The sequence below is a fragment of the Caulobacter sp. GW821-FHT10A06 genome (assembly GCF_059415805.1).
The window spans coordinates 1-216,549 of the sequence record NZ_JBWKNY010000003.1 but is presented as its reverse complement, the minus strand read 5'-3'; the positions used below and the strand labels follow the sequence as shown (position 1 = coordinate 216,549).

General features: G+C 68.2%; 228 protein-coding genes, 4 pseudogenes and 1 riboswitch (1 of these 233 only partly in view). Of the genes and pseudogenes, 112 read left to right on the top strand and 120 right to left on the bottom strand.

Going from position 1 to position 216,549, the window contains the following annotated elements; translation table 11 throughout:
* Nucleotides 1–1,486: the 5' portion of a feruloyl-CoA synthase gene (locus tag AC07NF_RS08820; protein ID WP_494633771.1), read on the bottom strand. Its footprint begins 305 nt before the window's first position; 1,486 of the gene's 1,791 nt are visible here — the first part of the coding sequence; the start codon lies at nt 1,484–1,486; its stop codon lies beyond the left edge, outside the window.
* Nucleotides 1,487–1,600: 114 nt separating this feature from the next.
* On the opposite strand from AC07NF_RS08820, the gene AC07NF_RS08815 reads away from it, so the two are divergent.
* Both AC07NF_RS08815 and AC07NF_RS08810 read left to right on the top strand, forming a co-directional pair.
* Nucleotides 1,601–1,948: a YciI family protein gene (locus AC07NF_RS08815; RefSeq protein ID WP_492813921.1), complete on the top strand. Its 348-nt coding sequence runs from the start codon at nt 1,601–1,603 to the stop codon at nt 1,946–1,948.
* The gene (locus tag AC07NF_RS08810; protein ID WP_494633768.1) at nt 1,949–3,157 is read left to right on the top strand and encodes an RNA polymerase sigma factor; all 1,209 of its coding nucleotides are present in this window, start codon (nt 1,949–1,951) and stop codon (nt 3,155–3,157) included. It abuts the gene before it with no gap.
* Here the strand turns inward: AC07NF_RS08810 and AC07NF_RS08805 are convergent.
* A complete protein-coding gene (locus tag AC07NF_RS08805; RefSeq protein WP_494633766.1) occupies nt 3,154–4,488 on the bottom strand; it encodes a dihydroorotase in 1,335 nt (444 codons plus the stop codon). The genes AC07NF_RS08810 and AC07NF_RS08805 overlap by 4 nt on opposite strands.
* Before the next feature lie 110 nt (nt 4,489–4,598).
* Nucleotides 4,599–5,759, bottom strand: coding sequence for a glycosyltransferase family 9 protein (locus AC07NF_RS08800; protein ID WP_494633762.1), 1,161 nt, complete (start codon nt 5,757–5,759; stop codon nt 4,599–4,601).
* Nucleotides 5,760–5,886: 127 nt separating this feature from the next.
* On the opposite strand from AC07NF_RS08800, the gene ygfZ reads away from it, so the two are divergent.
* Nucleotides 5,887–6,687: a CAF17-like 4Fe-4S cluster assembly/insertion protein YgfZ gene (ygfZ, locus tag AC07NF_RS08795; protein ID WP_494633760.1), complete on the top strand. Its 801-nt coding sequence runs from the start codon at nt 5,887–5,889 to the stop codon at nt 6,685–6,687.
* Here the strand turns inward: ygfZ and AC07NF_RS08790 are convergent.
* The gene (locus tag AC07NF_RS08790; protein WP_291877584.1) at nt 6,684–7,109 is read right to left on the bottom strand and encodes a hypothetical protein; all 426 of its coding nucleotides are present in this window, start codon (nt 7,107–7,109) and stop codon (nt 6,684–6,686) included. The two genes, ygfZ and AC07NF_RS08790, sit on opposite strands and share 4 nt — an antisense overlap.
* 128 nt (nt 7,110–7,237) lie before the next feature.
* Here AC07NF_RS08790 and AC07NF_RS08785 point away from each other — a divergent pair, with 128 nt between their 5' ends.
* The gene (locus AC07NF_RS08785; protein ID WP_494633758.1) at nt 7,238–7,828 is read left to right on the top strand and encodes a DNA-3-methyladenine glycosylase I; all 591 of its coding nucleotides are present in this window, start codon (nt 7,238–7,240) and stop codon (nt 7,826–7,828) included.
* On the opposite strand, the gene AC07NF_RS08780 is transcribed toward AC07NF_RS08785, so the two are convergent.
* The 5 genes from AC07NF_RS08780 to AC07NF_RS08760 all read right to left on the bottom strand — a co-directional run bounded on the left by AC07NF_RS08780 (nt 7,825) and on the right by AC07NF_RS08760 (nt 13,355).
* Entirely contained in the window at nt 7,825–9,177 is a 1,353-nt protein-coding gene (locus AC07NF_RS08780) for an MFS transporter (protein WP_494633862.1), read from the bottom strand. The two genes, AC07NF_RS08785 and AC07NF_RS08780, sit on opposite strands and share 4 nt — an antisense overlap.
* Nucleotides 9,178–9,217: 40 nt before the next feature.
* Nucleotides 9,218–9,826, bottom strand: coding sequence for a DsbA family protein (locus tag AC07NF_RS08775; protein WP_494633756.1), 609 nt, complete (start codon nt 9,824–9,826; stop codon nt 9,218–9,220).
* Between the two features lie 68 nt (nt 9,827–9,894).
* Nucleotides 9,895–10,437, bottom strand: a complete 543-nt coding sequence (locus AC07NF_RS08770; protein WP_494633754.1) for a hypothetical protein — start codon at nt 10,435–10,437, stop codon at nt 9,895–9,897.
* A gap of 45 nt (nt 10,438–10,482) precedes the next feature.
* Complete coding sequence (locus AC07NF_RS08765; protein WP_494633752.1) at nt 10,483–11,373, bottom strand: glycoside hydrolase family 16 protein; 891 nt, start codon at nt 11,371–11,373, stop codon at nt 10,483–10,485.
* On the bottom strand, nt 11,370–13,355 hold the full coding sequence (locus tag AC07NF_RS08760) for an acyltransferase family protein (RefSeq protein WP_494633750.1): 1,986 nt from the start codon (nt 13,353–13,355) through the stop codon (nt 11,370–11,372). The genes AC07NF_RS08765 and AC07NF_RS08760 overlap by 4 nt, the downstream gene beginning before the upstream one ends.
* 119 nt (nt 13,356–13,474) lie before the next feature.
* Here AC07NF_RS08760 and rnhB point away from each other — a divergent pair, with 119 nt between their 5' ends.
* Together rnhB and AC07NF_RS08750 are read left to right on the top strand one after the other, a co-directional pair.
* Entirely contained in the window at nt 13,475–14,113 is a 639-nt protein-coding gene (gene rnhB, locus AC07NF_RS08755) for a ribonuclease HII (RefSeq protein WP_494633748.1), read from the top strand.
* A gap of 137 nt (nt 14,114–14,250) precedes the next feature.
* Entirely contained in the window at nt 14,251–15,327 is a 1,077-nt protein-coding gene (locus AC07NF_RS08750; RefSeq protein WP_492813901.1) for a site-specific DNA-methyltransferase, read from the top strand.
* A 118-nt stretch (nt 15,328–15,445) separates the two neighbouring features.
* On the opposite strand, the gene AC07NF_RS08745 is transcribed toward AC07NF_RS08750, so the two are convergent.
* From AC07NF_RS08745 to mutY, 3 genes are all read right to left on the bottom strand, one after another.
* A complete protein-coding gene (locus AC07NF_RS08745; RefSeq protein ID WP_494633746.1) occupies nt 15,446–16,420 on the bottom strand; it encodes an alpha/beta fold hydrolase in 975 nt (324 codons plus the stop codon).
* Between the two features lie 249 nt (nt 16,421–16,669).
* On the bottom strand, nt 16,670–17,047 hold the full coding sequence (gene gloA2 / locus AC07NF_RS08740) for an SMU1112c/YaeR family gloxylase I-like metalloprotein (RefSeq protein ID WP_494633744.1): 378 nt from the start codon (nt 17,045–17,047) through the stop codon (nt 16,670–16,672).
* A 2-nt stretch (nt 17,048–17,049) separates the two neighbouring features.
* Entirely contained in the window at nt 17,050–18,099 is a 1,050-nt protein-coding gene (mutY, locus tag AC07NF_RS08735) for an A/G-specific adenine glycosylase (RefSeq protein WP_494633742.1), read from the bottom strand.
* 47 nt (nt 18,100–18,146) lie between these two features.
* Between mutY and AC07NF_RS08730 the strand changes: the two genes are divergently transcribed.
* From AC07NF_RS08730 to smc, 4 genes are all read left to right on the top strand, one after another.
* Entirely contained in the window at nt 18,147–18,686 is a 540-nt protein-coding gene (locus AC07NF_RS08730; RefSeq protein WP_494633740.1) for a DUF721 domain-containing protein, read from the top strand.
* 114 nt (nt 18,687–18,800) lie between these two features.
* Complete coding sequence (locus tag AC07NF_RS08725) at nt 18,801–19,415, top strand: DsbA family protein (protein ID WP_494633739.1); 615 nt, start codon at nt 18,801–18,803, stop codon at nt 19,413–19,415.
* A complete protein-coding gene (locus AC07NF_RS08720; RefSeq protein WP_494633737.1) occupies nt 19,415–20,020 on the top strand; it encodes a thioredoxin domain-containing protein in 606 nt (201 codons plus the stop codon). Before AC07NF_RS08725 ends, AC07NF_RS08720 begins: the two co-directional genes overlap by 1 nt.
* A 20-nt stretch (nt 20,021–20,040) precedes the next feature.
* Nucleotides 20,041–23,481, top strand: coding sequence for a chromosome segregation protein SMC (smc, locus tag AC07NF_RS08715; RefSeq protein ID WP_494633735.1), 3,441 nt, complete (start codon nt 20,041–20,043; stop codon nt 23,479–23,481).
* Here smc and AC07NF_RS08710 read toward each other — a convergent pair whose 3' ends face one another.
* Both AC07NF_RS08710 and AC07NF_RS08705 read right to left on the bottom strand, forming a co-directional pair.
* Nucleotides 23,482–24,261, bottom strand: coding sequence for a TSUP family transporter (locus AC07NF_RS08710; RefSeq protein ID WP_494633733.1), 780 nt, complete (start codon nt 24,259–24,261; stop codon nt 23,482–23,484).
* A 46-nt stretch (nt 24,262–24,307) separates the two neighbouring features.
* On the bottom strand, nt 24,308–24,697 hold the full coding sequence (locus tag AC07NF_RS08705; protein ID WP_494633732.1) for a DUF6481 family protein: 390 nt from the start codon (nt 24,695–24,697) through the stop codon (nt 24,308–24,310).
* Nucleotides 24,698–25,045: 348 nt separating this feature from the next.
* Between AC07NF_RS08705 and AC07NF_RS08700 the strand changes: the two genes are divergently transcribed.
* The 8 genes and pseudogenes from AC07NF_RS08700 to AC07NF_RS08665 all read left to right on the top strand — a co-directional run bounded on the left by AC07NF_RS08700 (nt 25,046) and on the right by AC07NF_RS08665 (nt 30,969).
* Nucleotides 25,046–25,426 carry an AtpZ/AtpI family protein gene (locus AC07NF_RS08700; RefSeq protein ID WP_492813883.1) on the top strand — a complete coding sequence of 127 codons (381 nt, stop codon included), beginning with the start codon at nt 25,046–25,048 and terminating at the stop codon, nt 25,424–25,426.
* Nucleotides 25,427–25,431: 5 nt separating this feature from the next.
* The gene (locus tag AC07NF_RS08695) at nt 25,432–26,193 is read left to right on the top strand and encodes a F0F1 ATP synthase subunit A (RefSeq protein WP_492813881.1); all 762 of its coding nucleotides are present in this window, start codon (nt 25,432–25,434) and stop codon (nt 26,191–26,193) included.
* A gap of 47 nt (nt 26,194–26,240) precedes the next feature.
* On the top strand, nt 26,241–26,465 hold the full coding sequence (locus tag AC07NF_RS08690) for a F0F1 ATP synthase subunit C (RefSeq protein ID WP_004615714.1): 225 nt from the start codon (nt 26,241–26,243) through the stop codon (nt 26,463–26,465).
* 130 nt (nt 26,466–26,595) lie between these two features.
* A complete protein-coding gene (locus AC07NF_RS08685) occupies nt 26,596–27,129 on the top strand; it encodes a F0F1 ATP synthase subunit B family protein (protein WP_494633728.1) in 534 nt (177 codons plus the stop codon).
* Between the two features lie 10 nt (nt 27,130–27,139).
* Complete coding sequence (locus AC07NF_RS08680) at nt 27,140–27,649, top strand: F0F1 ATP synthase subunit B (protein WP_492813877.1); 510 nt, start codon at nt 27,140–27,142, stop codon at nt 27,647–27,649.
* A 146-nt stretch (nt 27,650–27,795) separates the two neighbouring features.
* A pseudogene (locus tag AC07NF_RS08675) lies at nt 27,796–28,701 on the top strand (IS1595 family transposase); the annotation flags it as partial.
* Between the two features lie 705 nt (nt 28,702–29,406).
* Nucleotides 29,407–29,805: a TonB family protein gene (locus tag AC07NF_RS08670; protein ID WP_494633726.1), complete on the top strand. Its 399-nt coding sequence runs from the start codon at nt 29,407–29,409 to the stop codon at nt 29,803–29,805.
* A gap of 93 nt (nt 29,806–29,898) precedes the next feature.
* Nucleotides 29,899–30,969 carry a 2OG-Fe(II) oxygenase family protein gene (locus AC07NF_RS08665; protein ID WP_494633723.1) on the top strand — a complete coding sequence of 357 codons (1,071 nt, stop codon included), beginning with the start codon at nt 29,899–29,901 and terminating at the stop codon, nt 30,967–30,969.
* Here AC07NF_RS08665 and AC07NF_RS08660 read toward each other — a convergent pair.
* From AC07NF_RS08660 to AC07NF_RS08615, 10 genes are all read right to left on the bottom strand, one after another.
* Nucleotides 30,957–31,733, bottom strand: a complete 777-nt coding sequence (locus AC07NF_RS08660; protein ID WP_492813874.1) for a transglutaminase-like domain-containing protein — start codon at nt 31,731–31,733, stop codon at nt 30,957–30,959. The two genes, AC07NF_RS08665 and AC07NF_RS08660, sit on opposite strands and share 13 nt — an antisense overlap.
* Before the next feature lie 79 nt (nt 31,734–31,812).
* Nucleotides 31,813–32,256, bottom strand: a complete 444-nt coding sequence (locus tag AC07NF_RS08655) for a hypothetical protein (RefSeq protein ID WP_494633721.1) — start codon at nt 32,254–32,256, stop codon at nt 31,813–31,815.
* Nucleotides 32,253–32,675: a hypothetical protein gene (locus tag AC07NF_RS08650; protein ID WP_492813870.1), complete on the bottom strand. Its 423-nt coding sequence runs from the start codon at nt 32,673–32,675 to the stop codon at nt 32,253–32,255. Before AC07NF_RS08650 ends, AC07NF_RS08655 begins: the two co-directional genes overlap by 4 nt.
* A gap of 134 nt (nt 32,676–32,809) precedes the next feature.
* Complete coding sequence (gene gcvPB / locus AC07NF_RS08645) at nt 32,810–34,384, bottom strand: aminomethyl-transferring glycine dehydrogenase subunit GcvPB (protein ID WP_494633718.1); 1,575 nt, start codon at nt 34,382–34,384, stop codon at nt 32,810–32,812.
* Nucleotides 34,381–35,727 carry an aminomethyl-transferring glycine dehydrogenase subunit GcvPA gene (gcvPA, locus tag AC07NF_RS08640; protein ID WP_494633716.1) on the bottom strand — a complete coding sequence of 449 codons (1,347 nt, stop codon included), beginning with the start codon at nt 35,725–35,727 and terminating at the stop codon, nt 34,381–34,383. Before gcvPA ends, gcvPB begins: the two co-directional genes overlap by 4 nt.
* A 23-nt stretch (nt 35,728–35,750) precedes the next feature.
* Nucleotides 35,751–36,239: a glycine cleavage system protein GcvH gene (gcvH, locus tag AC07NF_RS08635; protein ID WP_494633714.1), complete on the bottom strand. Its 489-nt coding sequence runs from the start codon at nt 36,237–36,239 to the stop codon at nt 35,751–35,753.
* The gene (gene gcvT / locus AC07NF_RS08630; RefSeq protein WP_494633712.1) at nt 36,133–37,245 is read right to left on the bottom strand and encodes a glycine cleavage system aminomethyltransferase GcvT; all 1,113 of its coding nucleotides are present in this window, start codon (nt 37,243–37,245) and stop codon (nt 36,133–36,135) included. The genes gcvH and gcvT overlap by 107 nt, the downstream gene beginning before the upstream one ends.
* A 165-nt stretch (nt 37,246–37,410) precedes the next feature.
* Nucleotides 37,411–37,501, bottom strand: a riboswitch (glycine riboswitch).
* A gap of 41 nt (nt 37,502–37,542) precedes the next feature.
* Nucleotides 37,543–40,035 carry a zinc-dependent metalloprotease gene (locus AC07NF_RS08625; RefSeq protein WP_494633710.1) on the bottom strand — a complete coding sequence of 831 codons (2,493 nt, stop codon included), beginning with the start codon at nt 40,033–40,035 and terminating at the stop codon, nt 37,543–37,545.
* Between the two features lie 81 nt (nt 40,036–40,116).
* On the bottom strand, nt 40,117–41,919 hold the full coding sequence (locus tag AC07NF_RS08620) for an arginine--tRNA ligase (protein ID WP_494633707.1): 1,803 nt from the start codon (nt 41,917–41,919) through the stop codon (nt 40,117–40,119).
* Nucleotides 41,916–42,611, bottom strand: coding sequence for a Tat pathway signal sequence domain protein (locus AC07NF_RS08615; RefSeq protein WP_492813859.1), 696 nt, complete (start codon nt 42,609–42,611; stop codon nt 41,916–41,918). Before AC07NF_RS08615 ends, AC07NF_RS08620 begins: the two co-directional genes overlap by 4 nt.
* Nucleotides 42,612–42,753: 142 nt before the next feature.
* On the opposite strand from AC07NF_RS08615, the gene ispH reads away from it, so the two are divergent.
* From ispH to rnhA, 3 genes are read left to right on the top strand one after another with little or no spacing between them, the layout of a single operon-like run.
* Nucleotides 42,754–43,713 carry a 4-hydroxy-3-methylbut-2-enyl diphosphate reductase gene (gene ispH / locus AC07NF_RS08610; protein WP_494633705.1) on the top strand — a complete coding sequence of 320 codons (960 nt, stop codon included), beginning with the start codon at nt 42,754–42,756 and terminating at the stop codon, nt 43,711–43,713.
* Nucleotides 43,714–43,755: 42 nt separating this feature from the next.
* Nucleotides 43,756–44,706 (top strand): homoserine kinase, encoded by a 951-nt coding sequence (thrB, locus tag AC07NF_RS08605; RefSeq protein WP_494633703.1) that lies wholly within the window; start codon nt 43,756–43,758, stop codon nt 44,704–44,706.
* Nucleotides 44,706–45,155: a ribonuclease HI gene (gene rnhA, locus AC07NF_RS08600; RefSeq protein ID WP_492813854.1), complete on the top strand. Its 450-nt coding sequence runs from the start codon at nt 44,706–44,708 to the stop codon at nt 45,153–45,155. Before thrB ends, rnhA begins: the two co-directional genes overlap by 1 nt.
* On the opposite strand, the gene AC07NF_RS08595 is transcribed toward rnhA, so the two are convergent.
* Nucleotides 45,152–45,571, bottom strand: a complete 420-nt coding sequence (locus AC07NF_RS08595; RefSeq protein ID WP_494633701.1) for a rhodanese-like domain-containing protein — start codon at nt 45,569–45,571, stop codon at nt 45,152–45,154. The two genes, rnhA and AC07NF_RS08595, sit on opposite strands and share 4 nt — an antisense overlap.
* 87 nt (nt 45,572–45,658) lie before the next feature.
* Between AC07NF_RS08595 and ftrA the strand changes: the two genes are divergently transcribed.
* Nucleotides 45,659–46,636 carry a transcriptional regulator FtrA gene (gene ftrA / locus AC07NF_RS08590; RefSeq protein WP_494633699.1) on the top strand — a complete coding sequence of 326 codons (978 nt, stop codon included), beginning with the start codon at nt 45,659–45,661 and terminating at the stop codon, nt 46,634–46,636.
* Here ftrA and AC07NF_RS08585 read toward each other — a convergent pair.
* Nucleotides 46,599–46,973: a winged helix-turn-helix transcriptional regulator gene (locus AC07NF_RS08585; protein ID WP_494633698.1), complete on the bottom strand. Its 375-nt coding sequence runs from the start codon at nt 46,971–46,973 to the stop codon at nt 46,599–46,601. The genes ftrA and AC07NF_RS08585 overlap by 38 nt on opposite strands.
* Nucleotides 46,974–47,048: 75 nt before the next feature.
* On the opposite strand from AC07NF_RS08585, the gene AC07NF_RS08580 reads away from it, so the two are divergent.
* Both AC07NF_RS08580 and AC07NF_RS08575 read left to right on the top strand, forming a co-directional pair.
* On the top strand, nt 47,049–47,903 hold the full coding sequence (locus AC07NF_RS08580; RefSeq protein ID WP_494633696.1) for an SDR family oxidoreductase: 855 nt from the start codon (nt 47,049–47,051) through the stop codon (nt 47,901–47,903).
* Between the two features lie 73 nt (nt 47,904–47,976).
* Complete coding sequence (locus tag AC07NF_RS08575; protein ID WP_494633695.1) at nt 47,977–48,456, top strand: recombinase family protein; 480 nt, start codon at nt 47,977–47,979, stop codon at nt 48,454–48,456.
* Here AC07NF_RS08575 and AC07NF_RS08570 read toward each other — a convergent pair.
* From AC07NF_RS08570 to AC07NF_RS08550, 5 genes are all read right to left on the bottom strand, one after another.
* Nucleotides 48,453–49,214 (bottom strand): ABC transporter permease, encoded by a 762-nt coding sequence (locus tag AC07NF_RS08570; protein WP_494633693.1) that lies wholly within the window; start codon nt 49,212–49,214, stop codon nt 48,453–48,455. The two genes, AC07NF_RS08575 and AC07NF_RS08570, sit on opposite strands and share 4 nt — an antisense overlap.
* Nucleotides 49,211–50,140 (bottom strand): ABC transporter ATP-binding protein, encoded by a 930-nt coding sequence (locus AC07NF_RS08565; protein ID WP_494633691.1) that lies wholly within the window; start codon nt 50,138–50,140, stop codon nt 49,211–49,213. Before AC07NF_RS08565 ends, AC07NF_RS08570 begins: the two co-directional genes overlap by 4 nt.
* 124 nt (nt 50,141–50,264) lie before the next feature.
* On the bottom strand, nt 50,265–50,726 hold the full coding sequence (locus AC07NF_RS08560; protein ID WP_494633689.1) for an NfeD family protein: 462 nt from the start codon (nt 50,724–50,726) through the stop codon (nt 50,265–50,267).
* A 4-nt stretch (nt 50,727–50,730) separates the two neighbouring features.
* Nucleotides 50,731–51,717, bottom strand: coding sequence for an SPFH domain-containing protein (locus AC07NF_RS08555; RefSeq protein ID WP_494633687.1), 987 nt, complete (start codon nt 51,715–51,717; stop codon nt 50,731–50,733).
* Between the two features lie 31 nt (nt 51,718–51,748).
* The gene (locus AC07NF_RS08550) at nt 51,749–52,168 is read right to left on the bottom strand and encodes a TIGR02301 family protein (protein WP_494633686.1); all 420 of its coding nucleotides are present in this window, start codon (nt 52,166–52,168) and stop codon (nt 51,749–51,751) included.
* Nucleotides 52,169–52,359: 191 nt separating this feature from the next.
* Between AC07NF_RS08550 and AC07NF_RS08545 the strand changes: the two genes are divergently transcribed.
* Entirely contained in the window at nt 52,360–52,569 is a 210-nt protein-coding gene (locus tag AC07NF_RS08545) for a hypothetical protein (RefSeq protein ID WP_492813839.1), read from the top strand.
* Here the strand turns inward: AC07NF_RS08545 and AC07NF_RS08540 are convergent.
* Nucleotides 52,566–53,108, bottom strand: a complete 543-nt coding sequence (locus AC07NF_RS08540; protein ID WP_494633683.1) for a hypothetical protein — start codon at nt 53,106–53,108, stop codon at nt 52,566–52,568. The genes AC07NF_RS08545 and AC07NF_RS08540 overlap by 4 nt on opposite strands.
* A 107-nt stretch (nt 53,109–53,215) precedes the next feature.
* On the opposite strand from AC07NF_RS08540, the gene AC07NF_RS08535 reads away from it, so the two are divergent.
* Nucleotides 53,216–53,977, top strand: coding sequence for a Crp/Fnr family transcriptional regulator (locus tag AC07NF_RS08535; protein ID WP_494633681.1), 762 nt, complete (start codon nt 53,216–53,218; stop codon nt 53,975–53,977).
* Here the strand turns inward: AC07NF_RS08535 and AC07NF_RS08530 are convergent.
* From AC07NF_RS08530 to map, 9 genes and pseudogenes are all read right to left on the bottom strand, one after another.
* Entirely contained in the window at nt 53,974–54,939 is a 966-nt protein-coding gene (locus AC07NF_RS08530) for an NAD(P)H-dependent flavin oxidoreductase (RefSeq protein WP_494633680.1), read from the bottom strand. The two genes, AC07NF_RS08535 and AC07NF_RS08530, sit on opposite strands and share 4 nt — an antisense overlap.
* Before the next feature lie 76 nt (nt 54,940–55,015).
* Nucleotides 55,016–55,798 (bottom strand): SDR family NAD(P)-dependent oxidoreductase, encoded by a 783-nt coding sequence (locus tag AC07NF_RS08525; RefSeq protein WP_454758430.1) that lies wholly within the window; start codon nt 55,796–55,798, stop codon nt 55,016–55,018.
* A 64-nt stretch (nt 55,799–55,862) separates the two neighbouring features.
* Nucleotides 55,863–56,624 (bottom strand): site-2 protease family protein, encoded by a 762-nt coding sequence (locus AC07NF_RS08520; protein ID WP_494633678.1) that lies wholly within the window; start codon nt 56,622–56,624, stop codon nt 55,863–55,865.
* A gap of 19 nt (nt 56,625–56,643) precedes the next feature.
* Nucleotides 56,644–57,081: an NUDIX hydrolase gene (locus AC07NF_RS08515; protein WP_494633676.1), complete on the bottom strand. Its 438-nt coding sequence runs from the start codon at nt 57,079–57,081 to the stop codon at nt 56,644–56,646.
* A complete protein-coding gene (locus AC07NF_RS08510) occupies nt 57,078–58,151 on the bottom strand; it encodes a patatin-like phospholipase family protein (protein ID WP_494633674.1) in 1,074 nt (357 codons plus the stop codon). Before AC07NF_RS08510 ends, AC07NF_RS08515 begins: the two co-directional genes overlap by 4 nt.
* A gap of 10 nt (nt 58,152–58,161) precedes the next feature.
* A complete protein-coding gene (locus AC07NF_RS08505) occupies nt 58,162–58,959 on the bottom strand; it encodes a 3-hydroxybutyrate dehydrogenase (RefSeq protein WP_454713816.1) in 798 nt (265 codons plus the stop codon).
* A 99-nt stretch (nt 58,960–59,058) separates the two neighbouring features.
* On the bottom strand, nt 59,059–59,826 hold the full coding sequence (gene yaaA, locus AC07NF_RS08500) for a peroxide stress protein YaaA (RefSeq protein WP_494633672.1): 768 nt from the start codon (nt 59,824–59,826) through the stop codon (nt 59,059–59,061).
* Between the two features lie 191 nt (nt 59,827–60,017).
* A pseudogene (locus AC07NF_RS08495) lies at nt 60,018–60,147 on the bottom strand (hypothetical protein); the annotation flags it as partial.
* Nucleotides 60,148–60,531: 384 nt separating this feature from the next.
* Nucleotides 60,532–61,278: a type I methionyl aminopeptidase gene (gene map / locus AC07NF_RS08490; RefSeq protein WP_494633670.1), complete on the bottom strand. Its 747-nt coding sequence runs from the start codon at nt 61,276–61,278 to the stop codon at nt 60,532–60,534.
* 74 nt (nt 61,279–61,352) lie between these two features.
* Between map and AC07NF_RS08485 the strand changes: the two genes are divergently transcribed.
* Nucleotides 61,353–61,676 carry a hypothetical protein gene (locus AC07NF_RS08485; protein WP_494633668.1) on the top strand — a complete coding sequence of 108 codons (324 nt, stop codon included), beginning with the start codon at nt 61,353–61,355 and terminating at the stop codon, nt 61,674–61,676.
* Here AC07NF_RS08485 and AC07NF_RS08480 read toward each other — a convergent pair.
* From AC07NF_RS08480 to AC07NF_RS08460, 5 genes are all read right to left on the bottom strand, one after another.
* Nucleotides 61,651–63,060 (bottom strand): FAD-binding oxidoreductase, encoded by a 1,410-nt coding sequence (locus AC07NF_RS08480; RefSeq protein WP_494633666.1) that lies wholly within the window; start codon nt 63,058–63,060, stop codon nt 61,651–61,653. The genes AC07NF_RS08485 and AC07NF_RS08480 overlap by 26 nt on opposite strands.
* A 27-nt stretch (nt 63,061–63,087) precedes the next feature.
* On the bottom strand, nt 63,088–63,411 hold the full coding sequence (locus AC07NF_RS08475; RefSeq protein ID WP_494633664.1) for a 1-deoxy-D-xylulose-5-phosphate synthase: 324 nt from the start codon (nt 63,409–63,411) through the stop codon (nt 63,088–63,090).
* 4 nt (nt 63,412–63,415) lie between these two features.
* A complete protein-coding gene (locus AC07NF_RS08470; RefSeq protein WP_494633663.1) occupies nt 63,416–64,393 on the bottom strand; it encodes an L-threonylcarbamoyladenylate synthase in 978 nt (325 codons plus the stop codon).
* Nucleotides 64,324–65,595: a YceI family protein gene (locus AC07NF_RS08465; protein WP_494633661.1), complete on the bottom strand. Its 1,272-nt coding sequence runs from the start codon at nt 65,593–65,595 to the stop codon at nt 64,324–64,326. The genes AC07NF_RS08470 and AC07NF_RS08465 overlap by 70 nt, the downstream gene beginning before the upstream one ends.
* 89 nt (nt 65,596–65,684) lie before the next feature.
* Entirely contained in the window at nt 65,685–66,317 is a 633-nt protein-coding gene (locus AC07NF_RS08460; protein WP_494633659.1) for a YceI family protein, read from the bottom strand.
* A 197-nt stretch (nt 66,318–66,514) separates the two neighbouring features.
* Here AC07NF_RS08460 and AC07NF_RS08455 point away from each other — a divergent pair, with 197 nt between their 5' ends.
* The gene (locus tag AC07NF_RS08455) at nt 66,515–68,272 is read left to right on the top strand and encodes an acyl-CoA dehydrogenase family protein (RefSeq protein WP_494633657.1); all 1,758 of its coding nucleotides are present in this window, start codon (nt 66,515–66,517) and stop codon (nt 68,270–68,272) included.
* Between the two features lie 117 nt (nt 68,273–68,389).
* Here AC07NF_RS08455 and AC07NF_RS08450 read toward each other — a convergent pair whose 3' ends face one another.
* The gene (locus AC07NF_RS08450) at nt 68,390–69,367 is read right to left on the bottom strand and encodes an alpha/beta fold hydrolase (RefSeq protein ID WP_494633655.1); all 978 of its coding nucleotides are present in this window, start codon (nt 69,365–69,367) and stop codon (nt 68,390–68,392) included.
* 127 nt (nt 69,368–69,494) lie between these two features.
* Between AC07NF_RS08450 and AC07NF_RS08445 the strand changes: the two genes are divergently transcribed.
* On the top strand, nt 69,495–69,953 hold the full coding sequence (locus tag AC07NF_RS08445; protein ID WP_494633653.1) for a MarR family winged helix-turn-helix transcriptional regulator: 459 nt from the start codon (nt 69,495–69,497) through the stop codon (nt 69,951–69,953).
* Nucleotides 69,954–69,985: 32 nt separating this feature from the next.
* On the opposite strand, the gene AC07NF_RS08440 is transcribed toward AC07NF_RS08445, so the two are convergent.
* Nucleotides 69,986–70,468: a peroxiredoxin gene (locus tag AC07NF_RS08440; RefSeq protein WP_492813809.1), complete on the bottom strand. Its 483-nt coding sequence runs from the start codon at nt 70,466–70,468 to the stop codon at nt 69,986–69,988.
* Nucleotides 70,469–70,597: 129 nt separating this feature from the next.
* Between AC07NF_RS08440 and AC07NF_RS08435 the strand changes: the two genes are divergently transcribed.
* A complete protein-coding gene (locus tag AC07NF_RS08435; protein ID WP_492813807.1) occupies nt 70,598–71,191 on the top strand; it encodes a YqgE/AlgH family protein in 594 nt (197 codons plus the stop codon).
* Here AC07NF_RS08435 and AC07NF_RS08430 read toward each other — a convergent pair.
* From AC07NF_RS08430 to coxB, 13 genes and pseudogenes are all read right to left on the bottom strand, one after another.
* Nucleotides 71,183–71,302: pseudogene (locus AC07NF_RS08430) on the bottom strand (hypothetical protein); the annotation flags it as partial. The gene AC07NF_RS08435 and the pseudogene AC07NF_RS08430 overlap by 9 nt on opposite strands.
* A 7-nt stretch (nt 71,303–71,309) precedes the next feature.
* Nucleotides 71,310–72,977 (bottom strand): putative bifunctional diguanylate cyclase/phosphodiesterase, encoded by a 1,668-nt coding sequence (locus AC07NF_RS08425; protein ID WP_494633651.1) that lies wholly within the window; start codon nt 72,975–72,977, stop codon nt 71,310–71,312.
* Between the two features lie 32 nt (nt 72,978–73,009).
* Nucleotides 73,010–73,588: a GNAT family N-acetyltransferase gene (locus AC07NF_RS08420; protein WP_494633649.1), complete on the bottom strand. Its 579-nt coding sequence runs from the start codon at nt 73,586–73,588 to the stop codon at nt 73,010–73,012.
* Nucleotides 73,589–73,605: 17 nt separating this feature from the next.
* On the bottom strand, nt 73,606–74,865 hold the full coding sequence (locus tag AC07NF_RS08415) for a M16 family metallopeptidase (RefSeq protein ID WP_494633646.1): 1,260 nt from the start codon (nt 74,863–74,865) through the stop codon (nt 73,606–73,608).
* Between the two features lie 46 nt (nt 74,866–74,911).
* Nucleotides 74,912–76,309: a threonine synthase gene (gene thrC / locus AC07NF_RS08410; RefSeq protein WP_494633642.1), complete on the bottom strand. Its 1,398-nt coding sequence runs from the start codon at nt 76,307–76,309 to the stop codon at nt 74,912–74,914.
* Complete coding sequence (locus AC07NF_RS08405) at nt 76,309–76,995, bottom strand: SURF1 family protein (RefSeq protein ID WP_494633639.1); 687 nt, start codon at nt 76,993–76,995, stop codon at nt 76,309–76,311. Before AC07NF_RS08405 ends, thrC begins: the two co-directional genes overlap by 1 nt.
* Nucleotides 76,988–77,350 (bottom strand): DUF983 domain-containing protein, encoded by a 363-nt coding sequence (locus tag AC07NF_RS08400; RefSeq protein WP_494633636.1) that lies wholly within the window; start codon nt 77,348–77,350, stop codon nt 76,988–76,990. Before AC07NF_RS08400 ends, AC07NF_RS08405 begins: the two co-directional genes overlap by 8 nt.
* Before the next feature lie 74 nt (nt 77,351–77,424).
* On the bottom strand, nt 77,425–78,297 hold the full coding sequence (locus tag AC07NF_RS08395; RefSeq protein ID WP_291877769.1) for a cytochrome c oxidase subunit 3: 873 nt from the start codon (nt 78,295–78,297) through the stop codon (nt 77,425–77,427).
* Between the two features lie 69 nt (nt 78,298–78,366).
* On the bottom strand, nt 78,367–79,023 hold the full coding sequence (locus AC07NF_RS08390) for a cytochrome c oxidase assembly protein (RefSeq protein WP_494633632.1): 657 nt from the start codon (nt 79,021–79,023) through the stop codon (nt 78,367–78,369).
* Nucleotides 79,004–79,153, bottom strand: a complete 150-nt coding sequence (locus tag AC07NF_RS08385; RefSeq protein WP_492813794.1) for a cytochrome c oxidase system small membrane protein — start codon at nt 79,151–79,153, stop codon at nt 79,004–79,006. The genes AC07NF_RS08390 and AC07NF_RS08385 overlap by 20 nt, the downstream gene beginning before the upstream one ends.
* The gene (cyoE, locus tag AC07NF_RS08380; protein ID WP_494633629.1) at nt 79,150–80,157 is read right to left on the bottom strand and encodes a heme o synthase; all 1,008 of its coding nucleotides are present in this window, start codon (nt 80,155–80,157) and stop codon (nt 79,150–79,152) included. Before cyoE ends, AC07NF_RS08385 begins: the two co-directional genes overlap by 4 nt.
* 102 nt (nt 80,158–80,259) lie before the next feature.
* Nucleotides 80,260–81,924, bottom strand: a complete 1,665-nt coding sequence (gene ctaD / locus AC07NF_RS08375; RefSeq protein WP_492813791.1) for a cytochrome c oxidase subunit I — start codon at nt 81,922–81,924, stop codon at nt 80,260–80,262.
* Between the two features lie 22 nt (nt 81,925–81,946).
* Complete coding sequence (gene coxB / locus AC07NF_RS08370) at nt 81,947–82,894, bottom strand: cytochrome c oxidase subunit II (protein ID WP_492813789.1); 948 nt, start codon at nt 82,892–82,894, stop codon at nt 81,947–81,949.
* A gap of 404 nt (nt 82,895–83,298) precedes the next feature.
* Between coxB and AC07NF_RS08365 the strand changes: the two genes are divergently transcribed.
* From AC07NF_RS08365 to tldD, 4 genes are read left to right on the top strand one after another with little or no spacing between them, the layout of a single operon-like run.
* Entirely contained in the window at nt 83,299–83,625 is a 327-nt protein-coding gene (locus AC07NF_RS08365) for a PadR family transcriptional regulator (RefSeq protein ID WP_492813788.1), read from the top strand.
* Nucleotides 83,622–84,185, top strand: a complete 564-nt coding sequence (locus AC07NF_RS08360; RefSeq protein WP_492813786.1) for a DUF1700 domain-containing protein — start codon at nt 83,622–83,624, stop codon at nt 84,183–84,185. The genes AC07NF_RS08365 and AC07NF_RS08360 overlap by 4 nt, the downstream gene beginning before the upstream one ends.
* A gap of 18 nt (nt 84,186–84,203) precedes the next feature.
* Complete coding sequence (locus AC07NF_RS08355) at nt 84,204–85,022, top strand: GIN domain-containing protein (protein ID WP_492813785.1); 819 nt, start codon at nt 84,204–84,206, stop codon at nt 85,020–85,022.
* 60 nt (nt 85,023–85,082) lie between these two features.
* Complete coding sequence (tldD, locus tag AC07NF_RS08350; protein ID WP_492813783.1) at nt 85,083–86,513, top strand: metalloprotease TldD; 1,431 nt, start codon at nt 85,083–85,085, stop codon at nt 86,511–86,513.
* A gap of 117 nt (nt 86,514–86,630) precedes the next feature.
* On the opposite strand, the gene AC07NF_RS08345 is transcribed toward tldD, so the two are convergent.
* Entirely contained in the window at nt 86,631–87,131 is a 501-nt protein-coding gene (locus tag AC07NF_RS08345; protein WP_494633623.1) for a GNAT family N-acetyltransferase, read from the bottom strand.
* 197 nt (nt 87,132–87,328) lie between these two features.
* Here AC07NF_RS08345 and AC07NF_RS08340 point away from each other — a divergent pair, with 197 nt between their 5' ends.
* Entirely contained in the window at nt 87,329–89,386 is a 2,058-nt protein-coding gene (locus tag AC07NF_RS08340; protein ID WP_494633621.1) for a TonB-dependent receptor plug domain-containing protein, read from the top strand.
* Between the two features lie 127 nt (nt 89,387–89,513).
* On the opposite strand, the gene AC07NF_RS08335 is transcribed toward AC07NF_RS08340, so the two are convergent.
* Nucleotides 89,514–91,418 carry a peptide MFS transporter gene (locus AC07NF_RS08335; RefSeq protein ID WP_494633619.1) on the bottom strand — a complete coding sequence of 635 codons (1,905 nt, stop codon included), beginning with the start codon at nt 91,416–91,418 and terminating at the stop codon, nt 89,514–89,516.
* Between the two features lie 212 nt (nt 91,419–91,630).
* Here AC07NF_RS08335 and AC07NF_RS08330 point away from each other — a divergent pair, with 212 nt between their 5' ends.
* Entirely contained in the window at nt 91,631–92,110 is a 480-nt protein-coding gene (locus tag AC07NF_RS08330; protein ID WP_494633617.1) for a DUF427 domain-containing protein, read from the top strand.
* A gap of 68 nt (nt 92,111–92,178) precedes the next feature.
* Nucleotides 92,179–92,325, top strand: coding sequence for a hypothetical protein (locus AC07NF_RS08325; protein ID WP_494633615.1), 147 nt, complete (start codon nt 92,179–92,181; stop codon nt 92,323–92,325).
* Here the strand turns inward: AC07NF_RS08325 and AC07NF_RS08320 are convergent.
* From AC07NF_RS08320 to AC07NF_RS08300, 5 genes are all read right to left on the bottom strand, one after another.
* Nucleotides 92,322–93,302: a cytochrome-c peroxidase gene (locus AC07NF_RS08320; RefSeq protein ID WP_494633613.1), complete on the bottom strand. Its 981-nt coding sequence runs from the start codon at nt 93,300–93,302 to the stop codon at nt 92,322–92,324. The two genes, AC07NF_RS08325 and AC07NF_RS08320, sit on opposite strands and share 4 nt — an antisense overlap.
* Before the next feature lies 1 nt (nt 93,303).
* A complete protein-coding gene (locus AC07NF_RS08315; RefSeq protein WP_494633611.1) occupies nt 93,304–93,834 on the bottom strand; it encodes a homogentisate 1,2-dioxygenase in 531 nt (176 codons plus the stop codon).
* An 11-nt stretch (nt 93,835–93,845) separates the two neighbouring features.
* Complete coding sequence (locus tag AC07NF_RS08310) at nt 93,846–95,885, bottom strand: TonB-dependent receptor plug domain-containing protein (protein ID WP_494633609.1); 2,040 nt, start codon at nt 95,883–95,885, stop codon at nt 93,846–93,848.
* A gap of 87 nt (nt 95,886–95,972) precedes the next feature.
* Complete coding sequence (locus AC07NF_RS08305) at nt 95,973–97,334, bottom strand: glutamate--cysteine ligase (protein ID WP_494633607.1); 1,362 nt, start codon at nt 97,332–97,334, stop codon at nt 95,973–95,975.
* Between the two features lie 135 nt (nt 97,335–97,469).
* Nucleotides 97,470–98,186: a 16S rRNA (uracil(1498)-N(3))-methyltransferase gene (locus AC07NF_RS08300; RefSeq protein ID WP_494633606.1), complete on the bottom strand. Its 717-nt coding sequence runs from the start codon at nt 98,184–98,186 to the stop codon at nt 97,470–97,472.
* Nucleotides 98,187–98,232: 46 nt separating this feature from the next.
* On the opposite strand from AC07NF_RS08300, the gene ppk2 reads away from it, so the two are divergent.
* Nucleotides 98,233–98,994 carry a polyphosphate kinase 2 gene (gene ppk2, locus AC07NF_RS08295; protein WP_494633604.1) on the top strand — a complete coding sequence of 254 codons (762 nt, stop codon included), beginning with the start codon at nt 98,233–98,235 and terminating at the stop codon, nt 98,992–98,994.
* On the opposite strand, the gene AC07NF_RS08290 is transcribed toward ppk2, so the two are convergent.
* Nucleotides 98,991–99,374 (bottom strand): iron chaperone, encoded by a 384-nt coding sequence (locus AC07NF_RS08290; protein WP_494633602.1) that lies wholly within the window; start codon nt 99,372–99,374, stop codon nt 98,991–98,993. The genes ppk2 and AC07NF_RS08290 overlap by 4 nt on opposite strands.
* 124 nt (nt 99,375–99,498) lie before the next feature.
* On the opposite strand from AC07NF_RS08290, the gene AC07NF_RS08285 reads away from it, so the two are divergent.
* The gene (locus AC07NF_RS08285; protein WP_494633600.1) at nt 99,499–101,289 is read left to right on the top strand and encodes a DUF4153 domain-containing protein; all 1,791 of its coding nucleotides are present in this window, start codon (nt 99,499–99,501) and stop codon (nt 101,287–101,289) included.
* Here the strand turns inward: AC07NF_RS08285 and AC07NF_RS08280 are convergent.
* From AC07NF_RS08280 to AC07NF_RS08270, 3 genes are read right to left on the bottom strand one after another with little or no spacing between them, the layout of a single operon-like run.
* Nucleotides 101,270–103,063 carry an ABC transporter ATP-binding protein gene (locus AC07NF_RS08280; RefSeq protein ID WP_494633599.1) on the bottom strand — a complete coding sequence of 598 codons (1,794 nt, stop codon included), beginning with the start codon at nt 103,061–103,063 and terminating at the stop codon, nt 101,270–101,272. The genes AC07NF_RS08285 and AC07NF_RS08280 overlap by 20 nt on opposite strands.
* A 32-nt stretch (nt 103,064–103,095) precedes the next feature.
* Nucleotides 103,096–103,377: a DUF454 family protein gene (locus tag AC07NF_RS08275; protein WP_494633597.1), complete on the bottom strand. Its 282-nt coding sequence runs from the start codon at nt 103,375–103,377 to the stop codon at nt 103,096–103,098.
* A 38-nt stretch (nt 103,378–103,415) separates the two neighbouring features.
* Entirely contained in the window at nt 103,416–103,661 is a 246-nt protein-coding gene (locus tag AC07NF_RS08270; RefSeq protein ID WP_494633596.1) for a hypothetical protein, read from the bottom strand.
* Between the two features lie 134 nt (nt 103,662–103,795).
* On the opposite strand from AC07NF_RS08270, the gene ubiA reads away from it, so the two are divergent.
* On the top strand, nt 103,796–104,731 hold the full coding sequence (gene ubiA, locus AC07NF_RS08265) for a 4-hydroxybenzoate octaprenyltransferase (RefSeq protein WP_494633594.1): 936 nt from the start codon (nt 103,796–103,798) through the stop codon (nt 104,729–104,731).
* A 30-nt stretch (nt 104,732–104,761) separates the two neighbouring features.
* On the opposite strand, the gene AC07NF_RS08260 is transcribed toward ubiA, so the two are convergent.
* Nucleotides 104,762–105,112 carry a lysozyme inhibitor LprI family protein gene (locus tag AC07NF_RS08260; protein WP_494633592.1) on the bottom strand — a complete coding sequence of 117 codons (351 nt, stop codon included), beginning with the start codon at nt 105,110–105,112 and terminating at the stop codon, nt 104,762–104,764.
* Nucleotides 105,113–105,178: 66 nt separating this feature from the next.
* Here AC07NF_RS08260 and AC07NF_RS08255 point away from each other — a divergent pair, with 66 nt between their 5' ends.
* From AC07NF_RS08255 to AC07NF_RS08230, 6 genes are all read left to right on the top strand, one after another.
* On the top strand, nt 105,179–106,135 hold the full coding sequence (locus tag AC07NF_RS08255) for a fatty acid desaturase family protein (RefSeq protein ID WP_494633590.1): 957 nt from the start codon (nt 105,179–105,181) through the stop codon (nt 106,133–106,135).
* Between the two features lie 24 nt (nt 106,136–106,159).
* The gene (locus AC07NF_RS08250; protein ID WP_494633588.1) at nt 106,160–106,819 is read left to right on the top strand and encodes a class I SAM-dependent methyltransferase; all 660 of its coding nucleotides are present in this window, start codon (nt 106,160–106,162) and stop codon (nt 106,817–106,819) included.
* Between the two features lie 44 nt (nt 106,820–106,863).
* Entirely contained in the window at nt 106,864–107,217 is a 354-nt protein-coding gene (locus AC07NF_RS08245; RefSeq protein ID WP_454758387.1) for a VOC family protein, read from the top strand.
* A 3-nt stretch (nt 107,218–107,220) separates the two neighbouring features.
* On the top strand, nt 107,221–107,745 hold the full coding sequence (locus AC07NF_RS08240) for a hypothetical protein (protein WP_494633585.1): 525 nt from the start codon (nt 107,221–107,223) through the stop codon (nt 107,743–107,745).
* 88 nt (nt 107,746–107,833) lie between these two features.
* Nucleotides 107,834–108,271, top strand: coding sequence for a YkgJ family cysteine cluster protein (locus AC07NF_RS08235; protein WP_494633584.1), 438 nt, complete (start codon nt 107,834–107,836; stop codon nt 108,269–108,271).
* Entirely contained in the window at nt 108,268–108,798 is a 531-nt protein-coding gene (locus AC07NF_RS08230) for a CxxCxxCC domain-containing protein (protein ID WP_494633583.1), read from the top strand. Before AC07NF_RS08235 ends, AC07NF_RS08230 begins: the two co-directional genes overlap by 4 nt.
* A gap of 7 nt (nt 108,799–108,805) precedes the next feature.
* On the opposite strand, the gene AC07NF_RS08225 is transcribed toward AC07NF_RS08230, so the two are convergent.
* A complete protein-coding gene (locus tag AC07NF_RS08225) occupies nt 108,806–109,666 on the bottom strand; it encodes an SDR family oxidoreductase (protein WP_494633581.1) in 861 nt (286 codons plus the stop codon).
* A 34-nt stretch (nt 109,667–109,700) separates the two neighbouring features.
* Between AC07NF_RS08225 and AC07NF_RS08220 the strand changes: the two genes are divergently transcribed.
* The 3 genes from AC07NF_RS08220 to AC07NF_RS08210 are packed head-to-tail and all read left to right on the top strand — an operon-like array spanning nt 109,701 to nt 111,548.
* Entirely contained in the window at nt 109,701–110,045 is a 345-nt protein-coding gene (locus AC07NF_RS08220) for an MmcQ/YjbR family DNA-binding protein (protein ID WP_492813741.1), read from the top strand.
* Nucleotides 110,042–110,686 (top strand): Pr6Pr family membrane protein, encoded by a 645-nt coding sequence (locus tag AC07NF_RS08215; protein WP_492813740.1) that lies wholly within the window; start codon nt 110,042–110,044, stop codon nt 110,684–110,686. The genes AC07NF_RS08220 and AC07NF_RS08215 overlap by 4 nt, the downstream gene beginning before the upstream one ends.
* Before the next feature lie 22 nt (nt 110,687–110,708).
* On the top strand, nt 110,709–111,548 hold the full coding sequence (locus tag AC07NF_RS08210; protein WP_494633578.1) for an aldo/keto reductase: 840 nt from the start codon (nt 110,709–110,711) through the stop codon (nt 111,546–111,548).
* Between the two features lie 43 nt (nt 111,549–111,591).
* Here AC07NF_RS08210 and AC07NF_RS08205 read toward each other — a convergent pair whose 3' ends face one another.
* Nucleotides 111,592–112,236, bottom strand: a complete 645-nt coding sequence (locus tag AC07NF_RS08205) for a DedA family protein (RefSeq protein ID WP_494633576.1) — start codon at nt 112,234–112,236, stop codon at nt 111,592–111,594.
* 220 nt (nt 112,237–112,456) lie between these two features.
* Here AC07NF_RS08205 and AC07NF_RS08200 point away from each other — a divergent pair, with 220 nt between their 5' ends.
* The 8 genes from AC07NF_RS08200 (at nt 112,457) to AC07NF_RS08165 (ending at nt 120,002) form a co-directional block, all read left to right on the top strand.
* Complete coding sequence (locus tag AC07NF_RS08200; RefSeq protein WP_494633574.1) at nt 112,457–113,419, top strand: DUF6624 domain-containing protein; 963 nt, start codon at nt 112,457–112,459, stop codon at nt 113,417–113,419.
* A gap of 106 nt (nt 113,420–113,525) precedes the next feature.
* Nucleotides 113,526–114,800 carry a glutamate-5-semialdehyde dehydrogenase gene (locus AC07NF_RS08195; protein WP_494633572.1) on the top strand — a complete coding sequence of 425 codons (1,275 nt, stop codon included), beginning with the start codon at nt 113,526–113,528 and terminating at the stop codon, nt 114,798–114,800.
* The gene (locus AC07NF_RS08190) at nt 114,766–115,428 is read left to right on the top strand and encodes a nicotinate-nucleotide adenylyltransferase (RefSeq protein ID WP_494633570.1); all 663 of its coding nucleotides are present in this window, start codon (nt 114,766–114,768) and stop codon (nt 115,426–115,428) included. The genes AC07NF_RS08195 and AC07NF_RS08190 overlap by 35 nt, the downstream gene beginning before the upstream one ends.
* A 133-nt stretch (nt 115,429–115,561) precedes the next feature.
* Entirely contained in the window at nt 115,562–115,993 is a 432-nt protein-coding gene (gene rsfS, locus AC07NF_RS08185) for a ribosome silencing factor (RefSeq protein WP_492815236.1), read from the top strand.
* Between the two features lie 56 nt (nt 115,994–116,049).
* Nucleotides 116,050–116,514: a 23S rRNA (pseudouridine(1915)-N(3))-methyltransferase RlmH gene (rlmH, locus tag AC07NF_RS08180; RefSeq protein ID WP_494633568.1), complete on the top strand. Its 465-nt coding sequence runs from the start codon at nt 116,050–116,052 to the stop codon at nt 116,512–116,514.
* A gap of 16 nt (nt 116,515–116,530) precedes the next feature.
* Nucleotides 116,531–117,586, top strand: coding sequence for a murein hydrolase activator EnvC family protein (locus tag AC07NF_RS08175; RefSeq protein WP_494633566.1), 1,056 nt, complete (start codon nt 116,531–116,533; stop codon nt 117,584–117,586).
* 114 nt (nt 117,587–117,700) lie between these two features.
* Entirely contained in the window at nt 117,701–119,089 is a 1,389-nt protein-coding gene (locus AC07NF_RS08170) for a S41 family peptidase (RefSeq protein ID WP_492813727.1), read from the top strand.
* A 109-nt stretch (nt 119,090–119,198) separates the two neighbouring features.
* Entirely contained in the window at nt 119,199–120,002 is an 804-nt protein-coding gene (locus tag AC07NF_RS08165) for a TolB family protein (protein WP_494633564.1), read from the top strand.
* On the opposite strand, the gene AC07NF_RS08160 is transcribed toward AC07NF_RS08165, so the two are convergent.
* The 3 genes from AC07NF_RS08160 to AC07NF_RS08150 are packed head-to-tail and all read right to left on the bottom strand — an operon-like array spanning nt 119,940 to nt 121,563.
* Entirely contained in the window at nt 119,940–120,437 is a 498-nt protein-coding gene (locus AC07NF_RS08160; protein ID WP_494633561.1) for a GNAT family N-acetyltransferase, read from the bottom strand. The genes AC07NF_RS08165 and AC07NF_RS08160 overlap by 63 nt on opposite strands.
* Nucleotides 120,434–120,994 carry a DUF1579 domain-containing protein gene (locus AC07NF_RS08155; RefSeq protein WP_494633558.1) on the bottom strand — a complete coding sequence of 187 codons (561 nt, stop codon included), beginning with the start codon at nt 120,992–120,994 and terminating at the stop codon, nt 120,434–120,436. Before AC07NF_RS08155 ends, AC07NF_RS08160 begins: the two co-directional genes overlap by 4 nt.
* Nucleotides 120,994–121,563 carry a DUF1579 domain-containing protein gene (locus AC07NF_RS08150; RefSeq protein ID WP_494633557.1) on the bottom strand — a complete coding sequence of 190 codons (570 nt, stop codon included), beginning with the start codon at nt 121,561–121,563 and terminating at the stop codon, nt 120,994–120,996. The genes AC07NF_RS08155 and AC07NF_RS08150 overlap by 1 nt, the downstream gene beginning before the upstream one ends.
* A 130-nt stretch (nt 121,564–121,693) precedes the next feature.
* Between AC07NF_RS08150 and pdxR the strand changes: the two genes are divergently transcribed.
* The 5 genes from pdxR (at nt 121,694) to AC07NF_RS08125 (ending at nt 127,125) form a co-directional block, all read left to right on the top strand.
* Complete coding sequence (gene pdxR, locus AC07NF_RS08145) at nt 121,694–123,064, top strand: MocR-like pyridoxine biosynthesis transcription factor PdxR (protein WP_494633555.1); 1,371 nt, start codon at nt 121,694–121,696, stop codon at nt 123,062–123,064.
* 99 nt (nt 123,065–123,163) lie between these two features.
* Entirely contained in the window at nt 123,164–124,342 is a 1,179-nt protein-coding gene (locus AC07NF_RS08140) for a divergent polysaccharide deacetylase family protein (RefSeq protein ID WP_494633553.1), read from the top strand.
* 39 nt (nt 124,343–124,381) lie between these two features.
* Nucleotides 124,382–124,870 carry an RNA pyrophosphohydrolase gene (locus AC07NF_RS08135; RefSeq protein ID WP_492813717.1) on the top strand — a complete coding sequence of 163 codons (489 nt, stop codon included), beginning with the start codon at nt 124,382–124,384 and terminating at the stop codon, nt 124,868–124,870.
* Between the two features lie 29 nt (nt 124,871–124,899).
* Nucleotides 124,900–126,321 carry an alpha/beta hydrolase gene (locus tag AC07NF_RS08130; protein ID WP_494633551.1) on the top strand — a complete coding sequence of 474 codons (1,422 nt, stop codon included), beginning with the start codon at nt 124,900–124,902 and terminating at the stop codon, nt 126,319–126,321.
* A 54-nt stretch (nt 126,322–126,375) separates the two neighbouring features.
* On the top strand, nt 126,376–127,125 hold the full coding sequence (locus AC07NF_RS08125) for an alpha/beta hydrolase (protein ID WP_494633549.1): 750 nt from the start codon (nt 126,376–126,378) through the stop codon (nt 127,123–127,125).
* Here AC07NF_RS08125 and sugE read toward each other — a convergent pair.
* The 10 genes from sugE to AC07NF_RS08075 form a co-directional block, all read right to left on the bottom strand.
* Nucleotides 127,122–127,445, bottom strand: a complete 324-nt coding sequence (sugE, locus tag AC07NF_RS08120; RefSeq protein WP_494633547.1) for a quaternary ammonium compound efflux SMR transporter SugE — start codon at nt 127,443–127,445, stop codon at nt 127,122–127,124. The genes AC07NF_RS08125 and sugE overlap by 4 nt on opposite strands.
* Before the next feature lie 131 nt (nt 127,446–127,576).
* A complete protein-coding gene (locus AC07NF_RS08115) occupies nt 127,577–128,305 on the bottom strand; it encodes a hypothetical protein (protein ID WP_494633546.1) in 729 nt (242 codons plus the stop codon).
* A 171-nt stretch (nt 128,306–128,476) separates the two neighbouring features.
* Nucleotides 128,477–128,737, bottom strand: coding sequence for an ATP synthase F1 subunit epsilon (locus AC07NF_RS08110; protein ID WP_004621865.1), 261 nt, complete (start codon nt 128,735–128,737; stop codon nt 128,477–128,479).
* Entirely contained in the window at nt 128,737–128,988 is a 252-nt protein-coding gene (locus tag AC07NF_RS08105; RefSeq protein WP_492813709.1) for a hypothetical protein, read from the bottom strand. Before AC07NF_RS08105 ends, AC07NF_RS08110 begins: the two co-directional genes overlap by 1 nt.
* The gene (gene atpD, locus AC07NF_RS08100) at nt 128,988–130,607 is read right to left on the bottom strand and encodes a F0F1 ATP synthase subunit beta (protein WP_492813707.1); all 1,620 of its coding nucleotides are present in this window, start codon (nt 130,605–130,607) and stop codon (nt 128,988–128,990) included. The genes AC07NF_RS08105 and atpD overlap by 1 nt, the downstream gene beginning before the upstream one ends.
* 46 nt (nt 130,608–130,653) lie before the next feature.
* The gene (locus AC07NF_RS08095) at nt 130,654–131,529 is read right to left on the bottom strand and encodes a F0F1 ATP synthase subunit gamma (RefSeq protein ID WP_494633543.1); all 876 of its coding nucleotides are present in this window, start codon (nt 131,527–131,529) and stop codon (nt 130,654–130,656) included.
* 34 nt (nt 131,530–131,563) lie between these two features.
* Nucleotides 131,564–133,096, bottom strand: a complete 1,533-nt coding sequence (atpA, locus tag AC07NF_RS08090) for a F0F1 ATP synthase subunit alpha (protein WP_494633541.1) — start codon at nt 133,094–133,096, stop codon at nt 131,564–131,566.
* A 53-nt stretch (nt 133,097–133,149) separates the two neighbouring features.
* A complete protein-coding gene (locus AC07NF_RS08085) occupies nt 133,150–133,704 on the bottom strand; it encodes a F0F1 ATP synthase subunit delta (protein WP_494633539.1) in 555 nt (184 codons plus the stop codon).
* 180 nt (nt 133,705–133,884) lie between these two features.
* Nucleotides 133,885–134,124: a hotdog family protein gene (locus AC07NF_RS08080; RefSeq protein WP_494633537.1), complete on the bottom strand. Its 240-nt coding sequence runs from the start codon at nt 134,122–134,124 to the stop codon at nt 133,885–133,887.
* Between the two features lie 151 nt (nt 134,125–134,275).
* On the bottom strand, nt 134,276–134,608 hold the full coding sequence (locus AC07NF_RS08075; protein ID WP_291874846.1) for a DUF8200 family protein: 333 nt from the start codon (nt 134,606–134,608) through the stop codon (nt 134,276–134,278).
* A gap of 294 nt (nt 134,609–134,902) precedes the next feature.
* On the opposite strand from AC07NF_RS08075, the gene AC07NF_RS08070 reads away from it, so the two are divergent.
* Nucleotides 134,903–135,793, top strand: coding sequence for a hypothetical protein (locus AC07NF_RS08070; RefSeq protein WP_494633534.1), 891 nt, complete (start codon nt 134,903–134,905; stop codon nt 135,791–135,793).
* Between the two features lie 7 nt (nt 135,794–135,800).
* On the opposite strand, the gene AC07NF_RS08065 is transcribed toward AC07NF_RS08070, so the two are convergent.
* Nucleotides 135,801–136,223: a hypothetical protein gene (locus tag AC07NF_RS08065; RefSeq protein WP_494633532.1), complete on the bottom strand. Its 423-nt coding sequence runs from the start codon at nt 136,221–136,223 to the stop codon at nt 135,801–135,803.
* A gap of 120 nt (nt 136,224–136,343) precedes the next feature.
* Between AC07NF_RS08065 and AC07NF_RS08060 the strand changes: the two genes are divergently transcribed.
* The 5 genes from AC07NF_RS08060 (at nt 136,344) to AC07NF_RS08040 (ending at nt 140,400) form a co-directional block, all read left to right on the top strand.
* Nucleotides 136,344–137,636 (top strand): acyl-CoA dehydrogenase family protein, encoded by a 1,293-nt coding sequence (locus tag AC07NF_RS08060; RefSeq protein WP_494633530.1) that lies wholly within the window; start codon nt 136,344–136,346, stop codon nt 137,634–137,636.
* Between the two features lie 157 nt (nt 137,637–137,793).
* A complete protein-coding gene (locus AC07NF_RS08055) occupies nt 137,794–138,429 on the top strand; it encodes a LemA family protein (protein WP_494633529.1) in 636 nt (211 codons plus the stop codon).
* A 34-nt stretch (nt 138,430–138,463) separates the two neighbouring features.
* Nucleotides 138,464–139,228 (top strand): TPM domain-containing protein, encoded by a 765-nt coding sequence (locus AC07NF_RS08050; RefSeq protein ID WP_494633527.1) that lies wholly within the window; start codon nt 138,464–138,466, stop codon nt 139,226–139,228.
* 1 nt (nt 139,229) lies between these two features.
* Nucleotides 139,230–139,931, top strand: coding sequence for a TPM domain-containing protein (locus AC07NF_RS08045; RefSeq protein WP_494633525.1), 702 nt, complete (start codon nt 139,230–139,232; stop codon nt 139,929–139,931).
* Between the two features lie 61 nt (nt 139,932–139,992).
* Nucleotides 139,993–140,400, top strand: coding sequence for a YybH family protein (locus AC07NF_RS08040; protein ID WP_492813687.1), 408 nt, complete (start codon nt 139,993–139,995; stop codon nt 140,398–140,400).
* Between the two features lie 53 nt (nt 140,401–140,453).
* On the opposite strand, the gene AC07NF_RS08035 is transcribed toward AC07NF_RS08040, so the two are convergent.
* Nucleotides 140,454–142,844, bottom strand: a complete 2,391-nt coding sequence (locus tag AC07NF_RS08035) for a TonB-dependent receptor (protein ID WP_494633522.1) — start codon at nt 142,842–142,844, stop codon at nt 140,454–140,456.
* A 276-nt stretch (nt 142,845–143,120) separates the two neighbouring features.
* Here AC07NF_RS08035 and AC07NF_RS08030 point away from each other — a divergent pair, with 276 nt between their 5' ends.
* Complete coding sequence (locus AC07NF_RS08030) at nt 143,121–144,308, top strand: acetyl-CoA C-acyltransferase (protein WP_492813684.1); 1,188 nt, start codon at nt 143,121–143,123, stop codon at nt 144,306–144,308.
* A gap of 286 nt (nt 144,309–144,594) precedes the next feature.
* The gene (locus AC07NF_RS08025; protein ID WP_492813682.1) at nt 144,595–144,732 is read left to right on the top strand and encodes a hypothetical protein; all 138 of its coding nucleotides are present in this window, start codon (nt 144,595–144,597) and stop codon (nt 144,730–144,732) included.
* 60 nt (nt 144,733–144,792) lie between these two features.
* On the opposite strand, the gene AC07NF_RS08020 is transcribed toward AC07NF_RS08025, so the two are convergent.
* Together AC07NF_RS08020 and polA are read right to left on the bottom strand one after the other, a co-directional pair.
* Complete coding sequence (locus AC07NF_RS08020; protein WP_494633519.1) at nt 144,793–146,718, bottom strand: methyl-accepting chemotaxis protein; 1,926 nt, start codon at nt 146,716–146,718, stop codon at nt 144,793–144,795.
* 263 nt (nt 146,719–146,981) lie between these two features.
* On the bottom strand, nt 146,982–149,879 hold the full coding sequence (gene polA / locus AC07NF_RS08015) for a DNA polymerase I (RefSeq protein WP_494633518.1): 2,898 nt from the start codon (nt 149,877–149,879) through the stop codon (nt 146,982–146,984).
* 126 nt (nt 149,880–150,005) lie between these two features.
* On the opposite strand from polA, the gene AC07NF_RS08010 reads away from it, so the two are divergent.
* The 4 genes from AC07NF_RS08010 to AC07NF_RS07995 all read left to right on the top strand — a co-directional run bounded on the left by AC07NF_RS08010 (nt 150,006) and on the right by AC07NF_RS07995 (nt 154,890).
* Entirely contained in the window at nt 150,006–151,340 is a 1,335-nt protein-coding gene (locus tag AC07NF_RS08010; RefSeq protein ID WP_494633516.1) for a TonB family protein, read from the top strand.
* A 98-nt stretch (nt 151,341–151,438) separates the two neighbouring features.
* Complete coding sequence (locus tag AC07NF_RS08005; protein ID WP_494633515.1) at nt 151,439–152,467, top strand: aspartate-semialdehyde dehydrogenase; 1,029 nt, start codon at nt 151,439–151,441, stop codon at nt 152,465–152,467.
* 94 nt (nt 152,468–152,561) lie between these two features.
* On the top strand, nt 152,562–153,473 hold the full coding sequence (gene rarD / locus AC07NF_RS08000) for an EamA family transporter RarD (protein ID WP_494633514.1): 912 nt from the start codon (nt 152,562–152,564) through the stop codon (nt 153,471–153,473).
* A gap of 22 nt (nt 153,474–153,495) precedes the next feature.
* Nucleotides 153,496–154,890 (top strand): MFS transporter, encoded by a 1,395-nt coding sequence (locus AC07NF_RS07995; RefSeq protein ID WP_494633513.1) that lies wholly within the window; start codon nt 153,496–153,498, stop codon nt 154,888–154,890.
* Here the strand turns inward: AC07NF_RS07995 and AC07NF_RS07990 are convergent.
* The 4 genes from AC07NF_RS07990 to ahcY form a co-directional block, all read right to left on the bottom strand.
* A complete protein-coding gene (locus AC07NF_RS07990) occupies nt 154,835–155,620 on the bottom strand; it encodes a transporter (RefSeq protein ID WP_494633512.1) in 786 nt (261 codons plus the stop codon). The genes AC07NF_RS07995 and AC07NF_RS07990 overlap by 56 nt on opposite strands.
* Nucleotides 155,617–156,744, bottom strand: a complete 1,128-nt coding sequence (locus AC07NF_RS07985; protein WP_494633511.1) for a serine hydrolase domain-containing protein — start codon at nt 156,742–156,744, stop codon at nt 155,617–155,619. The genes AC07NF_RS07990 and AC07NF_RS07985 overlap by 4 nt, the downstream gene beginning before the upstream one ends.
* 3 nt (nt 156,745–156,747) lie before the next feature.
* Entirely contained in the window at nt 156,748–157,599 is an 852-nt protein-coding gene (locus tag AC07NF_RS07980; RefSeq protein WP_494633510.1) for a bifunctional hydroxymethylpyrimidine kinase/phosphomethylpyrimidine kinase, read from the bottom strand.
* Between the two features lie 190 nt (nt 157,600–157,789).
* Nucleotides 157,790–159,181 (bottom strand): adenosylhomocysteinase, encoded by a 1,392-nt coding sequence (gene ahcY, locus AC07NF_RS07975; RefSeq protein WP_492813663.1) that lies wholly within the window; start codon nt 159,179–159,181, stop codon nt 157,790–157,792.
* A gap of 162 nt (nt 159,182–159,343) precedes the next feature.
* Between ahcY and AC07NF_RS07970 the strand changes: the two genes are divergently transcribed.
* Nucleotides 159,344–160,174, top strand: a complete 831-nt coding sequence (locus AC07NF_RS07970; RefSeq protein ID WP_494633508.1) for a hypothetical protein — start codon at nt 159,344–159,346, stop codon at nt 160,172–160,174.
* Here AC07NF_RS07970 and AC07NF_RS07965 read toward each other — a convergent pair.
* Nucleotides 160,171–161,181 (bottom strand): DUF1176 domain-containing protein, encoded by a 1,011-nt coding sequence (locus AC07NF_RS07965; RefSeq protein WP_494633506.1) that lies wholly within the window; start codon nt 161,179–161,181, stop codon nt 160,171–160,173. The genes AC07NF_RS07970 and AC07NF_RS07965 overlap by 4 nt on opposite strands.
* Entirely contained in the window at nt 161,181–163,493 is a 2,313-nt protein-coding gene (gene divL / locus AC07NF_RS07960) for a cell cycle protein kinase DivL (RefSeq protein WP_494633504.1), read from the bottom strand. Before divL ends, AC07NF_RS07965 begins: the two co-directional genes overlap by 1 nt.
* Nucleotides 163,494–163,622: 129 nt before the next feature.
* Here divL and AC07NF_RS07955 point away from each other — a divergent pair, with 129 nt between their 5' ends.
* Genes AC07NF_RS07955 through AC07NF_RS07945 form a run of 3 tightly spaced genes read left to right on the top strand, consistent with a single transcriptional unit; the run spans nt 163,623 to nt 164,925 of the window.
* The gene (locus AC07NF_RS07955; protein ID WP_494633501.1) at nt 163,623–164,024 is read left to right on the top strand and encodes a metallopeptidase family protein; all 402 of its coding nucleotides are present in this window, start codon (nt 163,623–163,625) and stop codon (nt 164,022–164,024) included.
* Nucleotides 164,021–164,428 carry an SWIM zinc finger family protein gene (locus AC07NF_RS07950; protein ID WP_494633499.1) on the top strand — a complete coding sequence of 136 codons (408 nt, stop codon included), beginning with the start codon at nt 164,021–164,023 and terminating at the stop codon, nt 164,426–164,428. The genes AC07NF_RS07955 and AC07NF_RS07950 overlap by 4 nt, the downstream gene beginning before the upstream one ends.
* Nucleotides 164,428–164,925 (top strand): GNAT family N-acetyltransferase, encoded by a 498-nt coding sequence (locus AC07NF_RS07945; RefSeq protein WP_494633497.1) that lies wholly within the window; start codon nt 164,428–164,430, stop codon nt 164,923–164,925. Before AC07NF_RS07950 ends, AC07NF_RS07945 begins: the two co-directional genes overlap by 1 nt.
* 1 nt (nt 164,926) lies before the next feature.
* Here AC07NF_RS07945 and AC07NF_RS07940 read toward each other — a convergent pair whose 3' ends face one another.
* The 3 genes from AC07NF_RS07940 to AC07NF_RS07930 all read right to left on the bottom strand — a co-directional run bounded on the left by AC07NF_RS07940 (nt 164,927) and on the right by AC07NF_RS07930 (nt 166,619).
* Nucleotides 164,927–165,205 (bottom strand): hypothetical protein, encoded by a 279-nt coding sequence (locus AC07NF_RS07940; protein WP_492813653.1) that lies wholly within the window; start codon nt 165,203–165,205, stop codon nt 164,927–164,929.
* Nucleotides 165,206–165,270: 65 nt separating this feature from the next.
* On the bottom strand, nt 165,271–165,753 hold the full coding sequence (locus AC07NF_RS07935; RefSeq protein ID WP_492813651.1) for a GFA family protein: 483 nt from the start codon (nt 165,751–165,753) through the stop codon (nt 165,271–165,273).
* 167 nt (nt 165,754–165,920) lie between these two features.
* Nucleotides 165,921–166,619 (bottom strand): NAD-dependent deacylase, encoded by a 699-nt coding sequence (locus AC07NF_RS07930; protein ID WP_494633495.1) that lies wholly within the window; start codon nt 166,617–166,619, stop codon nt 165,921–165,923.
* Nucleotides 166,620–166,766: 147 nt separating this feature from the next.
* Between AC07NF_RS07930 and AC07NF_RS07925 the strand changes: the two genes are divergently transcribed.
* From AC07NF_RS07925 to AC07NF_RS07915, 3 genes are read left to right on the top strand one after another with little or no spacing between them, the layout of a single operon-like run.
* The gene (locus AC07NF_RS07925; protein WP_492813648.1) at nt 166,767–167,894 is read left to right on the top strand and encodes a ferritin-like domain-containing protein; all 1,128 of its coding nucleotides are present in this window, start codon (nt 166,767–166,769) and stop codon (nt 167,892–167,894) included.
* 55 nt (nt 167,895–167,949) lie between these two features.
* Complete coding sequence (locus AC07NF_RS07920; RefSeq protein WP_494633492.1) at nt 167,950–168,480, top strand: lipocalin family protein; 531 nt, start codon at nt 167,950–167,952, stop codon at nt 168,478–168,480.
* Nucleotides 168,447–169,013: a lipocalin family protein gene (locus AC07NF_RS07915; protein WP_494633860.1), complete on the top strand. Its 567-nt coding sequence runs from the start codon at nt 168,447–168,449 to the stop codon at nt 169,011–169,013. Before AC07NF_RS07920 ends, AC07NF_RS07915 begins: the two co-directional genes overlap by 34 nt.
* Here the strand turns inward: AC07NF_RS07915 and AC07NF_RS07910 are convergent.
* Entirely contained in the window at nt 169,010–170,047 is a 1,038-nt protein-coding gene (locus AC07NF_RS07910; protein ID WP_494633490.1) for a hypothetical protein, read from the bottom strand. The genes AC07NF_RS07915 and AC07NF_RS07910 overlap by 4 nt on opposite strands.
* A 134-nt stretch (nt 170,048–170,181) precedes the next feature.
* Here AC07NF_RS07910 and mmcB point away from each other — a divergent pair, with 134 nt between their 5' ends.
* Nucleotides 170,182–170,637 carry a DNA repair putative endonuclease MmcB gene (mmcB, locus tag AC07NF_RS07905; protein ID WP_494633858.1) on the top strand — a complete coding sequence of 152 codons (456 nt, stop codon included), beginning with the start codon at nt 170,182–170,184 and terminating at the stop codon, nt 170,635–170,637.
* An 8-nt stretch (nt 170,638–170,645) separates the two neighbouring features.
* On the opposite strand, the gene AC07NF_RS07900 is transcribed toward mmcB, so the two are convergent.
* Both AC07NF_RS07900 and recQ read right to left on the bottom strand, forming a co-directional pair.
* Nucleotides 170,646–170,969 (bottom strand): hypothetical protein, encoded by a 324-nt coding sequence (locus tag AC07NF_RS07900; protein ID WP_494633488.1) that lies wholly within the window; start codon nt 170,967–170,969, stop codon nt 170,646–170,648.
* Nucleotides 170,970–171,016: 47 nt separating this feature from the next.
* Entirely contained in the window at nt 171,017–172,858 is a 1,842-nt protein-coding gene (gene recQ / locus AC07NF_RS07895; RefSeq protein WP_494633487.1) for a DNA helicase RecQ, read from the bottom strand.
* 260 nt (nt 172,859–173,118) lie between these two features.
* Between recQ and AC07NF_RS07890 the strand changes: the two genes are divergently transcribed.
* A complete protein-coding gene (locus AC07NF_RS07890; RefSeq protein WP_492813639.1) occupies nt 173,119–175,080 on the top strand; it encodes a transglycosylase domain-containing protein in 1,962 nt (653 codons plus the stop codon).
* A 52-nt stretch (nt 175,081–175,132) separates the two neighbouring features.
* On the opposite strand, the gene AC07NF_RS07885 is transcribed toward AC07NF_RS07890, so the two are convergent.
* The 3 genes from AC07NF_RS07885 to AC07NF_RS07875 form a co-directional block, all read right to left on the bottom strand.
* Entirely contained in the window at nt 175,133–175,852 is a 720-nt protein-coding gene (locus AC07NF_RS07885) for a M48 family metallopeptidase (RefSeq protein WP_494633486.1), read from the bottom strand.
* Nucleotides 175,853–175,907: 55 nt separating this feature from the next.
* Complete coding sequence (locus AC07NF_RS07880; RefSeq protein ID WP_492813636.1) at nt 175,908–177,170, bottom strand: polyhydroxyalkanoate depolymerase; 1,263 nt, start codon at nt 177,168–177,170, stop codon at nt 175,908–175,910.
* A 151-nt stretch (nt 177,171–177,321) separates the two neighbouring features.
* Complete coding sequence (locus AC07NF_RS07875; RefSeq protein ID WP_492813634.1) at nt 177,322–177,912, bottom strand: SCO family protein; 591 nt, start codon at nt 177,910–177,912, stop codon at nt 177,322–177,324.
* A gap of 74 nt (nt 177,913–177,986) precedes the next feature.
* Here AC07NF_RS07875 and AC07NF_RS07870 point away from each other — a divergent pair, with 74 nt between their 5' ends.
* Nucleotides 177,987–179,387: an ActS/PrrB/RegB family redox-sensitive histidine kinase gene (locus tag AC07NF_RS07870; protein WP_492813632.1), complete on the top strand. Its 1,401-nt coding sequence runs from the start codon at nt 177,987–177,989 to the stop codon at nt 179,385–179,387.
* Nucleotides 179,388–179,461: 74 nt separating this feature from the next.
* Nucleotides 179,462–180,019 (top strand): stationary phase response regulator transcription factor SpdR, encoded by a 558-nt coding sequence (gene spdR, locus AC07NF_RS07865; protein ID WP_291880393.1) that lies wholly within the window; start codon nt 179,462–179,464, stop codon nt 180,017–180,019.
* 174 nt (nt 180,020–180,193) lie between these two features.
* On the opposite strand, the gene AC07NF_RS07860 is transcribed toward spdR, so the two are convergent.
* From AC07NF_RS07860 to AC07NF_RS07850, 3 genes are read right to left on the bottom strand one after another with little or no spacing between them, the layout of a single operon-like run.
* Nucleotides 180,194–180,979, bottom strand: a complete 786-nt coding sequence (locus AC07NF_RS07860; protein WP_494633485.1) for an SDR family oxidoreductase — start codon at nt 180,977–180,979, stop codon at nt 180,194–180,196.
* 45 nt (nt 180,980–181,024) lie between these two features.
* A complete protein-coding gene (locus AC07NF_RS07855; protein WP_454718311.1) occupies nt 181,025–181,309 on the bottom strand; it encodes a 4a-hydroxytetrahydrobiopterin dehydratase in 285 nt (94 codons plus the stop codon).
* Nucleotides 181,310–181,336: 27 nt separating this feature from the next.
* Nucleotides 181,337–181,978: an HAD-IA family hydrolase gene (locus AC07NF_RS07850; RefSeq protein ID WP_494633484.1), complete on the bottom strand. Its 642-nt coding sequence runs from the start codon at nt 181,976–181,978 to the stop codon at nt 181,337–181,339.
* Between the two features lie 129 nt (nt 181,979–182,107).
* Between AC07NF_RS07850 and AC07NF_RS07845 the strand changes: the two genes are divergently transcribed.
* The 4 genes from AC07NF_RS07845 (at nt 182,108) to AC07NF_RS07830 (ending at nt 185,924) form a co-directional block, all read left to right on the top strand.
* Nucleotides 182,108–182,599: a hypothetical protein gene (locus tag AC07NF_RS07845; protein WP_494633483.1), complete on the top strand. Its 492-nt coding sequence runs from the start codon at nt 182,108–182,110 to the stop codon at nt 182,597–182,599.
* Nucleotides 182,600–182,880: 281 nt separating this feature from the next.
* Nucleotides 182,881–184,920, top strand: coding sequence for an AsmA family protein (locus tag AC07NF_RS07840; protein WP_494633482.1), 2,040 nt, complete (start codon nt 182,881–182,883; stop codon nt 184,918–184,920).
* Between the two features lie 74 nt (nt 184,921–184,994).
* Nucleotides 184,995–185,318, top strand: coding sequence for a DUF3060 domain-containing protein (locus AC07NF_RS07835; protein WP_492813623.1), 324 nt, complete (start codon nt 184,995–184,997; stop codon nt 185,316–185,318).
* 330 nt (nt 185,319–185,648) lie between these two features.
* Nucleotides 185,649–185,924, top strand: coding sequence for a YjhX family toxin (locus AC07NF_RS07830; protein ID WP_492813621.1), 276 nt, complete (start codon nt 185,649–185,651; stop codon nt 185,922–185,924).
* Between the two features lie 57 nt (nt 185,925–185,981).
* Here AC07NF_RS07830 and rsmD read toward each other — a convergent pair whose 3' ends face one another.
* Both rsmD and AC07NF_RS07820 read right to left on the bottom strand, forming a co-directional pair.
* On the bottom strand, nt 185,982–186,548 hold the full coding sequence (rsmD, locus tag AC07NF_RS07825) for a 16S rRNA (guanine(966)-N(2))-methyltransferase RsmD (RefSeq protein ID WP_494633481.1): 567 nt from the start codon (nt 186,546–186,548) through the stop codon (nt 185,982–185,984).
* Nucleotides 186,548–187,171, bottom strand: coding sequence for a TMEM175 family protein (locus AC07NF_RS07820; protein WP_494633480.1), 624 nt, complete (start codon nt 187,169–187,171; stop codon nt 186,548–186,550). The genes rsmD and AC07NF_RS07820 overlap by 1 nt, the downstream gene beginning before the upstream one ends.
* 134 nt (nt 187,172–187,305) lie before the next feature.
* Here AC07NF_RS07820 and AC07NF_RS07815 point away from each other — a divergent pair, with 134 nt between their 5' ends.
* Nucleotides 187,306–188,277, top strand: a complete 972-nt coding sequence (locus tag AC07NF_RS07815) for a CPBP family intramembrane glutamic endopeptidase (protein WP_494633479.1) — start codon at nt 187,306–187,308, stop codon at nt 188,275–188,277.
* On the opposite strand, the gene AC07NF_RS07810 is transcribed toward AC07NF_RS07815, so the two are convergent.
* Nucleotides 188,274–189,545 carry a pseudouridine synthase gene (locus tag AC07NF_RS07810; protein ID WP_494633478.1) on the bottom strand — a complete coding sequence of 424 codons (1,272 nt, stop codon included), beginning with the start codon at nt 189,543–189,545 and terminating at the stop codon, nt 188,274–188,276. The genes AC07NF_RS07815 and AC07NF_RS07810 overlap by 4 nt on opposite strands.
* A gap of 51 nt (nt 189,546–189,596) precedes the next feature.
* Here AC07NF_RS07810 and tadA point away from each other — a divergent pair, with 51 nt between their 5' ends.
* Entirely contained in the window at nt 189,597–190,082 is a 486-nt protein-coding gene (tadA, locus tag AC07NF_RS07805; protein ID WP_494633477.1) for a tRNA adenosine(34) deaminase TadA, read from the top strand.
* Here the strand turns inward: tadA and AC07NF_RS07800 are convergent.
* Nucleotides 190,075–190,494 (bottom strand): hypothetical protein, encoded by a 420-nt coding sequence (locus AC07NF_RS07800; protein ID WP_492813610.1) that lies wholly within the window; start codon nt 190,492–190,494, stop codon nt 190,075–190,077. The genes tadA and AC07NF_RS07800 overlap by 8 nt on opposite strands.
* A gap of 119 nt (nt 190,495–190,613) precedes the next feature.
* On the opposite strand from AC07NF_RS07800, the gene pseB reads away from it, so the two are divergent.
* Both pseB and pseC read left to right on the top strand, forming a co-directional pair.
* On the top strand, nt 190,614–191,654 hold the full coding sequence (gene pseB, locus AC07NF_RS07795; protein WP_492813608.1) for a UDP-N-acetylglucosamine 4,6-dehydratase (inverting): 1,041 nt from the start codon (nt 190,614–190,616) through the stop codon (nt 191,652–191,654).
* A complete protein-coding gene (pseC, locus tag AC07NF_RS07790; protein ID WP_494633476.1) occupies nt 191,651–192,808 on the top strand; it encodes a UDP-4-amino-4,6-dideoxy-N-acetyl-beta-L-altrosamine transaminase in 1,158 nt (385 codons plus the stop codon). Before pseB ends, pseC begins: the two co-directional genes overlap by 4 nt.
* On the opposite strand, the gene AC07NF_RS07785 is transcribed toward pseC, so the two are convergent.
* Nucleotides 192,805–193,116: an EthD family reductase gene (locus tag AC07NF_RS07785; protein ID WP_494633475.1), complete on the bottom strand. Its 312-nt coding sequence runs from the start codon at nt 193,114–193,116 to the stop codon at nt 192,805–192,807. The genes pseC and AC07NF_RS07785 overlap by 4 nt on opposite strands.
* Nucleotides 193,117–193,277: 161 nt before the next feature.
* Here AC07NF_RS07785 and AC07NF_RS07780 point away from each other — a divergent pair, with 161 nt between their 5' ends.
* On the top strand, nt 193,278–193,583 hold the full coding sequence (locus AC07NF_RS07780) for a GNAT family N-acetyltransferase (protein WP_492813603.1): 306 nt from the start codon (nt 193,278–193,280) through the stop codon (nt 193,581–193,583).
* 13 nt (nt 193,584–193,596) lie between these two features.
* On the opposite strand, the gene AC07NF_RS07775 is transcribed toward AC07NF_RS07780, so the two are convergent.
* The gene (locus AC07NF_RS07775; RefSeq protein ID WP_494633474.1) at nt 193,597–195,297 is read right to left on the bottom strand and encodes a hypothetical protein; all 1,701 of its coding nucleotides are present in this window, start codon (nt 195,295–195,297) and stop codon (nt 193,597–193,599) included.
* Between the two features lie 223 nt (nt 195,298–195,520).
* Between AC07NF_RS07775 and chvI the strand changes: the two genes are divergently transcribed.
* From chvI to AC07NF_RS07750, 5 genes are all read left to right on the top strand, one after another.
* Nucleotides 195,521–196,234, top strand: a complete 714-nt coding sequence (chvI, locus tag AC07NF_RS07770) for a two-component response regulator ChvI (protein WP_492813600.1) — start codon at nt 195,521–195,523, stop codon at nt 196,232–196,234.
* Nucleotides 196,209–197,828, top strand: coding sequence for a two-component sensor histidine kinase ChvG (chvG, locus tag AC07NF_RS07765; RefSeq protein WP_492813599.1), 1,620 nt, complete (start codon nt 196,209–196,211; stop codon nt 197,826–197,828). Before chvI ends, chvG begins: the two co-directional genes overlap by 26 nt.
* Nucleotides 197,825–198,286, top strand: coding sequence for an HPr kinase/phosphorylase (locus tag AC07NF_RS07760; RefSeq protein WP_494633473.1), 462 nt, complete (start codon nt 197,825–197,827; stop codon nt 198,284–198,286). Before chvG ends, AC07NF_RS07760 begins: the two co-directional genes overlap by 4 nt.
* Before the next feature lie 75 nt (nt 198,287–198,361).
* Nucleotides 198,362–198,769 carry a PTS sugar transporter subunit IIA gene (locus AC07NF_RS07755; protein ID WP_291880350.1) on the top strand — a complete coding sequence of 136 codons (408 nt, stop codon included), beginning with the start codon at nt 198,362–198,364 and terminating at the stop codon, nt 198,767–198,769.
* Nucleotides 198,770–198,774: 5 nt separating this feature from the next.
* Complete coding sequence (locus AC07NF_RS07750; RefSeq protein ID WP_492813595.1) at nt 198,775–199,044, top strand: HPr family phosphocarrier protein; 270 nt, start codon at nt 198,775–198,777, stop codon at nt 199,042–199,044.
* A 4-nt stretch (nt 199,045–199,048) separates the two neighbouring features.
* Here AC07NF_RS07750 and AC07NF_RS07745 read toward each other — a convergent pair whose 3' ends face one another.
* Nucleotides 199,049–200,155 (bottom strand): glycoside hydrolase family 43 protein, encoded by a 1,107-nt coding sequence (locus AC07NF_RS07745; protein WP_494633472.1) that lies wholly within the window; start codon nt 200,153–200,155, stop codon nt 199,049–199,051.
* 8 nt (nt 200,156–200,163) lie between these two features.
* Nucleotides 200,164–201,735 carry an alpha-N-arabinofuranosidase gene (locus tag AC07NF_RS07740; protein ID WP_494633471.1) on the bottom strand — a complete coding sequence of 524 codons (1,572 nt, stop codon included), beginning with the start codon at nt 201,733–201,735 and terminating at the stop codon, nt 200,164–200,166.
* 90 nt (nt 201,736–201,825) lie between these two features.
* Here AC07NF_RS07740 and AC07NF_RS07735 point away from each other — a divergent pair.
* Nucleotides 201,826–201,960: pseudogene (locus AC07NF_RS07735) on the top strand (NlpC/P60 family protein); the annotation flags it as partial.
* A gap of 60 nt (nt 201,961–202,020) precedes the next feature.
* Here the strand turns inward: AC07NF_RS07735 and bioB are convergent.
* Nucleotides 202,021–203,049 (bottom strand): biotin synthase BioB, encoded by a 1,029-nt coding sequence (bioB, locus tag AC07NF_RS07730; RefSeq protein ID WP_494633856.1) that lies wholly within the window; start codon nt 203,047–203,049, stop codon nt 202,021–202,023.
* A 101-nt stretch (nt 203,050–203,150) separates the two neighbouring features.
* Here bioB and AC07NF_RS07725 point away from each other — a divergent pair, with 101 nt between their 5' ends.
* The 8 genes from AC07NF_RS07725 (at nt 203,151) to AC07NF_RS07690 (ending at nt 211,388) form a co-directional block, all read left to right on the top strand.
* Nucleotides 203,151–204,632, top strand: coding sequence for a CYTH and CHAD domain-containing protein (locus tag AC07NF_RS07725; RefSeq protein WP_494633470.1), 1,482 nt, complete (start codon nt 203,151–203,153; stop codon nt 204,630–204,632).
* A gap of 99 nt (nt 204,633–204,731) precedes the next feature.
* On the top strand, nt 204,732–204,974 hold the full coding sequence (locus AC07NF_RS07720; protein ID WP_494633469.1) for a hypothetical protein: 243 nt from the start codon (nt 204,732–204,734) through the stop codon (nt 204,972–204,974).
* 79 nt (nt 204,975–205,053) lie between these two features.
* Nucleotides 205,054–205,962 carry a glucosamine inositolphosphorylceramide transferase family protein gene (locus AC07NF_RS07715; protein WP_494633468.1) on the top strand — a complete coding sequence of 303 codons (909 nt, stop codon included), beginning with the start codon at nt 205,054–205,056 and terminating at the stop codon, nt 205,960–205,962.
* 83 nt (nt 205,963–206,045) lie between these two features.
* Nucleotides 206,046–207,248 carry a CDP-glycerol glycerophosphotransferase family protein gene (locus tag AC07NF_RS07710; protein WP_494633467.1) on the top strand — a complete coding sequence of 401 codons (1,203 nt, stop codon included), beginning with the start codon at nt 206,046–206,048 and terminating at the stop codon, nt 207,246–207,248.
* Nucleotides 207,241–208,560, top strand: a complete 1,320-nt coding sequence (locus AC07NF_RS07705; RefSeq protein ID WP_494633466.1) for a lipopolysaccharide biosynthesis protein — start codon at nt 207,241–207,243, stop codon at nt 208,558–208,560. Before AC07NF_RS07710 ends, AC07NF_RS07705 begins: the two co-directional genes overlap by 8 nt.
* Entirely contained in the window at nt 208,560–209,648 is a 1,089-nt protein-coding gene (locus AC07NF_RS07700) for a glycosyltransferase family 4 protein (RefSeq protein ID WP_494633465.1), read from the top strand. Before AC07NF_RS07705 ends, AC07NF_RS07700 begins: the two co-directional genes overlap by 1 nt.
* A 1-nt stretch (nt 209,649) precedes the next feature.
* A complete protein-coding gene (locus AC07NF_RS07695) occupies nt 209,650–210,753 on the top strand; it encodes a glycosyltransferase (RefSeq protein ID WP_494633464.1) in 1,104 nt (367 codons plus the stop codon).
* A gap of 71 nt (nt 210,754–210,824) precedes the next feature.
* On the top strand, nt 210,825–211,388 hold the full coding sequence (locus AC07NF_RS07690) for a hypothetical protein (protein ID WP_494633463.1): 564 nt from the start codon (nt 210,825–210,827) through the stop codon (nt 211,386–211,388).
* Between the two features lie 79 nt (nt 211,389–211,467).
* Here AC07NF_RS07690 and pal read toward each other — a convergent pair whose 3' ends face one another.
* Nucleotides 211,468–212,004: a peptidoglycan-associated lipoprotein Pal gene (gene pal, locus AC07NF_RS07685; RefSeq protein ID WP_494633462.1), complete on the bottom strand. Its 537-nt coding sequence runs from the start codon at nt 212,002–212,004 to the stop codon at nt 211,468–211,470.
* A 244-nt stretch (nt 212,005–212,248) separates the two neighbouring features.
* Here pal and AC07NF_RS07680 point away from each other — a divergent pair, with 244 nt between their 5' ends.
* The 4 genes from AC07NF_RS07680 (at nt 212,249) to AC07NF_RS07665 (ending at nt 216,520) form a co-directional block, all read left to right on the top strand.
* Nucleotides 212,249–213,706, top strand: a complete 1,458-nt coding sequence (locus AC07NF_RS07680; protein ID WP_494633461.1) for an ATP-binding protein — start codon at nt 212,249–212,251, stop codon at nt 213,704–213,706.
* On the top strand, nt 213,703–214,404 hold the full coding sequence (locus tag AC07NF_RS07675) for a response regulator (protein ID WP_494633460.1): 702 nt from the start codon (nt 213,703–213,705) through the stop codon (nt 214,402–214,404). The genes AC07NF_RS07680 and AC07NF_RS07675 overlap by 4 nt, the downstream gene beginning before the upstream one ends.
* 29 nt (nt 214,405–214,433) lie before the next feature.
* Nucleotides 214,434–216,065 carry a Na+/H+ antiporter gene (locus AC07NF_RS07670; protein WP_494633459.1) on the top strand — a complete coding sequence of 544 codons (1,632 nt, stop codon included), beginning with the start codon at nt 214,434–214,436 and terminating at the stop codon, nt 216,063–216,065.
* A gap of 290 nt (nt 216,066–216,355) precedes the next feature.
* Complete coding sequence (locus tag AC07NF_RS07665; protein WP_494633458.1) at nt 216,356–216,520, top strand: hypothetical protein; 165 nt, start codon at nt 216,356–216,358, stop codon at nt 216,518–216,520.
* The last annotated feature ends 29 nt before the right edge of the window (nt 216,521–216,549 follow it).

Sequence of the window (216,549 nt, the reverse complement as noted above, 5' to 3'; positions counted from 1 at the left end):
AGACCACCGCGTCGGACACCACGCCGCCGATCGCCGACACCGCCGCCACTCGCAGCGCCCCGGCCGCCACGAACGTCCCGCTGGCCAGCTTGAAGTTCTCCACAAGCCGCCCGTCGAACACCAAGCCCGCCGCCGGATCCTCCGGATCGGCCAGCCGCGCCGCGTCGCCCAGGCGATAGAAGCCATCCTCGTCGAAGGCCTGCGCCGTGGCTTCCGGCTGATCCAGATACCCCGGCGAGACCTGCGGCCCCTTGACCCTGATCTCGAACTTGCCCCCGTCGCCGGCCGGGACCAGCTTCACCGCCGTGCCCGGAGTCGGCAGGCCGACCATGCCTGAGCGGGCGTTCAGCCAATGGATGTTGCAGGCCGTCGGCCCGGTCTCGGTCGCGCCATAGCCGGCCGCGAAGGTGATCCGCTCACCGACGGTGCGCACCGCCACGGCCTGAACGCGGTCCAGGATCGACTGGGCCATCGAGGCGCCGCCGTACTGGATCACCCGGACCTTCTCGAAGAACTTGGTCGCCAGGGCCTCGTCGCGCTCCAGCTCGCCGACGAACAGCCCCCAGCCAGCCGGGACCATGTTGTGATAGGTCGTCGCCACCTCGGAGAGGTTGCGGACAGTCTCGGCGAACTTGCCGGGCACGGGCTGGCCGGCGTCGACGTACAGCGTCCCGCCCCGGTGCAGCACCATGTGCAGGATGGCGTTGGCGCCCAGGCTGTGGCTCCAGGGCGCGGAATTGACCAGCACCGGCGGCTCGGGGTCGGCGTAGCAGCCTTGGATCTGGGCCGCGTTCAGCGCGATGTTGGCGTGGGTGCAGACCACCGCCTTGGGCCGCCCCGTCGAGCCGGAGGTCAGCAGCAGCTTGGCGACGTCGTCCGGACGGGCGACGGGTTCGACCGGTTCGCTCTTCAGTAAATCGTCGAAGACCACGTCGCCGGGTCGCGCATTGCGACTGACGACGACCGGCAGGCCGGCCAGGAACGGCGCGGCCAGGGCGTCGCCGAAGGCCTCGGCGTCGTCGGCATAGACGGCGGCGGGCTTCAGGCGCTCGACGGCGTGCTGCAGGCGGGTGAGGTCCGCGCCCTTCAGCCCGTACTGCGGCGAGACCGGCGCGGCCGGCGCGCCCAGGCTCATGGCGGCATAGGCGATCAGGGCGTGGTCGATCCCGTTGCGCGCCAGGATCAGCAGCGGTTGGCCGCGCGAGAGACCCAGACCCTGGAGACCACCGGTCAGGGCGGCCACCCGGTCCTTGGCCTGGGCGTAGGTCACCGTCCGCCAGTCATCACCGTCGCGTTCAGCCAGCCAGATCCTATCCGCCGCCTCGATCGCCCAGCGGGCCAGCGGCTGCGTCGTGGTCTGGACCGCGTCCGAATAGGGCATGGGATTGCGCAGGATCAGCGTCTCTCCCAGCCGCTCAACTTCCAGCGCGCGGGGCGCGTAACGAGCGTCGCGAAAGGGGGCGGTGTTAGAGGCTGATCCGTCCATGGCCTGTTATGCGCCCCCCTCGACATTTTTTCCAAGACCTGTCGAATCCCACCGAACCCGCGCGTCTCTCAGGTCGAAGCGTCGCGATCGCCGCGCGCTCATGGGAGACCAAAGATGCAATACGCCCTGCTGATCTACGAGAACGAAGAGCTCTATCGCGGCGACAACGGCCGCGCGCTGGACGAGATCATCACCGCCCACATGGCCCTGGCCAAGGCGCTGGAGGAAGAGGGCATCCTGCGGGGCGGCTCGGGCCTGAACACCGGCGACACGGCCACCACCCTGCGCAAGAGCGGGGGCCAATACGCGCTGCATGACGGTCCGTTCGCCGAGGCGCGCGAGCAGCTGGGCGGGTTCTATCTGGTCGAGGTTCCCGACCTGGACGCGGCCATGGCGGTCGCCAAACGCATCCCGCTGGCCGGCGATGGCTCGGTCGAGGTGCGCCCGACCACGGACTGCTAGTTGGTCACCCTCGACCAGACCGCGCGGGAGGCCGGGGGGCGGATTGTCGCCGCCCTGGCCGCGACCTTCCGCGACCTGGACCTGGCCGAGGAGGCCTATGCCGAGGCCTGCGCGCGGGCCGCCGCCGTCTGGCCGGCGGCTCCGCCCCTGGACCCGGCGGCCTGGCTTTACGCCACGGCGCGGCGATGCGCGCTGGATATGATCCGCAAGCGGAACGTCCGCACCCGCCTGGCGCCGGACGCGCCCGAGCCCGAGGCCACGGCGGAGGACATCCTGGCCTCCGACGCCCGCCTGATCCCGGACGAGCGGCTGCGGCTGATCTTCGTCTGCTGCCACCCGGCCGTCGCGCCCGAGGCCCGCGCGGCCCTGACCCTGCGGCTGGTCTGCGGCCTGACCGTGCAGGAGATCGCTCGCGCCTTCCTGGTCGCCGAACCCGCCATGTTCCAGCGCCTGACCCGCGCCAAGAAGAAGATCGCCCAGGCCGGGGTGTCGTTCGAGGTCCCGGGACCCGAAGCCTGGCCCGAGCGCCTGGCGGCGGTGCTCTCGACCCTGGAAGTCGCCTATGCCCGCGCCCACGAGGACGCCGCTGGAGCCGGGCAGCATGCCGGCTACGCCCGCGAGATGCTGACCCTGACCGCCGTCCTGGGCGAGCTCTTGCCCGACGAGCCCGAGTGCCTGGCCTTCGCCGCCACGGTGCGGTTCGCCGAGGCCCGGCGGCCGGCGCGACTGGACGCGGACGGGGCGATGGTCCCGCTGTCGGAGCAGGATCCGAGGCTATGGAGCCGGCCGCTGATCCACGAAGCCGACGCCCTGCTGCGCCGCGCCGCGCGGCTGAACCGGCCCGGACCGCGCCAGCTGCGGGCGGCCCTGCACGGGGTCTGGTGCGTGCGCCGTTCGCTGGCCGAGCCGCCGCCGTGGTCGGCCGTGCTGGCGCTGTATGATCTGGCCGACCGGGATGATCCGTTCGTGCGAATCAACCGCGCCGTGGTCCTGGCCGAGCTGGGCGGGCCGGCCGTGGCTCTGGCGGAGATCGAGGCGCTGGACGCGGCCCGGCTGGCGGACTTCCAGCCGTTCCATGCGGTGCGCGCTGATCTGCTGGCCCGGCTGGGCCGGCGCGACGAGGCGCTGGCCGCCTATGACCGGGCGATCGACCTGGCGCCGGGACCGGCGGAACGCCTGTGGCTACTCCGCCGACGGAGCGACCTCTAGCGGGCAAGGGTTTCCAGGAACCGCACCGGCTCGCCACGGCCCTCGGCGACGATCTCGTCGTCGCGCATGACCACGATACCGCGCACGATGGTCGCCACCGGCCAGGCCTTGGCCTCGAAGCCGTCGAACGGGGTCCAGCCGGCGCGGTTGGCCATCTGCTCGTGGGTGATGACCTTGCGAGCCTTCATGTCGACGATGGTGAAGTCGGCGTCGAAGCCTTCGGCCAGGCGGCCCTTGTCGGCCAGGCCGAACACGCGGTTGACGCCGTGGCTGGTCAGGTCGACGAAGCGCTCCAGGCTCAGCTTGCCGTCGACCACGTGGGTCAGCATGACCGGCACCAGGGTCTGGACGCCCGGCATGCCCGAGGGCGAGGCCGGATAGGGCCGGGCCTTCTCCTCGCGGGTGTGGGGGGCGTGATCCGAACCCAGCACGTCGGCGATGCCGGCCTCGATGCCGCGCCAGACGCCGGCCACGTGGTCGGCCGAGCGGATCGGCGGGTTCATCTGGGCAAAGCCCTTCAGGCGCTCATAGGCCTCGGGCGCGACCAGGGTCAGGTGCTGGGGCGTGACCTCGACGCTGGCGACGTCCTTGTTCTGGGCCAGGAAGTCGATCTCTTCCTTGGTCGTGACGTGCAGCACGTGGATGCGCTTGCCAAGGTTCTTGGCGATGCGGACCAGGCGGTGGGTCGACTGCAGGGCGGCCTGGGCGTCGCGCACCTCGGGGTGGCTGGTCCAGTCGCCGGGGCGGGCCAGGTGGCGGCGCTCGGCCAGGCGGTATTCGTCCTCGGAGTGGAAAGCGGCGCGACGGTTCACGTGGCGCAGCACATTCTCGACGCCTTCATCGTCCTGGACCAGCAGGCTGCCCGTCGAGGCGCCCATGAACACCTTGATGCCGCAGCAGCCCGGCAGGCGCTCCAGTTCACCCAGGAAGTTGGCGTTCTCATGCGTGCCGCCGACATAGAAGGCGTGGTCGGTGTGCATGCGGTTCTTGGCCCGCGACAGCTTGTCGGCCAAGGCGTCCGGGTCGGTGGTGGTCGGCTCGGTGTTGGGCATCTCGAAGACGGCGACCACGCCGCCCAGGGCCGCGCCGCGCGAGCCGCTCTCGAGATCTTCCTTCCACTCCAGGCCCGGCTCGCGGAAATGCACCTGGCTGTCGATCACGCCCGGCAGGACAGTCAGGCCGCCGGCGTCAAAAATCTCGCCGGCCGAGGCCTGGGACAGGTCGCCGATCGCGACGATCTTGCCGTTCCGCACGCCGATGTCGGTGATCCCGCGCCCCGCGTGGTTCACCACCTCGCCCCCACGCACGATCAGGTCGAAGGTCTGGGTCATGGGGACGGCTCCTGCGAATGGATTTCAGCGGGTCTAGGTCCGCCTCACGCCCCGATCAACAAAATATCCGCTCATCCCCGCGAAAGCCGGGATCCATGCGGACGGGCGGCCTAGTCGCGCACCGTCTTGTCTCGCTCGGCTGGATCATCGCCTTCGCGGGAATGGGCGGCGGCGGCTTCGAGTTCGAGGTACTCAGCCGCTTCTTCAGCGACCGGTTCCGAAGCGGCTTCAGCCTCAGCGACCTCTTCCGCGATCGCTTCCTCGACCACCGCTTCCTGCGGCGAGAGCTCGGCCTCGGGTTCGGTGCGGGCCAGCAAGGCCTTGGCGGCCTTGAGCACCGTCGCCACCGGCAGGTCGCTCATGTGGCGGATGGCCTGGGAGAGGTCCGGGTCGATGGCCATGAACTGGTCGAAGCTGCGCGGGCCGCGCACGGCTTCGGCGCGGTCGCCCCAGGGGCCGTAGCGGCGCTCGTCCGAGGGACCGAATAGGCCGATGGTCGGCGCGCCGGCGGCGGCGGCGATGTGCATCAGGCCCGAGTCATTGCCGATGAACAGCCGCGCGCGCTTCAGGCAGGCATAGGCGGTCAGCAAATCCACCTTGCCGGTCAGGTCGATGGTCCGGCCGCGGGCCGAGGCCATGCGCAGCTCCTCGACCATGCGGGTGTCTTCCGGACCGCCCAGGATCAGCAGCCGGCCGCCGGCCATCGGGCCGTCCTTGTCCAGCAACTGGGCCGCCGTCTGGGTGAAGCGTTCGATCGGCCAGACCTTGCCGATCCAGTTCGAGGCCGGACCCATGGCCAGGATCGGCCCGCCTTCGCCCAGCAGCTCGTCGGCCAGGGCCTGGACGTCGGGCGAGATGTAGAGGTGCGGCGCGGGCGGATCGCCCTCCAGCTTCAGCGTGCGGGCGGCGTCGACCACCTTGTGCACCACGTCGCCGGGCAGCTTCTTCCAGATCGCCCGTTTGTCGCGGCGCAGGAAGAGGGCCGTGGCGCTGCCGCGCAGGTCGACGACCAGGCTCCACTTCTTGTGGCGCACCTGGTTCCAGAGCTTGAACCAGTGGCTCTTGCCCTTCCCCTTGGCCTTTTCCATCACGATCACGCGGTCCAGGCCCGGCACATGGGCGAACAGCGGCGCGGCCAGAGGGCCGGCGACGATGGTGAAGCGAGCGTTGGGGATCTGGTCGGCCAGCATTTTGATCAGGCCGGACGACAGCACCGCATCACCGATGCGTGTGGCCGTGATGAAAAGAATCGGGAAGGCCCGCTGTGTCATCGGACCATCTATAGGCCGGTCGTTGAGTCGGCGCATCCCGCTATAGCGGTTAAGCTTTTACCTTCCTGCGACCGAACGTCGCGCGACCGCATTGGCGGTCCGGCGAGGGCAGGCCTATATCGCGGTCATGAGCTCGCTTCGCACCGCCCATCTGACGTCCCGCGCCGTCATCGCCGTGTCCGGTCCGGACTGGAAGAGCTTCCTGCAAGGCTTGCTGACCCAGGACGTCGAGACCATCCAGCCGGGCGAGCTGCGCTTCGCGGCCTTGCTGACCCCGCAAGGCAAGCTGCTCTACGACGTGTTCGTGGCGGCAAACCCGGAGGAGATGGGCGACGGAGCTCTGCTCGACGTGGCGGCCGAGCACCGCGACGCGATCCTGACGCGTCTTTCCATGTACCGCCTGCGGGCCAAGGTGACGCTGGAGCCCAGCGACTTCAAAGTCATCGCCGCGTTCGGCGAGCCTATGGACGGCGGTTACGCCGACCCGCGCCTGCCGGCCCTGGGCGCGCGCGCCTATGGCCACTGCGAGGCCGAGAGCACCGAGGCCGACTACGACGCCTGGCGCCTGTCCCTGGGCGTGCCCGGCCCGGCCGACTGGGGCAGCGAGGCGAACTATCCGATCGAGGCCGACTTCGACCTCTTGGCCGGCATCGACTTCAAGAAGGGCTGCTTCGTCGGCCAGGAGACCACCAGCCGCATGAAGCGGCGCGGGACGATCAAGAACCGCATGCTGCCGATCACCTTCGACGGCCCTGCTCCGGCCTTCGGGACCGAAGTGCTGGCCGGCGGCAGCCTGCGGGCGGGCGAGGTGCTGAGCGGCGCCGATGGCCGGGCGATGGCCATCCTGCGACTGGACCGGATCGAAGGCGCCGACCTGACAGTCGAAGGCCGGCCGGTCACGGTGGACCGGCCGGCCTGGCTCATCTAGCGGCAGCTGCCGTAGCGATCGGGCGAGGCGCCCGGACCACCCCGCCAACCGGGCGGGTTTTCCCAGTTGGTGCCGGGACCGCCGCGCGGACCGGGCGGGTTGTTGTCGTTGTCGAACCAGCACTTGGCGCGCGGATTCCACCAGCCGAAGCGCGGGTGATAATAGCCGTAGGCGCGGTTGTAGTAGTAGCCGTCGCGATAGCGGAACTCGACCCGCTGGCCCTTCCAGCGATAGTAGCGACGGTCGGGCGAGGCGCCGGGACCGCCGCGCCAGCCGGGCGGGTTCTCCCAGTTGGTGCCGGGGCCGCCGCGCGGGCCGGGCGGATTGTTGTCGCGGTCGTGGTGGCGCTGGGCCAGCACCGGCGTGGCGGTCATGGCCGTGGTCGCCAGGGCCAGCATGGCCAAGGTCTTGAGGCGCTTCATCAGCGTCTTTCCTCCGTTGGTTCGATCCCTCTGGCCTTCCAACGCGCGAGACGGACAATTCAGTCGCTCGTGAACCAATGTTCCCCAAAAGTTCTAGTCAGCCGGTGATCTTCTGCTAGCTTCGCCGCATGACCGAGCCCACACGCTGTACCTGGAAAGGCATGAACGGCGACCCGTTCTACGAGGCCTATCACGACCACGAATGGGGCGTGCCCGAGTGGGACAGCCGCGCCCTGTGGGAGAAGCTCGTCTTGGACGGTTTCCAGGCCGGGCTGTCGTGGATCACCATCCTGCGCAAGCGCGAGGCCTTCCGCGCCGCCTTCGCCAACTTCGATCCCGAGAAGGTCGCCCGCTTCGACGAAACCGACCGCGCCCGGCTGATGGCCGACGCCGGCATCATCCGCTCGAACGGCAAGATCGACGCGGCCATCTCGGGCGCGCGGATCTATCTGGACATGCGCGAGCGCGGCGAGGACTTCGGCCAGTTCCTGTGGGACATGGTCGGCGGCGCGCCGATCCAGAACCAGTGGCAGGCCGGCGAGGTGCCGACCCAGACCCCGTTGGCCGTCGAGATGTCCAAGGCCCTGAAGGCCAAGGGCTTCAAGTTCTGCGGCCCGGTGATCGTCTACGCCTTCATGGAAGCCACCGGCCTGGTCAATGACCATCTGACGACCTGCTTCCGCCATGAGGAATGCAAGGCGATGGCGAAGCGGGTCTAGGTCGCCTCGCCGCGGGCATAGACCGCCGACAGCCGCTTGTAAGGGCGGGAGTTGAAGGCCAGCACGGTCGCGATGACCCCGATCACGCCGGCCACGGTGAAGACCAGGGCGATGCCCCGGTCGGCGCCGCGTCCGAACCAATCGCCGATCGCTGTCGCCCCCGCGCCGTTGGTCATGAACGGAATGACGATGAACTGGGTCAGCGGTCCGATCAGGAAGGCCGTCAGCGGCGAGGCCGCCTGCTCGACCGACTGGGCGAAGCCGAACACTCGGCCCTGGCGCTCCAACGGCACCACCTTCTGCAAGGTGGTCTGCTCGGCCGCCTCGGCATAGGGGCCCAGCGCCATCCAGATGAAGCAGCCGATCGCCAGCAGGATGATCGACGACTTCAGGGTGAAGACGCAGCACACCGACCAGGTGATCAGGTTGACCAGCAGCAGGGTGCGCAGGGGACTGGGTCCCAGGCCCGTGCGGCTGATGGCGACGCCGCTGACGATGAAGGCCACCGACAGCACGCCAAACAGCAGGCCCCAGGTCTGCACCGAGACCAGCGACAGGCCATAGGCGTCCAGCAGCGCCATGAAGATGCCGCCCAGGAAGTTGTTGAAGGTCGCGAAGAAGATCAGGGCGAACAGGCCCGGCACGGCGGCGATGACCTTGATCGTGCCCGGCAGGTCGACCTTGCGCGGCTCGGTCGGCGCGTCCGGATGCGGACGGGGCTCATCCACCTTGATCGGCAACAGATGCAGCAGGGCCAAGACGGTGAATCCCGCCGCGAACAGCAACGTGGCGGTCATGCCGCCCCAGGCCACCAGGAAGCCGCTGATCACCGAGGTGGTCAAAAAGCCGATGCCCGTGACCATGCCCACCAGGCCATTGGCCTTGTCGCGCCGGTCCTCGGGCACCAGGATCGTCACCAGGGTCGGCAGGGCGATGCCGCGGACATTGCCGGCGATCACGCCCAGCATGGTCAGGCCGATCAGGCTCCACAACCACGGCCGGCCGACATCGGCGATCGCGCCCTTCGGGGCCGCCGCCAGCAAGGCCAGGGACAGGGCGTAGAAGCCCAGCGACACGACGCTGGACCCGGCCATCGCCGTCTTCTTGCGATGATGATCGACCAGGCTGCCGAACCAGATGCCCGATACGGCGGTCAGCACCAGATAGACGCCGGCGATCATGCCGGTGGCGAAGACCGAACGGGTCTCCAGATAGACGTAGAAGGTCAGGGCGAACCAGACCGTGAAGTTGGTGATGTTGGCCACGAGGTTGTTGGCCAGCAGATGATGAAATGGAGTCACGAAAGGCTCCTCGCGACACGGCGGCCCCGCCGAGGCGGACCGTGCCAGGGCTCAAGGCGGGGCGCAACGCCCCGCCGAACGCCGTTCGTTATTTGCCCGCATTCTCGATCGCCGCGTCGATCTCGGCCAGGGAGTGGTAGCCCGGCTCCATCTTGCGACCGTTGACCTCGAAGGTCGGGGTGGCGTTGACGTCGTGGGCCTTGGCGTTGTTCTGCACGCGCGTGTTCAGGGCCGCCATCTGGGCCTCGTCGCTGACGCACTTCTGGAACTGGTCCTCGCTCATGCCCACCGACTTGGCGATGTCCGACAGGGTTTCGCGCGGCGAGTAGAAGATGCCCGGCTGGGCGGCGAAGATCGCGTCGTTGACGGCGAAGTATTTGTCCTTGCCCGCGCAGCGCGCCAGCAGGAAGCCGCCCGCGGCCACGGTCACCTCTTCGCTGCCGCCGACCAGCATCTCGCGGAACACGTAGTGGACCTTGCCGGTGTCGACATACTTGGCCTTGAAGGCCGGATAGACGTCCTTCTGCCACTTGGCGCAGATCGGGCAGCCGACCGAGGCGTATTCGACGACCGTGATCTTGGCGTCCTTGTTGCCCATATCCATGTCGTCCGGCAGCGCCTGGTAGGCCTTCTGCTGGCCGCATGCCGCCAGGGCCAAAGCCATCAACGCGGCGACCGCGATCTTCACACTACGCATCAGCTGCTCCCAAAAGCCGGAAGCGACACCATACGGGCGGTTGTGGCCTCCGCAAGGCGCACGCCGCGCTAGCCGGCGACCTGGGCCTTGGTGACGTCGCAGTCGGCGTGGTCCCAGGGACCGTCGACCCGGCCCATGTCGACCGCCGCGAAGATCAGGCTGCCGCCGGCCGGCACGGTCGTGCGGACCGTGGCCGAGATTGTTCCCGGCGAGACGTCGCCGCTCAGCATCCGGCAGCGGATCGTCGGGTCCTTCAGCGGCAGGCCCGAGATGTTGTTGGCCCGCCCGGTGGCCAGCAACGAACCGGTCTTGCTCCGGATGAACGTCACCTTGCCCAGGGTCAGGTAGGTCTCGGGATGGGCGCGAACCAGCGCCGGCAGGGGCAAGGTCGCCGGACGCGCCGGGATGACGAGCTTGGGCGCGGGCGTGTCGTCCGGACGGGTCACGGCGGTCAGGGCGCCGCCAGCCAGGAACACCACGATGAACGCGACCAGGGCCCGCGCGGGCGTGCCAACCAGCGGCCAGCGCGGCTGGGGCTTGAACACCAGGAAGAACGTCCCGGCCGAAGCGATCAGCCACAGCAGCGGCACGGCGTAGGTCAGCAGCGTCATCAAGGGTCCCCCGGCCCCGCTTCTAGAGCGAGGCGACGCCGCGCACTAGGGCCGCTGGCTGACCCGCACCCAGTCGACCTCCATGGTCGCCGGCAGAACCGCCTCGTCGACGCCCTTGGCATTGGCGCCCTCGGGCCAGCGACCGCCGAAGGCCAGGTTCAGGATCAGGTGGAAAGGCTGGTCGAACGGCGCGGCACTGACGTCCTTGTCGTCACGCTTCCAGTCGGCGGCCTTGGCCTGGGCGTATTGTTGTCCGTCCACGAACCAAGTGATCGCCTCGGGCGTCCACTCCACCCCATAGACGTGGAAGCCGTCCGGCGAGGCCGGCATCGACGCGCCGGTGCTGACCTGCTTGTGCGTCCCGGCCGCGTCGCCCGCGAAGTGGATGGTGCCGAAGATCCGGTTCTCGCGCCCACCCTGACAGACCTCGGGCGCACAGGGTGCGCCCAGGTTCACCGTCTCCAGGATGTCGATCTCGCCGGACTTGGGCCAGCCGCCATAGGTCGACAGCTCGGGCATCATCCAGATCGCCGGCCACACGCCCTGGCCGCCCGGAACCCGCGCCCGCGCCTCGAACCGGCCGTAGCGCCAGCTGGCCAGGCCCTGGGTCAGGATCTTGCCCGAGGCGTAGTCGCCGGTCTTCATCGGCCCGGTCGGACCAGCCCACGGATTGGCCAGGCCCCGCGTCTTGCGCTTGATCGTGGTCAGCCGCAGCAGGCCGTCCTTGACCGACACCGTCTCGGGACTGAGCTCGTAGCACTGGCGCTCGTCATTGCCCCCGCCGCCGCAGTCGGCGGCGTAGTTCCATTTGCTCTGATCCAGCCGGTCGCCGTCGAACTCGTCGGACCAGACCAGTTTCCAGCCTTCCTCGGCGTGGGCGACGGGCGCGGCGGCGGACAACAGGGCGAGGGCGGCGACGATCGACTTGAGGCTCATGGCCTGGGATGCTCAAGCGCCTGCCACCCCACGTCAAGCCAGGCCGGGACCAGCCGCCGCGCGCCCGAGGCGCTGAGGTGGTCGTCGTCGAAATAGATCGGCTCGCCGTCCATCATCGCCTGGCAGCGGCCGTTGACGCACAGGGTCTGCGACGGGAAAACCGCCGCGACGCCGCGCCGATCCTGGATGGCCGCGCGGATGGCGTCCTCGGCTGGACCGGCGCGCGAGAGGGGCAATTCGGCGTCGACGCTGGCGCACCGCCCAGGCTTCAGGCCCAACTGGGCGGACTGCCCCAGGCATTCCGGCGCGCCCAGGGTCAGCTCCGGGACCGGACCGATGATCAGCACCCGCAGATCGGGACGGCGCTGGGCGATGGCCCGCAGCGTGCGGCCCAGCGGCGCGGCCAAGCCCGTGCGCTTGCCGCCGGCCTGCATGGTCACGCGCGGCGAGTTGACGTCGTAGAACGGCGGCGCGTCGCGATAGAGCGGCCAGCGAGCGGCCAGCACCACCAGCTTCAGCCGCTTGTCGGCGGTGATCCGGTCCAGGACCTGGTCGGCAGCCGCCCCGCATTCCAGCTTGAAGCGGTACATCGTCCGGACACTGACGCCGACCAGCGGCGGGCAGCCGCCTCGGGCCACCTCGCGGACGCTCCAGCCGCGCGCCATGGCCCAGTCCACGACGCCGGGAGTCACCGCATCCGCGTGGGAGTCGCCCCAGACCAGGACGTCGTCGCCCGCCACACCCGATGTCGCGCCGAACCGGCAGTCCTCGAGCTTGGCCTTGCGGGCGTTCTCGAAACAGGCCTGGCGGGCCGGATTGACGTCGGTGTCCTCCAGGTCGGCCAGGGCCTTGGCCTCGGGTAACAGGCGGCCGGGCAGGCCATGGGTGAAGAACAGCAGCGCGCCCACGGCGATCGGGGCCAGCAGCGGCAGCAGCATCAGGCCCAGGCGCCGCCAAGGCCGGTCGGTCGCCCCCCGTCGGAAAGGCTGCTCGACGAAGCGCCAGCTGAGGATCGCCAGGACCAGCGCCAGCCCGACCAGGCCCAGGCGTTGCGGCGCGGTCAGCGGCTGCTGGGCGACATCGGCGGCCAAGACCAGCAACGGCCAGTGCCACAGATAGAACGAGTACGAGATCTTCCCCAGCCCGACGACCGGCGCCCAGCGCAGCGGGGCCAGGCCCCGGAAAGCGCCCGAGCCGCTCCAGACCAGCAGCGCCGTCCCCAGGCAGACCGGAACCGCCGACAGCCCCGGAAAGGCGCTGGCCTCGTTCAGCCAGATGAGGCTGCCGGCGATCGCCAGCCCGCCGAGAATCCCCGCCAGCTTGGCCGTCGTCCGGTCCTCTGGAGGCTTGACCAGACCCAGGGCCAGCACCCCGCCAGCCAGGAACTCCCACGCCCGCATCGGCAGGCCGAAGAACGCCCAGTTGGTAGTCACCGTCGCCTGGGCCAGCACCAGCGAGCCGACCAGCAACACCAGCGCCAGGGTCGCCCGCATCCCTCGCAGCGGCTTCAGCGACAGCAGCGCGATCAGGGCCGGCCAGAGCAGGTAGAACTGCTCCTCCACACCCAGCGACCACAGGTGCAGCAGAGGGTTCTGCTGGGCGCCCGGCGCGAAATAGCCGGCGGTCTGGGTGAACAGGATGTTGGCGACGAACAGGCCCGAAGCCGCCGTCGCCGCGCCGGTCATGGCCAGGAGGCGCGGCATCTCGATCCAGACCGCCAGCGCCGCCGTGACCAGCACCACCAGCAGATAGGCCGGCACGATCCGCCGCGCTCGGCGCAGATAGAACCCGCCCCACGAGAAGCTCCCGGCTTCGCGGGCCTCGGCGATGATCCGGGTGATCAGGTAGCCCGAGATGACGAAAAACACGTCCACCCCGACGAAGCCGCCGGGCAACAGGGTGGGAAAGGCGTGATGGATGACGATGGCCCCCACCGCGACGGCCCGCAGCCCGTCGATGTCGCGTCGATAGTCCAGACCCATGCTCGCCCCCGAAACTACAGCCGTAATCACGTGAGCGAGACCAAGCCTCATCGTCAAGAGAAATAATTACATCCGTAAACTTCTTTTCCGCTCTCGCGAACCGGCCTAAACACCGATCCATGCGCACCGGACCCGACATGATGCTGGAACTGGCCTGCGGACAGGGCCCTGTCTGCGGGGTGGACGAGGCCGGGCGCGGTCCCTGGGCCGGGCCGGTCAGCGCCGGCGCGGTGATCCTGGATCCCGACCGCATCCCCAAGGGCCTGAACGACTCCAAGAAACTCACCGCCAAGGCCCGCGCGGCCCTGGAGGAAGAGATCAAGGCCGTCGCCATCTCGTGGTGCGTCGGCATGGCCTCGATCGACGAGATCGCGCAGCTCAACATCCTGCACGCCGCCGGCCTGGCCATGTGCCGCGCCATCGAGGGCCTGTCGGTGACCCCGGCCATCGCGCTGGTCGACGGCAACTACGCCTTCAAGCTACCCTGCCCGATCAAGACCGTGGTCAAGGGCGACAGCCTGTCATGCTCGATCGCCGCCGCCTCGATCCTGGCCAAGGAAGCCCGCGACCGGATCATGGTCGAGATGGACGCGGTCTATCCCGGCTACGGCTTCGCCGGCCACAAGGGCTACCACGCCCCGATCCACGTCGAAGGCTTGCGCAAGCTTGGCCCTTCGCCGATCCACCGGCTGGGCTGGGCGCCGGTGAAGGCCGCCCTGGCCGGCGAGCTTGCCGCGCCCGAAGACCTAGCCCTCTGATCACAAAGAGGTTTTGAGTCTGATCAGACTCAAAAGGTCGCTTTCGGGTAGAGTTAACGCCCCGCTAACCACGTCTGCACACGTCGCATTTACCAGCAAGACTCATGATTCCGTTCGCTTTCTAAAGGAACGGGACCATGAAGTTCGGGCCGGAAACCATCATTCTGGGCGACTGCATCGAGCAGATGAACGCCCTGCCGGAGAAGTCGGTCGACCTGATCTTCGCCGACCCGCCCTACAATCTTCAGCTGGGCGGCGACCTGCTGCGTCCCGACAATTCCAAGGTCGACGCGGTCGACGACCACTGGGACCAGTTCGAGAGCTTCGCCGCCTACGACCAGTTCACCCGCGCGTGGCTGAAGGCCGCCCGTCGAGTCCTGAAGGACGACGGCGCGATCTGGGTGATCGGCAGCTATCACAACATCTTCCGCGTCGGCGTGGCCGTGCAGGACCTGGGCTTCTGGATCCTCAACGACATCGTCTGGCGCAAGTCCAACCCGATGCCCAACTTCAAGGGCACCCGCTTCGCCAACGCTCACGAGACCCTGATCTGGGCCTCCAAGAGCCAGAACGCCAAGCGCTACACCTTCAACTATGACGCCCTGAAGATGGCCAATGACGAGGTGCAGATGCGCTCGGACTGGACCATCCCGCTGTGCACCGGCGAGGAGCGCATCAAGGGCGCCGACGGCCAGAAGGCGCACCCGACCCAGAAGCCGGAAGCGCTGCTGTACCGGGTCATCATGTCGACGACCAAGCCGGGCGACGTGATCCTGGATCCGTTCTTCGGCGTCGGCACCACGGGCGCGGCCGCCAAGCGCCTGGGCCGCAAGTTCATCGGCATCGAGCGCGAGGCCGAATATCTGGAACACGCCAAGGCCCGCATCGCCAAGGTCGTGCCGATCGCGCCGGAAGACCTCGAGGTCATGGGCAGCAAGCGCGCCGAGCCGCGCGTGCCTTTCGGCACCATCGTCGAGACCGGCCTGCTGTCGCCTGGTGACACGCTGTACTGCAGCAAGGGCAACCACGCCGCCAAGGTGCGTCCGGACGGCTCGATCACGGTCGGCGACCTGTCAGGCTCGATCCACAAGATCGGCGCCCTGGTCCAATCGGCCCCGGCCTGCAACGGCTGGACCTACTGGCACTTCAAGACCGACGCCGGCCTGGCCCCCATCGACGTGCTGCGGGCGCAGGTGCGCGCGGGCATGAACTAGGCCTCGTAGGCCTGGCGCTCGTAGCCCGGCCGCTGCCGAAAGGTTGGAGGTCGACGTTCGACCCTAGTGGGACGTTCGCACGGTTGACGTCCTGGCGGGTTTCGAATGTGAGGCGCGATCATTCGTGGCGTGAAGCCTGAACATCCCCGACGACTTCCCGGATGGCGTCGATTACCGCGCCCGGTTGATCCCCCTGGATGGTGTGGCCAGATCGCGGAACGACAATGACCTTGCCTCTTGTGGACCTGGCCGCCAGGCCCACGTGACCGGCCCGCCAAACCATCGTCAGCCGCGCGTTGAGATCCGCGTTCCTCGTATAGCTCCAGCCAGAGGCATTGGTCAGAACCGTCAGAGGCATGCTTCCGAACGCGCGAGCGGCGGCGGCCTCCTGTTCGTTGGAAATCGATGTCGGTTCGCCGATGATGCCGGTCAGCGCGGCCTCTTCGGCCAACATGCCCTCGTACTGTTTAGGTCCACTGCAGTAGTCCGCAATGTAGCTGGCCAGTTCAGGCTGATCCTTGGGCGTGGTGATGCAGGGGCACGAGCCCAGGCTGGTCTTCAGTCGTCCTGCTCGCGCAAGATCGGCGCATTTTCGCATGAGCTTCCCGCCTTCAACCTGCTTGGCGCGCTGCTCGGCGAGGATATCGGGATAACCTGACCAGGCAGCCAGGACGTTGTCGTGGCTCTGACTGGCGAATCCGGGATCCACGAGAACAAGCCCTGCGACCTCGGAGGGATAGAGGTCGGCATAGAGCGTCGCATAAAGACCCCCTGCTGAATGTCCGACCAGAACCAGCGGCGAGCGGATCTCCGCCCGACCAAGGGCCTGATGTAGATCATCCACGATATTGGTCGCCGTCGAAGGACGGTCGTTGGGACTGCTAAAGCCGTACCCGGCCCGGTCGTAGGAACAGACGCGCGCGAACTTGGCGATTTCGCCCTGCACCTTCCGCCAGGCGGTGCTGAAGCGACCACCGCCAGCGTCGAGAATGACCGTCGTCGGCCCTTCTCCAACGCAGCGTAGATTCAGCAGTCTTCCACCGGATACAGGGACGAGTTGGCCAGGCTGCGTATAGTCCAGAGGCCCGGTCACAGGCCCCGCAACACACATTTGCGCTGCGCCTAAGGCTAGAGCCGCGCCGATCCAGGCCAAGTGTTTACGGCGCAGAGGCCTTGCGATAAATTTTCCCAAGGCTGCATGGTCCCCAAGCTAGAGCTCGCCTGGACCGCATGAATTACATTTGTAGTTCTCGTCGTCAATGAGATGATGTCGAGCACCAACAGGTGGGGCCGCTTCCCACCCTTAGCGGAACTCCACGCAGTCCGCTCATCAGGCGGCCCACTAGACCTCGTAGAGCTCCAGCGGCAGCCCGTCGGGGTCGGCGAAGAAGGTGAACTTGCGGTCGGTATATTCGTCGATCCGCACCGGCTCGCACACGACGCCCAACGCGGTCAGCCGCGCGACCTCGGCCTCCAGATCCGGCGTGACGAAGGCCAGGTGGCGCAGGCCGCAGGCTTCCGGATAGCTGGGCCGGGGCGGCGGCGAGGGGAACGAGAAGAGCTCGATCTGGGCGTTGCCGGTGTCCAGGTCGCACTTCCACGAGTTCCGCGCCTCGCGGAAGACCTCGCGGATCACCGCAAAGCCCAGCACCTCGACATAGAAGCGCCGGGACCGGCCGTAGTCCGAGCAGATGACGGCGACGTGGTGAATGCTGGGCATGGTCAGATCAGTCGCTCCCCGACCAGCGCCGCCTTCAGGAACACGCTGGGCAGCGCGCTCAATCCTTCGCGCGGAGTCCAGACGAAGTCGCCGTCGTTCGCGCCCGTTGCCGTGAACACCCGCAAGGTCAGCGAGAAGTGGGTGAAGACGTGCTCGACCGCGCCCAGGTCGCGCCAGGCGGCGGCGACGGGCGTGGCGGCAATGGCCTCGGCGTCGGTGAACGGGCTCGCCCGCCAATCGCTGGTGGGCAGGCCCAGCATGCCGCCCAGCAGGCCTTTCGGCGGGCGGCGGACCAGGGCCATCTCGTCGCCGCGCGTCAGGACATAGGCGACGCCGTGGCGGCGCGGACGGTCGGCCTTCTTGGTCTTGCGGGGATAGGTCTCGGGCGCGCCGCCTTGGAACGCCGCGCACCAGGTCGAGATCGGGCAGCGGTCGCACAGCGGCGACTTCGGCTTGCAGACCGTGGCCCCCAGATCCATCAGCGCCTGCGCCCAGTCGCCGGGGCGGTCGTCGGTGACCAGCTCGCCGGCCAGGGCCTTGAGCTCGGGCTTGGCGTCCGGCAGCGGTGTCTCGACGGCGAACAGCCGCGACATCACCCGCTCGACATTGCCGTCGACGACATTGGCGGCGCGGTCGAAGGCGATCGCGGCCACGGCGGCGGCGGTATAGGCGCCCACGCCGGGCAGGGCGCGCAGGCCCTCTTCGGTGTCCGGGAAGACGCCACCATGCTGGCTGGCCACCGCGCGAGCACAGGCCAGAAGGTTGCGGGCGCGGGCGTAGTAGCCCAGCCCCGCCCAGGCGGCCATCAGGTCACCGTCCTCCACCGCCGCCAGGTCCGAGACGGTCGGCCAGCGCTGGGTGAAGCTCAGGAAATACGGCGTGGCGTGCGGCACGGTGGTCTGCTGCAGCATCACCTCCGACAGCCAGACGCGGTAGGGATCGCTGCGCACCCCCGCGCGCCGGTCGCCGGGCGAGGTGCGCCAGGCTAGGTCGCGGGCCTGGGCGTCGTACCAGGCCAAGAGGGCCGAGCGGATCTGATCGCGGTGTTTCATCTCCCCTCGCCTACCGCGAACGGCCCGCCGCGTGCTAGCCTTCCCGCATGCGCCGCCCCCTGCCCACCGCCGAAGAAGCGCTCGCGATCCTGCGGAGCAAGCGCACCAAGCCGCAGTTCCGCACCCCGCCGCCCGCCGGCAAGAACCTCGCGCCGCTGCTCAAGGCGCTGGAGACCCAGTTTGGCCAAGGCCCCGCCGTGCTGCAGGCCCGCTGGCGCGAGATCGTCGGCGACACTCTCGCGCGTCGGACGGAGCCGGTCCGCATCATCAAGGGTCGCAACGGCGAAGGCGGCGCGCTGGAGCTGCGCGTCGATGGCCCCGTGGCCTCGCTGATCCAGCACCAGGCCCCGCAGATCACCGCCCGCCTGGACATGCTGCTGGGCAAGGGCGTGGTCACGCGCCTGCGCATCGTCCAGGGTCCGGTCAAGGCCCCCGCCGCGCCCGCGACCCAGGTCCGCCGCCGCAAGCCGCCTCTGGACGCCGCCCAGGAAAAAGAGCTGACCGACAGCCTGGCCGACCAGCCGGACGGCGAGCTGAAACAGGCCCTCTTGAAGCTGGGTCGCGGCGTGCTGCAATCGCAGCGCTGAGCCGGTTGACAAGCGCTGCTCGCTCAAGCTCTTGAGCCAGTCACGGTTGCGCCTTTTTCGCTCGCTAGCGAGAATCGCGTTTAACTTCCCAATCGACCGCCGAAGGGCCTTTTCATGCGTTCGCTGATCACCCGCGTCACCCTCATCGCCGCTCTCGCGGCCAGTCTCGCCGCCTGCGGCCCCAAGGGGACCAAGGTCACGGCCGAGGACATGACCCTGGGCAATCCGAACGCCAAGGTCACGGTCGTCGAATACGCCTCGGTCGCCTGCCCGCACTGCGCCAAGTGGAACGAGGAAGTCTTCCCGGCCTTCAAGGCCAAGTACATCGACACCGGCAAGGTCAACTACGTGGCCCGCGAGGCCCTGACCGGCGAGCCGACCCTGGCCAACGCCGGCGCCATGCTGGCCCGCTGCGCCGGCAAGGATAAGTACTTCCAGGTGACCGACGCCCTGTACCACGCCCAGGCCAGCATCTTCCAAACCGGCGACATCCGCGGCGAACTGCTGACCATCGCCCGCGCCGCCGGCATGAGCGAAGCGCAGTTCAACAGCTGCCTCAGCGACGAGAACGCGGCCAAGTCGGCCGAGCGTCTCGACAAGCAGATGAAGGCCGACAAGATCCAAGGCACCCCGACCTTCATCGTCAACGGCAAGAAGGTCGGCGGCGAAGAGGGCGGCGAAGCCACCCTGGCCCAGCTGGACGCCGCCATCGCGGAAGCCTCCAAGTAATGGCTCTGGACCGGCGCGCCCTGCTCGTTTCCGGCCTGGCGGTGACCGCGAGCGCCTCGGCCGCGCGCGCCGCGCCGCTGCCGGCGCTTTCGGGCGACATGGTGCTGGGCTCGGCCAAGGCGCCGATCCAGCTGGTGGTCTACGCCTCGGCGAGTTGCCCGCACTGCGCCCACTGGTGGACGACGGTCCAGCCGCAGGTGCGCAAGAGCTTCATCGACACCGGCAAGGTGCGCCTGGTGTTCCGCGAATTCCTGACCCCGCCCAACGAGTTCGCGGCGGCAGGCTTCATGCTGTGCCGTCGGATTCCGGGGAAGTATTTCGAGGTGCTGACCACCGTCTTCCAGAAGCAGGAAGAGATCTATCGCAGCGAGCGGCTGTTCGAGGGCCTGCAAGCCATCGGCAAGCAGTACGGCCTGACCGACGACCAGTTCAAGGCGGCCCTGAGCGACGACGCGGCGCTGAAGGCGGTCAATGACCGCTTCGCCAAAGCGATCGACGACGGCATCGAGGGCACGCCGACCTTCTTCGTCAACGGCGCGCCCTACGACCACAGCGCCGACTTCGCGGTGCTCTCCAAGGCCTTCGCCTCGGCGGCGAAGCGCTGAGCCTCTAAGGGACCGCCTCCGTGCAGTTCCAGCGTCTCCGCCTCTCGGGCTTCAAGTCCTTCGTCGAGCCGACCGAGTTTCGGATCGAGCCCGGGCTGACGGGCATTGTCGGCCCGAACGGCTGCGGCAAGTCGAACTTGCTGGAAGCCCTGCGCTGGGTGATGGGCGCCAACTCGGCCAAGGCCATGCGGGCCGGCGGCATGGACGACGTCATCTTCGCCGGCAGCGGCGCCCGCCCGCCGCGCAACCACGCCGATGTGGCCCTGACCATCGACAACGCCGACCGCACAGCCCCGGCCCAGTTCAACGACGATCCGGTGCTGGAGGTCGTGCGCCGCATCGATCGCGGGGCCGGCTCGACCTACAAGATCAACGGACGTGAGGTGCGGGCCCGCGACGTCCAGCTGCTGTTCGCCGACGCCTCGACCGGCGCAAACTCGCCGGCCCTGGTGCGCCAGGGCCAGATCAGCGAGCTGATCGGCGCCAAGCCGCAGAACCGCCGCCGCATCCTGGAAGAGGCCGCCGGGGTCTCAGGCCTTCACACCCGCCGCCACGAGGCCGAGCTGCGGCTGCGGGCGGCCGAGAGCAACCTCTCGCGCCTGGAGGACGTGGCCCGCGAGCTTGAGACGGCCCTGAACCGCCTCAAGCGCGAGGCCCGCCAGGCCGAGAAGTACAAGCGCCTGTCGTCCGAGATCCGCGCCGTGCAGGGCGCGGTGCTCTACGCTCGCTGGACCGAGGCCCGTGACACCCTGGAGCGCACCCAGCGCGAGGCCACAGAAGCCGCCCGCACTGTCGAGGAAACCGCTCGCGCCAGCGCCGCAGCCCAGGTGGCCATCACCGAAGCCGAGGCCGCCATGCCGCCGCTGCGGGAAGAGGCGACCATCGCCCAGGCGATCCTGGGCCAGCTGGCCATCCAGAAGGATCGCGCCGAGCGCGAGGCCGAAGCTGCTTCGGCCGAGTTCGAGCGGCTCAAGAACGATCTGGCTCGCATCGACGACGACCGCGCCCGCGAGAGCCAGGCCAAGGACGACGCCGCCGCCGCCCTGGCCCGCATCGACGCCGAGCTGGCCGAGGTCCGCGCCCTGGTCGCCGCCGCGCCGGAGCGGGGTCCCGAGCTGGAAGCCGCCGCCAAGGCCGCCGAGACCGCACGGGCCGCCGCCGAGACCCAGGTCGAGCAGCTGGCCGCTCGCGTCGCCGCCGAGGAGGCGCAAGGCCGCGCCGCCGCCGCGCGCCTGTCCGAAGCCGAGGCTCGCGCCAACCGCACCAACCGCGCCCTCGACCAGGCCAAGGCCGAGCGCGCCGCCGTCGGTCCCGAGATCGACCCGGCCGCCGCCGACGCCCGCCAGCGCTTCGCCAATGCCGAGGCCGCGCTGGCCGCCGCCCGCGCGGCGCTGGAAGAGGCCGAGAACGAACGGGTGAAGGCCGCTGAGCAGGAGGCCCAGGCCCGCCAGCTGGCTCGCAATGTCGAGGACCAGTTGGGCCGCCTGCGCACCGAGGCTCGGGGCCTGGCCCAGCTCACGGCTCCGCGCAGCAAGAGCGGCCACGCCCCGGCCTTGGACAGCGTCGCGCCCGACAAGGGCTACGGCGCGGCCCTGGCGGCGGCGCTGGGCGATGACCTGGACGCGGCCCTGGACGCCAAAGCGCCCTCGTACTGGGGCGGCGCGGAAGCCGCTGCCCCGACCTGGCCGGAGGGCGCCCAGCCGCTGGCGCCGCTGGTCAAGGCGCCGCCCGCCCTGGCCGCCCGCCTCTCGCACGTGGCCGTCGTGGCCCGCGCCGACGGGGATCGCCTGCAGAAGGACCTCAAGCCCGGCGCGCGCCTGGTGTCCAAGGAAGGCGACCTATGGCGCTGGGACGGCTTCGTGGCCCGCGCCGACGCGCCCAAGCCCGCCGCCGTTCGCCTGGAGCAGCGCACCCGCCTGGCCGAGGTCGAGACCGAGATCGACGTCCTGGCCCCCCGCGCCGAAGCCACCGCCGCCGCCCTGAAAACCGCCGCCGACCGCATGCGCGCCGTCGAGGACCTGTTACGCGACAAGCGCCGCGGCCCGCCCGACGCCGAGCGCCTGCTGACCAGCGCCCGCGAGCAGGTCGCCAAGTTCGAACGCGAGCAGGCCATGCGCGCGGCCCGCGCCCAGTCGCTGGACGACACCATCGCCCGCTTCGAAGCCGAGAAGGTCGAGTCCGATGCGGCATTGGCCTCAGCCCGCGAAGCCCACGCCGCCGCCCAGACCTCGGGCGATCTTCAACCGCAACTCGCCGAAGCCCGCCAGACCTCGGCCCAGGCTCGTGAAGCGGCCAGCGCCGCCCGCACCGCCCTGGACGTCGAGACCCGCGAACGCGCCGGGCGCCAGCGCCGCCTGGAGAGCCTGGAGCGTGACCGCGCCGACTGGGCCAAGCGCGCCGAGACCGCCGGCAAGCGCACCGAGTCCCTGGAAGCCGACCGCGTGAAGGCCGCCGCCGCCCTGGAGGGCGCCCGCGAGGCCCCTGCGGCCTTGCAGGAAAAGCTGGTCGCCCTGCTGGACGAGTTCGGCGCCGCAGAGGCTCGCCGCGCCAAGGCCAGCGACGCCCTGGAGGCCGCCGAGACCCTGCGCCTCAACAACGACCGCACCGCCCGCGCCGCCGAGCAGGCCGCCGGCGAAGCCCGCGAGAAACGCGCCTCGCTGGTCGCCCACCTGGACGGCGCTCGCCAGCGCTTTGGCGAGGTCGCCTCGGCCATCCGCGAGCAGGCCCGCATGGAGCCCGAGGAGCTGGGCCGCCACGTCGCCGGCGAGGCGGTGGCCGTGCCGAAGGACGCCGCCGGGGTCGAGGCCCACCTGTTCGCGCTGGAACGCGAGCGCGACGCCATCGGCCCCGTGAACCTGCGCGCCGAGGAAGAGGCCCAGGAATATGCCGGCCGCCTGGAGATCATGCGCGTCGAGCGGGCCGACCTGTCGGGCGCGGTGACCAAGCTGCGGGCCGGCATCGAGGAGCTGAACGCTGAGGGGCGTGAACGCCTGCTGGCCGCCTTCGACGTGATCAACGCCAATTTCCAGACCCTCTTCCAGGCCCTGTTCGGCGGCGGCCAGGCCGAGCTGAAGCTGATCGAGAGCGATGACCCGCTGGAAGCTGGTCTGGAGATCTTCGCCTGCCCGCCCGGCAAGCGCATGGCCAGCATGAGCCTGATGAGCGGCGGCGAGCAGGCCCTGACCGCCAGCGCCCTGATCTTCGGCGTGTTCCTGGCCAATCCGGCCCCGATCTGCGTGCTGGACGAAGTCGACGCGCCGCTGGATGACGCCAATGTCGACCGCTACTGCAACATGCTGGACGAGATGCGCCGGCGCACCCAGACGCGCTTCATCGCCATCACCCACAATCCGGTGACCATGAGCCGGATGGACCGCCTGTTCGGCGTGACCATGGCCGAGCGCGGCGTCAGCCAGCTGGTCAGCGTGGATCTGAGCACGGCTGAAAAGCTGGTGGCGTAGCTAGAAGCCGATCGCCTGGCGGATGGGGTTGGCGGGATCGGCCAGCAGCTTGATGGCCATGGCGCACGAGATCACCACCAGCAGCGGCCGGATCAGCTTTGGTCCGAAGCGCATGGCCAGGCGCGAGCCGACCTGGGCGCCGATGAACGCCCCTGCGGCCATGGCCAAGCCCACCGGCCAGACGACCGCGCCCTTGATGATGAACAGGGTCAGACTGCCCAGGTTGCTGGCGGCGTTGGCCAGCTTGGTGTGGGCGGTGGCCTTGAGCACGCCGTAGCCCAGCAGGGTCACGATCGCGACCATGTAGAAGGCCCCCGCGCCGGGTCCGAAGATGCCGTCGTAGAAGCCGACCAGCGGCGTGACGAAACAGGCGAACGGGATCAGCGCCATGCGCGGCGCCACGTCCTCGGCCTTGAGGGCGCGCGAGAAGCCGAAATAGAGGGCGATTGCGATCAGCAGCAGCGGCACGATGGCCCGCAGCAGCTGCGGCGACAGCAGGCTGGCGCACAGGGCGCCGCAAAGGCCCGCGATCGCGGCCGCGCCGGCGACCGGCAGGGCGGTCTTCCACTCGATCAGGCCGCGCCGGGCGAAGGCCGTGGTCGAGGACAGGGCGCTGACGGCGCCCTGAAGCTTGTTGGTGCCCAGGGCCTGGACCGGCGACAGACCCGCCAGCAGCAGGGCCGGCAGGGTCACCAGGCCACCGCCGCCGGCGATGGCGTCGAGCGCCCCCGCCAAGGCGGCAACCACGAACAGGCTGGCGAGGACGTCGAGATGCGCCATCAGCATAACAGGTCAAGAAAAAGGGGCCCCGAAGGACCCCTGATCTTTAACCCAGCAGGTGGCCCCATTGCTGGGCCCGCGATTGCTTGCTGTTGGTCGTCTTGCCCAAGGCGCGCAGCTCGTCGCGCTCCTTGGCCTTCTCTTCCTTGCGGACGCGCATCTCGGCAGCTTCCTGCGTCTTGCGTTCCTTACGCTCGGCGCGCTTGACGGCCATGATCGCCTCTTGGCGAGCCACGGCTTCGAGGCGGGCGACTTCCTTGGCTTCGGCGCGGGCGGCGCGGACGGCTTCGAGTTCGGCGGCGCGAAGCTCTTCACGCTTGTCGAAATCGGGATCCTGCACGGTCGGCTTGGCCTTGAACTTGGCCAGCATGGCCTTCTTGGCTTCCTGCTGCGAGGAAATACGATCGGCGAATCCGGTGTTCTTCAGGTGCGACATGAATCTTCGTGTTGTTTGGAGGCGGCGGCTCTAAAGCCCAGATTTACGCAAAAATCAATGCGTCATCGGGTCCGTCGCCCCTTGCCTATTGGGGGTGACGCCGAAAGAGCACGCTCCATATAGGAACGGTTCCGCGCTTTGGTAGACCCGTTAACCGGTCCCGATTGGGGATCGTTTTGCCCCCGCCCGAAGCCGAAGGCTAAATCCTTAAGTATTCCCGTCACTTGGCCCGCGAACCGCTCGCCTTGACGCACCGCAGCGAGGTCTATAGGTTCCGCGCCGATCAAGCCGGCCGGAATTGCGCCTTGTTTTGGCGCGTCCGCGGCGTTTTCGGACCTGCCGCTTCCCATGCCCAAGGCCGACGAACCGAACGACAAGGCCCTCGCAAGCCTCGACGCTCGGCTCGACGCATTTGAGGCGAAGAAGGCGGCGGAAAAGCCCGCGAAAGCGGCGACCGAAAAGGCCAACCAGGACGGTTACCGTCTGTTGGCGGATTTGATCGGGGGCGTATTGGTGGGTCTCGGCTTCGGCTGGTTGCTCGATCACTACGTCCACACGAGCCCCTGGGGCATGGTCGGCGGTCTGCTGATCGGTCTGGGGCTCGCGATATTCTCCATCGTCCGCAAGGCGATGAAACTAAGCGCGCAGGCGTCGGCGCCGTCCCCACAAGGGAATGCCGACGGACACACGGGAGACGGGTCTACCGTCCCCAAGCAGAAGAGAGACTAGGGCCAATGGCCGATCCGATGCACCAGTTCCAGATCGCGAAGATCGTGGAACTGCCCACCGTGACCGTTCCCGGCCTCGGCGCGATCGACCTGTCGATCACGAACTCCGTGGCCGCGATGATGCTGGCGGCGCTGCTGGTCATCACGTTCTACAGCCTGGCCGCGCGCAAGGCCGTCATCCCGGGCCGCCTGCAGGCGGTGGGCGAGATGCTCTACGGACTGGTCGATGGGCTCGCGGAGTCGATCATCGGCCACGAAGGCAAGAAGTTCATGCCCTTCGTCTTCACGCTGTTTGCCTTCGTGCTGTTCATGAACATCCAGGGCATGTTCCTGGTGTTTACCGCCACGTCGCAGCTGGCCGTGACCCTGACGCTGGGCCTGATGGTCATCCTGACCGTGGTCGCCGTCGGCTTCGCCAAGAACGGCCTGAAGTTCTTCAAGCTGTTCGCGCCGTCGGGCGTTCCCCCGGTGCTGTACATCCTGCTGGTGCCGATCGAGATCCTGTCGTTCCTGATCCGCCCGATCACCCTGGGCCTTCGTCTGTTCGGCAACATGCTGGGCGGCCACGTCGTGCTGAAGATCTTCGCCGGTTTCGTGATCGCCCTGGGCGGTCTCGGCGTCCTGGGCTGGGCCGGTTCGGCCCTGGCCCTGACCTCGGTCGTCGCCCTGACGGCCCTCGAGTTCATGGTGGCCTTCCTGCAGGCCTTCGTGTTCGCGGTGCTCGCATGCGTCTACATCAACGACGTCGTGCACCTCGACAGCCACTGATCAACCTTTAGTCTTTCCAACAAATACCCTTCCAAGGAGTCTCTATCATGGACGCTGCTGCAGCTAAGTACATCGGCGCTGGCCTGGCCATGCTCGGCATGATCGGCGCGGGCGTTGGCCTGGGCGTGATGTTCGGCAACTACTTCCAAGGCGCCCTGCGTAACCCGACCGCCGCCGCTCAAGAGCGCCCGATGCTGTTCCTGGGCATGGCTCTGACGGAAGCCCTGGGCATCTTCGCCCTGGTCATCGCCTTCCTGATCCTGTTCTCGTAATCGGATCCTGGGGAGCGCGGACGCTTCGTTCGGAAGCGCCGCGCTCCTTGTCTTATTTTTTTGCGTCCTCTTGATGCGGGCCGGTTTCCGGCCTGTTCGCGGACGCTCTAGCTGAGAGGCGCCTTCGCCCATGGCGACGGAACATCACGGCACGGTCGAGACGACTGAAACCCCCAAGCACGAAAGCGGCGGCCTTCCGCAGCTGCAGTTCGAGCACTGGGGTGGCCAGATCGTTTGGCTGCTGCTCATCTTCGCCGTTCTCTATGTCGTGCTGTCGAAGGTGCTCCTGCCCCGCGTCAGCGGCGCGATCGACGAGCGCGGCGGCAAGATCGCCGGCGACATCGCCGACGCCCGTCGCATGAAGGACGAGGCCGAAGCCCAGGCTCGCGCCGCCGCCGCGGAAGTGGCCGAGGCGCGCGCCAAGGCCCAGAAGACCGCCGCGGACGCCAAGGCCAAGGCCACGGCCGAAGCCGCCGAGCGTCAGGCCAAGGAAGAGGCCGCCCTGGCCGAGAAGCTGGCCGCGGCCGAAGCTTCGATCCAGGCCGCCCGCGACCAGGCCATGAGCCAGGTCCGCGTGGTCGCCGAAGAGACGGCCGGCGCGATCGTCGAGAAGCTGACGGGCAAGGCGGCCACGGCCGCTGAACTCAAGTCGGCTCTGGCTTAAGGAGCTGACGATGGAACACGAATCCCTGTTCAGCTTCTCGAACCCGGAATTCTGGGTTCTGGTCGCTCTGGTGATCTTCTTCGGCCTGCTGGTCGTGCTGAAGGTCCTGCCGGGCGCGCTGTTCGGCGCGCTGGACGGCTATGCCGCCAAGATCAAGGCCGAGCTCGACGAAGCCCAGCAACTGCGTGAAGAGGCCCAGGCCCTGCTCGCGGACGTGAAGGCCCAGCGCGAAGAAGCCGAGCGCCAGGCCACGGGCATGCTGGAAGCCGCCAAGGCCGACGCCAAGCGTCTGGCCGAGGAAGCCAAGGAAAAGCTCGAGGAGCAGATCAAGCGCCGCGCCGAGATGGCCGAACGCAAGATCGCTCAGGCCGAGGCGCAAGCCGCCGCCGACGTGAAGGCCGCCGCGGTGGATCTCGCCGCCCAGGCCGCCGAAGCGGTGCTGACGGCCCGTCTGGCCGGCGCCAAGAGCGACCCGCTCGCCGACGCCGCGATCAGCCAGCTGGGCTCCAAGCTGCAATAGCAGCGGGCTTAGGCGAACAAGACAGAGGGCGCGGATCGCAAGGTCCGCGCCCTTTTCTTTGGCGTAATACCCCTTCGCGTACCCACCCGTCTTGAATAACCCAAACCGGGTACCACCTAAGCGTTGCTTTTGGTGGGGTAGCGTCAATGTCCTTCCTGTCTCAGCCCTTCTTCCACAACGAGGAAGCCGCCTATGAGTACGTGGAGAGCAAGCTGTGGCCTGAGGGCCCGGTTTGTCCCCACTGCGGTGGCGTTGAGCGCATTGGGAAGCTGAAGGGATCCAGCACCAGGATCGGTGTCCACAAGTGCTACCAGTGCCGAAAGCCGTTCACCGTGAAGGTGGGCACTGTGTTCGAGAGCAGCCACGTTCCGATGCGGTACTGGCTTCAGGCTATCTGGCTGATCAGCTCATCGAAGAAGGGGTTCAGCTCAAATCAGCTGTCTCGGGTTCTGGGCGTCACGCTGAAGACGGCCTGGTTCATGAGCCATCGGATCAGAGAGGCCATGAGCGCCGCATCTCTTCCCATGTTCGGTGTCAACGGCGGAGCCGTGGAGGTGGACGAGACCTTCCTTGGCGTCGAGCCTGGGGCCCCAGTGAAACGATCCTTCCACCACAAGATGAAGGTGGTGAGTGTTTTGGACCGAGAGGCCAAAACGGTTATCAGCACCGTCGTGAATGACGTCTCTCCCACCACCATCGGCGCCATTTTGGACGAGCACGTTTCTCGGAATGCTCACCTGATGAGTGACGAAGGGAACGCCTACAAGACACTGGGTCCTAAGTTTGCCGCTCATGGCGTCGTGCACCATGGCCGCAAGGAGTACGTCAACGCGGATGATCCCTACATCCACACCGAAACGGTGGAGGGGTTCTATTCGATCTTTAAACGCGGGATGCGCGGCATATATCAGCACTGCCAGAAGATCCATCTTCAGCGGTACTGCAACGAGTTCGATTTCAGGTATAATCACCGTACGGCCAAGGGCATCGATGATGCTGGCCGATCCGAAGCTCTCTTGATGGGCGTTGTGGGCCGACGGCTCACCTATCGCCAGATGGTCGAAGGCTCATGCCGCGGAACACATTCGACGACCCAGACCAAAGCCGACGGTTCCTCGACGCGGCACAGGAGCAGGTGGAGAACGAAGCCCTCTCGGTGGAAGAATCGCGCGCCAGGTTCGAGGCCACCGTCGGTGCCAGCCGCGTAGACCCTGAGCCTGGTTCAAGAGCTGCCATCATTGAGAAGCAAACGGCTGAATTCAGCCGCAGGATGCTAGAGCGCGCCTTGAGCAAACAACCGAAGCGGGCCGATTAGCCCCTGCAATGCTCCCACTGCGTCGTTGGCAGCTACCCTATCGACACCAAGCAGTGGCAGGGCATCTACCATCTCCAGGGCAGTCTCAGCGGCGTTTAAACCCTGCTGTGGGCTCCACGTCCCTGATGTGATCAGGTGAGTGAGAATTGCGTGCGACAGCGCAAACGCCGCGAGTCCGTATCCATCAGCCCCAGGCTCACTATCCATAGAAACCTCCTCAGGTGACAAGCACGCGCCATAGACGCATAGTCGCCGCTGTCGCGCACGAGGTTTGGTCACTGAGTCGCGACGCGCAATCGCGCGTGAACACAGGTCTCCGGCATTTTGTCGGGCGGCCTGCTCAATAAAATACCTGTCTCAGGGAATACGCAGGACGCGCTTCCCTGTGTTCGCGCGTGACCAACCGTCCCGGCTTGCGGTCGGGCGAACACAGGGGTTGTTCATGCGTGCCTGCCTGCTGGCAGCGACGATCTGCGTCGCTGCGTCCTCGACCCATGCCCAAGAGATCGTGAAGCCGACTTGGCTCAAGCAGCCAACGGACAAGGACGTTATGCGGTACTACCCGCATGATGCAGCCAAGGCTCGCGTCACAGGGCAAGCCGTCATCGATTGCAAGGTCTCCGCTAAGGGGACCGTCTACGACTGTGGTGTCGTTTCCGAGACGCCATCAGGATACGGCTTTGGGGGTGCCTCGGTGGCTATGTCCAGGATCTTCCGCATGACCCCCATGCTCGTTGATGGGCAACCGTCAGACGGAGGCCAAGTCACCATTCCTGTGAACTTCGACGTCCCGAAGACCTGGCTCCAGAAACTGGCTGACAATCTAGCCAAGGCCCCCTAAGGCCGCTTGGGTACGCCAACGGGCATTACGCCTTTTCTTTTGCCCCTCTTTTTTTGGCAGCATCCGTAACCTGAAGTGTAGAACGGAAGGACGATGACCAAGCTGCTGCCCGGCGATCCCGCGCCGTCGTTCTTCGCCGTCAGCCACGGCAATCCCCGCTATGCGTTCGATGTCGCGGCCGGGCGCTATCTGCTGCTGGCCCTGGTCGGCGACGGCGACGAGGCCTTCGCCGATCTGGTGGAGCAGGTGCTGAACGAACAGGCCGAGCGCTTCGACGGCGAAAGCCTGGCCTTCTTCGGCCTGTTGCGTGACACCGAGCGCTGGAACCGCCGCGAGGACCGCCTGCCCGGCGCCCGCTGGCTGCTGGACGAGGCCGGCGCGGCCTTCACCGCCCTTGGAACGGCCGACGACCCGCGCTGGTCGGGCTGGATCCTGGTCGACCCGAACTTCCGGATTCTCGCGACCCTGCCCGCCGACCAGACCGAACGCCTGGCCCGCAGCCTGCCCGGGCTGCCTCCGGTGGCGACCCATGCCGGCGTCGAGCTCCACGCGCCCGTGCTAGTCGTCCCACGCCTGTTCGAGCCCGAGCTGTGCCAGATCCTGATCGCGGCCTATGAGGCCGATGGCGGCGAGGCGTCGGGCTTCATGCGCGAGGTGGAGGGCCGGACCGTCGAGATCCGCGATCCCAACCACAAGATCCGCCGCGACCTGATCCTGCCGCCGGGCGAGCTGCGCGACGCTGTCCGGGCCCGGATCCAGCGCCGCCTGGCCCCGCAGATCGCCAAGGCCTTCCAGTTCGCCGCCACGCGCATGGAGCGCGACCTGGTCGCCTGCTACGACGCGGCCGACCATGGCTTCTTCCGGGCGCACCGGGACAACACCACCAAGGGCACCGCCCATCGCCGCTTCGCCGTGACGATCAACCTGAACGCCGAGGACTACGAGGGCGGCGACCTGCGCTTTCCGGAGTTTGGTCCCCGCACCTATCGCGCCCCGACGGGCGGCGCGGTCGTGTTCTCATGCTCGCTGCTGCACGAGGCGCTGCCGGTGACCCGGGGCAAGCGCTACGCCTTCCTGCCGTTCCTGTACGACGAGGCGGGCGCCCAGGTGCGGGAACGCAATGCCGAGCATGTCGGCGTCGACGGCTACCGCTACACAGCCTGAATCGAGAAGCTCTGCTCGATCAGCGTGGCCTGGCCGAAGATGGTCATGAAGGCGATGTCGGCGGCGTCGCGCCCGGTGGCGACGCGGACCATGCCCTCGATCGGCGCCAGGCCCGTGGCGTCGATCAGCCGCCAGCGTCCGCCCAGATAGACCTCGGCGATGGCGTGCAGGTCCGGCGGCTCCAGCCGCCAGGCATAGGCGCTGACCGCGCGGGCCGGGATGTCGGCGGCGCGGCACAGGCTGATCGCCAGATGGGTGAAGTCGCGGCAGACGCCGGCGCGGTCGACCAGGGTGTCGACGGCCGTCGTGGCCGCGTCGCTGACCCCGAAGCAATAGTCCACGTGCTTGGCGATCCAATCCAGGATGGCCATGACCTTGCGCCCGCCCTTCAGGTCGCCGAACTCGCGCTCGCAGAACCGCTCCAGCCGGTCGGACGGCGCATAGCGGCTGGCGCGCAGGAAGGGCAGCACCTCGCTGGGCAGGTCGCGGATCGCCATGGCCGGGGCGTCGGCCAGGTCATGGTCGCGGTGCATCACCTCGACCTGGGCCCGGTAGAGCGCGTTCACCCGGCCCGACGCCGTGAACACCGTACGCCGTTCGTGGGTGACGGGATCGTCGACCCGCACGGCGTCGACATTGGGCCAGAAGGTCAGGGCCTCGGAATGGACCATCTGGTCTGGCCCATGCGCCGCCTCGATCAGCAGCAGCACCTCGCACGGGGTGGCGAAGTCGTAGGTCAGCGAGGCTTCGACGTCGAAACGCATGAGGTGTCCTGGGGGCGATGGCGGCGGCGCGCCTGCTACAATTCCCATGGACCTGATGGGTTCAGGACGATCTTGGCGGTCAGGCCGGCTTGGCCATCTTCCGCGCCACGTACTTCTTCACGCGCTTGCGGGTCTTCTTCAGCAGCCGCCAGCGGGCCCGGCGCAGGACCAGTTTCTCGGTGCGGAGCATCTGCTGCCAGACGACCAGCAGCACCTCGGGCTCGCGGCGCATCAGGCGGCGGATCGGGAAGACCAGCTTGGGGTGGCGCTTCTGCCAGCGGATGAAGGTCTTCCGCGCCTGGAACGAGTAGCGCAGCACGATCATCAGGCCGATGACCAGCAGCGGCAGGCCCACATGCCCCGGCAGCGGTGTCAGCACCGCCCCGGCGATGATCACCAGCGTGCCGAAGCCGATGGCGATCCAGCGGAAAGCGCGGGCCGCGGACTCGCGCAGCAGCAAGGCCAACCGCGCGCGGCGCCGGACCCTGTGCTTGATGTCGATCGTGGAGGCGGTGGCTGTCACCGTCCGGCTTGCTTCGCGGCGGCGCGACGCTTGAACGACTTGCGCCAGCGGGCGGCCATGCGCCACTTGCGCGGCACGATCAGGCGCTCGACGCGCAGGGCCTGTTGCCAGGCCACCAGCACGACCTCGGGCTCGCGACGCAGAAGGCGACGCAGCGGGAAGATCAACTTGGGATGGGCGTGCTGGAAGCGGACGAACTGCTTGCGCGCCTTGAACGAGTTGCGCAGCACCAGCATCAGGCCGACCACGGTCAGCGGCAGGCCCATGGGGCCCGGCAGCGGCGCGATGACGATGCCGCCGATGACCAGCAGCACGCCCAGCGTCACCAGGATCACGCGCAGGAATCGCGCGATGAGCTCACGGGCGAGATCATCGGCGGTGCGGCGGGCGCGCGGCATGGCGAGGGCGATAGCAGTCATTGGGAGGACTAAACGGGCTTGCGCTCCGCTTGCTCCCTGGAAAAGCCAGAGCGCCCCGACGCGCACCCCCGATATGTGGACCGATGAGGGCGCCGTAAAGGCGCCCTCTGGTCGCAACAGGGGTATGGTGTTTGCTATTCAGCCGCCAGTGGCGCTTCTGCCACAGGTTTCCACCTCAACCGGGGCTTGCGGGCCGCTTGGGTCTCGTCCAGGCGCCGGAGCGGCGCGTGGAATGGGGCGCCCTTGAAGCGCTCGACCTCGCCCGCCTTGGCCGCGCCGGCCAGCAGACGAAGCGCTTCGATGAAGCGATCCAGCTCCTGCTTGCTCTCGGTTTCCGTCGGCTCGATCAGCATCGCGCCGTGGACGACCAGCGGGAAGTACATGGTCATCGGGTGGAAGCCCTCGTCGATCATCGCCTTGGCGAAGTCGAGCGTGGTCACGCCGGTGCCTTCCAGCCAGCTGTCGTCGAACAGGGCCTCGTGCATGCACGGACCTTCGGGGAAGGCCGGGCTCATCACGCCCTTCAGCTGGGCCTTGATGTAGTTGGCGTTGAGGACAGCGTCCTCGGCCACCTGACGCAGGCCGTCGGCCCCGTGGCTCAGCATGTAGGCGTAGGCGCGGACGTACATGCCCATCTGGCCATGGAAGGCGCTCATGCGGCCAAAGGCGGTCTTGGCCCCCTCCTCGCCCGCGTGCTCGACCATTGAGAAGCCGTCATCGCCGTGGGTCAGCCAGGGGGTCGGGGCGAAAGCCGCCAGGGCCTCGCTCAGCACCACCGGACCCGCGCCCGGACCGCCGCCGCCGTGGGGCGTCGAGAAGGTCTTGTGCAGGTTGATGTGCATGGCGTCGACGCCCAGGTCGCCCGGACGCACCCGGCCGACGATGGCGTTGAAGTTGGCGCCGTCGCAGTAGAAGTACGCGCCCGCCGCGTGGGTCAGGCGGGCGATCTCGACGACGTCGCGCTCGAACAGGCCGCAGGTGTTGGGGTTGGTGACCATGATGGCGGCCACATGGTCGCCCAGCTTGGACTCCAGGTCGGCCAGGTCGACGCGGCCGTCATCGGTCTGGGCGATCTCGACGACGGTGTAGCCGACGAAGGCCGCCGTGGCCGGGTTGGTGCCGTGGGCGCTGGTCGGGGCCAGGACGGTCTTGCGATGGCCGTTGCCGGCCGCCTCGTGGGCGGCGCGGATGGCCAGCAGGCCGCACAGCTCGCCGTGGGCGCCGGCCTTGGGGCTGAGCGCGACGGCGGGCATGCCGGTCAGGGTCTTCAGCCAGTGGGCCAGGCGGTCCATCAGCTGCAGGGCGCCCTGCACGGTCGACTGCGGCTGCAGCGGGTGGATGTCCGAGAAGCCCGGCAGGCGCGCCATCTTCTCGTTCAGGCGCGGATTGTGCTTCATCGTGCACGAGCCCAGCGGATACAGCGCCAGGTCGATGGCGTGGTTCTTCTGGCTCAGGCGGACGTAGTGGCGGACAGCTTCGGGCTCGGACAGACCCGGCAGGCCGATCGGCGCGTCGCGCAGCAGGCCGGCCAGGTCGCTCGACGGGGCGGCGGCTTGCGGCAGGTCGACACCGGTCTTGTTCCAGCCGTCCAGTTCGAAGATCAGGGCTTCGTTCTGCAGCAGGCCGCGATTGCCCGTCAGGGTCTCGTGACCGCCGGCATCGTTGGCGGTTTCGGGGCGCGTGGGGCGGCCGACGTTGTTCATGCTCATTGGCCCACCGCCTTGGTCAGGATCTTGGCGAAGAAAGTGATGTCGATGTCCAGCGTGGTCTCGGTAGCCGCGACCAGCAGCACGTCGTCCAGGCCCGCGCCCGCGTCGAGGCGCGAGAACGGCACGCCGGCGATGACGCCATGGCCGGCCAGGGTCTCGACCACATCGGCGGCGTTCTTCGGCAGACGGATGGCGAACTCGTTGAAGAAGCGCGGGGTCAGGACCTCGACGCCCGGCACCGCCTTCAGGGCGTCGCGCAGGGCGACCGCTTTCTGGTGGTTCAGGGCGGCCAGCTGGCGCAGGCCGGTCTCACCCAGCAGGCTCATGTGGATGCTAAACGCCAGGGCGCACAGGCCGCTGTTGGTGCAGATGTTCGACGTCGCCTTGTCGCGGCGGATGTGCTGCTCGCGGGTCGACAGGGTCAGCACGAAACCGCGCTTGCCATCGGCGTCGACGGTCTCGCCGCACAGGCGACCCGGCATCTGGCGGACGAACTTTTCCTTGCAGGCGAAGAGGCCGACATAAGGACCGCCGAAGTTCAGGCCGTTGCCGATCGACTGGCCCTCGGCCACGGCGATATCCGCGCCCATCTCGCCGGGCGACTTCAGCAGGCCGTACGAGACGGCTTCGGTGGTGACCACGATCAGCAGCGCGCCGGCGGCGTGGGCGGCCTCGGCGATCTTGGTGACGTCGGTGACGGTACCGAACACGTTCGGGGTCTGGACGACGACGCAGGCGGTGTCGGCGTCGATGGCGGCGATCACCGCGTCCTCGGCGTCGACGGCCGCCGGCATGGCCTGGGTCGAAACACCGGCCGCGTGGGCCAGGGTCTCGATGGTCTCGATATAGTGCGGGTGGACGCCGCCCGACATCACCGCCTTGTTCCGGCGGGTGACGCGCTGGGCCATCATCACGGCCTCGGCCGCGCCGGTCGAGCCGTCATAGAGCGAGGCGTTGGCCACCTCCATGCCGGTCAGGGCCGCGACCTGGGTCTGGAACTCGAACAGGACCTGCAGCGTACCCTGGGCGATTTCCGGCTGGTAGGGCGTGTAGCTGGTCAGGAACTCCGACCGCTGGATGATGTGGTCGACCGTGGCCGGCACGTGGTGGCGATAGGCGCCGGCCCCGCAGAAGAACGGTCCCTCCCCCGCCGAACGGTTGCGACGGGCCAGGCTCGCCATCTCGCGCTCGACTTCGATTTCGCCGGCATGCAGCGGCAGGTCGACGGTTCCGTCGCGGCGGGCCGAGGCCGGCACGTCGACGAACAGGTCGTCGATCGACTTCACGCCGATCGCGCCGAGCATCTCGACGCGGTCTTCGGGGGTCAGGGGGAGGTAACGCATGGTCTGCTTTCGCGAGAACGGAATTAGAGGGTGGCGAGGAACGCTTCGTACGCGTCGCGGTCCATCAGGGCGTCGACCTCGGCCGGGTTCGACAGCTTGATCTTGGCGAACCAGCCGCCGCTTTCCGGCAGGGCGTTGACGGTTTCCGGCGCGTCGCCCAGCTCGGCATTGCCTTCGACGACTTCACCCGACACCGGGGCGTAGACGTCCGAGGCGGCCTTGACGCTTTCGACGACAGCCAGGTTCTCGCCCTGCTTCACGGTCTTGCCGGCTTCCGGCACTTCCACGAACACCACGTCGCCCAGTTGCTCGGCGGCGTAGGCGGTGACGCCCACGGTGGCGATACCGTCCTGGACGACGACCCATTCATGATCTTTGGTGAAACGCATCTCTGTCGGCCCTTGATTAGAGTTTGCGGACGTAACGGTTGGCGACGAACGGGGTAGCCACGACCTCGGCGGCCGCCTGCTTGCCACGAACGATGACCTTGAGCTTCGTGCCCACGGCCGCATAGGCCGGCGGGGCGAAACCGATGGCGATGGGGAAGCCCAGGCTGGGGGCGAAGCCGCCGCTGGTCACCTTGCCGATGACATTGCCTGCTTCGTCGGCGATCTCGGCGCCTTCACGGGCCGGGGCGCCTTCCAGCACCTTCAGATTGACGCGGACGCGCGACAGCTCACCGGCCAGCTCCTTGCCGATCCGGGCCGCGCCCAGATAGTCGCCGGCCTCGCGGCGCGACTTGCCGACGGCGAAGTTCAGCCCGCCCTCGATCGGCGAGACGGTCTCGTCCAGGTCGTGGCCGTACAGCGGCAGGCCGGCCTCCAGGCGCAGGCTGTCGCGGGCGCCCAGGCCGATCGGCTTGACGCGTTCGTCGGCCAGTAGGGTATTCCAGATGCGCTCGGCGGCGTCGGCCGGGACCGAAATCTCGTAGCCGTCCTCGCCGGTATAGCCCGAGCGCGAGATGATCGCGTCGACGCCAAAGGCGGTCAGGGCGACGGTGTCCATGAACACCATGCCGGCGGCTTGCGGCACATGAGCGGCCAGGACGGCGGCGGCCTCGGGACCTTGCAGCGCCAGAAGCGCGCGATCTTCCATGCGCGTCACCGTGGCCTCGCCGGCCAGGGCGTCGGCGATGATCTTGTAGTCGTTGTCCTTGCAGGCGCCGTTGACCACCACGAACAGGCCATCGTCGTCCGGACGCGCGGTCATCAGGTCGTCGATGATGCCGCCCTCGGCATTCAGCAGCACGCCATAGCGCTGCTTGCCGGCCTTCAGGCCCTGATAGTCGGCCGAGACCACCTTCTCGAAGCTCTTGGCCGGGTTATCACCACGCAGCCGGGCCTGGCCCATGTGCGAGACGTCGAACAGGCCGGCGTGCTCGCGGGTCCAGAGGTGCTCCTTCAGCACCCCGTCCTTGTACTGCACCGGCATGGAATAGCCGGCGAACGGCACCATGCGCGCGCCCAGCGCCACGTGGGCGTCGAACAAGGGGGTCTTCTTGAGGTCTTGATCGGACACTGGGCAGGCTCCTAGCGGGGTCGGCGAGACGACCGGCGTCCGCCGGTTGGTCGCGCCCCCGCTGTCCCTTGTGCCTGAGAGATTCCGGCCTTCCCCCTCTACTGTTTGGGGTCGGCCTTGCTCCTTCGGCGAGCCCCCTTTCCGGAGGCTGCTTTCCAGCGTTTCTAAACCCGCGCGGTCCTTTTGCCTGAGCGTTTCCGGGGCGGTTGCGCCTTCGGCCTCGGGAGCGAATCCCGATGTCTCCCGCGAGGGTCGTCGGGGTCAATGCGGGAGGGCTGCCCCTGAGTCAAGCGCGGCCTAGAGATCCCCGAACCAGTCATCCTCGCCGATCGGCGGACCGGGCGGCGTGACGACCTTGGCCTTGCCGTCCTCGACCAGGGCGGCCAGGCGGCCGCCGCTCTCGTCGGCGACGATCCCGGCCAGGGCGCGAGCCTGGGCGCGGTCGGCCGTGCCGCCGGTCGCGGCTGCCGTCAGCCCCTTGCCCCAGTCGGCCAGCCGCGCGCGGATCACGGCGGCGGCCGTCGGCGACAAGCTCTTGTCGTTGAGCGCATCGGCCAGGCTGACCACCATCCGCTGGCGAACGCGGCGGGCCAGCTCCACCTGACGACCGGTCGCCTTGCCGTCGAAGGCGGCGAAGGCCAGGGCCTTGTCCAGCAGGCCTTCCACGCCCGGCTGGGCGGCGTCACGACGCTTGGCCTCGACTAGGCGGTTCAGGCGCGCCGGCGCGAAGAGATCGCTCCAGACCATGTCGGCCGCGACCTCGGCTGTGGCGGGCAGGTCGAACACCGGCCCCTGTTGGAAGGTCTCGATCTCGTAGGCGTGGTCAGTCCCCTGCGACTGGCCCGAGGTCAGGACGTCCAGGGTCTTGTCGGAGAGGTCCAGCGCGACCGGCGTCACCGTCTTGAGCAGGGCGTCGATGGCCGCAGCCTGGCGGGCGGCCGGGACCGGCTTGCTGGCCTCGTGGCCGTCGCCCTGCGCGCCATAGGTGAAGTCGACCCCGCCGACCAGCTTGGCCGTCGCGTCGACCTGGTAGCGGTGGAAGATGTAGATCGGCACGACGATGCGGCGCAGGTCCGCCACCGACGCGCCCTTGGGCAGGTTGCCCAGGCCGAAGCGGTCCAGGGCGATCTTGCGCACAGCCATGATCTGGTCGAGCTCGGCGACAGGATCGGCGCCGTTGTCCCACACCGCGCCTAACGGATGCGGCGTGTCCGCAGCGCGCGCGTCCTCGTCGGAGACATAGCGCAAGCCCTCGGCCTGGCTCTTGTCGGCCTTCGCCTTCAGCCAGGCCTTCTCGTCGACGCCCGCCGGCGCGACGCCGTACAGCCAGTCGATGACGAACCTGTCCCAGGCCCCGATCCCGCGCCCATAGGCGTCGGAGAAGTCCAGCTGGCCGTCCTTGATGGCGACCTTCGGCCCTGGATAGTCCATGACCGAGGCGCGGCCGGCATAGGTGCTGGCCGCGAAATTGTGCTGCAGGCCGATCGAGTGGCCGATCTCGTGCGGCGACAGCTGGCGGATGCGGGCCAGCGAGATCTCGATCGGATCATTCGGCCCGCCCGTGCCGGTCTTGTCGGCGCCCAGCAGGCCCTCGAAGATCAGCCGATCCTGGCGGATGCGGTCCGAGCCCAGCAGGACGTCGCCCTTGATGATCTCGCCCGTGCGCGGATCGACCACCGCGTGGCCGTACGACCAGCCGCGCGTCTGGCGGTGGACCCAGTTGACGACGTTGTAACGGGCGTCCAGCGGGCTGACCCCATCGGGCAGCACCTCGACCTTGAAGGCGTCGATGAAGCCGGCCGCCTCGAACGCCTGGTTCCACCAGCGGCCGCCCTCGACCAGGGCCGAGCGCACCGGCTCGGGCGCGGCGCGGTCGACATAGAAGACGATCGGCTTCTTGACCGGCGAACGGGCGGCGGCGGGATCGGTCTTCTCCAGGCGGAAGCGGTGCGCCAGGCGATAGACCACCGGCTCGTTCAGCGGCGCGGAATAGTCCGCCACGGTGTGGTCGATGACGCCGACACGCGGGTCGTTCTGGCGCGGGACGTAGCCCGGCTCGGGCAGGGCCACGAACGAGTGGTGCAGCACCAGGGTGACGTTGCGCGGATCCGGGACGATGCCGCGCACCTCCGATCCCGGGTCGTCGCCGACGAAGGTCTCGACCGCCTCCAGCTCGACGTTCAGCGGGAAGACGTTGACCTCGCCGGTGTCGGCATAGGACAGGCCGTCGTTCAGCCGGAAGTCGCCCTGCTTGCTGCGCTTCAGGGTCTTGGCCACGCCTTGAGCGTCACGGACCAGGAAGCTGGTGACATCGACCAGCAGGCGACCGTCCGCCCCCTCGGCCTCGATGGCGTTGGACCAGACGCTGGAGACCGGGAACGAGTCCTTCACCGCCGCCTGCTCGTCGACCGAGCCGCGGGGAGCCAGGAACCCCCAGTTCTCGAACTGAGCGATGACCTTCCCGCCCACCTTGCGGAAGGCGATGATCTGGGTGTCGCCCGGCGCCGAGCGATCCAGGCCGGTCGGGTTCGAACCCAGGCCCGCGCGCAGATAGGTCTGGTAGAGATACCGCCCCGCGATCCCGTCCGCGCCCGGCTTGGGCAGCAGCAGCAAGACCTTGCCGTCCTTCTTGTCGACGAAGACCGGGACCAACCCGTCCTTGCGCTCGAGCCCAGCGGTGGCTTCGGAGAACTTGTCGGTGGGCTTGGATTTGTCGGCGGCCAAGGCCGGCGCGGCGATCGCACTCACGCAGACGCTCGCCATCAACATGGCGACCACGGACGACTTCATAACCCCTCCCGAACGCATAAAAGCGCCGGGACTGTCCTGCGCCCTCGCGGCGATTGCAACCGCCGGAGGGCGCGGAGAGAGCTACATCCGCTCGGGCGCTTCGATACCCAGCAGGTCGAGCGTCAGCTCTAGCTGCCGTAGCGTCGTCTCGGCCAGCGACAGGCGCGAGGCCCGCAGCTCTTCGGTGTCGGCGCTCATGATCGGGCAGGCGGCGTAGAACTTCGAGAAGGTCTGGGCCAGCTTGTAGGCGTGCTCGGCCACGAAGTTGGGGGCCTTCTTGTCGTAGGCTTCCTGCAGGGCGCCCTCGAAGGCGTCCAGCAGCATGGCCAGGTCGCGCTCGGCCGGTTCGTGGATCACGATCCGGCCGGCGGTCGCGCCGGCTTCGGCGGCCTTGCGCAGCACGCTCTTGATGCGCACCGACTGGTACAGCAGGTACGGGCCGGTCTTGCCCTCGAAGCTGGTGAAGCGGTCGAGGTCGAAGACGTACGAGGTGCCGCGGAAGTTCTGCAGGTCGGCGAACTTCAGGGCCGCCACGCCAACCTTGTGGGCGGTGTCTTCGAACTGGGCTTCCGACAGCTCGGCGCCCAGGCCGGCTTCGCGCAGGCGCTCACGGGCCTTTTCGCGGGCCATCTCGATCAGGTCATGCAGCTTCAGGACGCCGCCGGCGCGGGTCTTGAAGGGCTTGCCGTCCGTGCCGTTCATGGTGCCGAAGCCGATATGCTCCAGCGAGCCCTCGGTGGCGTAGTCGGCCAGATAGGCGGCGCGGAACACGGTCTCGAAGTGCAGGGCCTGGCGCTGGTCCACGCAGTAGAGGATCAGGTGCGGGTCGAACGACTTGCGACGATCCAGGATCGTGGCCAGATCGGTCGTGCCGTACATGGCCGAGCCTTCCGACGAGACGACCAGCAGCGGCGGCACGTCCTGCTTGTCGCCCTCGCGGGCCACGCGGACGATGCGGGCGCCCTGGTCCTCGACCAGCAGGCCCTTGTGCTCCAGCTGGTTGACCATCGGCTCGATCAGGTCGTTGACGTCGCTCTCGCCCTTCCACAGGTCGAAATCGACGCCCAGGGCGTGGAACTCGCGCTCCAGGGCCACGCGGCTGACATTGACGAAGTGGCGCCACAGCAGGCGGTAGCCGAAGCGGCCGTTCTGCAGTTCGGCGGTCGCCTTGCGGGCGCGCTCCTTGAAGGCTGGATCTTCCTTCTGGCGCACCGAAGCGGCCGGATAGATGCGGTCGAGGTCGGCTAGGGTGATGCGACTCTCGAACTCGGCCATCACCTTGGCTTCGTCGGCGGCGCTGAAGCCGCGCGGCGCTTCCGGCAGCTTGTCCATCAGGGCGCGGATGAAGGCGTCCTCGTCGACGATGGCCGAGATGAGCAGGCCCATCTGGAAGCCCCAGTCGCCGAAGTGGGCGTCGCCCACCACGTCGTCGCCGCGGAAGCGGTACAGGCGCTTGACCGACTCGCCGATGATCGAGGCGCGCAGGTGGCCCACGTGCATCGGCTTGGCGACGTTGGGGCCGGCATAGTCGATCAGGACGCGGCGCGGCGCTTCCAGCAGCTGGGCGCCGACGCGGTCATCCCCGGCGATCTCGCGGACGCGGGCCGACAGGGCCTCGTCGCTGACGCGCATGTTGATGAAGCCGACCCCGGCGATCTCCACCGAGGCCAGGCGCGGGTCGCCCTTGAGGATATCGACGACCTGCACCGCGATCTCGCGCGGATTACGCTTGGCGCTCTTGGCCGCCGCGAGGGCGCCGTTGCACTGGAAATCGGCCAGGTCGGGTCGGTCGGAGGCGGTGACGCGTCCGAACTCGGGAGGAAGTCCGGCGGCCTGGAAAGCGGCCGCGGCCGCCTCGCTCAAGGACCGCTTCAAATCGTTCATTGCTTAGTGGTCGTCCCTGCTTGGGCGGTCTGGCCGGCATTGACCCGGAAGCGCTTGCCCTCACGGTTGAAGGCCGCCATTTCCGGCGTCACGTCGAAGCCGATCAGCACCTCGAAGTTCCCGCCGCTGACCTTGGCGTCGGCGCGCGGAATGGTGATCTGCTCGATGGTCTCACGCGCATAGGCGCGGTCCTGGCCGGCGGCGAAGGTCACCGGCAGGTCGAAATATTCCTTGGCGATGACCGACTGGTTCCGCTCGGTCACGGCGATCCAGTAGCGGTAGACATGCTTGTCGCCCTGGGCCTGCGGGCCCTTGCCCAGCTGGAACAGGACCTCGGCGCGGATCTTGATCGGCTCGTCGCTCTTGTAGGCGCAGCCCGAGCTCAGGCTCTGGATCTCGCCGGTGAAGCCGGCCTGGGCGGCCGATTCCTTGGCGTCCTTGAACTCGACATAGCGGCTGGCGTCGTACAGCACCTTCACATAGGGGCACGGACCAGCATTGCGCAGCTGCGGCAGCGGGGCCTTGGGCTGGTTCCACTCCTCGTCGCGCTTCTTCTTCTTGGCGGCCTGATCGCCGTCGTCCTGACCGCCACCACCGCCGCCGGGGCCTTGGGCGTGAGCGATCGTCGCCGTGGTCGCGGCGATCGAGACGGCCATCAAAGCGCTGAGGGCGAGCGAAAAGGTGCGGCGCATGAAACGTCGGTTCCGGACAAGAAGAGCCAAGCGGGGCCATGGAGCCCCTTCGGCGTCATGCAGCCTGATAAAGGCATATGCGTGACGTCGCAACGACGCAGACTCCTGGCGCCGGGCCTCTTGAGAGACTAGTTTCCGCGCCATGAACGCCCAGACCCCGATCCGTCGCCCGATCTCGCTCGTGCTGGCCAGCCCGCGCGGCTTCTGCGCCGGGGTGGATCGCGCCATCCAGATCGTCGAGCGCGCCGTCGAGAAGTTCGGCGCGCCGGTCTATGTGCGTCACGAGATCGTGCACAACCGCCACGTGGTCGATCGCCTGAAAGCCCTGGGCGCGGTGTTCATCGAGGAGCTGTCCGAGGCCCCCGACGACCGCCCGGTGGTGTTCTCGGCCCACGGCGTGCCCAAGTCGGTGCCGGCCGAGGCCCAGTCGCGGCAGATGATCTATCTGGACGCCACCTGCCCGCTGGTCTCCAAGGTCCATGTCGAAGCCCAGAAGCATTTCGACGCCGGCCGCGAGATCGTGCTGATCGGCCATGCCGGCCACCCCGAGGTGATCGGCACCATGGGCCAGCTGCCCGAGGGCTCGGTGACCCTGATCGAGGACATCAAGGACGCCGCCGCCTGGCAGCCCAAGGACGTGTCCAACGTCGCCTTCCTGACCCAGACCACCCTGTCGGTCGACGACACCGCCGACATGATCGCCCTGCTGCGCGAGCGCTTCCCCGATATCGCCGCCCCGCACAAGGAAGACATCTGCTACGCCACCACCAACCGCCAGGACGCGGTCAAGCACCTGGCCGAACAGGCCGAGCTGGTGCTGGTGGTCGGCTCGAAGAACTCATCCAACTCGGTGCGCCTGATGGAGGTCGGCCTGAAGGCCGGCGCCACCGCCGCCCACCTGATCGACGACGCCAGCGGCATCGACTGGGCCTGGTTCGATGGCGTCACCCGCGTGGGCCTGACCGCCGGCGCCTCGGCTCCGGAAGACCTGGTGCAGGGCGTGATCGACGCCATCTCGGCCCGCTTCGACACCACGGTCGAGGAACTGGTCGAGGCCCGCGAGACCATCACGTTCAAGCTGCCGCGCCTGCTCACCGCATAAGGGCGGCTTGACCGGAGGCCTCGCGTCGAGCAATCCGGCGCCATGGCCGTCTATACCGACATCACCGACCAAGAACTCGCGACCTTCCTGGAAGGCTACGACCTGGGCGCCGCGCTGGCGTTCAAGGGCATCGCCGAGGGCGTGGAGAACTCCAACTTCCTGCTGGAGACGGAGAAGGGCCGCTACATCCTGACCGTCTACGAGCGGCGGGTGAAGGCCGAGGAGCTGCCCTACTTCCTCAACATGCTGACCTGGCTGGCCGACAAGGGTTATCCCAGCGCCCGGCCGGTCGCCGATCGCAAGGGCGCGACGCTGTCGACCCTGCGCGGCAAGGCCGCCGCGATCGTCGAGTTCCTGCCCGGGCTGTCGGTGCGCAAGCCGACCGCCGCCCACTGCCGCGAAGCGGGCGAAGGCCTGGCCTGGCTGCACCTGGCCGGCGAGGGTTATCCGGCCCGCCGCGCCAATGACCTGGGCCAGAGCGCCTGGGCCCCGCTGTTTTCCAAGCACCGCAAGGCGGCCGGAGACCTCAAGCCGGGCCTGTCGGCGACCATCGACAACGACCTGGCGCAGCTGTCCTTGATGTGGCCGCGTAACCTGCCGTCGGGCACGATCCACGCCGACTATTTCCCGGACAATGTCTTCTTCCAGCCGAACGGCAAGTTCGCCGCCGCGATCGACTTCTATTTCGCCTGCGACGACAGCTACGCCTACGACGTCGCGGTGACCCTGAACGCCTGGTGCTTCGAGGCCGACGGCAGCTTCAACATCACCGCCGCCAAGGCGCTGCTGAACGGCTATGAGCGCCGCCGGCCCTTGAGCCCGGCCGAGAAGGAAGCCCTGCCGATCCTGGCGCGCGGGGCGGCCATGCGCTTCTTCCTGACCCGTCTGGCCGACTGGGGCGCGACGCCCGCCGGCGCGCTGGTGCGGCCCAAGGATCCGCTGGAGTACGAGCGCAAGCTGGCCGTCCACCGCGAGGGCCTGGTGCTGTTCTGATGACGCCCAAGGTCACGATCTATACCGACGGCGCCTGCAAGGGGAATCCCGGCCCGGGCGGCTGGGGCGCCATCCTGTTCTATGGCGACAAGAAGAAAGAAATCTGCGGCGGCGAGCCGGCGACCACCAACAACCGCATGGAGTTGATGGGCGCGATCTCGGCGCTGGAGCTCTTGAACCGCCCCTGCAAGGTCGAGCTGCATACCGACAGCCAGTACGTGATGAAGGGCATCCAGGAGTGGATCAAGGGCTGGAAGGCCCGCGGCTGGAAGACGGCCGACAAGAGCCCCGTGAAGAACGATGACCTGTGGAAGCGCCTCGACGCCGCGCGCGCGCGGCACGACGTCGACTGGCGCTGGGTCAAGGGTCACGCCGGCCATCCGCTGAACGAACGCGCCGACGCCCTGGCCAATGAAGGCCTGCGCAAGGCCAATCCGCGGTTCGTTTAGGCCGCGAGACTGCCAGGCTCTGAACCGGTGGCGAAGGCCAGGCCTTCGTCCTCCCAGCCGGTAATGCCGCCGATCATCAGCTTCACCGATCGGCCCAGCTGGGCCAGCTTCAGCGCGGCGCGGTCAGCGCCGTTGCAGTGCGGCCCGGCGCAATAGACGACGAACAGGGTGCTGGCGGGCCACTCGGCCATGCGCTCGAAGGTCATGTCGGCATGGCGCAGGTGGATCGCGCCGGGCACGTGGCGGCGGGCATAGGCCTGGGGCGAGCCGACGACGTGCAGCAGGACGAAGTCGACCTGGCCGGCCTTCATGGAGGCGGCGACGTCGGCGCAGTCGGTCTCCAGCGACAGGCGGGCGGCGAAGTGGGCGGCGGCGTCGCGGAAGGACGCGGCGGGGATCTCGGACACGTAGCTCATGGCGCTCTCCAGCAGTTGATGAGCTGAGACTTGCCGCATGCTGCCTAGTCGCGTTAGCTGGCGAGATCGACACTGAGCGTAAAGATCATGCCAAACCGTCTTGTCGTCGCCCTTGCCTATGACGGCCTCTGCACCTTCGAGTACGGGGTGACGGTCGAGCTCTTCGCCCTGCCCCGGCCGGAGATGGGGCCGGACTGGTATCGCTTCGCCACCGCGGCCGTGGAGCCGGGCGACCTGAAAGGCCTGGGTGGCGTGCGGATCGTCGGTGATGGCGGACTCGAACTGCTCTCGCAGGCCAGCGTCATCGTCGCGCCCGGCTGGCGGGGCATGGACCAGCCTGTGCCGGCGCCGCTGATCGAGGCGCTGCGGAAAGCTCACGCCGACGGCGCGCGGCTGATGTCGATCTGTTCGGGCGTCTTCGTGCTGGCGGCCACGGGCCTGCTGGACGGCCGGCGGGCCACGACCCACTGGCGTTATGCCCACGCCCTGCGCGAGCGCTATCCGGCCATCCAGGTCCAGCCGGACGTGCTGTATGTCGACGAGGGCGACCTGCTGACCTCGGCCGGCAGCGCGGCGGGCATCGACCTCGGTTTGCACCTGATCCGTCGCGACTTCGGCCCCGAGGCGGCCAACACCGTCGCCCGCCGGTTGGTCGTGCCGCCGCACCGGGACGGCGGCCAGGCCCAGTTCGTCCAGCGGCCAGTGCCCGTAGCGCACGAAGCCTCGCGGCTGGGACCGATCCTGGACCGCATGCGCGGCGACCTCTCGCGGGCGCACACGATCAAGGCGCTGGCCGACGCGGCCGGGATGAGCGAGCGGACCTTCCTGCGGCGGTTCGAGGCGGCCACCGGCGACACGCCCGCGCGCTGGCTGCTGGCCGAGCGGATGAACCGAGCGCGCGACCTGCTGGAGACCTCGCCCGCCGGCATCGAGCAGATCGCCGAGGCGGTCGGCTTGGGCGCGCCGGCTTTGCGGCACCACTTCCGCCGCCAGTTCTCGACGACGCCGGGGGCCTATCGGGCGCGGTTCAGGCGGGCTCCCGCGCCACGATCCGCTCGATATTGAGCTCGATCCAATCGGCCAGGCCCCGCACCTTCTCGGCGACCTCCAGGCCCATGGGCGTGAGGCTGTATTCCACGTGCGGCGGCACGACCTGATAGGCCACGCGGCGCACGAAGCCGTCGCCTTCCAGCTGCTGCAGGGTCTGGGCCAGCATCCGCTCGCTGACGCCGCCGATGCCTCGCCGCAGCTCGCTGAAGCGCCGCGTGCCGGTCTCCAGGGCTATCAGCACCAGCACGCCCCAGCGGCTGGTGACATGCATCAGCACGCCGCGCGACGGGCAGTCGGGCTCCATCAAGTCGCCGCGCGCCAGTCTTTCGGAGAGGGTGGTTTTTTCTTTCATACTTACATTCATGTATGTACTTACGGAAAGTAAGCAAGGCGCCCAGATCGCTTCCGTCATCAACGGAGAACGATCATGACCATCGCCGTCACCGGAGCCACCGGCCAGCTGGGCCGCCTCGTCATCGAAGACCTTAAGACCCGCGTCCCGGCCGGCGGGATCGTCGCCCTGGCTCGCGATTCGGCCAAGGCGGCCGACCTGGGCGTCGCGGTCCGCGCCGCCGACTACGCCCAGCCCGAGACGCTCAGCGCCGCCCTTGCCGGCGTCGACACCCTGCTGCTGATCTCCAGCGACGCGGTCGGCCAGCGCGTGGCCCAGCACCGCAACGTCATCAAGGTCGCCAAGGCCGCCGGCGTGAAGCGGATCGCCTACACCAGCATCCTGCGCGCCGACACGACCCCGATCGCCCTGGCGCAAGAGCACATCGCCACCGAGGCGCTGATCAAGGCCTCGGGCCTGACCTACGCCCTGCTGCGCAACGGCTGGTATTTCGAGAACTACACCGGCAGCCTGGCCGGCGCGATCGCGGCGGGGGCTGTCATCGGCGCCTCGGGCGAGGGCAAGATCTCGGCCGCCGCGCGCCGCGACTACGCGCAGGCCGCCGCCGTCGTGGTCGCTACGCCCGACACCGAGAACCGGGTCTATGAACTGGCCGGCGACACCGCCTTCACCCGCGCCGACCTCGCCGCCGAGGTCTCGCGCCAGACCGGCAAGGCCATCGCCTACAACGACCTGCCCGAGGCGACCTATGCCGGGATCCTGGAGAGCTTCGGCCTGCCAGCGCCGTTCGCGGCGATCCTGGCGCAGTCGGACGTCGGCGCGGGCCAAGGCGGGCTGTTCGACGACGGCCACGCGCTGTCGGGCCTGATCGGCCGTCCGACGACGTCGCTGGCCGACGCGGTCGCGCAGGCCCTGAAGGCGGCCGGCTAGGAAGCTGTGGGCGGCTGGCCGGCGGCGGCGGAAAGTCCTCGCCAACGGCCGGCCGGTTTGCCAAGCACCGGTGATGAAACTCGTCGGCTACTACCGCGTGCCGCCCGTGCGCGGGATCTTCTTCAGCCCGGCCCAGGAGGAACGCCTGCTGCTCTTGGGCTGCGAGGAGGTGTTCAGCGACCGGTGCCTGGCCTCCGGCGTCGTGCGGCCGGGCCTGGCGCGCGCCGTCGAGGCGCTGGGCGACGGCGGCGCGCTGGCCGTGCCCAGTTTCCACGCCCTGGGCGGCGACATGGCCGGCCTGGTCGACGCGGTGCTGAAGCTGAAGGCGCGCGGCCTGCATCTGGTCGTGCAGCAGCCGCAGGTCGACACCCGGACCGATGCCGGCTTCTTCGAGACCTGCGAGATGCTGATGGGCTTCAGCCGCGAACGGCCGATGGTCCGCGCCGCCGAGACGGCCCTGATCGCCAAGGGCGGCAAGGCCGGCGGCATGAAGGGATTGAAGGCGGAGGTCACGGCTGAAGCCGAAGACACCCCGCCTCCTTCCGAGGACTAGACCTTCAGGCGATAGCCGGTCTTGAAGATCCACCAGACGGCCGTCAGGCACACGATCAGGAACACGGCGGTCATGCCCAGGCTGACGCCGACGCCCACATCCGACTGGCCGTAGAAGGCCCAGCGGAAGCCGCTGACCAGATAGACCACCGGGTTGAACAGGGTGATCTTCTGCCAGATCTCCGGCAGCATCTTGATCGAGTAGAAGCTGCCGCCCAGGAAGGTCAGCGGCGTGATGATCAGCGCCGGCACAATCTGCAGTTTCTGGAAGTTGTCGGCCCAGACGCCGATCACGAAGCCGAACAGGCTGAAGGTCACCGCCGTCAGCACCAGGAACAGCAGCATCACGAACGGGTGGGCGATCTCGAACGGCACGAAGAGCCGGGCCGTGGCCAGGATCAGCAGGCCCAGGCAGATCGACTTGGTCGCCGCCGCCCCGACATAACCCATCACCGTCTCGACCCACGACACGGGGGCGCTCAGCAGCTCGTAGATCGTGCCGGCCCATTTGGGCATGTAGATGCCGAACGAGGCGTTGGAGATGCTTTCGCTGAGCAGCGACAGCATGATCAGGCCCGGAATGATGAAGGCGCCATAGCTGACGCCGTCGATGGCCTGCATGCGCGAGCCGATCGCCGAACCGAACACCACGAAATACAGCGAGGTCGAGATGACCGGCGCCAGGATGCTCTGCAGCAGGGTGCGGAACCACCGCGCCATCTCGAAGCGGTAGATGGCCTTGATCGCGTGGATGTTCATTGCGGCGCCCTCACCAGGCTGACGAAGATGTCTTCCAGAGAGCTCTGGTCGGTCTGCAGGTCCTTGAAGTCGACGCCGTTCTCGGAGAGGCGCTTGAGCAGGTCGGCGATGCCGGTGTCGTCGGCCTGGGTGTCGAAGGTGTAGACGAGGTCGGCGCCGTCATTGATCAGGCTCAGCGACGCATCGCCCGCCAGCCCGGCCGGCAGGGCGGTCAGCGGCTCGCGCAGGTGCACGGTCAGCTGCTTCTTGCCCAGTTTGCGCATCAGCACGGTCTTGTCCTCGACCAGGATGATCTCGCCCTTGTTGATCACCCCGATCCGGTCGGCCATCTCCTCGGCCTCCTCGATATAGTGGGTGGTCAGGATGATGGTGACGCCGTTCTCGCGCAGCTGGCGGACCATCTCCCACATGTCGCGGCGCAGCTCGACGTCGACGCCGGCGGTGGGCTCGTCCAGGAACAGGATGGTCGGCTCGTGGCTCAGCGCCTTGGCGATCATCACCCGGCGCTTCATGCCGCCCGACAGCGCCATGATCTTGCTGTCCTTCTTGTCCCACAAGGACAGGTCGCGAAGGATCTTCTCGATCAGGGCGTCGTTGCGCGGCTTGCCGAACAGGCCGCGCGAGAAGGTGACCGTGGCCCACACCGTCTCGAAGGCGTCGGTGTTCAGCTCCTGCGGCACCAGGCCGATCTTGGTGCGGGCGGCGCGGTAGTCCTTCACCACGTCATGGCCGTCGGCCAGGACGACGCCCTGGCTGGGGTTCACGATCCCGCAGATGATGCTGATCAGGGTGGTCTTGCCCGCCCCGTTGGGACCCAGCAGGGCGAAGATCTCGCCTTGCCGGATGTCCAGGTCGATCGTCTTGAGGGCCTGATGGCCCGACGCATAGGTCTTGTTCAGACCCTTTACCGATATGATTGAAGTCACGCCGTCTCCCCTAAACGCGACGGTGCAGCGTCGCGCGTGCCCTGCAGGTGGCTGATGCGGGCCTAAATGGTGTCGTTGACGTCGGATAACAGGGGCAGCGACCGTCTTCTGTCAGCAGGTGTCGTCAGGTTGGGATCTTGCGGACCTTCAGCACCGCGCCGTCGATGCCGATGACCACGACCTCCTGGCTGATCGCGGGGATCGGCTCGTCGGTCTCGGCCGCCCAGTCCTTGCCGTCGACGAACACCCGGCCACGGCCCTGCTCGAAGGTCGACAGCACCTGACCGCGCTGGCCGACCAGCCGCTGGGTGGGATCGTTCAGATCCGGACTCTTGGGCTCCAGCACCGGCCGCAGATAGCGTCGGGCCAGCAGAGTCGTGGCGATGGTCAGGGCCGCGAACAGGCCGACATCGACCAGCAGGCCCAGATGCGTGAACTGGGCGATGGCCCCAACCACGAAGGCGCTTGCGGCCGGCCACAAGAGCCAGCCGGTGCCGGTCGAGACCTCGACGGCCAGGATGGCGGCGGCGACCGCCAGCCAGACCCAGAACGGATGCAGCGCGTAGAAGCTTCCCAAGCCGTCCATGGTGTCAGGCTCCGCGCTTGCCGCCCGTGGGCGTGCTGGCGCCGCCGGTCGATGCCGGGCGCGGCGTCGGGGCTGGGCGCGGCGAATCCGCACCCAGGCTCTTGATCAGCTCGCTGACGCCCGCGACGGTCCCGGTCAGGCCGGAGAAGTCGGCCGGCACGATGACCGTCTTCTGCTGCGGGCTGCGAGCCAGCTCGCCGAACGCTTCGACATATTTCTGGGCGATGAAGTAGTTGATCGCGTTGACGTCGCCCTTGGAGATGGCCTCCGAGACGAAGGCCGTCGCCTTGGCTTCGGCCTCGGCTTCGCGCTCGCGGGCCTCGGCGTCGCGGAAGGCGGCCTCGCGGCGGCCCTCGGCCTGCAGGATGGCCGACTGCTTCTGGCCCTCGGCGCGAGCGATCTGGGACTGCTTCTCGCCCTCGGCCTCGGTGATCACCGCGCGGCGCTCGCGCTCGGCCTTCATCTGGCGGGCCATGGCGTTGGTGATGTCGGACGGCGGCGTCAGGTCCTTGATCTCAATCCGCGCCACCTTCACGCCCCAGGGGCCGGTGGCGTGATCGATGGTCGAGAGCAGGCGGGTGTTGATCTGATCGCGCTGGCTCAGCACCTCGTCCAGCTCCAGCGACCCGACCACGGTGCGCAGGTTGGTCTGGGCCAGCTGGGTGATGGCGTAGATCAGGTTGTCGACGCGATAGGCGGCGGCCGCGGCGTCCATCACCTGGATGAAGACGATAGCGTCGACCTTCACCGACACGTTGTCCTTGGTGATGACCTCCTGTTGGGGCACCTCCAGGACCTGTTCCATCACATTGACCTTGCGGCCGATGGACTCGAAGAACGGGGTCAGGATGGTGATGCCGGGCTTGAGGGTCCGGGTGTAGCGGCCGAAGCGCTCGACGGTGAACTCGCGGCCCTGCGGCACGATCTTGATCGCGCTGAACAGCAGCACGAACGCAAAGCCCAGGAAAATCAGAACGACGACGCTGCCCAAGACTTTGCTCCCAACCTACTTTGGGTGGAGCTTAGCGCGGCCCTTCGTCGTCCGCCATGGAATCCGGTTCGCGGTGCGCCTGGCGGACCGACTGCGACATCTTCTGGGCCTGGGACTGGCCCTTGCGCGAGACCTGCTGCTCGGCCTTCCGGCTGGCGTCGTCGCAGGTCGGATACTCGCTGCGGCGCGAGGCGAAGCCGGTGTTGAACCGCTCCCGCATCTGGGCGTCGAAGGCCTGGTCGGCCTGCTCGACCTCGGTCAGCCGCACCATGCGCGAGCGCCAGTACTGGTCGGTCTCGCCCTGGCAGACCTGGCGCAAGGCGTGGCTCTCGCCCAGCGTATAGGCCAGGTCCAGGAGGCGCTGACGGTCCTTCGCATCCCGCTCCTGAGCCAGGAGGGGCGTGACGACGAGGGCGGCCAGAACGGCGCCGATGAGGAACGGACGCGACATGCCGTCAGTTATCATCAAAGCCCCCTCACCTGTCATCAGCCCGCGCCCAAAAGGCGAGAAACGGGACGCCGAAGCTTGGGGGCAAGCCTGGGGATAAATGTCCCCCGGTGTCAAAAAAGCTTTGGCGATAAAGGCCTTGCGATCGCCACAGATCGGGTCTTTCCTGTGGATACTGCAAGGAGGTCAAGCCCATGACTGAGGTGCATTACGGTGTCGTGCGCGTCGGTGACCGCTGGTCGATCATCGGAGACAATCTGCGTTTCGGCGCCTACGAGACGCGCGGCGAAGCCCGCGACGCGGCTCGCCGCCTGGCCGAACATCCGGCCGGTCTAGGCCTGCCTGTGATGCTGCACGTGCAGGAAGAGGACTGGGTGCTGCCCCGTCCGACGCAGCTGAGCTAGGCCTCGGCCGCTTCCTCGTCCTCGCCATAAAGCAACGGCTTAAGCACGCGCCACACCTGCAGGGCCGAGGCGACCGCGCCGACGATCGAGGCGACCACCTGGAACGCATTCCAGACGAAGCTGATCAACGGGTCCTCGCCCAGCATGGCGACCAGCGGGTAGATCAGGTGGCTGACCGTGATCCGGAACTGGGCATAGGCCTCTGAATACTCCACCGACGCCCCGGCGATCGCGGCCGTGACCACGACGGCCAGCACCGGCGCCCAGAGCAGCGGCAGGATCAGCAGCAACGCCAGGGCCGTGATCAGCGACTTGGTGGTCAGGCCCAGGTCCTTTACGACGGTGATCCCGACACCGGCGATCACCGCCAGGCCCAGCAGCGCGAAGGCGACCGGCAGGGTCAGGTCGGCGGTGTCCGCCACTGGCATGCCGACGGCGAAGACCATCACCGCCATCACCAGCAGGGTGACGACGAACGCCCCCAGCCACAGGGCGCCGTACTGGCTGAGCCGCCGCCTCAGATGTCGTTTCGCGATCATCGCCGCCTCCCGGTCGGCGGAAGGGTGCTTCGGAAGAGTCTCGCCGTCCACGGGAAACTAAGCTGTGTGCTGCGCGCTTTACCCGTCGAGCTTCACGGGAGATCAGCATGTCCGCCCTCGCCCGCATCGTCCGCAGCACCGTCGAAGGCGACGCCGCGCCGCCCTATGCCTCCAACCGCCTGCTGGCCGCTCTGCGCGCCGAGGCGCTGACCGCGCTCGCGCCCTATCTGGTGCTGGTCGACCTGCCCGCCGACGCGGTGCTGTTCGACGCCGGCGACGACGTCGAGCACACCTATATGCCCTGCGGCCCGACCCAGGTCTCGCTGCTGGTCGTCACCTCGGACGGCCAGGAGATCGAGGCCGCCAGCATCGGCTTCGAAGGTGCGATCGGCGGCGTGGTCAGCGCTGGCTTCAAGCCTGCCTACGGCCGCGCCGTGGTCCGCGTTCAGGGCCGCGCCTTCTGCATCCCGACCGCGCGGCTGGAGGAGATCAAGACCCAGCACCCGGTCGTGGCCGACCTCTTTGATCGCGCCGCCGACGTCTTCATCGCCCAGATGATGCAGGTGGCGGCCTGCAACGCCCTGCACCCGATCGAGCAGCGCGCCTGCCGCTGGCTGCTGTTCGCGCACGACCGTTCGGGCGACGAGCCGATCCGCCTGACCCAGGAGACCCTGGCCCAGATGCTGGGCGTGCAGCGCACGACGATCAGCGCCGTCGCCCGCGTGCTGCAGGACAACGGGATCATCCACATCGGCCGCGGCCGGGTCGAGATCCTGGACCGCCCGGCCCTCGAGAAACGCGCCTGCGAGTGCCACGACGCGGTCGAGACCCACTTCAAGCGGATCCTGCCGAAGTTCGAGACCCTCTAGGTCCGGAAGGCGCTGGCCCGGTCCAGCGCGTCTTGCGCCTCGCTGACCAGCCGCGCGACGATCTCGCCGGCCGGCAGCACCTCCCGCACGCCGCCAGCGCTCTGACCCATGGCGAAGCAGGACTTTTCCGGATCCAGGCCCTCGACCTGGCCGCCGATGCCGCCCATCGCGCCATTGCGGATCGAGACCATGGCCTGCTGCGGGAACGGCTGGATGTCGGCCGGCCGCGCCTCCCAGTCGTCGACATAGGGGTTCTTGCGCACCCGCATCGGCTTGCCCGAGTAGCAACGGGTGCGGACGGTGTCCTCGTCGGCGGCCTCGAGGATCGCCTGGCGATAGAGGTCGCCGGCGTGGGCTTCGGTCGAGGCGATGAAGCGGGTGCCCATCCAGACGCCCTGAGCGCCCAGCGTCAGGGACGCGGCCAAGCCTCGGCCGTCATGCAAGCCGCCTGCCGCGATCACGGGAATCTTCACGACCTCGACCGCCTGGGCGACCAGCGGCAAGGTCCCGACCAGACCCGTATGGCCGCCGCCCTCGCCGCCCTGGCAGATGACGGCGTCACAGCCGGCCTGCTCGGCTTTGACGGCGTGTTTCACCGCCCCGCAGACGACCATGACCTTCAGGCCGGCTTTCTTGAGCCGTTCGATGATCGGCAGCGGCACGCCCAGGCCGGCGATAAAGGCGCTGGCGCCCTCCTCGATGATGACCTCGACGCTGGCTGTCAGGGCGTCGGGCGTGGCGGCCAGGAGATCGACGCCGAACGGCTTGTCGCTCAGTTGGCGGACTTCCCGCATCTGGCTGCGGATGAAGTCCGGTGACGTCCCGGCCATGCCCAGCACGCCGTAACCGCCGGCGTTCGACACCGCCGCCGCCAGGGGCGCGTAGGAGACCCCGCCCATGCCGGCCAGCAGGATCGGATGCTGGATATCCAGAAGATCGCAGAGCGGCGTGCGCAGGCCCATGATCATTCCTCCCATGTTTCCAGGGAGGATTTCGGCCTCCGCCCAGCGCGGCAAGCGTGCCGCGAGGTTAGCCGCCCTAGAAGATCGAGTATCCGCCGTCGATGACGATGGTCGTACCCGACTGGTAGCTGGACGCGTCCGAAGCCAGGTAGACGGCCATGCCGCCGAAGTCCTCGGGCTCGCCCCAGCGACGGGCCGGCACGCGGGGGATGACCTTCTCGGCGAAGGCGGCGTTGCCTTGCGCCCCGGCCGTCATGTCGGTGGCAATCCAGCCCGGCAGGATGGCGTTGGCGCGCACCCCGTAGCGCGCGTGCTCGACGGCCACCGACTTGATCATCGAGATCACCGCGCCCTTGGTGGCGGCATAGGCCTCGTTGCGGGCCGCGCCCTCGATGGCGGCCAGCGAGGCGATGCCAACCAGCGAGCCGCCGGCGTCGCCGGTCTTGGCCCGCTCGACCATGTGGCGGCAGGCCTCTCGCAGGGTGAAGAACACCCCGTCCAGATTGACCGACAGCACCTTGCGATAGGTCTCGGTCTTCATCTCGACGAACGAGGGCGAGCCGTAGCCGATGCCGGCATTGGCGAAGACGCTGTCGACCCGGCCCATGGCGGCCACGGCCTCTTCCATGCCTTCGCGGACCTGGGCTTCGTCGGAGACGTCGACGGTCTGGGCCTTCACCCGCACGCCCAGGGTGGTCAGCTGCTTTTCGGCCTCGAGATTGCGCTCGGGGTTTGAGCCCCAGATGACGATGTCGGCGCCGGCCTGCGCCATCGCCTTGGCCATCCCTAGGCCGATGCCGCGATTGCCGCCGGTGACCAGGGCCACCTTGCCCGACAGGTTGAACGGCGCGTAGGCCATGGCGAACCCTCCCTCATTCTTCTTGAAACGCTTGTTTGAAGAAGAAGCGGTCAGGCCGTCGCGGTCAAGAGCCCCAGAAGTGGAAGGCCTGCCAGCCGCTGGCGATCGCCCCGCGCGGCACGGCCAGCAGGTCGGTGATCGCCAGGGCCGCGCCGAAGATGAAACGGCTGGCGCCGGGGACCCAGAAGATCAGGGCGAACAGCAGCAGGAAGCCGACCCGCTCGATCTTGACCATCTTCTCGCGGACGCCGTCGGGCAGGAACGGCCGGATCACGCCGTAGCCGTCCAGGCCGGGGATCGGCAGCAGGTTCAGCACCAGCGCGCTGGCTTGCAGGAAGGCCAGCATCGAGAGCGCGTTGTACAGCGGCTCTGACGCGACGAACTGCGAGGCGGCCGCCAGCACGATCAGCACCAGCAGCGTCCCCAGCGGTCCGGCCAGCGAGGCCAGCGACCGCCAGCCCCTGGACCGCATCAGGTCCTCGCGCAGATAGACCGCACCGCCCGGAAAACCGATGCCGCCCAGGGCCAGGGCGATCAGCGGGAAGATGATGGTGGTGACCAGGTCGGAATATTTCAGCGGGTCGAGGGTCAGATAACCCTTCTCGACAATGGTCGTGTCGCCGGCCTTGTGGGCGGCGAAGGCGTGGCCGAACTCGTGGATGCCGACGCTGAGGATCCAGGCCGCCACGACGAAGGCGAAGGTCAGGACGCCGACCGGCTGCAGCTCAGCCGCCACCGCCCAGCCCAGGCCCACACAGGCGGCGACCAGGATCAAGGCGTTGGGACTAATCGGGGTGCGCGGCGCGCGGGCTTCGATGACGGTCATGAAGCAGGATGTCGGACGGCTAGGCCGGAAGCGCAAGCGTCCCGTACTTTTGGTAGGTCTCCGCGATCACCCGCCGGGTCTCGTCCCATTCGACCAGGGCCATGGCCTCGTCCAAGGTCACGAACTTCGCTTCCGCCGCGTCGTCGCCGGCCACCGGCTCGCCGGCGGTCCAGCGGGCGGCGTAGTCGATCATCACGTAGTGGCGGGTGATCTCACCCCCGGGACGAGCCGGAAACACGCCGTCGACCACGTCGAGCAGGCCCAGCAACTCAGCCTCGACACCGGTCTCTTCCTTCAGCTCGCGCAAGGCGGCGACCTGCAGGGTCTCGCCCCATTCCAGGCGACCGCCGGGCAGGCTCCACTGGTTCAGGCGGGGCGGCTGGCCGCGCCGGATCAGCAGCACCTGGTCGCCCTTCAGGCAGACGACGCCGACGGTCGGGACGGGGTTGCCGCTCATGGAAAACCGACCTTCAGATCGACCGAGGACTTCACCCCGATGCAGTTGCCGCAGTCGGCCAGCCAAGCTTCCGCCGCCTTGCGGCCGCGTTCCTTCAGGTCGGTCAGGAAGCTCCATTCGGTGTCGAACTTGGTCGACAGCGACAGGTCCGCCAGCGGCTTGTCGGCGGTGATGGCGTGGACCAGCATCCGGCGATAGCGGCCCCGGGCGTTGTCCTTCAAGAGCCCCTCGTCCAGCAGCTTCTGCACGAAGCCGATGGCCCGCAGCTCCGAGGCCAGCGAGGCGTTGAAGGTGATCTCGTTCAGCCGGTCCATGATCTCGCTCGGCGTCTTGGGCGTCTCGTCGCGGACGAAGGGATTGAGGCTGACGATCAGGATGTCGTCGGGCGTGTCGTCGTAAAACAGCGGCCACAGCGGCGGATTGGCCAGGAACCCGCCGTCCCAGTAGGGCTCGCCGTCGATCTCCACGGCCTGGAACACCTGGGGCAGGCAGGCGCTGGCCATGATGTGGCGGGACGTCAGCTCGGTCTCGCGGAAGATCACCGACTTGCTGGTCCGCACCGCCGTGGCGGCGACATACAGCTTGATCGGGCTCTTCTCGCGGATCTGCTTGAAGGTGATCTCGGCTTCCAGCGTGTCGTGCAGCGGGTTCAGGTTGAACGGGTTGAACTCGTAGGGGCTGAGCGACAGGGCGAAGGTCTCGGCCATCCGCCAGCCGGGCGTGTTCTTCAGCCAGTCGGCCCCGCTGCCGAAGGCGCCGCCGAACGCACTGGTCCAGATCGAGGTGTCGCCAAAGACATTGCGGCCACCCTGGCGATTCACCTGCCGCCAGAACGAGTCCAGCCGCTTGCGGGCGCCCGCCTTGCCGTCATCGATGAGGCCCTGCGCCAGGCAGACCGCGTTCATCGCCCCGGCCGAGGCGGCGGTGACGGCGCGAATCTCCAGATCGTCTTCCTCGAGCAGGCGGTCGAGGACGCCCCATTCGAACGCCCCGTGCGAACCGCCGCCCTGCAGGGCCAGGCTCAGCAGCCGGGGACCGGCGGGTTTCTTCTTGAAGGGCGGGATGGGCACGGGGCCCAGCCTATTGCGCCACCCAGCCGCCGTCGACCTGGAAGGCGGCGCCATTGGCCGAGGCCCCGGCGTCGGAGACCAGATACAGCAGCATGCCGGCCAGCTGGTCGAAGGTGACGAACTGCTTGGTCGGCTGGGCCGCCAGGATCACGTCCTTCATCACGGCCTCTTCCGAGATGCCGCGCGCCTTGGCCTGGTCGGCGATCTGGGCCTCGACCAGCGGGGTCTTCACGAAGCCCGGGCAGATGGCATTGCAGGTGATGCCGTCCTGGGCGACCTCGAGGGCGACCGTCTTGGTCAGGCCCATGATGCCGTGCTTGGCCGCCACATAGGCCGACTTGAACGGCGAGGCGACCAGGGCGTGGGCCGAGGCGATGTTGATGATCCGCCCGCGCCCCTGCTCCTTCATGATCGGCACCGCCGCCTTGGTGGCATGGAAGGCCGAGGACAGGTTGATGGCGATGATCAGGTCCCACTTGTCGTCCGGGAACTCCTCGATCGGGGCCACGTGCTGGACGCCAGCGTTGTTCACGAGAATATCCAGTTCGCCGAACTCGGCCTTGGCCGCGCGGACCATGTCGGCGATCTCGATCGGCTTGGTCATGTCGGCGCCGTGGTACAGCACCTCGACGCCGTGCTTTTCAGCCATCTCGGCGCGGGCCCGCTCGATGGCGTTCATCTCGCCCAGGCCGTTCATGACGATGTTGCAGCCCTGGGCGGCGAGCGCGTCGGCCAAGGCGTGACCGATGCCGCTGGTGGACCCGGTGACGATGGCGACTTGACCCTGCAAACCGAAATCGACGGCCATTCACGCGCTCCTAAGGCAACGCCCCAATGATATTGCAACGCAACATATAGCTCGCCATTGCGAGAGGCGAGCCTTTATTAAATTCATCGATAGATGAAATTATGGCTGCAAGCGAGCGAAAACCCAGTCGGCCTCGGTCGAGAGATCGGCGCGGAAGCCGTAGCCGTCCAGGTTGAAGCTTTTCAGCCCCTCGGCCCGGTCGATACGGTTGTCGATGGCGTAGCGCGCCATGCGGCCGCGCGCCTTCTTGGCGAAGAAGCCCAGCACCCGCAGCTCGTTGCCCTTCTCTTCCTTGAAGTGGCAGGTGACGACCGGCAGCTTCAGGGCCTTGGCGTCGACGGCGCCGAAATATTCCTGGCTGGCCAGGTTCACCAGGGTCGGATCGGCCTGGCCCTCGGCGGCGGCGTTCAGGGTCTTGGAGATCGTCTCGCCCCAGAAGTCGTAGAGGTTCGAACCCTTCTTGGTCTTCAGCCGCGTGCCCATCTCCAGGCGATAGGGCTGCAAGGCGTCGAACGGGCGCAGCACACCGTACAGGCCCGACAGGATCCGCAGGTGGTCCTGCGTCCATTCCAGGGCCGGACGATCCAGCTCGCGGGCGGCCAGGCCGCCATAGACGTCGCCATTGAACGCGATCACGGCCTGCAGGCCTTCCTCGACCTCGGAATCGAAAGCCTGGAACCGCTCGCGGTTCAGCTTGGCCAGGGCGTCGGAGATGTGCATCAGCCGCTTCAGGTCGGCGGCCGTCAGCTTGCGCGTGACCTTGGCCAGTTCGGCGATCTGGGGCTTGAGCTCCGGCGTCGTCAAAGGCAGGGCCTGGGCGGGCGCGGTGAAGTCCAGCGACTTGGCGGGCGAGATGACCATCAGCATGGGCGGGGAGATAGAGGGTTCCAGGCGGCTTCGCTAGCCGGGCGCGTACGGAGGTGGACATGACGGCGCCGCTTCACGCGGCAGACCGCTGAAGATGGAAAGGGATGCGGAGCGCCGGACGACGTCCGGAGTGTGAGTAGTTTGATACCGTTTCGACGTAGTCCGACGCTCCGCGCGATCGTTATCCGCCAGCGTCCCGTCAGGTGGCCCTGTTCAGGCCTTACCGGGAGCCAGGCTTTCGCGTTTCCGCTGAAGCCCGGCGATCGAAGAAGGCGAGCCAAAAATGGCTAAGACACACCCCTTTGCCTTCGACCACGCCAGCGGCGGGCGGGTTCAGCCAGCACGCTGAAGCCCCGGACCGTCCGAGTATCCCCCTCGGACCTTCACCGCTCGATCACACCCCGCCGCCACAACGGTCGCTGGCCGTGCGCCCTTTCCTCGCGACGAGGTGGGATCATTGTCCAGCGGTTCTGAGCGCGGATCATTCGAAGGCGCGTAAAATCGACAAGCGATTGATTTCGCTCAAGTCGATCTCGCGAACGCCGAGGATAGAGGCCGGTCAACGCTCATAGATCCTCCCCCTTAGCGGGGGAGGTGTCGGCGCGTAGCGACGACGGAGGGGGAAGAAACCGGGCCAGGACAACGACCCCCTCCGGCGCTCCGCGCCACCTCCCCCGCTAGGGGGAGGATCTATGGGCGCGGTCGCTAAACCAGCGTCAGCACCAGCGGCCCGTTCCGTGTCGCCACCAGCGTGTGTTCGTACTGCACCGTCGCCTGGCGCTGGGGCGGGCGCAGGGTCCAGCCGTCGTCCAGCTCCTCGACCCAGTCGGCGCCCAGCGACAGGAAGGGCTCGATGGTGAAGACCAGGCCTTCGGGAATGGTGCGGCGGTCGCGCGGCTCATACCAGGTGGGGATCTCGCGCGGATCGTCGTGCAGCGAGCGGCCGACGCCGTGGCTGGCCAGGTTGCGGACCAGGCTGTAGCCGTTCTTGTCGGCGAAGGTCTCGATCGAGCGCCCGATCTCGTTCAGCCGCGCGCCGGGCTGCACCGCCTTGATGCCAGCCCACATCGCCCGGCGGCCGTCGCGGCACAGGCGCTCGACGCGCTTGGTGACCGGCGGCACCGCGAAGCTGGCGCCGGTGTCGCCGAAATAGCCATTCAGCTCGGCCGAGACGTCGATATTGATCAGGTCGCCGGCCTTGACCACCGTGTCGCCCGGAATGCCATGCGCGCAGTCCGGCCCCACCGAGATGCAGGTCGCGCCCGGGAAGTTGTAGGTCAGCTCCGGCGCAGAGCGCGCGCCTTCCTTCTCCAGCAAGGCGCGGCCGATATCGTCCAGTTCCCGGGTGGTCATGCCGGGCTCCAGGGCCTCGCCCATCGCCGCCAGGGTGCGGGCCACCAGGTTGCCGACGACGCGCAGCTTCTCCAGCTGGTCTTCGTTCTCGATGGTCATGGCGATCTCCTTGGCGGCACGATGTCGGCTTAGATAGGTTGGCGCAACGCCCGCGTCCCGGCTATCAGCGGGGGATGAGCAACACCCTGGGCCTGCTGGCCGCCCTTCTCTGGCCGCTTCCGATGTTCGTGGCCGTGTTCTTCGTCCTGCGTGACAGGACGCTGAAGCACCGCATCGTGTTCGCGGTGGTGTCGTTCGTCGGCGTCGGGGCATTCTGGATGGAGCAGTCGAGCGGCAGGTGGGGCTTCGTCCCGATGGCGATCAGCCTGATGCCCAGCATGCAGCCGGGCTTCTACAAGGCCACGATCCCCGCTGGCGCGTTCGCCGTGCTGGGCGTGCTGTTCCTGCGCGCCCGCAAGCGCGCGGCCGTCGCTAAAACAAAACCCTCGGATTCATGATCCGCTTGGGGTCCAGCGCCCCGCGGATCGCCCGCAGCGCCGCGACCTCGATCGGGTCCTTGTAGGTCAGGGCCTCGGCCGTCTTCATCGCCCCCAGGCCATGCTCGGCGCTGATCGAGCCCGAGAAGGTGGCGGTGATGTCGTGGACGATCTTGGCCCCGGCCTCGCGCTGGGCCTCATGCGCGTCGCCGTCGCCGCCGACCGGCTGCAGCACGTCGTAGTGGACATTGCCGTCGCCGACATGGCCGAAGGCGACGATGCGCGTACCGGGGAAGCTCTTTTCGATCGCGGCGTTGGCCTGGCCGATGAAGTCGGGGATCTTGGAGACCGGCACCGAGACGTCGTGCTTCCACACCGCGCCTTCCGGCTTCTGGCCGGCCGAGTGGCCTTCACGGATATGCCAGAAGGCCTTCATCTGGGTCTCGGTCTGGGCCACGGCCGCGTCGGCGATCAGGCCGCGCTCCAGGGCGCCGGCCAATAGCCTTTCCAGCGCCGCCTCGGCCACGCCGGGCTCGCCGCTGGCGATCTCGATCAGCACGTACCAGGGATGCGGGGTCGGCAGCGGGTCGCGCAGGCCCGGCACGTTGCGGACGGTCAGCTCGAAGCCGAGGCGCCCCATCAGCTCGAAGGCCTCGACCGCGCCGCCGGTCTCGTCTTTTGCCCGCGCTAGGAGCTGGATGGCGTCGGCCGGCGAGGCCAGGCCCACGATCGCCACGGCCCGCGAGGCCAGCAGCGCGTGCAGCTTCAGGCTGGCGGCGGTGACGACGCCCAGCGTGCCCTCGGCGCCGATCAGCAGCTGCTTGAGGTCGTAGCCGGTATTGTCCTTGCGCAGGCGTTTGAGGCCCTTCCAGATCTCGCCATTGGGCAGGACGGCCTCGATGCCCAGCACCTGCTCGCGCATCATGCCGTAGCGCAGGACGGCGGTGCCGCCGGCATTGGTCGAGATCAGGCCGCCGATCGTGCACGAGCCTTCCGAGGCCACGCCGACCGTAAAGCGGCGGCCGACCTTGGCGGCCTGCTGGTGGGCTTCGTACAGGGTGACCCCGGCCTCCAGCACCATGGCGTCGTCGATCGGGTCGACGTCGCGGATCGCCGTCAGCTTCTGGGTCGACAGCAGGATCTCGCCGTGCGGGATCTGGCCGGCGACCAGCCCGGTATTGCCGCCTTGAGGGGTGATCGCCACGCCCTCGGCCGCGCAGATGCCGACCACGGCGGCGACCTCGGCGGTCGAGCGCGGGGTGACCAGCAGCGGCGTCTCGCCTTTCCAGCGGCCGCGCCACTCGACCAGCTTGGGCGCGATCACGTCGGGATCCTGGCTCCAGCCGCCTTCGCCGAGCACGGCTTTCAGGCGGGAGACGACATCTGCGGGAACGGGCTTGGTCATGGCGCGCAGTATAGGCGTCTCGCGGGCCTAGCCCAAGGCCGGGTCGGGCAGGCCGCGGATGTCGCGCCAGTATTCCTCGCGCACATTGTCGTCGATCACGGCCGGATCGCCCGCCCCCTTGAAGAGCCGGTCGGCGCCGTCCTTGCGCGCCCGGGCGATCCAGTACGGATAGCCGGTCACGCTGTCCTGGAAGTTGGCCTTCAAGCCCGAGTGGCGCAGCGCGAAGAACGTCTGGCCGGCATAGTGCAGGGTCTCGCCGCTCTTGGACGAGACGACCCGTCCGATCCGCGCCGGCCCGTTGACGCCCTTGGACTTGTCCTCGACGTACATGATCCGGGTCTTGCTCTTCATCGGCTTATCCTACGAAGCCGGCGGCGCGGCGCAGCCGGTCATTGATCGCTTCGCCCAGGCCATCTTCCGGGATCGGCGCGACGGCGATGGCCGAGGGGCGCAGACGGTCGGCGGCGCGCAGGTACGCGAAAAGGTTGGCGGCGGCTTCGGCGAGATCGCCAGCCGGGCTGAGATTGAACACGCGCGGGCTTTCCGGCCAGTCGCCGAACGCCAGATAGGCCTCGCCGGCCTCGGGGGCCTTGGCGTTGATCCGCACCGGCGCGTCGGGGGCGTAGTGCAAAGCCAGGCGGCCCGGCGAGCGCTTGGCGTCGTCGTCGGCTTCGGCCAGCGGGCCGACGATCTGTTGCAGCTGGACGCGGGTGACGGCGCCGGGGCGCAGCAGGCGCGGATAGCCGTCCAGCACCGAGACGACGGTGGACTCCAGACCCACGGCGCACGGTCCGCCATCCAGGGCGGCGGCGGCCTTGTCGCCGGTCTCGGCCACGGCGTCGGCATAGGTGGTGGGGCTGGGCCGGCCTGAGCGGTTGGCCGAGGGTGCGACCACGGCCCCGCCGAACGCCTCCAGCACCGCATGCGAGACCGGATGGCCCGGCACGCGAATGGCGACGGTGTCGAGGCCCGCGCGCGCCAGGTCGCACACCGCGCTCGTGTCCTTGATCGGCGCGACGATGGTCAGCGGGCCCGGCCAGAACTCGCGGGCCAGGGCGTAGGCGCGGTCGTCGAGATCGGCGATCCGCGCGGCGGTCTCCAGGTCGGCGACGTGGGCGATCAGCGGGTTGAAACGCGGGCGGCCCTTGGCCTCGAAGATCGCCGCCACGGCCGCCGGGTTCGAGGCGTCGGCCCCCAGCCCGTAGACCGTCTCGGTCGGCAGCAGGACCAGCCCGCCGGCGCGCAAGGCGCTAGCGGCCGCCGCTATTTCTTCTTGGCGGTGATCGCGAAGCTGACCTTCACCTTCGCCGCGATTTCGTCCGTCGACGCCCATTCGCCCTGTCCAACTCCGAATGTCGTCCGGTCCAGGGTGGTTACACCCCGCGCGGTCGCCGTGTCGCCGTCGATCTTCAGGGTGAAGGGCAGGCTGAGCGGCTTTTTCACGCCGCGCAGGTCCAGGGTCCCTTCGGCGACGAACTTGCCCTCGCCGGTCTTGCGGAACTTGGTCGCGGTGAAGGTCGCCTTCGGATGCTCGGCGGTGTCGAAGAAGTCGCCGCTGGGCAGGCTCTGGTCGCGCTGGTCGTCGCCGGTGGCGGCCGAGGCCATGTCGATGCTCACCGTGACCTTCGAGCGGTCCAGGGCTTCCGGCGAGAACAGGATGTCGGCGCTCCAGGTCTTGAACCGGCCGTCGATGCCGCTGCCCGACCAGGTGGCGGTGAAGGTCAGGGTCGAGCTCTTCTGCACGGCCCAGGCGACCGGGTCCTTCAGAGCGGATTCGGCCGGCGCGGGTGCCTCGGCGACGGGCGCTGCAGTGTCAGCCGGCGCCGGCGCGGCGACGGGAGCGGGTTCCTCGACTGGCGCGGGCGCGGGAGCCGGGGCCTTCACGGCCGGCATGTAGAGGTAGCCGGCGGCGACGACAGCGGCCAGGCCGGCGGCGGCCAGCCACAGGCGCGGCTCCTTGATCCCCGGCTTGGCGCCGGCGGCCATGTGGCCGAACACCGCGTCGCGGTCGAGGATCTGGTGCTTGGCCACCGCGCCCAGGTGCAGGAGCAGCAGCAGGTAGGTGGTCTTGACCAACACGCCGTGACCCAGCTCGCCGGCCTGGTGCCAGGCGTGCTTGGCCCCGGCCGCCAGCTCGGGCAGGCCCGGGATGTGCGGCCACGGCACGGTCCCGTAGAGCAAGGTGGGGATCGGCACCCGGCTGGTCGAGACGATGATCCAGCCCGTCACCGGCAGGCCGATCATGATCACGTAGAAGCCCCAGTGCACGACGTGCGAGGCGATCTTCTCCCACTTCGGCTGGCCCTCGGGCGGGGCCGGCGGCTTGTTGAACAGCCGCCAGGCCAGCCGCGCCAGGCTGAGCAGCAGGATGGTGATGCCGATCGACTTGTGCAGCTGGAACAGGGCGTAGGTGGTCGGCCCCTTGGGACCGTCCCCCATCCGCCAGCCCAGGATGATCTGGAAGATGATGGCCGCGGCGATCAGCCAGTGAATGACGATCGCCACCGTCGTGTAGCGCGTACGGCTCTCGGCCATGCAGGTCTCCCAGATCCCTGGACTCTTACTTGGCGCGTGACGGGCGCCGAAACCGGCATCCACTTTCGGCTGTCACGCTTGGGTAACGCTTACTTCTTTTCGAACTCGACTTCGATGTTCAGCGTGACGTCGTCGCCGATCAGCGGGGCGTACTTGCCGACGCCGAATTCCGAACGCTTGATCGTCGTCGAGGCCGAGAAACCCGTGCGGGTCTGCAGCGGGATCATGCCCGAACCGACGCCGTTGAAAATGACGTCCAGGGTCACGGGCTTGGTCACGCCGTGGAAGGTCAGGTCGCCGGTCACCGAGCCGTGCTGGCCGTCACCGACATTGATGGCGGTCGAGACGAAGGTGATGGTCGGATACTTGGCCGCTTCCAGCCAGCCGTCGCCGGTCAGCTCCTTGTTGAACTTCAGGCCGAAGGCGTCGGCGCCCGTGGCGGTGTCCAGCGAAGCCGGGTCGATCGTCACGTTGATCTTCGAGGCTTCCGGCGCCTTGGGATCATAGTGGAAGTCGGCGTCCAGCTTGGTGAAGCGCAGGGTGTAGTTCGAGAAGCCCATGTGCTTGAGCTTGGCGGTCAGCACGGCGTGGGTCTTGTCCAGCACGTAGTGGCCGGCCGGCAGATCGGCCGGCTTGGTCGAGGAGACGCCCGGCGCGGCCAGCGCGGCGGGGGCCGTGAAGAGGGCAACGGCGAGCGCCGCATAGGCGTAGGGACGGATCATCGGGGAGGAAGCTCCAGTTAAAACTAAAACAGCAGCAGTTACTGTTTCCCCGAATTAGGAACTCCACCGTGGGATGGAAGGGCCCGGCGCCCGCCACGCGATCACGAGACCGTGATCTTGCACAGAAAGCCGCGAGCGGCTTGGCGACGTAACGTCACCCTCCCTAAACAGGCCGCGACCGTCTGGAGTTTTTCGGCATGACCTACCGCGCGCCCGTTCGTGACCTTGCCTTCTCGCTGCGACATGCGGCGGATTTCGGGCGGCTGGCCGACGCCTTTCCCGAAGCCGACGCCGATACGGTGGCGGCGGTGCTGGAAGCGGCCGGCGCCTTCGCCGCCGACGTGCTGGCCCCGCTGAACCGCCAGGGCGACCTGGTGGGCGCGAAACTCGAGAACGGCGTGGTCCGCTGCGCCCCCGGCTTCGCCGACGCCTACAAACAATTCGCCGAAGGCGGCTGGGCCAGCCTGGCCGCGCCGGTCGAGCACGGCGGCCAGGGCCTGCCCAAGACGCTGGAAGTGGCCGTGCTGGAAATGGTCCAGGCCGCCAACATGGCCTTCGGCCTGTGCCCCATGCTGAGCCTGGGCGCGATCGAGGCGCTGGAGCACCACGGCTCCGACAGCCAAAAGCATCTCTACCTGCCGCGCCTGGTCTCGGGTGAGTGGACCGGCACGATGAACCTGACCGAGCCCCAGGCCGGCTCGGACCTGGCGGCCCTGACCACGGTGGCGACTCCAGATGGCGACGGCGGCTGGAAGATCACCGGCCAGAAGATCTTCATCACCTGGGGCGACCACGACGCCGCCGACAACATCATCCACCTGGTCTTGGCCCGCACGCCCGACGCGCCTCCAGGCGTGAAGGGCATCTCGTTGTTCCTGGCCCCCAAGGTGCTGGTGGGCGAAGACGGCGCGCTGGGCGAGGCCAACGGCGTGCGCGTCGGCGGGCTGGAGCACAAGCTGGGCATCCACGGCTCGCCCACCTGCGTGATGCTGTTCGAGGGCGCCAAGGCCGAACTGGTCGGCGGCCTGGGCCAAGGCCTGCCCAACATGTTCACGATGATGAACGCCGCGCGCCTGCAGGTCGGGACGCAGGGCACGGCCATCGCCGAGCGCGCCTATCAGCAGGCGCTGGCGTTCTCGCAGGAGCGCGTCCAAGGTCGCTCAGCCTGGACCGGCGCCTATCCCTCGCGCCTGTTCGACCACCCCGACATCCGCCGCACGCTCGTCCTGATGAAGGCCCACATCGAAGCCGCGCGCGGCATCTGCCTGTCGACCGCCGTCGCCGCCGACCTCTCGCGCGCCGCCTCGGATGAAGCCACCCGCACGGCCGCCAAGCTGCGCGAGGAACTGCTGACCCCGATCGCCAAGGCCTGGTCGACCGATGTCGGCGTCCAGGTCGCCTCGCTGGGCGTGCAGATCCACGGCGGCATGGGCTTCATCGAAGAGACCGGCGCGGCCCAGCACTATCGCGACGCCCGCATCGCCCCGATCTACGAGGGCACCAACGGCATCCAGGCCATCGACCTGGTCGGCCGCAAGCTGATGCTGGGCGAAGGCCAGGCCATGGCCGACCTGATGGACGACATCCGCGACACCATCGAACTGCTGAATGCCGGCCCGCTGAAGGCCGTCGGCCTGCGCCTGGAAGCGGCCCTGAACGCGGCGGCTTCGGCCACCGCCTGGCTGATCGAGCGCCGCGCCAATTCGATGCCGGACGCGCTGTCCGGCGCGACGGCCTATCAGAAACTGCTGGGTGATGTCGTGGGCGGCTGGATGCTGGCCAAGGGCGCCCTGGCGGCTGATGGCGAGGCGGACGCGGCGTGGGCGGAGAGCAAGCGGGCGCTGGCGCGGGTGTTCGCCGAGGCGGTGCTGGCCCAGGTACCGGGCGCGGCGGCCGGGGTGATGATCGGCGCCGAGGACTTCGCGGCGATGACGCCGGAGGTTCTGGGGGCCTAAACGCCACGAAGCCGCCCTCGCCCTTCGACAAGCTCAGGGTGAGGACGACTTCGAATGTCAGCGCAGTAGGAACCTCATCCTGAGCTTGTCGAAGGACGAGGTTCCGCTTGGCTCAGCCTACGCCTTGAAGAACGCCAGCAGGTCGGCGTTGATCACCTCGGGATGCGTCGACGCCATGCCGTGCGGCAGGCCCGGATAGGTCTTCAGCGTGCCTTTCTTGACCAGCTTGATGGCCAGGTGAGCGCTGTCGGCGATCGGGACGATCTGGTCGTCTTCGCCGTGCATGATGAAGACCGGGACATCGACCTTCTTCAGGTCGTCGGTGAAGTCGGTCTCCGAGAACGCCTTGATGCAGTCGTAGTGGGCCTTGGCGCCGCCGGTCATGCCCTGGCGCCACCAGTTGTCGATCAGGCCCTGGCTGACCTTGGCGCCCGGACGGTTGAAGCCGAAGAACGGACCTTCGGGGATGTCGCGGAAGAACTGGGCGCGGTTGGCGACCAGGGCCGAGCGGAAGCCGTCGAACACCTCGATCGGCAGGCCGCCCGGGTTCTTGGCCGACTTCAGCATCACCGGCGGCACCGCGCCGATCAGCACCACCTTGCCCACCCGGCCCGGCTTGGCGCGGGCGGCGTAGTGGATGGCCTCGCCGCCGCCGGTCGAGTGGCCGACGTGGAAGGCGTTCTTCAGATCCAGGTGGTCGGCCAGGGCGATGACGTCGGCGGCATAGGTGTCCATCTCGTTGCCGCTGTCGGTCTGGGTCGAGCGGCCGTGGCCACGACGGTCATGGGCGATGACCCGATAGCCCTTCAGCAGGAAGAACATCATCTGGGCGTCCCAGTCGTCGGCGCTGAGCGGCCAGCCGTGGTGGAACACGATCGGCTGGGCGTCCTTGGGACCCCAGTCCTTGTAGAAGATCTGGACGCCGTCTTTCGCGGTGACGAAGCCGCTCTCGGCGCGGTTCGCGGCGTGCGGAGTGCTGGCAGCCTTCGGGGTCGCAGCCTGGGCGCTCTGGCCCAGCGAGGCGGCCGCCACGGCGGCGAGACCGAAGCCGGCAGTCATCACGCCGCGACGGGAAGCTTGGTTCGACTGGCTCATGGATCAACCCTCATCTCTTGTCTGCGATAATTGTTATCGCGATAACGAAAAGCGTCATAGGCCGACCGCGACAGCGTGTCCACCATTTTCTTTATCGCGATATCCTTTTTCGTGGTAAGAAGGATCCATGACGACGAAGACCCCACCCCCGCGCCCGCTGGATCAGCAGATCTGCTTCACGCTGTATGCGACCAGCATGGCCATCACCCGCGCCTACAAGCCCCTGCTGGACGCGCTGGGCCTGACCTATCCGCAGTACCTGGTGCTGAACGTGCTGGGCGAGGCCCCTGAAAGCAAAGACGGGGGCGTCACCATCGGCGGCATCGCCGAACGGCTGGACCTGGAGTCCAGCACCGTGACCCCCCTGGTCAAACGCCTGGAAGCCGCCGGCCTAGTCGCGCGGCGGCGCGGGCTCGAGGACGAGCGGCGGGTCGAGGTGACGATGACGGAGGCTGGACGGGCTCTGCTGGGCCAGTCGGGATGCCTGAACGACACGCTGCTGGAGCGGTCCGGCATGGAAGGCGAGGACCTGGGGGCGCTCAACAAGCGGATCCAGGCGCTGCACGAAGCGATCGTGCAGGGGTAAAGGCGCGGCGGCAGCCGCCGCGCCCTTGGATCTTACAGCTGTTCCAGCAGGTACTCGGCCGACGAGACCTTGAACTGGCCGGCTTCCTCGATGTTCAGCTGGGTGACGACGCCGTCCTTGGCGATCAGCGAATAACGCTGCGAGCGACCGCCCATGCCGAACTTCGAACCGTCGAAGTCCAGGCCGATGGTGCGGGTGAAATCGCCGTTGCCGTCGGCCAGCAGCAGGACTTCGCCGTCGATGCCCTGATCCTTGCCCCAGGCCTTCATCACGAAGACGTCGTTGACCGAGACGCAGGCGATGGTGTCGACGCCCTTGGCCTTCAGTTCGGCGGCCTTCTCCTTGAAGCCCGGCAGGTGCTTGGCCGAGCAGGTCGGGGTGAAGGCGCCGGGGACAGCGAACAGGGCGACGGTCTTGCCCTTGAAGATGTCGTCGGTGGTCAGCGGGGCCGGCCCTTCGGCCGTGCTGGTCATGAAAGTCGCCGCGGGCAGCGTGTCGCCAACCTGGATCGCCATGGGCCGTGTTTCCTCGTGTGTGCGATTGAATTGCGCTTGATCGCATATCCCTCGCCGAGGGCGCCGCCAAGCACGCATTCATAACGTCTGCGACTTGAAACCGTCACACCGAAAGCCAATGCTCTCTTCATGGCCAGCTTCATCGACGAAGAAGACGACGACGCCGACTTCCTGACCGGACGCTTGCTCGTGGCGATGCCTGGGATCGAGGATCCGCGCTTCGAGCGCACGGTGCTCTATCTGTGCGCCCATGACGAAGAACAGGCCATGGGCCTGGCCGTGAACCGGCCTGTCGATGGCCTGACCGTCTACGAACTCTTGGACCGGCTGGGCGTGAAGTCCGACATCCAGGCGCCGGGCGACCTGGTTTTGCTAGGCGGGCCGATCGAGCGCGAGCGGGGCTTTGTCCTGCACACCGACGACTTCAACTCGCCGGAGTCGACCGTGCCGGTGGCCGACGGCCTGGGCCTGACCGCCACCCGCGACGTGCTGGACGCCATGGCCAGCCGCATGCGCCGGCCGCGCAAGGCGATCCTGGCCCTGGGTTACGCCGGCTGGGGTCCGGGCCAACTGGAGCAGGAGCTGCGCGACAACATCTGGCTGATCTGCGACGCCGACGAGGGCATCCTGTTCGACGAGGACCACGAGCACAAATGGACCCGCGCCCTGGCCAAGCTGGGGATCACGGCGGATCATCTTTCGGCGACAGCGGGCCGGGCTTAGAGACCCTCTCCCCGAGGGAGAGGTGTCGGCGCAGCCGACGGAGAGGGAAGAGGCCGGCCCAGCAGCACTTCCCCCTCCGGCCTTCGGCCGCCTCCCCCGCTGGGGGGAGGGTCTGGAATTAGCCCCGCGCCTTCACCGGCGCGGCGCCGTCCACATAGGCCTCGTTCAGATAGACCTCGGCTTCCTGCGGCGATAGGGCCGGCGCGTAGCCGAAGCCCTGGCCGTAGTCGCAGCCCAGCGACTGCAGGGCGCGGGCCATCTCGGCGTTCTCGACGCCTTCGGCGACGACTTCCAGGTCCAGGTCCTGGCCCAGCTTGACGACCGAGCGGACGATCTTGGCCGAGCCGGCGTTGCCGCCCATGGTCCGGACGAAGTAGCGGTCGATCTTCAGCGTGTCGAACGGCAGGCGCGTCAGATACGACAGCGACGAGAAGCCGGTGCCGAAGTCGTCCAGCGCCAGGCCGGCGCCCGCGTCGCGCAGGGTCTTCAGGATCACGGCGGCCCGCTCGGGATCGCGCATGATGTCGCTTTCGGTGACTTCCAGCTTCAGGGCGCCGCGCGGCAGGCGGTTGACGCGCAGGGTCTCGGCCACGTCGGCCACCAGGCCCGGACGATCGATCTCGCCGGTCGACAGATTCACGCTGACGGTCAGGGCGCCCATCGCCGGGTGCGCGTCGCGCCAGGCGGCCAATTGCTTGGCGGCGGTGTGCATCATGTGCGCGCCCAGCTCGCTCATCAGCCCCATCTCTTCGATCAGGGGGAGGAACTCGTCGGGCGGCAGCATGCCCCGGCGCGGGTGGATCCAGCGGGCCAGGGCCTCGAAGCCCGAGAGCGCGCCGGTCGACAGGCGCACCACGGGCTGGAAGTAGGGCATGATCTCGCCACGGGCGATGGCGCCGCGCAGGTCGGCCTCCAGGGCCAGGCGCGAGAGGCCGTCGGTCTCCATCGAGCGGCCGTAGGCCGCGGCCCCGCCACGGCCAGCGGAGGCGGCGGCCTCGACGGCCAGTTCGGCGCGACGGATCAGTTCACAGGCGTCCGGCGCGTCCAGGCCGCCCTCGGCCGAGACCGCGCCGATCGACAGCGTCGGGTGGATGTCGAAGCCGGCCACGCGCAGCGGCTGCTCCAGGGCCGAGCGCAGCATGTCCGCCGGCTCGTAGCCCTGCGGTTCACACAGCACGGCGAATTCGTCCTCGCCGATGCGGCCCAGCAGGGCGTCGGACGGGAAGGCGGCGGCCAGACGCGAGCCCAGGGCGGCCAGCACCAGGTCGGCGCGCTCGTGGCCCAGGGCCTCGTTCAGGCGGCGCAGGCGGTCCAGGTCGGCGACGACCAGCTCGTGCATGCCGTCCTGGCCCAGGCGCTCGCGGGCGCGGGCGACGAAGCTGCGGCGGTCGAGCAGGCCGGTGAGCTCGTCGCGCTCGGAGGCGGTGAATTTCGTTTCGGGGGCGACGACGCCGGCGGCGCGAACGCCCTCTTCCAGCCATACGCCCCGCCAGAGGCAGGTCTCGCCGCCGCGCACGCGGAAGCGGGCGACCACTTCACAGCCGGGCTCACGAACCTTGAGAACTTCTTCGGCCTGGGCGCGGTCCTGCGGCAAAGCCAGAGCGCGGAAGGCGGCCGACGAACATTCCGGAGCCAGCGGCCCCAGGCCCAGAGCACGAGCCGCGCCGTTCAGGCGCAGGCGGTCGGCTTCGGGCTCCCAGATCCACAGCGCGACATCGGCCCCGCCCAACGCTTCCAGCGTGGCGGTGGTGTCCCAGATGCGTCGCTCACCGGTACGAAAAGACATGCCCGTCCCAAACTCTCGGCCGGGGCCACCCGCTACTCGGGCGCGACCATGCCGAACAGACGATGATCTCGCCAACCGCCGTTAATTTTCAAATAAGCGGGCGCATATCCCTCTTCGGAAAAGCCACATTTCAGCAAAAGCGCGGCCGAAGCGTGGTTTTCCGGCATGCATGCGGCCTCAAGTCTATGGAGACCCAGACCGGTGAAAGCAAAGCGGATCAAGGTCTGCACGGCGTCGCGCATGTGACCTTGGCGGGTAAAGGGCTGGCCGATCCAGTAGCCGACCGATCCGGTCTGGGCGACACCACGCCGCACGTGGAAAAGCCGCAGGGCGCCGACCAGGGCGTGGTCTTCGCGGCGGAAAATGAAGAACGGATAGGCCTCGCCCAACTCCAGCTCGCGGGCATAGGCCGACAGGCGGGCGCGGAAGGCGGCGGGGGTCAGGTCGTGCTCGGGCCAGGTCGGCTCCCAGGGCTCCAGGAACGGCCGGGACTTGGCGCGCAGGGCCGCCCAAGCCCGATGGTCGCCCGGACGCGGCGGCCGCAGATAGACGGCGTTGCCCTCCAGCTGCAGACGGGGGCGGGTCTTCAGGAACGGCAGCAAGGCATTCACGGCCGCACCCTCGATCCCTAGGCCAGAGCCTTGGAGAACGCCTCACCGGCCTTCAAGGCCGACTTGGCGCCCAGCACGGCGGTGGCGGCCTGGCCGGAGAGCAGGCGCTGGCCCAGGCGGGCGACGTCGGCGGGGGTGACCGCATCGACCTCGGCGGCCAGTTCCGACGGCGGATACAGGCGGTCGAACAGCAGGACCTGCCCGGCCCCCTGCTCGGCGCGGGCCAGGGGCTGCTCGCGGGCCATGAACATGTGGGCCTTCAGCTGGGCCTTGGCGCGGGCCAGCTCGGCGTCATCGATCTTGGCGGCCAGCTTGACCAGCTCCTCGGCGCAGACCTTGGCGGTCTCGACCGCGTCGCCGGCCGCGCAGCCGGCATAGATGCCCAGCGCGCCATGGTCGGCATAGGTGTCGGCATAGGCGTCGATATTGTAGGCCAGACCGCGCTTCTCGCGCGCCTCCTGGAACAGCCGCGAGGACATGCCGCCGCCCAGCGTCTCGGCGAAGATGCGCAGGGCGAAATAGTCGTCGTCGCGCGAACCGCAGGCCGGCAGCATGAACACCAGGTGCGCCTGCTCCAGCTTGCGGGTTTCGGCCTGCAGACCGCCGATGAAGGTCGCCGGCTGCGGGACGGTCGCACCAGCCGTCGCCGGCAGGTCGCCGAAGGCACGCTCGGCGGCGGCCATCAGCTCGGCCTCATTGACTGCGCCCGTGGCGCTGACCACCAGGCGGTCGGCGGCGTAGAGCTGGGCGCGCCAGTCGGACAGGGCCTCGATGCTGGCCGCGTCGACGGTCTCGTCGCTGCCCAGGATCGGACGGCCCACCGGGTGGTCGCCCCAGCTGGCGCGCTGGATCAGGTCGAAGACATAGTCGTCGGGCGCGTCCGCGGCCTCGGCGATCTCCTGCTTCACCACCTGCTTTTCGCGGGTCAGGTCGGCCGGGTCGAAGGTCGGGCGACGCAGCAGGTCGGCGATGACGTCCATGCCCAGGTTCAGGCCGCCCTTGAGGGCGCGGACCTGGAAGCTGGTGCGTTCATAACCCGTGGCGGCGTTGATCGAGCCGCCCTGGTTCTCGATGACCTCGACGATGTCGCGGGCCGAACGGCCGCCCGCGCCCTTGAACACCATGTGCTCGAGCAGGTGCGACCAGCCCGACCGCGCCGGATCCTCGTAGGCCGCTCCGCGTCCCGCCACGACCGTCAGGGCCAAGGTTTCAAGGCCCGGCATCGGGTCACAGACGACGCGGACGCCGTTGGGGAGGGTGCGGAGAGTGGTCGTCATGTGGCGGGGTATCTAGGCGCTCGCGCGCCTAAACACCAGTGGCGCCTCAAGTATTGGCCGCGAAGGTCCGCACGAACGCCTTGATCGACGAGCCGTCGGCGGGCAGGCGCTCGAACTTCTCCGGCTTCTTGGAGAGGTCCGGCGTCGCGCGTGGGGTCGACGGCAGCAGGCCCGTGGCGGCCTGGACGGCTTCGGGGAACTTGGCCGGGTGGGCGGTCGACAGCACCACGACCGGGACGTGGGCGGGGACGTCCAGCCCTTGCGCGGCGGCCAGGCCGACGGCGGTGTGCGGATCGATGACCTCGCCGGTCTCGTTCAGGGTCGAGAGCATGGTCTTGGCGGTGTCGGCCTCGCTGACCGAGGCGCCGCGGAACAGCTCGCGCATCCAGGCGTGGGCGCCCGGCGGGATGTCCAGCAGGCCCGTGTCGGCGAAGGCGCGGAAGGCGCGGCCCGTTTCAGTGCCGTCGCGGCGCACGGCCTCGAAGTACAGGCGCTCGAAGTTGCTGGCGACCTGGATGTCCATGGCCGGGCTCTGGGTCGCGGCCACGGCGCCGCGCGAATAACGGCCCGTCTCCATGGCGCGGGCCAGGATGTCGTTGGAGTTGGTGGCGGCGGTCACCGAGTGGATCGGCAGGCCCAGCTTCTTGGCCACGAAGGCGGCATAGGCGTCGCCGAAGTTGCCGGTGGGGACCACGAAGGCCACTTCCCGCTCGGGCGCGCCCAAGGCGACGGCCGAGGTGAAGTAATAGACGCTCTGGGCCGCGATCCGCGCCCAGTTGATCGAGTTGACGCCCGACAGGTCCACCGCGTGGCGGAACTGGTCGTCCTGGAAGGCCTGCTTGACGATCGCCTGGCAGTCGTCGAACGAGCCCAGCACTGAGATGCAGGCCACGTTGCCGTCGACGGCCGTGGTCATGAACCGGCGCTGCACCTCGCTGATGCGGCCTTCCGGGAAGAGGGCGACGATGCGGGCGTTCTTGCGGCCCCGGAACGCCTCGACAGCCGCGCCGCCGGTGTCGCCCGAGGTGGCGCAGATGATGGTCATCTTCCGCGACTGGCGCTCCAGCACGTAGTCGTACAGGCGACCCAGCAGCTGCATGGCGACGTCCTTGAACGCCAGGGTCGGGCCGTGGAACAGCTCCAGCAGGTAGCGGTTGGCCGCCAGCTGCTTGACCGGGACGACGGCCGTGTGGGCGAAGCTGGCATAGGCCTCCTCGCACATGTGGGCGAGGTCGTCCTTGGGGATGTCGTCGCCCACGAACTTGCCGACCACGGCGGCGGCCACCTGGGCGTAGGGCTTGCCCGCGAAGCCGGCGATCTCGGCCTTCGTGAAGCTGGGCCACTCGGAGGGCACGTACAGGCCGCCGTCGGGGGCCAGGCCGGCCAGCACCGCATCCAGGAAGCCGATGGACGCGGACTGGCCGCGGGTCGACACGTAGCGCATCAGGGTCTCAATCTCCGCCAGAGCATGGCGGCATAGATAAACAGCAGGGTTACGGCAAGACCGAACCACGTCAGAGCGTATTCCAGGTGCCGATTGGAAATTTCTGCCGGCAACGGCGCGGGGGTGATTTCCGCCGGCGCCGGGGTCTCGCGCTCGGCCATCAGCACCAGCGGCGCGGGCTTGCGGCCAGGGTAGCGGGCGAACACCTGGGCGCGGTCGCCCCCCATCTGCTTGATCGGCGTCAGCACGCCGATGACCTGGCGCGGGCCGGCGAAGGCCTTGGCCGGCGCCTGGACCTGGCCGGTCAGGCCGGGCACGACGCCACGATCGACCAGGATCAGGTCATAGCCGCCCGCCTGGATCCCGCAGGCCGCCTGGGCCCGCCAGACCATGTCGCCGTCGCGCACGCCATAAGCCAGGGGCAGAGCCTCGCCCGGCACGTCGGCGCAGTCGACGCTGACCCTCTCCCAGGCCAGGTCCTCGGGCTTGGCGGTCGCCGTCAGCACGCTGGCCAACGGCACGGCGGGCGCGGTCTTCAGCTTCTCGACCCGGGCCAGCAGGTCTTCCTTCCAGTGCAGGCGCTGCATCTGCCAGCCGCCCAGGCCGCACAGGATGGCGAACGAGACGCCCGTGGCGATCGTCAGGCCGATCGGGAAGCCGGGTTTCTTCGGGGTAGGCTCAGACATCGGCGCGCCCCGCTTCCGAAGCCTTCTGAGCGATCTGAGCAGCGACCATCAGCCCCTTGGCGGGTCGCATCAGGCCCAGGGTGATGACCAGCACCGCCGGCAGCCAGACGATCAGCAGCAGCCACACCGGCCAGTTCCAGGCGAACATCGAAAACAGCGCCCCGAACGCGCAGACCGTGCCGGCGATCAGGATCACGAAGGTCGCCGCGCCGTCGCCGGTCTCGAACTTGCCCAGCTCGAAACCGCAGGCCTCGCAGGTCGGGGCCACCTTCAGGAAGCCCTCGAACAGATAGCCCTCGCCGCAGTGGGGGCACAGGCCGCGCGCGCCGGCGGCGTAGGGGTTGGTCTTGGTCATCGACAAGCAGGGCCTTGAAACGAAAAAGGCCCGGAACGCTGGTCTGCGTTCCGGGCCCCTCTGGATCTTTGGATCTAGTGGGCCGAGGCCCCGAAGATCACGTAGATGAACGCGAACAGGAACAGCCAGACCACGTCCACGAAGTGCCAGTACCAGGCCGCCGCTTCGAAGCCGAAGTGCTGCTTGGGCGTGAAGGCGCCGTTCAGCAGGCGGATCAGGCACACGATCAGGAACAGGGTGCCGACGAACACGTGGAAACCGTGGAAGCCGGTGGCCAGGAAGAAGGTCGAACCGTACAGGCCCGAGTTCGCCGCGGCTTCCGAGTAGAACAGCTGCTCGTGGTTGATGTGGGCGTATTCATAGACCTGGATGCAGGTGAACAGCGCGCCCAGCAGGATGGTCAGGATCAGGCCCCACTTGGCGCCCTTGCGGTCGCCGACCTGCAGAGCGTGGTGCGCCCAGGTGACGGTGGTGCCCGAGAGCAGCAGGGTCAGGGTGTTGACCAGCGGCAGGTGCCAGGGCGAGACGGTCTCGACGCCGGCGGGCGGCCAGGTGGCCCAGGCGGTGCGGACTTCTTCGATGCCCGACAGGGTGCGGTGGTGATGGAACAGCGCCATCTCGAAGAACATCCAGAACCACGCCACGAAGAACATCACTTCCGAAGCGATGAACAGGATCATGCCGTAGCGAAGGCCGATCGAGACGACCGGGGTGTGGTCGCCGGCCTTGGCTTCCTTGGCCACGTCCGACCACCAGCCGAACATGGTGTAGAGCACGCCCGCGAAGCCGGCCGCGAAGATGGCCCAGTTGCCCTTCTCGATGCCGAACACGCCGCCCTTGATCCAGCCGATAAGGCCAATCGCCATGACGGTCGCGGCCATCGAGCCGACGAACGGCCACGGGCTGGGCGGAAGGATGTGGTAGTCGTGTTTGACGGCGCCGGCCATGTTGCTGCTAACCCTTATATCCCTCTGATCACGTCGCCGGTTCCCCCCGCGACATGGTCGTTGTGAACGCTATAGCCCTCTCGACGGTGCGCCGCCAAGGGGTTCCACGATACGAGGCGTCGCCGTGGCGGCGACTTTTTTGTTCTTATCGTCCTCGACGGCCGGGAAGAACGTGTAGCTGAGCGTGATCTCGTTCTTGCCCTTGGTCTCGGGATCGTCCGCGAATTGGGGATCCACGAAATAGACGACCGGAAATTCCACCGTCTGGTGGGGCTGGATCGTCTGGCTGGAGAAGCAGAAGCACTCCAGCTTCTGGAAGTACGGACCCGCCGATTCCGGCACCACATTGTACAGCGCCCGGCCGGTCTGCGGCTTGTCGGTGGGGTTGGTGACCTTGAAGAAGGCCAGGCCCGTGTCGCCGATGCGGATGTCCTGGCTGGCCTGCAGGGTCTGGAACTGCCAGGGCAGCTCGCGAATGTTGGCGTCGAAGCGGATCGTGACCTTGCGGTCCAGGATCTTGGTCGGGGCGGCCTGCGCCTTGCGCACCGTACCGTCGAAGCCGGTGGCCTGGCAGAACAGCTTGTAAAGCGGCACGGCGGCATAGGCCGCGCCAATCATGCCGAAGAACGCCGCCGCGCAGATCAGGGCCACCTTGCCGTTGCGGCGGGCGGCCAGCTCCTGCGGGGTCAGTTCCGAATCGGGCTTCTTAGTGCGGGTGCGCGACATTGCCGCCGAGCCTCACGAGGGTGACCACGAACACCAGCAGGACGAAAGCCACCAGGCCCAGGGCGAGCGCGATGTTGCGCCCGTTCCGCGCCTTCTTGGCGGCTTCGTTGTTGTCGACCGGTTGATTCACTTGAGCAGCTCCAGGGCGTGCACGTTGGCCACGGCCTCGCCCAGCAGGGCGGCGAACAGGGCGAAGAGATACAGGATCGAGAAGGCGAACAGGTTGCGGGCGGCTTTCGAGCCGGCGGCCTTCTCGTCTTCGGTGACTTCATACAAAGCCCGGTCGGCCACGCGCGGATCGGCCGCGTCGCCGGCCTTGCTGGCGAACACCCGCCAGGCCAGGATCAGGAACACCGCGCCGCCCAGAGCCGCGACCGCCAGATAGATCGGGCCGCCCAGGCCGGTCAGCACCGGCGACAGGCAGATCGGGATCAGCAGCAGGCTGTAGAGCAGGATCTGCTTGCGGGTCTCCTTGGCGCCCTTGACCACCGGCAGCATCGGCACGCCGGCCTTGGCGTAGTCGGTGGTGACGTACAGCGACAGAGCCCAGAAGTGCGGCGGGGTCCAGAAGAAGATGATGGCGACCATCAGCCAGGCGTTCAGCGGCGCGTGGCCCGTGGCCGCGGCCCAGCCGATGGCGGGCGGCAAGGCGCCGGCCAGGCCGCCGATGACGATGTTCTGCGCCGTCCAGCGCTTGAGCCACATCGTGTAGACGACGGCGTAGAAGACGATGGTGAAGGCCAAGAGGGCGGCCGCGAACCAGTTGATCGCAAACCCCAGGAACATCACCGACAGGATCGACAGGACGACGCCCAGCGAGGCGGCTTCCTCGCCCTTGACCTTGCCGGCGGGCACCGGGCGGCCGCGCGTGCGGCGCATCTGCTGGTCGATGTCGGCGTCGTACCACATGTTCAGCGCGCCCGAGGCCCCGGCCCCGACGGCGATGCACAGCACCGCGATGGCGCCCAGCACGGGATGGATCGGCGCGCGGGCGGCCAGCAGGCCCGTCAGGCCCGTGAACACCACCAGCGACATGACGCGCGGCTTCATCAGCTGGAAGTAGTCCTTCCAGCTGGCGGTCTGCGTGGTGTCGGGCGCAGCGGTCTCCGAGGTCATGGCGAGGGTCTTCGACATCGAGGGGAATATATCGGTCTGAATGGGCGAAGGGCGCGGCCTGGACCCTTAAGGATCCCCGCCGCGCCCCCGCTTTAGGTCCGGATTGAGCCGGAAGTCAGCCTAGTGGTGGCTGTCTTCCTTGATCACCGGCGGTTCGCTGAACTGGTGGAACGGCGGCGGCGACGACAGCGTCCATTCCAGCGTCGTGGCGCCTTCGCCCCACGGGTTGGCGACGGCCGGGCGACGACGGATCGCGGCTTCCAGCAGCAGGATCAGGAACACACCCACGCCAGCGGCGGTGATCATGTAGCCGACCGACGACACGTAGTTCCACTTCGCGAAGGCTTCCGGATAGTCGACGTAGCGACGCGGCATGCCTTGCAGGCCCAGGAAGTGCTGCGGGAAGAACACCAGGTTCACGCCGACGAACATGATCCAGAACTGCAGGCAGCCCAGGAACTCGTTGTACTTCACGCCCCACATCTTCTCGAACCAGTAGAAGAAGCCGGCGAAGATGGCGAACACGGCGCCCAGCGACAGCACGTAGTGGAAGTGGGCGACGACGTAGTAGGTGTCGTGCAGGCTGTAGTCGATGCCGGCGTTCGACAGGACGACGCCCGTCACGCCACCGACGGTGAACAGGAAGATGAAGCCGATCGCCCACAGCATGGGCGTCTTGAACTCCAGCGAGCCGCCCCACATCGTGGCGATCCAGCTGAAGATCTTCACGCCCGTCGGGACGGCGATGATCATCGTGGCGGCCACGAAGTAGGCGCGCAGGTTGATGCTCATGCCGACGGTGTACATGTGGTGCGCCCACACGACGAAGCCGACGAAGCCGATGGCGACCATCGCGTAGGCCATCGCCAGGTAGCCGAAGACCGGCTTCTTGGAGAAGGTCGAGACGATGTGGCTGATGATGCCGAACCCGGGCAGGATCAGGATGTACACTTCCGGGTGACCGAAGAACCAGAACAGGTGCTGGAACATGACGGGGTCGCCGCCGGCGGCCGGGTCGAAGAAGTGGGTGCCGAAGTTACGGTCGGTCAGCAGCATGGTGATGGCGCCGGCCAGGACGGGCAGCGACAGCAGCAGCAGGAAGGCGGTGATCAGCACCGACCAGGCGAACAGCGGCATGCGGTGCAGGGTCATGCCCGGCGCGCGCATGTTGAAGATCGTGGTGATGAAGTTGATCGCGCCCAGGATCGAGCTAGCGCCGGCCAGGTGGAGCGACAGGATCGCCAGGTCCATGGCCGGACCCTTGTGACCGATGGTCGACAGGGGCGGATAGATCGTCCAGCCGCCACCGAAGCCGTGGCCCGGGCCGCCGTCGACGAACATCGAGCTGACCAGCAGGATCCAGGCGGCGACCAGCAGCCAGAACGAGATGTTGTTCATGCGCGGGAAGGCCATGTCCGGCGCGCCGATCATGATCGGCACGAACCAGTTGCCATAGCCGCCGATCATGGCGGGCATGACCATGAAGAAGATCATGATCAGGGCGTGGGCGGTGACCACGGCGTTGAAGCCGTGCTTGCCCTTGAAGACGCCGAGCTGGGCCAGCAGGCCGTTGTCGGTGAACACCTGGATGCCCGGGTGCATCAGCTCCCAGCGGATCAGACCCGACAGGAGGCCGCCGACCAGGCCCGCCATGATGGCGAACAGGATGTACAGCGTGCCGATGTCCTTGTGGTTCGTCGAGAAGAACCAGCGGGCGATGAAGGGCGGCTTGTGGTCGGCGTCGTCGTGACCGCCGTGGCCGTGAGTGTCTGCGGCGTGAGCCATCGGACTTCTATCCTACGTAGTCTTAGGCCGCCGGCGCGGCGGGAGCCGCGGCCGGAGCGGAAGCGGGGGCGGCGGCCGGAGCCGAGGCGGGGGTCGCGGCGGCGGCGGCAGGCGCAGCGCCTTCGGCCGGAGCGGCCGGCGCGGCGGCCGGAGCCGGCGGAGCGACCTTTTCCTTAACCCACGCGTCGAACTGGGCCTGGGTCACGACCTGGATCTCGATCGGCATGTTCGAGTGATCGACGCCGCACAGTTCCGAGCACTGGCCGTAATAGACGCCGACCTTTTCGGCCTTGAACCAGGTTTCGTTCAGGCGGCCGGGGATGGCGTCGATCTTCAGGCCGAAGGCCGGAAGCGCGAAGGCGTGGATCACGTCGGCGCCGGTGACCTGCACGCGGACCACCTGGTTGACCGGGACGACCATCGCCTTGTCGGCGGCCAGCAGGTACGGGACCTTCTTGGCGTCGGCCTGTTCCTTGGTCAGGGGCAGCGACACGATCTCGCTGATCTTCTGGTCCGGATACTCGTAGCCCCAGTACCACTGATAGCCCGTGGCCTTCACGGTCATGTAGGGCTTGGGCATGTCGTTGTAGTGGAACAGCAGGCGGAACGAGAAGATGGCGATGACCATCAGGATCAGCACCGGGACCAGGGTCCAGATGATCTCGACCGTGGTGTTGTGGCTGAACTTGGCCGGAACCGGGTTCGCTTTCTTGTTGTAGCGCACCACGATCCAGATCAGCAGGCCCAGCACCAGCAAGGTGATGGCCGTGATGATCGGCATCAGGACCAGGTTGTGGAACTGGATCGCGTGGTGCTTCAGCTCGGAAGCGGCCGGCTGAAGGTCGATCGCCCCCGGCGTCGGCTGGCCCAGCAGATCTTCAGCGAGGGCATTCCCCGCGAACATCATCGTAGCGGCGAGGGCGGACGCGCCCGTCAAAACCCGCCGAATCCCCGAAAAATGCGCCTTCATATCCCTCACGGCCCGTTTCGGCGGCGAGTTGACCCAGGAATACCCAAGGCCGCGCCGCGCCGATTCTGCGTATTACGACCCCCGGGCCGGCCCTCTGCAATCGATGCTGCTCACAGGTGAGTCGCGCGTCGACGCCCAGTCCGCTCGATGGTCGGTCCGGAGGCTGCATACGCGCATCGCTAGCGGTTGCCAAGCGCCAGAGACCACGTGCGCGACATGGGATTGCTCGCTTTGTGTCACAAGGGCGGAGCTAGTTGCGAACCCCTCTCAACACCACCCCGAAAGCGGCGTCGGACCACCCCTTCAAAGCGCCAAGGATCATTACGCATTGTTCATTGATAGGTACCTTGCGATGCCCAGTACCAGGCGGTAAATGGTAGCCATCAACGGAGGCCAAGGACGCCGTGCCGGAAACGATTGAGATCCAACTGAAGAAAGGCGTGCTGGCGCTGTGCGTGCTGGCCCTGCTCTCGCACGCCGACAGCTACGCCTACGAGATCGCCAGCAGGCTCACGAAGGACATCGATATGGGGGAAGGGACGATCTATCCGCTGATGCGCCGCATGCAGTCGGATGGGCTGGTCGAGACCTATCTGGTGGAAAGCCAGAGCGGTCCGCCGCGCAAATACTATCGCCTGACGCAGACCGGGCGTCAGAGCCTGGAACAGCAGAAGGCCGAATGGACCGCCTTCTCGACCGCGGTCAACGACATCGTGGGAGCTTCCGCATGACCCGCGCCGAGTTCATCACCCGTCTGCGTCGCGGCCTGGCCGGCCTGCCGGTCACCACGATCGCCGACATCGTCGCCGACCACGAGGCCCACTTCGCCGACGGCCAGGCCGCCGGCCGCACCGAGGCCGAGGTCGCCGCCGCCTTAGGGGATCCCGACCGCCTGGCCCGCGAGATGCGCGCCGAGGCCGGGCTGAAGTCCTGGGAAGAGAAGAAGACGCCGTCCAACGCCATGGGCGCGATCATCGCGCTGATCGGCCTGGGCGCGCTGGACGTGATGTTCCTGCTGCCCCTGCTGATGGGCGTGCTGGGCGTCCTGTTCGGCTTCCTGGTCGCCGTGGTGACCATGTTCGTCGCCGGCGGCTTCGTGTTCGCGGCCGGCCCGCTTACCGCCCCGCCCGGCGGCCCGATCACCGCCTTCCTGGCGGGCCTGGGCCTGATGGGCCTGGCCACCTGCTTCGGCGCCCTGCTGACGCTGGTGACCATCGGGGTCTTCAACGCGGTCGTCTGGTACGCCCGCCTTCACTACCGGCTGCTGAAGCCGGCCATCGAACAAGCCTGAGCGGAAGAGGAGGGGACCATGTTGATCCGCAATACGCTCATCGTCGCCGGGGCCAGCTTCGCGCTGTCCGTCGGCTGCTTCGCCGCGGTGGCGGCCATCGCCGGCCCGGAAATCATCAAGAATGGCTGGACCCTGCCCTTCGACGACAATGGCGAGACCGTCATCGTCCGCGAAGACGGCAAGGTGATCCGCTCGACCCGCAAGGTCACGGTCACCGGCCAGGCGACCTCGCCGCGCATCGACCGCACCCTGCCGTGGACGGGCAAGGACCAGCTGACTATCGACCTGCCGGTCGACGTGGTCTTCGTCCAGGGCGCCGAGGCCAAGGTCGTGGCGTCCGGCCCCAAGGACTACGTCAACCGCCTGCGCGTCGACGGCGGCCGCATCTTCCTGGACGGCGGCGACGGGGTCGACCACGACCGCGTGACCATCGACGTCCAGGGCCTGCGGATCGAAAGCGACTCCGAACGGGTGAAGATCACGGTCATCGCTCCGGACGTCACCCGCTTCGACATCCGCGGCTCGGGCGACCTGGACATCCGCCGCTACGACCATCCGGCCATCGGCGTCACGGTCAGCGGCAGCGGTGATGTCAATGCGACGGGCCGGGTCGAGGTGGCCACGGTCGACAATTCGGGCTCGGGCTACGCCAACCTGACCGACCTGAAGGCCAAGGACGCCGTCGTGGCGGTCTCGGGCAGCGGCGGCGGCGCGATCTTCGCCACGGGCAAGGCCAAGATCGACATCTCCGGCAGCGGCGACGTCGAACTGCGCACCGAACCCAAGTCGGTCAGCAGCGAGATCACCGGCTCCGGCGAGGTCCGCCGGGAGTACTGATCCGCCTTGCGACAAAAGGGGCGGGGTGACGGATGCGCTCGGAAGTCTTACCTGTAAGGCATGAACGCTCCCATCTCCGCCCCTTCCCTGCTGGACGCCGCCGGCGTCGATCGTGACCGCGCCCAGTCGATCCTCGGCGAGGCTCTAGCCGGCGCCGACGACGGCGAGCTGTTCCTCGAACGCTCCGAGAGCGAGGCCTTCGTCTTCGACGACGGACGCCTCAAGAGCGCCTCCTACGATTCCGGCGAAGGCTTTGGCCTGCGCGTGGTGGCCGGCGAGACAGCCGGCTATGCCCACGCCGCCGAGATTTCCGAAGCCGCCATCGGCCGCGCCGCCGATTCGGCCAAGCTGGCCAAGCGCGGCTATGCCGGCGTCAGCGCCGAAGGCCCGCGCTCCACGAATGAAAAGCTGTACGGCGAAGACAACCCCGTCAGCGCGCCCGACTTCTCCGACAAGGTGTCCTTGCTTCAGGAGATCGACGCCTTCGCCCGCGCCCGCGACCCGCGCGTCGTGCAGGTGATGGCCTCGATGGCCGGCGAGCGCCGCGTGGTCGAGATCCTCCGCGCCGACGGCAAGCTGATCCGCGATGTGCGCCCGCTGGTGCGGGTCAACGTCCAGGTCACCGTCGAGAAGGACGGCCGTCGCGAAACCGGCAGCTCCGGCGCCGGCGGCCGCGCCGGCTTCTCGGCCTGGATCAGCCCAGACAAGTGGCAGGGCCAGGTCGACGAGGCCCTGCGCATGGCGCTGGTCAATCTCGACGCCATCGCCTGCCCGGCCGGTGAAATGGACGTGGTCCTGGGTCCGGGCTGGAACGGCGTGCTGCTGCACGAGGCCGTCGGCCACGGCCTGGAAGGCGACTTCAACCGCAAGGGCATCAGCGCCTTCTCGGGCCGCATCGGCGAGCGCGTGGCCGCCAAGGGCGTCACGGTCTTCGACGACGGCTCGCTGGCCGGCCGCCGGGGCTCGCTGACCGTCGACGACGAAGGCACGCCCACCGAACGCACCATCCTGATCGAGGACGGTATTCTCGTGGGCTACATGCACGACCGCATGAGCGCGCGCCTGATGGGCATGAAGGCCACCGGCAACGGTCGCCGCCAGTCCTACGCCCACATGCCGATGCCGCGCATGACCAACACCGGCATGCTGGCCGGCAATGACGATCCGCAGGAGATGATCGCCTCGCTGAAGCGCGGCCTGTACTGCGCCAATTTCGGCGGCGGCCAGGTCGACATCACCAACGGCAAGTTCGTCTTCCAGTGCACCGAGGCCTATCTGGTCGAGGACGGCAAGATCACCGCGCCCGTGAAGGGGGCGACCCTGATCGGCGACGGGCCGAGCGCGCTGACGCGCGTGACGATGATCGGCAATGATTTCGACTTCGACCCCGGCATCGGGGTGTGCGGCAAGTCGGGCCAGGGCGTGCCGGTGGGCGTGGGCCAGCCGAGCTTGAAGATCACAGGCCTGACGGTGGGTGGGACGGCGGTTTAACCACCCCACCGCTCATCCCCGCGAAAGCGGGGACCCAAGCCGAGTCTGACATTCTAGCCGTTGCGCCCTACGCTCCACTGCCGCTTGGGTCCCCGCTTTCGCGGGGATGAGCGGTTTTTAGGCAAGCACCCGCTCCAGATACGTCACCGTCTTCTTCCCCCCGTGGATCGCCGCCGTCCCCACCGGCACAAACCCCAGCGCCGCGTGGAACTTGTCCGACGCTGGGTTGGGCGGATCGGAATTGACCTCGCACACGATCCGCTGATGCCCGGCCGCCCGAGCCGCCGCGAACAGGTCGTCATACAGCGCCCGCGCCAAGCCTCTGCCGCGCGCGCTGTCGGCCACCACCACCCGGTCGACATAGACGAAGGCCGGATACCGCTCGCGGAACCACAGGTAATTCACGCTGTCATAGTCGGCCGCCTGGTCGAAGGTCAGCAGCAGGGCGTCCGCCACCCCGACGCGTCGCGCGACGAAGGCCTCGCTCACCAGGTGCGCCAGGCGCTCCGGCTCCAGCCATGACAGCTCCACCGCATGGGCGTTGTTCAGCGCCAGCAAGGCCTCGCCGTCGCTGCCGGCCAGGTTGTTCGTCGTCAGCGGGGTCACGGCGTCGGTCATCAGAGGCTCCTTCGAGCCCGAGCACCTAGGGCCGGCAAAGCCTTGCCGCAAGCGGCTCCGCGACAGTGATCACTGGCAACGTGTCGGAAGTTTAATCCACATTTCACGCTTGTAACTTTCAACGCACCGCGCCCCCGGCCACGTTGCCCCCGCAGAACGAAGTCCCTGGGGAGGGCCTTCAAAAGGGGAACGGACGGATGCTGGCAAGCGTGCTGCTGATGGCCATGGCGGGGGTTGCTCCGCTCGACGCCGACCCACCCCTCTCCACCGCCGCCCTGGCCCCTGCCCCGGCCGCCCAGGACGTCGAGCCGTCCCAGCGCGGCGTCATCCCCTACCCGCCCGAATTCTTCGCCACCGCCCAGCCCAGCACGGCGCTGGACATGATCACCCGCCTGCCCGGCTTCAACCTGGAGCAGGGCGACAACGTCCGGGGCTTCGCCGGCGCGGCCGGCAATGTGCTGATCAACGGCGAGCGTCCGACGACCAAGAACGAATCGCTGGACGACATGCTGCGCCGGATCGCGGCCACCACCGTCGAGCGCATCGACCTGATCCGCGGCGGGGCGCCGGGCATCGACATGCAGGGCCGCACGGTGATGGCCAACATCGTGCTCAAGCGCACGGTCCAGGTGCAGAAGGTCGTCAACGTCCAGACCTATGTCTATCCGGACGGCCTGTTCGGTCCGATCGTCGAGCTGGAGGGCTCGCGTCGCGAGGGCGATTACGCCCTGGAAGGCTCGCTGAAGGCCACCCAGGATCGCACCGACAACACCTTTGACGGCGGTGTGCGCCTGCGCTCCGACGGCAGGGGCGTCCCCACCGCCAAGGACGCCCTGAAGGGCTATGACACCATCTACAACTACGTGCTGCGCGGCGCGGTGCAGCGGCCAACGCTGGGCGGCAAGGCGCGGGTCAACGCCAAGCTCGAATATTTCGGCTACGACCGCGACGTGACCGCCACGCGGGTCTTCCCGACCCCGGGCCGCGAGGTCACCGGCGAGAAGCTGCACAGTTGGACGGGCGAGTTCGGGGGCCGCTTTGACCGCGCCCTATCGGCCCGTTCGGACCTGCAGCTGGTCGTCCTGCAAAACCTCAATCGCGAGATCTACGGCTCGACCTTCGAGGACCCTCGGCTGTTCGTGGACTACAAGTCGCGCACCGACACCGGCGAGACCATCCTGCGCTCCGAACTGCGCCACCGCCGCAGCGACAGCCTGTCGTTCGAGGCTGGGCTGGAGGGCGCCTACAACGTCCTGGACGGCGACACGCGCTATTTCGAGAACAGCGTCGCCATCCCGCTGCCGGCCGCCCAGGTCAAGGTCGAGGAGCTGCGCGGCGAGCTGTCGGGCAAGGCGATCTGGCGAGCCAGTCCCAAGCTGAACGTCGAGGCCGGGGCGCGCCTGGAGGTCTCGAAGATCAGCCAGAGCGGCGACACCGACCTCTCGAAGAAGTTCTTCTATCCCAAGCCCCGGGTGCTCGCGACCTGGTCGCCGACCTCGACGGACCAACTGCGGGTGCGGATCGAGCGCGAGGTCGGCCAGCTGGACTTCGGCGACTTCGTCTCGTCTGCCGGCACCGAGACCGGTACGGTCGACGCCGGCAATCCCGACCTGGTGCCCGAGCGCAAGTGGGTGCTGGAGACGGCCTGGGAGAAGCGTTTCTGGGGCGGCGGCGCCCTGGTGCTGCTGTGGCGCCACGCCGAGATCCAGGACGTGGTCGACGTCATCCCGATCAACAAGGTGTTCGAGGCGCCGGGCAATATCGGCGACGGGACCAGCGACTTCTACCAGGTCAACCTGACCCTGCCGACCGACAAGCTGGGCGTCAGCGGCGGCCAGCTGAAGATGCGGGCCTCGTGGGCGGAGAGCGAGGTCACCGACCCTGTCACCCTGGGCAAGCGCCGCATCTCGGCCCAGACGCCGTTCACCTGCGACGTGCGCTTCACGCGCGACATGCCGGGCGGCAAGTGGAGCTGGGGGGTGATCACCTTCTGCCCGAATGAGCAGCGCTACTACCGGGTCGGCGAGGTCCGCACGTTCAGGTTCGAACAGTGGATCGAAGGCTTCTTCGAGTGGCGGCCGCGCAAGGACCTGACCATCCGCACCGAGCTGGCCAACTGGACCAGCCGTCACAAGATCCGCGACCGGGAGATCTATGCCGGCGGCCGGGGGACGGGCGTCGTCACCCAGGTCGAGCACCGCGAGCTTCCGTTCGAGCCGTACCTGTTCGTCAAGGTGCGCAAGAGCTTTGGGTAGGGAGCGGAAACGGTCTCGGGCGGTTTGAGCCACCCCCGAGACCGTCCCACCCGAAGGTGAGGCGTGGCCCCTCCACGCCTCGTGAAGGGCCCCGGGCAAGCCGCCGGGGCCCTTCTTTCATGTGGGCCTAGGCTTGGCCCGTAACGGTCGAGTCCGCGATGGGCTGCGGATCAGTCTCGTCGGCGCCGTGCGACCACTTCTTGAGGAACGGCGACAGGATCAGGAACAGCACGCCCAGGCCGATGGCGGCCAGGCCGATGACCTTGAAGACCAGCAGCGACTGGGCCATGGCGGCGGCGGGGTTCAGGACCTGACCGCCGATGGTCTCGGTCGCGGCGATGGCGGCGATCCAGCCGCCGAACAGGTTGGCCATGGCCAGAGCCATGTACCAGACGGCCATCACGAACGAGACCATGTGCAGCGGCGACAGCTTGGTCATCTGCGACAGGCCGACCGGCGACATGCACATCTCGCCGCCGGTGTGCAGCATGTACATCAGCACCAGGAAGATCAGCGGCATCTTGAAGGCGCCGTCGGCGAACTGGGCGCCGACCAGCAGGATCAGGAAACCCGCCCCGACCTGGATCAGCGACAGGCCGAACTTGATCATCGGGTTGGGGTTCATCCCGCGCGCGGTCAGCACCGTCCACAAGGCGGCGAAGACCGGGGCGAAGATCAGGATCCAGCCGGCGTTGATGGCCTGGGTCTGGGCGGCGTTGAAGTCGGTGTTGACCCAGAACTTGCCGACCGTCGAGATGCCGGCGGCGGTCAGCTGGGCCGGCGAGCCCAGCACCACCGAGCCGCCGAACCACTCGACCGGCTTGGAGATCAGGGTCAGGTTGACGTTGGTGGCCGCGAACAGGTTCAGCGACGAGCCGGCCTGTTCGAACAGGGTCCAGAACACCACCGCGCCCAGCACCAGCACCGTGGCCAGCAAGAGGCGCTCACGCTCGACCTTCTCGCACTTGGCGAAGGCGAACCACAGGATGTAGCCCAGCGAGCCGAACATGCCGGCCAGCAGGGTGACGTTGACCACCGGGGTGCGCTGGACGACCAGGAACACCGCCGCCACGGCCAGCAGCGAGACGCCGTAGATCACCACCTCGCGGGTGATGGGGCCGGCGACCTTCTCCTTAAGCTTCGCGCCTTCCGGCGGCTCGCCGCGGCCCAGCAGCCAGGGCTTGCCCAGCACGAAGATCACGAAGCCGGCCAGCATGCCGAGGCCAGCGGCGCCGAAGCCTGCCCACCAGCCGACATTGACGCCCAGGATGCCGCACAGGATCGAGGCCCAGAACGAGCCCAGGTTGATGCCGAAATAGTAGAGGGTGAAGCCCGGATCCCGGCGCGGATCGCCCTGCGGATAGAGCTGCCCGACCAGGGCCGCGACGTTCGACTTCATGAAGCCCACGCCGACGATGATCAGCGACAGGGCCAGCCAGAAGATGTTCAGGTACATCGGGTCGCGGTCTTTGACGTCCAGCTTGTACGCGCCCTTGGGCAGTACGGCGGGCAGGCCCGCGTCGGCCGGCAGGTTCTTGATCGTGAAGTCGCCTGCCTCGGTCGCCGTGACGTCGTAGGGCTTGCCCGCCACGATCATCTTGGCCACCCGCTCCTCGCCCCGGCCGTCGGCCTTGAACTCGTAGGTCTGGCCGGCATAGGTCAGGGTCTGGACGGCCGGCTGGCCTTCGACGGCCATGGCCAGGTGGCCGGCCACCAGCAGGATCGCGCCGAACGCCACCGCCTTGCGGGTGCCCAGATAGCGGTCCGCCAGGAAGCCGCCCAGCAGGGGCACGATATAGACCAGCGAGGTGTAGGAGCCGTAGTGGCCGCTGGCGACCTTGGGGTCGAACAGGAAGTGCTGGGTCAGGTAGAAGATCAGCAGGCCGCGCATGCCGTAGTAGGAGAAGCGCTCCCACATCTCGGCCAGGAAGCAGATGATCAGGCCGCGCGGATGGCCCTTCAGAAGTTGGAGCAGGACGGGGATGCCGGTCACGAGCGTGACCAGGATACCGCCGGCGATAACGATGTTCATACGCTAGCCTTGAAACGTGACGAGTGGCGAGAAACCGACCCCCGTCGGCCAAATCATCCCGCCTGCCCCAATTTGGCGGGGAGAAGATCACGCGCTCGACCGTTTCACAAGCAACGGCTTGCCGGACGGGTTTGGCGTTCCGATCTAGGACTTGAAGCTTGGCGGTCTACCTATGCGTTTGCATCAGGAACCCATTCAGGCGGGAGCCCCCGATGAAGATCCCCGACGAGAGCCACCCCATCACCATCACCCAATCGCCCAACACGGTGCGGGTGCTGTTCGAGGGTCACGAGATCGCCGACAGCGACGACGTGCTGGTCTTGAAAGAAGCCAGCTATCCGGCCGTCTACTACTTCCCGCGCGACGACGTGCGCATGGCCTTCCTGCGGCGGACCGACAAGGTCACCCACTGCCCCTACAAGGGCGACGCCAGCTACTTCACCATCTATCGCGACGCCCAGCTGATCGAGAACGCGGTGTGGTCCTACGAGGACCCCTACGCGGCGGTCGGCAGTATCGCCAATCGCGTGGCCTTCTATCCCGAGCATGTCGAGTTCCAGCTCGGCGAACTGACCGCCGCCGAGACCAAGGCCGCGCTGAACGTGGACACCGTGATCCAGCACACCGACAGCGGTTCGGGCTCCAGCCAGGCCGAGCACTGGCCGCCGACCGAGCCGCAAAACCGGGCTTAAGCCCGCGTTAACCGCTGGGAGCGTGACCATACCGGTCTAGCTCCCATCAGAGGGGCGCGGAGGAAACCATGGCCTACGTCTCCTATCGGACGGACGCTGTTCACGCGACGACCACCCAACCTCAGCGCAAGCTCGCCTGGGGCCGACTGTTCGCCCTGGCGGCGACCATCACCCTGTGGGTCGGCGTCATCGCCGGCGTGCGGGCGCTCTTCTAGAGCTTCGCCGCATCGGCCTCGCACGAGGTCTTCGGCAGCGAAAAGCGCGGATCGGCGACGAAGCGGTCGTCGGTCAGCGTGCGCAGGAATGCGGAGAGGTCCTCGACCTCGCCGTCCTTCAGACCCGTCGCCATCCGATGCCGCCGGATCGCGCCCGCCAGGGTGCGGGCCGAGCCGTCGTGTAGGTAGGGGCCGCTGATCCCGATATTGCGCAGCGACGGCGTGCGGAACTTGCCGTTGTCGGCGGCCTTGCCGGTGATCTCGCCCAGCCCCTGGTCGCCGGAGAACGGCAGGTCGATGCGGTGGAAGGCATTGGGGCCGGTCGCGTCGGTGAAGTCCGGCGCAGCGTGGCAAGCCGCACAGCCGGCCTTGCCGAAGAACAGTTTCTCGCCCCGCACGGCCTCGATCGACGTATCGACCGCCTCGCCGCGTTTCTTGCGGTCGTAGGGCGCGTCTCTGGACACCATCGTCCGCTGGAACGCCGCCAGGGCCTTGGTGATCGTTCCCATGTTCACCGCCTGGCCCGGAAACGCGGCGGCGAACAGCTTGCGATAGCAGGCCTGGCCGCCGATACGGTCTTCCAGCACCTTCTCCTGGCCGTGGAAGCCCATCTCGACCGGCGTGGTCCCGGCGATCGGGATCAGGGCCTGGTCCTCCAGCCGGGTCATGCGCGGGTCGCCCCAGGTCAGGCTGGCGAAGGTCCCGACATTGGCCAGGGTCTGGATGTTACGCCGCCCCGGATCGCCATGGACGCCCGGACGGGTGACGTTGCCGTCGGTGAAGCCGTGGTGCTGCTCGTGGCAGGTGGCGCAAGCCATGGTGCCGTCGATCGACAGGTCGGCGTCGTAGAACAGTCGCCGGCCCAACTCGACCCGTACCTCCGAGGCCGGTTTCTGGGCCAGACCTGGCGTGAAGGCGGCCAGCAGGCACAGGGCGCCGATCAGCCCCAGCGCCGTGCTGACCGCCCCCAGTTTCATGTCAGGGCTTGGCCGCGACCATGATCGGCAGAGCGGCCTCGGCATTGGCCGAGATCTGCACGACATAACGCCCCGGCTGCAGGTCGAAGCTGACCATCTTGCGCAGGGTGGTGCAGGCCGGACCGCGACCGTGGCCCGTCGAGCGCTGAGCAGAGTCGCCCTTCAGCACATCGATCCAGGCGCCCGTGCCCAGCGCGATGGTGTAGGTCCCCGCCGTCGCGATATCGATCGCGAACAGCCCGCCCTTGCTGACCGTGCCGCCCGGCTTTTCCGGCTGGACGATGTAGGTCACGTCCGGCGTCGGGGCGAGCGTGGCGACGAAGGCCTGGCCCGGCGTCAGCACGGCCTTGTCGAGATCCGCCACGCCCTTGGCGGCGGTCAGGTCCTTCTTGGCAGTCCAGGCGGTCAGTTCGGCCGGCAGCTCCTTGTCCATGGCGGCGCAGGCGGCGGCAGGCGCCGCGGGCGCCATCTGGGCCGAGGCGGCGAACGGCGTGGCCAGAATAGCCAGAGCAGCGAGAACGGTCAGGCGCATCGGGATCTCTCCTAGAACTTGACCCGCAGGTCGGCGCGGAAGTTGCGGCCTTCCTCGGGGAAACCGTCGACCAGCTGGTACTTCTGGTCCAGCAGATTGCGGGCCGACAGTTGGACGTCGATCTTCTGCGTCACCTGCACCCGCGCCGTCAGGGCCGCCAGCACATAGGCCCCGGTGCGGTAGTAGCGGACCGGCGTGATCAGGCTGCTGGACGTCACCGTCCAGCGCTTGGAGGCGGCCTCGACGCTGGGGGTCAGGGTCAGGCGCTCGGCGACCTGCCAGTCGGCGTAGGCAAAGAGCTTGTGGGTCGGCACGCCCTGCGGCCGGAACGCGGCGTTGGTCGGGTCGGTGAAGTCACGGTGCAGATAGGTGTAGTTGCCGCCCAGGGTCAGCTTGGGCGTCACGCGCGCGGTCACCGAGGCCTCAGCGCCGTAATATTCGCCGTCGCCGACATTGCGGGTCTGGCTGACCGTGCCGAACGGCGCGCCCAGGGCGACCGGAATCGCGATCAGAGCGTCGCGGACGTCGCTGTAGAACACCGCCCCCTCGACCGTGATGAACGGCGTGATGTCGCCGCGCGCGCCGACCTCGTAGTTCACCGCCCGCTCGGCCTTGATGTTCGGATTGGGGATCGCCGTGCCGAAGCGCGAGCTGAACCGCTCGAACAGGGTCGGGAAGCGGGTGCGCGATGAGACGCTGGCGTGCAGCTGGGCGGTGTCGGTCGGACGCCAGACCAGCGCCGCCTGGCCGTTCCAGGCGCTGTCGCTGGTCAACGGATAGGCCACCAGCACATTGGTATTGAAGTCCTGGGCCATCGACAGATCGCGATGGTCGCGCGAGACGCCCACCACCAGGTCGACGTCCTTGCCGAAGCTCTGGGTGTCTTCCAGAGCGATCGAGGTGGTGTCCTCGGTCGTGGTCTGGCGCGGCTCGGTCAGCGGCGGCGCGTAGCTGGTCTGCCACTCGACATGCTCGTCGCGGCGATAGAAGGCGGCGGCCTTCAGGGTGTTGCTGGGGGTCAGCTGGACGCCCAGCTCGACGTTCCCGCCATAGGCGACGTCATCGTAGTAGGACCGGAACGACCGCCCCAGGGTCTGGGTGTTCTGGCGGGCGTTGTCGTACGAGAACAGGCCGTTCTCGAAGGTGTTGCGATAGAAGCGGGTCTTCAGCCAGGCGTGCTCGGCGATCTGGGTGCGGGTCAGCAGGGCCAGGCTGTCGATGTTCCAGTAGGGCCAGGTCCAGTAGCGGGTGCTGGCCGTGTCGGTGACGTGGAACGGCGCGTTCTTCGAGCCCTCCTGGCGGGTGAAGGTCAGCGAGTAGTCGTCGCCTTCGCGCGGGGTGAAGCCGACCTTGGCGTTGACCCGCCAGTCCTCGCTGTCGGAGTGGTCGCGATAGCCGCCGTTCTCCAGGGTGGTGGGGCGATAGCCGTCCGGCAGGGCCCAGTGGGTGCGCTCGTTCCGCGCGCCGCTCAACTGGGCGTAGAAGTGCTCAGTGCGGCCGCCGACCCGGCCCGAGATCGCGTTGCTGTTCAGCGAGCCGTCGGCGTCGAAGCCCGCGCCGAGGCGGATTTCGCCTTCGAACGGGGCCTGGGGCGTGCGGGTCACCAGATTGATCGCGCCGCCGATCCCGCCGGGACCGTCGAGGACCGAGACATAGCCCTTCGACACCTGCACTTCCGAGAGGTCGGCGGTGAGGAAACGCGCGAAGTCGATGCGGTTGTCGGCCGGCAGGAACACCCGCACGCCATCAATCGACAGGGTGGTCTGGAAGCGGTCGAAGCCCCGAATGAACACCAGCCGCTCATTGCGCGAACCGCCACTGTTGCCCGCCGAGGCGCCGGGGATCAGGTCCAGCGCCTGGTCGACGCTGATCTTGTCGAACTTGCGAAGATCCTCGCCCTTGATCACCGAGCCGCCGATCAGCCCGCCATCGCTGCCCCGCGCGGTCACCCGGACCTCGCCCAGGGCGTAGACGTCGTCAGTGGTCGCGGTTTGGGCGTGAGCGACGCCAGCCAGGAGAGAACCGGCCAGCAGCATGGATCGGAACAGCATTCGAAACCCCGTTATGTATGTCAGCTACATAACGGGGTGGGTCGACCAGGGCGAGGTTTTTCCCGGCCCTTAAGTTGAAACGCTCGCCTAGTAGGCGCAGTCGGTAAAGACGCGGCTGATGTCGCCCTGCCATTCACCGTTGTACAGCGACAGCAGCTTCTCAGCCGGGGTGATCCCGCTGTCGGCGATCTGTTCCAGCTCGCCCAGATAGATGGTCTCGTCCAGGAAACCGCCGTTGATGTGGGCGCGGTTCTTCAGGCCGGACTTGGCGATGGCGACGAAGTCCTTGGCCACGTCCTGCGCGGTGCGGCCGGCGACCTGAGCCTTCAGGCCCAGCTTCGGCACATCGCGGCGCAGGCCTTCGCGGTCCTCCCGCGACCAGTCCTTGCAGAGGTCCCAGGCCGCCGCGAGCGCGGCGTCGTCATAGAACACGCCGGTCCACAGCGCTGGCAGGGCGCACAGACGGCTCCACGGGCCGGCGTCGGCGCCGCGCATTTCCAGATAGGTCTTCAGGCGCACTTCCGGGAACGCCGTCGTCGTGTGGTCGGCGAAGTCCTTCATCGTGGCGATCTCGCCCGGCAGCTCGGGCAGCTTGCCCTCGATGAAGTCGCGGAACGAGCGGCCGGCGACGTCGATATACTTGTCGCCGCGCTTGACGAAATACATCGGCACGTCGAGGGCATAGCGGGCGTAACGCTCGAAATCGAAGCCGTCCTCGAACACGAAGTCCAGCAGGCCCGTGCGGTTCGGGTCGGTGTCGGTCCAGACGTTGGCGCGGGCCGAGAGGAAGCCGTTCGGCTTGCCTTCCGTGAACGGAGAATTGGCGAACAGCGCCGTGGCGATCGGCTGCAGGGCCAGGCTCATGCGGAACTTGGCGACCATGTCGGCTTCGCTGGAGAAGTCGAGATTGGCCTGCACCGTGCAGGTGCGCAGCATCATGTCCAGGCCCAGGTTGCCGACCTTGGGCATGTAGTTGCGCATGATCACGTACCGGCCCTTGGGCATGATCGGCACTTGCGCGCGTGTCCACACGGGCGAGAAGCCCAGGCCCGTGAAGCCCAGGCCCAGTTCGTCGGCGACGGTCTTGACCTCGTCCAGATGCTGGCCGGTCTCCTCGCAGATGTCGTGCATGGTCGCCAGCGGCGCGCCCGACAGCTCGAACTGGCCGCCCGGCTCCAGGCTGACATTGGCGCCGTTGCGCTCCAGGCCGATGATGACCTCGCCTTCCATGACGGGCTTCCAGCCGAAGCGCTGCAGCCCGGTCAGCAGGGCGTGGACGCCCTTGTCGCCTTCGTACGGAACAGGGTCGTGCGAGCCCAGGTAGAAGCCGAACTTCTCGTGCTCGGCCCCCACGCGGAAGGCCTCCTTGGGCTTGGACCCGCGGGCGAAATAGTCGGTCAGATCGGCGAGCGTCAGTTGACGCTCTTGGACGCTAGCGGTGTCGGCCATGCAAGCCGTCCCTCCCCAGGGGTTGCGATGCTGAGGGTGGAGAGGGCCCATGCTCTCCGCCGACGGCGATACTCGGTGACGCCCCAGTTGGGCGTTTTCTTTGCGAACCTCAAGAGGCGACCTTCGCCTTAAATGCTAACGCCAGTCGCCGGCCGCAGCCTGCCACAGCGTCATCGCGGAGATGGCGGCCGTGTCAGCGCGCAGGATGCGCGGGCCCAGAGACACCGGCGTGACGAAGGAAAGCGCCCGCAGCCGCTCGCGTTCCTCGGGCGCGAACCCGCCTTCGGGACCGATCAGGATGGCCGCCGGCGCGCCGGTTCCGGCCAGGGCTTCGATGGCGGGCTTGGCGTCGCCGCCCTCGTCGCAGAAGACCAGGCGGCGGGCCGGGTCCCAGGCGTCGAGGATCTTGTCCAGCTTCTCGGGATCGGCGACCTCGGGCACGTCCAGGCGGCCGGTCTGCTCGGCGGCCTCCATGGCGATGGCGTCGAGGCGACCCAGCTTGACGAAGTCGACATTGGTGCGTCGCGTCGTGGTCAGCCGCACCCGGCGCGCGCCCAGCTCGGCGGCCTTCTCGACGATGGTCTCGACTCGGCTGCGCTTGACCATGGCGATGATCAAGTCGAGGTCCGGACCGAGCTCCATCGGCCGGGTCTGCTCCTCGGCCTTGAGCAGGCAGCCGCGCTTGGTCGACTCGATGATGGTCGCCCGCCACTCGCCGTCACGGCCGTTGAACAGCAGGACTTCATCGCCGACCACCTGGCGCATGACCGAGGTCAGGTAGCGCGACTGGTCGACGGACGGGACGACGCCGGCCCCGGCGGAGAGATCGTTGGGAACGAAAAGACGGATCATTTCGTCCTTCTAGCGCAACTCGACTTTCCGGGGGTAGGGTCGGATTATGAGCAAGTCCGACGACTACGAAAACGAGCTGATGCAGCTGCAGTTGGCCCTGATCGCCCTGCAGAAGAAGGCCATCAAGGACGGCGACAAGATCCTGGTGATCTTCGAAGGCCGCGACTCGGCCGGCAAGGACGGCACGATCGCCCGGGTCACCGAGCACCTGTCCAAGCGCGCCACCACCGTCGTCGCCCTGCCCAAACCCACCGAGCGCGAACGCAGCGAGTGGTACTTCCAGCGCTATGTCGACTACCTGCCGGCCTGCGGCGAGGCGGTGATCTTCAACCGCTCCTGGTACAACCGCGCCGGGGTCGAGCGGGTCATGGGCTTCTCCACGCCTGAGCAGCAGGAGCAGTTCCTGCGCGATGTGCCGGCCTTCGAACGGATGCTGGTCGAGAACGGCCTGCGGTATGTGAAATTCTGGCTCGACATCGGCCGCGAGGAGCAGGCCGAGCGCCTGAAGGCCCGCCGCGAGGATCCGCTGAAGGCCTTCAAGACCAGTGACCTGGACAAGGTCGCCCAGGACAAGTGGGACGACTACACCAAGGCCCGCGACGAGATGTTCATGCGCACCCACAGCGATGTCTCGCCGTGGATCTGCGTCCGCGCCGACCACAAGAAGGCCGCCCGCCTCAACGTCATCCGCTGGCTGCTGCACGCGGCCGGCGACAAGAAGCTGGTCAAGGGCGTGGCCAAGCCCGACCCCAGCGTCATCTTCTCGTTCGAACCGGCGGCGCTGGAGGACGGGCGGCTGGCCCGCTAGCGCTTCTTCTTCGCCGCCCTCTCCGCCGCGATCGCTTCGTTCTGGGCGATGCGATGCCGGACGATGTCGGCGATCAGGTCCGGCGGCAGCGGCGTCTCGGGCTGGAAGCGGATCGTGCCCTTGGCGGTCTCGAAGCCTTCCAGCCGATCGGCGAACTCAGCGATCAGCGCGCCCGGATAGAAGGCGCAGTGCTTGGCCGCCGCGCCGAAGTGCACCAGGTTTCCCTTCAGCTTGAAGGTCGGCAGGCCGTAGCTGATCGCTTCCTCGGCCTCTGGCGCCAGCGCGCGGATCTGGCCGCGCAGGGTCTCCAGCGCCTGGCGCTGATCAGGCGGCAGCTTCTCCAGATAGTCGTCGATCGAGGCGGCGGGCGGTTTCATCATCGCGGGATCCTCGCAGGACGCGGTCATCTGACCGCGACCAAGGACGTTCGAAAAGGCCCCTTCCCGACACTCAGCTTCACAACCGCGCGTTACCGTGATGCTGTGCCGGCAAACGGGAGGCTCCATGGACGACGCTAAACAGGTTCGCACCGCCGCCGCCACGCGGCTGGCGATCGGCCTCGCCCAGGGGATCGTGCTGTTCCTGCTGCAGAAGGCCGACGAGTCGAAGGCCTGGCCGGCGACCCAGCCGATGCTGTACGCGCCGCTGCTGATCTGCGCCCTGATGGTCCCGATGATCCCGCTGGCGGCGCTGTCGGCCATGCGGCGGCCGGCGCTGATCGCCTGGAGCCTGATCGCCGCCGCGCTGGCGACGATCCTGGCCGTCCATGCCGCTTGGACCGGCGCGGGTCCCGATCGCCTGGGCGCGGGACCGCTGTCGCCGCCGCTGTTCATCGCCGTGGCCGCCCTGCTGTTCATCGCCCACCACTTGGTCCAGCCCGCCGAGGCCGTCCGCAAGCCGGTAGCCCCGTACGCGGACTATTTCGACCTGGCGTGCACCAACGCCGTGCGGCTGTTCCTGTCGCTGGCCTTCACCGGCGCCTTCTGGCTGCTGCTGTTCCTGGCCGCCGCCCTGTTCAAGCTGATCGGCATCGAGGCCATCCAGAAGCTGATCGGCGAGACGGCCTTCGCCTTCCCGGCCACCGGCCTGATGTTCGCCGCCGCCGTCCACATGGCCGTGCAGCTGACCGAGGCGCGCGCCGGCCTGGTGCGCGGCGTGCGGACCGTCGCCCTGGTCCTGCTGGCCTGGCTGCTGCCCCTGATGGTGGTGATCGCCGGCGGCTTCCTGGCCACCCTGCCCTTCACCGGCCTGGCCCCGCTGTGGGGCACCAAGGCCGCCGCCGCCCTGCTGCTGGCCGCCGCCGCCGCTCTGATCATCCTGATCAACGCTGCCTACCAGGACGGGGGCGAGCCGCCGCACGCGATCCTGCGCTGGGCCGCACGCGCCGCCAGCCTGCTGCTGATCCCGATCGTCGTCCTGGCCGCGTACGCCCTGTGGCTGCGCATCGAGCAGTATGGGCTGACGCCCGACCGGGTCTTCGCCGCCGCCTATCTGGTGGTCGCGGTCGGCTTCACCGCCGGCTACACCCTGGCCGCCCTGCGGCCTGCGCCCTGGATGAAGCCGCTGGAGCCGACCAACCTGATCATGGCCGTCGTCTCGGTGCTGCTGCTGATCGCCCTGTTCACCCCGATCGCCGATCCGGCGCGCCTGTCGGTCGCCAGCCAGGTCAAGCGATTGGCGGCGGACAAGGTCTCGGCGGAGAAGTTCGACTTCCAGTTCCTCCGCTTCGAGAGCGGTCGCTACGGGCGCGATGCGCTGGAGCGGCTGAAGGCCAGCCCCAAGGCCGAAATCGCCAAGCGCGCCAGCGAGGCCCTGGCCCAGAAGGAAAAGACCTACGCGCCGACCAAGCGCGGGCCCGACTTCGCCAACATGACGGTCTATCCCGCCGGCAAGACCCTGCCCGCCAGCTTCCGCGACCAGGACTGGACCGCCGCCGGCTCGGATTCGACCTGCCTGTTCGCCGGCATGCGCTGCTCGGCCCTGATGATGGACATCGACGGCGACGGAGCCGAGGAGGTGCTGCTGGCCAGCGGTTCGGTGCTCGACATCTTCAAGTCCGGCGACCGCGGCTGGCGGCGGATGGCCCAAGCCAACGGGATCTGCCCCGGCGTCGACATCGACGCGGCCCTGAAGGCCGGAACGGTGAGCCTGGCCGAGCCCAGGCCTCGGCAGGACCTCATCGTCGGCGACCAGCGGCTGGCCGTGGTCCCGGCTGGCGACGGCTGCGCGGCGCCCGCGCCGCCGCTCAAGGACGCGCTGGTCACGCTGGAAGTTTCTAAGCCACCCCCGCGCTGATCGCGTTCAGCCGGGCATAGACCCCGCCGCCGGCCGCGAGGTCGGCATGGCGGCCTTCCTCGACAACGCGGCCGCCCTGGAAGACCAGGATGCGGTCGGCGCCACGCACGGTCGACAGGCGGTGAGCGATGACGATCGTGGTCCGGCCCTCCATCAGCGCCTCGGCGGCGGCCTGGACCTGGCCCTCGGTCTCGACGTCCAGCGACGAGGTGGCCTCGTCCAGCACCAGGATCGGCGCGTCGGCCAGGAAGGCGCGGGCGATGGCCACGCGCTGGCGCTCGCCGCCCGACAGCTTGACGCCCCGCTCGCCGACCAGGGTGTCGTAGCCCTGGGGCAGGCGCAGGATGAACTCGTGGGCCTTGGCCTTCCTGGCGGCGGCTTCAACCTCCTCGCGGGTCGCGCCAGGGCGTCCATAGGCGATGTTCTCGAGCAGGGACCGGTGGAACAGCGCCGGGTCCTGCGGCACCACCGCGATGGCGCGGCGCAGGGACGCCTGGGCCACGGCCGAGACGTCCTGGCCGTCGATGACGATCGCCCCGTCCTGCAGGTCGTGCAGGCGCTGGACCAGCTTGACGAAGGTCGACTTGCCCGAACCCGTCGGCCCGACCAGGGCCACCCGCTCGCCCGGCGCGATCTTCAAGGAGAAGTGGTCGTACAGCGGCGCGCCGGCGGCCTTGTAGCGGAAGGTCACGTCCTTGAACTCGATGGCTCCGGGACCGGGCTTGAAGTCCGGCGCGCCGGGCGCGTCGGCGATCTGCGGCTGCAAGCGCGTCCAGGCCGCGACGTCCTCGGTGTCGTCGATGCCCTTCTGCAGCATGCGGATGTTCTCGCCCAGGTTCCGCAGGTAGCCGCTCATCAGCATGAAGGCGGTGATGGCGAAGGCCACGTCACCAGGCGTGGCCGTGCCTTGCGCCCAGCCCCAGACCATCGCGCCGGTCAGGCCCGCTTGCAGCACCACCAGCAGCAGGTTCTGGCCCAGCCAGACGTCGGTGAAGCGGCTCCAGGTGACCATCACCGCGTCGCGCCAGGCGGCGGTGACCTCGGCCAGGCGCGCGGCCTCGCGCTGCTCGGCGCCGAAGCTCTTGACGGTCGGGTTGGAGGTCACGGCGTCGGCCAGGGCCCCGCCGATCTGCGAGTCCAGGGCGTTGGAGCGCAGGTTGCTGGGCCGCACATAACGCTCGGTGATCCACAGGTTCACCGACAGATAGGCCACGACGACGACCAGCGAGATCACGCCGGCCAGCGGCTGGCGCAGCAGCATGCCGATCGACAGGCCGACCAGCACGATGATGCCCGGCCCCAGCCAGATGGTCACCGCGTCGGTGACGCTGTCATAGCCCCACATGGCGCGGGTCAGCTTGCGCACCGTCGCGCCGGCGAAGCTGTCGGCGTGCCAGTCCGACGAGAAGGCCTGCACCTTGGCGAAACCCTCGTTGGTCATCTCCTCCATGTTCCGAGCCGCCAGCGGGATCCAGAACCGGTGGGCGATGTTGCGGATGATCGCGAAGGCGAAATAGACGCCAACGAAGGCGCCCAGGGCCTGCCAGGCCCCGACGTCGCCGCGCGGCTTGCTGGTCACGGTGTCCACGAGGTGGCCCGAGGCGTAGGGCAGCGCCAGGTCGAAGGCGATCGCCACCAGGGTCAGGGTGACGCCGAAGCCGAACAGCACCGGCCGCCGCTTCCAGAAGCGGGCCACGAAGGCCAGCACCTGGCGGTTCGACAGCGCGCGCTTGCGGGCGCCGGTTTCGTCTTCATCCTCGATCACGTCGGTCATGGGCGGCTAGATAGGGATTTTCACCCGCCCCGTCAGCCCTTCCGCTTGCGCTTGCGTCCGCCGCCGAAGGGTCGCCAGCGCAGGAACCAGCGGATCGCCGGCCCGATCACCGGTACGCGCAGCATCGGGCGCACGGCGTGGGGGCGGGTCTTGAGGAAGCACAGCACCGCGCCGATCCAGAACACCGTGGTCGGCATGCCGGGAACGAACGCCCCGACCGCGCCGGTGGCGAACAGCGCGCCGCCCAGGCCGTCCAGCGCCCAGCGCTCCACGCGGGTCAGGTCGCGGCGCTTGCGGCGGGGCTTGAGACTCATTCGCAGACGCTACCGCTTCGGCGCGGCGGCCGGAAGCCTCAGAACGCCTCGGCCACCCCGCCGATGCGACGGGCGGGACGGCCGTCCAGGCCCCGGCGGATCTTCGGGCCGAACTTGGTCGCGGCGGTCAGGCGGCGGACCATCTTGTGGTCGCCGGTGCGCGCGAACAGCTTGGCGGCGGCGGTCCACAGGGTGGTGGTCACCGGATGCGGCAGGACGATCCCGGCCCCGACGCCCGCGATCAACAGACTCCAGCCGGACAGGCGAATGGCGGTGGTGGTCATGGCTGTCGCTCCTGAGAATGGCTTGCAGGAGGACCTTCGCCGTTGAGGCGAGATAAATCCAATTGATCATTTCTCTCGAGAGGATCGATCTTCCCTATAGGACGTCTTTCGGCTCGCGCGGTAAGCCTCGCCCCATGACGACCACCGCCATCCTGCCCGACGCCGCCGCCACCAACTGGGTCGACCGCCACGCGCCCGTGGGACTTCGCCCCTGGCTGAAGCTGGGCCGGTTCGATCGGCCGGCGGGGATCTGGCTGCTGATGCTGCCCGGCTGGCAAGGCATCGCCCTGGCCGCCGCCGAACAGGGCCACTGGCCCAATCCGCTGCTGCTGCTGGCGGTGTTTATCGGCGCGGCCCTGATGCGGGCGGCCGGCTGCGCGTTCAACGACATCGTCGACCGCGACTTCGACGCCCAGGTGGCCCGCACCGCCATGCGCCCGATCCCGGCCGGACTGATCACGGTGAAGCAGGCCTGGATGTTCCTGGTCGGCTGCAGCCTGGTCAGCCTCTTGATCCTGCTCACCCTGGGCTGGGTGGCGATCGGGCTGGGCGTGCTGTCGCTGGGCCTGGTGGCCGGCTATCCGTTCATGAAGCGGATCACCTGGTGGCCCCAGGCCTGGCTGGGCCTGACCTTCAACTGGGGCGCCCTGCTGGGCTACGCCGCCGCCACCCATCATCTGTCGTGGTCGGCCGCCCTGCTCTATGCGGCGGGCATCTTCTGGACCCTGGGCTACGACACGATCTACGCCATTCAGGACATCGAGGACGACGCCCTGGCCGGCATCAAGTCGTCGACCCGGCGTTTGGGCCAGCACCTCCAGATCGGCGTGGCCGGCTTCTACCTGGCCTCGTTCTGCCTGCTGGTCGCGGCCGGTTGGGTCGGCAACATCGGCCCGCTGTTCCTGCCGCTGGCGGCCCTGTTTGCTTTGCACCTGTCGCGCCAAGCGGCCGCCGTCCGCGTGGACGACGGCCCGGCGGCGCTGAAGCTCTTCAAGTCCAACGCCATCGCCGGCCTGATCGTCTTCGCGGCCCTGGTCGCGGGGCTGTGGAAGCCGGGCGTCAGCTTCTAGCCACCCCTTCCTCGCGAGGAAGGGGACCTCTTAGAAAGGACCCTGGCTATAGACGCGGTCCATGACCGTGTTCAGTTGGCGGATGCGGCCGTCATAGCTGCGCTTCAGGCAGGCCTGGTTGGCGCCGCACTGCTTGCGGGCCTGCAGCCACGCCCGCTGATCGTCCATGATCGCGCCGCGACCGCCCATCGGCACCAGGTGGCGGGTGATGCCGTACAGCTGGTCCATCCGCACGTCCTGGTCATTGAGGTCGCGGTTGGCGCAGATCGCCTTCTCGTCCGAGGTCCGGGCCTTGCGGCAGTCGAAGCTGGCGGCGGCGGCGGGCGCAGCGACAGCGGCGCAGACGGCGGTCAGAACGAGGGCGGGGATCAGTCGGCGCATGGGCGGCTCCAAATGTGACGTCGGGTCATCCTGTCAGCCCTAAGCTGAATGTGCGATGATCGTTCCATGGCCGTAGCCCCTCGCGTCAAGCCGCAGGACCTGTTCACGCCCGACGAATGGACGCGAATTTCCGCGCGTTCGTCCTGGCGTGGCGTCGCGATGGTCGCCCACGCCTGGGCCGTGATCCTCGCCGCCGGCGCGCTGTTCGTCTTCTTCCCCAATCCGCTGACCTATGTCCTGGCCGTGATGCTGATCGGCGCGCGGCAGCTGGGCCTGGCGATCCTGATGCACGAGGCCGCGCACGGGGGCCTGCACCCCAACCTCAAGGTCAATGACTGGCTGGGCGAGTGGCTGTGCGCCGCGCCGACCGGGGCCTCGCTGGCCAGCTATCGCCCCTATCACCTGACCCACCACAAGTTCGCCCAGCAGGCCGAAGACCCGGACCTGATCCTGTCGGCGCCCTTCCCGACCACGCGGGCGAGCCTGCGGCGCAAGATCATCCGCGACCTGACGGGCCAGACCTTCTTCAAGCAGCGGTTCGGGCCGCTCCTCGGCAAGATGAAGGGCTCGAAGTCCATTGGGCAGCCGAAAGGCGCGATCTTCGCCGGCGAGGTGGCGCGGCAGAAGCCATTCCTGCTGTGGAACCTGGGTATCCTCGTCGTGCTCAGCGCCTTCGGTCTCTGGTGGGCGTGGCTGGCCCTCTGGATCGTGCCGATGGCCACCTGGTTCCCGCTGGTCACCCGCCTGCGCAACATCGCCGAGCACGCCCTGGTGGCCAAGGACGAGCCCGACCCGTTCCGCCACGCCCGCACCACCAACGCCAACTGGCTCGAGCGCGCCCTGATCGCGCCCTACCACGTCAATTTCCACGCCGAGCACCACATGTTCATGCACACCCCGTGCTGGAACTTGCCGATGGCTCACCGGCTGCTGGAGCAGAAGGGTCTGACCTCCGGCATGCTGACCGCGCCGGGCTACCTGACCGTGCTGAAGGCCGCGTCGAGCAAACCGGTCGCCGCCTGACGAGCCCCGTGCTCTAAGCGGCCGATGATCGTCCAGACCCTGGAAGGCCGCCGCGCCTTCATCCGCGACAACACGCGTTTCCAGCCGACGCCGCACGCGCCGGAGCTGTCGCTGCACCTGGCCGACGAAATCACCCCGATCTGGAAGCTGACCGAGGAAGCGCTGGAGGAGATCGGCCTGCCGCCGCCGTTCTGGGCCTTCGCCTGGGCCGGCGGCCAGGCCCTGGCGCGCTACATTCTCGATCATCCCGAGACCGTCGCCGGCAAGCGCGTCATCGACTTCGCCACCGGCTCGGGCATCGTCGCCATCGCGGCCATGAAGGCCGGCGCGACCAGCGTGCTGGCGGCCGACATCGACGTGTTCTGCGAGGCGGCCGTGGGCCTGAACGCCGAGGCCAACGGCGTCGCGGTCGACTTCACCGACGTCAACCTGCTGGACGCTCCACCGCCGGCCGCCGACGTGCTGCTGGCCGGCGACATCTGCTACGAGAAGCCCATGGCCGAGGCGGTGATGGACTGGCTGCGGCAGGGCCGGGCCGCCGGGTCCAGCGTGTTCATCGGCGATCCAGGCCGCACCTATTTCCGCAAGGACGACCTGGTGAAGCTGGCCGAGTACCAGGTCGAGACCACCCGCGAGCTCGAGGACTTCGCCGTCAAGCGCACCAGCGTCTGGACTCTGCCCTGACGGCAAACTAGAACAATTAGAGAACATCGTTTCAGGAGCGCGCCATGCGTGAAGACGGCAAGATCGACTATATCGAGTGGCCGGGCGGCGACCTGCCGGCCACCAAGAGCTTCTATTCGGCCGCCTTCGGCTGGAGCTTCGTCGACTACGGTCCCGACTATGTCGCCTTCGAAGGCCAAGGCGCGGACGGCGGCTTCACCAAGCCGCAGGAAGGCGCCACCGACCGCCCGCTGGTCATCCTGTACGCCAACGACCTGGAAGCCATGCTGGACAAGGTGGTCAAGGCAGGCGGCGTGATCACTGCCCCGATCTTCAGCTTCCCCGGCGGCCGCCGCTTCCACTTCACCGACCCGTCCGGCAATGAGCTGGGCGTCTGGAGCGCGACGGGGGTGGAATAGGGCATGCGGGTGTTGGGGTTGAGCGTCCTGGCGTGGGCGATGGCGGGCGCGGCCTGGGCGGATGATCCGCCGCCGGCCCCTGTGCCGGCCGAGGTCCGCGCGCTGGAAGGCTGCTGGCGCGGCGCGGGCGACGTGATGGGCAAGGCGGTCGAGATCACCCTCACCGCCCACCCGGTCGCCCTCGGGACCCTGCTGACTGTCGACGCCGACAGCCACGCGACCGCCGATCCCAAGGACCGCTACGCCGCCCACCTGGTGCTGGGTGGCAAAGGCGCGGCGCCCAAGGACGGCGCGCCCACGGCGATCTCCGGCTTCTGGTCCGACAGCTTCGGCGGCGACTTCACCGCCGTGGGCCAGGGCGCGGCGCTGCCGGGCGGGTTCGACGTTAGCTACGCCTATCCGGACGCCACCTTCGTCAACCGCTGGCGGCGCGACGGCGATCGGCTGACCTGGACCATTGTCGCCAAGAGCGGGGCCAAGGAAGCGCCGTTCGCTCGCTACGCGCTGAGCCGTTCAGCCTGCCCGTGAAGAGCGGCTGACGCGGCTCCCCCATCAAACCGTCACACAAGCGTCGTAATGTCCGCCTCCTGACGATTGACCCATTGGCAGGGGCGGCATGGGCGACAAGAGCTGCGGCGGTTGCGGCATGTGCTGCAAGCTGATGGGCGTGGAGGCGCTGGCCAAGCCGCCCCACGCCTGGTGCGGCCATTTCCGGAAAGGGTCGGGCTGCGCGATCTATGCCGATCGCCCCACCGCCTGCGCCGACTTCGCCTGCTACTGGCTCAAGAGCGAAGGCCTGGGCGACGAATGGCGGCCGGACCGCGCGCGCTTCATCCTGCACCGTGAGGACCAGGGCCAGCGCATGGTGGTCGAGGTCGATCCGGCCAGCCCCGAAGCCTGGCGCAAGGCCCCCTACCACGCCACCCTGCGCGCCTGGGCCGCGCGCGGCGCCGCCGATGGCCTGACGCTGAACGTGCTAGTCGGCCAGCGTGGTTATGAGATCCGTCCCGACCGCGATGTCGACCTGGGCGTCGTGCGGAGCTTCGCGGCATGAGCGAGCTGGAATTCGCCCAACCCGCCGCCGGCAAGAGCTGCGGCTCGTGCGGGCTGTGCTGCAAGGTCCTGGCGATCGAGGCGCTGGACAAGGCCGACGGCGTCTGGTGCTCGCACTTCAAGAAGGGCGGCGGTTGCGGCAATTACGAGCTGCGCCCGACGGCCTGCCGGGGCTTCATGTGCCTGTGGATCACGTCCGAGAAGCTGGGTCCCGAGTGGCGGCCCGACAAGGCCGGCTTCGTCATGTACACCGACCGCGACGGCAAGCGCCTGAACCTGGTGGTCGACGCCGGCAAGCCCGCGTCCTGGCGGCGCGAGCCGTACTATTCCTACATCAAGAACATGTCGCGCCGGGCGCTGGACGGCTACGAGCTGGTGGTCTGCATCGGCGACCGCCGCATCGTCGTCTTCCCCGGCGAGGAGATCGACCTGGGCGTCATCCCGCCCGACCGCAAGCTGGTCAGCGGTTATGTCGAGCAGGACGGCGCGCTGACGCCGTTCGCCATGGTGCTGGCAGACGCGGACTAGGCGCGGGCTAGAACTTCGGGTGGAACTTGCGCGGGCTCCAGGCAAAGTCGCGCATGGCGTCCGAGCTGTCGAACGTCAGGTCCTGGCCCATCCGCGCGCCCATGGCCGTGGTCGCGCCGGGATAGAACGGCTTGGCCAGGCGCATGATCAGGCCAAACAGCCACACCGGCATCGGCAGGCTGCGCGGATGCTTGCCCAGGCCCTCGAACACCCGGTCGACCATCACGCGATAGGTCACCGTCTCGCCGCCCACCAAGTCGTAGGCGCGGTCGCGGGTCGCCGGCGCGTGGGCCGCGGCCAGGGCGCCGGCGGCCAGGTCGGCGGCGTGCACCGGCTGGCGCAGGCCCTCGCCCTTGCCCGACAGCGGCATGACGCCAAAGCGCTTCACCAGGCGAGCGATGCGGCTGACATTCTCGTCGTGGCCTTCGTCATAGATCAAGGTGGGGCGCAGGATGGTCCAGGCCACGCCGTGCGCGGCGCACCAGGTCTGGACCGCGGCTTCCGCATCCGCCAGCTGCTGGGCCACGGCGCGCTCGCCGGCGTCCGGAGAGCCGGTCTTGGTGAAGCGGCTGGTCGAGGAGAAGGCGATCAGGCGCTCCATGCCCCGCGCCTTCAGCGCCGGCAGTGCGGGCGCCAGCAGCCAGATCGGCGACAGCGAGAACACCGTGGCCGAGACCGGCAGGCGCTCGTCGAGGTCGGCGTCCTTGAGGTCGCCACCGATCCAGCAGATGTCCTGCGTCGGCGGCCGACGGCTCAGCGCCGTCGGGTTCAGGTCCTCGGCCTTGAGCAGGGTCAGCAGATGATCGCCGATCAGGCTGGTCGCGCCCAGCACCAGCACCGGCGTCTTCAGGGTGTTCTCGGTGTCCATTCGCTAGATATAGTCATGGTTGGAGAGGACGCCCATGACATACGAAGACGTGAGAGCCTTCGCGTTCAAACTGCCCGGCGTCGAGGACGGGACCGCCTATAGCCGCCCGTGCCTGAAGGCGCACGGCAAGTTCCTGACCCGCCTGTTCGAGGACGGCGAAAGCCTGGTCTGCCCCGCCGTGCCGTTCGACGAGCGCGAGATGCTAATCGAGGCCGAGCCGGACGTCTTCCACTTCACCGACCACTTCAAGAACTACCCCTATGTCCTGGTCCGGCTGGCGGGCGCGCATCCGGGCACGGTCGAACGGCTGGTCACCCGCCAGTGGCGCGCCACCGCGCCGAAGAAGATCCTGAAAGCCTGGGACGAGACGCACACATGAAAGCTTGGCGCATCCTGATCGCCGCCGTCGCGTGCTTCGGTCCCGCCCTGCAGTACGGCCTGATGGTCTATGACGAGACCCTGGTCTCGGCGGCCGTGAAGTCGGTCGAGTTCTTCAGCTACTTCACGATCCTGTCGAACATGCTGGCCGCCGCCGCTCTGACCGCGCCGTTGGTCGCGCCGACCAGCCCGTTCGCGGTCTGGGCCGAACAGAGCGGCCCGCGCGCTTCGATCGCGACCTATCTGACGATCACCGCCGTCGTCTATCACACGATGCTGGCCAGCCAGTGGAACCCGCAAGGCCTGCGCTTCGTCTCCAATCTCATCCTGCATACGATCACGCCGCTGGCCTATCTGGCCGATGTCGCCCTGCGCGGCGGACACGGCGAAGCGCGCTGGATCGCGGCGGCCAAGGCCATGGCCTTCCCGGCCCTGTTCGGCGTCTGGACCCTGGTCCACGGCGCGTTGTCGGGTTTCTATCCGTACCCGTTCATGAACGTCGCCAAGCGCGGCTATCCGCCGGTGGTGCTGACCATGGTCGAGATGAGCCTGGCCTTCGCCGCCGTGGCCCTGATCTTCGTGTTCCTCTTACGCGTTCGCACCAGGGTGTCGCTGGAGAGGCCCGCCCCTATATCCGCCTGACCGTTTTCCCCGGAGTTCCCTGATGTCCAAGCTCGTTCCCGCCATCCGCTCGGGCGACGTCCTGATGCCCGCCCTCGGTTTCGGCACCTGGCAGCTGGAGAACGGCACGGCCGTCCCGCTGGTCGAGAAGGCGCTGGAGGTCGGCTACCGCCACATCGACACCGCCCAGATCTATGGCAACGAGCGCGACGTCGGCGCGGGGATCCGCAACAGCGGCGTCAAGCGCGACGACATCTTCCTGACCACCAAGGTCTGGATCGACCAGTTCCACGACGGCGACCTGCAACGCTCGGCCGAGAAGAGCCTGGAGAAGCTGGGCCTCGGCCATGTCGACCTCTTGCTGCTGCACTGGCCCAAGCCTGAAGTGCCGCTGGCCGAGACCCTGAAAGCCCTGAACGAGGTGCGTTCGCGCGGCCTGACCCGCGCCATCGGCCTGTCGAACTTCCCCTCGACCCTGCTGGAAGAGGCCAGCAAGCTGTCGGAAGCCCCGATCGCCACCGACCAGGTCGAGTTCCATCCCTACCTGTCGCTGAAGACCCTGAAGGCCAAGGCCGACGAACTGGGAACCTCGATCACCGCCTGGTCGCCCCTGGCTCAGGGCAAGATCGCCAACGATCCGGTGCTGGTCGAGATCGGCAAGGCCCACGGCAAGACGCCGGGCCAGGTCACCCTGCGCTGGATCATCCAGCAGGGGATCATCGCCATCCCGCGCACCAGCAATCCGAAGCGGATCGAGGAGAACTTCGACATCCTCGACTTCGAGTTGTCGGCCGACGAGATGGCGCGGATCCACGGCCTGGCCCGTCCCGACGGCCGCCTGGGCGACTGGCTGGACAAGGCCTACGCCTGGGACGCCGAATAAGAGAGATCGCGAGGGCCGGCGGTGCGTCCGCCGGCTCTTCGCCCTAGAAGGTCGGCGCCAGCTGACGCCGACGCGGAGCCGGACGGCGCAGGGCGTTGATCAAGGCCGAACCACCCAGCACGACGACCGCGCCACCGCCCAGGACCAGCCACAGCACCCAGCCTTGCAGCTCCAGCAGCGCCAGGCCGCGCGCCGCCAGATAGCCCGGGGCCAGCAGCACGCCGACCCACAGCATGGCCGAGGTCACATTGGCCAGCTGGAAGACCCAGCTGCGCATCCGCAGCATGCCGACCATTACCGGCACGAAGGCCCGCAGCGGGCCGAAGAACCGTCCGATGAACACCGAGACCACGCCATAGCGGCGGGCGAACAGACGCGTGCGGGCCACGGCGCGGCGACGCGGACGCAGCGACGGATCGCGCAGGGCGCGGGCGCCCAGCTGACGGCCGATCTGGAAGGAAATGGCGTCGCCCAGCACCGCGCCGGCGACACACCAGAAGAACACCTCGACAGGATCCAGCGCGCCGCTGGCGATCAGGCCGCCAGCCAGCAGCATCAGCGCCGTCGCCGGCACGAACGCCCCGATCAGGAGCATCGACTCCAGCAAGGTCAGGATCCCAAGGATCGGACCGGCCCAAGCCTGGTGCTCGGAAACAAACGCGCTGACGGGGGAAAGCAAACTGTCCATGGGCTCCTCGGAACGCACAGATAGGTGCGCCCGATGCCCGCTATAAGGCGAGGAAGTGACCAGGCGACGAATACCGCTCCCACTGCGACCAAGATGCCACTATGGGCGGGCGCGGCATGGTGACGCTGTCGGGAAAGCAGCCAGAGCAGTCGCAACTTGCATCGCGCATCATCTGCGCTAATCAATCCTAGATTGACGGAAATCGGGTCGGACAAGTGGGATGATGAAAACCGCGCTGATCGCCGCGCTTGCGATGACGACCGGCACAGCCCCCGCCGACTTTCCCCTGCAGCGGCTGCTGAAGGATCCCGACGCGGCCCGCACCTTCGACTATTGGCGGCTGCGGAGTGACCAGGGCCCCGACGCCATAAGCCCCTACCGTGAGAAGGCCAACACGGCCATGGGATTGAAGGACGGCAAGTTGCCGGCCCGTTGCCGCACGGATGCCGAGGCCGAGGTCCTGGCCGGGCTGAACGGCGCTCAGCACGCCGCATCATCTCGCCAGTGGCACGAAGATCGTGACGCCGCTGCGGCCGCTGTCCGCCGGTGGGACCGGGCCCTGTCATCACTGATGGCTGGCGGGTCGAGCGGTGACCCAAGCCTTGATGCCGCGATCCGCCCGTTTCTTCACCGCGCCAAGACAGAGAAGACGACGCGCGGGCGTGAGCTTGCTCTGCGCGTTGCGATGGACCAGACCCTGCGCAGGGCCTTCGAGAACGATGCTCTGCTGGGTGCGCTCTCGCCCTCGGCACGTGACCTGACGAGTTGGCCGCTTTGGACCCGCATTTGCCGGGCTGATGCGGACAACGTGGCCTGGATTAAGCAAGAGGTGCGCAACCGTGGCTGGTTCGCGATCTCCCGCTACGGGCGCGAGGCCGAGAGAGATGCCTGGCTGCTGGTCCAGCATGCCGACGATGATGTCACCTTCCAGACTGAGGTCCTGGCCTTGCTCGACAAGTTGCGGGCAAAAGGTGAGACCGATCCAAAGAGCTACGCCTATCTTTACGACCGAGTGGCGACAAACGCCGGCCGCCACCAGCGCTACGGCACCCAAGGTGGCTGTCGGGACGGCCAACGCTTCACCCAACCGCTCGAAGAGCCCGCCAGGGTCGACCAGCTCAGGGCCGAAGTGGGCATGGGCTCGCTCGCGGAATACAATGCGCGCTTCACCTGCAAGCCTTGACCGCCCAGACAAACTCCATCCGTTTTCAGACGAACCCCGTTCCATCCTGCCCTGAAAGGGCCTAGGTAAGCCTCAACCTGAGCATAACTTACCAGGGACCGGGACGATGGACGACGCGGGCGCGAGCCTCCAGGCGACGATGGCGGGGATGGGCCGGACGGCTCGTGAGGGCGCGCGCGCGCTCCGCCTCGCCACGCCAGAGCAGCGCACCGCCGCCATCCAGGCCATGGCCGCCGCGATCCGCGAGGACGCCGCCGCCATCCTGGCCGCCAACGCCAAGGACCTGGCCCGCGCCGGCGCCAACGGCCTGACCGCCCCGATGCAGGAACGCTTGGCGCTGGACGACAAGCGCCTGGAAGGCGTGGCCGCCGGTGTGGAAGCGGTCGCCGCGATCCCCGATCCCATTGGCGTCGCCACTTCGCGCTGGACCCGGCCCAACGGCCTGGACATCGCCCGCGTCCGCACCCCGATCGGCGTCATCGCCATGATCTATGAGAGCCGCCCCAACGTGACCGCCGACGCGGCCGCGCTGTGCGTGCGCTCGGGCAATGCGGTGATCCTGCGCGGAGGGTCGGAGTGCATCCACTCCAACCTCGCCATCCACGCTGCGATCGAGCGCGGCCTGGCGAAGGCGGGCCTTCCCGCCGCCGCCGTCCAGATCGTCAAGACCCCGGACCGCGCCGCCGTCGGCGCCATCCTGTCGGGCCTGGACAAGGCCATCGACCTGATCATCCCGCGCGGCGGCAAGAGCCTGGTCGCCCGCGTCCAGGCCGAGGCCCGCGCTCCGGTGCTGGGCCATCTGGAAGGCCTGAACCACGTCTTCGTCCATGCCGGCGCCGACCTGAAGAAGGCCGTCGACATCGTCGTCAACGCCAAGCTGCGCCGGGTGTCGGTCTGCGGCGCGGCCGAGACCCTGCTGGTCGACAAGGCCGCCGCCGAGACCCTTCTGCCGCCCATCGCCGACGCCCTGATCAAGGCCGGTTGCGAGCTGCGCGGCGACGCCGCCGCCCGCGCCATCGAGCCGACCATGAAGAAGGCGACGACCGAGGACTGGGTCACCGAGTACCTGGCCCCGATCCTGGCCGTGGCCGTGGTCGACGGCGTGGCGGGCGCGGCCCAGCACATCCGGTCCTATGGCTCGGGTCACACCGACGCGATCATCACCGAGGACGCCGGCGCCGCCGACGCCTTCGTCAATGAGGTCGACAGCGCCATCGTGCTGGTCAACGCCTCGACCCAGTTCGCCGATGGCGGCGAGTTCGGCTTCGGGGCCGAGATCGGCATCGCCACCGACAAGCTTCATGCCCGCGGCCCGGTCGGGGCCGAGCAACTGACGACGTTCAAATATGTGGTTCGCGGGACCGGCCAGACTCGTCCCTGAGGCCGGTCGGCCGAGCGCGCAACGTCTCGGGTTCCACCTGGAGCCCGGGATGCGCGTCGGCCTGTTCGGCGGCAGCTTCAACCCGGCGCACGAGGGCCACGCCCACGTGGCCGAGACGGCCATGCGCCGCCTGGAGCTGGACCGCGTCATCTGGTTGGTCTCGCCGCAGAACCCGCTGAAATCGTCGCACGAGACCCGCCCCGTGGCCGAACGCATGGCCAATGCCCGCCGCTGGGCGCGCGGCTCGGGCATGATCGTCTCCGACGCCGAGACGCGGTTGGGCTCGCAGTACACGATCGACACGCTACGTGTTTTGAGGGCGCGTTATCCCGGCGTGAAGTTCGTCTGGGTCATGGGCGCCGACAGCCTGGCCACCTTCCATCGGTGGAGGGGCTGGACCCAGATCATGCGCGAAGTGCCTGTGGCGGTGATCTCGCGTCCCTGGATCGCGCTGAAGGCCCGCACCGCGCCCGCCGCCCGCCGTTTCGCCTTCGCCCGCTGGCCCGCCAGCGCCGCGGCCAAGCTGCCGGACGCCAAGTCGCCGGCCTGGGTCTACCTGACCGGCCCGCTGAACTTCGCCTCGTCCACGGCGATGCGGGCGCGGCAAAAAGGCGTGAAGCGGGGCTGAAGGCCAAGCTTTTCAGCGTTGCTCTAACGCCTCTAGCCGACGGCTGAATCGACCGTCCGCACGCGAACTCTCACTTTTCGCCCAATTCCGTGCTATGGGGGATATCCACAGCGACCCCATAAGGAGCAATACGCTGCGTAGCGACCCCGCGCTTAATGCGCACGAAGGCCCGGCCGGCGCCGAGTCCTCGAACGAATCCCCGGGCCTGAGTCTGCCCCTGGACCTGAAGGCGCTGGAGCGCCTGATCCTGACCCGCCTCGACGACGACAAGGCGCAGGACATCGTCCACATCGATCTGGCCGACAAGAGCTCGGTCGCCGACAGCCTGATCGTGGCGTCGGGCCGTTCGCACCGTCACGTCGGCGCTCTGGCCGACCACCTGCTGCGCGCCCTGAAGGAAAACGGCTACGGCAAGGCGCGGGTCGAAGGCCTGCCGCACTGCGACTGGGTGCTGATCGACGCCGGCGACGTCGTCATCCACCTGTTCCGTCCCGAAGTGCGCAGCTTCTACAACATCGAGAAGATCTGGGCCGTCGACGCCCCGCACCGCACCGCGGCGAACTGATCTCTCCACGCTCGGCCGTCGCTCTTTGCGGAGTGACGGCCTAGAGCTGTTTTCCCATGAAGATCACCATCCTCACCGTCGGAAAACTTGGCCGCATGGTCGAGGCGCAGCTGGCCGTGGACTATGCGTCCCGCGCCACCGCATCCGGCCGCGCCCTGGCGCTGGGTCCGGTCGAGATCGTCGAGGTCGAGGCCAAGAAGCCCGGCAAGGCCGCCGAGGCCGAGGTGCTGCGCCCGCACCTGGAGGGCGCCTATGTCGTGGCCTGCGACGAGCATGGCAAGGCTTGGAAGAGCCGCGCCTTCTCCGACCACCTGGCCCGCCTGCGCGACGACGGTAACCGCCGCGTGGTGTTCCTGATCGGCGGGGCTGACGGCCTGGACGCCTCGATCCTGTCCTCGGCCAACGAGACCATGGCCTTCGGCATCCAGACCTGGCCGCACGCCATGGCCCGGGCGATGCTGGCCGAGCAGATCTATCGCGCCGCCACCATCCTCTCGGGCTCGCCCTATCACCGCGATTGAGGCACTAAGAGCCTCGATGCTTCGCCGCCCCATCGCCATCGGTCTGATCGCCGTCACCCTCGCCGTTCCCACGGTCGTGGTCGGCTGGCAGCGCGCCGATCGCGCCGTCGAGACCCAGCGCGCCAAGGACCGCCAGCAGGCCGCCGACACCCGCCGCGAGATTCAGGACCTGCGGACCGAGCTGGACCGCCTGGACCACGCCCGCATCACCGCCGGCGCCGATGTCGACGCCAAGCGCGCGCGGCTGGAAGCCCTGAACGCCCGCGAGCGCTCGATCCTGGCCGACCTGGGCGTCAATCGGCAGCGACTGTCGCTGCTGCTCTCGGCCCTGCAGCTGTTCCGCCGCGATCCGCCGCCGGCCTTGCTGGTGGCGCCCAACAACGCTCGCGACGCGGTGCGGGCCGCCATCCTGATCCGGGCCATGACGCCCGACCTGCAACGCCGCGCCGACGCCTATGCCCGCCAGGCCACCGCTGTGGGGACCCTGCGCCGCGAGGCCGCCGCCGCCTCGGCCGAGCTGTTCACCGCCGAGAGCGTGGTCGCCGACCGCAAGGGCGAGATCGAGCGCCTGATCATCGAGAAGACCCAGCTGGAGCGCGCCTACGCCCAGGAAGCCCTGACCGAGGAAAACGAGCTGCGCACCCTGGGCGTGCTGACCGACGGCCTGGGCCGGGTCGAGGCGACCGGGCCGCTGCACCTGCGTAGTCCCGCCGCCGGAGCCATCGTCCGCCGCTTCGGCGCCGAGATGCCGGCCGGCGGCAAGTCGCCCGGCCTCACCTTGCGTGTCGACAAGGGCCTGACCGTCACCGCTCCCGCCGCCGGAACCGTCGAATATGCCGGCGCGCTGAATGGCTGGGGCGCGGTGCTGATCCTGCGATCGCAAGGCGCCTATCACCTCGTTCTGGCCGGTCTGGACCAGATAACGGCGGTACAAGGACAATCTGTCGCGGCGGGCGCCCCCATCGGGAAGATGCCGGATCATGTATCTTCCGATCCGGAGCTCTATCTGGAGGTCCGCGAGAACGGCGAGCCGGCGGACCCGGAGCGCTGGCTCAAACAAGAGTCGCGATAGACGACTTTTTCAGTAATGGTGGCCGTAATTCTACCTACGGCCTCTGTCAGTGGTTGGACGGGGCTAAACACGGTTTGCGACGCCGCGCGTCGCCAGGGAGCCTTCTGGGCCTTAATGCGCAAGTATCTGCTCATCGGAGTTTCGGCCTTCGTCCTCGGTGCGGGGGCCATGGCCTATGTCAGCCCGATCGCTCAGGCGAACAACGCCCCCAAGACCAAGACCTACAAGATGCTCGAGCTGTTCGGCGACGTGCTGGGCACGGTCGAGGACCAGTATGTCACCGAGGTCGACGACAAGAAGCTGATCGAAGCGGCCCTGGACGGCATGCTGACCAGCCTGGACCCGCACTCGGGTTACCTGTCGCCCGACAGCTACGAAGACATGCAGGACACCACGCGCGGTGAGTATGGCGGCCTCGGTATCGAGGTCACCAGCGAAGACGGCGTCGTGAAGGTCATCTCGCCGATGGATGGCACCCCGGCCTCGCGCGCGGGCATCCAGGCCGGCGACTACATCACCGCGGTCAACGGCCAGAGCGTTCTGGGCCTGACGGTCACCGAGGCCGTCAAGCAGATGCGCGGCACGGCCGGCGAAGGCGTCACCCTGACCATCGCCCGCGACAAGACCGATCCGTTCGACGTCAAGCTGATCCGCGAAGTGATCAAGCCCAAGGCCGCCATCGCCCGTATGGAAGGCGACTACGGCTATGTGCGCCTGCCCGGCTTCAACGAGAAGGCCACCGACGCCCTGGTGTCGTCGATCAGCGACCTGAAGGCCAAGAACCCCAAGATGAAGGGCCTGATCCTCGACCTGCGGAACAATCCGGGCGGTCTCCTGGACCAGGCCGTCGGCGTGGCCGACGTGTTCCTGGACGGCGGCGAGGTGGTCAGCCAGCGTGGCCGCGACCCGCGCAACATCCAACGCTACAACGCCCGCGCGGGCGACATGCTGAACGGCCTGCCAATGGTGGTGCTGATCAACCAGGGCTCGGCCTCGGCCGCTGAAATCGTCGCCGGCGCGCTCCAAGATCGTCACCGCGCCGAGCTGGTCGGCCTCACCAGCTTCGGCAAGGGTTCGGTGCAGACCGTGATCCCGCTGCGCGGCGGCGCCGACGGCGCGCTGAAGCTGACCACGGCCAAGTACTTCACGCCGTCGGGCCGCTCGATCCAGAAGACCGGCATCGCCCCGGACCTCGAGGTCGCCCAGACCCGCGACCAGGCCCAGGACATCGCCAACCGCGTGTGGTTCAGCGAGGCCAGCTTCAAGAACGCGCTGAACGCCGACGAGGGCAAGACCCGCATCGCCCCGCACGCGCCGGCCGAAGCCCCGCCGACCGCCTTCGACGACAAGAAGGGCGACTTCCAGCTGCAACGCGCCATCGCCGTGCTGCAGTCGGGCGGCGTCGCCAACACGCCCAAGCTGCCCAAGCCGGCGGCCAAGGTCGCCGAGGTCACCGCCAAGGCCGCCGCCGCGGCCGGCAAGCCGGTCACCGAGAACAAGTAGGGCTCTTCGCCCTCGATAAGATCAGCGCCGCCTCGGGAGACCGGGGCGGCGTTTTTCGTTTCCGCAATCGTCCCCTGGTCGGCGGCCGGGGCGGCAGTAAGGTCGGCCCATGCTGAGCCTTCTCGCCGCCTTCGCCCTGGCCGCAGCCCCGAAGCCGTTCATGCCGGGTGTAGTCGACACGCCCGCGACCGAGGTCCGCCCAGCCTTCAGCCCCGACGGCCGCTGCGTGCTGTGGGGATCGATCACCACCAAGGACGACTGGAAGATCCTCCAGACCTGCCGCGAGGGCGACGGCTGGAGCCAGCCAGCACCAGTGTCGTTCGAGACGCCAGCCAACGAGTTCGACCCGGCTTTCTCGCCGGACGGCCGCACGGTCTATTTCTTCTCCAACCGACCCGGCGGCCTGGGCGGCGACGACCTGTGGGCGGTGGAGCGGGATCCCAAGACCCTGGCCTTCGGCACGCCGCGCAATCTCGGCCCACGCTTCAACACAGCCGGCGACGAGTGGGCGCCGAACCCCACGAAGGACGGCAAGCTGATCTTCTCGTCCAGCGGCCATGGCGGCGCAGGCGGCCAGGATCTGTTCGAAGGCGACATCGCGGGCGCGGCTCCGGTCCGCAACCTGGGTCCCGGCGTCAATGGCCCGCTGGACGACTTCGACGCCACGGTGCTGGCCGACGGCCGCTTGGTCTTCGCCTCCGGAGATCTGAAGACCGAGAGTGGCGTGAAGCTCTACATCGCCAGCAAGGCCTTCACCGACCGCCAGCCGCTGCCTACGCCGGTCAACTGCTCGGCGGAGATCAACAACGGCCCGGCGGTCGATCCGCGCCGGCCGGATGTGTTGTTCTACTCAGCCTACTGCCCGACCATCGGTCCCGGCCGGATGGACATCTTCGAGGTCCCCGCGCCCTAGGGACAGGCCGTACTCGACGAAGGCCGTCTCCCGCGCCCAGCCCAGGCCTTCGTACAGCGCCTGGGCCCGGCGGTTGTCGACGCCGGTGACCAAGGAGAGGCCGACGGCGCCGGCCTCGCGGGCATGCGCCGTCGCCGCCTCGACCAGCGTCCGGCCCACCCCGCCGCGTCGGCGATCGGCCACGACATAGAGATCGTTGAGCACGAAGGTCCGCGCCGCCCGCACCGACGAGAAGCCGGGATAGAGCTGCACGAACCCGATCGCTTCACCACCGTGGAAGGCCAGGAACATTACGGATTCGTCCCGCCCGATCCGCTCGGCCAAGAAGGCTCGCGCCCGCTCAAGGTCGGCTGGCTGGCCGTAGAACTGGCGATAGCTGTCGAACAAAGGAGCCAGCACCGGCAGGTCCGCCGCCAGGGCGCGCCGCACGATCATGCAGAGACCTTCGAATATCGCATGATCCAGTTGGTCTCCCAGCTCGCGCCACCGTCGGGCGAGAAGGCCTGGTCCCATTGGGCCTCGGTCGGCGACAGCGAACGGAACTGGCCGCGCACCTTGATCGGCCGGCCTTCGAAGGTCTCGTCCGACAGGAAGGTCCCGACGCCGTTCGAAAAGCGCCCGATGCCCGGCGGGCCGATCTCGTGCGGATTGGCGGCGCTGAGGTACCAGTCGGCCCAGGTGTCGGTCTTGGCGTCGTAGGCCCGCAGGCCCATGCCCGCCGTGGGACCGGTCGCCCGCAGGGCCTTGCTTTCGTTGAGGTTCACCACCCCGCCCAGCAGGGCCTGGCACACGGTGGTCCCGTCGAACTCCTCCCACTCGGTGTTGCCCGCCAGCCGCTTGCGCAGGCGGCGGTGGCGCACGGTCCAGGATCCGATGAAGAAGTCGAAGTCGCGGATCGAACCCTTACCCTCGCCGGCGAAGGCCACGCGGGAGGCGATCAGGGCCGGCGTGGCGAGGGCCAGCCCCATCAGGTCGCGGCGGCACAGGTCCATCAGCCGATCTTCTCGAAGTCGGTGTACCAGTTGACCTCCCAGGTCTTGCCGCCGTCGGGCGAGAAGGCCTGCTCCCAGTGAGCGCCGGTCGCGGTGATGTTCGACCAGGTGAAGCGCACCTTGATCGGTTTTCCCCGCAGAGTGTCGTCGGCGTAGAACGTCCCGACACCATTGACGAACCGGCCCTTCACCGGCGTGTCCATGACCCCCGGCCGGCGGGCGTCCAGCCACCAGATGGCCCACTCGCCGGTCGCGGGGTCGTAGGCGCGCGTCGTCAGGCCCCAGTAGTCGCCATCGGGCAGGCGCAGCAGGTTGTCGTCGGCGTTGCCCTGGCCGTTCATGGTCTTCCACCAGACCTGCTCGCCGGTGAAGGTCTCCCAGCGGGTGTCGCCAACCAGGCGCTCCTTCAGGCGGCGATGCGTGGCCTTCCACTTGCCGACCCGCAGGTCGAAGGCGGTCAGGCCAGACATATCCTGGGCGGGCTTGGCCTTGACGTTGTCCTGGTCGGCCCAGGCCGGCGCGGCCAGCAGCAAGGCCGCCAGCAAACCCCATGCGATCGATCGCTTCATGGCGTCCTTCCTCTCTGGCGGAAGTTCTGGAGCCGCCGCCGGGCGGGAACGAGAGCCAATCCCCGCGAACCTTGGGGCGCCGCGCGGCGGGTGCTTGAGCTCGTGCGCGCCCACGCGCACAAAGGCTGCGATGAGCGTCGTCCTGGAACTGCCGCTGCAGCTGCCGCCCGCCGGGTCGCGCGACGTGCGCCGCCGGCTGCACGAGCAGCTGAAGGCGGCGATCCTGGACGGCCGCCTGGCGCCCGGCCTGCAGCTGCCCGCCAGCCGAGCCTTGGCCGAGCAGCTTGGCCTGTCGCGCAACACCGCCATGGCCGTCTACGACCTGCTGCTCAGCGAGGGCCACATCGTCTCAAGGCCCGGCGCGGGGACCTTCGTGGCCGGCGGGGCGTCAAAGTCGCCGCTGGGACCCGCCACGCGCCCCGAGGCGGCCTTCAACCTGCGTCCCGGACGCCCCGACGCCAGCGCCTTTCCGTTCGACATCTGGGGCCGCCTCACAGGCCGCGCCCTGCGCCAGTTCGGTCGCGCCGGCGGGGTCTATCGCGAGCCCGCCGGCCATCCGGCCCTGCGCGAGGCGATCGCCGGCCACCTGTCGTTCGCGCGCGGCCTGGCCTGCGCGGCGGAGGACGTCATCGTCACGGTCGGCGCCCAGCAGGCCTTCGAGCTGGTGGCCCGCACCCTGACTGGTCCGGGCCGCACCGTCGTGGTCGAAGACCCCGGCTACCCCGCCGCCCGCGAAGCCTTCGCCGCCGCCGGGGCGATGGTCACCGCCGCGCCGGTCGACCGCGAGGGTCTGGTCGTCGAGGCCCTGCCGGAAGGGGCGGCGCTGGTCTGCCTGACGCCCTCGCAGCAGTACCCGCTGGGACCGCCGCTCTCGCCTGCCCGCCGCGCCGTCCTAGCGGCCTGGGCGGTCTGCAACGACGCCCTGGTGGTCGAGGACGACTATGGCGGCGAGTTCCGCTTCGAGAGCCCGCCCCACCCGCCCCTGAGGGCGCAGGACCCCGACGGGCGGGTGGTCTATGTCGGCACCTTCTCCCAGAGCCTGCTGCCAGCCCTGCGCATCGGCTTCGTGGTCGCACCCGCGCGCGCCCGCGCCGCCCTGCTGGCCGCCCGCGAACGCAGCGACTGGCATGGCCCGGCCATCGAGCACGCCACCCTGGCCGCCTTCATCGCCGAGGGCCACCTGGCCCGCCACGTACGCCGGATGCGGCGGGTTTATACCGAGCGGCGCACGGCCCTGCTGGAGGCCCTGGCCGCCCACGCTAGCGGCAGGCTGGAGCCGATCCCCGCCCCGGCCGGCCTGCACGTCACCGCCCTGCTCGCCCCGTCCGCCGACGCCCGCGCCGTCGTCGCCCGCGCGGCGGCCCTGGGCGTCGCCGTCGATCCGCTGGACACCTACGCCGCCGAGCGCGCGGCGCCGCCGGGGCTGGTCCTCGGCTTTGGCCAGATCGAGGCCGCGCGGATCGATGAAGCGGTCCGCCGCCTTGTTCAAGCCATAGGCTGATCGTTCCCTTGGGCGCGACGTCGCGCCGCGCCGCCAGCGCGCTTTGGCAGCATCTCGTTAACCATATCTTCGAAGCTTCCCGACTAGCCTGAGCGGGTCATGGCCGTCACCTTCTCGCGCAAGCCCGCCTATGCCGCCGCCGCGCCCGCTTCGGGCGGGACCGGCGACCTGCGCGCCAAGCTGATGGCGGCCGTCAGCAATCCCTACATCGCCGCCAGCGGCGCGGCCGTGCTGTTCCTGGCCTCGCTGGCGACCCTGGTGCTGATCACCAGCGACCCGCACGCCGGCTCGCCGGTGATTCGCCTGCCGCTGACCAAGATCGGCGCGACCAAGAACATTCCCGAAGGCTGGCGCGAGGCGCTGGGCGGCGATCCCGCCCACGAGGCCGAGCTTGTCCCCGGTCAATTGGGCCTGTCGCGCAATCCGTTCGCCCCGCCGGCCGCCGAGCCCGAAGCCCCGCCCGCCGAGGGCCTAGCCAATCTGCCGCCGGTGCAGCAGGGTCCGGGCCTGGCCCAGGCCCCGATCGCCGGCCTGACCGCGCCCGGTCCCGGCGGCGGCCCGCTGCCGATCATCGGCGCCGATGGCCGCACCGCCGCCGAAGCCTATGCCCGTCCGTTCCAGCCCAATGGCCGCCCCAAGGTGTCGGTGGTCATCGGCGGCCTCGGCCTCAACGCCCAGACTACCCGCGCGGCGATCGAGACCCTGCCGGGCGAGATCACCTTGTCGTTCGCGCCCTATGCCGAGGGCCTGCAAGGCTGGATCGACCTGGCCCGCGCCCACGGCCACGAGGTGCTGCTCGAGACGCCGATGGAGCCGGCCGACTATCCGGCCAACGATCCGGGCCCCTACACCCTGATTGCCGCCAATCGGCCCGAAGACACCGTGCGCAAGCTGGAATGGCTGATGTCGCGCGCCACCGGCTATTTCGGCCTGTCGAACTATCTGGGCGCGCGCTTCGTCGACAACGACCAGGCGATGAGCACCTTCAACGCCGTGCTGAAGGCCCGCGGCCTGGCCTTTGTCGACGACGGCCTGGCCGCGCGCCGCGCCGGCCCGATCCCGCGCGCCTCGGCCGACCGAGTGATCGACGACGAGCTGTCGGCTGGCGCCATCGACAGCCAGCTGAAGGCGCTGGAGAACGGCGCGGCCGGTCGCGGCCAATCGCTGGGCTCGGGCTTCGCCTATCCGGTGACCATCACCCAAGTGCGCATCTGGGCCGCCGGCCTGCAGGCGCGCGGCCTGCAACTGGCGCCGGCTTCGGCCCTCGCTCACCGGTAAAACTGGCGCACCACGACAAGTCGTGGAACAACGCTCGACATGACCGAGCGTGAGTATCCCAAGCATCGTCCCAATGTCGGCGTCGTCCTGTTCCACAAGGATGGCCGTGTGTGGCTGGGCCGGCGCTATCGACAGGCGCCGCCGTACAATTGGCAGTTCCCGCAGGGCGGGGTCGATGACGGCGAAGACCTGGAAGCCGCCGCGCGTCGCGAGCTGGCCGAGGAGACCGGCGTCAGCTCCGTCGAGCTCTTGGGCCGCACCGAAGGCTGGATCGCCTACGACTTCCCGCCCGAGATCCTGGCCGACAAGAAACACTCGCGCGGCTGGCTTGGTCAGAAGCAGGTCTGGTTCGCCTATCGCTTCATCGGCGAGGAGTCCGAGATCGATCTCGAGGCTGACGAACACATCGAGTTCGACGCCTGGAAATGGGGCAGGCTCGACGAAACGCCCGAACTGATCGTACCCTTCAAGCGTGGCGTCTACGAAGCAGTGGTCGCCGCCTTCGCGGGGTACGCGCGCGGCGTCTGATCTGGCGCTGTGGCGCGGGGGAGAACGGTATGGCGGATACGGTTCTGCTAATTCACGGCTACGGGTGCGCGGGGGACGTTTGGGACCCTGTCGCCGCACGTCTGCGCGCCGAGGGCTATCGCGTCGTGGCTCCGACGATCCGCTCGGCCGTGCGTACGGTCGAAGGTCCCCGCGCGGGCCTGGCCGGCCTGACCCTGGCCGACTACGTCGCCGAGATGAGCGCCCTGGCCCAGACCCTGGCCAAGGAGAATGGCGGGCAGAAACCGATCGTGATCGGCCACTCGATGGGCGGCCTGATCGCCCAGAAGATCGCCGAGGCCGGCCACGCCGCCGCCATCGCCCTGTTCGCGCCCGGCTCGCCGGCCGACGCGCGCGGCAAGCCGAAGCTGACGCCGGTCTTCACCTTTTTGAACATGGCCCTGCAATCCAAGCCCGAGACCAAGGCGGGCAAGATGTGGAAGACGGGCTTCAAGTTCGGCGTCATGAACGCCGTGCCGGCCGAGCGCCACGACGGCCTCTACGCCAAGATGGTCTATGACAGCGGACAGGTGCTGGCCGACCTGGCCTGGCCGCACAAGGACCCCCACAAGACCGCCCATGTCGACGCCAGCAAGGTCACCGTGCCGGTGCTGGTGATGGCGGGCACGCTGGATCGTACGACACCCGTCGAGGACGTCCGCCTCGTCGGCAAGAAGTACGCCGGCGCCGAATACCGAGAATACCCCCACAACGCCCATTACCTCATAGATGAGCCGAACACGATGAGCATCCTCTCCGACCTGATCGCCTGGCTGAGCGGCAAGAAGCAGACGCCAGCGGCTCCCGCTGCGGCGGCTCCGACGCCCGCTCCCGCACCGAAGCCGGAACCGGCCCCGGCTCCCGCGCCCGCTCCCGCCCCGGAACCCGTAAAGGCGGCCGAACCGGCCCCGGTCGCGGCGGCCCCGGCTCCGACTCCGGCCCCCACGCCGGCGCCGGCTGCTAAGGCCGCGCCGAAGCCGAAGGCTGAAGCCAAGCCCAAGGCCGCCGCGCCGGCCAAGGCTCCTGCTGCGAAGGCTCCGGCCGCCAAGGCCGCGCCGAAAGCCGCTGCCAAGCCCGCCGCCGAGAAGGCCGCGCCGGCGCCGAAGAAGGCCGCCGCCGCTCCGGCCAAGGCGCCCGCCGCCAAGGCTCCGGCGAAAGCCAAGGCCGAGGCCGCTCCGGCTCCGAAGGCCGCCGCCAAGCCCGCCGCGAAGGCTGCTCAGAAAGCCGCGGCTCCCGCCAAGGCCGCTCCGGCTGCTAAGCCCGCTGCGGAGGCTCCGGCCAAGGCCGCCGCGGCTCCCAAGGCTGCCGCCGCTCCGAAGGCTGCTGCTGCTCCGAAGGCCGCCGCCAAGCCGGCCGCCGCCAAGGCCCCTGCGGCCGCCAAAAAGCCTGCGACAAAGGCGCCCGCCAAAACCTCGCCCAAGGCCGCGAAGTAAGTGTAGGCTGAACCCCGCCGGCTGCTTCGTCGGCGGGGTTTATCTAGGGCGTCCATGCGCGCACCCGTGATCATGGTCCACGGCGCTTTTTGCGGCGGCTGGACCTTCGACGCTTTCCGCCAGCCGTTCGAGGCGGCGGGTCATCGCGTACTGACGCCCGACCTGATCGGTCATGACGGCCACAGCAGCGCCGCCGGCGTGTCGATGACCGACTACGCCCGCCAGATCGCTCAACTGGCCCAGACCTGCGAGACGCCGCCGATCCTGATCGGCCACTCGATGGGCGGCCTGGTCGCCCAGATGGCCGCCTCGCGCGCCAAGATTTCCAAGCTGATCCTGCTGGCCCCCTCGGCGCCCTGGGGCGTTTCCGGCGCCAGCCTGGAGGAGGCAGTGTCGGCCGTCAGCCTCTACACCTTCGGTCCCTACTGGCTGCAGGCTATCGCGCCCGACTACGGCGTCGTGCGCCGCTACAGCGTCGACAAGCTGGCCCGCCCCGAGCGCAAGGCGATCTTCGCCCGCATGACGGCCGAGAGCGGCCGGGCGCTGTGGGAGACGCTGAACTGGTGGCTGGACCCGTTCATGACGACGTCAGTCTCCGCCCCCGGCTGCCCGGTGCTGGCCATCGCCGGCGGCCAGGATGTGATCCACCCGCCGGCCACGGTCCGCCAGACGGCCGCACGCCTGGGCGGCGGCGTCGAGGTGTTCCCCGAGATGAGCCACTGGCTGCCCGGGGAACCTGGCTGGGAGAACGTCGCCCAGCGCTGCCTCGACTTCATCAGCGCCGAAGACCGCGCCGCGGCTTAAGCTGCGGGGCTAAAGAACTTCAGTCCCAGGATGCCGGCCACGATCAGGCCCAGGCAGACCAGCCGCGCGGCGGTCGCCGGCTCCTTGAACAGCACGATGCCGACGATGGCCGTGCCAACCGCGCCCACGCCCGTCCAGACGGCATAGGCCGTGCCCAGCGGCAGGGTCTTCACGGCCCAGCCCAGCAGGCCCATGGACAGCACCAGGCTAATGCCCGTGAGCACCGTGGGGACGAGCTTGGTGAAGCCCTCGGTGTATTTCAGGCCGACGGCCCAACCGATTTCGAACAGTCCAGCGATGAAGAGAATGATCCAGGCCATGACGAGCCCCTTTTCCTAAAAAGGTGGGGTCGTCCCCGGACAATCAGCATTCGCAAAAAGCAAAAGGCGCGGGGGTCGTCCCCCGCGCCTCGCTTAAATAGAGCCCATGCCCACGAGGGGCAAGGCGAGCCTTAGCGGCTGGTCGTGCTGTACAGGACCTGGGCGCGCTCGAAGTTCTTGCCGACCGAGGTCTCGTCCAACTTCTTCAGACGCATGAACACCAGGCCGGCGTGACCGCCGGCCCACGCGTCGTCCCACGACACGGTGAAGCGGCGGAAGTCGCTGCCGACGGTCTGGTCGTTACGGATCAGGCGCAGCTGCGGGCTGTTTTCCCAGGTGGCGTAGTCGTGCAGGGCGTTGGCCAGTTCCTGGGCCTGCTCGGGGGTCTGCGCGTAGTCGATGGTGACCGTGCAGACGTTCTTGTTCGAGCCCGGGTTATCCAGGGTGATGTTGTAGGGCTTCTCGAGAGCGAGGACCCACTGTTCCTTCTTCTTCTTGAAGCCGTAGTCCTTGACCAGCTGGGCGAAGTCGCCGCCGGCGACCGACGGCTTGCAGACCTTGTCCAGCACGTCCATCAGGCGGACCGACAGCGGATCAGTGGTGCGCGGACCACGGACCGGAGCGGTGTAGGTCTCGGCCGGAGCGGCGCCAGCGGCCGGCGCGGCGACGGGCGGAGCAGCTTGATCAGCCGGCGCTGCCGGAGCGGTTTGGGCCGGAGCCGGAGCAGCGGCGGGAGCGGCGGCAGGAGCCGGAGCAGTTTCCTGGGCAACGGCGGCGGTCGAGACCGCGCCGAGGGCGATCAGGCTGACGAGCGCAAGGCGCATAGGCTGGTTATCCCCAACAAGACGAGAGGTCGGCATTAAAACCGACAGACGATCCCTCGCAACCCTTATGGCTACCGATTGAGGCGGAGATTGGGTCACAAGTGTAATTTTTTCGCGCCAGAGACGAAACAGGCACGAGAGAGATACGAAAACGCCCCCGATCCGGGTGGAACGAGGGCGTTTCAGAAGCGTACGGGCGACCCGAATCTAGGCCGCTTCGACGGCGTGCTCGGCCAGGATGGTCAGGCCGTCGGGCCCCACATCCGCGAACCCGCCTTGGATATCGAACACCTTGGTCGTCGCGCCGTCCTTCACGGTCACCTTGCCTTCGCGCAGGGTGGTCATGAACGGGGCGTGGCCGGCCAGGACGCCGAAGTCGCCTTCCGAGCCCGGGGCCTGGACCAGGTCCACGTCGCCGGAGAACAGTTCACGCTCGGGGGCGACCAGAGAGAAGTGCAGCTTGGCCATCAGTTGAAGGTCTCCTCGACGTCGCCCAGGGCGGCCTCGATGTCTTCGTCGGTCTGAATCTCGGTGCCGCAAAAGGGGCAGAAGCGGATGGTGGCCAGCACCACGCCCGTTTCGCCCTCTTCCTCGCGTTCGCCGAGGTTCAGCAGGATCAGGCCGCTGTCATGCTCGATGAGGCTGGCGCTGGCGTCCGGAGACACCGCTTCCGCCAGTTCGTCGCAGCAGAATTGGCCCAGATCGGCGTCTTCGGTCATTAGGCTTCCGCCGCCATCTTTTCGGCCTTGGCCACGGCTTCTTCGATCGCGCCGACCATGTAGAAGGCGCCTTCCGGCAGGTGGTCGTACTCACCGTCCACGATGCCCTTGAACGAGCGGATCGTGTCCTTCAGCTGGACGAAGGCGCCCGGCGTGTTGGTGAACTGCTCGGCGACGTGGAACGGCTGCGACAGGAAGCGCGAGATCTTGCGGGCGCGCGACACGACCAGCTTGTCGTCTTCCGACAGCTCGTCCATGCCCAGGATCGCGATGATGTCCTTCAGCGACTTGTACTGCTGCAGGACTTCCTGAACGCGACGGGCGACCGTGTAGTGCTCTTCGCCGATGACCAGCGGGTCCATGATCCGCGAGGTCGAGTCCAGCGGATCGACGGCGGGGAAGATGGCCTGGGCGGCGATGTCGCGCGACAGAACGGTGGTGGCGTCCAAGTGGGCGAACGAGGCGGCAGGCGCCGGGTCGGTCAAGTCATCGGCCGGGACGTAGATGGCCTGGACCGAGGTGATCGAGCCCTTGTTCGTCGAGGTGATGCGCTCCTGCAGGTTGCCCATCTCGGTGGCCAGGGTGGGCTGATAGCCCACGGCCGAGGGGATGCGGCCCAGCAGAGCCGACACTTCGGCGCCGGCTTGGGTGAAGCGGAAGATGTTGTCGACGAACAGCAGCACGTCCTTGCCTTCTTCGTCACGGAAGTATTCCGCGATCGACAGGCCGGTCAGGGCGACGCGGGCGCGGGCGCCCGGGGGTTCGTTCATCTGGCCGTAGACCAGCGCGCAGCGCGAGCCTTCGGTCGAGCCGTTGTTGGCCTTCGGGTCGACGTTGACGTTCGACTCGATCATCTCGTGATACAGGTCGTTGCCTTCGCGGGTGCGTTCACCCACGCCGGCCAGAACCGAGTAACCGCCGTAAGCCTTGGCGATGTTGTTGATCAGTTCCTGCATCGTCACGGTCTTGCCGACGCCGGCGCCGCCGAACAGGCCGATCTTGCCGCCCTTGGTGTAGGGGCACATCAGGTCGATGACCTTGATGCCCGTGACCAGCACTTCAGCGGTGTTGGTTTGTTCAGCGAAGGTCGGGGCGTCGCGGTGGATCGGGCGCGACAGGGTCGACTGGATCGGGCCCTGCTCGTCGATCGGCTCGCCGATGACGTTCATGATGCGGCCCAGGGTGCCCGGACCGACCGGAACGCGGATCGACTCGCCGGTGTCACGGACGGGCTGGCCACGGACCAGACCTTCGGTGGCGTCCATGGCGATGGCGCGGACGGTGTTCTGGCCCAGGTGCTGGGCGACTTCGAACACCAGGCGCTGGCCGGTGGCGGTGTTGGTGGTCTCGACGGCGTTCAGGATCGCCGGCAGCTCGCCGGTGAACTCGATGTCGACGACGGCGCCGATGATCTGGACGAGGCGGCCGGTGGCGCCATCCAGGTTCGTGGCCGGAGCCTTGGGAGCGGCGGCCTTCGGGGCGGCCGGCTTCTTGGCGGCGGGAGCCTTAGCGGCGGCCGGAGCCTTCGTGGCGGCAGCCTTCGGAGCAGCCGCGGCCTTGGGGGCGGCGGGCGTCTTGGCGGCGGCGGTCGCCGGCTTTGCAGCGGGGGTCTTGGCCATGGCGTGCGGTCTTTCGGTCTCTGCGTGCTTGTGTCGTTAGGCTAGATCAGACGGCTTCTGCGCCGGAGATGATCTCGATCAGCTCTTTGGTGATCTGGGCCTGGCGGGAACGATTGTACTCGAGGGTGTAGCGCTTGATCATGTCGCCGGCGTTGCGCGTGGCGTTGTCCATCGCGGTCATCTGGCTGGCGTAGAAGCCGGCCATGTTGTCCAGCAGGGCCGACAGGATCTGAACCGTCAGGTTGCGCGGCAGCAGGGTCTCGAGGATGGCCTCTTCCGAGGGCTCGTACTCGTAGACCGCCGTCGGGCCCGTCGGCGCTTCCACGCCTTCGACGGTCGCCGGGATCAGCTGCAGCGCGGTCGGGGTCTGGATGACCACCGACTTGAAGCGGCTGTAGAACAGCGTGACGATGTCGATGTCGCCGGCTTCATACAAGCGCGTGACGACGTCGGCGATCGGCTGGGCGACCGACAGGGTGAACTGGCGGTAGGCCGACAGGTCGAAGTTCTCGACAACCTTGTCGCCGTACGGGCGCTTCAGCTGGGCCGAGACCTTCTTGCCGACGCAGACGATCTTGACGTCCTTGCCCTGGGCGATCAGGCCGTCGATGTGCAGGCGCGCGGCCCGGACGATCGACGAGGTGAAGCCGCCGGCGAGGCCACGATCGGCCGCCGCGACGACGATCAGGTGGCGATCGTCACGACCGGTGCCGGTCAGCAGGGCCGGAGCCCCGTCGCCCGACACGCCGGCCGCGAGATTGGCGATGACCGAAGCCAGGCGCCGAGCGTACGGACGAGCGGCTTCAGCCGCGTCCTGGCTCCGGCGCAGCTTGGCGGCTGCCACCATCTGCATCGCTTTCGTGATCTTTTGCGTCGCTTTGACGCTCGAGATCCGATTGCGCATTTCCTTCAAGCTGGCCATTCGGCGCTACTCTCTCCGAGCGGTTCCGAGGACTTTAAGCGAAGGTCGACGAGAAGCTGTCGAGCGCGCTCTTCAGCGTGTTCTCCAGGTCCTTGTCGAGGGCCTTCTTGGTGCGGATGCCGTCCAGCAGGTCCTTGTGGGCGCTGTGCAGACGGGCCAGGAACTCGGTCTCGAAACGGCGAACCGACGAGGTCGGGATCTTGTCCAGATAGCCGCGCGTGCCAGCGTAGATCACGCAGACCTGCTCTTCGACCGACTGCGGGGCGTACTGCGGCTGCTTCAGCAGCTCGGTCAGGCGTTCGCCGCGGGCCAGCATCTTCTGGGTCGAGGCGTCCAGGTCCGAGCCGAACTTCGCGAAGGCGGCCATTTCACGATACTGGGCCAGTTCGCCCTTAATCGGACCGGCGACTTGCTTCATGGCCTTGATCTGGGCCGACGAGCCGACGCGCGACACCGAGATGCCGACGTTCACGGCCGGGCGGATGCCCTGGTAGAACAGGTCGGTTTCCAGGAAGATCTGGCCGTCGGTGATCGAGATCACGTTGGTCGGGATGTAGGCCGACACGTCGTTGGCCTGGGTTTCGATGATCGGCAGCGCCGTCAGCGAGCCCGAACCGTTGTCTTCGTTCAGCTTCGCGGCGCGTTCCAGCAGGCGCGAGTGCAGATAGAACACGTCGCCCGGATAGGCTTCGCGGCCCGGCGGGCGGCGCAGCAGCAGCGACATCTGGCGGTAGGCGACGGCTTGCTTGGACAGATCGTCATAGATGATCAGGCCGTGCAGGCCGTTGTCGCGGAACCACTCGCCCATGGCGCAGCCCGAGAACGGGGCCAGGTACTGCAGCGGGGCCGGCTCCGAGGCCGAGGCGACGACGACGATCGTATATTCCAGGGCGCCGTGCTCTTCCAGGGTCTTGACGATCTGGGCGACGGTCGAGCGCTTCTGGCCGATGGCGACGTAGACGCAGTAGAGCTTGGCGCTCTCGTCCTTGCCGGCGTTAGCGGCCTTCTGGTTCAGGATGGTGTCGATGGCGACGGCGGTCTTGCCGGTCTGACGGTCACCGATGATCAGCTCGCGCTGGCCACGGCCGACCGGGATCAGGGTGTCGATCGACTTCAGGCCGGTCTGCACGGGCTCGTGCACCGACTTGCGCGGGATGATGCCCGGAGCCTTGACGTCGACGCGGCGACGCTCGGTGAACTGGATCGGGCCCTTGCCGTCGATCGGTTCGCCCAGCGGGTTGACGACGCGGCCCAGCAGGCCACGGCCGACCGGCACGTCGACGATTTCGCCCAGGCGGCGGACTTCGTCGCCTTCCTTGATCTCGGCGTCAGCGCCGAAGATCACGGCGCCGACATTGTCGCGCTCGAGGTTCAGGGCCATGCCCTTCACGCCGGCCTTCGGGAATTCCAGCATTTCACCGGCTTGGACGTTGTCCAGGCCGTAGATGCGGGCGATGCCGTCACCGACGGACAGCACTTGGCCGACGTCCGAAACGGCGGCTTCTTCGCCGAAGTTGGCGATCTGCGACTTGAGGATGGCCGAAATCTCGGCGGCGCGGATGTCCATGGTCTTCTGGGCTCTCTGCGATCTAATTTTTTTCGAGGCGCTTAATTAAAGGCTTAAGCGCGCTTCAGGGCGAATTTCAGGGAATCGAGCTTCGAACGGAGCGAAGCGTCGAAGAGACGCGAACCGACGCGCACCTTCAGACCGCCCAGCAGGGACGGATCGACGCGCGTGGAAACTTCGGGGGTCTTGCCGAGCGCTTGCGCCAGGGCCGTTTGCACGCCCTTCAGCTGGGCGGCCGACAGGGCGATGGCCGAGACGACCTCCGCCGTGACAACGCCGCGGTGCTTGGCCGACAGCTCGGTGAAGGCGGTGATGGCGCCCAGCAGGTCGCTGGCGCGGCCGTTCGAGGCCACCAGGCCCAGGAACTTCGTGGTCAGCAGGTCGAACTTGGCCTTCACGGCCACGGCGACCAGGCCCTTGCCCTTGTCCTCGGCCGAGAAGGCGGGGCTGTCGATCAGGCGGCGCAGGTCGGCGCTGTCGGCGATCATCGCCTTCAGGCTCTTAAGGTCGCTCTCGACCTTAGCCAGGTTGCCGTTCTCGATCGTCAGTTCGAAGAGGGACTGCGCATAGCGCTGACCCGCATCCGTCGCCTTGGTTTCGTCCGCCACTTGGTATCCGCCCGGTGCGTTGTAAATGGCCGCGAACAAGAAGGTTAACCCTTATCGCGGCTTAAAGGCTTGAGCGCGCTTGTAAAAAGCACATGGAAGGTCGACGCGTCCGCGTCGCCCTGTCCGAAGCCGCGCGCCTGATAACACGGGCCTTTCGCAGTCGCAACCAAAGGGGCGCGATCAGTCTCCGGCGCGGCGGAACACAGCCGAGGCCGAAGCCGCCAGCGCGCCGTCGGCGCGACGCAGTTCGCCCTGGGCGAAGACCAGGCTGCGGGTGGCCCGCTCGACCCAGCCCTTGGGCTCCAGGACGCCGCTACCGGGCTCGCCGGCATAGTCCACGGTCATGGAGGCCAACGCCGCCCCATCGCCCGCGGCCTTGCGCAGAACGGTTTCCAGCTGGGCGGCCAAGCTCGTGTCCATGTCGGTCAACTAATCACGCGTCCGGAAAAGAAAAGAGGCGGCGGAATAAATCCGCCGCCCCGTTCAGGCGAATGCTCGAGGAAACAGCCAGACGGGCCGGAGAAACGACGGCCCCAAAAGCGTCTGGTCTCAGGTAAAGCGATACGTGTTCTTACTTAGCCGAGGCCAGGGCCGAACCGCCCTTGGCCGAGGCGTTGCAGCGGGTCAGGTCATCGGCGTCCAGCGACTTGGTTTCGCCGCCGAAGGCCGCGACGCGACCCACTTCCTTGGCGAGGGCCTTGCAGGCCACCGCGGTGAGGGCCCGCGAGGGGGCTTGGGTCGAGACGCACTCGGCGCCCTCGCAGACGAAGACGGCGCCGCCGGCGACGACCTTGGTCTTGGCCGCGACCGGCGCGTCCAGGGCGGCGGCGATGCGGCCATCGGCGAAGGCCGAGGTGGCGAGCATGGTGAAGGCGGCGGCAGCCGCCAGGGTACGGAGCTTCATCAGAAAGCCCTCCGACGTTGGGGAAGCAGTTAGATCGTTGATCGGCGATAAGCTGTGCACTTGCCGCCCGGATCTCGCCACCCCATCTGGGGTGTCGCACCGATATCCCCACCGGTGCTTCGGATCCGAACTAAGCATCGCTTAGATATCAGTGATCAGAAATTCCGCAAGTGGAATTTCGTCGATACGTCGATAATTCAGAAAACAGAGATTCCTGGCGAAACGCGGCGAGGCCCGCGCGGAAACGGCGAGCGCGTGGGTTGCGGACCCGGCCCTCTCTGCCAAACTTGGCCGATGGAATCCCAGCAGCTCGCACAGGCCTATCGGCGGCTCGTCCGCGAAAACTATCGCGCGTCGCTGATGTCCGATTTCAAATGGCGTGAGGTTTTCGCCCTGCTCGCGCCCCATGACCCACCTTTGCAACTCTGGATCAAATGGGTGGACGGCGCGGTCGAGGAACAGGTCGAAGCGCCGCAAGCCTTCGATGAGCATGGCGCGCCGTTCGCCGAGCTGGGATGGCGGCCCTACCTGGCGATCGAGCGCCTTTCCCTTTGCGCCTACGTCCAGCGCCCACGCAAGAGCAAGCTCTCCAGCTACCAGTCCATCCTAAGCCTTCGCGATCGGCTGCGGTCTTTGGGCAAGCTGCCGCTGGACGGCGTCCCGGGCGGCGGCTTCAGCATCACCGGCCACCTGCCCGGCGCGGCGCCTTCCGCCCTCACGGAAGCCGAGATCGATCGCCTGGAAGCACCGTTCGACGACTTCGCGCGCAGGCTGTTCGCCGCGCACCCCGACTGGCGCGGATACGCCCAGGTGAAGGAGTCGGATGAGCAGGCCTATCTCTGGGTGGAAGTCCCGCCGCCGCCGGAGGCGGACATGAACGGGCCACTGTGGATCTCCACCCACCGCGACGAGATCACGATCGGCGTCGAATACGCCCATGCCCATTTCGAATGGCCGCCCGAGGCCTACGACAACGCCCTCGACCATATCCAGGACCTGCTGGACGAACGCCTCCTGACCTATGGCCAGTTCATCGGCGAGTGGTTGCAGTCGGCGGGCACAAGGCCGTCCGACGAACCCATCCGGGTGACGACGCTGGAGGTCTCGACATTGCGGGTGCGATCCTGGCGCGGCGCGCACAATCGTGACGAGGTCTTTGCCTGGCCGCCCAGCAAGCGGCGCTGATCGCGCGTCAGAGCCCCAGGATCTGGTCGATCCGGCTTTCGGCCTTGGCGTGGATGGCGCGGTCCTGGACCATGCCTTCGGCGCGGGCGTAGCGACCGTCCTTGCCGACGCGGCGCTGGATGCCCTCGGCGCTCAGCACGGACTCGGTCTTCGGGTCGGTGAAGAAGCCCAGCACCGCGGCGACCACGCCGCCGATGGCGGCGGCGGCGATCGGGCCGGCCATGCTGATCAGGTCGTCGCCGAAGATCGCCTGCAGGCGCATGATCAGCACTTCGCGGTTGGGCTGGTGATCCATCACGCCGATGGCCCAGTAGACCCCGCCCTCGATGGTGACCGCGATCAGCGCCGGCAACAGCACGCCCAGCAGGCGCGGACGGACGAAAGCTCCGAGCGCGGCGCCAAGGATCGCGAAGGCGGCCATGGTGATCATGGCGGAAACCCTACGCCCTGCTTGGTTAAGGCCGTGTTCCCAAGGGGCACGGTTGGCCGCGACCGCGCGTCGCGCTTACTGTCTCCCCAACCATAAGACGTGCGTGAGGGAGGCTTTGCCATGGACTTCCATCTGCCGCCGGAGCTGGCCGCGTATCTGAGCGAGCTCGACGCCTTCATCGACAAGGAGATCGCGCCCCTGCAGGCGCGCGACGACAACGAACGGTTCTTCGACCACCGCCGCGAATGGGCCCGCACCGACTGGGACATGGGCGGCCTGCCGCGCCACGAGTGGGAAGAGCTGCTGGCCAAGGCCCGCAAGCTGGCCGACCAGGCGGGTCACTACCGCTTCGCCCTGCCCAAGGAATACGGCGGCAAGGACGGCTCCAATCTGTGGATGGCGGTGATCCGCGAGCACCTGGCGTCCAAGGGCCTGGGCCTGTTCAACGATCTGCAGAACGAGCACTCGATCGTCGGCAACAATCCGTTCGTGCTGATGCTGCGCGACTTCGGCCGGCCCGACCAGCAGCACCTGATCACCGACATGCTGGACAAGGGCGCCTTCCGTCCGACCTTCGGGCTGACGGAGCCAGAGCATGGCTCGGACGCCACCTTCATGGAGACCCGCGCGGTCCGCGAAGAGCACAAGGGCGAGGCCGGCTGGCGGATCAACGGCCAGAAGATGTGGACCACGGGCATGCATGCGGCCACGCACTGCTGCCTGTTCGCCCGCACCAGCGGCGAGGACGGCGACGCGCGCGGCATCACCGCCCTGCTGGTCCCGGCCCACGCCCCCGGCGTGAAGATCGAGGAGTACCTCTGGACCTTCAACATGCCGACCGACCACCCCCGGGTCAGCTTCACTAATGTCTGGGTCCCGGAGTCGGCGATGTTCGGCCCCGAGGGCGGCGGCCTCGCCATCGCCCAGCACTTCGTGCACGAGAACCGCATCCGCCAGGCGGCCTCCAGCCTGGGCGCGGCGGTGTTCTGCATAGAAGAAAGCATCGCGTACGCACGCGCGCGCAAGCCGTTCGGCAAGGCGCTGTCGGAAAACCAGGCCATCCAGTTCCCGATCGTCGAGCTGTCCACCCAGGCCGAGATGCTGCGCCTGCTGATCCGCAAGACCGCCTGGGAGATGGACCAGATGTCCAAGGTCGAGGTCGAAAAGCGCCTCTCCGACAAGGTCTCGATGTGCAATTACTGGGCTAATCGGCTCTGCTGCGAGGCCGCCGACCGGGCCATGCAGATCCACGGCGGCATCGGCTATTCCCGCCACAAGCCGTTCGAGCACATCTACCGCCACCACCGCCGCTACCGGATCACCGAAGGGTCGGAAGAGATCCAGATGCGCAAGGTCGCCGCCTGGCTGTTCGGCTACATGGGTCCACGCAAGGCCGCCTTCTCCCAAACCTAGGGCGCCGAGATGGACAAGGTTTAATCTGTCGCCCTCTCACGTGTACCGATAGGCTCGCTATCTAACAGCGATACGCGGGCATACATGTTCGCATTCTGGTTGGACGAGCCTGCTGATCCGCTTCTTCGAAGCGGGCAGGCTCTCGCGGAGGGACTTGATGAACCGTCTGGCTCGTAACGCAGCCCGCGTGGCCCTGATCGTCGCCATCCCGGCGACCCTGGCCGGCTGCGGGATCAACACCATCCCCACCCAGGACGAGGCGACCAAGACCGCCTGGGCCGAGGTGCAGAACCAGTACCAGCGCCGGGCCGACCTGGTGCCGAACCTGGTCGCGACGGTGAAGGGCTACGCGGCCCAGGAAAAGAGCGTGCTGGTCGAGGTGACCCAGGCGCGCGCCAGCGCGACGCAAGTGAAGGTCGACGCTTCGACGATCACCGACCCGGCCGCCTTCCAGCAATACGCCGCCGCCCAGGACAAGCTGTCGGGCGTCCTTGGCCGCCTGATGGTCATCCAGGAGCAATATCCGGACCTGAAGTCGAACCAGAACTTCCTGGCCCTGCAAAGCCAGCTGGAAGGCACCGAGAACCGCATCACGATCGCGCGGCGCGACTACAACGAGACCGCCCAGAAGTACAACACGACCCTGCGCACCTTCCCCAGCCTGCTGTGGGCCAAGACCGTCTACAGCGGCCAGAAGCCGGCCCAGCTGTTCCAGGCCACGGCCGCCGCCCAGAGCGCGCCGACGGTGGACTTCTCGAACCCGCCGACGGCGACCCCGCCGAAGGTCAACTGAGTTGCAGCTCGCCTTGCCCCGGGTGAGGACGTGGATGCTGGCCCTGGTGGCCATGCTCTTCGCCTTCCCCGCCCTTGCCGCGCCGACCTTTCCGGCCCTGACCGGGCGGGTGGTCGACGAGGCCGGGATCCTGTCGCCCGACGTCGAGCGCGACCTGTCGGCCAAGCTGGAAACCCTCGAGACCACGACCGGCCGCCAGCTGGTCGTGGCCACGGTCCCCAGCCTGCAAGGTTATCCGATCGAGGACTACGGCTATCAACTGGGCCGGAGCTGGGGCATCGGCGAGAAGGACAAGGACACGGGCGCGATCCTGCTGGTCGCGCCCAATGACCGGAAGGTGCGGATCGAGGTCGGCTACGGCCTTGAGCCCGTCCTGACCGACGCCCTCTCCAGCGTCATCATCCAGAGCGCCATCCTGCCCAAGTTCCGCGATGGCGACATGGAGGACGGCATCGTCGCGGGGACCAACGCCCTGGTCGAGCAGCTCAGCCTGCCCGCCGACCAGGCCAAGGCCCGTATCGCCGAGGCCAGCCAGCCGGCCAAGCATAAGGCCAGCGGCTCGCCGATCGTCGGCCTGCTGGTCTTCCTGTTCATCATCTTCGTGTTCTCCGGCCTGTTCCGAGGCCGGCGCGGCCGCAGCGGCCTCTCTTCGGCCCTGCCCTGGATCATCCTCAGCGCCCTGAACAATAGCGGCCGGGGCGGCGGCGGTTGGAGCGGTGGCGGCGGAGGCGGAGGCGGCGGCGGCTTCTCCGGCGGCGGCGGATCGTTCGGCGGCGGCGGCAGTTCGGGGAGCTGGTGAGATGGCGACACGCATGACCCCACAGGACCTCGACCGCATCGCCGGCGCGGTGGCTGAAGCGGAGAAGACCACCGCCGGCGAGATCTTCTGCGTCCTGGCGCCCGAGGTGTCGGACTATCGCGAGACCCCGCTGGTCTGGGCCGCCGCCACGGCGCTGGTCCTGCCCGCCGCCGCGCTGTTCGCCGGCTTCCGGCCCGAGATGCTGACGCGCCTCTTCGGCGGCTGGAGCATCGGCCACCAGGCGGCGCTGGACGGGGCGATCCTGGCGGCGCTGTCGACCTACATCGCCCTGCAGCTGGTGGTGTTCGTGGTCGCGGCCCTGGTCGTCTCGATCCCGCCGGTGCGCCGCGCCCTCACCCCCGGTTCGCTGAAGACCGCCCGCGTACGCCGCGCGGCCATGGAGCAGTTCCTGGGCCACGGCCTGCACGTCACTCGTGACCGCACCGGCGTGCTGATCTTCGCCGCCCTGGCCGAGCATCGGGTCGAGGTCATCGCCGACGAAGGCATCTACAAGGCCGCGCCCGACACCGTCTGGGACGCGGTCGTGGCCGACCTGGTCGGCGGCCTCAAGGCCGGCAGGATCGCCGACGGCTTCGTCGCCGCCGTCACCCGCACCGGCGAGATCCTGGCCGCCCACGTCCCGCCGCGCGGCGACGACCGCAACGAACTGCCCGACGGGCTGACGATCCTGCCGAAACGGTAGCCCTTTCGGGAAACCTAAGCCGTGTCTCGCGCGCTTTTCTGACGACCATCAGGAGCGCGCTATGTCCGACTTCGACGCCTTTCTCGAGATCCGCCGCCACGCCGCCCAGGCCTATGTGAACGGACATGCCGGACCGCTGGGCGTGATGGCCGCCACCGCCTGCCCCGCCAGCTTCTTTCCGCCCCGTGGCGGGCATGAGGAAGGCGCCGAATGGGTGGCCAACATCTATGCCCGTGACGCCGAAACCTTCTGCGAGGGCGGCGAGACGCGGCTGGAGATCCTGCACAGCGACAGCGTCGGCGACCTGGCCTACTGGACCGGCCTGCAACACGCGACCGTCCACATCGCCGGCAAGCCGGAACCAGTCGAGATGCACCTGCGGATCACCGAACTGTTCCGTCGCGAGGACGGCGGCTGGAAACTGGTCCACCGCCACGCGGACCCGCTGGCGGAGGCGAAGGCGGCCTAGCGCGTACCCCGGCGGAAGGCGGGCGGCCGCCGAAGCGACCGCCCTCTCTAGAGTTAGAACGACTTGCGGACCGTCACGCCCGCCGTGCGCGGCTGGCCCACCGAGTAGCCCAGGCGCGCCCGGCCGCCGCGTTCGCGGTCGAAGGACAGCAGGGCGTTCTCGTCGAACAGGTTGTTGACGTAGAGGGTGATGTCCACGCCGTCCGTCATCTCGACCCCGGCGCTGAGATTGACGATCTCATAGCTGGGCAGCTGCAGGTTCACGACCGTCGGCACGGTTCCCGTGGCCCCGCCGAACGGCAGGCCCGAGACGAACGAGCGCGGGTTATTCTCCTGGTCGCTGGCCTGGGTGAAGCGGTTGCCGATGTGCTGCACCGACGCCTTCAGATAGCCGTTCGCGCCGTCCCACACCTCGCGGCTGTAGGTGACGTCGAACGAGATCTGGAACTTCGGCACCGACGGTAGGCGGTTGCCCTCGCGGATGCCGCCGATCACCGCGCCGGTGCCGTCCTTCACCGTGGTGTCGAACTCGGCTTCCAGCAGGCTGCCCGAGAGGCCGATGTCCAGACCCGAGGCCAGGCGCGCGGTCAGCTCGCCCTCGATGCCCTTGGTATGGGCCTTGGCCACGTTGAACACCACGCGCGACGAGCACGAGCCGGCGTCCAGGGTGGTCTGCAGGTTCTTGATGTCGGTGTAGAACACCGCGCCGTTGAAGGTGACGCCGCCGAAGCGCGACTTCACACCGCCCTCGTAGTTCCACAGCGTCTCGTCGTCGTACTTCTGGTAACCGCCGAAGATCGCCCGGTCCTGGGCCGAGCACAGCGGCAGGTTCAGTGGGTCGTTGACGCCGCCCAGGCGGAAGCCCTTCGAGGCCTGGGCGTTGAAGGTGACCTGGTCGGTCGCCTCGTAGCTCAGCAGGAAGCGCGGGGTGAAGCCGTCCGACGAGGTCTTGTCGGTACGGTTGTCGCCGTTGGCGAACAGGCCGCCGGACTTGAACTGCCGTGTCTCGCTGAAGTCGTAGTAACGACCGCCCGCCGTCGCGGTCAGCTTGCCCAGGGTGTAGTTCACTTCCCCGAACACGGCCTTCTGCTTGATGTTGTAGGGCAGGTAGGCGTTGTACGGCGAGTTGGCCGCGAAGCCGTTGCGCACCGCCGCCGAGGTGCCGGCGCCCAAGGTGGCGTCCGTATAGGCGTCGTAGCCGGGGGTCGGCAGGGTCTGCTCATAGACGCGGTCGACCTTCGAATAGAAGCCGCCGATCACCCACTGGAACGGCCCTTCGCCGCTGGAGGCCAGGCGCAGTTCCTGGGTGAACTGTTCGAGGTCCGTGGTGTCGACCAGCTTGGACGGCAGGGTCACCGCCGCCGCCGGGAAGCCCAGGTCGACCGAGACGCTGCCCGACAGCGCGCTGGCGTCGCGGTTCACGGTGATGTTGCGGTCGATATAGCTGGTCACCGAGGTCAGCGTCGCGCCGCCGAGATTGAGGTTGGCGGTCAGATCCGCCAGCATCGTGTCGTCGGCGAAGCTCTCGTCCAGCAGCAGGTACTGCTCGCGCTCACCCAGGGTGATCTTGGGCCGCGTCGTGGTGTTGGGATTGGCGAAGAGGTTGAACGACTCCTGGCGGTTGAAGCCGTGGGCCCGGATCTCCTGGTAGACCAGGCGCGGGGTGAAGTTGAAGGTCTCGTTCGGTTCGACATAGAACGACACCCGGCCGCCGCGACGCGTGCCGTCATTGACGTTCTTCTCCTTCTTGCCGCCCTCCTTGAGCGCGTCGATGAAGCCGCCGTAGCGGGTCAGGTAGCCGACCGCGCGCATGGCGACCTTGTCGGAGATCGGGATGTTGACCGCGCCCTTCACGTGGCCGCCGAAGTCATCGCCGCCGACCAGGTTGGCGTTGGCCTCGAAGGTCCCTTCCTTCACGCCCAGCTTGGGCTGGTTGGTGATGTAGCGGATCGTGCCGCCCACCGAGCCCGAGCCGAACAGCGTGCCTTGCGGGCCACGCAGGGTCTCGACGCGGTTCAGGTCGAATAGGTCGATGTCGGGCGTGAACAGCGACAGCGAGATCACGGACTCGTCGAGATAGACCCCGACCTGTTCCTTGACGCCCGGCTGGTCGCGGACGACCTGGCCGGCCGAGACGCCGCGCACCGACACCTGGCTCTGGCCGGGGCCGAGGTTCTGGATCGTCAGGCCGGCGACGTTACGCGACAGGTCTTCCAGGGTGACGGCGCCCGAACGCTGGATGTCCTTTTCCGTCTGGGCGTTGATCGAGAAGGGGATGTCCTGGATCGTCGCGTCGCGCTTGGTGGCGGTGACGATGATCTCGTCGACGGCGGTGGAGTTCTGCTGCTGCGCCGCCGCGAGGGCTGGCGCCAGGATCAGTGTGGAGAGCGCGCTGGCGCCCAGCAGCGCGCGACGCGCCTGACGGCGCGATGTAGCTTTGGTCATTCTTACCTCCCGTACGGCATTTTTTGGCGCCGCGAGGTCGAGCTTGCGGCGCAATCGCAGCGTTCATCCTGGAATCACGGAAAGTCAACGCGAAACGAAAAGCTGAGAAATCAGTGTTTTAGACACCGGTGTCGGAAGCTTTCGAAATCGACGTATGAAAAGTGGGTCAGCCAGCGATCGGACTGACGTTGACGCGCACGTGATCTTTCGCACCGCGAAAAGCCGGTCTAGGGTGGGTGCAATTCAAACTAATGTTTTAACGGGGAGTGCGCCTCAATGCGCGAAGCGGTCATCGTCTCTTACGCCCGCACGGGCCTGGCCAAGTCCGTTCGCGGCGGCTTCAACAACACCCATGGCGCGGCCATGGCCGGTCACGCCATCCAGCACGCCGTGTCGCGCGCCGGCCTGGAAGGGGCCGAGGTCGAAGACGTCGTCCTGGGCTGCGGCGGCCCCGAAGGCGCCACCGGCATGAACGTCGCCCGCAACGCGGCGATGTGGGCCGGCTTGCCGGTGACCACCTCGGGCCAGACGGTCAACCGCTTCTGCTCGTCGGGCCTGCAGGCGATCGCCACGGCCGCCAACTATGTCCGCAACGACGGCGCGCCCGTCGCGGTCGGCGGCGGCGTCGAGTCGATCTCGCTGGTCAATGCCGGCGGCCACATGAACCGCTACCACATCACCGAAGAGAAGCTGCTCAAGACCCATCCGGCCCTGTGGATGGCCATGATCGACACCGCCGACATCGTCGCCAAGCGCTACAATGTCAGCCGCGAGTATCAGGACGAATACGCCCTGCGCAGCCAGCAGCGCATCGCCGCCGCGCAAGCCGCCGGCCTGTTCGACAACGAGATCGTGCCGATGGCCACCAAGATGAAGGTGGTCAACAAGGAGACCAAGGAAGAGAGCCTGGTCGACTACGTCGTCAGCAAGGACGAGTGCAATCGTCCCGAGACGACCCTGGAAGGCCTGGCCAAGCTGGAGCCGGTCAAAGGTCCGGGCAACTTCGTCACCGCCGGCAACGCCAGCCAGCTGTCGGACGGCGCCGCCGCCGTGGTGATCATGGAAGCCAAGGAAGCCGCCAAGCGCAACCTCGAGCCGCTGGGCCTGTTCAAGGGCTTCGCCATCGCCGGCTGCGAGCCCGACGAGATGGGCATCGGCCCGGTCTTCGCCGTGCCGCGCCTCCTGGAACGCCACGGCCTGAAGGTCGACGACATCGACCTGTGGGAGCTGAACGAAGCCTTCGCCAGCCAGTGCCTCTACAGCCGCGACAAGCTGGGCATCGACCCGGAGAAGTACAACGTCAACGGCGGCTCGATCGCCATCGGCCACCCCTTCGGCATGACCGGCGCCCGCTGCGCCGGCCACCTGCTGCTGGAAGGCAAGCGCCGCAAGGCCAAGCTAGGCGTGGTGACCATGTGCATCGGCGGCGGCATGGGCGCTGCCGGTCTTTTCGAAATCTTCTGATTTCGAAAAACCCGACAAAGAAGCGCTGCTGAAATCGCCTTCGCGATTTCAGTGGCGGTCTGTTCGAGATCTTCTAAACAGACCTCGAAAAGTTCCATTTCGCCCCTGAAATAAGGCCGGGAACCGTTAAGGCGGTTTCCGGCCTTTCTTGTCGGATCAGGACACCTTCGTCGCGTTTCCAGGAACGCTGGTCGACGAGCTCTTGAACCCGACGCGAGCGGGGCCATATGCGCCTCCGTCAGCGTCCGCGATTGTCGCTTCACGACGCAGACCAGAGATCAGGACCATGGCCAGCAAGGCCTTCTTCGCCGTCGCCCTCCTCATCGCCGCCGCCATCGGCCTGGCGTTGCCGACCCCCAATGCGCCGCATGGGCCGCAAACGACCCAGTCGTCGTTCCAGACGATCGCCCTGAACAAGGGCTGATAGAGAAAAGGCTCCCCGGTTTCCCGGAGAGCCCCTGAAGTCTCTACGATCGTCTAACGATCAGAACTCTTCCCAGTCCTCGCTGACCGCCACGGCGGCGTTGCCACGCGACACCGGCGCGGGACGCGAGACGGGCTTGGCCCGGTTGACCACCGGCGTCGCCGGGCGCTGACCCGGACGCGAAGCCTGCGGCACGGCGGCGTTTTCCGCGCCAACCTTGAAGCGCGACACCATGCTGGCCAGCGAGCCGGCTTCGTTCTTCAGCGAGTGGGTCGCGGCCGTGGCTTCTTCCACCATGGCGGCGTTCTGCTGGACGACCTGGTCCATCTGGTTCACGGCCGTGTTGACCTCGTTCAGGCCGGTGGCCTGCTCGGTGGTCGAGGCCGAAATCTCCTGCATCAGGGCGTCGATCGAGGCGACCTGCTCGACGATGCGGTTCAGCGCCTCGCCGGTCTGACCGACCAGGTCCACGCCGGCCCCGACCTGCTGGGTCGAGGTCGAGATCAGGGTCTTGATTTCCTTGGCCGCGTCGGCCGAACGCTGGGCCAGGGCCCGGACTTCCTGGGCGACGACCGCGAAACCACGGCCGGCTTCACCGGCGCGGGCGGCTTCGACACCGGCGTTCAGGGCCAGCAGGTTGGTCTGGAAGGCGATTTCGTCGATCACGCCGATGATCTGGCTGACCTGGCTGGACGAGGTCTCGATCTCCGTCATGGCCGAGACGGCCTGACCGACGATGCGGCCCGAGCGCTCGGCGTCCGAACGGGCGGCGGCCACGACCTGCGAGGCTTCCTTGGCGCCCGCGGCGGTCTTGCGGACCGTGGCGGTGATCTCGTCCAGGGCGGCGGCGGTCTCTTCCAGGGCGGCGGCCTGCTGCTCGGTGCGGCGCGACAGGTTGTTGGAGGCTTCGGCGATCTCGTCCGAACCCGCGTTGACGCCGCCGGTGGCCGCGACGATGGCCTTCATGGCTTCCTGCAGCTTGGCGACGGCTTCGTTGAAGTCCTCGCGCAGCTGCTGATAGCGGCCGGCGAACGGTGCGTCGATGCGGGCGGTCAGGTCGCCGCCGGCCAGGCGCGACAGGCCCGAGGCCAGGGCCTCGACCACTTCGGCCTGCTCGGCCTCGGCGGCGCGGCGCTCGTCGTCATTGGCGGCGCGGTCGCGCTCGGCGGCCGTGCGGGTGCTCTCGGCGTCCTGTTCGACGCGGATCTTGGCGATCGCGGCTTCCTTGAAGTGGATCACGGCGGCGGCCATCTGGCCGACTTCGTCGCGGCGATCGGTGGCCGGAACGTCGATGGCGTTGTCGCCCGAGGCCAGGCGGCGCATGGCGGCGGTCATGGCGGCGACCGGCTTGGCGATCGAGGTCGACAGCAGCAGACCACCGCCCAGGGCAATGGCGGCGCTCAGCAGGATGCCGGCGGTCAGCACCAGGTTCGACAGCGCCTGGGCCTTCTTCTGGGCCAGGGCCTCGGCGTCGATCTGGGCCTGGGCCCAGGTCTGGATGGCTTCCAGGGCGTCTTCGACCGGCACCACGGCCTTGTCGGCGACGCCGTCGTTACGGACCAGCTCGACGGCCTGCGGACGGGTGGCCGGATCGGCGCCCAGCTTCAGGGCCGGATCGATGGCTTCCTTGCGGTAGCCGGCATAGGCGTCGCGGATCGCCTGCACCTGGGCCTTGTCGGCCTGCAGCGTGTCCAGCTTGTCCAGGGCGCCGAAGAACTTGACCTTGTGCACGGTCTCGATGCGCTTGACGTAATAGTCGTCGCCCGAGAGCAGATAGCCGCGCAGCGAGTTTTCCTGGCGGGTCAGGCGGAAGGTGGCCGTGTCGGCCGCCTGCATCACCTTGTAGGCGCGGTCGGTGCGGGCGACCGAGTGTTCCAGGAGCTTGGAGTTGATGAACAACGCCACACCCATCGTCGCGATGGTCGTCAGCAGCACGCCGAACACGACCAGCAGTTTCGTGGGGATCCTGAAATTGCCGAAATTCACCGCAGCCTCCGAGGTTCTCGCGAGGTTCGGTCAGGACGAGACTAGCCCCCTAGCCTGCGTGCAACCGAACACACCGCCATCTTTGAGGTCTACAAGGTTGCTGGGCTGTTAACTGTACTGTGGCGGAAGGTCGCAGGATCCTTCGGGTTTCCGTCACAAACTCAACGACTTGCGTACAAGTTGCAGACGCTCGGCCAATACCTGCGCGCGAACGCGGCGAGGCCGGCGACAGCCGGCACTCGCTCCGAACACGGACAAAACCCTTAGTGCGCCTCGTCCCAGTTCCTGGCGGCGCGGGCGTCAACGGTCAGCGGGATCGACAGGGCGACGGCCGGCTCGGCGGCCTTTTCCATCACCGCCTTCACCACGTCGCAGGTCCGCTCGGCCTCGCCTTCGGGGACTTCGAAGACCAGTTCGTCGTGCACCTGCAACAGCATCTTGGCCTCCAGGCCAGCGGCCGTCAGGGCGGCGGGCATGCGGACCATCGCCCGGCGCATGACGTCGGCGGCCGCGCCCTGGATCGGGGCATTGATCGCCGCGCGCTCGGCGAACTGCCGGTGGGCGGCGGACTTGGCCTCGATGTCCGGAATATTGATCTTCCGACCGAAGATGGTCGTGACATAGCCGTGCTCGCGCACGAAGGCCTTGGTCGCGTCCATATAGGCCTGGATGCCCGGGAAGCGCTCGAAATAGGTCTTGATATAGGCCCCGGCCTCGCCCTGGCCGATGCCCAGCTGGTTGGCCAGGCCGAATGCGCTGATGCCGTAGACGATGCCGAAATTGATGGCCTTGGCCCGGCGGCGGATCATCGGGTCCATGCCCTCGATCGGCGTGTCGAACATCTCCGAGGCCGTCATGGCGTGGATGTCCAGGCCTTCCTGGAAGGCCTTCTTCAGCTGCGGGATGTCGCCGATATGGGCTAGGAGGCGCAGTTCGATCTGGCTGTAGTCAGCGCTGATCAGCACATTGCCCGGCGCGGCCACGAACGCCTTGCGAATCTTGCGGCCTTCCTCGGTGCGGACCGGGATGTTCTGCAGGTTGGGATCGGACGAGGACAGCCGCCCCGTCGTCGTCGCGGCCAGGGCGTAGGAGGTGTGCACCCGGCCCGTGGACTCGGCGATCGCGGCGATCAGGTTCTCGGTATAGGTGCCCTTCAGCTTGGACAGTTGACGCCAGTCCAGCAGGACACGGGGCAGCTCGTGCTCCAGGGCCAGGCTTTCCAGCACGTCGCTGTCGGTCGACCACTGGCCGGTGGCGGTCTTCTTGCCGCCCTTCATGCTCATCTCGCCAAACAGCACGTCGCCGATCTGCTTGGGGCTGCCCAGGTTGAACGGACGCCCGACCAGCTCCTGGGCGCGCTCCTCGAACTTGGCCATGCGCAGCGAGAACTCGTTGGAGAGCAGGCGCAGCGCCTCGGGATCGACGCGGACGCCGTTGTTCTCCATCTGGGCCAGCACGGTCGGCAGCGGGCGTTCCAGGGTCTCGTAGACGGTCGCCAGCCCCTCGCGCGCCAGACGGGGTTTCAGCACCTGCCACAGGCGCAGGGTGACGTCGGCGTCCTCGGCGGCGTAGGCCGTCGCCTCGGGCAGGGCCACATGCTTGAAGCTGATCTGGCCCTTGCCCGTGCCGCACACCTGCTTGAACGGGATCGGCTTGTGACCCAGCCACAGCTCCGACAGCTCGTCCATGCCGTGACCGTGCAGGCCGGCCTCCAGCACGTAGGAGATCAGCATGGTGTCGTCGATCGGCGCGACCTGGATGCCGTACCGCGACAGCACCGCGATGTCGTACTTGGCGTTCTGGGCAACCTTCAGCACCGCGGGATCTTCCAGCAGCGGCTTGAGGGTCGCGATCACGTCGGCCAGCGGGATCTGCTCGATGTCGGCCGGGGCCTCGAAGGCCAGGCCGTCGGCCTTCTCGCAGTGGCCCAGCGGGATGTAGCAGGCCTCGCCCGCCGCCACGGCCAGGGAGATGCCGCATAGGCCGGCGGTGGCCGAACCCAGCGCGTCGGTCTCGGTGTCGAAGGCCACGACGCCCTTGGCGGTCGCCTTGGCCACCCAGGCCTTCAGAGTGTCGAGGTCGCGGACGCAGGCATAGGCCGCGTGGTCGATCTTGACCGGCTTGGCCACCGGATTGGCGGCGGCGCGGGCGGCCGCGCCCATGTACGAGACCGTGGTGACCGGGGCCTTGGGCTGAGCCGCCGGCGGGCGGTCCAGCGTCCCCGGCGTCGCCGCGGCCGAGCCGTCGCCGACCCGGCGGGCCAGGGTGCGGAATTCCATCTGCTCGAGGAAGGCGGCCAGCACTTCCTTGTCGGGCTCGCGCACCTTCAGCTCGTCCAGCGGCTGGGGCAGTGGCGTGTCGCAGTCCAGCTTCACCAGGGCCCGCGACAGGCGGATCTGGTCGGCGAAGTTGATCAGGGTCTCGCGGCGCTTGGGCTGCTTGATCTCGCCGGCCCGGGCCAGCAGCGTGTCGAGGTCGCCATATTCGGTGATCAGCTGGGCGGCGGTCTTGATGCCGATGCCCGGCGCGCCCGGGACGTTGTCGACGCTGTCGCCGCACAGGGCCTGAACGTCCACGACCTTGTCGGGATAGACGCCGAACTTCTCGAACACCTGCTCGCGGTCGATGCGCAGGCCCTTCATCGGGTCGAACATCGAGACGCCGTCGCCGACCAGCTGCATCAGGTCCTTGTCGGACGAGACGATGATCGCCTCGCCGCCGACCTCGCGAGCCTTGCAGGCATAGGCGGCGATCAGGTCGTCGGCCTCGTAGCCGGGCAGCTCGATGGCCGGTACGCCGAACGCCAGGGTCGCCTCGCGCACCAGCGGGAACTGCGGGATCAGGTCTTCCGGCGGCGGCGGGCGGTGAGCCTTGTACTGGTCGTACAGGCTGTTGCGGAACGTCTTCTCAGAGTGGTCCCAGATCACGGCCAGGTGCGTGGGCGTGTCGCCCTGCATGTCGCGCATCAGCTTCCACAGCATGTTGCAGAAGCCCTGGACGGCGCCCACCGGTAGGCCATCGCTCTTGCGGGTCAGCGGCGGCAGCGCGTGATAGGCGCGGAACAGATAGGCCGAGCCATCGACCAGGAAGAGCCGGACGGCGGGGCCGTCCTGGGTCAGTTCGGAAGCGTTCGGAAGCGGGGGCGCGGCGACGTCGGTCATGCCGGCAACATAGGGGGCCGAGAGTGCGTCGGGAACCCTCTGGCGAACCGCGAATGACTGGCTTATTCTCCACTTAAGGTCGAGCAGCGAAGGGGTCGCGCGCCGGCCTCTGCTCAGGGTTTCACCGTGTTGCGTAAGCTTCTGCCGGCGCTGCTCGTCGCCGGCCTTTCCATCGCCTGTGTCCACGCCGCCTGGGCCGACGATGACGACGACAATCCGGTCAAGACCGAGGGCTGGAAACCGCGCTTCCAGGTTCACGTGCCCAAGGACAAGCTCAAGGCCGCCTTCCCCAAGGGCGCGAAGGCCACCGGCAAGGCGTCGCTGGACTGCGTGGCGGCCGAGGGCGGCAAGCTGGCCGACTGCAAGATCGCCAAGGAAGACCCCGCCGGCCAGGGCTTCGGCCAGGCGGCGCTGTCGGTGGTGGGCTACGAGCGGATCAAGGCCACGGACGACGCCGGCGCCTCGGTGGTCGGGCGGCCGGTGCGGACCAACTTCGAGTTCCTGGCCCCCGGCGACGCCAATCCCGACTGGCTGCGCAAGCCGACCGGCGCCCAGATCGCCAACGTCTTCCCCAAGAAGGCCATCGAGGACGGCATCGCCGGCAAGGCCACGATCCAGTGCCAGGTCACCGTCGAGGGCTTCCTGCAGAACTGCTTCGTGCGCAGCGAGTCGCCCAAGGGTTACGACTTCGGCCTGGCCGGCCTGCAGCTGGCCCCGCAATTCCTGATGACGCCCAAGATCCGTGGCGGCCAGGCCGTGACCGGCGGCAAGGTGACGATCCCGATCAACTGGGGCGCGCCCAATCCTTCCATGATCCTGGGGAGCACCGCGGTCGTGCTGGATCCGCCGTGGACTCGCGTCCCGACCCAGGCCGCGGTCGACGCCGCCTGGCCCAAGGAGGCCGCCGGCCTGCCCTCGGGCCAGGCCGCCCTGCGCTGCGGGCTGGACAAGACCGGCGGGCTGGACGACTGCGAGGTCATCACCGAACTGCCGCGCGGCAAGGGTTTCGGCAAGGCCGCCAAGGCCCTGGCCAAGGACTTCCGCCTCACCTTCGCGCCCGAGGAGGCCAAGGCGGTCAAGCGCGTGAAGATCGACGTGCCGTTCCGCTTCCGTGACCCGGCCACGCCCGATGCGCGCAAGCTGACCAAGCCGCGCTGGATCCGCACCCTGGGTCCCGACGCCATGGTCGCGGTCTATCCAGAGGCGGCGGTCAAGGCCGGCGTACGCTCCGGAGAAGGCGCGGTGACCTGCACCGTCACCGCCACGGGCGAACTCGCCGACTGCCAGGCCGCGCGCGAGACGCCGGCCGGCCTCGACTTCGGCGCCGCGGCGATCAAGGCCGCCGCGATCATGCGCATGAACCCGTGGACCAAGGAGGGCGACACGGTCGACGGCCTGCGCATCACCATCCCGATGAGCTTCACCCTGGAGGACGTGCCGGCCGCGCCGCCTAAGCCCTAAAGACCCCGCCAGCTTTCCTCGCCTTGCACGCGGAGAGCATGAGGCGTACGGGAACCACGCTCCGCGCGGTACGCGGACAGAAGTTTCAGGAGAGCGCGATGGGTTACCGGGTCGCCGTGGTCGGCGCCACGGGCAATGTGGGCCGCGAGATGTTCAACATCCTCGAGGAAGTCAAATTCCCGGTCGACAAGATGCACGCCATCGCCAGCCGCAAATCCATCGGCGTGGAAGTCTCGTTCGGCAACAAGATCCTGCACTGCGAGGACCTTGAGCAGTTCGACTTCTCGACCGTCGACATCGTGCTGATGAGCGCCGGCGGCGCCATCTCCAAGGCGTGGGGCGAGAAGATCGGCGCGGCCGGTCCGATCGTCATCGACAACTCGAGCCACTTCCGGATGGATCCGGACGTGCCGCTGGTGGTGCCGGAAGTGAACCCGAACGCCGTCGACAATCTGCCCAAGAACATCATCGCCAACCCCAACTGCTCGACCGCGCAGCTGGTGGTGGTGCTGGCGCCCCTGCACGCCGAAGCCAAGATCAAGCGCGTCGTCGTCTCGACCTACCAGTCGGTGTCGGGCGCCGGCAAAGAGGGCATGGACGAGCTGTGGGATCAGACCAAGGGCGTCTTCGTCCTGGGCGCCCCGCCGCCCAAGAAGTTCACCAAGCAAATCGCCTTCAACGTCATCCCGCACATCGATGTGTTCATGGAGGACGGCTACACGAAGGAAGAGTGGAAGATGATGGCCGAGACCAAGAAGATCTTGGATCCGGCGATCAAGCTGACGGCCACCGCCGTGCGCGTGCCGGTCATGGTCGGCCACGCCGAGTCGGTGAACATCGAGTTCGAGACCCCGCTGGACGAGGAAGACGTCCGCGAGATCCTGCGCGACGCCGACGGCGTGGAAGTCATCGATAAGCGCGAGGACGGCGGCTACATGACGCCGAAGGAAGCTGCCGGCGAGTTCCCGGTCTATGTCTCGCGCATTCGCACCGACCCGACCGTCGAGAACGGCATCGCCCTGTGGTGCGTGGCCGACAATCTGCGCAAGGGCGCGGCGCTGAACGCCGTGCAGATTGCTCAGCTCCTGCACGACAAGGGCCTGATCAAGCAGAAGACCCCCGCCTAAGATCCGAAATCCGCAACAAGCGGGTGGAAATCAGGGCTCCCGGGGCAGACCTCCCGGGAGCCCTTTTTCATTTCAGAGCATGAAGGACGACGCCATGTCGGCGAGCGTGAACGAGACCCAGACCGAAAGCCGCGCCGCCTATGCCGCCGGCGTCGGCTGCTACGTGCTGTGGGGCTTCCTGCCGCTGTATTTCCACCTGCTGTCGAACCTGGGCGTCACCTCGTGGGAGATGATTGCTCACCGCTCGCTGTGGTCAGTGCTGTGGGCCGGGGGCCTGGTCCTGATCGCCAAACAGGGCGGCCAGGTCGCCCAGGTGCTGCGCCAGCCCAGGACGCTGGGCGTGCTGCTGCTGTCGACGGCCGCGATCTTCAGCAACTGGACGATCTACGTCTTCGCGGTCAACGCCGGCCACGTGATCGAGGCCAGCCTGGGCTATTACATCAACCCGCTGATGAACATGGCCGCCGGCGCCCTGCTGTTCCGCGAGCGCATGACCACCGAAGGCAAGATCGCCATCGGCTTCGCGGCCGTCGGCGTGGCCATCCAGACCCTGGCCCTGGGCCACCTGCCGATCGTCTCGCTGGGTCTGGCCTTGACCTTCTGCGCCTACGCCATCCTGCGCAAACAAGTGAAGGCCGACGCCCAGACCGGCCTGTTCATCGAGTGCGCCTATCTGGCGCTGCCGGGCCTGGCCTATGTCTGGTTCCTGCAATCGAGCGGCCAGGGGCACTTCGGCGGCGGCGCGGGGGTCACCGGCCTGCTGGCCCTGGCCGGCCCGGCCACGGTGGTGCCGCTGGCCCTGTTCGCCTGGTCGGCCCGCCGCCTGCCGCTCAGCGCCGTCGGCTTTCTGCAGTTCATCGCCCCGACCCTGCAGTTCGCCCTGGGCGTGGCGTTCGGCGAGGCGTTCACGCCGCTGCGGGCGCTGTCGTTCGTGTTCATCTGGCTGGGCGTGGCGACCTTCGCCTACGGCGCCTGGAAGAAGACGCGAGCCCTGGCGCCGGCCTGACGCCCGGTCCATGGTCGCGGCCATGGACGAGAGCATTTCCAAAGGTCGCGGCCGGCTGATCCTGGCCGCGACCGTGCTGGGCTCCAGCCTGGCCTTCATCGACGGCTCGGTCGTCAACGTCGCCCTGCCGACGATCCGCCAGGCGCTGGACGCGCGCCCGGAAGAGATCCAGTGGATCGTCAACGCCTACCTGCTGTTGCTTGGTTCGTTGGTCCTGATCGGCGGCTCGGCCGGCGACCGCTGGGGGCGGAGGAAGGTGTTCGTGGTCGGGGTCGGCCTGTTCGCCCTCGCCTCCCTGGCCTGCGCTCTCGCCCCCACCATCGCCTGGCTGATCGCCGCCCGCGCCTTGCAAGGGATCGCCGCCGCCCTGGCCGTGCCGGCCAGCCTGGCGATCCTGGGCGCGGCCTTCGACGAAGAGCGGCGTGGGCCGATGATCGGGGCCTGGGCGGGGTTCGGCGCGGTGACCGGGGCGCTGGGGCCGGTGCTGGGTGGTTGGTTGGTCGACGCGGTGTCGTGGCGCGCCGTCTTCCTGATCAACCTGCCGATCGCCGCCGCCACCGTCTGGCTGACCCTGAAAGCGGTCCCCGAGAGCCGCGATCCGGACGTCCAGCATCTGGACTGGCGCGGCGCGATCCTGGCCGCCGCCGGCCTGGGCGCCTTGACCTGGGGCCTGACGGCGGCCGGCGAGCGTGGCTGGACCAGCCCCGCCGTCTGGAGCGCCATCGTCGCCGGCGCCGCGATCCTGGTCGGCTTCGTGGTGCTGCAAGGCCGCGAGAAACATCCGATGATGCCGCTGTCGCTGTACCGCTCACCGACCTTCAGCGGGGCCAACCTGCTGACCCTGGCGCTGTATTTCGGCCTCACCGGCGCGATGTTCTTCCTGCCCTACGAGCTGATCGCCAAGCACGGCTACAAGGCCGCCGAGGCGGGCGCGACCCTGCTGCCGCTATCCGCTGTAATGGGGACGCTGTCGGGCTTGGCCGGGCGGATCGCCAACAAGGTCGGGGCGCGGGTGATGCTGACCGTGGGACCGATCACCGCCGGGATCGGCTTTGCCTTGCTGGGCATGCCGTGGATCGCCAGCGGCTTCTGGACGGGCGTGCTACCCGGTCTGCTGGTGCTGGCTCTCGGCATGACGATCAGCGTCGCGCCCCTGACCAGCACGGTGATGGCGGCGGTCCCGTCCAGCCATTCCGGCGTCGCCTCGGGCATCAATAACGCCGTCGCCCGTATCGCCGGCCTGCTGGCCGTGGCGGTGCTAGGCCTCGTCTATTTCGCGCCCGGAGGCGGCGGTTATCCGTGGGTGATGGGGATCAGCGCCGTGGCGGCGATCGTGGCGGGCCTCGTGGGCGCGGCGACGATCAGAAGCGGTGGGCCAGGCCCACGACCAGCTCCAGGTCCGGCGTCCGCCGGTTAAGGCCGACATAGGCCGAGGCGTCCAGCTGAACGTCGTGCAGCTGCTTGGGCGTCCAGGCGGCGGTCAGGTCGAAGCTGGCCTGGGTGACATGGCCCGACGGATCGTCGTCGCGATCGACCCACAGCTCGGCGCCCAGGTTCACCGGCCCCACCGCGCGACCGACACCGCCGGCCAGGGCGTAGCCGGCGTGGCGCCCAGCGCTCGAGGCGTTCTCCCGCGCCTCGACCTGCGGCGACAGGCTGAGCGACCAGTCGCCGTTCAGCGGGATCGAGACCGGGACGACCACCCCGCCCTGCCAGACGTCGCCGCCGATCCCGTGCGAGCCGGTCGGGGCGGTGACATAGGGCTGGACGGCGATCGACAGGCCATCGCCCGCCGGGTTCTTCAGAGACCACCGCAAAGCCGCGCCCAGGTCGCCAGCGCCGGAGACGGTGTCGACCACGCCATGATCCTTGGTCCGCACGCGCTCGTGAGCGGTCCAGCTCAGCTGGCCTTCGACGGTCGAGGACAGACCCAGCCGCAGCTCCAGCCCGCCATACGAGACGTCATCTACCGAAACCCCGCCGCCGCGCATGAAGGCCGCGTCGACACCGCCGACCTCGGCCTGGAAGCGGCCCCTGTCCAGGACGCAGGGCGGCGAACCCTTGCCGGGCCGGTCGGCGCAGAAGTCGCGCTCCTCGGCATGCGCCGCGCCCGCCAGAACCAGGAAGGCGAGCGCCGCGCGGATCACAGCGAAGCGTAGGCCGCTTCGATCAGCTTCACCGCGCGCGGATCGCCGATCAGGGCCGCGCCCTGCTTGTTCATCACATAGGCCCCCGAGACGCCGCGCGTCGGGTCGGCGAAGGCGCACGAGCCGCCCCAGCCCGAGTGGCCGAACGCCTCGGCCGTCGGGCCGTAGAACATGTTCGGCTCATTACGCATGAAGCCCGCGCCCCAGCTGATCTCGTAGGGCAACACGAGGTCCTGGCCACGGATGCGCTGGGCGCTGGCGGCCTTGATGCCCGCCGGGGTGATCAGCGAGCGGCCATCCAGGCTGCCGCCGCTGGCCAGGGCGCCCATCAGGCGGGCCAGGGCCGGCGCGGTGGCGTGGCCGTTGGCCGAGGGGATCTCAGCCCGCCGCCACTCGGCCGCGCTCTTGCCGCCGGGCGACGACCAGGGCTTGAGGAAGGCGGCGGTCAGGGCGGGATTGATCTCGCCGAACTGCGGCATGGCGGTCGGGCGCATCAGGTCGGCGACACGGCCGTGCTCGCTGTCGGGCAGGCCGATCCAGATATCCAGGCCCAGCGGCGCGGCGATATCCTCGCGCAGCGCGGCTCCCATGGTCCGGCCGTCGACGCGGCGGAAGATCTCGCCGGCGATGTAGCCGTAGGTCACCGGGTGATAGCCGCTGGCCGAGCCGATCGGGAACAGCGGCGCCATGGCCGCCAGCTTGGCGCAGGTCGCGTCCCAATCGAACCACAGGGCCGGATCGGTCTCGTCCGGGAAACCCGACAGGCCAGCCTGGTGCGACAGGGCCTGTTCGACCGTGACCTCGGCCTTGCCGTTCTGCGCGAACTCCGGCCAGACATCGGCGACGGGCTGGTCATAGGCCAGGCGGCCTTCATCGACGAGCCGCGCGACCAGCAGGGCCGCCACGGCCTTGGTGGTCGAGAACAGGGCCGTCAGGGTGTTGGGGCCGAAGGGCGTCTCGCGCTTGCGGTCGGCATAGCCGCCCATCAGGTCGACGACGATCTCGCCATCGATGGCGAAGGCGAAGCGCGCGCCTAGCTCGCCGTTATTCTCGAAATTGGCTTCGAAGACGTCGCGGACGCGGGCGAAGCGGTCAGGGCAGACGCCAGTGATCTCGACGCTCATCGCTTAGGCCAGTCGCTCGATGCGCACAGTCGGCGAGGTCTGCTTGATACGCGCGCCCATGGCCACGATCGGCAGCTCCGGAGCGTTCCAGATGTTGGCGGCGGTGATGGTTTCGGCCACGCCGCCGACGGCTCGGGCCAGGCCGTACGAGAAGGTCTGCCCCTCCAGGATCGAGGCGGCGTAGAGGGCGGTCAGCAGGTCGCCTGTGCCGTTGGGGGCGCGCTCGGTCTTGGCGTGAGCGGCCAGCCAGGCTTCCTTGTGGTCAGCCAGGACGGCGCCGATCTCGGTCCCGCGCTGGACGGATGAGACCAGGGTCGTCTTGCCGAGCAGGCGCGAGGCCTTCATGGCCGAGATCGGGTCGCGGGCGTCGGTTCCGGTCAGCTTCTGCAGCTCCCAGGAATTGCACGCCACGACGTCGGCGCGCGGGATCAGGTCGGCGATGATCTCGTCGGCGGTCTCGGTCGGGATGTACAGGCCCTTGCCGGCGTCGCCCATGGTCGGGTCGACCACCACGATGGGCCGACGCGTCGCCGCGCCGTTGGGACGGGGGGCTTCGCGCACCGCGTCGATCACCCGCGCGGCGGCCCGGACCTGGGCGGCGGTGGCGAAGTAGCCGGTGATGACCAGATCGACGAGACCGAACAGCCCGTTGGCCTCGATGCCGTCCAGCATGCCCTCGAACACCTCGATCGGCACGGGCGCGCCGCCGGGCAGGCCCCAGCCGGGGTGGCGGCCATACAGAACCGTCGGCACGACCATCGAGTCGATGCGGAATTGCGCCAGGGCGGTGGCCTGAGCCGTCGCGCCCACCTGGCTGCCGGCGACGTGGCTGGAAAGGATCAAGGCTAGCGGCATGCAAAAGCGATTAGCCGAGCAATGCGGACTTGAATAGGGCGCTTTCGCTGAAGCGATCAAAAGAGAAAGGCCCGCCATCGCTGGCAGGCCTTCCCCTTGGATTTTCAAACGATTTCCGTAGCGGAACTGTCGCTAATTCTGTTGACGCGCGTCCGGGCGGCGAACCGCCCACACTTCGCCTGACGCGCTCTTAGTAGCGATAGTGGTCCGGCTTGAACGGACCGGTTTCCGGCACGCCGATATAGTCGGCCTGATCCTTGCGCAGGGTCGAGAGCTTCGCGCCCAGCTTCTCCAGGTGGAGGAAGGCGACCTTCTCGTCCAGGTGCTTGGGCAGGGTGTAGACTTGGTTCTGGTAGGCGTCCTTGTTCGTCCAGAGCTCGATCTGAGCCAGCGTCTGGTTGGTGAACGAGGCCGACATCACGAACGAGGGGTGGCCCGTGGCGTTGCCCAGGTTCACCAGACGACCTTCCGACAGCAGGATGATCTTCTTGCCGTCCGGGAATTCCACGTGGTGGACCTGCGGCTTGATCTCGTCCCACTTGAAGTTCTTCAGGCCGGCGACCTGAATTTCCGAGTCGAAGTGGCCGATGTTGCAGACGATGGCGTTGTTCCGCATCTGCCGCATGTGATCGACGGTGATGACGTCCTTGTTGCCCGTGGCGGTGACGAAGATGTCGGCGCGGCCGGCGACGTCGTCCAGGGTCTGGACTTCATAGCCTTCCATCGCCGCCTGCAGGGCGCAGATCGGGTCGATTTCGGTGACGATCACGCGAGCGCCGCCTTGGCGCAGCGAGGCGGCCGAGCCCTTGCCCACGTCGCCGTAGCCGCAGACCACCGCGACCTTGCCCGACAGCATGACGTCGGTGCCGCGACGGATGGCGTCGACCAGCGATTCACGGCAGCCGTACAGGTTGTCGAACTTCGACTTGGTGACGCTGTCGTTGACGTTGATGGCCGGGAACGGCAGGTCGCCCTTGGCGGCCATCTGGTACAGGCGGTGCACGCCCGTGGTGGTCTCTTCCGAGACGCCGCCGATGGCCGCGCGGATGGCCGAGTAGAAGCCCGGCTTTTCAGCCAGGTACTTCTTCATCACGGCGAACAGCGCTTCTTCTTCTTCGTTCTGCGGGTTGTTCAGGATCGACGGATCCTTCTCGGCCTTGGGGCCCAGCACGCAGAGCAGGGTGGCGTCGCCGCCGTCGTCCAGGATCAGGTTCGGGTAGCCGCCGTCGTGCCACTCGAAGATCTTGTGGGCGTATTCCCAGTACTCGACCAGGTTCTCACCCTTGAAGGCGAACACCGGCACGCCCGAGGCGGCGATGGCGGCCGCGGCGTGGTCCTGGGTCGAGAAGATGTTGCACGACGCCCAGCGGACTTCGGCGCCCAGGGCGGTCAGCGTCTCGATCAGCACGCCGGTCTGGATGGTCATGTGCAGGCTGCCGGCGATGCGGGCGCCCTTCAGGATCTGCTGCGGACCGTACTCGGCGCGCGTGGCCATCAGGCCCGGCATTTCGGTCTCGGCGATAGCCAGTTCCTTGCGGCCGTAGTCGGCGAGCGAGATGTCCTTGACGATGTAGTCGGCCACGTGCGGCTCCTGCGTCGGGTCGTGGAAGTGAGGGTCTTGGGCGCAGTCTATACAACCCCGAGCCCTATCGAGCAATTAACGCATAAAGATATCTTTATGTCTGTCGGAAGTTGACACATCGTCGATTTGCGCGCGCATTAGTTGAGCATATGGAGATGCTCAATGTCAGGACTTCTTCTGGCCTTCGCCCTGCTGGCGGCCGACGCGCCGCCCCTGGACGAACAGAGCCTGCGCCAGGCCATGACCGAGGCCGCCGCCAACCCCGGCGCCCGCGCCCTCACCGGCCAGCGCTTTCGCCTCGTCACCCGCTTTGTCGAGGAGAAGCCGCGCAAGTACGGCATCTTCAAGCAGTCCGGCCGCTGGCTGTACGACCGCAAGAAGCAAACGCTGGTCACCTCGGTCGGCCTGGGCGAGATCACCGACCGTAACTTCGGGACCTTCAAGGAAAGCGGCCTGGCCGCCCTGCCGCCGCTGCAGTCGTTCTTCTTCAACGTCGACACCCGGCGCGGGCCACAGCTGGACGCCAAGGGCCGGCCGCCGGCGTTCATCGTGCGGTCGGCGGTTACGGGGATCCGGCCAGGAATTCCGGGTCGCCAACCACCACCCACATCCAGCTATGAACTGGCGGACTCGACTCGCGCCGTCAGCTTCGGCCTGGCTATTCCCTACGAGGAGAACGGCCCCTCGGCCCTGCCGGCGGGCATGGCTCCGCTGGAGGTCAGCCAGGCGCGCGGTCGCCGCGACCACGCCGAACGTTTCGCTCGCGACCTGACCCTGGTGGTCGAGGGCGAGATCACCGATCTGGGCCAAAAATCGCAGGTGTTCTGCGGCGGCTATCGCGGCGCGCTGACCTTCAAGGACCTGACCGGCAATACCCCGAACTGGATCAAGGACCGCCAGTGCTTCGTTACGGCGCGGATCGACCACGTCCAGGTGATGCGTGGCGAAAAGGAAGTCAGCGCCTGGCCCAAGGCAGCCAAGGCGGCGGACTAGCGCGTGCGGTACATCGTGACCCAGTAGTCCTCGGGCAGGCCTCGGCAGATCTGCAGCTCGGTCCGCTCGATCAGAACGAAGCCCTTGCCCGTCCAGGCATAGGTGCGGGACTCGCCGCAGTCGGCCAGGCCCCGCCCCTTGGCGTAGCTGTAGAGCTTCTGGTCGTCGGTGTTGAACACGGCGTTGGTGGCCATGGCCCGAGCGTCGCCCGCCCCGCCCAGGTCGGCCAGGCGGACATGGCCGCCCTTCTCGTCGGCCAGCACCAGGGCCGAACTGATCTGATAGGCACCGACCCAGCAGGGGATCACCCACAGCACCACGCCCGGCGCCAGACGGTTCGAACTCGGTTCCTCGGGCGCCTGCGCCTGGCAGTCCATCGGTTTCACCGCGATCAGCACGGCGGCCGGCGGGGTGTCGGTCAGGCCGTCCTGATTCACAGCCTTGGCCGCCCGGACCAGCGGCGCGAGCGGCGGCGGTGGAACCTCCGAGGCTGGGGCGGCGCCCTTGGCGACCAGGGCGGTGACGCCGCCGACGCGCTTCTGGCGATCGTCCATCCAGCGCAGACTGGCCGAGCCTCCGGCCAGCGACACGGTGGCGACGGTGCGTTGGCCGTCCTTGGCCTCCAGCGCCTCGCCGCGTGCGATCGCGGCCAGCAGCGCTGGCGTCTGGGCCGGCGAGACCGACCAGGTGCGGTATTCGTCGTCCGCCCCCTCGGGCCGCTCGGTGCGCGCCACGGCCTTGCCGTCGACCGACAGGGCCAGGGGTCCGGAAACGCCCTTGGCGGTCTCGGCGTCGATGCCCAGGTCCAGCGTGGCGACCGCCTCGGCCTCAGCGTCGCGCCGTACACGCAGGACCACGCCGTAGGCGTCCTCGGGCGGGAAGCCATAGGCCGTGCATGAGCGGATATTGTCGCAGGCGACCCACCAGTCCTTGATGACCACGTCCTCGGCCCGCGCCGGCGCGGCGATCGCCAGCAGCCCCGCCAGCAGGACCGCCGCGCGAAACACTAGAAGCCCAGTTCCGGCTGCATGGCGCCCGGCTGCTGGGTCTCGGGCAGGTGACAGGTGAAGGTCGAGCCGGCGCCCGGCTCGCTCTCCAGCGCCACCCAGCCGCCGTGCAGCTCGACCAGCGCCTTCACGAGGGCCAGGCCCAGGCCCGGGCCGCCGCGATCGCGGCCGACGAAGCGGTCGAAGATGTGGGCCTGGACGTGGAACGGCACGCCGCGGCCGGTGTCGGAGACGTCCAGCCGCACCTCGCCCAGGGCGCGGCGGGCTTGCAGGGTCACGCGACCGCCGGGCGGGGTCTGGCGCAGGGCGTTCTCGACCAGGTGATCCAGGGTCTGGGCCAGGCGCTTGGCGTCGCCACGGATCAGGCCGACGTCCTCCTCGCACTCGACCGCCAGGGTGACGGCGCCCAGCTGGGCGTCCTTCAGGGCGCGCTCCTGGGCGTTGAGCAGCAGGTCGGCGACGCGGATGTCCTCGATCTCCAGCGCCATCTCGCCGGCGTCGATCTGGGCCATGTCCAGCACGTCGTCGATCGAGCGGGCCAACTGGGTGGCGGCGGCGCGGACGGCGGCCACATGATTGCGACCGCGCTCGGAGATGCCGTCGGCGCGCTCCAGGAGTTCAGAGTAGCCGATGATCGTCGTCAGCGGCGTGCGCAGCTCGTACGAGACGTTGCCGACGAAGTCGCGCTTCAGCCGCTCGGCCTCGGCCAGGGCGGCGGAGCGGTCGGACAGGGCGTTCTGCAGGTCGCGGGTGTCGGTGACGTCGGCGAAGGCGATCAGGGTCGCGCCGTCCGGCAGCGGCCGGCTCTGATAGACCACGATGCGGTCGTCCGAGGTGCGGACCTCGCCCGAGGTCGGGGCGCGCATCTGCGGATCGGGATCGGCCACCCGACCCTTCAGCTCGCGCCAGAAAGCCAGGTCGTGCAGGCGCGGCACGCACAGCTCGACCACGCCCTCGAAGTCGCCAGCCGCCTCCAGCGAGAAGGCGCTGACGTTCCAGAAGGTCTCGAAGGCTTCGTTGTGCAGGCGCAGGCGGCCGTCCGAGCCGAACACCGCGACGGCGTCGTTCAGCTTGTCGAGGGTCGCCTGCTGCACCTGGATCAGGGCGTTGTACTGGGCCTTCAGGCGCAGCTCGCCGGTGATGTCGGAATAGATCAGCAGCATGCCGCCCAGCGGGTGAGGCTGGCGCACGACCTTGAGGGTGCGTCCGTCGGGCAGGTGCCACAGGTCGTCGGCCTGGGGTCCCAGGTCCTCGTAGCGGGCCAGCTCAGCGGCCTTCCAGCCGGAATAGTCAATGCTCTCGGGCAGGCGGCGGCGCTGACGCAGGCGGTCCAGGATCTCGCCGTGGGTCGGACGGTCGCTCAGCCAGGCCGGCTCCAGGCCCCACAGCTCGGCGAACGAGGTGTTGTAGTAAGACAGCCGCCGCGTCTGGCTGAAGATCGCCACGGCCTCGGCGATGTGGTTCAGGGTCTCGTCGTGGGCCTCGACGTGCTTGCGGAAGGCGTCGCGGACGTCCTCGATCTCGGTGACGTCGGCGCAGAACACGCCCACCCCGCCGCCGTCCAGCGGCTGGGCCGACAGGCGGAACGCCCGGCGGCGGCCTTCCAGATTGATCCAGCGCAGGGCCTCGCGACGCTCGCCCTTCTCGACGGCCTCGACGACCAGGGCGTCGGCGGCGCGATCGAAGCTCTTGCCGGCCAGGGCCGCCGCCGAGGCCGAGGCCGCGCCGACCGCGCGGATGAAGGCGTCGTTGCCCCAGGCCGGCTGGCCGTCGGCGCCGGCGATCCAGGCGGGCTCGGCCACGCTGTCGACAAAGGCGGCGAAGCGGGTCGCCGACGGCAGGTTGGCGTCACCGCCGCTGGCGGGCGCCAGGCGCAGCCAGGCTACAGCGCCGGCCGCGCGGCCCTCGACCGAGATCCAGCCGCCGCTGCCGCGGGCCTCGAACACGCAAGGCTCGCCGCGCTCGAACAGGGCCGTCAGCTTCTGGGCGTGACCCGGATCGACCGCGCCCAGGGCCGCGACCACCGCATCGACATCGGCCGGCGCGCCCAGCACACGGGCGCAGGCGGCCAGGCCCTCGGCCCCGGCGGCCAGGCTGGGACGGCCGCCCTCGACGGCCAGCACGGCGGTGTCGAAGGCCTCGACCCAGGCAGGCGCATCCAGGGCGTCACCGCCTTGCAGCGTCAGCCGGTTCTTCAGCGCGGCGAGGCGAGCCTCGTAGTTACGGCGCTGCCCCAGCGACCACAGGGTCACGCAAATGGCGAGGCAAACCGCGCCAGCCGCCGCCGCGAGGATCAGGTCGTACGAAGTCATCAGTGCGCCCAGCGGGTCCTCGAATCAGACTTTCAGAATAGTCCGCCTATGGCCAGGGGGGCTATGGGCCAGAGGGGGTATGACTTGGAGGCTATGGCGTCGCGCGCCAATCGCTCTATTTGGAGGGTCATGACCTGGTCCGACCGCTCCGCGCCATCCCTCGACGACTTCGCCGTCCTGGCCAAGCAGGCCTTCGACGCCCTGCCTGACGACTTTCGCAAGCTGTCGGGCGACGTGGTCATCCGGGTCGACGACTTTCCGGCCGAGGACGTCCTGGACAGCCTGGGCATCGAAGATCCCTTCGAGCTGACCGGCCTCTACCAGGGCGTGGACCTGGGCCGCCGCTCGGTTCTGGACTACGCGACCGAGCCGTCGCGGGTGTTCCTGTATCGCCGTCCGATCCTGGACGAGTGGGCCGAGCGCGGCGACGTCTCCTTGAGCGACCTGATCGCCCACGTGCTGGTCCACGAGATCGGCCACCATTTCGGCCTGTCGGACGACGACATCCACCGCATCGAGGACGAGGAATGAGCCTGTTCGACGTAGAGTCCTGGAAAGAGCGCATGGACGAGCGCTGGTTCGACACCGGCGTGGCCATGGCCGAGAAGGGTGACGTCGACCTCGTCGCGATCGAGGACGAGAAGGTCACCGCCCACGTCACCGGCAGCGTCGGCGACCTCTATGTCGTGGAACTGCGCGCCCCGAACGGCGAGGGGTCCTGCACCTGCCCGGGCTTCGAGAAGTTCGGCGCCTGCAAGCACCAGGCGGCCGTGGTGACGGCGGCCAACGCGGCCGACCTGACCAAGGTCCGCGACCGCATGGCCAAGCTGCGCGACGGCCTGGCGCTGGACACCAAGGATGCCCTGGTCGAACGCCTGGCCGAGCTGGCCCGCGTGCAGCCGGGGGTGCTGGCGGCGCTGGAGGGGCGCGGCTGATGGAGACGTTCGCGACCGCGCGGCTGAAGGCTACAAAGCTCTCGCCGGCGGATCGCGACGACCTGGTGGCGCTGCACCTCGATCCGGAAGCCTCACGCTATCTGGGCGGCGTCCGTTCGCCCGACGCCACCGACGCCTATATCGAGACCGGCCTGCGCCACTGGGATGACCACGGCATCGGCCTGTGGAGCCTGCGCGACGCCGACGGCGCCTTCGTCGGCCGCTCGGCGCTGCGTTATATCGACCTGGAAGGCGTCCGCGAATTCGAGATCGCCTACGCCCTGGCCCGCCCCGCCTGGGGCCAGGGCCTGGCGACCGAGATCGCCACGGCGATGGTCGATCTCTGGCGAGAGCGGTGCGACCAGCCCGAACTGGTCGGCGTCGTCGTGAAGGGCAATGCGGGCTCGGAAAACGTCCTGCGCAAGGTCGGCTTCGCCTATGAACGCGACGCGCGGTTCCATGAGGCGGACTGCGGCGTCTTCCGGCTGCGGCGCTAGCTCACCAGAGGCGGCGGACCGGACCCCAGGCGGGGATCTCCGCCGCGTGGGTCACGACGAGGCCATCGGGATGGCGGACCTGGACTCGAAACTCCAGCGCCCGGTCGCGGCTCAGCAGAAAGCCGCCTGATCCGATGTTGCGCACGCTCAGCACCACGCCCTCATCGGCGAAGTGGGCCCGGATCCGGTGCGCCGAGATACGCCTGACGGCCAGGACGGCGACGACAAAAACCGCCGCGACGGCGGCCTGGCTGAAAAACGGAGCAAAGGAGCCGTGCACGGCGCCCTCCATAGAACCTCGACCTTAGATGGCGCGCCCGTCGCACCCCGCCAAGGGCGCGGCGCTCAAAGAAAATCGTCGAGCGCGGCGCGTTTGCGCTTTGGCTTGGGCCGCTCCCACATCACGCCGGGATAACCCTTCAGCGGGACCAGCTTGCCGCCGCCATAGGCCCAGTCGGGCGCCTCGTCCAAAGACGTGTGGTAGCGCGGCTCGCGTCCGGTGCGGCCGGCGAACAGGGCGCGAGGCAGGTTGATCATGGTGGGGCTGCGCTTGCGCTCCATGAAGATCGGCGTGCCACAGCGGCTGCAGAAGCCCCGGGTTGTGCCTTCGTGCTCGTGGCGGGTGACCAGGTCCTCGCCGTCCAGCCAGCGGAAACGGCTGCGATAGCTGGCTGTGTAGGTGACATAGGCGCAGCCCTGGGCGTGGCGGCTGGCGGCCGAGTGGTCGTGGAACGACCAGCGGGCCGGGATGCCGATCGCCAGGCGGACCGCGCCGCACGCGCAGGCGCCTTCGGCTTCCTCGGCGGGGGGTTTGAGGGGCTTGGGCATGGGGGCGGCTCCTGTACTGACTTTCCATAGCCCAACTGCTGCCAGTCGCTGTCAGGATCCAAGATCCTCCCCCTAGCGGGGGAGGTGTCGACGCGGAGCGGCGACGGAGGGGGAAGAGACCGGGCCAGGACAAGTTCCCCCTCCGGCGCTTCGCGCCACTTCCCCCGCTAGGGGGAGGATCTGAGCATCTTCTCCACCCACGCCGGCACCACCTCACTTGCCGGGCCGTACAGCTTCTCGTCGAACACGTAGGCGTTGGCCGACGGCTCGAGATTGATCTCGCACGTCGTGATTCCCATCGCCCGGGCCTCGGTCACGAACCCGGCCGCCGGATACACGGACCCCGACGTCCCGATCGAGACGAACAGATCCGCCTCGCTCAGCGCCGCCTCGATCTCGTCCATGTAGAGCGGCATCTCACCGAACCAGACCACATGCGGCCTTGCCCCGTCGTCCCGCCCGCAAGCCTCGCACACGGCCTCTGCCGTCAAAGCCCCACTATCCACCCGCGTCGCCTGGCAGTGATCGCAGCGGGTCACCGCCAGCTCGCCGTGCATGTGGATCACGCGCCGCGACCCCGCCTTCTCGTGCAGGTCGTCGACGTTCTGGGTGCAGAGGAAGAGGTCATCGCCCAGCGCGGCCTCCAGCCGCGCCAGGGCCACATGCGCGGCATTGGGCGCCGCGTCCGCCAGATTGACCCGCCGCGCATTGTAGAAGTCCCGCACCAGCGCCGGATTGCGCGCGAAGCCTTCCGGCGTGGCGACCTCATTGAGATCGTACTTGGTCCACACCCCGTCCTTGTCGCGGAAGGTGCCCAGGCCGCTCTCGGCCGAGACGCCGGCTCCGGTCAGCACGAAAATCTTCATTCCGACTCCAGACGATGAAGGTGACGCTGCCGTCATTTTTAATTTGACCCGCCCGCTCACTTGAGTTGACAGTGTTTAGATAGCCGAGAGACCGCGCAAGGCGGCCCGGCCATATGGACGTCGACCCGGCCGATAGGGAGCGCCGCAATGACCGACAAGAACATCACCAAGGACGCCATGTACGACGCGGTCGCGCCGGACGACTTCGAGTCGATGCTCGAACTCGACCGCTACGGCAACCGCTCCAGCGCCTTCGACAAGATCATTTCCGCGACCCACGACCACTTCTGGGATCCGCTGGACAAGGCCTATATCGATTTCGACGAGCCGTTCGACATGGAGAACCAGGCCCTGGTGCCCGAGGATCTCGTGATCGCCCTGTCGACCGACTACGTCTCCAACCACCTGTCCGATCCCAAGCAGCGCATCCGCTTCATCAACCAGTCGGTGCTGCGCAGCTTCTCGTCGATCCTGCACGGCGAGCAGGGCGCGCTGAACCTGTCGGCCAGCCTGTGCCATGTGCTCAAGGACCAGGGCGCCCAGGAATACGCCGCCAACCAGACGCGTGAAGAGGCCCGCCACGTCACGGCCTTCGCCAAATATATCAAGGTGCGCTGGGGTCGCCCGGTCGAGTGCGGCCCGGCGCTGAAGACGCTGCTGGTCGAGATCATCGGCGCGCCCGAGGTCTACAAGAAGATCATCGGCATGCAGATGCTGGTGGAAGGCCTGGCCATGGGCGCCTTCGCCACCTTCTTCAACAATATCAACGACCCGGTCGGCAAGAAGCTGCTGCAACTGGTGATGACCGACGAGGCCTTCCACCACAAGTTCGGGAAGATCTGGGCCGACCGCACGGTGCCCAAGCTGAGCCCCGAGGAACACGCCATCATCGAGGACTGGGCGGCGCACTGCTTCCAGACCCTGCTGTTCAACCTGGTCTCGCCGCACCAGCAGCTGGATCTCTACCGCGAGTTCGGCCTGGATCCCGACAAGGTGGTCGAGGAGTACGGGAAGATCATGACCGACGACCTGCGTCGGGAGAACATGAAGGAGCAGACCAACATCTTCCGGGTGCTGGTCAAGACGCTGCTGAACGCCGGCATCATCACCGACCGCACGCGGGCGTTCTACGCCATGTATGTCGACCTCAACGAGCTGAAGAACGAGGGCGAGCGCATGGTCGGCGACGACATCGCCGAGGAAGGCATCCGCTACCTGCAGGCCATCAACTTCAAGGATGGTCGCGCGGGCGCCGTGAGCATCGCCGCCGAATAAGCGGAACATCCGACGCTCCAGCCGCGTTTGGGCGGACCTAGGCAAAGGTTCGCCCATGCGCTTTTCCAAGATCGTCCTGACGAGCCTGATCGCGGTGACGCTGTCGGGCAGCGCTTTGGCGGCCGCCAAGCCGCCGGCCAAGCCGGTCTCGGCGCAGTTCTATTCGGGCCGCTGGTTCGAGATCGCCCGCACGCCCAATGCCGGCCAGCGCGACTGCGAGGCCCCGACCACCGACTTCACCCTGCAGGGGGCGACCTTCAAGGTCCGCCAGGTCTGCCACCGCGGCTCGCCCCTGGGCGCCGAGAAGGTGTTCACGACCAACGGCAAGATCGTCGAGAACAGCCAGAACACCCGCTTCACGATGAGCTTCTTGGGCGGCCTGCGGAAACAGGAATACTGGGTGCTGGACTGCGCCGCCGACGGCTCGTGGGCGATCATGGCCACGCCCGGCGGCAACTATGTCTGGCTGATCTCGCGCACCCCCGACATGCCCGTCGCCACCAAGGCCATCGCCCTCGAGCGGGTGAAGGAGCTGGGCTACGCCAAGCTGGAATATCCGCAACATCCGCCAGGAGCCGGCGCTTGAGACTTCCCCTCCTCGCGGCGCTCGCCGCGCTGGGCCTGACCGCCTGCGTCGCCGGTCCCGTCGGCAACCCGAACCCGCCCCAGCCGGCCAAGGCCGTCGACCTCGAGCGTTATGCCGGCCGCTGGTACGAGGTGGCCCGCTACGACATGCGCTTCGAGAAGGGCTGCGAAGGCGTCACCGCCGAATATTCCAAGCGCCCCGACGGCCTGATCCGGGTGCTCAACACCTGCCATCAGGGCGCGGTCGACGGCCCGGTGAAGGTCAGCGAGGGCAAGGCCAAGGTCGCCGACACCGCGACCAACGCCAAGCTGAAGGTCAGCTTCTTCGGCCCGTTCTTCTTCGGCGAATACTGGGTGCTGGACCACGCGGACGACTACAGCTGGTCGATCGTCGGCGAGGGGTCGGGACGGTACCTGTGGCTGCTGTCGCGCAAGCTGCCGACCGACGCCGACCGCGCGGCCCTGACCGCTAGGGCCAAGGCGCTGGGTTATGATGTGAACCTGCTGCGGCCGACCAAGCAGCCCGCGCCTTAAGGGCGCTTGCCCGGCCAGGTCAGGTAGCCGTTGGCGTCGCGACCGGCGGCGCGGACGCCAGACGACTGTGCGACGAAAGCGGGCGACGGCGTCGGCTCGGCATAGGCCGCGGCCAGGCGATGGTCGAACATCGGATAACGATCCGGGACCCGCTGCGGCGGCTCGGCCCGCGCCATCATCACCGGCGCGGGAGCGGGTTCGGGCGGCACGGCCTGGACCGGAGCGGCGAGGATCGCCGCCTTGGCCTCGACCAGTCGGACCGGGACCGGCGGCGGCGGAGCAGCCGCTACGACCGGCTCGGGCGGCGGCAGGGTCTCGACCCGCGACGCGGCGGCCAGCGTCGTGCGCGGCATGGCCTGTCCCGCCCAGCGGCCCAGGGTGGCGGAGAACTGGGCCTCACAGGCCTGGCCGGCTTCGTCAAAGACCGCCTTCAGCAGCGCCGCCTTGTTCTCCAGCAGCGAGGCCCGCGTCGGGGCCCCGTCCGGCATCGGCGCGCCGTTCTTGTCGGAATTCCACTTGCACCCGTCGGCCAGCGCGACCTTCTGGGTCCGCGTATCGACCACGTTCATGCCGGCCATGTAGTAGACGCGGTAACGGTTCCAGCCGAGCGAGTGCCACATGATGCTGCGCTGGGTCGTGAGGGTGGACACGACATAGCGGGCCGATCCGCCGGCGGCGGCGATCTGCGGCGCCTTCATGCGCTCCAGCGCGAGCAGGCGGTCGTCCACGGTCGCGCCACGCAGGTCGGCCAGCTGAAAGGCCAGGTTTCGCGCCATGGGCTCGGCGGGATCGCCGATCTCGTTCTTCTCGACGATGTTCTTGCCGTCGGACATGTCGACCAGCGCGCCCAGCAGGCCGCCGATCAGGATGTTGCGACCGCTGGACGCCGCGAAGAAAGCGCCCGGACGCAATGCGCCATAGGCGATCGTCTCCGGCCCCTCGACCGCCGCGATCGGCGTGGCCTTTACGCCTGCGGTCGCGACGCCGGCCACCGCCGCCATCGCCACGCCCAACATCCAGATCCGCGCGCTCATGCCCCACCCCGCTGTGCTTCCAAGGCAGCGCTAGGTCTCGGAGAGGTTGTGGTCAAACACGCTCGCCTATCGCGACGCTATTTAACCGTGTTCCAAGCTTGATCCGCGAACAAAGCTGGAACATGATCACGCAGATGGACGTGATCATCGAACTTCAGACCCGCCCGGAAACGACCTTGGCCGTGACCCGAGGGGCCGCGCGGCTGCTGGTCGACCTGGGCTATGCGCCGCTGGCCGAGGTGACCCTGCCGAACGGACGGCGGGCCGACTTGATGGCGTTGGGGCCGAAAGGCGACGTGCTGATCGTCGAGGTGAAGTCGGGGCTGGAGGACTACCGCGTCGACCGCAAATGGGGCGAGTACGCGCCCTATTGCGACGCCTTCTACTTCGCCGTCGCGCCGCATTTTCCAGAGGGCATCCTGCCGGACGAGCCGGGTCTCTTGGTCACCGACGCCTTCGGCGGCGCGGTCGTGCGTGAAGCGCCGCTCGCCCCGTTGGCGCCGGCGCGTCGCAAGGCCCTGACGCTGGCGTTCGCACGGCTCGCGGCCTTGCGGGCCGCGGGCGTGAACGCCGAGCGCCTGAGCTTGTAGCGGTCTAGCTAGTCCAGATTGCGGGCGATCAGGAAGCCCACGCCCAGGCCGATCGCGAACGCGCCCAGGGCGACGCCCACGGGGTGCTCTTCAGCGGCGTGATGGGCGACCTGGGCCTTGTCGCGAGTCCAGGCGGCGCCGACCTTGGCCTTTTCGGACGCGAAGGTGCGGGTCTGCGCGGCCACTTCGGTGGCGGTCTCGCGGGCCGACTTCACGGCCTTGCTGACCACTTCCTTGGCCTGCCGGGTCTTTTCGGCCGTCGTCTTCTTGGCGCCATCCAGCGCGGCGGCGGCGGACGAGGTGTCGGGAGTGAAGCTGCTGATGTCAGTCATGGGGGAGGCTCCTCGGCTTGACCGGAAGCTAACTCGCGGGACGAGGTTTAGTTCTCCCGCACGACCTTCAAAACCGCTTCCCCATAACGGTCCAGCTTGCCCTGGCCTACACCGCCGGACTTGCCCAGGGCCGCCAGGGTGGCCGGCCGCGCGGCGGCGATCTCGGCCAGGGTGGCGTCGTGGAAGATGACATAGGGCGGCACGTGCTGGGCCTGGGCCTGCTCCTTGCGCCAGGCGCGCAGGGCCTCGAACAGCATCTGGTTTTCCAGCGGGATGGTCAGGGCCTTGCCCTCGCGGCGCTTGCGGGCCGTGCTGGCGCGTCCCGTCTCCGGCGCCTCGGTCGTCTGGCGCAGGGCCACGCGGCGCTCGCTGCGATAGACCTGCCGCACGCCCTCGACATCCCCTAAGCCGATCAGCGGCCGACCGTCATTGGGATCCTCGCGCAGCAGACCCTCGAAGATCAGGGTGTCGAACAGGTCGCGCCAGGTCGGCTGGCTGAACTCGCGGCCGATGCCGAAGGTCGGCAGCTGGGCCTCCTGCGGCGTGACGTCCTTGGTCTTGCCCATCAGGTGCTCGATGATCCGCCCGCGCCCGTAGCGGCCGCCCATGCGGTGCACGGCCGACAGCGCCTTCTGGGCGGCCTCGGTGGCGTCGATGCCGGTCGGCGGCGCGACGCAGACGTCGCAGACCCCGCAGGGGGCCACGCCCTCTTCACCGAAATAACGACGGACGGCGGCGGCCCGGCAGGTGACGTCCTCCATCATCGAATAGAATTGGCGCAGCTTCCGCGACTGCGCCTGCTTGACCTCGTCGGGCGCGTCCTTGGTCTCGATGCGGCGACCGGCCCAGGCCATGTCGGCCGAGCCGTACAGGGTGATGCCCTCGGCCGGCTGGCCATCGCGGCCGGCGCGACCGACCTCCTGCCAGTAGGCCTCGATGGCGGCCGGTGGGTCGGCGTGGATCACGAAACGGACATCGGGCTTGTCGACGCCCATGCCGAACGCGATGGTCGCCACCATCACCGCCGCGTCGGCCTCGAGGAACTCCTCCAGCCGGCGGGCGCGGACAGCCTTGTCCAGACCGGCGTGGTAGGCGAGCGCCGGAATGCCCTCCGCATTCAGTTTCTCGGCCAGTTTCTCGGTCGAGTCGCGGCTGCCGGCATAGACGACGCCGGCGCGGCCGGGGCGCTCCAGGACGAGCTCGACCACGCGGTCGTGGCCCTTACCCCGCTTGCGCTCGGCGCTGAGCGCCAGTTCGGGGCGGGCGAAGCTGTCGACGAACTCGGCCGCGCCCTGCAGGCGCAGTTCCGCACGAATGTCGTCGCGGGTGCGGGCGTCGGCGGTGGCGGTGACCGCCAGGCGCGGGATGTCGGGGAAGAGCTCGGCGAGGCGGCCCATCATCCGGTATTCGGGCCGGAAATCGTGACCCCACTGGCTGACGCAGTGGGCCTCGTCGACGGCGATCAAAGCGAGCGGCGTGCGCGAGAGGCGATCCAGCATCCATGGCTGCATCAGGCCTTCGGGCGACAGGTACAGCATGTCGACCTCGCCGGCGTCGATGCGCCGCCAGATCTCGGACCGCTCGTCCATCGAGACGTTGCTGTCCAGCCGCTCGGCCGCCACGCCCGCCTGGCGCAGGCCCTGGACCTGGTCGGCCATCAGGGCGATCAGCGGCGAGATCACCAGGCCCACGCCCGGCCGGATCAGCGACGGGATCTGGTAGCACAACGACTTGCCGCCGCCTGTGGGCAGCACGGCCATGGCGCTGTGGCCGGCCAGGATCTCGTTGATCACCCCCGCCTGCATGCCCCGGAAATCGGCATGGCCAAATGTGCGCCGCAGGACGTCGCGGGCGTGGTCGAGTTCGGGGGATTCGGGAGGAACGTACACGGGGGCTCTTTTGGCAGCCTCGGGCGGCGAGGCCAAGCACGACAGCGCGTCATCTGACGGAGCTAGGAACGCCATGATCGTTCGCCGTTTGTTTCCTCAATTATAGGTGGCAACATGGCGCCAAGAAACCATCGCCACAAGAGCGCCGCATGGCGCGTTCACTTCTCGTCAATCTTGTCGCGCGTTCTGTGGGCTTCGGCTAAACGGAACGGGCGCCAGCACGCGCGCCCGCGCGGCATCTCAGGAATTCAAGGACGACCATGGCGAACGGACCCTTCGGCGGGAACAAGGCGGCCAAGCCGCAGCGCACCCCGCTCCAGGCCCTGGTCTATTGGGGCACCGTCCTGGGCGTCTGGGGCCTGATCTTCGTCGTGGCCTTCTTCGCGGTGTTCGCCAGCGACCTGCCCGACACGTCCAAGCTGTACGACGTCAAGCGCCAGCCCTCGATCAACTATCTGGATCGCTCGGGCGCCCTGCTCGCGGTCCGGGGCAGCCAGTACGCGCCGCCGGTCGATATCGACGCCCTGCCGAAATACGTGCCGGCCGCCTTCGTGGCGATCGAGGACCGCCAGTTCTACCACCACTTCGGCTTCAACCCCTGGGGCATCATGCGGTCGCTGGCGTGGAACGCCACCCATGACGGTCCCCAGCGCGGCGGCTCGACCATCACCCAGCAGCTGGCCCGCAACCTGTTCCTGAGCCCGGCCCAGAACTATCGCCGCAAGGCCCAGGAACTGATCCTGGCCGTCTGGCTGGAGCTGAAGTTCAGCAAGAAGCAGATCCTGGCCCTCTATATGAACCGGGTCTATTTCGGGGCCGGCGCCTACGGCATCGAAGCCGCCTCGCAGCGCTATTTCAACAAGCCCGCCAACGAGCTGACCATCGGTGAGGCCGCTCTGCTGGCCGGCATGATGAAGGGCCCGGCGCGCTATTCGCCGGTCTCTGCCAAGGAACGCGCCGCCCGCCGCGCCACCATCGTTCTCGACGAGATGGTGCGCATCAAGGCCATCACCGCCGAGCAGCGCGACGAGGCCTTCAAGACCCCGGTGCAGGTCTCGGCCACCCTGGCCAACCAGCGCGCCCAGTACTTCACCGACTATATCGACGCCCAGGTCCGCTCGCTGGTCGGCGAACCGACCGAGGACCTGGTTGTCGAGACAACCTTGGACCTGCCGATCCAGGTCTCGGCCGAGCGCGCCGTGAAGCTGGGCGTCGAGGGCCACGGGGCTCAAGGCGTGCAGCAGGCCGCGCTGGTCGCCATCGACGGCGAAGGCCGCATCCGCGCCTATGTGGGCGGCGCCGACTATTCCGACAGCCAGTTCGACCGCGCCACCACCGCCCGCCGCCAGGCCGGCTCGGCCTTCAAGCCGTTCGTCTATCTGACCGCCATGGAGGCCGGCCGCAATCCGTCGGTCATGGTCGTCGACGAACCGGTCAAGATCGGCAACTGGGAGCCGCGCAACTACACCAACAAGTATCTGGGTCCGATGACCCTGCAGACGGCCCTGGCCCAGTCGATCAACACGGTCGCCGCGCGCCTGGCCAACGAGGTCGGCACCAGCAACGTCGCCGCCACCGCTCGCCGCCTGGGCATCACCAGCAAGATCCAGCTGGACCCGTCGATGGCCCTGGGCGCGGTCGAGGTCAGCCCCATGGAGATGGCCCAGGCCTATGCCCCGTTCTCGAACGGCGGCTTCCTGGCCAAGGGTTACGGCATCGAGCGCATCCGCACCGCCAGCGGCAAGGTCCTCTACGACCACAGCGTCGAGAAGACCGCCCGCTCGGCCGTGATCGGCTCGCCAGCCCTGCAGTACATGAACCAGATGATGCGCGAGGTCGTCGCCTCGGGCACCGGGGCCCGCGCCAAGGTCGCCGGCTACGACATCGCCGGCAAGACCGGCACCACCAGCGACTACAAGGACGCCTGGTTCGTCGGCTACACCGGCGGCTTCGTCACCGCCGTCTGGACCGGCAAGGACGACAACACCCCGATGAAGCGCGTCACCGGCGGCGGCGCCCCCGCCGAGGTCTGGCGCACCTTCATGTCGGCCGCCCTGCCCCGCCTGAAGGCCACCCCGATCCCGGGCGGCGTCGTCGAGCCCCCGCCGGTCGCGCCGACGGATCCGATCGGCGACCTGATCAACCCGACCCCGACGCCGGAAGGCCCGGCCGCCGAGACCCCGGCCGGCACGACGCCGCCGGCGGATCAGCTGCCTTACTAGGTCGAAGACAGAGAGGCTCCCCCGCGATGCGGGGGAGCCTTTTCTCTATGGGCTAGGCCCCGATCGCGTGCAGCTCCGCCGCATGGGCCCGCAGCCACGCGCGGTGGGGCGCCGGATCGCCGACCAGCTCTTCGCACAGCGCCCAGAACCTGGGGCCATGGTTGGCCTCGATCAGGTGGGCGCACTCGTGGGCGACGACGTAGTCGGCTACCGCCGCCGGGGCCAGGATCAGTCGCCAGCTGTAGCGGATCGCCGCCGGCGTGCGGGACGTGGCCGGACGGCACGAACCCCAGCGGGCCTTGGGATCAGCCACGGCCACCGAGGGCATCGGCCGGTTCAGGGCGGCGGCGTGGACGGCGGTGCGGTCGGTCAGGATCGCCAGGGCCTCGCGCTTGGCCAGGCGCACCACCTTCAGCCCCCAGTTGGCGTCGTCCGGCGCGACGATGCGGTCACCGTCGATGCGAGCCCGGCCGGGACCGACTTCCAGGCGATAGGCCTGGCCGTTCAGGCACAGGGTCCCGCCCGGCGCCAGGCTCATCCGCTCGGGCAAGGCCGCCAGTTGCTTGGCGATCCAGCCAGACTTCTCCTGGGCGAAGGCGACGGCCTCGTTCAGGCGGCGGGCGGTGGGCGAGAGGGCGACGATCTCGGACTTGGCCCGGTCGACGCGCAAAGAGATCCGGCGCGCCCGGCCGTCCACCCGCAGGCGAACCGGCCAGCCGCCGATCTCCAGTCGATCACCGTCGGAAAAACGTTGGGCCTTGAGCGCGAACATCTGCGCCTAAGATCGTCTGCGCCGCCCCGCCTCGCAAGGGCGACGCGACGTCAGATCAGGCCTCTTCCTCGAAGTGCGGGTCGCACTTGCGGATGAACTTGCGCACGCGCGGATAGATCTCCTCGCGGAAGCGACGGCCGTTGAACACGCCGTAGTGGCCGACGCCGGGCTGCACATAGTCCAACTTCAGCTCGTCCGGGATGTTCTTGCACAGGCCGTGAGCGGCCTGGGTCTGGCCGATGCCGGAGATGTCGTCGTTCTCGCCCTCGACCGTCATCAGGCCGATGTCGGTGACGGCTTCCGGCTTCACCAGCGTCCCGCGATGCATCAGCTCGCCCTTGGGCAGCAGGTACTGCTGGAAGACGATGTCGATGGTCTGGAGGTAGAATTCCTCCGTCAGGTCCAGGACCGACAGATACTCGTCGTAGAATTCCAGGTGCTTGTCGGCGCTGTCGCCGTCGCCCTTCACCAGGTCCTGGAAGTAACGACGGTGGGCCTCCTGGTGGCGCTCGGCGTTCATGCTCATGAAGCTGGCCAGCTGGACGAAGCCCGGATAGACGCGCCGGCCCGCGCCCGGATAGGGCGGCGGCACGGTGTAGATCATGTTCGACTGGAACCAGGTGAACGGCTTTTCCTCGGCCAGCTGGTTGGTCACGGTCGGCGACAGGCGCGCGTCGATCGGCGAGCCCATGAAGGTCATGCTGGCCGGACGCGAGGGATGGTTCTGCTCGGCCATCAGGGCGGCGGCGGCCAGGACCGGCGGACCGGGCTGGCAGACGGCCACCACGTTCGGACGCGGGCCCAGCACCGACAGCATCTGGATGATGTGGTCGATATAGTCGTGGAAGTCGAAACGGCCTTCCAGCACCGACACGTTGCGGGCATTGACCCAGTCGACGATGAACACCGAGTGGTCGGGCAGGAACGCCTCGACCGTGCCGCGCAGCAGGGTGGCGTAGTGGCCCGAAAGCGGCGCGACGATCAGCACGGCAGGGTCCAGGCTGAACTTGCCGGCCCGGCGCATGTCAGCCATGTCGCGGTCGAACTGGATCACGCGCGCCCAGGGGCTTTGCCAGACGATGGTCTCACGGACGCGGACGTCGACCTGGCCGATCTTGACCGTGTCGAGGCCCCATTTGGGCTTGCCGTAGCGGCGAGTGATGTTGGCGAACAGATCCGCCCCGGCGTGCAGACGCCGGCCCAAGGCCGTGTCGGCGGCCGGATTCAGCGGCGATCCCCAGAAATCCCGGGCCGCCAGCGCCATCTGGCGCATCGGAGTGGAGGCGTAGTAAGCCGCCTCGTGCATGGCGTAAAGCATGGCGCATCCGCGATGTTGCAATGCAACATACCACGTTAGACCCTAACGGAGTCTACCCCGTGGAAGCTTTTTGCACCGCGTCACAGCGTCACCGCTCGCGCAGATGGTAGCGCTCTCAACGCTCGCGCCCGTTTTAGCCTTCGCGCCCCGCTTAGCCCTCACGCATCGCGTCGCCGACGCGGCGGGCGATCTCGTCGGGCGGGCTGCCGTAGGGGATCACCGTCTTGTAGCGGCCCTTGGGATCCATCAGGTAGGTCACCGTCGAGTGGTCCATGGTGTAGCCGGGGCCCTCGCCGCTCTTGGCGTAGTAAACCTTGTAGGCCTTGGCCGCGACCTGGACCTGCTCGGGCGTGCCCGTGAGACCAATGGTCGATTTCGGGATGAAGTCGTTCGACAGGTAGGTCTTCATCTGCTCAGGATTGTCGCGACCGGGGTCGACCGAGATGAAGACGATCTGCAGATCCTTGGCTTTCGGACCCAGCTGGTCGGTCGCCGCCGACAGCGCCTGCAGGGTGCCGGGACAGACATCGGGGCAATAGGTGAAACCAAAGAACACCAGGCTCCATTTACCCTTCAGCACCTTCTCGGTGGCGGGCTTGCCGTTCTGGTCGACCATCTGGAACGGACCGCCGATCGGCACGGGAGGCTCGGACTTGAACACGCCCGCGTTCCAGGCCAGGCCGGCGGTGACCACGAGGCCGACGACGCAGGCCAGGATCAGGACAAGGCGGTGACGCGGCATGTGCATTTCATCCTTTTGCGTCCGCCCGATCTTTCACTCTCGCCAAGCGCGAGAATATGGACAATCTTGCGGACATGACTGACGTTTCGTTCGCGAGAACGCCCGACGATCAACGTCATAAAGGGCTCGATAATCCGGGTGAGGAACCGGCGCAAGACGACGCCTGGTCCTGGACCGCGCCAGGGCTGCGCCGTGGACGCTTAAGGGTTCGCACCCTGCTGGCCCAACGGTGGCTTTCGGTGGTCGGACAGACCGCCGTCCTCCTGATTGCAGGTCTCGCGCTGAAGTTGCAAGTGCCGTGGGCGCTATGCTTCACCCTGATCGCCCTGTCGGCCTGGCTGAACGTGCTGCTCGGCCTGGCCTCCAGCGGCCAGCGCCTGGCGCGCGACGGCGAGGCCACCGCCCAGATCGCCTTCGACATCCTGCAGCTGTCGGGCCTGCTGTACCTGACCGGCGGGGCGCTGAACCCGTTCTCGCTGCTGCTGATCGCCCCCGTCACCCTGGCCGCCGCCACCCTGCCCGCGCGCTACGCCCTGGGCCTGGGCCTGCTGGCCGTCGCCTCGACCGTCGCGCTGGCGCTGTTCCACCTGCCGCTGCCCACCCTGGCCGGCGCGATCCCCTCGCCGACGCCCAGCACCCTGATGCTGTGGACCATGGTCAGCGCGCGGATCATCGGCATCGGCCTGACCGCCGCCTATGCCTGGCAGGCCGCCAGCGAGTCCGCGCGGATGGAGTTGGCCCTCAACGTTACCGAGACCGTGCTGGCCCGCGAGCAGCGCCTGTCGGCCCTGGGCGCCCTGGCCGCCGCCGCCGCCCACGAGCTGGGCACGCCGCTGGCCACCATCTCGGTCGTCTCGCGCGAAATGGCCCGCAACGCCGTCAGCGAGGAGATCCGCGAGGACGCCGAGCTGCTGATCGGCCAGGCCGCCCGCTGCCGCGAGATCCTGCAGCGCCTGACCGAAATGCCCGAGGCCAAGGACGCCGTGCACGAGCGCATGAGCCTGGTCCAACTGGTCCAGGACGTGATCGAGCCGCACCTGGTGCACGGCATCCGCGTCGAGGCCGTGGTCAACGGTCCTTCGGGAGAAACCGCGCCCGACATCTGGCGGCGGCCCGAGATCATTCACGCCATGACCTCGATCGTCGAGAATGCGGTCGACTTCGCCCGCAGCGAGGTGATCGTCATCGCCCGCTTCGACGCCCGCTATATCGTTATCGAGGCCCGCGACGACGGGGCCGGCTTCTCGCCCGAGGTGCTGGCCAAGCTGGGCGAGCCCTATGTCACCACCCGGCCGGGGGCGGAAGGCTCTCGCACCGGCCATATCGGCATGGGGCTAGGCTTTTTCATCGCCAAGACCTTGCTGGAACGAACCGGCGCCACCGTGGATTTCCGTAATGGACGTCGTGGCGGCGCCGTAGTCTCGGCTCGTTGGCCCAGGCCGGCGCTTGAAGCTCCCGGCTTTATCGGGGCTTGAAGTACGTTGCGTATCCTGGACACTATGGGTTGTTATTTGGCCTGTTGAGTATTGGCGCTGGAGGCGCGGACTTCATGGCGGATATTGGTGAGCTGGTCGCGGCCCTGCCGGACAAGACGCTGCTGCTTTTGGACGATGACGGCCCGTTGCGGACCCGGCTCGGACGAGCGCTGGAGCAGCGCGGCTTTGAGGTGACCCTGGCCGCTTCCGTCGCCGAGGCCCTGACCATCCTGCGCGGCGCCGCTCCGGCCCACGCGGTGCTGGATATGCGGCTGGAAGACGGCTCGGGCCTGAAGGTGGTCGAGGCGGTGCGCGACGCGCGGCCCGACGCCAAGGTCATCATGCTGACCGGCTACGGCAACATCGCCACCGCGGTGGCGGCGGTGAAGGCGGGGGTGGTCGACTACCTGTCCAAGCCGGCCGACGCCGACGACGTAGCTCGCGCCCTGCTGGCCGCCAAGGACGCCGCCCCGGCCCCGCCCGAGAACCCGATGAGCGCCGACCGGGTGCGCTGGGAACACATCCAGCGCGTCTACGAGATGTGCGGCCACAACGTGTCGGAAACGGCGCGGCGGCTGAACATGCACCGGCGGACCCTGCAGCGGATTTTGGCGAAGCGGGCGCCGCGCTGATCCCACCTCCCCTCTCCCCTTGTGGGAGAGGGTGGCCCGAAGGGCCGGGTGAGGGGTCGCACAGACAGAAACGCCGCGACAGCCGAAAGGCCGGTCGCGGCGTTTTGCGTTCTTCAACCCCTCATCCGTCGCCTGCGGCGACACCTTCTCCCGCAAGGGGAGAAGGGAATTTCCTCACATCGCGGAGATGCCGCCGTCGACCTTGATCTCGGCGCCGGTCATGAACTTGCTCTCGTCGCTGGCCAGGTACAGCACCGCATTGGCGATGTCGTTCGGCTCGCCGATGCGGCCCAGCGGCACCTGCCGGGCCAGCTTGGCGAAGGCCTCTTCCTTGCCGAACCGGGCTGAGAAGCCGTCCAGGATCGGGGTGTCGATGAAGGTCGGGTGGATCGAGTTCGAGCGGATGTCGAGCTTCATCTTGGCGCAGTACAGCGCGATGTTCTTGCTGAGCAGCCAGACCGCCGCCTTCGAGGCGTTGTAGGCCGGCGAATTGCCGTTGGCGATCAGGCCGGCGATCGAGCTCAGATTGATGATCGAGCCGGGCTGGTGCGCGCGCATGTGGGTCAGGGCGTGCTTGGCCCCCAGGAAGACGCTATCGACATTGACCGACATCACCTTCTTCCAGAGCCCGAAATCCAGGCTCTCGATCGGGCCGTCGCCGCCGATGCCGGCGTTGTTGACCAGCACCGACAGGCCGCCCATGTCGGCCGTCGCCTGCTCCAGAACCTCGATCCACTGGTCTTCCTGGGTGACGTCCAGCTGGTAGGCGAAGGCCGTGCCCGCGCCGTGGGCGGCGTTGATCTCGGCCGCCACGGCTTGCGCGCCGGCCAGGTTCAGGTCGGCCAGGGCGACCTTGGCCCCTTCGCCGGCCAGCATCCGCCCCGCCGCCGCGCCCAGACCCTGGGCGCCGCCCGTGATGAAGGCCTTCTTGCCGGCGACCCGGCCCGTGCTCTGCGCCATTGGCGGCGTCCTCCCGATTATAATTCAAACGGGAGTTTGAATTCTTCAGGCGGCGCTGTCCATGAACTTCGCCATCTGGACGTCCAATTCCGTCACCCCGTCCGCGTCATGCGTGGTCAGCAGCACCTCGACCCGGTTGTAGACATTGAACCACTCGGGGTGGTGATCCAGCTTGTCGGCCATGATCGCCACGCGGGTCATGAAGCCGAAGGCCTCGTTGAAGTCCGCGAACTTGAAGGTCTTGGCGATCGCGTCCTTGTGGTCCGGCGCGGCGCTCCAGCCTTGCAGTTGGGCGATCGCGGCGTCGGCGCCGATGCGGGGACGGGACATGGGAATCTCCGAGAGAACTTTGTCCCCTCAGAACGACAATCCGGTCGCTTCGGCAAGGTCGGCCAGCAACTGATCTTCGGTCGAGACCTTGATCGCCGTCATGCCCAGCGCCGCCGCCGGCTTGCAGTTGATGCCCAGGTCGTCGAGGTAGATGCAGGTCTCCGGCGCCACGTCGAGCAGCTCGCACATCATCTGGTAGATGCGCGGGTCGGGCTTCCTCACCCCCGCCTTGGAGCTTTCGATCATCGCGTCGAACAGGCTCATGATCTCGCTCACCGCCAGCGCCTTGTCGGCGCTCTGGGCCATGCCGGGGCCGTGGCCGGTGGGGACATTGTTGGTGATGCAGCCGACTTTGAACCGCGTCTTGCAGGCCTTCAGCGCGTCCAGCACCCGGGGCCGCAGGTCGCCATAGAGCAGCGGCAGCACTTCGGCCCCGCGAACGGCATGCCCAAGACGGGTGGCCTCTTCCAGGAACAGGGTGTCGAAGGCCGCCGCGTCGATCTCGGCGCGTTCGAATTTCGCCCAGGCGTTGCTGTCGCCATTGGTGGCGTTGACCGTGCGGATGAAGTTCTCGGGCAAGCCAGCTTGCGTCTCGTAGCGGCGGAAGGCCTCGAACGGCGAGGTCGTGAACACGCCGCCGAAATCCCAGATCACCGCCTCGATCGCCATGGCTGCCTCAAACACTTGTTTGAGGCCACGCTAGCCCCAGCGCGCCGCCAAGGGAAGCGCCCACGGCCACGCTCGCTTATTGGGTGAAACCGCACTCACCCTGCGTCGGGAAATGTTTTGTTAACCTCCATGATCGCGTTCCGCCTCCTGCCTGTCCTGGCCCTCACTGTGGTTAGCCTCGCCGCGCCGGCGATGGCTCAGCCACATCGGGGTGTGGGCCTGCCGCTGGATTCGGAGCTGCTGCCGCCGAACTCGGGGCCCGGCGACTGCGTCGTGCGCCGGGTGACCGGACCGGGCGGCGCCTATCGCTGGGATCGTGTCGAGTGCGACGCCGATCGCGGCTGGTCCGATCACGATCAGTGGGGCTACGGCAATCGCCGTCTCGATATTGAGACACGCGGCGGCTATGCGGGCGACCGCTACGGCGCGCCCCGTCATGAGTCGCGTTATGGCCGTCAGGTCGATCAGTATGAGTACGAGCAAGTTCGCGCATACAGCGATGGTTACGAACAGGGCCGTGGGGGCCCCGCCGTAAGCTATCCGCCGCCGTATGCGTACGGTTACGTCGCCGCCGGGCGCGACGAGGCCGGCTATCTGATCTGGCCCGGCAAGACGCCCTAACCCAAAGCGGGTGGCGCCGCCCTTGCGCCAAGAGCGTCTACACGCACCAAAATGGGACGGGGGAACAACTAACCATGCGCACGCCAAGCCGGCCGTTTTTCAAGGCTTATGAACTCGTGGCCATCGCCGTATTCCTGATCGCGGGAGTCGTCGTTTGCCGGATCGGCCTCGTCTACTGACGACGCCTTCCAACTAGACTCGCTTCAATTTGGAACACGATCGCCGGCCTCACGCGTTGTGAGGGTTCAACCGGAGCCACGATCCTGTCCACCGCCGACGTCATGCCCGCGCCTAGACCGCCTCGGAACCCGTTCCGGGGGCTGTCTCGGCGCGCGCGGATCGGCATCGGTTCGGCCCTCGCCCTAGTCGCGGCGGTCATCGCCTTCCTGGTGATCTTCGACTGGAACTGGCTGCGCGGCCCGATCGGCCGCTACGCCTCGGTCCAACTTCAGCGCGAGGTGGTGATCGCCGGCGACCTGCGGGTCCATCCCTGGTCGTTCTCGCCCAGAGCCGAGGCCTACAATCTGCGCATCGGCCAGCCGGCTTGGGCCAAGACGGTCGACAAGGACGCGGGCCAGATGGCTCAGGTCCAGCGCGTGGCCGTGCAGATCAAGATCCTGCCGCTGCTGAAGGGCGACGTCATCCTGCCCTTCCTGGCCATCGACAAGGCCGACGTGCGCCTGCTGCGTGACAAGGACGGCAAGGCCAACTGGACCTTCGGCGCGGCCAAGAGCGACAAGCCGCTGAAGCTGCCGGCCATCCAGCGTTTCGTGATCAACGAGGGTAAGCTGCGGGTCGACGACCGCCAGCGCGGCGCGCTGTTTGTCGGCACGGTCAACGCCCAGGAACGCGCCGGCGAGAAGGGCGGCCGGTTCGTGCTGGAGGGCAAGGGCAGCCTGAACCAGTCGGCCTTCGTGGCCCAGGTCACCGGCGGCCCGCTGCTGAACATCTCGCCCAGCCGGCCCTATCCGTTCGACGCCTCGATCCAGGCGGGTTCGACCAAGATCACCGCCGAGGGCAATGTGATCAAGCCCTTCGACCTGGGCCGGTTCGAGACCCAGCTCAGCATCTCCGGCGCCGACCTGAACCGACTGCACGACCTGACCGGCCTGACCTTGCCCAACACCCCGCCCTACAAGGTCTCGGGCCACCTGGCGCGCAAGGGCGACCGCTACGACTTCGAAAAGCTGTCGGGCCGGGTCGGCGACAGCGACATCAGCGGCGATCTCTTCGTGCTGACCGGGCGCGAGCGGCCCTATCTGGAGGCCGACCTGCGCTCGCGTCGCCTGGACTTCGACGACCTGGGCAGCCTGTTCGGCGCCGCCCCGGCCACGGGTCGCGGCGAGACCGCCTCGGCCGGCCAGAAGGTCGAGGCCGCCCAGCGCGACGCCACCCAGCGCCTGCTGCCCGACGCCACCCTGCAGGTCGACCGCATCCGCGCCATGGACGCCAAGGTCAGCTACCGCGCCGAGACCGTGAACGCGCCCAACCTGCCCCTGCGCAAGGTCAGCGCCGAGGTCGTCCTGGACAAGGGCGTGCTGACCGTCGACCCGATCGCCCTGACCTTCTCGCGCGGCGATCTGAAAGGGAAGGTCCGTCTGGACGCCCGTCCGGCCACGCCCAAGACCGACATCGACGTGCGCCTGCTGAACGCCCGGCTGGAGGACTTCATCCCGTTCAAAGCTAACGGCAAGCCGGCCATCGAGGGCGCGGTCATGGCCCGCGCCAAGCTGACGGGGACCGGCAACAGCGTGCATCGCGCGGCCTCTACGGCGGATGGTTCGGTGACCCTGGTCGCCCCGCGCGGCCAGATCCGTCAGGCCTTCGCCGAGCTCTTGGGCGTCAACGCGTCCAAGGGCCTGATCCTGCTGCTGTCGAAGAGCAACAAGGAGACGCCGGTGCGCTGCGCCGTCGCCGACTTCGACGTCAAGAACGGGGTGATGACCACCAGCACCCTGGTCGCCGACACCGGCGTCGTGCTGGCCAAGGGTCGCGGCACGGTGGACCTGCGCACCGAGCGCATGGACTTCCGCATCGAGGGCGACAGCAAGAAGCCGCGCCTGGTGCGGCTGTTCATCCCGATCACCATCAAAGGCCCGATCATGGCCCCGAAGCCCGGCCTGGACGCCAGCCAGGCCGTCGGCCAGGGCGGCATCGCCGCGGCGCTGGGCTCGCTCATCAACCCGCTGGCCGCCCTGCTGCCCTTCGTTACAACCGGCGAGGCCAAGGACGCCGATTGCGCCGGCCTGGTCAGCGAAGCCCGCCAGCAGGGCGCGCCGGTCAAGGCCAGCCAGACCACGCCCGCCAAGGCCAAGAAATAACCGCTACCTTCGGTGGAGCTTTCAGGCCGCCCGCGCGTTTGCAGCCGAGCTGTAACCTTGAGGACCGCCGCGTCATGATTTCCCTGTCCCTGCTCGCGCTTGTTTCCGGCCTGGCCGGCGCACCGGATTCGGTTCGCGTCACCGGCATCGGCCAGTCCCGCACGATCGAATGCGATGGCCGCGCCGCCGTCGTCGAGGGCACGGATCACGCCCTGACCTTCACGGGCGCTTGCGCGGGCCTGACGCTGACGGGCACGGGCAGCAAGGTGACGATCGACCTGGCTCCCGGCGCGCCCATCACGGTGACCGGCACGGACCAGACGGTCCGTTGGCGCGCGACCAAGCCGCCCAAGGTCAGCGTCACCGGCATCGACAACAGTGTCAGCAAGGCGCCGTAGGAATCCCCTTCTCTCCTTGCGGGAGAAGGTGGCCCGAAGGGCCGGATGAGGGGTCGCACCGACTTGTCGGATAGGCCTTTCAACCCCTCACCCGACCCGCTTCGCGGGCCACCCTCTCCCGCAAGGGGAGAGGGATAACTTGAGCTTTGCCGGCTCTTCCCCCATCTTCCCCACACCAACTCTTCTTGTGTGGTTCATGTCCGAGATTGTGCGCGAGGCGCGGGCCTAACAGGCTCCGAACCTCGGTTCGAATGTCTAGAGGCCCGCTATCCGCCCGCGCAGACGCCAGGCGGCTGCGTGATCGTATGCCTCGATCTCTCGGACAATCCCTTGAACATCTCCAAACCGCAGCAACGCACGCTGCATGCTCTGGCCCAAGGCGGCCGGATCGAACTGGAACGTGACGACAACGGCAAGATCGTCTCGGCCGACTGCATCACCCGCGACGGCTGGGCGCTGACCGACTGCAATGTCGGCGTCTTCCAGTCGCTGAAACGCAAACGCCTGATCGCCAGCCAGGAGGGCGGGCCCTACCGGATCACCCGGTTGGGGCTGGGCAACCTGCGCGCCCAACTCGACAACCGAGTGGGCGCTAAGGCCTGGTAGCTTTGCCTATTCCTGGATCCCGGACAGCCTCTTCGAGGCTTCCGGGATGACGAGCTTTTAGCTCGTCAGCTTGTAGAACAGGACGCGCGCGGCGCCGTAGTCGCGCGCGTCGATCTGCTCGAAGCCGTCCAGCACCGGATCGACCTCACCCCGGCCGCGCTCGAACATCAGGATCGCGCCGGGGGCCAGCCAGTCGTGGGCCTTCATCTCGGCCACGGCCTTTTCGCCCAGACCCTTGTTGTAGGGCGGATCCAAGAAGGCGATGTCGAACGGCGCGCCGGCGCTGGCCGGACGCGGACCCAGGTCGGTGGCGTCGCGGCGGTGCACGCGGGTGACGCCGAACAGGTGCATGGCGTCGATGTTCTCGCGGATCGCCCCGCGTGCGGCGTCGTCGGTCTCGACGAACAGGCAGAAGGCCGCGCCGCGCGACAGGGCCTCCAGCCCCAGCGCGCCCGAGCCGGCGAAGACGTCGATCACCCGTGCGCCGTGCAGCTCCGGCGCCCAGGCGGCGTGCTCCAGGATGTTGAACACGGCCTGGCGGGCGCGGTCGGAAGTCGGACGGGTGGTGCCGCCCGGCGGCGTGGCGATGGCCTTGCCGCGATATTGGCCCGAGACGATGCGCATCAGGCGGCCTTCGGCGCCAAGCGACGGCCGATCAGGTTGAGACCGATCACCAGCGCGGCCAGCAGGGCCCAGCCCCACGGCTTGACCAGGCTGAAGATCGTCAGCCCGCACATCAGGCCCGGCAGCAGCGCCACGCGCAGCAGCACGAACACCGCCTCGCCCGTCGGCATCGGCTCGGTCAGCTTGCCGATGAAGGCGGCGTAGGCCCAGACCAGGCCCATGGCCAGGCCGATCAGCGCCACGTGGCCGACATAGACCAGCACGGCCTCGCCGCCACGGCTCTCCCAGAGCAGCTCGGTGACCAGCGGCAGCAGGGCGATCAGGCCCAGGACCACCAGGTTGACGACGTCCAGGCCGCCATTGGCCCGGACCAGACGGGCGAACACCCGGCGGTGGCTGAACCAGCAGACCCCGACCACCGCGAACGACACGGCATAGGCGGTCAGCTTGGCGCCCATCTGGGCGAACAGGTCGGCAATGCCATGCCAGTGGTGCGGCGGGTGGATCTCGATGGCCAGCAGGGTGATGGCGATGGCGAACACGGCGTCCGAGAACAACACCAGCCGATGCAGATGCCCGGGCGTGCTGTCGTGCCCATCCTTGCTCAAAACGCCGTCGCTCATGCCCATTTCCCTCATGCCCCTTACAACCGGTAACCGGATGTGTGCCGTCCCGAGCGCCCTGCGGCAAGCGCGCGCTTTACAAGATCGTGGCCGCCCCCTCTTAGTCGCCGCGACAGGCAAGAGGCGATCCGACAATGGGCATGGGCGAGCTGATGGGGGCGGTGAGGCGGTCGCGCTTCCTGGCCGACCTGTCGCCCTATGACCGCGACCCTTGGCGGACCGTGTTCGCCGTGCCGATCGGCGTGCTGGCGGCGGCCGTCGGAGCCCTGCTGGGCGGCATCGCCGCGACCCTGATCGCCATGCTGGTGGTCAGCGGCCTGGACGGCGCGCCAGCGGCCGGCGACCTGTTCTCCGTCTTCTCGGCCTCGCCCACGGCCTTCCCGACCGCGCGTCAGTCTCTGTTCCTGCTGACCGTTCTGGCCGGGGTGAACCTGGGCGCGGCGGTGGGCTTCGTGTTCGCGGCCGGGGCGATCCACCACCGCAAGATCACCGACTACATCAATGCCGGCCAGGCGTTCCGCTGGCGCCTGCTGCTGGGCGGCCTGGTGCTGGTCGGCGTCGTCATGACCGCCGTGGTCGGCGTCGCGGCCCTGGGCGGCGAGGCCATGGATCCGCCGATCGGCCGCATCTCGCCCAACCTGGCCGGACAGGCGATCTACGGGGCCTTGGCCGTCGCCCTGCTGGTGCTGGCCGCCGCCGCCGAGGAGATCCTGTTCCGCGGCTGGCTGCTGAAGCAGAGCGCCGCCTACATCCACAATCCCGTGGCCTTGATGGTCCTGAACGGCCTGCTGTTCGCCGCCATCCACTTCGACCCCAATATCGACGCCTTCCTGGTGCGCGCGGCCATGGGCGCGGGCCTGACCTGGATGGCCCTGCGCCTGGGCGGCATCGAGCTGGGCGTCGGCGCCCACGCGGCCAACAACGCCGTCATCGTGCTGCTGATCCGGCCGATGACCAGCCACCCCGACGCCCCGCACGAGTTCCGCGCGGGGCTGATCGGCAGCGCCCTGGTGATCCTGGCCGGCTTTATCGGCGTGGCCGAGCTGTCGCTACGCTGGCCGGCGCTACGACGCTGGACGGGCGCTTCGGCGGCCGCTGCGGCCTAGCGCTTCGGACCACCGCGCGGCGCAGGACCACGCCCGCCCGCGCCGCCCGCAGGCTTGCCCCCTGAACGCGGCGCCGCCCGACCCGGCTTTTCCGACACCCGACGCGCTGCGCCGTCAGCAGGCTTGGCGCCCGGACGGGCCGCCGCCGGCTTGCCGCGGGCGGCGGGTTTGCCGATGTCGATGAACTTGCTGTCGATCGACTTGGGCGCGCGCTTGGCCTTGGACTGGGCGACGCCCTTGCTGGCGCCCTTGCTCGGCGCGTGCGGCGAGACCTTCTTCTTCGGCTTGGCCCAGCCAGCCTTGTAGACCGGCTTTTCGGGCTTTTCCGGCGCGTCCGGCTTGAGGTCGCGGTCGGCGCGCGGCGCGCCCCGGCGCTGCAGATCACCGCCACCCGGCGTGCCGGGCGCCTTCACGGCGGCGGCGATGCCGCCGAACTTCGGACGATCGCCGGTCGGCATGTTCTCTTCGGAGATGATGCCTTCCATGAGCTCGCGGATCACCCGGGGACCGACCTCCTCGATCTGACCGGCTTCCAGCGGACCCAGGGCGAACGGGCCGTAGGACATGCGGATCAGGCGGTTGACCTTCAGGCCCAGGGCTTCCAGCACCTTGCGGACTTCGCGGTTCTTGCCTTCGGAGAGCGAGACCGTGATCCAGATGTTCTTGCCGCCGCCAGCCTTGTCGTGGGCCTTGTCGATCTTGGCTTCGATGGAGCCGTACTTGACGCCTTCGACGGTGATCCCGTCCTTCAGCCTGTCCAGCTTGGCCTGCGTCGTGTCGCCGAAGGCGCGGGCGCGATAACGACGAACCCAGGCGTTGCTGGGCGTTTCCAGGGCGCGCGACAGCTCGCCGTCATTGGTCAACAGCAGCAGGCCTTCGGAGTTCAAGTCCAGGCGGCCGACCGAGATCAGGCGCGGCAGGTCCTTGGGCAGCGAGCCGAACACCGTCGGCCGGCCCTTGGGGTCGTTGTGAGTGGTCATCAGCCCGGTGGGCTTGTGATAGCGGAAGATCCGGGTCGGTTCGCGCTCGGCCACCAACTGGCCGTCGACGGTGAGGAAGTCGCCGGGCGCGACCTTGACCGCCGGGGTGGTCAGCACCTTGCCGTTGATCGCCACGCGGCCAGCCTCGATCAGCCGCTCGACCTCGCGCCGCGACGCCACGCCGGCCCGCGCCAGGGCCTTGGCCACCCGTTCGCCGGGACCGTTCTCCAGATCGCCGTCCTCGCCGTCGAGGTGCGGTTCGTATAGGGGATCGTGAGGTTTGGTCATTTCGGCGTCCTTCTCGGGCTGGGCGCATCTCTCGATGGGCTTTTCTTGGTAATGCGCACTGATCAGGACGAGGATCAAGACCACCGCATGATGCGCCTGGCGCTCGACGCCGCCCGCGCCGCCGCCGAGGCCGGCGAAACCCCGGTCGGCGCGGTGATCCTGGATCCGAAGACCGGCGAGGTCATCGCCACGGCCGGCAACGGCCCGATCGCCGCCCACGACCCAACGGCCCACGCCGAGATCGCCGTCATGCGCGCCGCCGCCGCCAAGCTGGAGAACTATCGGCTGACCGACCTGACGTTGGTCGTGACCCTGGAGCCCTGCGCCATGTGCGCCGGGGCCATCAGCCATGCGCGGATCGGCCGGGTGGTGTTCGGGGCCGAGGACCCGAAGGGCGGCGCGGTCGTGCATGGCCCGAAGTTCTTCGCCCAGCCCACCTGCCACTGGCGGCCCGAGGTAACCGGCGGCGTGCTGGCGGACGAGAGCGCGGACTTGCTGCGGGGGTTTTTCCGAGCCCGCCGCAAGAAACCTAGCTGAGCAGGGCCGAGCCCATCAGGACCCGGGCGCCTGGCTTGCCCAGCACTTGGTCACAGGCCTTCTGCAGTTCGCGGCCGACATGGTCCATGTCCGGGGCGACGCCGCCGCGCAGGCCGGCGGCATAGACCATCAACACCTGGGCGAAGGCGGCCCGCAGGCGCGGCGTCGAGGCCTGGGCGCGGGTCATCAGGGTCGGATCCTTGGCCTGGATGCCCGCCTCGACGGTCATCACGCCCCGGCGGCCGTCGCGGCGCAGGACCACCGCATTGATCGGGTCCAGGGCGAAATAGGTCGGCGGCGCCTTCTTCTCTTCTCCCCCGCCGTGACCGGCGAAGGCGACCGTCGGCGCGGCCAGGGAGCCGCCGGCGAGGGCGGCGATCAGGGCGATCGGGAGGAGGCGAGTGCGGCGCATGACGCCTTGCTACCGCAACGTGGTTGACGTCCTCTTTACATCTGGAGGCGCAAACAGAGACGTTAACCACGATTCGCCGCGGGGCCCTGATGCGCCGCGGACGTCGCAGGAGGCTGGACTTGGGTCGTTTTTCTCCCAAATCGCTCGATCTGGACGGCAAGGTGATCCTGGTCACCGGCGGCACAGGCTCATTCGGTCGCCGCTTCATCGAGACGGTGCTGCGACGCTATGACCCGCGCAAGGTCATCATCTATTCGCGCGACGAGCTGAAGCAGAGCGACATGCAGCTCGAAATGCGCGAGCAGTTCGACGAGGCCACCTACGGCAAGCTGCGCTTCTTCCTGGGCGACGTGCGGGATCGCGAGCGCCTGACCCTGGCCCTGCGCGGCGTCGACATCGTCATCCACGCCGCGGCCCTGAAGCAGGTGCCGGCGGCCGAGTACAATCCGTCGGAATGCATCCACACCAACGTGCTGGGCGCCGAGAACGTGGTCTGGGCCAGTCTCAACAACGGCGTGAAGCAGGTCGTGGCCCTGTCGACCGACAAGGCCTGCAACCCGACCAACCTGTATGGCGCGACCAAGCTGGCCTCGGACAAGACCTTCGTGGCGGCCAACAACCTGTCGGGCGACATCGGCACGCGGTTCTGCGTCGTGCGCTACGGCAACGTGGTCGGCTCGCGCGGCAGCGTGGTGCCGCTGTATCGCCGCCTGCTGAGCCAGGGCGCGACCGAGCTGCCGGTCACCGACCCGCGCATGACCCGCTTCTGGATCACCCTGAACGAAGGCGTCGACTTCGTGCTGTCGTCCCTGACCATGATGCGCGGCGGCGAGATCTTCGTGCCCAAGATCCCGTCCATGGCCATGCCCGACCTGGTCAAGGCCATGTCGCCGGACGCCGGCATGAAGGTGATCGGCATCCGCCCAGGCGAGAAGCTGCACGAGATCATGATCAGCGCCGACGACTCGCGCTCGACCGTCGAGTTCGAGGACCGCTTCGCCATCGAGCCCAACTTCGCCGAGTTCGGCCGCACGCCCTACTCGGCCGCCGATGGCGCCAAGCCGGTCGCCGAGGACTTCTCGTACAGCAGCGACAACAACCACGATTGGCTCTCGCCGGAAGGTCTGCTGGCCATGCTGGAGGAGAAGGCCGCGCGATGAGCGGCTTCCTGCCCTACGGTCGCCAGACGATCGAGGACGACGACATCGCCGCCGTCGCCGAGGCGCTGCGCGGCGACTTTCTCACGACGGGCCCGACGGTCGAGGCGTTCGAAACCGCCTTCGCCAAGAAGGTCGGGGCTGATCACGCGATCGCCGTCTCGAACGGTACGGCCACCCTGCATCTGGCGATGATGGCCCTGGGCGTCGGCGAGGGTGACGTCTGCGTCGCCCCGTCGGTCACCTTCCTAGCCACCGCCAATTGCGCCCGCTACGTCGGGGCCGAGGTGGTGTTCGCCGATGTCGATCCCGACAGCGGTCTGATGACGCCCGACACCCTGGGCAAGGCCCTGAACGGCATCAAGGGCAAGCGGGTCAAGGCGGTGCTGCCGGTGCATCTGCGCGGCGACGTCTGCGACCTGCCGGCCCTGAAGGCCATGGCCAGCGCGTCCGGCGCGGTGCTGGTCGAGGACGCGCCGCATGCGCTGGGTTCGATCGGCACGTTCGGCGGTGTCGCCCATCCCGTCGGCGACGGCGCCTATTCCAGCTTCGCCAGCTTCTCGTTCCATCCGGTCAAGACGCTGGCCACCGGCGAAGGCGGCATGCTGACCACCAACGATGCGGCGCTGGCCGCCAAGGCCCGCCTGCTGCGCTCGCACGGCATGGTCCGCCAGCCCGGCGGCGATCCGTGGTGGTATGAGATGCCGGAGCTGGGCTTCAACTACCGCATCCCGGACGTGCTCTGCGCGCTGGGCCTGTCGCAACTGGCCAAGCTGGACCGCTTCGTCGGCCGCCGGCGTGAGCTGACGGCGCTCTACGCCAAGCTGCTGGCGCAGCGCGCGCCGCGCGTGCGGCTGGCGTCGAGCCCGGCGCATTCCGATCCGGCCCTGCACCTGCTGACCGTGCTGATCGACTTCGAGGCCGAGGGCCTGAGCCGCCGCACCGTGGTCGACAGCCTCAAGAGCCAGGGGATCGGGACGCAGGTCCACTACATCCCGGTGCACCGCCAGCCCTACTATGTGAACCGTCAGGGCCTGGCTGACTTGCCCGGCGCGGACGCCTGGTACAAGCGCTGCCTGACCCTGCCGCTATACCCGGCCATGACCGACGGCGACGTCGAACGCGTGGTCGACGCGCTCGACGCGATCCTGGGCTAGCGCGCCTCGCTGATCTGGGCGATCGGCTGGATGTCGGTGAAGTTGGCGACGTCGGCCATCACCTCGGGTCCGCGCGGCCCGGCCAGCGACGCCTGCAGCGCCGCCGCGTCCCGGAAGGTCAGGAGGGCGATCGCCACGTAGGGCGCGGGACCACCGCCCGGCGCGGCCAAGCCTTTCAGCACCTGGACGCTCTCCAGCCCCGTTTCCGCGAAGGCCTCCTTGGCCAGCGGAATGTGGGTCGTCTCGTAGTAGTCGAGATCGAACTTCGCCTCGTCGACGGCGGGATAGAGGACGGTGAACACAGCCATGGCGGTCTCTCCGAACGGTCCTCAGCGACCGATCGGAGAGACCCTACCGGGCGCCGTCGGGGAAGAGTCAAACCCTGGCGAGGCCCAGCGGCCCCAAACGCTTGATCGCTTGCACGTCAAAGCCCAAACAAGCCTTCACGCAGAAAGCTCAGAGACTCGCCATGTCCGACCCCGAGATCCGTGACCACGCCGAGATGCATCGCTACGAACTGCCTGTCGACGGCGAGCTTGCGGTGGTGACCTACAACCTGTCCCCCGGCAGCCTGATGATCACCGAGACCTTGGTGCCCGAAAGGCTGGAAGGAAAAGGGCTCGCCAGCCGCCTCGCCAAACACGTGCTCGCCGACGCCAAGGATCGCGGCCTGCTCGTCCTGCCGGTTTGCCCGTTCTTCGCGGGCTACCTGCAAAAGCATCCCGAACATGCGGACGTGGTGCACCCGACCTATCGGACCATATTGGGGATTTAATCAGCCCACCGCCTTAGGCCGCCTGTCCAACCAGCGTCTTGATCAGGTCCATCGTCTGGGGCGATCCGGCCAGCTGCTCGCGCGAGCTGGGATCCCGCGCCAGTTTCAGCGCTTCCATCCGCGCCTTCTCGGCCACCGGACCACTCGGACCCGCCTCGCCCATGGCCAGCTTGGCCAAGAGTTGCAGGCGGTGCGGCAGCGGGGCGGGGGCGCGGACCAGCATGGTCAGCAGGCGGGTGTCGGCCTCGACCAGGGCGCCGATGTCGCCCAGCTTGGCGCAGAGCGGCTCGTAGTCCTCGCGGACCAGGCCCGAGCGGGTGAGCTGGCGCTGCAGACCGGCCAGATGGCCGAGCTTGGCGACCGGCGAGTCGGGGCCTGCGCGCATTTCCTTCTCGAAGCGCATGGCGCTGATATTGGCGTTCAGCCAGCGGCCCGCATTGCGTTTGTTGACCGCGCCCATGACGTTTTCGGCCAGGCGGATCAGCATCTTGATCTCTTCGTGGGCCGAGCGGTCGCGGCCCAGCAGCGAGTCGATGAAGTCGCCGTTCAGCAAGGTCTTGGAACGGGTGGTGAAGGCGTTCTGGATGTCCTCGGCCTGGAGGATGCGGCCGGCGGCGGCGGTCAGGCTCATGGCCAGGGCGCGCAGGTATTCGATCTCCTGCTCGGCGTCGCTGGGCTTGAGGCGGCGCACGCCGTTCAGCTCGGTGAGCACGCGCTGAGCAATCGCCTTGCGCACGCTGGGGAACTCGTCGCGCGACAGCCATTCGCCCAGGCGACGGGCGGTGCCCGACAGCTCGGGCATGACATGGCGGACGCTGTTCTCGATCTTGATCAGGGCCTCGACCGCGACGCCGCCGGTCAGGCGGGTCATGGCCGCCAGGGTGGCGCCCAGGTCTTCGTTTGTGGTGGCCAGCAGGTCGCCCATGCCGGCCCGCGAGCCGATGATCTCGGACAGGGGTTGTTCGATGGCGGCCAGGGCGGCGGCGCGGGCGCGCGGCTCTTCCGGCGCGGCGTCGGCCAGGTCCAGCAGGCGAGCGATCTTGTCGCTCCAGTTGGTGGCCACGGCGATCGAGGCGGCGACGCCGGCCCCCAGCAGGAAGGCGCGGTCCGGATCGGCGACCAGGCGCTCGGCGGCTTTGGCGAAGCCTTCCTTGTCGAGGTCGGGCAGCGCGCCCTTCTTGAAGGCCTTGGTCAGGTTGGCGATCGTGCGCTCGACCAGACCCTGGAAGTGACGGATGACCTCGTGCACGGACTGGCCGCGCGCCTCGGCTTCCGGAATGGCGATCTTCTGCAGCGCGTGCTGCAGGTCGGTGCCGGACGCCTCGAGCTTTTCAACCAGGTCGGGGCGGTGCAGCAGTTCGAACGGGGTGGCCTTGTGCCGGTTCAGGAAGCCTTCCAGCAGGCGGCCGATCCGGTCGCGGGCGTGGGCGGTGTAGAGGTCGGCCGGCTGCACGCACAGCGGATCGCGCTCCTCGACTTCCTTCTTCGGCTTGCCGCCGTCGACCATCCCCTTGGTGAAGATGGCGATCGACTTGTATTCGCCGGTGGCGCTGTCGAGGGTTTCCTTGCTGACGCGGACGGCGACGGCGCGGCCCTGCTCAAGGACGTCCTCGGCGACCTGCAGCGCATGCGCGCGGTTTTCCGAGGCGATCTCGAGCGTCCACTGCGCGCCGACTTTCCGCCGGACAAAAAGCTCGTAATGGACTTGGCTCATGTGCCGATTGCTCCGGGAACCCACTCCCCCAGGAAGCCCCACTATGGGTCTCAAGACCTTAAGGTGAGGTTGAGGCGCCGTTTTTCCGACAAATGGCGCCTTCCTCGGGCCGCAAAGGCCGAACAGAACCGATGGAAAGCTTTACCGCGCCACGCGTTGAAGCTGATCCAGTCGATGGATAAGATCGACTTGATTGAGAAGGCGAAGGACTAGATCGACTCAAATGGCCGCCATCACCCTCATTGACGATGACGAGAACATCGTCGCCTCGGTCTCGCTGGCGCTGGAAAGCCACGGCCACGCGGTGAAGGCCTATTATGACGGGGCTTCCGGCCTGGAAGCCGTCGAGGCCAGCCCGCCGGACCTGGTGATCCTGGACGTGAAGATGCCGCGCATGGACGGCATGGAAGTGCTGCGCCGCCTGCGCCAGACGTCCGAGATCCCGGTGATCATGCTGACGTCCAAGGACGACGAGATCGACGAGATCCTGGGCTTCAACCTCGGCGCCGACGACTACATGCACAAGCCGTTCAGCCAGCGCCTGCTGCTGGAGCGGGTGAAGGCCGTGCTGCGCCGCGCCCGTCCGGAAGAGGAAGAGGTCGGCGGAACCGCCGCGGCCGGGGCCGCCGGCTCCAAGGTCATGAAGCGCGGCAAGCTGACCCTGGACCCCGCGCGCCACGACAGCCTGTGGGACGGCCGCCCCGTGCGCCTGACCGTCACCGAATTCCTGCTGCTGCAGGCCCTGGCCCAGCGTCCGGGCTTCGTGAAGAGCCGCGACAACCTGATGGACGCCGCCTACGACGATCAGGTCTATGTCGACGACCGCACGATCGACAGCCACATCAAGCGCATGCGCAAGAAGTTCCGTCAGGTCGATTCGGAATTCGACTCCATCGAGACCCTGTACGGCGTTGGCTACCGTTACCGCGAAGCCTGAACCCGCGCCCGAGGCCCCTCCGGAACGCCGGAAGCGCTTCACCTGGCCGCGCGGGTCGCGGCTGGGACGGCTGATCATCACCCTGAACGTGCTGGCCCTGGCGATCGTGATCGTCGGGGCCCTGGTGCTGAACGAGCTGCGCAGCGGCCTGATCAACGCGCGGATCGACAGCCTGACCACCCAGGGCCAGCTGATCGCCAAGGTCATCGACCAGGCCGCCACGATCGGCGATCCCGAGCCGATGCTGGACCCCTCGGCGGCCAGCCAGCTGATGCAGCTGCTGTTCATTCCGCGCGGCCAGCGGGCCCGGCTGTTCGACGCCGACGGCAAGGTGCTGGCCGACTCGTTCGTGGTCGCCGACCGCGTCGACTGGAAGGTGCTGCCGCCGGCCCGCAAGCCCGGCGAGAAGACCAGCCCCCCGCATCTCAGCCCCGCCGCACAGGCTCGCGCCGAGCGGGCGCATCAGGACCTGACCAACGAAATCGCCCAGGCCCGCCGGGGCCACATCGCCGCCGGCGTCCGGGTGGCCGAGGACGGCGAGCGGGTGGTGTCGGTGTCGATCCCGATCCAGCACGTCCGCGCCATCCTGGGCGTCCTGACCCTGGAGGCCGGCGACATCGACGAGATCATCTCGGCCGAACGCAAGGCCCTCCTGCCGTTCATCCTGGTGGCCATGGTCGCCATCGTGCTGTCCAGCGTGCTGCTTCATCGCCTTGTGGCCGTGCCGGTGCTGCGCCTGGCCCGCGCCGCCGACCATGTCCGCCTGCAAGGCGCGCGCGCCATCTCGCTGCCCGACCTGTCCGAGCGCCGTGACGAGGTCGGCGACCTGTCGCGCTCGCTGGAGGACATGACCCACTCGTTGTCCGAGCGCATGGACGCCATCGAGCGCTTCGCCGCCGACGTGGCCCACGAGATCAAGAACCCCCTGACCTCGATCCGCTCGGCCATCGAGACCCTGGACCTGGTCACCGACCCCGCCGCCCGCGCCCGGCTGCTGGCCATCCTGCAGAACGACGTCAACCGTTTGGACCGCCTGGTCACCGACATCTCCAACGCCTCGCGCCTGGACGCGGAGCTGTCGCGCGAGCATCCCAAGGCGCTGGACCTGAGCAAGCTGCTGGTCGAGGTGGCCGCCCTCTACGAGGCCCAGCTGCGCCCCGGCCCCGCGCCCGGCAGCGTGCGGGTCAAGCTGGCGATCGAGGCGTCCCAGAAGACGCCCTTGATCCTGGCGCGCGAGACCCCGATCGGCCAGGTGTTCCGCAACCTGATCGACAACGCCCGCTCGTTCAGCCCCGACGACGGCGAAGTGCGCGTCTTCCTGATCCGTCCGCGCGGCAAGACGACGGTGGCGGTGATCCTCGACGACGACGGTCCCGGCATTCCGCCCGACAATCTCGAGACCATCTTCGAGCGCTTCTACACCTCGCGCCCCAAGGGCCGGGCGTTCGGCGGCAATTCGGGCCTGGGCCTCTCCATCGCCCGCCAGATCGTCGAGGCCCACGGCGGCCTGATCCACGCCGAGAATCGCACCGACGCGACCGGCGCGATCGTCGGCGCTCGCTTCGTTGTCGAGCTGCCCGAGGCCTACGCGTGATTCGGCCGCCAGAGGTTCTGCCAGAGGTTCTCCATGGGGGCCTGATCGCTCGCCGCCAGGACGGCCTCTGGCGTGGCGTCCTGATCCAGGGACCTTCGGGCGTCGGCAAGAGCGACCTGGCCCTGCGCGCCCTCGAGGCCGGCTTTCGCCTGGTGGCCGATGACCGGGTCGTGACCTTCGCCAACGCCGGCCGCGCTTGGGGCAAACCGCACGAGACCCTGGCCGGCCTGCTGGAGATTCGCGGCCTGGGCATCGTGCGCACGCCGGCCCTGGACCTTTGCCAGATCGCCCTGGTCATCCACTGCGTCGAGACGGCCGAAGCGGTCGAGCGCCTACCCGATCCCCGGTTCACGTCGATCGCGGGCGTTTCCATCCCCACCTTCGACCTGTGGCCGCGAGAACCCGCCGCGCCCTTGAAAATCGACCGCATGATGCAGTCTCTTGGAGTCGCATCCTAACGGGCGTATCAAGGCCGCCCGCGCGACGCTCTCCCGTCGCGAAGGGGAATGGGGATCCCGTTTGAGACACAAGGCATGATCGGGCTCGTGATCGTGACGCACGGGCGTCTGGCGGAAGAGTTCGTCTCCGCCATGGAACATGTCGTAGGGCCGCAGGCCGCCGTGAAGGCGATCTGCATCGGTCCCGAAGACGACATGGAACGTCGCCGCTCGGATATCTTGAAGGCCTGCGCCGAAGTCGATGTCGACGGCGAAGGCGTCATCCTGCTGACCGACATGTTCGGCGGCACGCCCAGCAACCTGGCCATTTCGGTCATGGAGCAGACCAAGGCCGAGGTCATCGCCGGCCTGAACCTGCCCATGCTGATCAAGCTGGCCAGCGTGCGCCAGCGCGAGACCCTGCAAGCCTGCGTCGCCCACGCCCAGGAGGCTGGACGCAAGTACATCTCCGTGGCCTCCTACGTGCTGGCTGGGGAAAAGTAGCAGGCATGACGTCCAGAACGGTCGAGATCGTCAACGAGCGCGGCTTGCACGCGCGGGCCTCGGCCAAGTTCGTGAAGATGGCGTCCGGTTTCGACGCCGAGGTGACGGTCAGCCGCGAAGGCTCCTCCGTCGACGCCCGCTCGATCATGGGCCTGATGATGCTGGCCGCCGGCATCGGCTCGACGATCGACATCACCGCCGAGGGCCCGGAGGCCCAGGCGGCGCTCGAAGCGCTGTGTGAGCTGGTCGAGAACCGGTTCGACGAGGAGCGGTAGGCTCCTACTTCCCCGCGAACCACCCCTTCAGCCGCTCCGCCTCCGCCGGCGTGATCGGAATCACCGCCCCGTGCTTGGGGTTGGCGAAGTTGGTCGCCTTCATCGGTGAGTCCGGCTCGTTGAAGCGACCCAGGTTCTTGAAGTGGATGAAGTCCGTCGTCTCCGAGAAGCCCATGTTGTTCTTCGGCTTGGCGCCGAAGGCGTCGTACATCAGCACGTATTTGTCGGTCCCGTGGCGACGCCAGACGTTGGGGGCCTCGGCGTGGACGGTCTCGGGGTCGACCTTAGTGGGATCGAAGGCGTAGCCGCCGGTCAGGTGGTCCGAGACCGCCTGGCGGATATTCCCCGGCGCCTCGTCGGTGACGTAGAACATCCGGTACTTGCTCCCGACCTTGGTGATGTCGGCGTCGATCGCGGCCTTGCCCTTGGTCGGATAGTCGAACAGCCGCTTGGGCGCCGTGGTCAGGGTCGTGAAGGCCGGGTCGGCATAGGAATAGACCAGATACGCCGGGTCGTTGTGGACGCGGGTGGTGTAGTAGACCATCAGCTTGCCGACCGCCGGATCCCAGATCAGCTCCGGGGCCCAGGCGGCGCTGAGGTCCTTCACCTCGTCGAAAAGGTCGTCGGGCGCCACGCGGGCGTGGGTCCAGTGGATGAGGTCGTACGACTTCATCAGGATCAGGTTCTTGTTGTTGCCCCAGCCCCATTCAGCCTGCGGACGCTCCCATTGCGTGGTCCGCAGCCCCTCGCGCTGGGCGTAGATGTGCAGGTCGGTCATGGCCAGGTAGAAGGCGCCGTCCGGCCCGCGCAGGATGTAGGGGTCGCGCACGCCCTTCTGGTCGGCCAACTGGGCGCCGGTGAAGATCGGCTCGCCGCCGTTGACGTCGGTGAAGGTGTAGCCGTCGGTCGAGGTGGCGAAATAGACCGCGTGGGTCTCGTCCTTGAAGTAGACGAAGAGGTAGCTGGTCTGGGCCTTCGCGGCCGGGACGACGGCGGCGCGGCCGGTCAGCTTGTCGACCAGTTCGAGCGTCTTGGGGGCGGCGAGGACTGGGGCGCTCGCGGCGAGCAGGGCGATGGCGGCGACGGCCGCGTTCAGCAAGCGTTTCATCATCGTTGCTCCTACTTCACCGGATCCAGGCCGATCACCGTCACCGAGTGCGGCGGCAGCTCCAGGACACCGCCAGCCTTGATCACCGCCGGCTGCGGCTTGACCCGCGTCGGGGCGGCGAAGGTGTTGAAGGCGCCCATGTCGTCGCCGGCCAGGGTGTCGCCGCTCGCCCCGTTGAAGCTGTAGCCAGCCACCGTCGGCGTGATGGTCAGCGGCTGGCGCGGATCGAGGTTCGTGAACGACAGCCACAGCTTGCCGTCCTTGCCGATCGCGCCCATGGCGTCCAGGCGTGGAAGCGCGATCTCGCCCTCCTTGTAGGTCCCGGCCTCATAGGCCAGCGGCACGACGCGGGCGTCCTGGAACGGCGTGTACATCCGGAACACATGGTAGGTCGGCGTCAGCAGCATCTTGTCGCCGTCGGTCAAGATCATCGCCTGCAGGACGCTGATCGTCTGGGCGATGTTGGCGCCGCGCACCCGGTCGGCGTGGCGGGCGAAGATGTTGAGGTTCAGGGCCGCGACGATCGCGTCGCGCTGGCTGCTCTGCTGGTATAGCGACGACTTGGCCGCGCCTTCCTCTTCCTTGAACCAGGTCCCCCACTCGTCGACATACAGGCCGACCTTCTTCTCCGGGTCATGCTTGTCCATGATCGCCGAATGCTTGGTGACCAGCTCCTCCATCCACAGGGTGGACTTCAGGAGCTCGGCATACTGGTGGGCGTCGAAGCCCGTGGCCCGCTCGGACTTCTTGGGCCAGGTGTAGCTGTGCAGCGAGACGCCATCGATGCTCCAGTTCCACGCCGTCTTGACCGCGGCCTGCATCACCGTCTCGGTCCAGGCATAGTCGTCGCGGTCGGGGCCAACGGCGATCTTCAGCATTTTCTGGCCGGACTTCGGATCCTTCTGAGCGGGGTTGAAGCTCTTGGAGAAGTTGGCGTAGCGCCGCATCTCGTGAACATATTCGGCCGCCGTCATCGCGCCGCCGCAGCCCCAGCTCTCATTGCCCAGGCCCAGGATCGAGACCTTGTAGGGCTTGGGATGACCGTTGGCCGCGCGCAGCTGGCCCAGCTCCGTCGGCAGGTCGGTGGTCATGTATTCCAGCCACTCGGAGCTTTCCTGCGGCGTGCCCGAACCGACATTGATCGAGATGTAGGCGTCGGCCCCGATCTGGTCGACGAAGTCCATGAACTCGTGAGTGCCGAAGGTGTTGGGCTCGGTGACGCCACCCCAGCTGGAATTGATCGTCGTCGGCCGGTCTTTGCCGATGCCCTTTTTCCAGTGGTACTCGTCGGCGAAACAGCCGCCCGGCCAGCGCACATTGGGAACCTTGATCGCCTTCAGCGCCGCCACGACATCGTTGCGGATGCCGCGGGTGTTGGAGATCTTGGAGTCCGGCCCGACCCAGATGCCTTCGTAGACGCCTCGGCCGAGATGCTCGGAGAATTGTCCGAGTATATTGCGGTTGATGACCGCGCCGGGTTTGGCGGCGTCGATGGTGATCTTGGTTACGGGCTCGGCGGCGTGCGCGGGGACCGTTGCCAGGAAAGCCATGGCGAAACCTGCCGCCATCCAGGTGGATTTCATCGCCGCTTCCGTCCCGATTATTTTGTCTGACTATTGGAAGCGATCCAAGCCGACGGGGGCGGGGTTTGTCAAGGACGGGGAAGTCGGAGGGTGTCGCCTCAGATCCTCCCCCAGAGGGGGAGGTGGTGCGAAGCGCCGGAGGGGGTAGTTGTCCTGGCCCGGCCTCTTCCCCCTCCGTCGTCGCTACGCGCCGACACCTCCCCCGCTTGGGGGGAGGATCTGATGGGCATTCCCCTATTGGGGGAGGGGGACCGGCGAAGCCGGTGGAGGGGCTAGAGCCTGCTCCTACTCGGCCGCGATGACCTCGTGCGCATGGGCCTTGGCTTCGACCCGCACCTGGCCGCCCATCGGCCGCAGGTCCAGGTCTTGGAACAGCTTGCTGTCCTCGTCCATGCCCGGCAGCGGGGTCGTCAGCAGCTTGCCGCCGACGAAGATCGAGTTGGCGCCAGCCATGAAGCACAGCGCCTGCAGCTCGCGGCTCATGCCTTCGCGGCCGGCCGACAGGCGGACCATCGATTTCGGGCAGACGATGCGGGCGACGGCGATGGTGCGGATGAACTCGATCGAGTCGATGGCCTTGCCTTCCGCCAGCACGCGGTCGCCCAGCGGCGTGCCGCTGACCGGCACCAGGCCGTTGATCGGCAGGCTGTCGGGATGCGACGGCAGGGTCGCCAGCTGATGCAGCAGGCCGGCGCGGTCGCGGCGCTGCTCGCCCATGCCGACGATGCCGCCGCAGCAGGTGCTCATGCCGGCGTCGCGGACGTGGGCCAGGGTGTCGAGGCGCTCCTGGTAGGTGCGCGTGGTCACGACGTCCTTGTAATAGTCCGGACCGGTGTCGAGGTTGTGGTTGTAGTAGTCCAGGCCCGCGTCCTTCAGGGCCTTGGCCTGGTCGGCGGTCAGCATGCCCAGCGTGGCGCAGGTCTCCATGCCCAGCGCCTTCACCTCGCCGATCATCTCGGCCAGCTTGGGCAGGTCGCGGTCCTTCAGCTCGCGCCAGGCCGCGCCCATGCAGAAGCGCTGGGCGCCGCCGTCGCGGGCCGCGCGGGCCTTGGCCACCACGTCGTCGGCGGCCATCAGCTTCTCGGCCTTGAGACCGGTCTTGAAGTGGGCCGACTGGCTGCAATAGCCGCAGTTCTCGGCGCAGCCGCCGGTCTTCACCGACAACAGCTGCGACAGCTGGACCTCGGAGGGATCGAAGTGCGCGCGGTGCACGTTGGCCGCCTGGAAGACCAGCTCCATGAAGGGCAGGTCGAACAGGGCCTCGACTTGATCGAGGGTCCAGTCATGGCGGGGCTGCGAAGTGTTGATCTGCATCATGGCGCGCACGTTTGGACCCGGACATGACGCTTGGCAAGACTGGGGGCAAGACTTGGGCTAGAGGTGTGCCGCTGGACGGGGCCCGGAGTTCGTAAGCCATGGATCGCGAGATCGAGCTGAAGTTCCTGATCCCGCCCGAAGCGGCGGCCTTGGCCCTGGCCCAGCTGCAGGGCGAGGGCGCGGTGCGCCAGCTGGACGCCACCTATTTCGACACTCCCGACCATGCGCTGCGCAAGGCGGGCTTTGGCCTGCGGGTGCGCGACGGCGAGGGCGGCCGCAAGCAGACCCTGAAGTCGGCCTCGGCCGGCGGGGTGTTCTCGCGCGGCGAGTGGGAAGAGAGAATCGCAGGCCCCGGTCCCGATCGTGACGCCCTGGCCCGCACGCCCGCCGCCGCCATGCTGGCCGGCGAGGATCTGGCGCCGGTCTTCACGACCCGCGTCGAGCGGACGGTGCGGATGGTCCGGGTCGGCGAGGCGTTGATCGAAGCGGCGCTCGACCGTGGCGAACTCAGCGCCGACGACCGGCGCGCGCCGGTCTGCGAGCTGGAGCTGGAACTGAAATCCGGCGAACCGGGCGCGCTGTTCGACCTGGCCCGACAGCTGTCGCGCAACGTGCCGCTGCGGCTGTCGCTGATCAGCAAGGCCGAGCGGGGCTATGGCCTCGCCGCCGGCGTCGACACCCCCGCTCCCCGTCGCCAGGCCGCGACGCTGGAGCCCCGCGCCACGGTCGCCGAGGCGCTGCAGGCGCTGGGGCAAGCGGGCCTCACACACCTCTGCGCGGGCCTTGAGGCCCTGCGCGAACGGCCCGAGCCCGACGCCGTGCACCAGGCCCGCGTGGCGACCCGCCGACTGCGGGCGCTCTTGAAGATCTTCAAGCCGCTGACGGGGGACGAGGCCGCCCACCGCCTCGACGCCGAGCTGGACTGGCTGGCCGGCGAGTTTGACGCCGCCCGCGATCTCGACGTCTTCGTCGGCGAGGTCTGGGAGAAGCAGGTGACCGGCGCGAGCTTCACCGGCCGTGACGCCTTCGAGCGCGGGCTCAAGGCGGCGCACGCCAACGCCTATCTGCGCATGGAAGCGGCGCTGGAAAGCCCCCGCGCCCGCGACGTTCTGCTCGAGGCCGCGGCCTGGCTGGAAGCCGGCGCCTGGACCCGCGATCCAGCGCTGAAGGACGTCCGCAACGGCCGCGCCGATGCGTTCGCCGCGCAGGTGCTCGACCATCGCCGCCAGCAGGTGAAGAAACGCGCCAAGCATTTCGCCGACCTCGACGCCCACGCGCGTCACAAGCTGCGCCTGAAGGGCAAGACCCTGCGCTATGCCGCCGAGGATCTCGTGGTCCTCTTCCCGGATCATCCGAAACGCGCCGAGGTTTTCATCGAGGCTTCGAAGGCCGTGCAGGACGTCCTGGGCCAGTTGAACGACCGCCATGTCCGCCAGGCCCTAGTGGAAACCGCCGCTCACGGCGACGAAGCCCTGGCTCGCGACGCCGCCCGCGTGGTGCTGGCCGACGACGAAAACGAGCTGCTGAAGACCGCCGGCAAGGCCCTGGACGACCTGCTCGACGCCAAGCCGTTCTGGTGAGACCGGAATCCGAACTACCGCCCATGTTGGCCCACGGAACGGCCGTCGAACCCAGGGCGTTTGGCCCCAGCCGCGACATCGCGGTGCTGGGGTCTTGTCGTGCCGCACTGCTATTCCATCCTGGCCGCCTCGAACGGGTGGCGCCTCTATCTGGGCGATGACGAACTCGTCGGCGTCTTCGCAAATCCGGGCCAGGCCGAGCGGCGCGCCCGATTCCTCGCCGCTCGCGCCTCGGTTCGCGGCTTCGACAGCGAGATCCTGGTCTACGGCGTCGACGGGACCTTGCGAGGCCGCTGGCATGCCGAGCGCTTCGAACCCGCGCTGATCCGTCAGGCCGCATGACGGCCGGGCCGGATCGGGACCACGGGTCTGGCGGTAAACCAACTTGAAAATCGCCAGCGCTTTGCGCTAGCGCAGAAGCATGCCTCTTTTTTCGGACATTTGGCGGATCGGTATCCTCGAATCCCCCATCCAGGCGATCGCCCAGAGCGGCGGCCTGCACCAGGCCAAGGTCCGCTGGCTCCCGGAAGAGCCGGACTACACATTCCTGGCCGATCCGTTCGGGCTATGGCGCGACGGTCGTCTGCACCTCTTCGCCGAGGGCTACGACTATCGCACGCGCCATGGCTTCATCGACCACCTGGAACTCGACAGCGATTTCCGGCCCGTCGCGCGCAGCACGGTGCTGCGCGAGCCCTGGCACCTTTCCTATCCCATGGTGTTCGAGGCTGAGGGCGAGACCTGGATGGCGCCGGAGGCCTTCCGGTCCGGGACCTTCACCCTGTACCGCGCCAAGCATTTCCCGGACGTCTGGGAGCCGGCCGCGCAGTTCGCCTTCGACACCCCGGCCATCGACCCGACCTTCTTCCAGTGGGAAGGCCGCTGGTGGTGCGCCTATTCGCCGGACGGGTCTCAACAGGACAAGCAGGGCAAGCTGCACCTGGCCTATGCCGACAGCCTGCTCGGTCCCTGGACCACGCATCCCGGCAATCCCGTGCGGATCGACCTGGCCAGCAGCCGGCCGGGCGGCACGCCGTTCGTGCATGAAGGGCGACTGCATCTGCCGGTCCAGGACTGCACCCGCACCTATGGCGGCGACCTGCGTCTGCTGGTCATCAATGTCCTGACGCCCGACCGTTTCGAGGCCGAGGCCACGCCGGTCCTGGCCCCGCCCCAGGATGCGGGACGCTATACGGGCGGGCGTCACACGCTCAGCGCCTGCGGGCCGGTCACCCTGATCGACGCCAAACGGGTCAAGGTCTCGCCCCGCGGCCTGGCGATGTCCATCGCCCGCAAGCTGCGCGCCCGCGGCGCGAAACGTTCCTTATAAGGATTTTATCCGCGACGAGAGGTCGCAACCCGCAGAGCTTAACAGTGGGTAAGGGTCCGCGCGATCGGTGGCGTCACACTGATATGCGGATCTGTTTCCTCTTCAATCACGACCAAGTCCATCAGGTGGCGCACAGCCTGCCGATCGCCCTGGCGATGCTGGACGCCGATCTCGACGCCGAGATCGTCATCGCCACGTCCAATCCCCGGCTGACGGCCGAGGTGACCCGCATCAGCGGCGGACGCCCCGGCCTGCCGGTCGTGGAGCTGGGCCTGAACAAGCGCTCCAGCCGATTGCTCAACCACACGCTGGGCGGCCTGCTGCCGGCCGAGAAGCTGCTGTTCTATCGCGACAACCTCGAGTTCTTCCGCAAGGTCGACGTGCTGGTGGTCGCCGAAAAGACCTCGCTGATCCTCAAGACCAAGTTCGGCCTGGACCACCTGAAGGTCGTCCACACCCGCCACGGCGCCGGCGACCGAGCTGTCGGCTTCGACCCCGCCAGCGCCCTGTTCGACCACGTGCTGGTCTCGGGTCCCAAGATCCGCGAGCGCCTGGTCAGCGACACCGGCGTGAAGCCCGATGCGATCTCGGTGGTGGGCTACCCGAAGTTCGACCTGGCGCCCGCCGCCCCGCCGCGCCCGTTGCCCAACGACGGCCGGCCGCTGGTGCTCTACAACCCGCACGTCTCGCCGCACCTGTCGTCGTGGTTCACCGCCGGCCGTCAGGTGCTGGACTGGTTCGTCGAGCATCCCGAATACCAGCTGATCTTCGCGCCGCACGTCATGCTGTTCGAGCGGCCGTTCACGATCAGCATCGACAAGCTGCGCATCGACCGCCCCGGCAAGCTGGAGCCGCGCCACCTGAACGCGCCCAACATCCACATCGACCTGGGCAGCCGCGCCTCGACGACCATGGCCTATACCCAAGCCGCCGACATCTATCTGGGCGACGCCAGCAGCCAAGTCTACGAGTTCCTGCTGCGCTCGCGGCCCTGCATCTTCCTCAATCCGCAGGGCCATGACTGGCAGGGCGACAAGAACTTCGGCCACTGGAACCTGGGCCGCGTGATCGACGGCGTCGGACAGCTGGGCGACGCGCTGGAGACGGCCTCGTCCGACCACGCCCTGCGCTATGGCCAGGTCCAGCGCGAGCTGTTCGAAAACAGCTTCCACCTGACCGAAGAACCCTCGGCGCGCCGCGCCGCGCGGGCCGTGGCGACCTTCGCCGGCCTGACCGCGCCGCTGCTGCAGCCGCTGACCGAGATGGCCCGGATCGCCTATGGCTGAGGATCGCGGCGCGCTGCGCGGCATCTTCGGCGATACGCTGCGTCTGCTGAGCGGCAAGGCCGGAGCCGGGGTCGTCAGCCTCGTCTACATCGCCCTGGCGGCCCACGCCCTGGGGCCGACGGACTATGGCGTGCTGGTCCTGGTCCACACCTATGTGCTGACCGTCGGCGGGGTCATCGAGTTTCCGGGCTGGCACGCGGTGGTGCGCTACGGCGCCCAGGCCCTGCTGGCCGGCGACGAGCAGCGGCTGGCGCGCCTGCTGAAGTTCGCCGCCCTGCTGGAGCTGGCCTGCGGTCTCGTCGCGGTCATCGTCGCGGCGCTGCTGGCGCCGTGGATCGGCGCCAAGCTCGGCTGGACGCCGCGCGCCATCGAACTGAGCCTGCCCTATAGCCTGGCGGTGCTGGCCACGGTGCGGGCTACCGCCGCCGGCTATCTGCAGGTGACCGGCCGCTTCGACCTTCTGGGCGCCCACAGCCTGGTCCCGGCCCTGGCCCGCCTGGTCGGCGCCGTGGTCGCCTGGGTAGGCGGTTGGGGCTTGGTCGGCTTCCTTTGGGCCTGGCTGGCCGCCGCTGTGCTGGAGTGGGCGGTCATGTGGATCATGGCCTTCGCCACCATGTCGCGCTCCCTGCGGTCCCTGGCCTTCCGCACGAGCCCGCGCGGTGTCCGGGCCGAGAACCCGGGCCTGCTGCGCTTCATGCTGGGCGCCAATGCCGACGTGACCTTCGCCGAGCTGGCCACACGCATGACCCCGCTGGCCATCGGCTGGCTGGCCGGACCGGCTGCTGCTGGCCTCTTCGCCATCGCCCAGCGCGCCACGGTGGTGATCGCCCAACCGGCCCAGAGCCTGGGCCAGGCGGCCTATGCCGAGCTCGCCAAGCTGGCGGCCAAGGGCCAGACCGCCCTGGTCATCTCGACCATCGCCCGCGCCAGCGGCGTGACCATGGCCATCGCCATTCCGGTCTGCGGACTGTTCGGCCTGTTTGGCGAGACCTTCGCCAGGCTGATGGGCGGCGACGGCTTCGCGGCGGCCGGCGGGCTGATGCTGTGGCTGGCCATCGCCCGCACCCTCTTGCTATGCGCCCCGCCGCTCAGCGCCGCCCTGACCGCCCTGGGTCGTCCCAGCCTGTCGGCGGCCATGAACCTGACCGGGAGCCTGGGCCTGGTTGCGATGCTGATGATCGCCCTGCCGCTCTGGGGCGAAGGCGCGGTCGGCCCCTGCGTTGTCGCCCAGGCGGTCCTGACCATGGCTTTGCTGGCCACCGCCCTGGCGACTCAAGCCGCGCCGGCGGCCCGTGCGCCGAAGGCCGCCTGATGCGCATCGCCTATGTCATCAACTCGGTCGAAGGCGGCGGGGCCCAGTCGCCGGTGCCCGCCATCGCCAAGGTGCTGCGCGATGAAGGCGCGCAAGTCGTCGTCTTCGCCCTCAGCCGCCGCGACGGTCGCGGCCTGGTCGCCATGGAGGCCGCAGGCCTTGAGGTCCGGGTCTGTGAGGCCGGCGAGAAGCAGCAGCTTTCCGCCCTCTCCTGGCTGAATGCCGAGCTGAAGGCCTGGCGGCCGGACGTCGTCTGGACCTCGCTCACCCGCGCCACCTTGATGGGCCAGATCGTCGGCGGTTGGCTGGGCAAGCCGGTGGTCAGCTGGCAGCACGCGGCCTTCCTCAAACCCGCCAACCGCACCCTGCTGCGGGCGCGCCGCTCGGCCTCGGCCCTGTGGATCGGCGATTCCGAGAGCGTCACCGCCCTGACCGCCGAGCGGATCGCGCCGGGTCCCGATCGACTGGTTTGCTGGCCGATCTTCTCGGTGAAGCCCGACGCGCCCCAGGCCGTCCCGTGGCGTCCCGGCCAAACCCTGCGCCTGGGCGCGCTGGGCCGGCTGCATCCGGTGAAGGGTTATGACGTGCTGCTGGACGCCCTGGCCCAGCTGAAGGCGCAAGGCTTCACGCCGCCCGCTCCCTTCGAGGTGCTGATCGCCGGCGACGGGGCCGAGCTGGAGCGCTTGGAAGCCCAGAAGGCGGCGGCGGGCCTCGACACTGTCCGCTTCGTCGGCTTCTGCCAGGATCCGCCTGAGTTCCTGGCGACCCTGCACCTCTATCTGCAGCCCTCGCGCTCGGAAGGCCTCTGCGTCGCCGCCCACGAGGCCATGCAAGCGGGTCTGCCGGTGCTGGCCTCAGCGGTGGGCGAGCTGCCCTTCAGCATCAGCCCCGGCGAGACCGGCTTCCTGACCCCGCCCCGCGATCCGACCGCCCTGGCGGCCACTCTGATCGAAGCCCTGTCGAAGCCCGAACGCCTGGAGGCCATGGGCCAGGCCGCCCGCGCTCGCGTCCAGGCCCGCTTCGGCGCAGACCAGTTCGCGGCGCGCGGCGCGGCGATCATGGAGCGGCTGCGGGCCATGGCCGCCTAAGATGAGGATCCTTGTCGTTCTGCACGACCTGCCGCTCGGCGGCACCGAACGTGTCGCCCTGCGTCTGGCCGACGCCTGGGCCAAGACGGGTCATGCCGTAACCCTGCTTTGCGGTTCGGCGACCGGCGCTCAGGCTGCCCTGGTCTCCGAACGGGTCGAGCTCGTCGAGTGCGTCCCGCCGATCCCGCGCGGCTTCGGATCCCGAATCCGCCTGGGCCGCGCCGTCGCGCGTCACCTGCGCCACCAGCCCGCCGATGTTCTGTTCGTACCCGGTAATTTCCACTGGTCGATCAGCCGATCCGTGGCCCAGATCCTCGGCGCTCGCCGACCGACCGTCGTCGCCCAAGTGAGCTCCCCGATCTTCAAGCACGGCCGCAGCGGCCTGAAACAACGGGCTTTCGAGGTCGGCGCCCGCCGGCGTCTGCGGGACGCCGATGCGATCGTGACGCTGTCGCCGCAAACCTTGCCCGAGGTCGACGCCCTGCTCGGCCGCCGCATAGCCAAGGCGATCCCCTTGCCCGCGCTCGATGACGAGGTCAGTCCGGCCCAGGCCGCTTCGGGTAAGCTGATCGTCGCGGCGGGCCGCCTGGCGCCTGAGAAGGGCTATGACATCGCGCTGAAGGCCTTCGCCCAGGTTCGCGATCTTGAGGCGCGACTGGCCTTCGTAGGCGACGGCCCGTTGCGGGATGACCTGGAGGCGCTGGCGACCAGCCTCGGTATCCGCGAGCGCGTCGAATTCGTCGGCTACCAACCAGACATCCGCCCCTGGCTCGATCGCGCTCGCCTGCTTCTGCTGAGCTCCTGGCACGAAGGCTTTGGCGCGGTCATCGTAGAGAGCCTGGGACGGGGTCGCCCCGTGGTCGCCACGAACTGCACGCCGGCGGTCAAGGACCTGCTGAGCGCCCCGGCGTTCGGCGCCGTCGCCGCGCCCGGCGATATTCAGGGACTGGCCACGGCGCTGGACGCGCAACTTAGCGCCCCGTCGCCAGATCCGCTGCGCCTTATCGAAGCCGTCCAAGACTACCGGATTTCATCCGTCGCCTCATCCTATCTCAAGCTCTTTCAATCCAAGACTGCTGAAAGACAACCTCAAGCATCAGTATAAGTTCGTTATACTTGCCGAACAACAGTGATCGGCGCTGGCTTGTCTTCGAGATCATTCCCGAAAGGCACGCCATGAGCGCCCATCGTTTCCTCGTTTCCGCCCTGTCGCTGGGTCTGCTGGCGACGTTCGCGCCCAGCGGCGCCCTGGCTCAGCAAACCCCGGCCGTCACCGCCGCGTCGCTGCAACAGCAGATCGCCGCCGCCGCCCAAGGCGCGGCCGGCCAGCCCGGCTTCGCCCGCCTGAGCAAGGCTCAAAAACTGGCGGCCATTCAGGCGGCCGTGGCCGCGGCCCTGGCCAAGAGCGGCGCGACGCTCGAGCAGATCTCGGCGGCGCTGATCCAGGCCGTGGCCTCCAATATCATCAGCGCGGGCGTTGCGATCTCGGTCGCCTCGTCGGTCTCGCCAGAGCTCGCCCAGCAGGTCGCGACCGCCCCGACCATTCAGGCTCAACTGCGGGCGGAAGGTCAGAGCGCCAACGTGACCACGGCCTCCACCGATGGCGGGGCCGGCGTCAGCGTTCTGGTCAATCTGCAGGGCGCGACCGCATCCGGCGGCGGCGCAACGTCCGCCACGACCACGACGCCGGCGCCCTACGATCCTTGCGCAGGCGTGGTCGCTGCCTATTGCGGCGGCTGACGGCTGACCAAAGGACCGGCCGGAGCCATGGGCTCCGGCCGGCGACGGCGGCGATGGGCTGTCACCGCCGGAGGACGCGTCAACGCGGCGCCAGATCCACCACCACGGTGCCGGCGTTGCGGTTACGCGACCAGGCGGCATCGCTGGCGCCGGCGTCGATCGGGCGCTCCTTACCGTACGAGACGGTCTGGATGCGGGCGCTGGACACACCTTGAGCGACCAGGAAGTCACGGGCGCTGGACGCGCGGCGAGCGCCCAGCGCGAAGTTGTATTCGCGCGTGCCGCGTTCGTCGCAGTTGCCGGCGACCAGGACGCGCACCTCCGGATGGCTGGCCAGCCACTGGGCCTGCGCGGCCAGGATCTGGCGGGCCTCGCCGCTCAGATCGTAGCTGTCGAGCGCGAAGAACACTCGATCGCCGGCGCTGGCCGCCAGCTGTTCCTGCAAGCTGCGGTGGGCTGGATTCTGGTCGAGCGCCGGCGGCGCATAAGGATCGCTGGCCGGAGGCGGCGGGACCTCGGCGACGGGTGCGACCGGCGCGGGCTTAGGTTTGGACGCGCAGGCCGACAGGCCCAGAACGACAGCGAGGGTCAGGGGAACAGAAATCAAACGAGACATGGCGCATCCGACGGTCAAAGATCGCCGCCATGCAGCCGATCCGCCGCGCCAAGCTCAAGCATAAGAACCTTATAACGCCCTGGCCATAACGGGCCCATAATTGCCGCGGCCGACCGGGATCGACATGGTGTCGCTCCCGCAACGCGCCGGGCGCGCGCCGGTCGATCCCCCTAGTGTGCTCTTGCCTCGTGCAAGGCGCATGACCCTGCCCCCCGACCGGCGCGCGAGTAGCTTTTCCAGGGTGATGATGGCGCAGACGATCCCCGTTCCGCTGACTTTGGCCGCACGCCGCCTGCGGCCCTACGGCGCGGCGCTGCTCTACACGCTGTGCGCCACCGGCGTGTCCGAGCTGCTCTATCGCCTGTTCGACACGACCCGGTTGTCGATGGTGTTCCTGGCTGGGGTGTTGCTGACCGCGGTCACCCAAGGGGCCTATCCCGGCTACTTCGCCGCCTTTCTGGCCTTCGCGATCTACAACGTCTATCTGGTCGAACCCCGCTTCACCTTCACCTTCGCCTCGACCGAGGACGTGCTGGTGCTGCTGACCTTCCTGGCGGTGGCCATGCTGACCGGGGGGCTGACGGGCCGCCTGCGCGACGAGGCCCGGCGCAACAGCATCCGGGCCCGCGCCACCGCCGCCCTGTTCGAGACCAGCCGCCAGCTCTCCTCCGCCGAGGACGAGATGGCCATCCGCCTGCTGGTGGTCGAGCAGATGGCCGCGGCCGCCAAGGGCGAGGCGGCCATGGTCGATCGCGCCCTGGTCTGGAGCTCCCCGCGCACCGAGGCGATGTTGTCGGCGCCGCCCGAACCGCCGGACTTCAGCCAGCCGGGCTGGTGGGTCCGGGACCTGGTCGCCGACGGCGCCGAACTGGGCGTCGTGGCCTGGCGTGGCGCCGAGGGCGTGCCGGACGCCGACAGCGAGCGGCTGATCCAGGTCCTGGCCGACCTGGGCGCGGCCGCCATCCAGCGCGCCCGCCTCTCGGCCGCGCGGTCCGAGGTCGCCGCCGCGGCCCGGACCGAGCAGCTACGCGACGCCCTGCTCTCGTCGATCTCGCACGACCTGCGTACGCCGCTGGCGGCGATCCTGGCCTCGGCCAGCAGCCTCAAGGCGTTCGGCGGCCAGTTCCCCGAGGACGTCCGCGACGACCTGGTCACCACGATCGAGGAAGAGGCCGAGCGCCTGAACCGCTTCGTGGCCAACCTTCTGAGCATGACCAAACTGGAGTCCGGCGCCCTGGTGCTGGAGAGCCAGAAGTTCTCGGCCGCCGAAGTGGTCAATCGCGCCGCCGACCGCCTGGCCCGCCAGGGCTGCGTGGTCGAGCGGACCATCGAGGACCAGGCGATGGTCGAGGGCGATCCGGTCCTACTGGACCAGGCGCTGGGCAACGTCCTGGAGAATGCCGCGCGTTACGGCCACGACGACCGGCCGATCGCCGTGCGCGTCCGCGCCCTGGACGACACCGTGTTGATCGAGGTCGCCGACGAAGGCCCCGGCGTCCCCGAAGCCGACCAAGCGCGGATCTTCGAAAAGTTCTATCGCTCGCCGGCCTCGGCCAAGGCCAGCCAGGGCACGGGCCTTGGCCTGTCCATCGCCCGCGGCCTCGTCGAGGCCATGGGCGGCTCGATCCGGGCCGCCGGTCGTTCGGACGACCGCACGGGCCTCGTCGTCAGCCTGATGCTCCCCAGGAAGCGCGCCGCATGACCCAGCCCCTCGCCCAGGTCCTGCTCGTCGATGACGAACCGCAATTGGTGCGCGCCCTGACGCCGGCGCTGAAGGCGGCCGGCTATGCGGTGTCGGTCGCCGACAGCGGCCAGGCGGCCCTGGCGCACTTGGCGGCCGAGGGCTGCGACGCCGTCATCCTGGACCTGGGCTTGCCCGACATGGATGGCAAGGCGGTGATCGGCCGGATCCGCGAGTGGTCCGAGGTGCCGATCGTCGTGCTGTCGGCCCGCGACATCGAGCACGAAAAGATCGCCGCCCTGGACCTCGGCGCCGACGACTTCGTCAACAAGCCCTTCGGCATCGGCGAGCTGCTGGCCCGCCTGCGCGCGGCGATGCGCGGCCGCGAGCGCCGGTTCTCGGCCCGGGCCCGCTTCAAGAGCGGCGACCTGGAGATCAATTTCGCCGACCGCCACGTCTTCGTGCTGGGCGAGGAGGTCCGGCTGACGCCCCGCGAATACGACCTGCTGCGCAGCCTGGCCCGCTATGCCGGCCGCGTGGTCACCCATCGCCAGCTGATGACCGCTGTCTGGGGGCCGGACGCCCAGGTCGACGCCCAGTTCGTGCGCGTCCTGGTCGGTCAGGTTCGTCAGAAGCTGGAGGAAGAACCCGCCTCGCCGCGCCTGCTGCTGACCGAGCCGGGCCTGGGCTATCGCCTGGCCCCCGAGGATGAGCCGTAGGGGTTCGATAGAAACACTTCGAGGACCGCATGCAGACTGTCGAGATCGTCCTGGCGCTCCTGGCCGCCGTCGTTCTGAGCGGCGCCGCGGCGCGCTTCCTGCCGCTGGCCGTGCCCGCGCCGCTGGTGCAGATCGGCCTGGGCGCGTTGATCGCTTTGGTGACCAAGGCGCCGGTGGCCCTGGATCCCCAGCTGTTCTTCCTGCTGTTCCTGCCGCCGCTGCTGTTCCTGGACGGCTGGCGCATCCCCAAGGACGACTTCTTCCGAGATCTACCGATCATCCTGGAGATGGCGCTGGGCCTGGTGGTGCTGACCGTCGTCGGCGCGGGCCTGTTCATTCACTGGATGATCCCCGCCATGCCGGTGGCCGTCGCCTTCGCCCTGGCTGCCGTGATCTCGCCGACCGACCCGATCGCGGTCTCGGCCATCGCCCAGCGGGTGCCGATCCCCAAGCGCCTGATGCACATCCTGGAGGGGGAGTCGCTGCTGAACGACGCCTCGGGCCTGGTCTGCCTGCGCTTTGCCATCGCCGCCGCCCTGACCGGGACCTTCGTGCTGAAGGACGCGGTGCTGACCTTCGCCTGGGTCGCCGTCGCCGGCGTCGCGATCGGCGTCCTGACCACTCTGGTCGTCACCACCTTGAACGCCTGGCTGTCGCGCCGCAGCGCCGAGGACGCCGGCCCCCAGACCCTGGTCAGCCTGCTAATTCCGTTCGCGGCCTATCTCCTGGCGGAAAAGGTCCATGCCTCGGGCATCCTGGCCGCCGTCGCGGCGGGCGTGGCGATGAGCTTCTCCGAAGCCGCCCGCCAGACGGTCGCGGCAACGCGCGTTCGTCGCAACATGGTCTGGGACACCCTGCAGTTCAGCGCCAACGGCGTGATCTTCGTGCTGCTGGGCGAGCAGCTGCCCTCCATCCTGGCCGGCGCGGTCGAGACCGTGCACACGACCGGTCACCACGACGCCTGGTGGCTGGGCGTCTATGTCGTGGCGATCACCCTGGGCCTGGGGATCTTACGTTTCGCCTGGGTGTGGGGCTCGCTGAAGCTGACCCTGCTGCGCGCCCGCCGACGCGGCGAGGAGCGCGCCAGCCCGGACTGGAAGATCATCGCCGCCACCGCCTGCGCCGGCGCGCGCGGCGCCATCACCCTGGCCGGCGTCCTGACCCTGCCGCTGGCCACCGCCGCCGGCGCGCCCTTCCCCGCCCGCGACCTGGCCATCTTCCTGGCCGCGGGGGTGATCATCCTGTCGCTGATCATCTCCAGCGTGGCCCTGCCGCTGCTGCTGAAGAACCTGCAGCTGCCGCCCGACACGGACAGCCAGGAGCAGGCCGAGCAGGCTCGCACGACCTTGGCCAACGCCGCGATCCTGGCGGTCGAGCAGCTGATGACCGCCTCGGCCCACGCCGCCGATCACGACTTCCAGGCCGCCACAGCGCGTGTCGCCGACGTCTATCGCGACCGCCTCGACGCCCTGGCGCAGTCAGGCGAGGTGGCGATCGCCGCCAAGCGTAGTCTGGCGTTCGAGCGTGACATCCGCCTGGCGGCCTTGGAAGCCGAGCGTGACGCGCTTCGCGGGCTGGCCCGTCGCCGCTCGGTCAATGACAGGGTCCATGCACGCCTGACCCGCGACCTGGATCTGGCCGAGGCTCGAGCGCGCAGTTAGGGCGCCAACAGTGACCAGGGCTAAGCGCTGGTGCTCATGCTCGCCAGAGGCGCCAGGGATATCTTGAAGACCGACGATTGGGACGGCTCTGCGCCACACACTGACCGCTGTGTGCAGGGCTAAACAGGCGGAGCTCGAAGAGAAACGCGCCGGGATCGAAACACCGTCGGCGGTGGCGATCCATCCGGGTGCGGTGGCGACCTACGACGCGCTGACGCGGCGTTTGGCCAAAGTGATGCAGGGTTCTGAGGGGGAGGGGGTGCGCAGGGCGCTGCGCGAGGATCGAAGGCATGGAGGGCATCCCGCTTCAGGGGATGTGCCGTTTCGATCTAAATGCGCGCGGCAAAATCGCCGCGCTCCTGACGATGTCAGATGCGTTGAAGAATAACGCTGAAATGTTTGGGGATACCTTGGGTGCGGGGACAGGATTTGAACCTGTGACCTTCAGGTTATGAGCCTGACGAGCTACCGGGCTGCTCCACCC

Bases quoted from the DNA above. Each gene is read 5' to 3' on its own strand.
- AC07NF_RS08815 (WP_492813921.1), top strand. From the start codon at position 1,601: ATGCAATACGCCCTGCTGATCTACGAGAACGAAGAGCTCTATCGCGGC.
- AC07NF_RS08805 (WP_494633766.1), bottom strand. From the start codon at position 4,488: ATGACCCAGACCTTCGACCTGATCGTGCGTGGGGGCGAGGTGGTGAAC.
- AC07NF_RS08800 (WP_494633762.1), bottom strand. From the start codon at position 5,759: ATGACACAGCGGGCCTTCCCGATTCTTTTCATCACGGCCACACGCATC.
- ygfZ (WP_494633760.1), top strand. From the start codon at position 5,887: ATGAGCTCGCTTCGCACCGCCCATCTGACGTCCCGCGCCGTCATCGCC.
- AC07NF_RS08790 (WP_291877584.1), bottom strand. From the start codon at position 7,109: ATGAAGCGCCTCAAGACCTTGGCCATGCTGGCCCTGGCGACCACGGCC.
- AC07NF_RS08785 (WP_494633758.1), top strand. From the start codon at position 7,238: ATGACCGAGCCCACACGCTGTACCTGGAAAGGCATGAACGGCGACCCG.
- AC07NF_RS08775 (WP_494633756.1), bottom strand. From the start codon at position 9,826: ATGCGTAGTGTGAAGATCGCGGTCGCCGCGTTGATGGCTTTGGCCCTG.
- AC07NF_RS08770 (WP_494633754.1), bottom strand. From the start codon at position 10,437: ATGACGCTGCTGACCTACGCCGTGCCGCTGCTGTGGCTGATCGCTTCG.
- AC07NF_RS08765 (WP_494633752.1), bottom strand. From the start codon at position 11,373: ATGAGCCTCAAGTCGATCGTCGCCGCCCTCGCCCTGTTGTCCGCCGCC.
- AC07NF_RS08760 (WP_494633750.1), bottom strand. From the start codon at position 13,355: ATGGGTCTGGACTATCGACGCGACATCGACGGGCTGCGGGCCGTCGCG.
- rnhB (WP_494633748.1), top strand. From the start codon at position 13,475: ATGCGCACCGGACCCGACATGATGCTGGAACTGGCCTGCGGACAGGGC.
- AC07NF_RS08750 (WP_492813901.1), top strand. From the start codon at position 14,251: ATGAAGTTCGGGCCGGAAACCATCATTCTGGGCGACTGCATCGAGCAG.
- gloA2 (WP_494633744.1), bottom strand. From the start codon at position 17,047: ATGCCCAGCATTCACCACGTCGCCGTCATCTGCTCGGACTACGGCCGG.
- mutY (WP_494633742.1), bottom strand. From the start codon at position 18,099: ATGAAACACCGCGATCAGATCCGCTCGGCCCTCTTGGCCTGGTACGAC.
- AC07NF_RS08730 (WP_494633740.1), top strand. From the start codon at position 18,147: ATGCGCCGCCCCCTGCCCACCGCCGAAGAAGCGCTCGCGATCCTGCGG.
- AC07NF_RS08725 (WP_494633739.1), top strand. From the start codon at position 18,801: ATGCGTTCGCTGATCACCCGCGTCACCCTCATCGCCGCTCTCGCGGCC.
- AC07NF_RS08720 (WP_494633737.1), top strand. From the start codon at position 19,415: ATGGCTCTGGACCGGCGCGCCCTGCTCGTTTCCGGCCTGGCGGTGACC.
- AC07NF_RS08710 (WP_494633733.1), bottom strand. From the start codon at position 24,261: ATGGCGCATCTCGACGTCCTCGCCAGCCTGTTCGTGGTTGCCGCCTTG.
- AC07NF_RS08705 (WP_494633732.1), bottom strand. From the start codon at position 24,697: ATGTCGCACCTGAAGAACACCGGATTCGCCGATCGTATTTCCTCGCAG.
- AC07NF_RS08700 (WP_492813883.1), top strand. From the start codon at position 25,046: ATGCCCAAGGCCGACGAACCGAACGACAAGGCCCTCGCAAGCCTCGAC.
- AC07NF_RS08695 (WP_492813881.1), top strand. From the start codon at position 25,432: ATGGCCGATCCGATGCACCAGTTCCAGATCGCGAAGATCGTGGAACTG.
- AC07NF_RS08690 (WP_004615714.1), top strand. From the start codon at position 26,241: ATGGACGCTGCTGCAGCTAAGTACATCGGCGCTGGCCTGGCCATGCTC.
- AC07NF_RS08685 (WP_494633728.1), top strand. From the start codon at position 26,596: ATGGCGACGGAACATCACGGCACGGTCGAGACGACTGAAACCCCCAAG.
- AC07NF_RS08680 (WP_492813877.1), top strand. From the start codon at position 27,140: ATGGAACACGAATCCCTGTTCAGCTTCTCGAACCCGGAATTCTGGGTT.
- AC07NF_RS08670 (WP_494633726.1), top strand. From the start codon at position 29,407: ATGCGTGCCTGCCTGCTGGCAGCGACGATCTGCGTCGCTGCGTCCTCG.
- AC07NF_RS08665 (WP_494633723.1), top strand. From the start codon at position 29,899: ATGACCAAGCTGCTGCCCGGCGATCCCGCGCCGTCGTTCTTCGCCGTC.
- AC07NF_RS08660 (WP_492813874.1), bottom strand. From the start codon at position 31,733: ATGCGTTTCGACGTCGAAGCCTCGCTGACCTACGACTTCGCCACCCCG.
- AC07NF_RS08650 (WP_492813870.1), bottom strand. From the start codon at position 32,675: ATGACTGCTATCGCCCTCGCCATGCCGCGCGCCCGCCGCACCGCCGAT.
- gcvPB (WP_494633718.1), bottom strand. From the start codon at position 34,384: ATGAGCATGAACAACGTCGGCCGCCCCACGCGCCCCGAAACCGCCAAC.
- gcvPA (WP_494633716.1), bottom strand. From the start codon at position 35,727: ATGCGTTACCTCCCCCTGACCCCCGAAGACCGCGTCGAGATGCTCGGC.
- gcvH (WP_494633714.1), bottom strand. From the start codon at position 36,239: ATGCGGCCGTGGGCACGAAGCTCAAGGTCATCGTTCGTGGCAAGCAGG.
- AC07NF_RS08625 (WP_494633710.1), bottom strand. From the start codon at position 40,035: ATGAAGTCGTCCGTGGTCGCCATGTTGATGGCGAGCGTCTGCGTGAGT.
- AC07NF_RS08620 (WP_494633707.1), bottom strand. From the start codon at position 41,919: ATGAACGATTTGAAGCGGTCCTTGAGCGAGGCGGCCGCGGCCGCTTTC.
- AC07NF_RS08615 (WP_492813859.1), bottom strand. From the start codon at position 42,611: ATGCGCCGCACCTTTTCGCTCGCCCTCAGCGCTTTGATGGCCGTCTCG.
- ispH (WP_494633705.1), top strand. From the start codon at position 42,754: ATGAACGCCCAGACCCCGATCCGTCGCCCGATCTCGCTCGTGCTGGCC.
- thrB (WP_494633703.1), top strand. From the start codon at position 43,756: ATGGCCGTCTATACCGACATCACCGACCAAGAACTCGCGACCTTCCTG.
- rnhA (WP_492813854.1), top strand. From the start codon at position 44,706: ATGACGCCCAAGGTCACGATCTATACCGACGGCGCCTGCAAGGGGAAT.
- AC07NF_RS08595 (WP_494633701.1), bottom strand. From the start codon at position 45,571: ATGAGCTACGTGTCCGAGATCCCCGCCGCGTCCTTCCGCGACGCCGCC.
- ftrA (WP_494633699.1), top strand. From the start codon at position 45,659: ATGCCAAACCGTCTTGTCGTCGCCCTTGCCTATGACGGCCTCTGCACC.
- AC07NF_RS08585 (WP_494633698.1), bottom strand. From the start codon at position 46,973: ATGAAAGAAAAAACCACCCTCTCCGAAAGACTGGCGCGCGGCGACTTG.
- AC07NF_RS08580 (WP_494633696.1), top strand. From the start codon at position 47,049: ATGACCATCGCCGTCACCGGAGCCACCGGCCAGCTGGGCCGCCTCGTC.
- AC07NF_RS08575 (WP_494633695.1), top strand. From the start codon at position 47,977: ATGAAACTCGTCGGCTACTACCGCGTGCCGCCCGTGCGCGGGATCTTC.
- AC07NF_RS08570 (WP_494633693.1), bottom strand. From the start codon at position 49,214: ATGAACATCCACGCGATCAAGGCCATCTACCGCTTCGAGATGGCGCGG.
- AC07NF_RS08560 (WP_494633689.1), bottom strand. From the start codon at position 50,726: ATGGACGGCTTGGGAAGCTTCTACGCGCTGCATCCGTTCTGGGTCTGG.
- AC07NF_RS08550 (WP_494633686.1), bottom strand. From the start codon at position 52,168: ATGTCGCGTCCGTTCCTCATCGGCGCCGTTCTGGCCGCCCTCGTCGTC.
- AC07NF_RS08545 (WP_492813839.1), top strand. From the start codon at position 52,360: ATGACTGAGGTGCATTACGGTGTCGTGCGCGTCGGTGACCGCTGGTCG.
- AC07NF_RS08540 (WP_494633683.1), bottom strand. From the start codon at position 53,108: ATGATCGCGAAACGACATCTGAGGCGGCGGCTCAGCCAGTACGGCGCC.
- AC07NF_RS08535 (WP_494633681.1), top strand. From the start codon at position 53,216: ATGTCCGCCCTCGCCCGCATCGTCCGCAGCACCGTCGAAGGCGACGCC.
- AC07NF_RS08530 (WP_494633680.1), bottom strand. From the start codon at position 54,939: ATGGGCCTGCGCACGCCGCTCTGCGATCTTCTGGATATCCAGCATCCG.
- AC07NF_RS08525 (WP_454758430.1), bottom strand. From the start codon at position 55,798: ATGGCCTACGCGCCGTTCAACCTGTCGGGCAAGGTGGCCCTGGTCACC.
- AC07NF_RS08520 (WP_494633678.1), bottom strand. From the start codon at position 56,624: ATGACCGTCATCGAAGCCCGCGCGCCGCGCACCCCGATTAGTCCCAAC.
- AC07NF_RS08515 (WP_494633676.1), bottom strand. From the start codon at position 57,081: ATGAGCGGCAACCCCGTCCCGACCGTCGGCGTCGTCTGCCTGAAGGGC.
- AC07NF_RS08505 (WP_454713816.1), bottom strand. From the start codon at position 58,959: ATGGCCGTCGATTTCGGTTTGCAGGGTCAAGTCGCCATCGTCACCGGG.
- yaaA (WP_494633672.1), bottom strand. From the start codon at position 59,826: ATGCTGATGGTCATCTCGCCCGCCAAGTCGCTGGACTTCACCGCGCCC.
- map (WP_494633670.1), bottom strand. From the start codon at position 61,278: ATGACCATCGAGAACGAAGACCAGCTGGAGAAGCTGCGCGTCGTCGGC.
- AC07NF_RS08485 (WP_494633668.1), top strand. From the start codon at position 61,353: ATGAGCAACACCCTGGGCCTGCTGGCCGCCCTTCTCTGGCCGCTTCCG.
- AC07NF_RS08480 (WP_494633666.1), bottom strand. From the start codon at position 63,060: ATGACCAAGCCCGTTCCCGCAGATGTCGTCTCCCGCCTGAAAGCCGTG.
- AC07NF_RS08475 (WP_494633664.1), bottom strand. From the start codon at position 63,411: ATGAAGAGCAAGACCCGGATCATGTACGTCGAGGACAAGTCCAAGGGC.
- AC07NF_RS08470 (WP_494633663.1), bottom strand. From the start codon at position 64,393: ATGGGCGTCGACGGACGAAATCGCGGCGAAGGTGAAGGTCAGCTTCGC.
- AC07NF_RS08465 (WP_494633661.1), bottom strand. From the start codon at position 65,595: ATGGCCGAGAGCCGTACGCGCTACACGACGGTGGCGATCGTCATTCAC.
- AC07NF_RS08460 (WP_494633659.1), bottom strand. From the start codon at position 66,317: ATGATCCGTCCCTACGCCTATGCGGCGCTCGCCGTTGCCCTCTTCACG.
- AC07NF_RS08455 (WP_494633657.1), top strand. From the start codon at position 66,515: ATGACCTACCGCGCGCCCGTTCGTGACCTTGCCTTCTCGCTGCGACAT.
- AC07NF_RS08450 (WP_494633655.1), bottom strand. From the start codon at position 69,367: ATGAGCCAGTCGAACCAAGCTTCCCGTCGCGGCGTGATGACTGCCGGC.
- AC07NF_RS08445 (WP_494633653.1), top strand. From the start codon at position 69,495: ATGACGACGAAGACCCCACCCCCGCGCCCGCTGGATCAGCAGATCTGC.
- AC07NF_RS08440 (WP_492813809.1), bottom strand. From the start codon at position 70,468: ATGGCGATCCAGGTTGGCGACACGCTGCCCGCGGCGACTTTCATGACC.
- AC07NF_RS08435 (WP_492813807.1), top strand. From the start codon at position 70,598: ATGGCCAGCTTCATCGACGAAGAAGACGACGACGCCGACTTCCTGACC.
- AC07NF_RS08425 (WP_494633651.1), bottom strand. From the start codon at position 72,977: ATGTCTTTTCGTACCGGTGAGCGACGCATCTGGGACACCACCGCCACG.
- AC07NF_RS08415 (WP_494633646.1), bottom strand. From the start codon at position 74,865: ATGACGACCACTCTCCGCACCCTCCCCAACGGCGTCCGCGTCGTCTGT.
- thrC (WP_494633642.1), bottom strand. From the start codon at position 76,309: ATGCGCTACGTGTCGACCCGCGGCCAGTCCGCGTCCATCGGCTTCCTG.
- AC07NF_RS08405 (WP_494633639.1), bottom strand. From the start codon at position 76,995: ATGTCTGAGCCTACCCCGAAGAAACCCGGCTTCCCGATCGGCCTGACG.
- AC07NF_RS08400 (WP_494633636.1), bottom strand. From the start codon at position 77,350: ATGACCAAGACCAACCCCTACGCCGCCGGCGCGCGCGGCCTGTGCCCC.
- AC07NF_RS08395 (WP_291877769.1), bottom strand. From the start codon at position 78,297: ATGGCCGGCGCCGTCAAACACGACTACCACATCCTTCCGCCCAGCCCG.
- AC07NF_RS08390 (WP_494633632.1), bottom strand. From the start codon at position 79,023: ATGTCGCGCACCCGCACTAAGAAGCCCGATTCGGAACTGACCCCGCAG.
- cyoE (WP_494633629.1), bottom strand. From the start codon at position 80,157: ATGTCGAAGACCCTCGCCATGACCTCGGAGACCGCTGCGCCCGACACC.
- ctaD (WP_492813791.1), bottom strand. From the start codon at position 81,924: ATGGCTCACGCCGCAGACACTCACGGCCACGGCGGTCACGACGACGCC.
- coxB (WP_492813789.1), bottom strand. From the start codon at position 82,894: ATGAAGGCGCATTTTTCGGGGATTCGGCGGGTTTTGACGGGCGCGTCC.
- AC07NF_RS08360 (WP_492813786.1), top strand. From the start codon at position 83,622: ATGACCCGCGCCGAGTTCATCACCCGTCTGCGTCGCGGCCTGGCCGGC.
- AC07NF_RS08355 (WP_492813785.1), top strand. From the start codon at position 84,204: ATGTTGATCCGCAATACGCTCATCGTCGCCGGGGCCAGCTTCGCGCTG.
- tldD (WP_492813783.1), top strand. From the start codon at position 85,083: ATGAACGCTCCCATCTCCGCCCCTTCCCTGCTGGACGCCGCCGGCGTC.
- AC07NF_RS08345 (WP_494633623.1), bottom strand. From the start codon at position 87,131: ATGACCGACGCCGTGACCCCGCTGACGACGAACAACCTGGCCGGCAGC.
- AC07NF_RS08340 (WP_494633621.1), top strand. From the start codon at position 87,329: ATGCTGGCAAGCGTGCTGCTGATGGCCATGGCGGGGGTTGCTCCGCTC.
- AC07NF_RS08335 (WP_494633619.1), bottom strand. From the start codon at position 91,418: ATGAACATCGTTATCGCCGGCGGTATCCTGGTCACGCTCGTGACCGGC.
- AC07NF_RS08330 (WP_494633617.1), top strand. From the start codon at position 91,631: ATGAAGATCCCCGACGAGAGCCACCCCATCACCATCACCCAATCGCCC.
- AC07NF_RS08325 (WP_494633615.1), top strand. From the start codon at position 92,179: ATGGCCTACGTCTCCTATCGGACGGACGCTGTTCACGCGACGACCACC.
- AC07NF_RS08320 (WP_494633613.1), bottom strand. From the start codon at position 93,302: ATGAAACTGGGGGCGGTCAGCACGGCGCTGGGGCTGATCGGCGCCCTG.
- AC07NF_RS08315 (WP_494633611.1), bottom strand. From the start codon at position 93,834: ATGCGCCTGACCGTTCTCGCTGCTCTGGCTATTCTGGCCACGCCGTTC.
- AC07NF_RS08310 (WP_494633609.1), bottom strand. From the start codon at position 95,885: ATGCTGTTCCGATCCATGCTGCTGGCCGGTTCTCTCCTGGCTGGCGTC.
- AC07NF_RS08305 (WP_494633607.1), bottom strand. From the start codon at position 97,334: ATGGCCGACACCGCTAGCGTCCAAGAGCGTCAACTGACGCTCGCCGAT.
- AC07NF_RS08300 (WP_494633606.1), bottom strand. From the start codon at position 98,186: ATGATCCGTCTTTTCGTTCCCAACGATCTCTCCGCCGGGGCCGGCGTC.
- ppk2 (WP_494633604.1), top strand. From the start codon at position 98,233: ATGAGCAAGTCCGACGACTACGAAAACGAGCTGATGCAGCTGCAGTTG.
- AC07NF_RS08290 (WP_494633602.1), bottom strand. From the start codon at position 99,374: ATGATGAAACCGCCCGCCGCCTCGATCGACGACTATCTGGAGAAGCTG.
- AC07NF_RS08285 (WP_494633600.1), top strand. From the start codon at position 99,499: ATGGACGACGCTAAACAGGTTCGCACCGCCGCCGCCACGCGGCTGGCG.
- AC07NF_RS08280 (WP_494633599.1), bottom strand. From the start codon at position 103,063: ATGACCGACGTGATCGAGGATGAAGACGAAACCGGCGCCCGCAAGCGC.
- AC07NF_RS08275 (WP_494633597.1), bottom strand. From the start codon at position 103,377: ATGAGTCTCAAGCCCCGCCGCAAGCGCCGCGACCTGACCCGCGTGGAG.
- AC07NF_RS08270 (WP_494633596.1), bottom strand. From the start codon at position 103,661: ATGACCACCACCGCCATTCGCCTGTCCGGCTGGAGTCTGTTGATCGCG.
- ubiA (WP_494633594.1), top strand. From the start codon at position 103,796: ATGACGACCACCGCCATCCTGCCCGACGCCGCCGCCACCAACTGGGTC.
- AC07NF_RS08260 (WP_494633592.1), bottom strand. From the start codon at position 105,112: ATGCGCCGACTGATCCCCGCCCTCGTTCTGACCGCCGTCTGCGCCGCT.
- AC07NF_RS08255 (WP_494633590.1), top strand. From the start codon at position 105,179: ATGGCCGTAGCCCCTCGCGTCAAGCCGCAGGACCTGTTCACGCCCGAC.
- AC07NF_RS08250 (WP_494633588.1), top strand. From the start codon at position 106,160: ATGATCGTCCAGACCCTGGAAGGCCGCCGCGCCTTCATCCGCGACAAC.
- AC07NF_RS08245 (WP_454758387.1), top strand. From the start codon at position 106,864: ATGCGTGAAGACGGCAAGATCGACTATATCGAGTGGCCGGGCGGCGAC.
- AC07NF_RS08240 (WP_494633585.1), top strand. From the start codon at position 107,221: ATGCGGGTGTTGGGGTTGAGCGTCCTGGCGTGGGCGATGGCGGGCGCG.
- AC07NF_RS08235 (WP_494633584.1), top strand. From the start codon at position 107,834: ATGGGCGACAAGAGCTGCGGCGGTTGCGGCATGTGCTGCAAGCTGATG.
- AC07NF_RS08230 (WP_494633583.1), top strand. From the start codon at position 108,268: ATGAGCGAGCTGGAATTCGCCCAACCCGCCGCCGGCAAGAGCTGCGGC.
- AC07NF_RS08225 (WP_494633581.1), bottom strand. From the start codon at position 109,666: ATGGACACCGAGAACACCCTGAAGACGCCGGTGCTGGTGCTGGGCGCG.
- AC07NF_RS08220 (WP_492813741.1), top strand. From the start codon at position 109,701: ATGACATACGAAGACGTGAGAGCCTTCGCGTTCAAACTGCCCGGCGTC.
- AC07NF_RS08215 (WP_492813740.1), top strand. From the start codon at position 110,042: ATGAAAGCTTGGCGCATCCTGATCGCCGCCGTCGCGTGCTTCGGTCCC.
- AC07NF_RS08210 (WP_494633578.1), top strand. From the start codon at position 110,709: ATGTCCAAGCTCGTTCCCGCCATCCGCTCGGGCGACGTCCTGATGCCC.
- AC07NF_RS08205 (WP_494633576.1), bottom strand. From the start codon at position 112,236: ATGGACAGTTTGCTTTCCCCCGTCAGCGCGTTTGTTTCCGAGCACCAG.
- AC07NF_RS08200 (WP_494633574.1), top strand. From the start codon at position 112,457: ATGATGAAAACCGCGCTGATCGCCGCGCTTGCGATGACGACCGGCACA.
- AC07NF_RS08195 (WP_494633572.1), top strand. From the start codon at position 113,526: ATGGACGACGCGGGCGCGAGCCTCCAGGCGACGATGGCGGGGATGGGC.
- AC07NF_RS08190 (WP_494633570.1), top strand. From the start codon at position 114,766: ATGTGGTTCGCGGGACCGGCCAGACTCGTCCCTGAGGCCGGTCGGCCG.
- rlmH (WP_494633568.1), top strand. From the start codon at position 116,050: ATGAAGATCACCATCCTCACCGTCGGAAAACTTGGCCGCATGGTCGAG.
- AC07NF_RS08175 (WP_494633566.1), top strand. From the start codon at position 116,531: ATGCTTCGCCGCCCCATCGCCATCGGTCTGATCGCCGTCACCCTCGCC.
- AC07NF_RS08170 (WP_492813727.1), top strand. From the start codon at position 117,701: ATGCGCAAGTATCTGCTCATCGGAGTTTCGGCCTTCGTCCTCGGTGCG.
- AC07NF_RS08165 (WP_494633564.1), top strand. From the start codon at position 119,199: ATGCTGAGCCTTCTCGCCGCCTTCGCCCTGGCCGCAGCCCCGAAGCCG.
- AC07NF_RS08160 (WP_494633561.1), bottom strand. From the start codon at position 120,437: ATGATCGTGCGGCGCGCCCTGGCGGCGGACCTGCCGGTGCTGGCTCCT.
- AC07NF_RS08155 (WP_494633558.1), bottom strand. From the start codon at position 120,994: ATGGACCTGTGCCGCCGCGACCTGATGGGGCTGGCCCTCGCCACGCCG.
- AC07NF_RS08150 (WP_494633557.1), bottom strand. From the start codon at position 121,563: ATGAAGCGATCGATCGCATGGGGTTTGCTGGCGGCCTTGCTGCTGGCC.
- pdxR (WP_494633555.1), top strand. From the start codon at position 121,694: ATGAGCGTCGTCCTGGAACTGCCGCTGCAGCTGCCGCCCGCCGGGTCG.
- AC07NF_RS08140 (WP_494633553.1), top strand. From the start codon at position 123,164: ATGGCCGTCACCTTCTCGCGCAAGCCCGCCTATGCCGCCGCCGCGCCC.
- AC07NF_RS08135 (WP_492813717.1), top strand. From the start codon at position 124,382: ATGACCGAGCGTGAGTATCCCAAGCATCGTCCCAATGTCGGCGTCGTC.
- AC07NF_RS08130 (WP_494633551.1), top strand. From the start codon at position 124,900: ATGGCGGATACGGTTCTGCTAATTCACGGCTACGGGTGCGCGGGGGAC.
- AC07NF_RS08125 (WP_494633549.1), top strand. From the start codon at position 126,376: ATGCGCGCACCCGTGATCATGGTCCACGGCGCTTTTTGCGGCGGCTGG.
- sugE (WP_494633547.1), bottom strand. From the start codon at position 127,445: ATGGCCTGGATCATTCTCTTCATCGCTGGACTGTTCGAAATCGGTTGG.
- AC07NF_RS08115 (WP_494633546.1), bottom strand. From the start codon at position 128,305: ATGCCGACCTCTCGTCTTGTTGGGGATAACCAGCCTATGCGCCTTGCG.
- AC07NF_RS08110 (WP_004621865.1), bottom strand. From the start codon at position 128,737: ATGGCCAAGCTGCACTTCTCTCTGGTCGCCCCCGAGCGTGAACTGTTC.
- AC07NF_RS08105 (WP_492813709.1), bottom strand. From the start codon at position 128,988: ATGACCGAAGACGCCGATCTGGGCCAATTCTGCTGCGACGAACTGGCG.
- atpD (WP_492813707.1), bottom strand. From the start codon at position 130,607: ATGGCCAAGACCCCCGCTGCAAAGCCGGCGACCGCCGCCGCCAAGACG.
- AC07NF_RS08095 (WP_494633543.1), bottom strand. From the start codon at position 131,529: ATGGCCAGCTTGAAGGAAATGCGCAATCGGATCTCGAGCGTCAAAGCG.
- atpA (WP_494633541.1), bottom strand. From the start codon at position 133,096: ATGGACATCCGCGCCGCCGAGATTTCGGCCATCCTCAAGTCGCAGATC.
- AC07NF_RS08080 (WP_494633537.1), bottom strand. From the start codon at position 134,124: ATGGACACGAGCTTGGCCGCCCAGCTGGAAACCGTTCTGCGCAAGGCC.
- AC07NF_RS08075 (WP_291874846.1), bottom strand. From the start codon at position 134,608: ATGAAGCTCCGTACCCTGGCGGCTGCCGCCGCCTTCACCATGCTCGCC.
- AC07NF_RS08070 (WP_494633534.1), top strand. From the start codon at position 134,903: ATGGAATCCCAGCAGCTCGCACAGGCCTATCGGCGGCTCGTCCGCGAA.
- AC07NF_RS08065 (WP_494633532.1), bottom strand. From the start codon at position 136,223: ATGATCACCATGGCCGCCTTCGCGATCCTTGGCGCCGCGCTCGGAGCT.
- AC07NF_RS08060 (WP_494633530.1), top strand. From the start codon at position 136,344: ATGGACTTCCATCTGCCGCCGGAGCTGGCCGCGTATCTGAGCGAGCTC.
- AC07NF_RS08055 (WP_494633529.1), top strand. From the start codon at position 137,794: ATGAACCGTCTGGCTCGTAACGCAGCCCGCGTGGCCCTGATCGTCGCC.
- AC07NF_RS08050 (WP_494633527.1), top strand. From the start codon at position 138,464: ATGCTGGCCCTGGTGGCCATGCTCTTCGCCTTCCCCGCCCTTGCCGCG.
- AC07NF_RS08045 (WP_494633525.1), top strand. From the start codon at position 139,230: ATGGCGACACGCATGACCCCACAGGACCTCGACCGCATCGCCGGCGCG.
- AC07NF_RS08040 (WP_492813687.1), top strand. From the start codon at position 139,993: ATGTCCGACTTCGACGCCTTTCTCGAGATCCGCCGCCACGCCGCCCAG.
- AC07NF_RS08035 (WP_494633522.1), bottom strand. From the start codon at position 142,844: ATGACCAAAGCTACATCGCGCCGTCAGGCGCGTCGCGCGCTGCTGGGC.
- AC07NF_RS08030 (WP_492813684.1), top strand. From the start codon at position 143,121: ATGCGCGAAGCGGTCATCGTCTCTTACGCCCGCACGGGCCTGGCCAAG.
- AC07NF_RS08025 (WP_492813682.1), top strand. From the start codon at position 144,595: ATGGCCAGCAAGGCCTTCTTCGCCGTCGCCCTCCTCATCGCCGCCGCC.
- polA (WP_494633518.1), bottom strand. From the start codon at position 149,879: ATGACCGACGTCGCCGCGCCCCCGCTTCCGAACGCTTCCGAACTGACC.
- AC07NF_RS08005 (WP_494633515.1), top strand. From the start codon at position 151,439: ATGGGTTACCGGGTCGCCGTGGTCGGCGCCACGGGCAATGTGGGCCGC.
- rarD (WP_494633514.1), top strand. From the start codon at position 152,562: ATGTCGGCGAGCGTGAACGAGACCCAGACCGAAAGCCGCGCCGCCTAT.
- AC07NF_RS07995 (WP_494633513.1), top strand. From the start codon at position 153,496: ATGGACGAGAGCATTTCCAAAGGTCGCGGCCGGCTGATCCTGGCCGCG.
- AC07NF_RS07985 (WP_494633511.1), bottom strand. From the start codon at position 156,744: ATGAGCGTCGAGATCACTGGCGTCTGCCCTGACCGCTTCGCCCGCGTC.
- AC07NF_RS07980 (WP_494633510.1), bottom strand. From the start codon at position 157,599: ATGCCGCTAGCCTTGATCCTTTCCAGCCACGTCGCCGGCAGCCAGGTG.
- AC07NF_RS07970 (WP_494633508.1), top strand. From the start codon at position 159,344: ATGTCAGGACTTCTTCTGGCCTTCGCCCTGCTGGCGGCCGACGCGCCG.
- divL (WP_494633504.1), bottom strand. From the start codon at position 163,493: ATGACTTCGTACGACCTGATCCTCGCGGCGGCGGCTGGCGCGGTTTGC.
- AC07NF_RS07955 (WP_494633501.1), top strand. From the start codon at position 163,623: ATGACCTGGTCCGACCGCTCCGCGCCATCCCTCGACGACTTCGCCGTC.
- AC07NF_RS07950 (WP_494633499.1), top strand. From the start codon at position 164,021: ATGAGCCTGTTCGACGTAGAGTCCTGGAAAGAGCGCATGGACGAGCGC.
- AC07NF_RS07945 (WP_494633497.1), top strand. From the start codon at position 164,428: ATGGAGACGTTCGCGACCGCGCGGCTGAAGGCTACAAAGCTCTCGCCG.
- AC07NF_RS07935 (WP_492813651.1), bottom strand. From the start codon at position 165,753: ATGCCCAAGCCCCTCAAACCCCCCGCCGAGGAAGCCGAAGGCGCCTGC.
- AC07NF_RS07930 (WP_494633495.1), bottom strand. From the start codon at position 166,619: ATGAAGATTTTCGTGCTGACCGGAGCCGGCGTCTCGGCCGAGAGCGGC.
- AC07NF_RS07925 (WP_492813648.1), top strand. From the start codon at position 166,767: ATGACCGACAAGAACATCACCAAGGACGCCATGTACGACGCGGTCGCG.
- AC07NF_RS07920 (WP_494633492.1), top strand. From the start codon at position 167,950: ATGCGCTTTTCCAAGATCGTCCTGACGAGCCTGATCGCGGTGACGCTG.
- AC07NF_RS07910 (WP_494633490.1), bottom strand. From the start codon at position 170,047: ATGAGCGCGCGGATCTGGATGTTGGGCGTGGCGATGGCGGCGGTGGCC.
- mmcB (WP_494633858.1), top strand. From the start codon at position 170,182: ATGGACGTGATCATCGAACTTCAGACCCGCCCGGAAACGACCTTGGCC.
- AC07NF_RS07900 (WP_494633488.1), bottom strand. From the start codon at position 170,969: ATGACTGACATCAGCAGCTTCACTCCCGACACCTCGTCCGCCGCCGCC.
- AC07NF_RS07890 (WP_492813639.1), top strand. From the start codon at position 173,119: ATGGCGAACGGACCCTTCGGCGGGAACAAGGCGGCCAAGCCGCAGCGC.
- AC07NF_RS07885 (WP_494633486.1), bottom strand. From the start codon at position 175,852: ATGTTCGCGCTCAAGGCCCAACGTTTTTCCGACGGTGATCGACTGGAG.
- AC07NF_RS07880 (WP_492813636.1), bottom strand. From the start codon at position 177,170: ATGCTTTACGCCATGCACGAGGCGGCTTACTACGCCTCCACTCCGATG.
- AC07NF_RS07875 (WP_492813634.1), bottom strand. From the start codon at position 177,912: ATGCCGCGTCACCGCCTTGTCCTGATCCTGGCCTGCGTCGTCGGCCTC.
- AC07NF_RS07870 (WP_492813632.1), top strand. From the start codon at position 177,987: ATGACTGACGTTTCGTTCGCGAGAACGCCCGACGATCAACGTCATAAA.
- spdR (WP_291880393.1), top strand. From the start codon at position 179,462: ATGGCGGATATTGGTGAGCTGGTCGCGGCCCTGCCGGACAAGACGCTG.
- AC07NF_RS07860 (WP_494633485.1), bottom strand. From the start codon at position 180,979: ATGGCGCAGAGCACGGGCCGGGTCGCCGGCAAGAAGGCCTTCATCACG.
- AC07NF_RS07855 (WP_454718311.1), bottom strand. From the start codon at position 181,309: ATGTCCCGTCCCCGCATCGGCGCCGACGCCGCGATCGCCCAACTGCAA.
- AC07NF_RS07850 (WP_494633484.1), bottom strand. From the start codon at position 181,978: ATGGCGATCGAGGCGGTGATCTGGGATTTCGGCGGCGTGTTCACGACC.
- AC07NF_RS07845 (WP_494633483.1), top strand. From the start codon at position 182,108: ATGATCGCGTTCCGCCTCCTGCCTGTCCTGGCCCTCACTGTGGTTAGC.
- AC07NF_RS07840 (WP_494633482.1), top strand. From the start codon at position 182,881: ATGCCCGCGCCTAGACCGCCTCGGAACCCGTTCCGGGGGCTGTCTCGG.
- AC07NF_RS07835 (WP_492813623.1), top strand. From the start codon at position 184,995: ATGATTTCCCTGTCCCTGCTCGCGCTTGTTTCCGGCCTGGCCGGCGCA.
- rsmD (WP_494633481.1), bottom strand. From the start codon at position 186,548: ATGCGCATCGTCTCGGGCCAATATCGCGGCAAGGCCATCGCCACGCCG.
- AC07NF_RS07820 (WP_494633480.1), bottom strand. From the start codon at position 187,171: ATGAGCGACGGCGTTTTGAGCAAGGATGGGCACGACAGCACGCCCGGG.
- AC07NF_RS07815 (WP_494633479.1), top strand. From the start codon at position 187,306: ATGGGCATGGGCGAGCTGATGGGGGCGGTGAGGCGGTCGCGCTTCCTG.
- AC07NF_RS07810 (WP_494633478.1), bottom strand. From the start codon at position 189,545: ATGACCAAACCTCACGATCCCCTATACGAACCGCACCTCGACGGCGAG.
- tadA (WP_494633477.1), top strand. From the start codon at position 189,597: ATGCGCACTGATCAGGACGAGGATCAAGACCACCGCATGATGCGCCTG.
- AC07NF_RS07800 (WP_492813610.1), bottom strand. From the start codon at position 190,494: ATGCGCCGCACTCGCCTCCTCCCGATCGCCCTGATCGCCGCCCTCGCC.
- pseC (WP_494633476.1), top strand. From the start codon at position 191,651: ATGAGCGGCTTCCTGCCCTACGGTCGCCAGACGATCGAGGACGACGAC.
- AC07NF_RS07785 (WP_494633475.1), bottom strand. From the start codon at position 193,116: ATGGCTGTGTTCACCGTCCTCTATCCCGCCGTCGACGAGGCGAAGTTC.
- AC07NF_RS07780 (WP_492813603.1), top strand. From the start codon at position 193,278: ATGTCCGACCCCGAGATCCGTGACCACGCCGAGATGCATCGCTACGAA.
- AC07NF_RS07775 (WP_494633474.1), bottom strand. From the start codon at position 195,297: ATGAGCCAAGTCCATTACGAGCTTTTTGTCCGGCGGAAAGTCGGCGCG.
- chvI (WP_492813600.1), top strand. From the start codon at position 195,521: ATGGCCGCCATCACCCTCATTGACGATGACGAGAACATCGTCGCCTCG.
- AC07NF_RS07755 (WP_291880350.1), top strand. From the start codon at position 198,362: ATGATCGGGCTCGTGATCGTGACGCACGGGCGTCTGGCGGAAGAGTTC.
- AC07NF_RS07750 (WP_492813595.1), top strand. From the start codon at position 198,775: ATGACGTCCAGAACGGTCGAGATCGTCAACGAGCGCGGCTTGCACGCG.
- AC07NF_RS07745 (WP_494633472.1), bottom strand. From the start codon at position 200,155: ATGATGAAACGCTTGCTGAACGCGGCCGTCGCCGCCATCGCCCTGCTC.
- AC07NF_RS07740 (WP_494633471.1), bottom strand. From the start codon at position 201,735: ATGAAATCCACCTGGATGGCGGCAGGTTTCGCCATGGCTTTCCTGGCA.
- bioB (WP_494633856.1), bottom strand. From the start codon at position 203,049: ATGCAGATCAACACTTCGCAGCCCCGCCATGACTGGACCCTCGATCAA.
- AC07NF_RS07725 (WP_494633470.1), top strand. From the start codon at position 203,151: ATGGATCGCGAGATCGAGCTGAAGTTCCTGATCCCGCCCGAAGCGGCG.
- AC07NF_RS07715 (WP_494633468.1), top strand. From the start codon at position 205,054: ATGCCTCTTTTTTCGGACATTTGGCGGATCGGTATCCTCGAATCCCCC.
- AC07NF_RS07710 (WP_494633467.1), top strand. From the start codon at position 206,046: ATGCGGATCTGTTTCCTCTTCAATCACGACCAAGTCCATCAGGTGGCG.
- AC07NF_RS07705 (WP_494633466.1), top strand. From the start codon at position 207,241: ATGGCTGAGGATCGCGGCGCGCTGCGCGGCATCTTCGGCGATACGCTG.
- AC07NF_RS07700 (WP_494633465.1), top strand. From the start codon at position 208,560: ATGCGCATCGCCTATGTCATCAACTCGGTCGAAGGCGGCGGGGCCCAG.
- AC07NF_RS07695 (WP_494633464.1), top strand. From the start codon at position 209,650: ATGAGGATCCTTGTCGTTCTGCACGACCTGCCGCTCGGCGGCACCGAA.
- AC07NF_RS07690 (WP_494633463.1), top strand. From the start codon at position 210,825: ATGAGCGCCCATCGTTTCCTCGTTTCCGCCCTGTCGCTGGGTCTGCTG.
- pal (WP_494633462.1), bottom strand. From the start codon at position 212,004: ATGTCTCGTTTGATTTCTGTTCCCCTGACCCTCGCTGTCGTTCTGGGC.
- AC07NF_RS07680 (WP_494633461.1), top strand. From the start codon at position 212,249: ATGATGGCGCAGACGATCCCCGTTCCGCTGACTTTGGCCGCACGCCGC.
- AC07NF_RS07675 (WP_494633460.1), top strand. From the start codon at position 213,703: ATGACCCAGCCCCTCGCCCAGGTCCTGCTCGTCGATGACGAACCGCAA.
- AC07NF_RS07670 (WP_494633459.1), top strand. From the start codon at position 214,434: ATGCAGACTGTCGAGATCGTCCTGGCGCTCCTGGCCGCCGTCGTTCTG.
- AC07NF_RS07665 (WP_494633458.1), top strand. From the start codon at position 216,356: ATGGAGGGCATCCCGCTTCAGGGGATGTGCCGTTTCGATCTAAATGCG.